Here is a 230686-nt window from a genome sequence, read left to right on the forward strand (position 1 = left end):
CCCAGGGCGTCCCTGACGCGCAGGGCTGGCGGCAACTGGCGGAACGGGTACAGCAGCGCATCCGTGAATTGCCGGCGCAGCGGCTGAAGGAGCTGCAGCAGCCGGTGGCCGCCGGCAGGAAGGACGATGTGCCCAAGGGCTGGCGCGCGCCGAATGCCGATGTGCGTGCGGAGCCGGCGCGTCCACGGCGGCGGCCTTCGCAGCAACGGCGGTGGAAGGGGCCGGTGATCCTGCTGGCCACGGTCGCGGTGATGCTGCTGTTGGCGCTCGGATGGCGTCACTGGCAGGCCAGCGCGCCCGATACGGCTGCCGCCGTGCCTGATGGTGCGATCGGTGAAGCCGGCCCGGTCACGGTGGAGGCGCTGGACCGGGCTGCGCCGGAGGTGGCGCCTGCCGGCGATGACCCGATGGCGACCGAAGACGCGGCGATGCTGGCCGATGCCGACTTCGCACTGCTGGCCGATGCCGATCTGCATGCCTGGTCGGCTGCCGGCGGGCCGCTGCCGGTGGACGAATCGCAGGCCAGGCCGAGCCGGCCCGAGCCGGCCAGCAGCGCGCTGGAGACCACCGCTGCTGATGAATGATCGATGCAGGCCCGCATGCAACGGCTGTTGACCACGCCGTCGCTGTCGGCACTGCCAAACCCGTCGGTGTATTCTGCTTTGACCATGTCTTTCGTCTCTCCTCGCCTCCCTTGCCTGCTGCTGGCCGCGTTGTTGCCGGCCTTTGCGGCCATGGCCACGCCGGACCGCAACGTGATTCCCGTGCAGGCGGCCGGCGTGTCGCCGTTGCCATCCGGGCCGGCGGTTCCGCAGTGGCGACAACTGAGCCCGGCGCAGAAGCGCGAACGCCGCATGCAGTACGCGGCATGGCGGGCCATGGGCGAAGGCGAGCGCCAGCGCGTGCGTACCGCCGCCGCGCGTTTCCAGGCGCTGCCTGCGGACAGGCAGCAATCGCTGCGCGAGCAGTTCAATGCCCAGGACCAGGCTTTCCGCGATGGATGGCGGCTGGGCCCGTTGCTGGGTGAACATTTCAGCCGCCTGCAGGGCATGTTCGGCTTCGTGCCTGCCGAACAGCGCGAGGCCACCCTGGCGGTGTTGCGGCAGCTGAACCCTGCTCAGGTGTCGCAGCTGACCCTGGTGGCGCAACGCACGCCTCCACAGGAGCGCGACGCCGTACGGACCGAATTCCTGGCGGTGGCACCGGCGCAGCGCGATGCCTGGCTGGCACGGCAGGTAGGCCACTGACGCTGCAGGCAGCGTGTGGGTGGGCAGGCAGTGACGACCCATGCCGCACCGGTAGCCGCGTCAGGTAACATGACGCCCCCGCAACCCGGTGCCTGTGCCCTTCGCGCGCAGCCGCAGTTGACGGCCCCTGCAGCACCATGTCCATTGAATCCCCCGCGCCGCGCTTCAGCCAGGAAGTGCGCGCCACCGGCCTGCTTGCCCTGCCTCTCGTGCTGGGCCACGTCTCCACCGGCCTGATCTCCTTCGTCGACAATGTCATTGCCGGCCATCACGGCACGCAGACGCTGGCGGCGGTGACCATCGGCACGGCGCTGCTGTGGCTGCCGATGCTGATCCCCATCGGCACCCTGATCTCGCTCACCGCCTCGGTGTCGCAGCTGCATGGCGCCGGCCGTGAGCGCGAGATCGGCCCGTTGTTCCGCCAGGCCCTGTGGCTTGCCTTGGGGCTGGGGCTGATCATGTTCACCTTCCTAAGCGTGGTGCCGCCGCTGCTGCCCGCGTTCGGCATCGCGCCGGACATCGTGCCGGGCGCCACCGCGTTCCTGCACGCAGTGCGCTGGGGCGGCCCGGCGCTCACGCTCTATTTCTGCATGCGTTATCTCAGCGAGGGCATGCACTGGACGATGCCGACCATGTTGATCGGCTTCGGCGGCCTGCTGGTGCTTGCGCCGATGGGCTACGTGCTGGCCAACGGCAAGCTGGGGTTTCCGGAGATGGGGGCCGAAGGCCTGGGCCTTGCCTCGGCGGTGATGATGTGGCTGCAGGCCCTGTGCTTTGCCACCTACCTGTGGAAGACCAGGCGTTTTGCCCACCTGCAGCTGTTCAGCCACTTCGAAGGGCCGCGCTGGCGCGCCATATGGGACCTGCTGCGGACTGGTCTGCCGATCGGCATCACCGTGCTGATGGAGGGTGGACTGTTCATCGTCACTGCGCTGCTCATTGGCCGGCTCGGCGCCAACGAAGCGGCCGCGCACCAGATCGCCATCAACGTGGCCCAGCTGTGCTTCATGATCCCGATGGGCGTGGCAGAGGCCACCACCGTGCGCGTCGGCCACTCGGTCGGCCGCGGTGATGGGTTCGGCGTGCGGCGAGCGGCCTGGGCGGGTTATGCGATCATCATGGGCACGCAGACGCTGTCGGCGCTGGTGCTGCTGTTTGGCCATGATGCGATCGTCGGCGTGTACACCAACGACCTGGCGGTAGCCGGCCTGGCCTCGACGTTGCTGCTGTACGCGGCCACCTTCCAGTTCCCCGACGGCATCCAGGTGCTGTCGGCCGGTGCACTGCGCGGCCTGAAAGACACCCGCGTGCCGATGTTCATCGCCATGTTCGCTTACTGGGGGCTGGGCATGCCGCTGGGCGCATGGCTGGGCCTCGGCCTGGGCATGGGACCCCAGGGCATGTGGATCGGGCTGATCGTCGGGCTCACCGCCGCCGCCATCCTGATGGGCTGGCGGCTGCACCACAGCAGTGCGCGGACCGGCCAATCGCTGCTGTCCTGAACCCCCGTGGCGTGAGGGTTGCGTCACGGGACGCCCTGTGCGTCCCCCTTACTTGTGTCCGATGCTGCGAACGAGCGCAACCGCTATGCTGACCCTGCAATTTCCACGGCAAGATGCCAACCGGAGCACCCCATGAACCAAACCGTGCCACCGCTGCCCCCGGCGCGCCGCAATCCAGTCGCCGCCTTCTTCGTCGGGCTGTGGGACGTGATGAATTTCACCCGCAGGCTGATCCTCAACGTGCTGTTCTTCGGCCTGTTGTTCCTCGTGCTGGTTGCCCTGGTCGTGGCTGCGGGCATGGGGGCCGGTGCCAGCAAGTCGCTGCAGGACCGCACTACGCTGGTGATCGCGCCGGAAGGACGGCTGGTCGAGCAGTTCAGTGCCGACCCGGTCAGCCGCGCGCTGGCGAAGGCGATGGGCGATCGCGGTGCGGAGGAAATCCAGCTGCGTGACCTGGTCCGGGCGATCGATTCGGCACGCGAGGACAAGAAGATCGAGCGCGTCGTGCTGGAGCTGGACAAGCTGCAGCCGTCGGGCTTTGCTTCGCTGCGCGAAGTAGCCGGCGCACTGCAGCAGCTGCGCGCATCGGGCAAGCAACTGGTGGCTTACAGCGAAAGCATGGGCCAGTCGCAATACCTGTTGGCCGCGCAGGCCGACGAGGTCTACTTGGACCCGATGGGCGCGGTGCTGCTGGAAGGCCTGGGCCGCTACCGCCAGTATTTCCGCACCGGCCTGCAGGACAAGCTGGGCGTGGACGTGCACCTGTTCAAGGTGGGCGAGTACAAGTCCGCCGCCGAACCGTACGTGCTCGACGCTGCTTCGCCGCAGGCCAAGGAAGCCGACCTGTACTGGATGAACGACGTATGGCAGCGCTACCTGGGCGATATCGCCAAGGCGCGCCGGCTGGATCCGGGCCAGCTGGCCGCAGGCATCGATACGCTGCCCGAGGGCGTGGCCGCCGCCGGTGGCGACCTGGCCAAGTTCGCGCTGCAGCAGAAGCTGGTGACCGCCCTGAAGACGCGGGAGGAATTCGACGAGCTGATGATCGAACGCGGCGTGGCCGACAACGATGCAGACGGTGGCTTCCGCAACGTCGACCTGGGGGGTTACCTGGCACAGCTGGACGCGCGTCGCCGTCCGGTGGATTCGCGTCCGCAGGTGGCGGTGGTGGTGGCCGCCGGTGAGATCAGCGGTGGTGACCTGCCGGCTGGACGCATCGGTGGCGAGTCCACGTCGGCCCTGCTGCGCGAAGCGCGCGACGACAATGACGTCAAGGCCGTGGTGCTGCGCGTGAACTCGCCCGGTGGTGAAGTCTTCGCGTCCGAGCAGATCCGCCGCGAAGTGGTGGCGCTGCAGGCGGCTGGCAAGCCGGTGGTGGTGTCGATGGGCGACCTGGCCGCATCCGGTGGTTACTGGATCAGCATGAATGCCGACCGCATCTACGCCGACGCATCGACGATCACCGGTTCGATCGGCATCTTCGGCATGGTGCCGAACGTGGCGCGCGCGCTGGACAAGATCGGCGTGCACACCGATGGCGTGGGCACCACCCGGTTTGCCGGTGCGTTCGACATGACCCGTCCACTGGACCCGGCAGTCGGGCAGGTGATCCAGTCGGTGATCGACAAGGGTTACGCTGACTTCACCGGTCGCGTCGCCGAAGCCCGCAAGAAGCCGGTCGAGGCGGTGGACGAAGTCGCGCGCGGCCGGGTGTGGTCAGGCGCGCAGGCCAAGGAGCGCGGCCTGGTCGACGCCTTCGGCGGCCTGAAGGACGCGGTGGCTGACGCTGCGGGCCGGGCCAAGCTCGGTGCCGACGACAAGTACCGCGTGCGTTACATCGAAAAGGCGGCCACGCCGTTCGCGCAGTTCGTCAGCGGTTTCGCCGGCAGCCATGCCGGTGCGTGGATGCTGGCCGAATCGGGCGTGGGCCGGATGGTGCTGGCACGCACGATGCCGGAAGTGGACACCCAGCTGCGCTTCGTCGAGAACGCCGTGCGCGAGCAGGGCAACGGCACGCCGGTGAAGGCATTGGCTTACTGCTTCTGCGGCTTCTGATGCAACGAAAAAAAGGGGACGGAGGGAATTAATTTCAATTAATTCCCTCCGTCCCCTTTTTCGTGCGTGCCTGCTGCGTGGGCCTGCGGCTCGGGCGGCTTGTCATGGGCCGGGACCGGGGGACGCTGGCAGGCGGCCAGCAGTAGCAGGATGACCAGCCCTGCGCTTGCTTTCATGGCATGCATCGGACTTCTCCGCGGGTGGCGACGCCGCCAGTGTGGCACGTAACCGCGACCGGTTCGCCGGGCGGCGTCGGGCGCTATGCTTGTGCCATCGTTCGGTGGGCAGTGCCCGGCAAGGAGAAAACAAACGTGAATTCGCAGCGATGGCGGCTGGATGGGCAGACCGCGCTGATCACCGGTGCCAGTGCCGGCATCGGGCTGGCGATCGCCCGTGAACTGCTCGGCTTCGGCGCCGACGTGATGATCGTGGGCCGCGACATCGACATGCTGGAAAGCGCCCGCGATGACCTGGCCGACGAGTACCCCGCACAGGCGATCCATGCCCTGGCCGCCGACGTGTCCGATGACGAGGACCGGCGCGAGATCCTGGACTGGGTGGAAGACCATGCCGATGGCCTGCATATCCTGGTCAACAACGCCGGCGGCAACATCACCCGCCCGGCGATCGACTACACCGAGGAGGAGTGGCGCAACATCTTCGAAACCAACCTGTTTTCGGCGTTCGAGCTGTCGCGCTATGCGCATCCCCTGCTGACCCGGCATGCGGCGTCGGCCATCGTCAATGTCGGCAGCGTCTCCGGGCTGACCCATGTGCGCAGTGGCGCGGTATACGGCATGACCAAGGCCGCCATGCACCAGATGACGCGCAACCTGGCCGTGGAATGGGCCGAAGATGGCATCCGGGTCAATGCGGTGGCGCCGTGGTACATCCGCACGCGGCGCACGTCCGGGCCGCTGTCGGATCCGGATTACTACGAGCAGGTGATCGACCGCACGCCGATGCGCCGCATCGGTGAACCGGAAGAGGTCGCCGCAGCGGTGGGGTTCCTGTGCCTGCCGGCCGCCAGCTACGTCACCGGCGAATGCATCGCCGTGGATGGCGGGTTCCTGCGCTACGGCTTCTGATGCAGGGCGGCGCGTTACGGGCCTTGGGTGGCTGCGATGGACTGCGTTCGCCGGGCATGGCGCGGCGCCATGATCAGGGTACCGGGCAGTCGCTGGCTTCCAGCACCGCCTGCAGCCGCTCGCGTTCGGCTGTCGCCGCTGCCTGGTTGTCCGGCGCAGCGAAGCGTTCCTGTCCGCGCGCAGTACGCAGGCGCTGCTGCCAACCGCCGCAGCGTTGTTGCTCGTCCAGGGCCGTGCAGGTGTCGCGCTGCACTTCGCAACTGGCGGCATTGCCGGGGGCCACGCTGCCACCCAGGCCGGTCAGCGCCAGCGGAACGCAGCGCGGTGGCGCGGGCTCGAACTCGTGCAGGTATTGGCTGTCATCGCGGCCAACACAGCGATAGATGTCCGGCAGCGGAGGTTTCGGCGGTGCCGTTCCGGCCTGCGCAGCAGCCCGGGCGCGCACCACGTCGCTGTCGAGTATGGCGTCGCCGTCGGTGGCCTGCTGGCCGTCCTGCAGGGCCGGCAGCAGATCGCTGTCGAGCACGGCGTTGGGTTTCTCTTCTCCCAGCGAGGTGGAGGCGGTGGACACCGACGATGCCCCCCGGCGCTGGATGACCTGCGTGCTGCCCGAAGGGCAGGGACCGTCCTGCAGGGCCACCTCGCCATCGGCGTTGGTGCAGCGGAACACCACCGCCTGGTCGGCGAAGGCTGGGACGGCCAGCGCCAGGGCGGCCAGGTAGATCCAAGTGTTCATGCGCAGATTGTAGCGGCGCAGGTCAACGGCCACCGCAGTCCTGGTCCAGCCGCGCATCGATGCCACGCTGTTCCCGGGTGATGTCCTGGCGTTCGCCCTGCAGCGCGCTGTTGTAGCGGCGGTCCAGTTCCCAGCGCTGGTCGCGCAGCCGTGCGCAGGCTTCCTGCGGTGGCAGCGCATGGCAGGCGTCGCGCACCAGGACGTTGCCGGCGGGAAAGCCGACACCGATGGCGGGTGGTCGATGGCCAAGGCCCGGGGCAGCGCCATGGTCGCTACCGACTCCATCCCGGCCTTCGGCGCGCACCGGCGGCAGGCCCGATCCGCCGCGCCAGCCGCGGTGTCCGCCGGGTACCCAGGCGCTGGCCCATAGCGGCACCCAGCGCGGGTTGCCTTCGTTGCTGTCGCTGACGTAACGCTGGCCTTCGTCGGTAGTGCACTCGTACATCGGCCGCGGAGGCAGGATGTAGACATGGCGGATCTCGCGCGGTGCCTGCGCCGACGCGGCGGCGGGCGTGATGACCGTATCGGTGCTGGCCTGGCGCTGTGGCGGATCCTGCGGGCGTTGCATTTCCCGCACTTGCTGGCGTCCGCTGGTGCAGGGGCTGTCCTGCAGGCTCACCGTGCCGTTGCTGCCGACACAGCGGTAGACCCGCAGGCCATCGCTGGTGGGTGGCGCAGGGTGGGCTGCCAGTGGCAGGGCCAGGAGCAACAGGGCAGGGCTCAGGCGCATGATGCTCCATCGTGCGGTATTGCCGGCGCACGCGCCAGCCATGCGCCCCATCGTCATCGCGGGGGCCACGGTGGCGCTCAGGAGCGCAGTACGTTTCCGCTCAGGGCATCGCGGATCGGGGTTGGCTGCGCCAGCCCGCCGGTCATGCCATCCAGCACGCCGTCCAGCACCGCAAGCAGGCGCGGATCCAGTTCCTCGCGGGTGCGCGCAGGCGGGGCGCCCGCCAGGTTGGCGCTGGTGGACACCAGCGGTCCGCCCCAGGCCCGGCACAGTGCCGCCACCAGCGGATGGGCACTGATGCGTACGGCCAGGCCGCTGTGCTCGCCGGTAATCCATTCCGGTGCACGTGGCCCGGCCGGCAGGATCCAGGTGTTGGCCCCCGGCCAGCTGGCCAGCACTTCGCGCTGGCGTTCGTCGGGCAGGTCATGCAGCCGTGCCCAGCCCTGCAACTGCTCCAGGTCGGCGGCGACCAGGATCATGCCCTTTTCCACCGGACGCTGTTTCAATGCCAACAGGGCGTGCACGGCCATCTGGTGGGCAGGGTCGCAGCCCAGGCCCCATACGGCTTCGGTGGGGTAGGCAATGACGCCGCCTGCATGCAGGCGGGCGACGGCGGTATCCAGGGTGAGCTCTTCCATGCCGGCATTATCCGCCTGCATCGGGACGCCGGGTAGCGCCGGGCCATGCCCGGCGTGCGGTTGTCCCTCGCCGGGCATGGCCCGGCGCTATCGCCTCACGGCGCGGCTTTCTTCGCCACGGCCTTCTTGGCTGCTTTCTTCACCGTTTTCTTCACCGCCTTCTTGGCGGTCTTCTTGGTTGCCTTCTTGGCCGCGGCCTTTTTCGGTGCTGCTTCCTTCTTGACGGCCGTCTTCTTGGTCGCGGTCTTCTTGGCGGCCTTCTTGGCACCAAAGCCCTTGCGCACCGGCTTGCCGGTTTCTTCCATGAACTGCTGTGCTTCGGCCAGGGTCAGCGACGCCGGCTCGCGGTCCTTCGGGATCTTGCCGTTCATCTTGCCATCGCTCAGGTACGGGCCGAAGCGGCCGTTCAATACCTGGATATCGCTGCCTTCGAATTCCTTGATGATCCGGTTGCGCGCGATCTCTTCCTTTTCCTCGATCAGGAACACCGCACGCGCCAGGTCGATGGTGTACGGGTCATCTTCCTTCTTCAGCGAGGCATAGGTGCTGCCGCGCTTGGCGAACGGACCGAAACGACCGATGCCTACGCTGACGTCCTCACCGTTGTCCTGGCCCAGCGCACGCGGCATCAGGAACAGTTCCAGCGCGTCTTCCAGCGAAATGGTGTGCATCGACTGGCCGGGGCGCAGGGACGCGAACTTCGGTTTCTCTTCGGCATCCTCGGCGGTGCTGCCGATGGCGGCATACGGCCCGAACCGGCCCAGCCGCACGCTGACCGGCTTGCCGGTCTTGGGATCGGTGCCGAGCTCGCGCGCGCCACTGGCTTCGGCGCGGTCGACCGATTCCTTCTTCTCTTCCACCAGCTTGTTGAACGGTCCCCAGAAGCGGGCCATCAACGGGATCCAGTCCTCTTCGCCGCGCGACACCGCATCCAGCTCGTCTTCGAGCTTGGCGGTGAAGTCGTAGTCGACATACTGGGTGAAGTGGCTGGACAGGAACTTGGACACCGCACGGCCGACATCGGACGGACGGAAGCTGCGGCCTTCCATTTCCACGTACTTGCGGAACTGCAGGGTCTGGATGATCGAGGCGTAGGTCGATGGCCGGCCGATGCCATATTCTTCCAGTGCCTTCACCAGCGCTGCTTCGGTGAAGCGCGGTGGCGGCTGGGTGAAGTGCTGGTCGGCCATGATGCGTTCCAGCGGTACGCGGTCACCGGGCTTCATCGCCGGCAGCTTGCGGCCTTCGTCGTCGTCCTCGGCGCTCTTGGTGTCCTTGCCTTCCTCGTACACGGCCAGGAAGCCGGCCACTACCACGGTGGTGCCGCTGGCGCGGAATACGTGGTCGCTGCCGGCGGACAGGTCCACGCTGACGGTGTTGAGGGTAGCCGGGATCATCTGGCAGGCCACCGAGCGCTTCCAGATCAGTTCGTACAGCTTGCGCTCGTCGTCGGTGAGGTAGCGCGCCACCTGTGCAGGGGTGCGCAGCGCAGAGGTCGGACGCACCGCTTCATGCGCTTCCTGCGCGTTCTTGGACTTGGTCTGGTAGGTGTTGGGCTGGTCGGGCAACGAGGCGATGCCGAAGTCGCGGGCGATCACGTCGCGGATCTCCGCCAGTGCGTCCTGCGACAGGTTGACCGAGTCGGTACGCATGTACGAGATCAGGCCGACGGTGCCTTCTTCGCCGATGGCCACGCCTTCGTACAGCTTCTGCGCCACCTGCATGGTCTTGCGGGTGGTGAAGCCAAGCTTGCGCGAGGCCTCCTGCTGCAGCGTCGAAGTGGTGAACGGCGGCGCCGGGCGGCGCTTGCGCTCCTTGCTGGCGACGTCGGTGACGTGCAGCGCGCCCTGCGCGGCCTGCTGGATGCGCAGGCGCGCGGCTTCGGCGGTGTCGCCGTCGGTCACGGTGAACTGCTCGAACTTCTGCCCGTCCAGCTTGATCAGCTTGGCGTTGAACGGCTGCGAGGGATGCGCGCATGCCGCGGCGATGGACCAGTATTCGCGGGCGATGAAGGCTTCGATCTCCTCCTCGCGCTCGACGATCATGCGCAGCGCCGGGCTCTGCACGCGGCCCGCGGACAGGCCACGCTGCACCTTGCGCCACAACACCGGGGACAGGTTGAAACCGACCAGGTAATCCAGCGCACGGCGCGCCTGCTGGGCGTCGACCAGGTCGCCGGCGATGGCGCGCGGCTGGTTCATCGCTTCCTTGATGGCCCGCGGGGTGATCTCGGTGAACACCACGCGCTGCATCGGCTTGTCCTTGACCAGCCCCCGCTCCCTGAGGATCTCCGCGATGTGCCAGCTGATCGCTTCACCCTCGCGATCCGGATCGGTCGCCAGGAAGATGTCGTCGGCGCCCTTGGCCGCCTTGGCGATGGCATCGACGTGTTTTTCGTTCTTCTCGATGACGTCGTAGCGCATCGCGAAGTTGTTGTCCGGGTCGACCGCGCCTTCCTTCGGAATCAGGTCGCGCACGTGCCCATACGAGGCCAGGACGGTGAAGTCCTTGCCGAGGTATTTGTTGATCGTCTTGGCCTTGGCGGGCGATTCGACGATGAGCAGGTGCTTTGGCATGGTGTCGGTTTCTGTGCGCACGGCCGGGGGAAGGGCCGCTAGGGTGGAGCAAATGGGCGCATTAGTGAAGCGACCCGGCCGAATTACATAAGTTGAACGCCCGGGGGTGGGCCGGGCGTTCAGCTTTCTCTTATTAGAGGAATCACGCCGTGAGCGCCCTGTCAAGCGCCCACGCCGGATCCGCTGCCAGCTCAGCTGGCCATTTTCGCGATCATGCCGATCACCGCGACCATCATCGCCAGCAGGCCGATGGCCCCGATGCCGCCCAGCACCAGCACCACGATGGCCACTGCGCCCAGGTCCCGCCGCTGCAGCTGCGGCTGGTCGGTGAACGCCCATTTGTCGACCACCACGGTGTCGCACAGCATGTCGTGCAGGGCCTGCTTGCGCTCGGTGAACGCCGCCATGATGTAGCCGATCAACAGGGTCAGGCTGCTGAGGATTGTGCCGAAGTAGCGGCCGATCGACCGGCCCAGGGTGATGCGTTCGCCATTGCTGCGCACCACCTTGATGCCGATGGCCATCTTGCCCGGGGTGGCGCCGCCGCTGGAGGCGTGGAACCAGCCGTAGTAGGCCAGGCTGATGCCGAAGCCGATCAGCGCGCCGACCAGCTGGCCCGCCACTTCGGCTGCCGACGATCCGCCGCCGGCGAAGCTGGCTGCGCCGCCGATGCCCAGGCCGGCGATGGCACCCAGGATCATCGACGAGCCGGTCAGGATCACGTAGTCGATCAGGTAGGCGGCCAGCCGCTTCCAGAATCCGGCATAGACCACCTCGCCGCCTGCCACCGGGCGACCATCCACATAGCCGCCATCCGACGCAGGCGCGCTGTACGGCGAGGCACTCAGCGGGCCGGTGCCGGGCAACGGAGCGGTGCCATTGTCGATGGCCGCATAGTCGCCGCGCAGGTCGAAGCCGGTGCTCGGTTCGGCCGCCACTGTCGCCAGTTCCTGCAACTGCAGCTCATCGACCTTGGTGCGCAGTTCGGCCCACTGCGCCATGCCTTCGCGCCATACCAGCGTTTCCAGGGTCAGCTGGCCGCGCTGGAACAGCTGGCGGATCTCCTGCTCGGGAACCGGGCCCTGGCGCTGCTGCCCTTCGGCGTAATACCACTCAGTCATCTTCATCCCTCTGGGTCATCCTTGGAAACGTTTCTCACGCGGCAGTCTGCGGCTTTCAGCCGCGGCAATCCACGGGCAGGTATTTGTCTTCGGTTTCGCCGCTGCACTCCCAGCGCGTCGCATCGGGGTCGAACTCCAGCCACAGCAGGTCGCCATCGATGGTGGACTTGCCGGTGGCGAGGGTGGCTTCGATGCCGCAGTGGCGGTTTTCGAAGCGCCCGAACTGGACGCTGGAGAAACCCTGCGCGATGAACTGGTCGTGGCCCGGAAAGCCAGGATCGGTACCGGTCGGGCAACGCCCCTGGCGTGCGTTGAATTCCTGTACCTGCAGCTTCAGCGGCTGCAGGGCGCTGATGGATTGCGCAACCTTGGAGCGGATCACGTAGTCGTTGTAACTCGGCAGTGCGATGGCAGCCAGGATCGCGCAGACCGGCACCAGCACCACCAGCGCGCCGCCGCCGATGATGGCGGTGAGCGCGCAGCCGGACAGTCCCGATTTCCGTGGCGGCACCGGGATCGACGACGGCGGGCCCGCATAAGGGCTGGAGGGCAGTGGAACGGCCGGTGGCAGTTGCGGTGGGGTGGATTCCAGGTGGGCCGCCGGCGGAGGCGGCACGGCGGTCAGGCCCAGTTCGTCGGCCACGCTGTGCAGCGGCTGCCAGGCCGGCAGGCCGTCGCGCCAGACCAGCGTTTCCAGGCCGATCCGGTCTTCCCGGAACAGGGCCGCAATGTCTTCAGCCGAGACCGGGCCAATCTGGCGATTGCCCTCGGCATGGAACCACTCGCTCACGTGAACGTCCCCTGTATGCGCAGGGAGAGCAGTGTACGTTCAGTGAAGGGGTTCTGGCTCGTCCATGAACATCTGCGTTTCCATCCAGGCATAGGCGGCTTCCGAGCCGGGCTGGTTGAACAGCACCATCAGGACCACCCATTTCAGGTCGTCCAGGTCCAGTTCGTCCTGGTCCAGTGCCATGGCGCGGTCCAGCACCAGCTCACGCTGGTCGGCGTCGAGGATGCCGTGCTGTTCCAGGTACAGGATGAATCCGCGGCATTCCACGTCCAGCTTGTCCAGCTCCGGACCATGGTAGATGCGCACCGGGCCATCCACGCGCGCCTGCGACACGCCGGGACGCTGGGCGGCCAAGGCATCGAGCCAATCAAAGGCTTTCGCGGTTTCGGCTGGGCTGAAGCCCGCCTGGATCAGGCCGTTCTGCAGGGAGTCGCGGTCGCGGATGAGATCAGCGTCTTCGCTGAAATAGTGTTCGAACAGGTACAGCAGCACATCGAGAATGCTCTCTTTCATTGCCCCTCGGCCTGCGTCAACGACGCTGTAGAGGTTGGGAAACCAGGGTTTCGACAGTAGCGGCCGTGTTCGCACACCACGATACCCGCCAGTTCCATGGCCAGCAGCATGGAGGACAGCCGCGCGGCCGTCAATCCACATCGCGTGATCAATGAATCCATAGGGGTTGGGTCGTGGTCCAGTGCTTTCCACAAGTTCTGGTAGTCGGGCTCGGACGCCAGCGATGCGGGGAGGTGGGCTCGCCGTCCCTGTTCAGTGGGGGCATGGAGGTGCTTTTGCAAGGCGGGCAGGCTGTGGGCCAACGCCGGCGCGACCAGCGCCAGGACCTCGTCCGGCGTTTCGACCAGGGCGGCCCCGTCGCGGATCAGCCGATGGCAGCCGGCCGCACGTGGATTGCGCACCGAACCCGGCAGGGCGCACACCTCGCGGCCGGCCTCGGCAGCAAGGCGGGCGGTGATCAGCGCCCCAGAACGATTGGCCGCTTCAATCACCACGGTCACAAGGGACAGCCCGGCGACCAGTCGATTGCGGGCCGGGAAATAAGCTGGCCGCGCGGGTGTGCCGGGCGGGTACTCGCTGGCGACCGCGCCCAGCGCCGCCACCGATGCCTGCAGGCGCCGGTGATGGGGGGGATAGACGCTGTCCGGCCCATTGCCGATCACGGCCACGGTGACCCCTGCTACCTCAAGCACCGCTTGGTGGGCGGCGGCATCGATACCTGCGGCCAGGCCGCTGACCACCGCCATGCCCGCCTGTGCGAATGCACGGCTGAATTCCGCAGCCAGGGCCCGTCCGCTGGGCGTTGGGGAGCGGCTGCCGACCACCGCCACGGCCGGCAGCCACAGCCGGGAGGGATCACCGTGTATGAACAGTGCCAATGGCGGTTCGGGAATGTCGTGCAGGAGCGGCGGGAAACGCGGGTCATCGAGCGCCAGCAGATGATGGTCCGGTCGTTGCAGCCAATCGAGTCCGGTCTCCAGCAACGCGTGGTCGGGGGCCGCCAAGCGTTTCTGCTGCGCCGCCGAGCAGCCGGCCTGGCGCCAGGCGACGGGTCCGGCATTGATCGCCGAGGCGAGCGTGGGGCGTGAACGCGCCAGCGCGCGGCGTGGGGCCAGTGACCCGCCGGCCAGGATCAAGGTAAGGAGGGCAACTGTGTCTGCGTTCATGCGCATAGCGTGCGCTGGTTACAACAACGGCGCCCTAGGGCGCCGTTGCAGCATGCTGTCGGAGGTTGCCGACCCGACGGCCGGTCGCAGCCGTTACCGCGCGTCCGGGTGGCGCGCGCTGTAGCCCAGCTGGACCGGTTTCACGCCCTGCATCACCAGCGCATAGCTGACATTGTCGAAGGTGCGGAACACCATTGCGTGCGCGGCATAGTCGTCCGGCAGGCTCAGCCGTGAATTGCTGTCCACGCGTGCGTCGTCCATCTGCGACGAGTCGGGGCGCTTCATGAGGTGCTTCACATGGCTGCCCTGGCGCCACAGCGAGAACACCGTGCCGTTGTCCACGCCCTGCACGCTGCCTGCGGAAATGGCGATGACATCGCGCGGGCCACCGGACAGGAACATGTCGGTCACCGCCAGCACGCGCACGTCCAGTCCCTCGGTGCCCGGCGCGGGAACGTGCGGGAAGAACTGCAGGTCGTACGGGGTGGCTTCGACCGGCACCAGGCGGTCACCGGCACGCACCTCGCGGCCATCACCATTGCCCTGCAGTGCCAGGCTGGCCACGTCGACGCCGCCGCCCGGCAGATGGGTCACCGTGCCCACGTTGACCTTCGCCAGTTCATACCCCAGCACCTGGTGCGGGCGCTTGTTGGGCACCGTGAAGTCCTTCCACAGGTTGCCGCTGCCCGGAGTGACCTTGCCGTTCGCGGTCAGGTCTTCGGTCGGCTTCGGCAGTGCATAGCGCACCGTCGGGCGCACTACGGCATAGCGCTGGCCCACCGCTGCCTGTTCCAGGCCATGCACATAGGCGACTTGGCCGGCGGTGGCGCGCAGGCGGTTGTCTTCCAGCCCGGCGACATACGGCAGGTGGTCGATGCGGTCGACCACGCTGAGTTCCTTCAGGAACGGCTCTACTTCCGACAATGGAATGCCGGTGATCGGCGCTTCCTGGCGCGGGCCGGCTTCCTGGCGCGCGACGACGCGGTCCAGGTAGGCCAGGCTCAGCACGTCACCCGGATAGATCAGGTGCGGGTTGGCCACCTGCGGGTTCGCCTGCCAGATCTCCGGCCAAAGCCAAGGCTTCTTCAGGAAACGTGCAGAGATGTCCCACAACGTGTCGCCCTTCTGGACGACATAGGTGGTCGGGTGCCCGTCATTCATTTCGACGGCGGTAGCATAGGCGGCAACGGTCAACATCGCCGCGGCGACGACCGTGCGGATTCGTAACAACATAGGAGTGGTCAGCCCTGATTCCCCAACAGGTTGGCGCACTATAGTCCAGAAACCGGGGCGCAGGGCAAGCGTTGGCGATAGAATCTGCAACGCAGGTCGGCGCAACCCGGCCCCCACCAGACGATTACTGCCATGGCAATGCTCCCCATTCTCGAGTTTCCCGATCCGCGCCTGCGCACCAAGGCCGCGTTGATCGACCCCGCCGAAGTCACCACGCCGGCCTTCCAGACCCTGCTCGACGACATGTTCGAGACCATGTACGACGCACCGGGCATCGGCCTGGCCGCCAGCCAGGTGGACGTGCACAAACGCTTCATGGTCATCGACGTCAGCGAAGAGAAGAACCAGCCGATGGTCTTCATCAACCCGGAGATCATCGAGCAGGAAGGTGGCCAGGTGTACCAGGAAGGCTGCTTGTCGGTGCCCGGCATCTTCGCCGACGTCACGCGCGCCAACCACATCATCGTGCGCTTCCTGGACCGCCAGGGGCAGCCGCAGGAGCTGGGCACCGATGGCCTGCTGGCGATCTGCGTGCAGCACGAGATGGATCACCTGGAAGGCAAGCTGTTCATCGACTACCTGTCGCCGCTGAAGCGCGAGATGGTGCGCAAGAAGCTGGCCAAGGCGCGCAAGCACGTCGCATGACCACGCCGATGGGGTGCCGCGCGCTGCGGCGCCCCTCGTCAAGGCCCGCGCGCGGGCCCTGCGGCGCCGCGAACCGGCGCCCATTTTTTTATCTGCACGTCCATCTGCAAGTGGGGAAGCCATGAGGATTGTCTTTGCCGGTACGCCGGAGTTCGCGGTGTCGTCGCTGCGCGCGGCCGCGCGCCACCATGAAGTGGTGGCGGTGTACACCCAGCCGGATCGTCCCGCAGGTCGTGGCCGCGGGCTGGCGCCGTCGCCGGTCAAGCTGGAAGCCGTGGCCCGCGGTATCCCGGTGTACCAGCCGGAGTCGCTGAAGGACGAAGCCGCCCAGCAGCAGCTGCGCGACCTGCAACCGGACCTGATGGTGGTGGTGGCCTATGGCCTGATCCTGCCCAGGGCGGTGCTGGCCATTCCTGCGCATGGTTGCTGGAACGTGCATGCCTCGCTGCTGCCGCGCTGGCGCGGTGCGGCTCCGATCCAGCGGGCCATCCAGGCTGGTGACACGCAGACCGGCGTCTGCCTGATGCAGATGGAGGCTGGCCTGGACACCGGCCCGGTGTTGCTGCAGCAGACGTTGTCGATTGCCGCCAGCGATACCGGTGGCCAACTGCACGACAAACTGGCCGAGCTGGGCGCGCAGGTGTTGTCCGACGGGCTGGGCCTGCTGCGTGCAGGCATCAAGCCGATCGCCCAGCCGCAGCCGGCCGAGGGCGTGACCTACGCGCACAAACTGGACAAGGCCGAGGCGAAGCTGGACTGGAGCGCGGATGCTGCTTCGCTGGCGCGCACGGTGCGCGCGTTCAATCCGTGGCCCATCGCCGAAGCGCAGTTGGCCGGAGAGCGCGTGCGCATCCATGGCGCGGTGGCGCTGGATGACAATGGCGGCCACGCGCCGGGCACGGTGATCGCCGCAGCCCGCGAAGGCATCGACATTGCCTGTGGCCAGGGCGCCTTGCGCCTGCGGGTGCTGCAGCGCGAAGGTGGCAAGGCGATCACCGCCGCCGACTACCTCAACGCGCGTCGCGACCTGCGTGCAGGGGCCTGAGCCGGTGAGCAGGCAGACCGATCTTCCCCTTTCCAACGCCGCGCCCGGTGCGGCGACGCGCATGCTGGCAGCCCGCGTGCTGGCACAGGTGTTCACCCGCGGCCGCTCCCTGAAGGCCGAACTGGCCTGGGCACTGCCGAAGCTGGATGACAGTCGCGATCGCGCGCTGCTGGAGGCGCTGTGCTTTGCCGTGCTCCGCCGGCGCAGTACGTATGACGCGGCACTGGCTTCATGGATGCAGAAGCCGTTGGCCGAACGCGATGCTGACCTGCGCGCGCTGCTGATGGTCGGCTTCGCGCAGTTGGACGTGCTGGCGCTGCCGGCGCATGCCGCGCTGTCGGCGACGGTGGATGCGGCGCGTGCACTCGGCCGGGAACGGCAGGCCGGGCTGGTCAATGCGATCCTGCGCCGCGCGCAGCGCGAAGGCTTCCCGATGCAGCCGGCGCGCGATGCATTCCCGGCCTGGCTGGCCGACGCCATCGAACGTGACTGGCCGGCGCAGGCCGAGGCGATCTTTGCCGCCAGCCTGCAGCCGGCTCCGTTGTGGCTGCGGGTCAACCGCCAGCATGGCGATCGTGGCCAGGTGATGGCGGCGCTGGAACAGGCCGGCATCGCCGCCGAGACCAGCACCGCCGGGGCCGACGCGGTGCGGCTGGCGACGTCGGTGGCTGTCAGCCAACTGCCCGGGTTCGCCGAAGGCGCTCTGTCCGTGCAGGATCTTTCCGCGCAGCAGGCTGCCGATGCGTTGGCACCGCCGGCCGGGGCCCGCGTGCTGGATGCCTGCGCGGCGCCGGGCGGAAAATCCGCGCACCTGCTGGAGCGCGATCCTTCGCTGCGGCTGCTGGCACTGGACATCGATGCGCGCCGCCTGGCGCGGGTCAAGGACACGTTCGCACGTACCGGCGTAGGCGCCGATGCACAGGTCAGGACGGCCGATGCCAGCGACCCGGGGGCATGGTGGGACGGTGTGCCGTTCGATGCGATCCTGCTGGACGCGCCGTGTTCGGCCACCGGCATCATCCGCCGCCAGCCCGATGTCATGTTCCATCGGCGTGCGGACGACGTGGAGGCCCTGGTAGGCGTGCAGGCGCGGCTGCTGGAAGCCTGCTGGTCGATGCTGCGGCCCGGCGGCGTGCTGCTGTATGCCACCTGTTCGATCCTGCGGGCCGAGAATGTCGACCAGGTGCAGGCGTTCCTGAAGTGGCATGCGGATGCGACGGCCGATGCGCTGGATGACGGTTTTGGCATCGATTGCGCAGGTATCGGACGTCAGCGACTTCCCGGTGAAGACGATGCAGACGGCTTTTTCTATGCGCGTCTGCTAAAAAACGCCTGATCCCTTTCCTACGTCGTCGTGCCCATGCTGAAGACACGCGCTTCCCGCGAAACCTGGTTGTTGATCGTGATGGCACTGCTGGTGCTGGGTGCGGGCCTGGGCCTGCGGGACCCCTGGCCATCGGACGAGCCGCGCTTCGCGCTGGTGGCCAGGCACATGGTGGAAAGCGGGCAATGGCTGTTTCCGCATCGTGGCCTGGAGCTGTATTCGGACAAGCCACCGATGCTGATGTGGTGGCAGGCCACCCTTTACGAGCTGATCGGCAACTGGCGGGTGGCGTTCCTGTTGCCGTCGTTGCTGGCGGCATTGGGTACGTTGGCCTGTGTCCATGACCTGGGGCGTCGGTTGTGGACGCGTCGGGTGGGGCTGTACGCGGCGTGGTCGCTGTTGTTCGCGCTGCATTTCACCTTCCAGGCGAAGAAGGCGCAGATCGATCCACTGATCGTGTTCTTCATCACCCTGGCCAATTACGGGCTGCTGCGCCACCTGCTGCTTGGGCCTGCGTGGCGCTGGTGGTGGCTGGGCTGGTTCGCTGCCGGGCTGGGGGTCATCACCAAGGGCGTGGGCGTGGTGGCGTTGTTGATGCTGCTGCCGGCGGCGCTCGCCTCGTGGTGGGGCTGGCCGCGGGTGACGCTGCATGTACGCTGCTGGCGGTTCTGGTTGGGGCCGTTGATGTTCCTGCTGGCCATCGCCTTGTGGCTGCTGCCGATGGTGGTCACGGCGCTGTCGACCGGATCGGCGGAATATCGCGCCTACATGGACGACATCCTGTTCCGGCAGACGGCCAAGCGCTACTCGCAATCGTGGGACCACCATCAGCCCTGGTGGTATTTCCTCGGCACCATGCCATCGATGTGGATCCCGGCGTTCCTTGCCGTGCCGTGGGCCATCCCGGCGTGGTGGCGACGACTGCGCCGGCGGGATCCGCGATACCTGTTGCTGCTGGGCTGGTGGGCGCTGATCGTGCTGTTCTTTTCCATCCCCGATGGCAAGCGCGATGTCTACATCCTGCCGTCGCTGCCGATGTTCTGCCTGGCCCTGGCGCCGCTGCTGCCGGGACTGCTGCGCAAGCGCAGCTTCCAGTGGACGCTGGCCGTTTTCACCGCACTGGTGGCCATGCTGACGCTGGGTGCCGGCATCGCGGTGCTGACCGGGCAGCCGGGCTTTGAAAGCAAGCTGATGGGATCGCGCGGAATCGACAGCACGGTGACGGCGTCGCTGGCGTGGGCCGCCATCGCCATGGGCTGCTGGGGCGTGGTCAGCCTGGCCGCCTGGGGGCGTCGCCGCGCGCATGTGGCCGTGCTGTCCACGTTGACCGTGGTCTGGGTGCTGTACAGCCTGGTCGGCTACCCCCTGCTGAACGATTCCAGCTCCGCACGCGGCCTGATGCACAACGCGGGGCTGCGCATCGGCGCGGACGCCGAACTGGGGCTGGTTGCGTGGAAGGAGCAGAACCTGCTGATGGCGGACCGGCCGGCCGTTACCTTCGGGTTCCAGAAGAAGTGGGACGTGCAACTGCGCGAGGGCGTGGACTGGCAGGCCCGCTCCCCGGAAAACCGGTGGTTGCTGGTGCAGGAAGACGCGCTGCTGGCCTGCGTGGACCGCCGTCGCATCGAACTGGCCGGCATCGCCAATCGCCGCCGTTGGTGGTTGGTGCGCGCCGATGCGGTGATCGGGCCCTGCGAACCCACGGCAGAGGAACGGGCCCGCGAACATGCGATGCAGGCCCGGCAAGTCGATGAATGACCCGATCCTGACTGGCGTTGCCTGTCCGTGCACAATGGCCGGCGCTGTCGTCGACAGCACGGGTTCGGTCAGCAATGGTCAGAATCCTCCCAGCCGCCAACCTGATGCCATGACCCGCCCGTGAACGTTCCTCCTTTCGACTCTGCCGCCGACACCGCCCGTCCGCTGCGGCCGCAAGGCGCGCGCGCGCGGATTGCCCGTGGCATGGGGCAGCTGGGACTGGTGTGCCTGCCGGCGCTGGTGGTGTCGGTGCCGATCAACCTGCTGCCCTTTGGCCTGCTGCTGCTGGCCAGCACGCTGCTGGCACCGGACCTGTTGTGGCGTGCGCGTGGCGAGGCGGGCCGCCCCGTGCGCACGTTGGCCTGGCTGATGTTGGCGGTGCTCGCCGCCGGGGCCGTCTCGATGGTGTTGTTCGAGCACGGCTTCCGGGACGTGGACAACCGTTCGCGCTTTGTCGTGATGCCATGGATCGCCCTGTGGGCGTTTGCGCTGAACCTGCAGTTGCGCTGGCTGTGGCGCGGCGCGCTGCTGGGCCTGCTGCTGGTGTTCGGCCTGTCGCTGCAGCAGGTGCTGGGCGGTGCGCCGCGCGCCGAGCTGTTCACCAATGCCATCGTGCTGGCCGACATCGTGGTGATGCTGCTGGTGTTGGCGCTGTTCTGCCGGCCGCACGGCGTGCGCGGCTGGGCATGGGGATTGCCGGCGCTGGCCGCAGGCATGGCCGCCCTGGTGCTGACCGGTAGCCGGGGTGCGCTGCTGGCGTTGCTGGCCGTGCTGCTGGTCATGGCACTTACCCTGCGCTGGCGCACGCTGCGCCTGCGGCTGATGGTGCTGGCGACCCTGCTGGGCGTCGCCGTGGTCGCGGTGGTGAGCTTTCCGGAGCTGCGCCACCAGGTACGGCTGACCGAACTGCACAGCGACGTGCAGCGGCTGGAGCGCGGCGACACCGATTCATCTGCCGGTGCGCGCGTGGAGCGGCTGCAGGTGGCCTGGGATACGTTCCTGGAGCATCCGTTGACCGGCGTGGGCGTGGGGCATTTCGACAACGCGATGCAGCGCCTGCCGGAATGCCGCGACAACCCGTCCGAGGCGCGTTGCCACCTGGGCCATGCGCATAACGATCTAGCCGAATGGGGCGCCACCCAGGGGGTTCCCGGCGCGTTGCTGCTGCTGGCCGTGTATGGCGTTCCGTTCTGGCTGTTCCTGTGGCTGCATCGTCGCAGCGGTCGCGCGACCTTCCGCGGACCGGCGGCTGCCGGGGTGATGATCGTGGTCTGTTACGTGCTGTGCGGGCTTACCCAGTCGATGTTCGCGCACCAGATCACCGCCAGCTTCTATGCATCCATCGTCGGTGTATTGGCCGGCCTGTCGCAGCTGGAAGGGCTGCAGCACAAGCTGAGGTCGGCCCGGTAGCGCCGGGCCCTGCCCGGCGGGTGCCAGCTCCCTGCGGGGCGCCCTGATCCGAACGTGCGCCTGACGGTGATCAGCGGATCCGGCTGGAGATTCCGCGCAGATCGAACATCGCGCATAGCCCGGCCAGGCCCCAGCCGAACCACTTGCTGGCGTGCTGGCGCCGCAGCAGCAGGGCATACAGGGCAGTCGCCGGAATCCAGGCAGCGAGCAGGCGGGCGCGGTGCGCGAAGGCGGCGCCACCGCCGACATAGCGCTGCAGCGCTATCTGTCGCGAGCGTGCGTAGTGGAACTGTTTGATGAAGGTCGTGCGCGCGCTGGGCGCGGATGAGACGCCGCCCGGGTGCAGCGCTTTCGCCGCTGGTTGCAGCATGCAGCGCCACCCCGCCTGCTGCATGCGCAGGCACAGATCATCGTCTTCGTAGTAGAGAAAGAACGCAGGGTCGAAGCCGCCGATAGCGGTGAATGCTTGTGTCCGCACCAGCTGGCAGCTGCCATGGAGCCAGTCGGCCACCATGAGCTGATCCGGCACCTGGTAGCGACCGGCCGGTTGCGGCCTGAAGAAGGCCGGACGCCATGATTTCTGCGGCACCGTACGGTTTCGCCAACCTTGCGGGGCGACGATCCCGACATCGGGATGCGCGTCCAGCGTCTGCGCCAGCAACGCCACCGCCTCGGGTTCGATCTGGCAATCCGGATTGAGCAGCAGCGCGTACTCGGTTTCAATCCGCCGCAGCCCCTCGTTGTTTGCCACGCCAAAGCCCGCATTGTCGGGGCGGACAATCACCCGCGCATGCGGTATCTGCTGGCGGATCTGCGCCACCGTATCGTCGCCGCTGCCGTTGTCGACGATCACCACATGGAGGAAGCGCGCCAGGGTGGCAGCCAGCGCGGACAGCACCGGCCCGCTGTTGTAGGTGACACAGACAACGGTCAAGCGTGCATGCGTCATGTCATCCATGGTCGCGGACCTCATTGTTGCGCCGCGCCCACGTGGCGACCGCTGGCATGCACGAAAGCAGCAGCACGAACGTGTTGCGGTGGGTGTAGTCGGACACCAGCCCGTTGCCCAGCCCGGCCACCACGTACACGATCAGCACGCTGGTGAAGAAGTGACGCTCGGGCACCGGCAATCGGTGGATCAGCCGGGCCAGCAGGACCAGCAGGACCAGCAGCGCACACAGTCCCAGCGCCCCTTCTTCGGCGAGCACCAGCAGGTATTCCTGGTGGGGGTGGGCGAGGAGGAACGGCGCGGCGCCGTGGATGTCGTGCATGCGCGCCTGGTAGTGTGTCCGCCATTGGCCCAGGCCTTGGCCGAACAGGGGATTGCTCGCGGCCATGTCCACGGTGTGCTGCCACAGCCACAGGCGGGTACCGCTGGATGTTGCGTCGCCGTGCTCGGTATAGCGGGCGACTTCGCTGGTCACCGAATGCACCAGCCGGTCACCGATGTTGGACGCAGCGATCGTGGTGACGCCCGCGATGAGGCACAGGGCCACGGCCGGCACGTGCAGGCGCCACTGCCATGTGGACGCCCGCCACAGCACCCACAGCCAGTACAGCAGCAGGGGAACGGCGGCGAGGTAACTGGTGCGGCTGCTCAGCAGCAGGATGACGTTCAGCAGTGACAGGGCCGCGATGCCGACGGCCAACCCGCGTTGCCGGCGGGTGGTGGCCAGTGCCCACCACGAAAGCGCGAAGGAGGCCAGCAGCAGGGTGGCCAGGCCCTGCTGGGTGTATTCCTTGAACACCGTGTTGCGCATGCTGGCGGTCAGCTCGGCGACCGCAGGCTGGGGCAGCAGCCCTGCCGCCATCAGCCAGGACGCCAGCATCACCAGCGTTACGCCTGCAGCGAAGCCATGCAGCGCACGCCACCGCTGCTGCGGTGTCTGCAACAGCGATGCAATCACCAGGGGCAGCACGAAGGTCCACAGGGACGAGCCATACAGCGCGCTGCCGTCGCGGGCGGTCAGCAGGGCGTGCAGCGCACTGGCGAGCAGCACCAGGGCCCATGCCAGCATTCCCTTGGCAAGCGGGTCATGCCAAGCCTGTTGCCAGCGTGCGCGTGTGTCGCTGCCGCCCAGCGCCGCCAGACCCGCCAGGACGATGAAGCAGGAGGTTGCCGGCTTGTTGATTGGGACGCAGAACAGAGCCAGCACAACGCAACCACGGCCTGCTGCGAGCAGCCGCGAACGCGCATGGCGGACGAGGGCGGCCGATGGGGTCATGGGGCGGGCATGCTAGTGCCCGCTGGGTGGCTGCTGCTATGAAGATTGCTGCAAAAACGTGGTCAGGGGCCACGCCCCTGATGAGACCCGGCTATGCCTGCGGCGGGTCGGCCACCGGCTGGCCCTGCTGCAGCATCCACAGCATGATGGTCTTCTGCCGGACATAGTTGGCGCGGACATAGGCGTAGACCAGGCCGTGCCAGCCATCGCGGAAACCGCCGCGCAGCAGGTAGCCGCGCCAGAACCGCCAGGCGGGCGCCAGCACCAGCTTGGCCAGCGTCGCGCGCTTGCCACGTGCGAACTCATGCTCGGCCATCATCCGCGCGTACTTTTCCGTCTTTGCCAGCTGCTGCTGCAGGGACCGGTAGGGATAGTGGATGAGGTCGCCACGCAGGGTGCCGACGTGGCCATCCACGCTGGCCGCTTCATGGATCTCACGATTGCCGCGCCAGCCGCCGTGGCGACGGTCGAACAGCCGCAGCACCCGGTCTGGATAGGCATTGCCGTGGCGCAGGAAACGGCCGAAATACTCCGACAGCCGGGCGAAGCGATAGCCGTGATGGCCGGCGAATCCGCCATCGCGTGCCTGTTCGATGGCGGCAAGGAGTTCATCGCCCACCCGTTCATCGGCATCCAGGCAGAGCACCCAATCATGCGTTGCCTGCTGCACGCAGAAATCCTTCTGGCTGCGGAATCCGTCGAACGCGCGCTGCAGCACCCGCGCCCCGGCTGCTTCGGCCAGGGCAACGGTTGCGTCGGTGGAACAGGAGTCGACCAGCACCACCTCATCGCAGAAGGCGAGCGAGGCAAGGCAATCGCCGATGCGGCCAGCCTCGTTGAACGCGATAATGCAGGCGGAAATGCGAGGCCGTTCGTTGTGGGCGGTCGTGGAGGACATGATGGCCGGGTACCTGTTGTTTGCGACGGAGCGCTATGCGTTGCCTATTCTCGCCCCGTTGGCCGAGGCCTTGCACGCATCCGGCCAGCAGGTGGCGGCGTGGTTCGTCGATGGGGCGGCCGGCAGCACGCTGCCGGGCGTGGCCAACGTGGGCCTGCGCGAGGCGCTGGCGATGCGTCCGCGGGCGGTGTTCAGTGCCGCCAACTGGGTGCCGACCTTCCTGTCCGGTGCCAAGGTCCAGCTGTTCCATGGGTTCAACGTGCAGAAGCGTGACAGCGCCCGGGGCCACTTCCGCGTGCGCGGCATGTTCGATCTGTACTGCACCCAGGGCCCTGCCACCACGGTGCCGTTCCGCGCGATGGCCGAGGCGCAGGGCCACTTTGCCGTGGCCGAGACGGGCTGGCCGAAGCTGGATCCGCTGTTCCGCGATGACGGGGGCGAGAGCGCCCGCCTGCGTGCGCCAGCGGCGGAGAGACCGGTGGTGCTGTTCGGTTCCACCTTCACCGAGCGGCTCAGTGCCGCACCCCATCTGCATCCGCAGATCGCCGCGGACATTGCCGGTGGACAGCGTTACTGGTTGCTGACCCTGCACCCGAAGTGCGCGCCGGAGCTGTTCGAGCGCTACCGCGCGCTGGCTGGCGACAATGCCTGTTTCGTCGAGCCGGAGCAGGTCATGGCGGCACAGCGCGCTGCCGACGTGCTGGTATCCGATACGTCGTCGATCGTTTCGGAGTTCATCGTCCAGCACAAGCCGGTGGTGACCTTCCGCAACCGTGTACCGCAGCCACACATGCTCGACTTCGACGACCCTGCCGGGTTGCCGCTGATGCTGGACCACGCCTTGAACCCCACCCCGGCACTTCAGGCGGAGATTGAACGGTATGCAGATGCGATCCACCCCTGGCGCGATGGCCATTCCAGCGAGCGGGTGATCGCGGCGACCGAGGATTTTCTGTCCGGGGAGATGGGGCGCTTGAAGCGCAAGCCGCTGGGCAGTTGGCTGCGCAACCTGCAGATCCGCCGTGACCTGGGGTATTGGGGCCGGTCATTCCCTACCCGGTAGAGCGGGGCCATGCCCCGCTGCTTTTTCCTGGTGACGGGCATGGCCCGTCACTACCGTGGGCGCGGGCATGGGTCGTCACCACCCATGCGCGGGCATGGGCCGTCACTACCCATTGCACGTTGGGTCACCAACGCAGGCGTCGCTTCGCCAGCGCCCGGCCCAGTTCTTCCAGCAGGTCGGCGGCCTGCGCCTGCGGCAGGTAACGCAGGCACAGCGCCACGTCGCCACGCGCGCCGGCGGTATCCAGCCACAGGCTGCTGGTCCCCAGCAGGCGGTCCAGCGGCGAGCGCGAAAGCCGCAATGCCTGCAGCTTGTCCAGTTCCGCCCAGCGCCACCAGCGTCGCCACCAGCCACCACGCACGGCGATGTAGCAGTCGTCGCGATACCAGCCGATGCGCGCCAACTGCAGGCGCGCCGTCCACAGCGCGATGGGGAGCCACGCCAGCGCTGCCAGCCCGGCCGGGCCCCAGCGCCAGGCCAGGGCAGCGGCCAGCAGCGGGGTCAGCCACAGGCTGGTCAGGCACAGCCGCCAGCTGCCACGCAGCGGCACGTCCTGCCATTGCAGCGGCGGCCATTGCACATCCGGCAGCAGGTGGCACACCAGTTCATCGCAGTGGCCCGGCGTCGCCAGCGGGGCCAGCTCGCGCAGCCCGCGCTGTTCATTGCCCTCGCTGCCCTGGCTGGCGGCGCTGTCCACCCGCAGTTGCCGATAACCAGCCCAGCGCTGCAGGGTCGATTCGCTCAACGTCCACGCCTGGATGCGGCGCAGCGCCACGCTGCTGCGCACCCGGCTCAGCAGGCCGCTGCTGACCGTCAGCCGCCGTTGTTGCTCTGACAGTTCAAAGCCGTGGTAGCGCAGCAGCGCCAGCATGACCGACAGTGCGCGCAGTGCCAGCCAGCCAACCAGCAGCAGTGCCGCGGCGGCCAGCAGCAGGCCGGTCATGCCGGCCTGCAGGCCATTGGCATAACCGAACACCTCGCGTCCCCCTTGTTCGATGGCGCGATCAAGGCTTCCGCGCGGTACCACCTGTGCCAGGGCACCCAGGGCGGCGGCAACCAGTACCCAGCCACGGTTGGACAGCAGGCCCAGCTTCACGATGTCCCGGCCGCTCATGCGCAGCAGCACGTGCCGCGCCTCGCTTTCAGGTAGCGGTGGCGGCTGGCCGGGTGCGTCGTTCACCGCGCCGGGCTGCAGCAGGGGGCCACGGCGACGGACCCGTTGTTCCAGTGCCAGCGCCTGGTCCAGCCGCAGCACCCGCATTTCGGCTTCCGGCCGGTTGCCGCCCGCCGATTCCAGCCGAAGTTCGGCCACCCCGAACAGGCGATGCAGCGGATTCTGGTGCACCACGACGTTGTGGATGCGGGCGAAGGGGATTTCGCGTCGGTTGCGCGACAGCAGGCCGCTGCGGATGGTGATCGCATCCTCGCCGATCCGGTAGCGATAGCTGAGGTACTGCAGCACGGATGCGACCACCAGCAGCACGATGACGATCACCGGCACCAGCTGTGCCCACAAGGGATCGCGGTCGCCCCGCTGGCCGAACACCAGCAGCGCGACCAGCGGCAGCAGGTACTGGCGCAGCTGCATCATCAACACGAACAGCCAGGACCACGGATGCAGGCGGCGTTCGCCGTTGCCCGCGCTTTCGCGGTCCGGCGGCAACGGAGCGGGAGGCGTGCTCACAGGGCGTCGGCATCCTGGTCCAGCTGCCGGGCCAGGGTGTCGCGCAGGTGCTCGGCATCGGCCTCGTCCAGGCCATCCAGAACCACCGCGCTGAAACGGCTTCCTGCGGTGTGCACGACCAGCGTGGCCAGGCGGAAACGGCGTTGCAGTGGCCCGCGACGCACGTCCAGGTGCTGCACGCGCGAGGTGGGTACGCGGGTATCGCGCTGCCACCACAGGTCGCGGCGCAGCCCCAGCCCGCTGTGGTCCAGCCGCCACCAGGTGCGGCGCATGCGCCGCCAGGCGATGCGGGCGCCGAGCAACGCACCGGCGGCCAGCCAGCACACCGCGGCGGCGATGCCGCCCGGCAGGTCCTGCCACCACCAGGCGACGGCTAGCGGTACGCCCGGGAATACCATGCCCGTGGAGATGCCGGAAATGGCTGCCAGGCGCGCCGCACGCAGGGGCAACTGTCGCCACCCGTCATTGGTTTCGGCAGGGATCGAAGATGAAGTCACGCAGGGTCCCCACACGGGCAATGGCGTCAACGTTAGCAGGGTCGCGTGCGCGGGTGACGGGCATGGCCCGCCGCTACCCTACTGGGCGGCCTGGATCAGCGCGTCCACGTCCAGCAGGTGCCCGGCACGCTCGGCCTTGGTGCGCAGGTAATGCTCGTTCTCCACGGTGATGTCGCCGGTCACCGGAATGCAGTCGATCACGTCCATGCCGGCATTGCGCAGGCGCTGCGCCTTGGTGGGGTTGTTGGTCAGCAACGCAATGCGCGAAATGCCCAGGCCACGCAGCATCGCCACCGCACTGCCGTAACGGCGTTCGTCGGCGCCGAAACCGAGCTGCGCATCGGCATCGATGGTGTCCAGGCCATCGTGCTGGTAACCATAGGCGCGCATCTTGGCGGCGATGCCGGTGCCGCGTCCTTCCTGGTCCAGGTACAACAGCACGCCGCCGCCCAGCTCTTTCAGCTTCTGCAGGCCGCGCCGCAACTGGTCGCCGCAGTCGCACTTCAGCGAACCGAACAGGTCGCCGGTGAGGCAGGAAGAATGCACGCGTACCGGCACCACGGCCGACAGGTCCGGCTGGCCGACGATGATCGCCACCTGGTCGCGTTGCGCCACGCCGCCGCGGAATACCGCGAAGGTGGTCATGCCAACTTCGCGCAGCGGTACCGGCGAGCGGGCGACCAGTTCGTAGTCATGGGCGGCATGGGCGGCGCCTTCGGCCAGGTCGCACAGGGCGACCTGCGCGGCGCCATCGAAGCGCGCATCGCCCTGCGCCAGCGGCAGGCCGACCATCGCCGGCAGCAGCAGGCCCAGGCGGGCCAGCTCCACCGCACCGGCATCCAGCGCATCACCGGCCGTCCAGTCCGGCGGCATCGGTCCTGGTTCGCGCAGGTAGCCCAGCGAGGGCAGGGCATCGAAGGCGGTGCCGGCCAGCGGCAGGCGCACGCCCGAGGGCGCGTCCACGCCGAGCACGCGGGCACGGGTCTCGGTCAGGAACAGGTAATGGCGGTCGCCGGACAGCGCCGCGAAGGCATCGAAGCTGCGTGCGGTCGCGCTGTCCAGGGCGATCACCGCCGTGCGCTGGCCGTGCCCATCGCCGATCACCACCGGGCGACCGGCGCGTAGTTCGGCGACCGCGCGTTCGCAGCGAATGGCGGCCGGATCACCGAACAGGGAGGTATCAGCAGCAGACATGGCAGGACCGGGCATGGGACATCGTGGTCAATCACATGGGGATGGATGCGTCGGAATCAACCGAAATCCCGGGTCGCGCTGCGCGCGTTGACGGGCATGGCCCGCCACTACACGGGTCAATGGGGGTGCTTGGCGGTGGCGTAGGGGTCGGCTTCATCGCTGCCTTCCGGACGGAGCGTATAGCGCTTGTACGTCCATTGATACTGGGCCGGATCGCGGCGGGCAATGCGTTCGATGCCGGCGTTCAGCGCGGTAGCAGCCAGTTCGGGGTCCGGATTGGAGACCGACGGATCGGCGGCCTCGATGTGCAGGGCGAACTGCATGCCCGGTCCGGTCCGTTCGCACCAGCCGTACAGCACGATGGCGCCGGTGCGCTCGGCCAGCCGGTTGACCAGGGTCATGGTCAGCGCGGGGATGCCGAAGAACGGTACGAAAACACCGTCCCCGGCCTTGGGCTGCTGGTCAGGAAGGATGCCGGTGGCACCGCCGTCCTTGAGCACCTTGAACAACTGGCGCACTGCAGTGCCTTCGGCGCGCACCTGCTGCACGTTGTGGCCACCGCGCGCCATCTGCAGGAAAGCATCGCTGGCCGGGTCGTCCGGGGCCTTGTAGACGACGGCGATCGGGCCACGCGAGGCCAGCCACTGGTTGAGCAGTTCCCAGTTGCCGAAGTGCGGTGCAGCCACGATCACGCCTTTGCCCGACGCCAGCGCAGCGTCGTACAGGGCTTCGCCGTGGCGCTCGCGCAGATGGGTGCGCAGGTTGTCGGCCGGTGGCCGGCTCCACAGGTGCAGGGTTTCGAATGCCTGCAAGGCGGTCGAACGCAGCACCTCGCGGTGCAGGCTGGCGTGTCCGGTCCGGTCCAGTTCGGGGTAGGCCAGTTCCAGGTTGCGCCGGGTCACCCGGCTTTCGCGGGCGTTGCTGCGCATCCACAGCCAGGCGACGCCATTGGCAAGGGCGCGCAGCAGTGGCCAGGGCAGGCGGGCGAACAGGGCGGCGGCGCGGTGGGCCAGCCGGGCTTTGCGTTCCGGGTTCATCCGCACAAGTCTAGCGTGGGCGCTGCTAAGGTGGCTGGCTGCCACCCAACCAGAGGTTCCCATGCTCGCCTTGATCCAACGTGTCAGCCAGGCTGCCGTCGACGTTGATGGCGAGGTGGTCGGACGCATCGGGCCCGGCCTGCTGGCACTGGTGGGCATGGAGCCCGGCGACACCGAGGCGCAACTGCAGCGGATGGCCGATCGCCTGCTTGGCTACCGTGTATTTGCCGACGACGACGGAAAGATGAACCGATCCGTGCGCGACACCGGCGGCGGGTTGCTGCTGGTCAGCCAGTTCACCCTGGCGGCCGATACGCGCTCAGGCATGCGACCCAGCTTCACCACGGCGGCACCGCCGGACGAGGCTGAACGCGGGTTCAACCGTTTTGTCGACATTTGTCGCGAAAAACACGCCCCAGGGGTGGAAACGGGGCGCTTTGGTGCCCATATGGTCGTCAGCCTGGTCAACGACGGTCCCGTGACCTTCCTGCTCAGGCCCTGATCCCCGGGACCACCGCCCGGGCAAGCGGGGCGCCGGGCTGGTATAATGCTACGTTCCTTTTTCCTACTCCAGCCGGTGGCGCGAGCACTACATGGCCAACGAACGTCCTGCCCAATCCGAAATCAAGCAGCTGATCAGCAAGGGCCTGGAACAGGGCTACCTGACCTATGCCGAAGTCAACGATCACCTGCCCGACGACATGGTCGATCCGGAGCAGATCGAAGACATCATCGGCATGATCAATGGCATGGGCATTGATGTCCATGAGGTTGCCCCTGATGCGGAAACCCTGCTGCTCAACGATGGTAATACCGGCAATCGCGAGGTGGATGACACCGCCGCTGAAGAAGCCGCTGCCGCGCTGACCGCACTCGATACCGAAGGTGGTCGTACCACCGACCCGGTGCGCATGTACATGCGCGAAATGGGTACGGTTGAACTGCTGACCCGCGAAGGCGAAATCGCCATCGCCAAGCGCATCGAAGAAGGCCTGGGCCAGGTGCAGGCTGCCCTTGGCCTGTTCCCGGTGTCGGTTGAATCGCTGCTGTCCGATTACGACGCGCACAAGGAAGGCAAGAAGCGCCTGGCCGAAGTGATCGTCGGCTTCAACGACCTGAGCGAAGAAGTGCCGGCGCCCGTCGTCGTCGAAGACAGCAGCGATGATGCTGATGCCGAAGACGAGGATGAGGACGAAGACGAGGACGACGCCGAGGAAGAGGCCGGTCCGACCGGTCCGGATCCGGAGGAAGTGGCCGCGCGCATGCAGGAACTGGCCAATGCCTACAACGCCTTCAAGAAGGCAGCCGCCAAGGGCGATGGCAAGAACCTGCTGAAGCTCCGCGAGGAGATGTCGGCGGTGTTCGTCACCCTGAAGCTGCCGCTGCCGCTGACCGACGTGCTGACCCGCCAGCTGCGCGACACCATGGCCGGCATCAAGTCCCACGAACGCCGCGTGCTGAACCTGGCGACCGTCACCGCGCGCATGCCGCGCAAGGACTTCATCCGCTCCTGGGAAGGCAACCAGACCAACCTGGAGTGGGTGGAAGACGCACTGAAGCGCAAGCAGAAGTGGTCTTCGGCCCTGCGTGACGTCAAGGACCAGATCATCTCCGAACAGCAGGCCACGATCGATATCGAGAAGGGCACCTCGCTGAGCCTGGATGACCTGAAGGAAATCAGCCGCGCGATGGCCTATGGCGAAGCCAAGGCGCGCAAGGCCAAGAAGGAGATGGTCGAGGCCAACCTGCGCCTGGTGATCTCCATCGCCAAGAAGTACACCAACCGTGGCCTGCAGTTCCTCGACCTGATCCAGGAAGGCAACATCGGCCTGATGAAGGCCGTGGACAAGTTCGAGTACCGCCGCGGTTACAAGTTCTCCACGTATGCGACCTGGTGGATCCGCCAGGCCATCACCCGTTCGATCGCCGACCAGGCACGCACCATCCGTATTCCGGTGCACATGATCGAAACGATCAACAAGTTGAACCGCATTTCCCGCCAGATGCTCCAGCAGTACGGCCGCGAGGCTACGCCGGAGGAGCTGGCCAAGGAAATGGACATGCCGGAAGACAAGATCCGCAAGGTGATGAAGATCGCCAAGGAGCCGATCTCGATGGAAACCCCGATCGGCGACGACGAGGATTCCCATCTGGGCGACTTCATCGAGGACACCAACGTGGAGTCCCCGATCGAGAACACCACCAACATCAACCTGTCTGAAACCGTGCGCGACGTGCTGGCCGGCCTCACCCCGAGGGAAGCCAAGGTGCTGCGCATGCGCTTCGGCATCGACATGAACACCGATCACACGCTGGAAGAAGTCGGCAAGCAGTTCGACGTTACCCGCGAGCGCATCCGCCAGATCGAAGCCAAGGCGCTGCGCAAGCTGCGTCACCCGAGCCGGTCCGAGCAGCTGCGCAGCTTCCTCGACATCGACTGATCCAGGTCGGCTGACGAGGAAACTGGAGAAACCCTGCTTCGGCAGGGTTTTTCTTTGGGCATCTAGCCTAATTATGTAACATTATTCGTAACATAATGGCGTCGAAAGCCATGTTCCGCCGCCTTCTTGTCCGGACATGAGTTGAAAATTACGTAACAACCAATGTAACAATAGGTCCATGCCGCGTTCCTCCTCCCCTACCGCCCAGGCACTTCTGGCCCAGCTCCCTCCCGGCCAACCTATCGCTGCGGCTGAGCTGGCCGAACGGCTTGGCGTGAACCGCATGGCCCTCAGCCGCCTGGTGGCAGCCAATGGCGACCGCGTCCTCCGGCTTGGCCGCACCCGCGCCACCGCCTACGCGGCACGGCAGACGACTGCCGCCGGCAGCGAATGGCCGTTGTACCGGCTGCGTCCGGATGCCACGCTTGAAGAGCTGGGCCAGGTCCATTCACTGTCCGGTGGCAGCTTCCATTTCCAGGCCAATGCCGCCCGCCCCAACCTGACCCGTGCGCCGGAGGGCGACATCGCTGCGTTCTTCCCGAGCCTGCCCTGGTACCTGGACGATCTGCGCCCGCAGGGCTTCCTTGGCCGCACCTTCGCGCACCGAAAAGGGCGTGAACTGGGCCTTGCACCGGATATCAACCGGTGGCAGACAGGTGACGTCCTGTTGGCGCTGGTGCATGCCGGTGGCACTGAAACCGGTGACCTGCTGTTGGGCAGCGGCGCGGTGAGGCACGCCCTCGCTGCGATCGACACGCCACCGGACCGGGTGGCCGCGCATCAGCGCCTGCAACGCTACCCGGAGCGGGCCCGTGCCGCGCTGGAAGGCGAAGACATCGGCTCTTCCCCTGGCGGCGAACAACCGAAGTTCACCGCCGTGGTGGAACATGAGGACCAGCGCAGTGCCGTACTGGTGAAGTTCGCCCAGCCTGGCGCGGGCGAGGTCGCCGAACGCTGGTCCGATCTGCTGGTGTGCGAACACCTGGCGCTGGAGACGCTGCGCGAGGCCGGCATGGATGCGGCCGCTTCCACGCTGCTGCAGACCGATTCGCATACCTTTCTGGAAGTGCAACGATTTGACCGCACGCCAGGCGTCCTCGGCCGCCGCGGCTTCGTTTCCCTGCTGGCATTGTCTTCAGCCTTCACCGGCGAGGCGACTGCTGACTGGGCCACCGCTGCGGGCTTGCTGCAGGGACAGGGGTGGCTGGACGAGGGGGCGATCCAACGAATGGGGCGGCTGCAGGCCTTCGGTCGCCTGATTGGCAACAGCGACATGCATCAGGGAAATATTGGCTTCCATCTGGCCGACAGCGGCGCGCTGCCGCTGGCCCCGGCCTACGACATGCTGCCGATGTCATTGGCCCCGTCGCGCACCGGGGTGCTTCGGGCGGCCACGCCCCTTGCGGTAGTCGCACCGCTGGGCAGCGGTGACCTGGAACACCTGCGTTGGGCCGCGCCCTTGGCAGCGGCCTTCTGGCAGCGTGTTGCCCGGTCTGCGGGGGTACGTTCGGCGGCCGTGACCGAACTGGCGGCCGGAAATGCCGAGCGCGTGAGCGCGATGGCGCGCCGGTTTGGAAGCTGAGCGCGTTCAGCCGGTTCAGCCGGTAGAATCGCCCGGTTGCCGTAAACGTGTGTTTCCGGCTACAGCTTGTAGTTAAGCTCGAAATGCCATCCAGAACGGATGCAGTCCACAGGGGGACGTCAATGTTGGCTCGTTTTACCGGCGATGAAGGTCGCCGCAACCTGCTGTACGCGCTGTCGGAGCAGAAACTGGTACGTGGCGACAAGGCGCTTGCAGAGGCATTGGCCAGCAGCGTGACCTTGCTGGAAGCGCAGACCGGCGCCGCCGTCATCCACCAGGGTGGCGTGGACAATGATGTGTACCTGATCCTTACCGGCGCCTTTGATGTATTCGTCAACGGCAAGCGGGTGGCGCAGCGCCACGCCGGTGAGCACGTAGGCGAGATGGCCGCGATGCAGCCGGCACAGATCCGTTCGGCTTCGGTGATCGCCGCCCAGCCCAGCGTGGTTGCCCGTGTCAGCGCCGCACGGCTGGATGAGCTGGCGCAGCAGTTCCCGCAGATCCATCGTTATGTGGCACAGGAACTGGCGCGGCGGCTGTACCAGCGCAACGACCATATCGGCAGTGCGCGCGAGCGGACCCGGGTGCTGCTGCTGGCATCCACGCTGGCCACCGCCGCCGCGCTGGTGGTCCAGGACATGCTGGGCAGCGAGGGGTTCGTGGTGCGCCATTGGCAGGAAGGCCTGGTCCGCAGCGGCGGCCAATCGGTGCAGCACCTGCAGGAAATGGCGGCCGGCGTGGATTTCGCCATCGTGCTCGGCGATGCCACCGCTGCGCAGGGGCCGTGGCCCGCCACACGTGACGAACTGTTGCTGGAAACCGGCGTGCTGTTGGGCGTGCTGGGCAGCAACCGTACTGTTTTTCTGGAAGCGCGCAGCGGGGCGACCTCCGTCACCGACCTGGCTGGCGTGGTCAACCTGCACTGGGTGCCGGCTGATGACCGTGGGCTGGATGTCGCCTTGACCCCGGTGTGCACGCGGCTGCGCCGCTACTTCGAGGCGCAGGGACCATACGAAGCGGTGTGAGGGGCTGCGCGGATGACGTAGCAGTGTCTGGAGTGCGGAGGCGTACCTGCATTACACTTGCTGGCCGCGCGCGGGCCTATAGCTCAACGGTTAGAGCAGAGGACTCATAATCCTTTGGTTCCAGGTTCGAATCCTGGTGGGCCCACCACCCTGAAGTCCAAGGAAATCCCGTGTAGTGCCGAAACCCCCTGAAATCAGGGGGTTTTTCGTTCCTGGCGCCCCAAGGCGTCCCGTTGAGTCCCGGCAGGTGTGAGTAACGTTGTGAGTAAGGGCTGGCACCCAGCAGGCCCTTACTCACAATCGCGTTACTCACATCCCATGTTGACCGACACCAAGCTGCGCCACCTGAAGCCAAAGGCCGTCGTCTACCGCGTGGCTGGCACGAACGGGCTGTGCATCGAGGTCCGTCCCACAGGCGCGATGGTCTGGCGCTATCGCTACCGCCACGACGGCAAGGCCCGCATGGCGGCACTGGGTGAGATCAGAATCAGATATTTGCCAACGACTATGGTTAGGCTGGTTCTTCTTGGCTTGTATATGTCGAGTCGTGCCATTGTTTTAGGTGACGACAATATCGTCTACATCGACCGTCTCTGACGATGCCGGAAGTGAGACTGCGTCCACTTGGACGGACGCGACCCCAGTAGTCTGATCAACCAGTGTACGGCGACAGCGAGCTGGTACTCGTCCCCGCGGTGCGATCTTCTTGCGGCGATGTTCATGTGTCGACTCTATCGATATCCTGGTCGGGTGAAACGGAATAACCGCTTGTGTCCACAAGCAGAAATCATATGCATTCAAGCTGCCGGGCTGCGCTGCCGAGACCACCGAAGATTGTTTCGGCTAGGTGCGCCGGGAAAGCCGGCGGCAATTGTCCGCGAACCTCGCCGATCACGGTCGGCGTGCGTTCAATGAGAGCATCGATCAGGTCATCCAACGATTCGCCAGCGCTGCCAACCACGCCATGGCGTTTGCCCAGTTCGATCCAATGCCGGCGGTGGATGTCCTTCATCTTCCAATGCGCGTTCTTGCTGCGGATGGCCATGGCCAGTTTGATTTTGTGTTCGGAGATCCGGCTCGGGCCTTCGCCGATCACCGGCCAGGCCGACATCACATCGTATAGCGGCGTGAGCTCGTAGCTGCCACCAGGGCGAATGAACAGGCTGAAGTTCTTGGCGTGTCCATCGGGTGCGCGCAGCATCCAGAACAGTAGTTGCGCGAGGAAGAAATCTCGCCGGTCTCGCTCCGGGTGTAGCGAGGTGGCCAGTACTCCCATGATGCGATCAATGCCGGGCCCGCCATCGGCTTCGTACTTCAGAAGCGGTGGGGTACCTGTGGCCTGGCAGAAATCCTCCTGCGGCAATCGCGCAAGCCATGGGCCGGGCAGCCAGGCGCGATCGAAGCGCTTCACCGACAGCGCCTTCATGTCCTCGAACTGCACCGGTTGGCACTCGGCGACCGGCAAGCCATAGGCGCGCAGGATGCGCGAGCACAGCCATTCGTTCTCGATGGAGTGGCTCAGGTCGAGCCTCATGTTGCCGACCAAGCCCATCGGCAGCTTGAGGATGTGGCTGGTCGGCGTGGCGCCATGCGGACGATGCCACTGGCCATCGAAGTACAGCAGAGCAGTCTTTTCCTGCGCTCCGGCAATGGAGATCCGCAGATCGCCATCGGCTGCTTCCTCGATCGCGCCTAAGGGCGGCGACACCGTCCCGCGCAACAGCGCTGCCACGTCTGCCGCGCTCATCGGCGTGGCGTCCACCGTGGTCACCCCTGAGGGGCTGACGCCATCCGGGAGGACCTGCACAGCGCCTACACAGTCGCGGCCCACCTGGGACAGCAGATCGAAGGCGCGGATGGAGCGGGCCCGATAGCGGCGGGCGACGCGCTCCAGGATGTCCCGGCTGTCGGGCAACAGGTTCTCGAAATAGGCGGTGACCTCCGGTCCACGGAGATGGGGCGTGCCGGGTGCGAATGGCAGGGAGAGCGACAGTGGCCGCCCCTGCGGCGAGGCCTTCCAACTCGAGTCGTACTCGAGCACGTCTTCGCCGTCGGATGCGATATGCCAAGTACCGACAAACTCGCCGTTCATCCACAGCCCGAGATGGGAAGGGCGCGAGGTTGGTCGTGTCGTTACCATGCGGGAGCCCCACGAGCGGGATCACGCACCTGCTTGGCGGATTTCTTCTGCAGCACCATCTCTACACCGAGCAGGCTCAGCAGCTGTAACAGCCGCTCGGCGCTGACCTTTTGCGCGTTGCGCTCCAGGGCCGACAGCGTTTGCTGGGTGATGCCCAGTCGCAAGGCGGCTTCGACCTGCGTCAAGCCGGCTTCCTTGCGGAAGGCCTTGAGCAGGGCGGGCAGCTGCTCGGCGGCGTGGACGGTGTACTGGTTCATGGATACAGGTTTTGGGCTGTATTATGGGATTACAGCTTATATACTGTTTTATGGAAATACGCAACACAGGCTGTATCTAACAAGGCGATCAAGCCGTGAAGCAGGGAGCGGGTCCACGAGCTGTACAAGGCCGTCCGTCCTTGCCGCGCCAGCCTCGCTTTCTGCAGCGCCGTGTGCTGGCTGTTGTAGAGGCGCAGCAGCACTTCGAGCACCCGCAACGGGGGCGCTCGCCCGATCGGCTGTGTATGCCGAGTTGCCGAGCTTAAGCAGGGCGAGGAATGCGAACAGGACCGTGGCGAAATTGAGAGCCAGCTTCAGTTTGTCGTCGCCTTCCGCAACGGCATAGGTCAGCCGGAGGAAGATCAGGGCGGAGCCCCCCGCAACCGATGGGATATCGGATTTCGCGCACTTCGTTATCTTTTTCAGCCCTTGAAGCCCCTACAGTGGTCTCGTCCACAACCGGAGGGATCATGGAAATCAAGCCGGGCAAGAACATCGCCATCAAGGTGCCACTCCACAAGTGGGCCAGTACGGTGGCCTTCTACCGCGACAGGGTCGGGCTGAAGGTCAAGAAGGAACTGACGAACAGCGTCGGATTTGTCTTCGGTGACATGACCTTATGGATTGATCGCGTGGAGAGGCAAAGCCAGGTTGACGTATGGCTGGAGCTGTTCACCGAAGATCCAGATCGTGCGCTCGAACAGCTGGGAAGCCCGCGAAGGGACGAGCTGGAGCCATTGGACGAGGTGAACGGGCTTTGGACGTCGGACCCGGCTGGCGTGGTGCTCCTGGTCAGGAACGAGTGACTTTGCCACGACCAGGACATGCAGGCACGCAGCACGGCACCGGATCATCGAGCCTCCGCCACGATATCGGCCGCACGGACCAAGGCACCGACATACGCTGCGGTCACCTCCTGGGGTTCCACCGTCCTGGGTTCCGCACCGGCAGCTGACAGCGCGAAGTGCCAGGCATCGCAGATCGGGCGGGCACCAAGCAGCAGGACCTGCCGTCCTTTCAGCTGATCTTCCCAGGCCTGCAGGGTGGCAGCCATGACCACGCCGAGCAGGAACATCAAACGACCACGGCTGTCGCTGCCAGGCACCCGCTCCAGCAGCCGGGTCATGAAGGCAGCGCGCGGCAGCCCATGGACCTCACTGGCGCGCAGGCCACGCTGCAGCATGTCCATGTCGCCGGTTCCGAATGCTGCTGGCAGTTCGTTGTCCACGCTGGCGCTCAGGACGGTCTGGGTGCGCAGTACGTGCAGCAGCTCACCGCCCATGGTGGTCGAACAGGTGGTGATCCGGCGGTCCAGGATCTCGACCAGTTTCCAGTGCGATCCCAGGCTCAAGGCGATGCCGGTGTCCTTCAGCATGCCGCCTTCAAGCAGGCCCAGGCAGACGGCCTCCTCGCCCCGCATCACGTCGAAATCCGCAATGCCGTCCACCGTCGGGACGGTGGGGCCGCAGCGTATGCCCGGCAACAGCAGCATCGGCAGCGAGGACACATGCGCCAGCGAGAATACGCGCGCACCCATCGCCAACGCGTGCAGGTCCGCAGGGGCAGGAAGGTGGGGAACCTCTGCAAGACCGAGCGGCGAGGTGATCATGCCGGCAGCGACGACGTCCTGTGCGCGCCATCCGGGCACACATTCCTGAGCGGCGGCGGACGCCTGGCCAAGCAGGTCGGCGACGGTACGATGCAGCGCCTCAGGGGAGCCATCACGCGCGGTGTCGCGGGCGCCGACGGTAGCACGCATCTCCGCCAGCACCCGGGTGCCGCGCACTGACCAGACGCGCGTGGTGGTGGTGCCGCCGTCGATCAACAGACGGTCTGCTGTCGGTACGGGTGCCTGCGTATCGACGCTCATGCCATTGCCTCCACGAAAGCGCTGGCGCGCTTACCGATATCGATAGCGTCCACCTTGTCGGCGCCACTCCGTCCGACAAGATCGGAGCCTACGCCTACCGCCCACGCACCTGCGGCGCGATACTCTGCCGCGAGCGCCGGAGTGACGCCCCCGGTTGGCACCAGGCGCAGAGTGGGCAAGGGTCCTCGCAGCGCGCGTACGAACGCCGGGCCCAGTACCTCGGCGGGAAACAGCTTCACCGCCTGTGCCCCGGCCTCCACCGCTTCGACGATCTCCGAGGGCGTCTGGCAGCCAGGCAGGGCCACCAGTCCGGTAGCGACCGCCGTCTGGATGACGGCGCGGTTCCGATTCGGTGACACGATGAAAGTGGCACCTGCCTCTGCGGCGGCGATCACCTGCTCGATGGTCAGCACCGTGCCCGCGCCGACCGCCATGCGGCCGCGCATCCTTTCGGCCAGTCGCGCGATCCGTGCCAGGGAGTCGGGTGAATCGATGGTCAGTTCCAGGGAGGTTACCCCGCGCGACGCCAGTGCGTCGGCAATCACATCGTCGGCACCTCGGAAATCACCGCGCAGGATGGCGACAACATGGCCGGTGCCAATCAGCTCCAGGGTTGCTTGTGGATCGGTGTTCATGCCTGTCCCCCAAAGGAGGCCGGTGCATCCGATGGGCTGGGGCCATGATGGCCTTCGATGGCGCCCCCTGGACCCACATGGGTCACTGTGGCGTGTCCACCGAAGACGGTGGCTTCCAGCTCGGTGTACCGGCTTTCACCACCGCCGAGAGTGATGGCGGTGCCGCGACGAACCGATTCGGACAATGATGGCAGATCGGACGCCGGCTCCAGCGCCAGCAGGTGCGGCATGCCGTACCAAGGGTAGTCCTGGCCGCCGCCCCATACCTGCCACAGGCCCGCCATGGGAAAGGTCCCCACGTCCCAGCGCAGTGCGAATCCGACCTCGTGGTGTGGATTGACGATTGCGAACCACCCTTCGCTGAGATCATCCAGGCGCACGAATTCGTGGCTGTCGGTGCCGACCTCGGGGACCACGGACAGGTCGATCTGGCCCTCCGCATCGGCGGCCGCCAAGCGGGGCCATGCACCGCGTGCGGACGCACTGACGCGCGATCCGGCGGGCACGGTGTCGCCGGTCGAGGCAGACGTGCCGGGTGGCAGGAAGATTCGCGTTCCGGGCTCGACCAACGGTGCGCCGAAGGTGGGATGGTGTCCCCACAGGAACTCCACCGGCTGTCTCGATTCATTGGTCACCCGCTCTTCGAGACGGACGGTGCCCGTCTTGCCTTCCAGAAACATTGCCCGTTCCAGGTACAGCGGAATACGCCCGAGGCGGACACTGAAGAGCACTCCGACGCCATCGGGATCGTCACGGACGATGCGATAGTCCCAGGGCAGCAGGGTCGCTTCACCGTGATGGCCAAACGCGGCACCCCGATGCGTACAGGGTTGCGGGCCGTTTGGCAGCATCTCGTACCAGCCGCCAGGGAAGTATTCGCGGAAGTGGCCACCCTCGAGCGGGCTGCTGAAACGTAGATGCCGGTCATCGCGCAGGCCATGGCGGGAATGCCACAGGCATTCAATGTCGAGCGGCTTGTACAGGAACTCGATGATGTCTGCGCCCTTGTCCGCAGCAATCACGACCCGCAGCGCTGCGTTTTCCAGCGACACGCAGCGATGCCCGCGATAGATGAATTCCCGTAGCCGGCAACCCGAATTGCGTTCCTGTTCGTAGACAAGGCGCGTCATGGAAGCACCCACCGGTGGCGGTAGGCGAGTGGAATCGTGGTTCACGTGGGTTCCCGATAAGCAGACGCTCTCAACTTAGCCATGCGTGTCGATTTTGTAAAGTATAAAATTTCAGATTAATCATTTTACAAATCAAACATCATCTGTCAGGCTCATGGTCATGGACACTCTGCCTAGACTTACCCGCGCCCGTGCCAGCGATTCGGTGGCCGACATGCTTCGCGCCAGCATCCTTGGTTCTACGTTCCGCCCCGGGCAACGCCTGGACGTCAAATCCCTCGCTGACCAGCTCGGCGTGAGTCCGACACCGGTCAAGGACGCCATCAATCGCCTTGCTGCCGAGGGATTGATCGATATCCGCCCACGCAGCGGCACTTTCGTCACCGACATCACGCCGAAGATGGTCGAGGAGATCTTCGAGATCCGCCGGGCGCTGGAATGCCTGGCGGCCGAACTGACGATGGCGCGGATGACGCCGGCGCTGCTGCGCACCTTCACCTCGCTGACGCGGCAGTTGGAAACGCCGGTGACCAATGAACAGGAGCGCATGGACCATGAACGGGCCAATGTCGCACTGCACATGCAATTCATTGAATCGTCCGGCAACCAGCAGTTGCTGGAGATGTATCGCAGCCTCAACGCCCACCTGACGATCGCGCGGATTCATTCCAGGCAGCGCCCCGACGCGAAGCGGCTGGAAGCTGAACTGCATGAGCACGGCGCCCTGCTCGAGGCCATGCAGGCCGGCGACGCCAAGCGCCTGGTGCAGGTACTGGGGGATCACATCAGCCGCGCCGGCAAGGATCTGGTCGAGGACGTGACCTTGGCGCAATCGGTGGATCCAGCCTGAGATGAGCCAGCGGATTACACGTGTGACCGCATGGGCGGTCAGGATCCCCCGCGACGTCAAGGAATCGCTGGGAACCGCGGGTACGCCGGCGGCGCTGGGCGACGATGCGGGCGAGCGCTACCGCTGGGCCACGCATTACCGCACCCTGTACGCTGCCGATCATCTGGAAACCGTGCTGATCAGCGTCCATACCGACGGCGGACTGGTCGGTTGGGGCGAGGCACAGGCACCGGTGGCTCCGGAAGTGACCTGCGAGATCATCCGCACGCTGTTTGCACCGCTGTTGCTGGGTGAGGACGCGTTGGCGCCGGAAGCGATCTGGGATCGCCTCTACGCTGCCATGCGGGTGCGTGGGCATACCGGCAGTTTCCTGGTGGACGCGATGGCTGGAATCGATCTGGCCATATGGGATCTGTGCGGCAAGGCATTCGCGCAACCGGTCCATCGCCTGCTCGGTGGGCCATGCCGCACGACGCTGCCGTGTTACGTCTCTGGCCTGGCCGGAGCCAGCGTTGGAGATCGGGTGGAGGAGGCGCGCCGCCTTGTCGCGCAAGGTGTCGATGCCTTCAAGGTGTTCATGGCCGAGGAACCGGCTGCCTGTCTTGCCGAACTGGATGCCTTGCGGCAGGCCTTCGGCCCCGACATAGAACTGTATGTCGATGCGCTCTGGCGACTGGATCAATCCAGCGCAGCCCGTTTTGCCGCCGCACTGGAGGCGCGCGACGTGGGTTGGCTGGAAGCGCCACTGATGCCCGAGGATGTCGCCGGCCATGCCGCGCTTGCACGGCGCACCCGCGTGCCACTGGCCGTCGGCGAGAGCTATCGCACGTGCTATGAGGTGTTGCCCTTCCTTGAACAACGCGCCGTTGCAGTGCTCCAACCTGACCTTGGCCGCTCCGGCTTGACCGAGAGCCGCAAGTTGGCGGGCCTGGCACAGGCATTCCATGTTCCGATTGCGCCGCACGTCAGCATTGGCCTGGGCCCGCAGTTGGCTGCAGCCCTGCACCTGGCGGCAGCGACGCCCAACTTCCTGCGCCTGGAATGCAATCCCCGGGTGCAGGACATCGCCAATCGCTTTCTCCGTGAACCACTGCCGACCGGCGCGACCGCGCTCGCACCGCCGCAGGCACCCGGACTGGGCATCGAGATCGACGAGAGCTTGATCGCCCCTTTCATTCTTTGACGCAAGGAACGTTGACATGCCGCAATCACCCTCCGTGCCCTTCAAGGGCGTCTTCCCGATTGTCAACACGACATTCCGCGACGACGGCAGCATCGACCTGGACAGCCAGCGCCGCCTGGTGCGTTTCCTGCTCGATGCAGGCGCGCACGGCCTGGGGCTGTTTGGCAATGCCAGCGAAGGCTATGCGCTGTCCGGCGAGGAGCGGCAGGAAATCCTGCGCATGGTCGTGCGCGAAGTGGACGGTCAGGTCCCGGTCATCGCCAGCAGCGGACACACCGGTACGGATCTGGCGGTGGCGCTCAGCCGCGAGGCCGAAGCGGCTGGTGCCGACGGGCTCATGATCCTGCCGCCGTATTTCCTCAAGCCCGATGCCGACGGTGTTTTTCACTACTTCCAGGAAATCGATCGCGCCGTGCGCATCCCGATCATGGTGCAGGACGCGCCGCTGATGAGTGGCGTGGCCATCGGCGCACCACTGATCGCGCGCATGGGCCGGGAGCTGGAGCAGGTGCGTTATGTCAAGGTCGAGGCGCCACCTACCGCGCCGAAGATCAGCGCGATCCTTGACGGTAATCCATCGGCACCGCTGCTGTTCGGGGGATTGAATGGCCAGTTCCTGCTCGAGGAGCTTGATCGCGGTGCCATCGGCACGATGCCCGGCAGCGATCTGACCGCCGCATTCGTCAAGATCTGGAACCTGTGGACGGCCGGCGAGCGCCGCGCGGCACGCGAGGAATTCGCGCGCTACCTGCCACTGATCCGCTACGAACTGCAGCCGGGGCTTGGCGTGGCCGTGATGAAACAGAACCTGCTCGCCGCCGGCGTCATCGCCAGCGCCCGGGTGAGGCACCCCACGCGCAGTCTCGATGCGCGCGGACTCGACGAAGTGGCGGAACTGCGCTCGGAACTGCCACAGCACGAACTCGGATGGGCATAGGCATCCGCACGACGTAACCATAGCGGGAGGGAACATGAGGTACTCATCGAACGTCGGCGCGAGCCTGCTCGCCCTGGCGCTGGTCGGCTGCGCCTCGCAACCGGTCAGTTCACCCGGCAATGCTGCCTATCGGATAGCGGCAGACACGGACGGCTTCGTGCTCACCGCCGCCGACGGTGCGCACGCCCGGTTCTCCACGCGTTTCTGCGTACTGCGTGCGGCGGAAGACCCGGCGCCCAAGCTGCTGCCGGCCGGGCTGGCCACGCGCTACAACGTCACTACCTGGATCGCGTCGGGCAGCAAGGCGACGTCCATTGCCACGGTAGCGCGCGACGCCAGCCAGGTCGGTGACGGCTTCGATCCGAACATCCTGGAGGGGGATACCCGAGGTCGTACGGCAGACTTCCTCGACGCTGCGCCGCGCACTTGCCTCGATGCGACGTCGATCACGCGCGAAGGCACAGGCTACCGCTGGCGGTTCCCGGATGATCCTGCTTTCACGCTCGAGGCGTGGCTTGAACCGGCGCCTGCGGATGCACCGCCGCGGTTGCGGTTCGAACTGCGTCCGCGTGCGCCAGGCTATTACTCGGTCGTCTATGCCGGTGCGCCTGCCCATGCACCGTCCGCAGTGGATGCCATATGGCAACCACTGGTCTGGACCGAAAAGCGCTTCCCGGACCGCAGCTATCTCAGCCTGGCTTTCCGCACGCCGGTTCCCACCACCCTGGTCGCACATGACGGCCAGGCCGAAGGCGTGGTGGTGGATGCAGCGGAATTCCCGTTCGATCCGCTGCCGGTATTCGGAAACTCGCGTTTTGGCGTGGCACTACGCAATACCGACGGCATGGCGCAGCCCATGGTGGCGGCGCCCGTTCTGGGCGGCGTGGGTTCGCGGATGGAGGCTGGGGCCCGCTTCCAGTTCGTGATACGGCCGCTGGTCCGGCGTGGCGACATCTCAGCCGCATTCGAATACACCGCGCGCAATCTGTACGGGTTCCACGACTACCGCCACAATGACATCTCATCGATCAACCGCACGCTGGAGCGGATAGTCGACTACGGCATGAGCCCTTTCGCGCAGTTCCGCGAGGACGAGAAGGGGTCCAGTTACGAGACCGACGCACCGGGCACCGTCAAGAACGTGTCATCGCTCAATCCGTTGGATCTGGCACTGGTCACCGACGATGAGGCGATCTGGGATCGGCGCGTCCATCCCTACATCGAGTACATGGTCTCGCGGGAAAAGTACCTGTTCACCATCGACGAGGCACAGAAGATCCAGCATCCGTCGTACACGCTCAAGGGCCCCGCCGCGCCGATATCCGAACTGGCTGCGCTGCACCGGATCTTTCGCGGCGCCTCGCCTGCATTCCTCGAACTGGCAAAGGAGGAGTATGCCGGCGAGCGGGTCCGCAATCTCGATGTGCGCGAGCAGGGCGACTCCTGGCAGAACAGCCTGGCGCTGTACCGGGCCAGTGGCGAACGTGCCTATCTCGATGCGGCGGTGCGCGGTGCCGACGACTATCTGCGGCAACGCGTGGCCCAGCCGCAGACTGGCTTTGCGGGCGTGCATGGCGAAGAGCCATTCTTCTGGACCCAGTTCGTGCCTGACTTCGCATCGCTGACCGAACTCTACCAGGCCACCGGTGAGACGCGTTTCCTCGAAGCGGCGCACCAGGCGGCGCGGACTTTCACCCAGTTCGTCTGGTTTGCGCCGGCCATTCCGGATGGCGAGGTGGTGGTGAACCAAGGGGGCATGGCACCGCTGTACGGTTACCTCGCCAGCAAGGGGCACCAGCGGATGCAGGCGCTTGAAGAAAGTGCGCCGGCGTGGCGACTTTCCGAGATTGGGTTGACCCCCGAATCTTCCGGCACCAGCACCGGCCATCGCGGCATCTTCATGTCGAACTGGGCGCCCTGGCTGCTGCGCATCGGTACGCTCACCGATGATGCCTTCCTGCGGGATGTTGCACGTTCGTCCATCATCGGTCGCTATAGAAATTTCCCTGGGTATCACATCAACACCGCGCGAACGACCATCTACGAGCAGGCTGACTACCCATTGCGGGATCCCAAAGCGCTGAGCGTCAACTCGTTCCACTTCAACCATATCTGGCCCATGGCCTCGATGCTGCTCGACTATCTGGTGACCGATGCCGATACCCGCAGCGACGGCCGCATCCGCTTTCCTGCCGAGTTCATCGAGGGCTATGCATACCTGCAGAACCAAGCCTACGGTGGCCGCGTGGGACGCTTCTACGACCACGATGATGCAGTGCTGTGGATGCCGAAGGGACTTGTGCAGCCGGAATCAGTGGAACTCAACTACGTCGCCGCTCGCAGCATGGACAGCCAGCGCCTGTACCTGGCACTGATGAATGAATCGGATGCGGCCGTACAAAGCCGGGTCCGGTTGGATCCAGCGTATCTGCCGGGCCTGAGCAGCGGCGGGCAGGCGGTGCAGGTGTTCCATGCTGACGGCAGTGCGGCGGCACCCGCTGTCCTTCGCGATGGCGCGTTCGATATCGATGTGCCGGCACGGGGGCTGGTTGCGGTGGTACTCACCGACGCGGGCATCCGTCCGGGGCTGCAGGCAAGGATCATGGCGGCCGATGCTGCAGGTGCATGGCGCAAGCCCGTGGTACGGCTTGCGCAGCCTGCTGCCCGTGGCATGGTGATGCGCTATGGGCCTGGCATGCAGCAGGCCTATGTGTTCCTGGAGGATTCGAAGCGAGACTACCGCCGCGTGCGGCTGCATTGGCACATCGATGGACGGGCGGGAACCAGTGAGGACGACAGTTTCCCATGGGAGTTCAGCGTGCCGCTGCCGGATGACGCCCGCGAGTTCCGCTGGTCGATCGAAGGCATCACGCCGGGCGGCGACAGCCAGCGGTCGCGCGAGGCCCGACTGGCTCGCTAGCCCTGCGTCCCGCACCCGTGGCGGGACCAAGCGCACGGCAGGCAGAACAGGACCCGCTAAGCATTGTGCTTGGCGGGCCTTTCTATCTGGAAGCGCCGAATCGCTTCCGCGGTCCGGGCGTGGCCTCAGGGCGTGTCGTCTGCGGACGGTACGATTCCCCACCATTCCAGCGTGACCGGGCCCAGCAGTCCGGACGGCACCAGCGGCGAATCCGGGTCGTACTGTTTCCACGTCGTGAAGCTGGACCGCGGCCATGCACCGCGCGCGCGCGGCTGATATATCCACGCCGGCATCGTCAGCAGGCGGCCATCGGTGAACGGGGACGTCCCCGTCTTCTGATACTCGGCATCCACTGCAATCGCCGCATCGCCAATCAGGCGGTTCACCCATCGGTTGGCGACGTGGACTTCAAGCGTGTTCGTGCCCGGATGCAGGCGGGTGGTGATGTCCAGCCGGAAGGGGCGCTTCCAGGCGATACCTGCATCCTGGTTGTTAACCGTCACCCGCGCGATGTCGGCCACTCGGCCGAGGTCCAGCATGGCGACGGCGTTGGCCGGTATCTGCGCCAGATCGAAATCGGTCCGGTAGATCGCGGTGCCCGAATGAAAGCGGATCGCCGGGTCAGGGTCCGTCGTCCACGACGGTAGACCTTCGATCCGCTGCCGGCTGGCGGCGGCGCCTCCAAGGCCGGGGAACTCGCGTTCCCAGCCCTGCGTGAACGCCAGCGTTGGCGGCAGCGCGGGCAAGTGGACCGTGCGCGTGGTGCGGTCGGACAGATCCAGCCGTACGGACCTGGCCTGCGTGAGCAAACGGCCCGGCCGATCTGCCAGGTTGAGGCCCGCCGTCGCTGCGCCACTGGTCCAACGCGATGGGAGAGGCCTGCGCAGCACCAGGAACGTGGATCCCCACGGTTCCAGTTGCACGGGAACGCCAACACCCGTGGCCGTGGGCGTGAACAGTGCCGCGTCGGCCAGCGTGCCGCGCACCGGATCCCAGATCTCGGGAATGCGGCCAGGCTGGCGCAGCTCGATCCGCGCCTGGCGTGGCTGTTCGGAATCGTTGAAGACGAAGTAGATGTCCACCTCGCCCGCACGACGGTGGATGAAGCGCGGGTCCTGCATCGAGCCATCCCAACGCACGTCGGGAGCGACGCCCTTCGATTGCAGGACCTGCGCCGGCGACAGCCCCGCATGCACGGTGCCGCGGCCTACCGGCTTTGCGCCGCGTACCGGGAGATCGGCCCACAACGCATCGACGATGCGGTCAAACTCCTTGCGCTGCTTCAGGTCCGTGAGCCCTGCCGGCGCGGCCGGCGGCGATCCTGCCAAGCTCGCCCCGCTTCTTACCAGTTGTTCGATCCTGCGCAGCGTAGCGATGTTGGCGACCCAGGTCTTCGAGACCTCCGGCCCAGGCGTAACCAGCAGGCGGAATGCCGCGCCCCGTGGATGCCTGAGCACGCCGTCCTGCACCGACATCGCCATTATGTCCGCTGGATAGGCAACCTCGAAATCGTATCCAGGCAGCGACGTTTCGACTGCATCGGGCAGTGCATAGCCCAGGTCTTCATCTACCAGCAGAACGACATCAGCCACTCGGTTGCCCTGCTGCAACAGGAACTGACTGCGCGACAGATAGGCGATCCAGTCACTGGCATACGGCCACCACGTGTTCAACCGACCGAAATGGGTGCCGTAGCGGCCAAGCGAGAATCCCGGTGCGGCATTGCTGACAGGTTGGTGCGTGAAGCTGTGCAAGGCGAACCGGTTCAGTCCCAGCGTAAAGGCCTGGTCGCCAGCGCGCTTGAGGCTGGCAGGGGTGTTCTGGAAACGCGCGTGTTCCGGCCTTGCGGTGAAGGCCTCGGCGGCCACCATCCTGCGCCCCAGAAAGGTGGCCGCCGACGTCGTCATTCTGATCTTCGCCGCGCGCGGCATTGCCTCCGGCATCCAGAACTCGTTCATCGGCACATCGACGTGGCGATTGGCGGACATCGGCGTGACCGGTCCCCCCTGGGATTCGGAATAGACCTTCATGCCATGGCGACTGGCGAGCCGCTGCATGGTGCCGAAATAGTTGTCGGCGATCATTTCCTCGATTACCTGCCGGAAATCCCAAAGTACAGCTTCGCTTTCCTGCAGGGATCCCACCACGCGTCCGCTCAGCACCGGCAGCCACGGCAACAGTGCATAGCCCTTCCTGTGCATGAACTCGCGTGGCATCTCCCCCGTCCAGTTCTGGAAGCCGCCTTCGAAACTGTCGAACAACACGCCGTTGAACGTTTTCCCTGCCAGTGGCCCTGCCTGGCGGATCATGCGCCCAAGCGAGTGTTCAAACTGGAACGCGACCGCGTCCGGATCCAGCTTGTCTATTTCCAGCCCGTGGCCTTCCGGTACTGCGGGATGGTTGGTCTTTCCGGTAGTGGTGTAGCCGAAGCGCAGCAGGGTCCATCTGCCTGGCGGCAAGCGTGCGGTCAGGTGACCGCTGGCATCCATGCTGTCCGACAGCACGATCACGCTATCGGGCGGTATGCCGGGCAGGGTGCGGGTATCGCGGATGATCGGCCTGGGGCCCCAGCCTGCCTTGGCCTGGCCCCCGGCAATCCGTTCGCGAGTCTGCGGGACGGCGATCACCGCGATATCGACGAAGTAGGGCGCCATTGGCACCGTGCGTTCCGGATAGGCGGGCGTCAGGTCCGGACGCGGCAACGGCATGGATACATCCCCGCCGCCGACGTCCGTTTCGCTCCAGACCAGGCGCTTCATCGAACGTTCGGGAGTTACCCACGGTCCGCCGCTCGCCGACCAGCCTGGCGTGTTCATCGCATGGAACTCCAGGCCCAGAGCGTCGGCCTGATCGATGGCATGGCGTACGTGGCTGAACCAGGATTCGGATCCATAGCGGACCGGCCCTTTGGGTGCATAGATATCCACGTCGAACATCTGCACGCCACCCATGCCAGCCGCTTTTGCCGCGGCGAGATCGGCATCGATGCCTTCGATCGTCACGTTGCCGTTGATCCAGTGCCACCAGCCCAGCGGCCGTGCATCGCGCGGAGGCGCGGCGAATCCGATCTCCAGATCGTCTGCGGCGTGCGCTGGCGCGCGCACCAGCAGCATCGCCGCCAAACCCAGGACCGACCATCGCACCCTGTTCGCTGTTGCCCGGCGGCAGTTGCGTGCGGCGGGCACACGCAACGGCGGCGGCACATCGCTACGGATAGTTGGTGACATCGAGTTTCTGGCGATTGATGCGCGTATGGCCGCTCACTACTGATGTGCGGAAGTACAGATAGGTATGCCCCTGTCCATACACCTGGCCAAAATTATGATCGCTGCCGTCAGCGTCGAAATCGATGACAGCGGGATAATTGACCTGGCCCGACGTTGACGTCAGCAACGGTTGCGATGGATTCCAGTTCACCAGGTCGCGTGAGGTGGCATAGCGCACACCGTTGCCATCGCGGAACACGGCAATGTAATGGCGCGACGGCGCGTGCCAGTGGATGCTGCGTACGTAGGATGCGAACGTACCTGGATTGACAACGGCGCACGGCGCGGTGGTGCTGATGTAGGGGTTGTTCATTGATTGCGAATAGGCCGGCGCGGTGGTGCTGCCATTCCATGCGCGCCAGTTCTGCCGCAGCGAGGGATCGTCACTGCGGAACAGGCATACGCCCTTGTCCTGGTCGCCGAATCCCGAGCTGGTGTATGCAAACATGTAGTGGTAGCCATCCGGATTGCCATCCTGGTCAAAGCCACGGACGATGTTGGACGGGGCGCCATAGCCGATCCATCCCGCCAGCGGCGTGCCGCCATCGCCGGGATAGACCACATGTGGGTAGATCGCAACGTGCCATGGCACCGACTTCAGCTTTCCGAAGGACAGGTGTCCAGCGGGGGACGTGTTCAGCGCATCGGCTTTCCAGATCGCGACCGCGCTGTACCAGCACTGCGGCTTGCCATCGACCACGCCGCCCTTGTGGCAATCCGGATCGGAAAGCCGGGTGCCGAAATAGTCTTCGTGCCCGTAGCCGTAGACGAGGGCGGTCTGCGGATCGAAATACAGCGCCTGCAGGAAGGTTTTCTGGTCGAAGCGGTCAACCTGGTTGTTGGCAACATTTCCCAACATGATCGGGGTGCAGTCCAGCGCGGCCGTGGATGGCTGGGCAATGAAGTCGGCAGGGCTGCCGGTCCATTGCCAGGCGCGTGCCTGCGGATCACCGATAGTCATGTGCACGACATCGTACTGATCGCGGAATGTCCGGACCGGGCCGTCGATATGCACCTTGGTGCTTCCGCAACTGGTCAGGTTGCTGTCGTGGAATGTCTGCACGTCGCCGCTGGTGGCGAGGATGGGGGGCGCGAACACCTGCGCTGCGGCCGGCATGGCGGTGCCGCAGGCCAGCGTGAAAGCCAGCGCGATCGCAGGACGCGATGCAGGCGAGGGAAGGGTTGCGTTCATGGTGGTTCTCCCGTGGATGCATCCGGAAGCGGGGCCGGACTCCCGTCGAGCACGGGCACGTGCTGCGCCCGCAAGAACGTACGCAGGGCGACATCGAGTCGCGCCGTCGCATCGGCATCGAAGGCACCATGCCCGCCACCAGTTACGACGTGCAGTGTTACCGGTACGCCCAACGCGGTGGCGGCGGCGAACAGTGCCTGCGACTGGGCCAGCGGCACCACCCGATCGGCATCGCCGTGCACGATGAACAAGGGCGGCATGCGGCTGTCCAGGCGCGCCAGCGGCGAGAGTTGTCGCAGGTATCGAGCGTCCCCGGCATGCGGGCCGAGCCAACGGTCGACGGCGCCGGAGGCGGGATGCCAGGCGGCCAGGTCGGTGATGCCGTAGCGGTCGACGACGGCGGCAATCGCTGGCATCCGGCCGCAGCCTGCGTCGAATTCGGGGTCGTCCCGCGCGGCTACTGCAAGCAACACAAGGTGGCCACCCGCTGAAGCGCCTTCGACCACGATATGCCTGCGGTCGAAGCCCAACGTCGCTGCCTCGCGCCCTACCCAGGCAAGTGCGCAGCGGACATCACGCACTGCAGCCGGCGCGGGAGCCTCATCGGCCAGCCGATATTCGACCGCGACCACCGAGAACCCCATCGCAAATGCGGCCTCGAATGATGCACGTGGCGGTCGCGCACCCCGGCTCCAGCCGCCGCCATGCACGAACACCAGGACCGGCGTTGGCCGTGACGACTGAAGACGATGCACATCCAGGTGCAGGGCACGGCCCGCGACCACGTGGTAGCGCACATCTACGCGGCTCTTGATGGCCGCCTGCCGTGGCTGTACCTCCATCGCCGCCGCCCCGGGCGAAGGCGCGGCCAGGGCAGCAGCAAGCGCTGCTGCGCAAGCTGCCGCCACCGTCTTCATTCCCCGTTACCGCGTGGTCGCCGCACCGCCCACCAGGCCAGCACCCAGCCCAGCGGATGCAGCACCGCCATCGCCAGGAACACGGTGCCGTAGGACTGCGCGCTGGCAAACTCGCCCACCAGCCTGGTCGACAGCATGCCGCCCAGGCCGCTGCCGGCGGCGATGATGCCGAAGATCGTCGCCACGTGGCGACGGGGGAAGGTGTCGACCGCGAGCGTGGTGAGGTTGGTCAGGAATACCAGGTGGGAGAAAGCGACTATTGCCGCGAATACAAAGGTCATCGTGATCGATGGTCCGCCGGCAATCGATGCTCCCAGCGGCGCGAGCAACGCAGCGCCCGCCATCAGGCACAGTCGGCTGCGCGCTGGCGTCAGACCTTGACGTACCAGACGGCCAGAGCCCCAGCCACCGATCAGGCTGCCCATGTCCGCGGCCAGGTAGACGATCCACGCGACCTGTGCCATCTGCATCAGGCCCATGCCGCGGTCATCGATCATGTATTTCGGGAACCAGAACAGATAGAAGTACCAGACCGGATCGGTCACCATGCGCGCGAGCGCCAGGCCCCATACCGGGCGCTGCCGCAGCAGCGGCAGCCATCCCCCGCGACCGCCCGCTTCATCCGTGGCATCCGTGTCCGCCGTGACCAGGGGCGCGCCGCGATGCACCAGCCACCAGCCTACGATCCAGACAAAGCCAAGCGCGCCGGTGGCCATGAATGCGGCGCGCCAGCCGTGCGCCAGCGCCAACCAGCCGATCAACGGCGGCGCGATCGTCGCGCCGACCATCGCGCCGGCGGTGTACACGCCTACCGCAAAACCGCGTTCTTGCGCGGGGAAGCGCTCGGCCACCGTCTTGGGTGCCGCGGTGTAATTGCCAGCCTCGCCAAGGCCCAGTGCGAAACGCGCGGCACCGAGCTGCGCCGCACTCTGCACCAGCCCGGTGAGCATGTTGGCCAATGACCACCAACCCACGAACAGCGCCAGTCCGAGCTTCGAGCCAAGCCGGTCGGTGAGCCAACCGGCACCAAGGTGTGCCAGCGTGTAGGCGATCAGGAACCACTGCACGATCGTGGCGTAGCCGCGGTCATCAATGCCCAGGTCGGCCTGGACGATGGGTGCCAGGATCGAGAGCGTCTGCCGGTCGACGTAGTTCAACACCGTCGACAGGAACAGGAAGGCGAGGATCCCCCAGCGCGCGCGGCTGCGGAACGAGGGGGAGCCGTCAACGACGCTCACTGTCCGCACTCCGGCTGCCATGTCGTCGTCGTTGCCATCAGAAGGACTGGTGGTAGCGCATGTAGAAGAACCGTCCCGGGATTTCGTATTCCGGCCCGAAGCTGTTGGGCGACGTCACTGTGATCGGTGGATCGCGATCGAAGGCATTGTTGACGCCCAAGGTCACGCGCGCATTCCAGGGCAGGTCCATGAATGCGTTGATGTCGTTGTAGACCGCGCTGGGAATACGATTGCGTGGCTGCCAAACCGGGGCGACAACCCATGTGTCGCCCGGTCCGGCGACAAGGCCATCGACATAGCGCTCTGGATCGGAACACACCACGCGCGCTTCATTCCCCAGGCTGGTGCAGGTTTCATGCAGGCGCGAGAAGTACCGCACGTTCCAGTTGACGCCGAAATTGCCGAGCTGCCACGACAGCATCAGATTGGAGCGGATGCGCCAATTGCTGCCGGTGCCGACCTGGTTGCCGCTACCGCCGCTCTCTATGCCGCTACCGCCGATGTCCAGCCCGGAATCCGATTCCATGCGCGCCAAATACGTAGTGTCGAGGCGGATGGCCAGGCGGCCCCAGTCATGCTCGGGCAGGCGATAGCTCGCGGACAGGTCGTAGCCCTCTACCTCTACGGTGCCCAGGTTGGTGCGCAGGTTGCGGACCTCGGTGATCTGACCGAAATCGTTGCGGCTGACCAGCCGGCACATATCGTTGTTGCCGGCGCGGTAGCACTGGTTGAGCACGCTCTGTGCACCCAGCGTGGCGATGGTGTCGTCGATCTTGATTTCGAACCAATCAACCGAGAGATCCAGCCCCGGCGCCCAGGCAGGGCTGTAGACCATGCCTAGCGTGCGGGACACCGAGGTCTCCGGGCCGACTTCGGGATTGCCGCCGGCAGTGACGCTCAGCGTCGAGGCCGACTGGTCCAGACTGGCGGGCACGCCCGCGCAGCTCACTGGATTGGGCAATGGCTGTCCCTGCAGGGTGGCGGCGCATGGGTCGGTGACATTCTGCTGGTTGTTGCTGGCCTGGCCCTGGTAGAGCTCGCGGATGGACGGCGCGCGGAAGCCTTCACTCCAGTTGCCGCGCACCATCAGGCTGTCCAGCGGCTTCCAGCGGAAGCCGAACTTGCTGTTGAGCGTGTTGCCAAAGTTGCTGTAGTCCGAATAGCGCGTGGCGATGCTCAGCTCCAGCAACTGCATGCCAGGCCGGCCTTCCACCAACGGCACGGCGAACTCCAGGTAGGCCTCGTCCACGTCGTACTCGCCACGCGTGGGCTCACGTGTGTTGCCATTGGTGACCCCCGAGGCAATCAGCGCATCAGGAATGTCGTAGCCACTTTCTTCGCGCCGTTCGAGGCCGGCCGCAAAGGCCAGCGGTCCACCCGGCAGTTGCACGAGTTCGCCGGTCACGTTGGCGAACATGCTGCGCAGCTCGTATCCCAGCCGGCTGCTTTCAACGAAATCGATGTAGTCCACCATCTCCGGGGTGACGCTGCCCGCACCGCCGAGCAGGTTCAGCGGCACGCAGCCCTGGATGGCGGTGGACAGGTCGCCGGGCGTGCCGACGCATACGGCGTTGCCGCCGGCATCGAGCATGGAGGGACCCACGGCGTCGCGTATGCGCCGGTAGTCCTGCTGCCCGAGGCCAGTGTCGTGGCTACGGGTACGACCGAAGAAATAGCCTGCATCCCAATCCCAGTAGCGGCCACCGACGGTGAATGTGCCTTCCAGGGCCAGGTTGATCGCAGTGGTATCAACGTCGCGGGTGATCAGGCGTCCGCCGGCCTCGGTGATCATGCGACCGCCCCAGGGCACGTCCTGGCCAAGCGGGTTGTAGACACTGTCGGCGCTGATGGCGATGTCGCGGCCATAGGCATTGCCCAGGCCACCGAATACCACCGCGTTGACCGGCAACAACTGGTCCGTCTTGCGCTCGACGTACTGCGAAGTGAGCTTGAGCCGAAGGTTATCGGTCAGGTCGAGCGTGGCGTTGCCGAACACCGAGTTCATTTCCTGGTCGACCGACAGGTAGCGATCCGGCGCGGTGTTGTAGTTGTCGCTTGAGCGGAACGGACGGAACGGTGTGCCCGGGCCGTCATTGGTGAATGGACTGCTGCCGTTCGGTGCCAGGCTGAAGCGGCCATCGGGTGTATTGGCTACGCCACGGAACCCCGGCGTAGCGCCATACACAGGCACTGCCGAGATATCGCGATCTCCTGCGCCAACCGCGTCCTGTTCGATCCTGCTGACGCCGAGCACCGCCGAGAAGCGGTCGCGTACCGTGCCGATGGTGAAATCCATGCTGTTGCGCGCGCCGTCGCCGACATCGTACTGGCCGTGGTACGCATTGAACTCGGCGCCGTCGAAGTTCTCGCGCAGGATGATGTTGACCACGCCACCGATGGCGTCGGAGCCATAGATCGCAGATGCACCATCCTTGAGGACTTCGACGCGTTCGACGGCGGCGGTGGGTATGGAGTTGAGGTCGACATCACCGCTGAGCCCGGTGCCACCGACCCAGCGACGGCCATTGACCAGGATAAGCGTACGGGCGCTGCCCAGGTTGCGCAGGCTGACCCGGTTCTGTCCGCTGCCACCGGAGTTGATGTTGCTGTTGATGGCCGCGCCGGCGGCGGTGATGGCCTGCAGGACCTCGCCGATGGTGGTGCGTCCCTGTGCATCGATGTCTTCCCGCGACAGCGCAAGGATGGGCTGCGAGGTATCGGAGTCGGTGCGCTTGATCCGGGAGCCGACAACCTGCACGGAGTCGAGGTTGGTCGTGGCTTGCGCGGGTGCATCCTGCGCCAATGCGGCCGTGGTCGGCAAAAGGCCGACACCACCCGCCACCAGGGCGACCTGCATTGCATGGAACAAACGGTTGGGCTTCCCCATCTGAAACTTCTCCCACGGCTGTCCGGCGTCAAGCTTGAGTTGTTGGGGCCAAGCAGGGTGGCGGACCGGGGCATCGTTTCCCCTTGGCTACGGTGGATTACCGTGGGCAGGGACGCGATGCCAGAAGCCGCTATGGCCCCTCCCAGGGCCGACGGATTGCTTGGCGTATTGGTTTGCACTGTGTAATATCAAAAATCTGAAATTTAGTATTAAGGCGCACAGGATCCAGTGTCAATCTTGCAGCGCAGCACAACGGAGGATTTCCATGACGAGGCTGGACAACGAGATAGTGGTGATCACCGGTGCGGCCGGTGCCATAGGCGCGGAGACCTGTCGGCGGTTCGCCGCAGCAGGGGCCATGGTGGCTGCGTTGGACAAGGTGAAGCCGGAGTTGGGCCAAGTAGCGTTGGCATGTGACCTGGCCGATGACTGTTCCGTCGAAGCGGCCGCTGCGCATGTACGCGCGGAGCTGGGTGATCCGTCCATCGTTGTCCATGCTGCAGCCACCACGGAGTTCGCCACCACCCTGGCGTCCAGTCCGCAGGCTTTTGCCCGCGTATACGATGTCAACGTAGGGGGCGCGGTGCGGATGGTGCAGGCATTCGCACCGGCAATGATCGCCGCGGGCCGAGGCGCGGTTGCTCTCGTGTCTTCGATCAATGGCCATTTCGGTGCGCCGGGCCTGGCGGCGTACGCCAGTTCCAAGGGCGGACTCGATGCATTGACGCGCACGCTTGCGCTGGAACTGGCCCCGCACGGCGTCCGTGTCAACGCCATTGCCCCAGCTTCTGTTGATACGCCACTGTTGCGTGCCTCGTTCGCGCTCCAGGACGATCCGGAAGCAGCTCTGGCCAACAACGTCCTGCGGCATCCGCTGGGCAGGCTCGGCACGCCTGCCGACGTTGCCGCATTGCTGCTGTTCCTGTGCTCAGCTGAGGCGTCGTGGATTACCGGGGCGTGCGTGCCGATCGACGGCGGCGCGAGCATCGCCAGACGCTGATTGCATCGCCCAATGGCGTGCCGGAGTACGTGCTAGACCGCGTCTGAAAACCCATCCCCGGCCAACGCAACCAGCGTTGCCCGAAGCGCCGCAGACTCAGCACGGCCTATGGCCGCCTCGAAGCGGGCCTGCGCAACAGCCCAGAGCGCATCGGTCTCTTTCAGTTTCCGCATCCCGGCGGCGGTCAGGCACACCGTTCGACCGCGACGGTCGGCAGGGTCTGGCTTGAGCTGGATGAAGCCGTCCCGTTCCAACGGTTTGAGCGTATTGGTAAAGCCGCTGGCTTCTTTCACCAGTGCCTCGGCCAACGCACCGACAGACAGCGTGCCGCTGCGCCGCAACTGGGCCAGGATGGCGCGCTGGGTCGTCTTCAATCCGCTTGGTGCCAGCGCCTGGTCGTATATCTGGGATACGCGCCGCGAGGCTTTGCGCAGTGCCGTGCAGTGGCAGGGGGCTTCTTCCTGCCGGGGTCGTGGGTTCCTCGCCAATGCAGCGTACCTTCCTGTCCGGGGCTTGCAGACACTATAGGCATATGCTCCCATGGTAAAGCATGCATATGCATGTATATGACCGGAAGCCGCCATGCCGCTCGCTCGCATTGATCTTCGCAAAGGCAAGACTGCCGCGTATCGCCAGCAGGTCAGCCAGGTGGTGTATGACGCCATGCTCAGTGTCGGCGTCCCCAGCAACGATAGATTCCAGGTCATCCAGGAACACGATGCCGATGGCCTGGTCTACGACCCGGACTACCTGGGCATCCGACGCACCGACGACTTCATCTGCATCCAGATCACCTGGAACGAAGGCCGCAGCCTGGAGCAGAAAAAAGCCCTGTACAGCGCGATCGCCAATGGGCTGCACGATGCGGTCGGCGTGCGGCGCGAAGATGTTTTCGTCAACCTGGTCGAAGTGAAACGGGAGAACTGGTCGTTTGGCAACGGCGAAGCACAGTACGCCAGCTGATCAGCCAAGCCGCGCCCGCCATGCCAGCGGCTAGTTTTCCACCGCGCTCAAGTCCCACAGGCCCATGACCTGCGAGATGGCCGCATCCATCGCCTGGAACCGGACCCCATCCCGGGCAAGCGTGGATAGGCCGACCAGGAAGCTGTCGAAGGTGGTGGCCAGGGCGCGCGCATTGACGTCGCGCCGGAATTCGCCCGCGCTGATTGCCCGGTCAATACAGGCCTTGATGCCGGCACGCGTGCGGGCGCGCGATTGGGTGAGCGGTGTGGCGACAGCGGAAAGCTCCGGGGACGGCGCGCTCATGACACCCAGGGCCACCATGCAGCCCTTGGGATGCCCGCGCTCGCACTGCATCCGGGCCGAGCGCCTCAGCGCCAGTTCCAGCGCCTGCCTGGGCGCAAGCTTGGTATCCCACAGGCATTCGGTGACCTGTGCGTAAGTAGCCAGGTAGTGCGCCATGCACTCCCTGTACAGGGCTTCCTTGGAACCGAAGGCAGCGTAGAAGCTGGGTGCCGTGATGCCGCCGCCGATGGCGGCCTTCAGCTGGCTGAGCGACGTGGATTCATAGCCCTGTTCCCAGAACAGGTGCAGGGCGTCCTCGATTGCCGCGTCCCGGTCAAAGGTGCGGGGTCTGCCCATCTGCGCCATGGCAACCTCCTTCATTTAACATAAATACTATTCGATACATATGTTGTTGACAAGGGTGCTGGCGACTCCTACATTTATATCGAACGATACATAATTTCAGCCGGGTCATGGCTGGCGAATGCTTCCGACCCAGCCTTCCAAGCCGCCCTCATGGCGGTTTTTATTGGCCAATATATATACCGATCAGTATGTATATTGCCCGCCCATGTTCCATGACGTCCAACAACGAAGGACAGCGCGTGACTTCTTCAATCACCTCAAGCACCAACGCGACAGACGACGCGTTGCCCATTTCCGCGCTGCTGGCACTGGCGATGACCGGCTTCATCTGCATCGTCACCGAAACGCTCCCTGCTGGCCTGCTGCCGCAGATATCGGACGGCCTGGGCATCACCGCCTCGTTGGCGGGGCAGGCCGTCACTGCCTATGCGCTGGGGTCGGTGCTGGCGGCCATTCCGCTGACCATCGCCACCCAGCGCTGGCGGCGGCGAAACGTCCTGTTGCTCACGATCGTCGGCTTCCTCGTGTTCAATTCCGTCACCGCGCTTTCCACCGATTACGCGCTCACGTTGGTGGCGCGCTTCTTTGCAGGCGCGGCGGCGGGGCTGGCATGGAGCCTGCTGGCCGGTTACGCCAGGCGCATGGTGCAACCTGCGCAGCAGGGGCGGGCAATGGCCATCGCCATGGTCGGCACGCCTATCGCCCTTTCGCTGGGCGTGCCGCTGGGCACATGGCTGGGTGGCGCGGTAGGTTGGCGCAGTGCGTTCGGGGTGATGTCGGTGCTTACCGTCGTGCTGATCATCTGGGTCCTTGCCAAGGTGCCTGACTATCCCGGCAAATCCGGCCATGAGCGCATGCCCCTGCGCAAGGTGCTGACGACGCCCGGCGTCCGTCCGGTACTCGCTACGGTCATGGCGTGGATGCTGGCCCACAACATCCTCTACACCTATGTCGCCCCGTTCGCGGCCCAGGCTGGCCTGGAACATCGCGTGGACGTGGTGCTGCTGGTCTTCGGCCTGGCCGCGCTGGTCGGGATCGGCGTTACCGGAAAACTGGTGGAGCGCCACCTGCGCGGCGCCGTGCTGGCGTCCCTCGCCATCTTCCTGCTGGTGTCGGTGTTGCTGGCCTTCCTGCAGGACGTGCCAGCCGCCGTCTATGCCTGCGTGGCGGTGTGGGGCCTGACCTTTGGCGGCGCAGCCACGCTGTTGCAGACGGCACTGGCCGACAGTGCCGGCGATGGTGCCGACGTGGCGCTGTCGATGAATGTCGTGGCATGGAACAGCGTCATCGCCGGCGGTGGCATCCTCGGTGGCGTGCTGCTCGATCACTGGGGCGCGGGTTCTTTCCCCTGGGCCATGGCGGTCCTGGTGGCCATCGGCCTGTCCATCGCATGGTCCGCGCGAACCCACGGTTTCCGCCCGGGCGCCAGGTCGCGCGTGATCGGCCACTGAGTGGCACGCTCGACGAAGCGAACTCCCCTTCCGCATTCACCCCGTAAAGAAGGGAGCCGTCTTGAACGCTATTCCAGCCACGGGTTGATGACCTGCACGCCCATCGGCTCGAAATCCGACGCGTTCCGTGTCACTACCGACATCCCATGCACCAATGCGGTCGCCGCGATCAGTGCATCACTGACTGGGCGCGGTTCGGGAACATGCAGGGCCGCGCTGCGTAGTGCCACTGCAGTATCCACGGGGAGGATGCGCTCGGCGAATGCCGGTAGAACATGCTGGTCCATCCAGGCGCGAAGGATCGCGCCTTTCGGAGCATCCTTGCGTTCGGCCTGCAGGATTCCAAACTCCAGTTCCTGGATAGTGATGACGGAGACGAACAATTCCGCCGCATCGACGTTGTCGGCCCAGCGCGCTACATGTGCATCCGCCTTCCCGGAACGGACCTTGCGGAGCTCGGAAACGACGTTGGTATCCAGCAGAAGCATCTATTGAAGCCTTCTCAGGACAAATCGGCGATGCGGGGAACATCACGGGAACGGGGAATCTCAAGCTCGACTTCCCCGGCTTCCGGCATGGCCAGCAGATCTGCGATCTTCCTGCGCACCTCAGTCAGATGCCGGTATTCCGCGATGCTGAGCAGAACGTACGCGACTCGACCACGGTCTGTGATGAACACGGGCCCTTTCTCGGCTGATTTCTTGGCACGGCCGGTGTCCTGGTTGAACTCGCGACTGGTCAGGGACGTGATGGACATGGGGCACCTCCTGATTCAATGTAGCAACATTACTACATTGCTCTGGCGGTAGCAACGATCTCCGTGGCGAAGGCGGTAGAAGCCTTGCAGCACCTGCTACTGCGCAGGTGCCAGGCCCAGCAGCAGGGTCGGAATCAGTTCGGACACCGTGGGGTGGATGGGCACGGCCCAGCGCAGTTCATCGATCGGCTGGTCGGCGCTCATCATGTCGAGGATGCCGTGGATGGCTTCATCGCCGCCTGTCCCGAGGATGGCCGCGCCGAGGATGCGCTTGGTCCCGGCATCAGCGACCACTTTCATGAAGCCCTTGGTTTCGCCCTTTTCCACCGCACGCCCGACCCTGGCCATCGGGCGCTTGGAGAAGAGCAGGGGACGGCCGGTCCTGGCCGCCTCGGCCTCGGTCATCCCTACCCGGGCGAGTGGCGGATCAATGTAGAGCGCATAGCCGGGCACCCGGCTGCTGACACGCCGGTCATCGCCGTCGAACAGGTTGGCCGCCACGATCTCGAAATCGTTGTAGGCGGTATGGGTGAAGGCGCCGCGCCCATTGCAGTCGCCCAGTGCCCAGATGCCCGGGACCGTGGTCTGCAGTTGATCGTCCACCTTGATGTAGCCGCGCTCGTCATGTTCGATGCCGGCTGCATCCAGGCCCAGGTCATCGGTGTTCGGGCGTCGCCCGATCGCAATGAGTACATGGCTGCCGACGACGACGGATGCTCCTTCACCGGTGTTGATCGACACCGCAACGCCATCGTCGTGCGGCTGGAAGGCGATCCGATCCGCACCGGTACGCACCGCGATGCCCTCGTCTTCCAGGATGGTGCGTACGGCTTCCGATACATCCGGATCCTCGCGTGCGATCACCCTGTCCGCCCGTTCGATGATGGTCACCTCTGCACCGAAACGACGGTACATCTGCGCGAACTCGAGGCCGATGTAGCTGCCGCCCACCACCACCAGGTGGCGCGGCAGGGTATCGAGCGCGACGATGTCGGTGTTGGTCAGGTAGGGAACGTCGTGCAGGCCGGGCAGGTCCGGCACGCTGGCGCGGCCGCCGACGTTGATGAAGATGCGCGGCGCGGCCAGGCGCTCGCCATTGACGCTTACCGTGCCCGGTCCATCGAAGCGGGCGTGGCCGCGGATCAGCTCGACATGGGCCATGCCGGCAAGCCAGTCTTCGTTGCCCGCGCGTGAATCAACGATCACCTTGTTCGCGCGTGCCGCCACCGCGGCCATGTCCACGCTCACCTCGCCGGTGGAGAAGCCATAGTCGCCGCCTCGTCGCGCCATCTGTGCGGCATACGCGCTGGCGACCAGGGTCTTGGTGGGCTTGCATCCCGTGTTCACGCAGGTGCCACCCACCAGGTGGCGCTCGATGATCGCCACGCGCAGGCCGGCGGCATCCAGCCTGCCTGCCAGCGACGGGCCAGCCTGGCCGGCACCGATGATGATCGCGTCGAACTGGCGGGGGTTCCCTGAAGCGTCTTCGGATTGATTGCCGTGTGACATCGTGGATTCCTTGCTGTCTTCCCGTCGCAACGGGGGAGGAGGATGTGGCAGGGAGTATGGGCTGGCAGGCGCCTGCATGCGGTCAACAGACTGGCCGCAGGAAGATGGCGTCCCGGGTGAAGGGGACGCGCGATAGGCCGGGCGCAGGGAAGGGCAAGGAACTGCCACCCATCGGACGATTCGATGGCCCGATGGGTGACGGGTTCAGCCCGCGAGCAGCTTCGATCGCTGGCGTGCGTTCTTGACCGTGAGCCAGATCGCCGAGATGAGGAAGTAGGCCGCGCCAACGCCGGCATAAGGTGCAACCGTGGTCACATCCAGCGGCATGCCACTGCCGGCCCGTTGGAAGAAGATGGCGCCCGCGGCTGCGGACTGCGCGCCGCTGAGGATCATCACCCATTGGCCGCCAGAGGTCTTCCAGCGCCGCACGGCGGTGGCCAGCTGCAGTACGCCGGCGAAGATGGCCCACGCGCCGAATACCTGGATCGTGGCGGGCATGCTGATGGTGAGCGCCCAGCCGATGGCGATGGCGGTGATGGCGCTGACGATGAAGTTGAGCATCTGCGGCGGATTGGACCCCAGGCCGCCGTTTTTCCGAGCATCAAGATAATTGGCGAACGCATCCCAGGCCGGGTAGAGGACCAGCAGCACTGCGCCGATGGCCGGGTCGTGCTTGCCCACCACGACGGCGAGGGCGATCCAGATGATCGACACGCCGGCGCGCAGGAAATAATAGGTTTGCAGCCACTGGTTCGACGAGCGATCCGGGGCGGGGTTGGCGGCTTGCATGACAGTTCTCCAGGTTGGTGGGTAATTCCCATCAGAAGGCGGCACGATTGCTACCAACTAGTAGGTTTATATTGGTGACGAAAGCTTCCGTGGCGGCGGTAGGGAAGATGTCCGCGTCATTCCGTTGCACCGAGGGAGCAAACACCCGAACGGACGGTCGCTCTGAGTCGGCGAGCCGATAGTGACCTACTAGTAGGTAGACTGTCAATCTGCTATGTTGAAGTTCATCGCTGCTGTGGCGGCGTCGTTCAATTCATATTTACCTTCTGGAAGGTAGTCGAGGGCATCGTGAGTGACACTGCGACCAAGCTGATCAACGAAGCCGCGCGGTTGATCGTAGACAGGGGATACAACGGATTCAGCTATGCCGACCTGGCTGAATGCGTTGGCATCCGCAAGCCGAGCATCCACCATCATTTTCCTTCCAAGGTGGACCTGGTGGTTGCGGTGGTGGAGCGTCAGCGGGCCTCCATCCGGGCCCGCATCGACGCGCTGGAGAATGGCGCGTCGGATGCCATGACCCAGTTGCTCGCCTATGTCGAGTACTGGACGCGCTGCATTGATGACCAGTCGGCCTCGTTCTGCCTCGCCGGCGTGCTCGCGGTTGAATTGCCCGGTTTGCCGCCCGCAGTGGGCGCGGCGGTGCGCGGACACTTCAATGACCTGGGCAAGTGGCTGGAACGGCTGATGGTCCTGGGGCGTGAGCAGGGCACCATCAAGCTGGAGTTGGAACCGAAGATGTCCTCGCAGTTCTTCCAGACGTCCATTTACGGTGCGATGGTGATGGCCAGGGCTTATGGCGATCCTGGCAAGTTCAACGCGGTCACCGACACGTTCCTGGCACGGATGCGAACGGACGGCCAGGACTGATCCACCCGGAGTGGAGAGCGGCTGCGCTGGGTCGCATCAAAAAGCCTCTGCCCGCAACCGAACCTCCAGCATCTTCATCACGCTCAACACCGTAGCGAAGTTCAGTGGCTGCCTGCTGTTCAACTGTTGGCGCAGGGTCTCGCAGCTCAGGCTGCGCTTCCCTCCCGGCACGCCGATCCCCCGCATCTCCGCGATGAGCAGCAGCGCTCTCACAATGTCGTCTGCATCGGCGTCGCGCAGGCAGAGCCGCGCATCCAGCGCCGCCTCCATTTCGGCTGCACGATCAGGCGACTGCATGGGCAGGCCTGCCTTGCCGTTGGCCCGGATCACAGCCCACCGCCCAGATCATGCGACGACCTGGCCAGCGCCCGTCCGGCCACGATCAACCCTTCCACCAGATGATCGCTGAGCATTGCGTCGATGTCGCCGTCGCGCTGCCCGATATGCGCGGCGTGCAGCAGCTCCAGGATCGCATCCAATCCCTGCAGCGTACGAACCGGCACGCAAGCCGTCTCTTCAACGGCAGGGCGCGTCCATGACCCGCTGCTCTCGTACTCGATACTCTCGCCAGCTTCCATCGACAACTTCGACAGACGCGCAGCCGCGGGATGGTCCTTGTCGTACTGCTCCAGCTTCCGCTCCAGCTTCTCGATGAAGCAGGGCGGCAGATCATGGATGGCGTCGCCGAGCAGGGCACGCAGGCGGGCAGAGCTGAGAGGGTATTGGGACATCGATGGACCTCGCATGGCGTGAGGCCACCTGCGCCGAAGCGCGAGGTGGCGGGCGATGCGGGTTGGCATACCGGTTGAAGCCAGCAAAAGAATCCGGCGGATCAGGGATCCCCACACATCGCCCGCCGTATGACCGACAGGCGATGCAGTGCATTCTCCGCCGTGCCCAAAGGGCAAAACAGAGTCCAAATGCTAACTTCAAGTCAGGATGCCAATCCCGGCGGGTGCTCTACGTCACCAGCGCGATCATCGTGCGTGGAGCCAAGTGCCTGCGTCCATGAGGAAAATTGTGGATTCGTCGGAAATCAGCAGGTTGTTGCCGACTCAACAGTGGTCCTGGATCACGCGGATGTTCCATCCAGATGGAACTCAAAAAAGCCCGCGCATTGCCTCCAGTACCCATCAGAAAACGACAGCGATCAGCGGTAGAGCGGGTCCATGACCCGCTGCTTTTGCCTGTGTGACGGGCATGGCCCGTCACTACCTGCCCTGGAAATGCCGGGTAACCCATCGCTCGCAGACTGCCCACAACGCCGGTGCGCCGGCCTGGATGACAGGGCCATATCGGGAAAACACCTGTTCCAGCGAGACGTTGTTTTCTGTCCACGTCCCGCCTTCGGTAAAGATGTTCACCAGCAAGGGCTGGAAGCGATCAAGCGCCTTGGCGAACTTTGCATCTGCCGTCTGCGCCTGTTCGAACTCCTGCCAGAGTGCGAGGAACGTGTCGCATTGCGGTTGCGGCAACAGCCCGAACAGCCGTCCCGCTGCAATGGACTCCTGCTCGGCCTGCACTTCGACGGAGGTGCCGCCATGGATGGGAAGGTCGCCGACATCAATCTCGACGATGTCATGCAGCAGGAGCATCTTGATCACCCGCGCAGCATCCACCGTTTCGCAGGCATGCTCAGCGAGGACCACGGCGTACATCGCCAGGTGCCAGGAGTGCTCGGCGGAGTTCTCCTTCCTGCTGCGATCCAGCAGCGGGGATTGCCGTATGACGGACTTCAACTGGTCGATTTCCCGCAGGAACGCCAGTTGTTTTTCCAGTGTGTTTGTCTGCATGGCCTGCATTTTTCGGATCCGGCTTGTGCCTAGCGTACGGGGGCCGTGGGCAATTCGGCCAATGCCCGCTCAAGCAGTTGCTGGTGGCCATCGGATCCGTCTACCGGCAACAAGGTGCGCTTGGCGATCATCCAACGACCTGCCTGGCGCACCAGCTCCCAGCGGTTCACCACCGCACGGTGTATCCGGTAGCCGAGGGACGTGCCATGGTTGGGCAGCTCGCGTGGGGAGGCCGCATGGTCAAGATGCACGATCAGCAGATAGGACGTCGCGGTGGCGGTATCGCCGTGGAGATGGACCAGCGGCAAACCGACGAAATGCGCCAGGCCGGCCTGGATCGCCTCATGATGCTCAGGCCTCTGTATGAAGGCGGCGATATCGGCTGCGCCCTTGGCGCCATCCAGCGTCGGGCCACGGTCAAACACGCCATCCTCGAGATATACCGATCGCGTGTATCCCGCCGCGCCGGTATCCGCACTGGGAGGATGCGCCGCCAACAGGTCATGGATGGCGAGCTTGTCTTCGATGGCACGCAGCCTGTTATCCAGTTCAAGCAGGTTGACTGAGTTCATGGGCAGATCCCTTGATCTTTTGAAGGGGAGGGGGAATCTATATATACCTACTAGTTGATAGATTCGATGCGCGACCGAATGGTTGCCGGCACTGACCCAGCCGTCAGGCGTTTGGCGTCAGGCGCTTGATCGCCTCTTTGACAAGCGATTCGAAGGTGCGCGGATCACCGAAACCTCGTGCCGCCAGCATCGCGCCGTGCACCGAGGACATGAAGACCTTGGCTTCGATCTGAGGGCTGCCCTGCAGACGGAACTGTCCCTTGGCCACCCCCCGTTCCATGGTGGAGGTGAGCCACGCCGTCAGGTCTTCGAAATGTCCAGTCACCTCGACGGCGACTTCGGCGGGAATGGTCGGCAGCTCAGCGGCCAGCATCGCACCGATGCAGAACGAGGAGGTTCCGCCCAGGATGCAGGTAGACCAGTAGTCCGCGTACGCCGTCAGTTCCGCCAGTGGATCATCAAGCTGCCGTTCCAGCAGGGCCAGCCCCTCGCGTGCTTCCGAGCGATACCGTGCGACCACCTCGCGCACCAGGTCAGCCTTGGTGGGGAAATGGTGATGGATGCTCGCCTTGCTGATATGCACATGCGCGGAAATGTCGGCATAGCTGAAGCTGTTGTAGCCACCCGCTTCCAGCAGCGAGCGGGTGTGCGCCACGATTTCAGCAGCCTTCGGAGAAAGCTCTGCGTACATAGGGAGGTACCGCCAAGACTATATCGGCGCGAATCTACCAGTTGGTAGGTTTCGGGTCAAGAATCGCGCGACGCCAAGGTTTCCGGGTCAGTCAGGGTCACGTTCGCTCGAAGATGGCCGCAATGCCTTGGCCACCGCCAATGCACATGGTCGCCAGGCCATAGCGCCCGCCCGTGCGCTGCAGTTCATGTATCAGCTTGACGGTGATGATCGCACCGGTTGCACCGACCGGATGGCCCAGTGCGATGCCGCTGCCATTCGGGTTCACCTTCGCCGGATCCAGCCCCAGTCCGGTGGATACGGCGCAGGCCTGGGCAGCGAAGGCTTCGTTGGATTCAATCACGTCCAGGTCATTGATCGACAGCCCTGCACGGGCAAGTGCTGCCCGCGTGGCCGGGATGGGTCCCAGGCCCATGTACAACGGGTCCACGCCGGCGTGTGCATAGCTGACCAGCCGGGCCAGCGGCCGAAGACCATGCCGGGTGACCGCCTCGCCAGTGGCCAGTACCACGGAGGCAGCGCCGTCATTTATTCCCGACGCATTGCCCGCCGTCACCGTACCACCGGACTTGAACGCCGGACGCAGTGCAGCCAGATCGTCCGGCGAGACGAGCGGGCGAACATGTTCATCGGCCCTGAACTCGATCTCTTTGCCAGGCCGGCCCACCTTGACCGGCACGATCTGCGTATCGAAGCGCCCTTCGGCCATGGCGGCCGCGGCACGCCGATGGCTTTCAATCGCGAGCCTGTCCTGGCACGCGCGATCAATGGCGTGGCGTTCGGCGATGTTCTCCGCTGTGACGCCCATCAGTACCTGGTTGAAGGGATCGCTCAACGCTCCACTGAGAACATCCAGCAGGGATGAATCCCCCAGCTTCCGGCCCCATCGATGGCCTGGCACCTGGAATGGCGCACGGCTCATCGACTCCGCCCCGCCAGCCAGCGCCGCCACGCAGTCGCCCAGCAGCAACGACTGCGCTGCCGAGACGATGGCCTGTAACCCCGAGCCGCACAGGCGATTGACCGTCAAGGCTGGCGTTTCGATCGGAAGACCGGACTCGATGCCGATCACGCGCGCCAGATAGGCATCACGTGGCTGGCTTGGGATGACCTGCCCGTAGACGGCGTGGCCGATGTCTTCCACGGGAATTCCGGCGCGTGCAATGGCTTCCCTGGCCGTCGCCACGCCCAGGTCCGATGGCGGCGTGTCCTTGAGGGCGCCGCCGAATGTGCCGATGGCGGTGCGCACGCCGGAAACGATGTATACGTCGGTCATGTCGTCGATCCTGTGTCGTGGACGTATCCGGGGGAGCGCAGGTGGCTCAGGTGCCTACGGTCCCGGTGGCTTCAAAGCCGGCTTTTGACAGTTCGTGCCGGGCCTGGGTGAAGCCTTCGCCGGGAATGGTCTCGGCGCTGCGGTCGGTGACATCGGCCCAGCGGGCAAGGATGTCTTCGGCTGCCGTTGCTCCTTCCTCGACGTGGATGCCGCGGGTCAACGTGATGTTCGCGACCTCAAAACCACCGGCGCCGGCGCAGAGGGTCACGCGGGTTGGCGCATCGTCGGCGACCAGCGCCAGCACGGCCGGACTCACCAGTTCGGGGCGCAGCATGTCCAGCTGTTCCTCCGGCAGGATCCCTTCCATCATCTGCGTCGCTGCCGTGGGCGCGATGCAGTTCACGCGAATGCCGTACTTGTGGCCTTCCAGTGCCAGGGTCTGCATGAAGCCGACCAGTGCCATCTTCGCCGCGCCGTAGTTCGACTGCCCGAAGTTGCCATACAGGCCGGAACTGGAGGTGGTCATGACGATGCGGCCATGGCCCTGGGCGCGCATGGTGTCCCAGACCGCCTTGGTGCAATGGACCGCGCCCATCAGGTGCACGTCCACGACCAGGCGGAAGTCGTCCAGTTCCATCTTGGCGAAGCTCTTGTCGCGCAGGATCCCGGCATTGTTCACCAGCATATCGATGCGGCCCCAGGCGGCGAGGGTGTCGGCAACCATTGCCTGCACCGAGGCCACGTCGGTCACCGATCCGCGGAAGGCGCGTGCCTGGCCGCCGGCTGCGAGGATTTCCGCCACCACCGTGTCCGCGCCCTCGCCCAGATCGTTTACCACCACCCTGGCCCCGCGCTGGGCGAGCAGCAGGGCATGCGCCCGGCCCAGGCCGCCGCCGGCTCCCGTCACGATCGCTACGCGACCGGTCAAATCGATCATTGCCGCCTCCTCGTCTTGCGGATACCGGCCTGTGCCGGCTGGGTTGCCGGGCCGATCCATCTGACAGGCGGCCCGGGCGGGGCGAAGCCTAGCACCGAGCAACTTATTCATTCAAGCGAGAATGAATGTTGACTGTGGGCTGCAGGAGTGCCACATTGCGGCGCATGCGCCGAACCTTCGGTGCATTGAAGCGGTGCATTCAAACGATTCTTGGGAGGGAGTCATGAAGGCTGGAATTTTCTTGAGGCGGCGAACGCTCGCCACGCGCATTGCCATGTTGCTGCTGCCGGCGTCGGGGGCGGCCATGGCCCAATCTGCGGATGCCACCATCGCGGACAGGGCACAGGCAAAGGAACTGGATACCGTTGTGGTCACCGCGACGCGCCGGGCCGAACCCCTGAAGGACGTGCCGATCAGCATCACGGCGGTGTCCCAGGAGGAGCTGGACGCGAAAGGTATCGTCGGCTATGAAGGAATGGCCCAGGTGACCCCCGGGGTCGTGTTGAACCGTGCCAGTGCCAACTTCAACAACTTCACCGCGCGCGGCATCGCCACCAACGGCTACAACGCCAACCTGCAGAGTACGGTGGCCGTCTATATCGACGAACTGCCGATCTCGGCCAATGGCAACTCCACCGTCCTCGACCCGAGCCTGTTCGACGTGGAGCGTGTCGAGTTCCTGCGCGGGCCGCAGGGCACGCTGTTCGGCTCGGGATCGCTGGCAGGTGCGCTGCGCATCCTGACCCATGCGCCCAATCCGGATGCTTTCGAAGCCTCGTTCCTGGCCGACGTCGGCGTGGCAGGTTCGGACGCGTTGCGCCAGCGCTACAACGCGATGGTGAACCTTCCCTTGGCCAAGGACACCCTGGCGCTGCGCGTGGTTGCTTTCTCGCGCGACGAGGAAGGGTATATCGACAACCTTGGCACCGGCACCAGGAACGCCAACAAGCTGGAAAGCTTGGGTGGTCGTGCGACGCTGCTGTGGCAACCGAATGAAGACCTGTCGGCGCAGTTCCGTGTTTCGCGCGAAGAGAGCAAGCCGGAGGACTCCTCGCTGGTCAATCCCGCGCTGGGCAAGGACAAGCGATATTCCGACCGGCCGGACATGTTCTCCGGCACGATGACGAACTACAACCTCACCGTGGGCTACCAGTTCGACGGTGCGAAGCTGACCAGTTCCTCGACATGGTCGGATTACGAGTCGCTGTTCAACGTCGACCTGGCTGGCACCTACAACCAGGCCTTCGCCTTCGGGCTGGATGGGCCCGGAGAGAACAGGACGTTCGTGCAGGAGATGCGCCTGGTCTCTGACACCGATGGTCCGCTTGACTGGGTGTTGGGCGGGTTCTACCTGAAGCGCGACCGTGATGTGTATTTCGGCTATCGCTCCAATGAGGAATATCTCGCGGCAAGTGGCATCACGGGCTTGCCGGACGAGTATTACCTGAAGTACCACACCTACGATTACACCAAAGAGCAGGCGCTGTTCGGCCAGCTGACCTACCACTTCTCTGATGATTTCTGGGCCACCGCGGGCATGCGCTATGGAAGCATCCAGGCGCAGGGATTCACCCGTGAGGGAGGCTACAGCAGCGATTACTTGAACCTGGCCTATCTGTGCAGCTTCTACAGTGTCTGCGGTTCGCCGGTGACCATCACCCCGGTGGCCGCTGCCGTGGGGGCCAAGGCGCGGGAAACAGGACCCTCCTGGAGGTTCAGTGCGTCCTGGCGGCCGACGCCATCGGTGACCACTTACGCCGCAGTTGCGACCGGCTTCCGCGCACCGGTAGTGAATGCACGGGCGGGCGCCACCAGCACCATCGATCCGGATGATCTGACCATTCCCTATGGCGCGGAATCCGACAAGTTGATCAGCTACGAGCTGGGCATGAAGGGGCGCTGGCTGCAGGGACGGCTGGCGGCCAACCTGGCGCTGTACTACATCGACTGGAAGGACATCCAGGTCCAGGCAAACCGGGTGTCCGATTCAGTGCAGTTCGCTACCAATATCGGCGGTGCCTACAGTCGTGGCCTGGAATTCGAGCTGATGGCCATGCCGAACATGGACTGGACGTTCACCTTGAACGGATCGTTCAACAAGGCAAAGGTGGACTCGCTGACGACCGAAGAGGCTGCCTTCTCCGGCGCGGTGATGGGTGCGAGGTTGGCAGGGCCGGAGTTCAATGCCTCGTTGACGGCCAATTACGCGTTCGACCTGCCGCGCAACGCGCTGGGCAATGCGTCGCTGGCGGTGGTGTATGTAGGCGACTATCCCGGCTCGTTCCCGAATGTGCCGGGCAAGCCCGGCACGGTCAGCCCGACCTATGACTGGACTGACGCCTACACCGTCGTGAACGCAAACGTCTCGGCTGAGTTCGGGAAATACACGGTGGGTCTCTACGCAGAGAACCTGTTCGATGACAGGTCAATCAACTACGTCCATCCGGAAGCGTTCCTCGATGGCCGGTATGGCGTGGTACGCCCCCGTACATGGGGCGTGCGCGTGGGCTACAGGTTCTGACGCTGCGCGCGTCGTTGCGGGATGCCGGCGCATGGCGTCTTCCGGACATGGCCGGCATCCACGCACATTTTCAGCAACAGGAGATAGCAAGGTTGTGATGTCCGTGAATCATGGAGAAATGCAGGCCTTTACCCTGACTCTGGACAAGTTCCTGAGCCATGCTGCTCGCTGGCATCCGGATGTTGAAGTGGTGACGGCGCGCGAAGGAGGCAGCCGCGAGCGGATCGGCTACGCCGGTATGAGGCAGCGCAGCCGCAGGCTGTCGTCAGTACTCGCTGGCCTGGGAATCCGCATGCGCGACCATGTGGCCACCCTGGCCTGGAACACGCAGGGCCACGTGGAAACGTGGTTTGCCACCATGGGCATGGGGGCTGTCTGCCACACCTTGAACCCACGGCTGGCAGAGGCGCACCTGGCCAGCATGTTGGCGCAGTCGCAGGCGCGGGTCCTGGTGGCATCTGCCGATCTGGTGCCGTTGGCCCGTCGCATCGCATCGCAGGCAGGATCGGTCGAGCGGATATTGACGATCGATGGAACTGCGGAGACGGTCGATGGTGCGCCCATGGCAGTTGCGTTGGAACCGATGATCGCGCAGGCGCAGGAAGATGATGTGGCGTGGGGCGCCTTCGCTGAAGACGCGCCGTGCGGTCTTTGCTTCACCTCCGGAACCACAGGCGCGCCCAAGGGCGTTACCTATACGCACCGGGGCAACTACCTGCATACCCTGCGCAGCTTGCAGGCCGACAGCATGGCGATCTCGAGCAGGGACAGCGTCCTGCTGGCGGTGCCCATGTTCCATGCCAATGGCTGGGGCGTGCCATTCGCCGCACCGGCCGTGGGGGCGCGGCTGATCCTGCCCGGGCGCCAGCTGGATGGGGCCAGCCTGGCCCAGCTGATCAATGCCGAGTCCGTTACCGTGGCGATCGGCATCGCCACGGTATGGCTGGCGTTGGCCGAGCACCTGGAGGCAACGGGGGAGAGCACGCCTTCATTGAAGCGCGTCATCGTCGGTGGCGCGCCGATGACGCCTGCGCTGATGCAGCGCATCGAGCAGTGCCTGGGCGCGTCGGTACAGACCAGCTGGGGCATGACCGAACTGTCCCCCACCGGCACCATGTCTCCCCCTGACGACCCGGCACGCATGCCGCATGTCTCCGGACGTCCGGCGATTGGCATGGATCTGCTGCTCACCGACGCACAGGGCGTGCCCCTGTCCCAGCAGCGTGGGCAGGAAGGCCATTTGAGGGTGAAGGGGGCCAGCGTCATCGAACGCTACTTCGGCGACCTGCAGGCTGCCGTCGATGCACAGGGCTGGTTCGCCACGGGCGACCTTGCGCGTATCGACGAGCAGGGGAACCTGATCATCGTTGGCCGCGCGAAGGATCTGATCAAGTCGGGCGGTGAATGGATCAACCCTTCCGAGATCGAGGACATCGTGGGCGAATTGCCCGAGGTTTCGTTGTCCACGGTGATCGGTCGCGCGCATCCGAAATGGGGAGAGCGACCGATCCTGCTGGTGGAGCTGCGCGAGGGATGCACGTTCGATGACCAGGCGGTGCTCAATGCGCTGCGTGGCCGCGTGGCGTCCTGGTGGTTGCCTGATGAAGTGATCCGCCTGGAGCGGATGCCTTTGGCGGCGACGGGAAAGATCGACAAGATGCGCCTGCGTGTCGAGTACGGCGGCATGGACCCGGCGCTACAGGTGCCGGTGGCGCGTCCATGATCAGCCGGCGCAGCCTGCTGGTGTCGGGCGGGATGCTTGCGCTCGGTGCCTGGGCGATGCCCGCCCGTTCTTCCGCTGGCAGGTTCCAGGCTGTCGTCGCGCGGTTGCGGCGCTTCGTCGAGGACGGCGAGTTGCCGTTCGCCTCCCTGCGCATTGCTTCCCACGGCCGCGTGCTGCTGGAAACGCATGTTTCGGGTGTCGAGCAGGTGGGGCCGGACAGTCTGTATCGCATCTATTCGATGACCAAGCCGATAGTGGCGGCCGGCATTGCGCTGCTGGTGGAGGACGGTCGGCTTGGCCTCGACGATCCCGTGGCAAGGTATGTCCCCGAATTCGCCGACATGACGGTATTGGCAGGTTCGTCCGGTCAGCGGGAAGTGGCCAGGCCGATGCGGGTAAGCCAATTGCTGACCCATAGCTGTGGACTGGCCAACAGTTGGGGAGACGGGCGGGTAGCGCCGCTCTACAGGGAAGCAGGGTTGGTCGCCAATGCCTGGATGTTCGATCCGCAACTGGGCGGTCTGGAGGGCTTCGCCCGCAGGTTGGGTACCTTGCCGCTGGAGTTCCAGCCGGGCTCAAACTGGATTTATGGCTATGGGCTGGATATCGCCGGCCTGGTCATCGAGCGGCTAAGTGGCAAGCGGCTGGGCGCCTTCCTGCAAGAGCGCATCTTCGCTCCGTTGGGCATGGCATCGACGGGCTTCTTCGTCCCGGAGGGCCAGGCCGGTCGATTGACGGGCCTTTACTCCACCAGCAACGGTGCGCTGGTACGAACGGGGGACAGGGCCGAGCGCAATCCACTTGATCGCCCCCTCGCGGATTCGGGGAGTGCTGGGCTGGTCTCCACGCTCGGTGATTACGGACGCTTCGCCGACATGTTGGCGAACCGGGGCAGCGTGGGCAAGGTACGTGTCATGGCCGAGGCGTCTGCCCGCCGGATGATGGCGCCGCATGGACCGCAGGCCCCGTTGGTCGCGTCTCTTGAGCGTTTCGGTGGATATGCGCAAGGCAGTGTCGGACAGGCGCTGGGCGGCATTGTCCGGCTCGACGACCACGGCAGCCCCGGCTCGGCAGGCGAGTATGCGTGGGGCGGCGCTGCCGGCACGGGGTTTGGTGCCGCGCCCGGTCCGGGATTGTCCTTCACCTTGATGACCCAGTTGATGCCCGCCACCGTATCGGTGCGCGAGGTGCTGCGGCCGCTGATATATGCGGCGCTGGCAGGCCGTGCGTGAATGCCTGGTATTCCGGACATCAATGGCCTGGCTGCCTTGGCCGTGCGTTGACGCGGCGGATTCGCGCTGAATAGACTTGACCGAATCCTTGTTTACGAAGACAGTGGCGCAATGCCCACGGCCGCAAAACCCAAGATAAAGAAGGTCGCGAAGAAACGGGTTCGCCGCAGCAAGGTCGAACAACGGGCGGAAAGCATCGAACAGATCCTCGATGCCGCCGAACTGCTTTTTTCGAAGCATGGCCTGCATGGCGTTACGTTGCGCGATGTGGCCCACCATGTCGGTGTCCACACCACGCTGGTGAACTACTACTTCCAGGACAAGCAGAACCTGTTCGAAGCGGTATTCGCACGGCGTGCCAGCGTGACCAGCGACGTGCGCATGGCCGCGCTGGAAAAGTACGAGGCCGAAGCCGGCGACACGCCCAGCGTAGAGGGCGCCCTGCATGCATTCCTGGACACTGACCTGGATCTTTACCTGGAGGGCGGGGAAGGCTGGATGAACTACGCCGCCTTCTGCGCACGGGCGAGCAACACGCCCGAGGGCGCCGCGTTGATGGATCGCTACTTCGATCCGGTGGTGCTGAAGCTGGTCGGCATCCTCAAGCGCGCGCTGCCCGACTATGCCGACGAGGACATTTTCTGGGGTTACCACTTCGTAACCGGCACCCTGATGAACACATTGGCGCGGACCGGCCGTATCGACAGGCTTTCGGGTGGGCTGTGCCGCTCCGATGATTTCGCCGCGGTGAAGCAGCGGGTCGCGCGCTTCATGGCGGCGGGTTTCATGTCGCTAAGGGCCGGGCAATAGGCCAAGGTGCTCGCGCGCGCCATGGAGATCGCCAGGCGCAGGTGACCCGCACACCGTGGTGGGCGGGTCGGATGCGGGTCGATCAGGGCTTGGGCAGCGGCGGCGATGCCAGGCCGGTGTTCCAGTTCCAGGGCAGCGTGCCGGCCGCACGACGTCGCAGCATGGCCTCCTCATGCAGTTCGTACATGCCGGGCAGCAGCCCTGTGGATGCTTTCGGCATGTCGGCAAAATGCATGAACGCTGCGTTGGTGCCGTAAGCGGGCCAGGCCGGTGTGTCTGCCGCGCGTGGCACGCCGGTGCGCGCGAAGCTGGTCCAGTAGCCGATCAGTGCGTCCGAAAAGCGCCTTTCCTCCGGGGTGTCCGGATTCTTCGGCCAACGCGGTGGAGTGGCATCGAAAGTACCGAATACATAAGGAATCTCGCTGGCATGGAACCCATGCAGGTTCGCGCGGTCCGCCGCTGGATAGCCATGGTCGAAGTAGTACAGGTAGGCCGGCTGGCCGATCGCGGTCTGGTTGCGTGCCATGCGTTCGGATGTCCAGCCGTACAGCGCATCGCGGGTGTTGGCGAAGATGCTTTCCTGCAGGTCCGAGCTTGGATACTGGCGCAGGAAGTCGTCCGCCAGGTCGAGATAGCGCTCGCGGATCGTGGCTTCGTAAGCGGCCGCGCTGGCGGGCACCGGCGGCGCCAGGATGCTCAGCGAGCGGATCTCGCCGCTGTTGAACCCGACCAGGATCGGCACGGCGGCCTGGTCGCCATGCTCGTAGGTTTCGACCAGTTGCCGCGCCAGTACCTGCCCATCGATGGTGGCCCACGGTGCGAAGCCGGCGACGGCGGCGGCATCGGAAACTTCCTGGCCGCCCATGGCGCGTAGTGCCGCGATATCCGAAGCGTTGAGCTTGGCCGCGATGAACGTGCCGACGTCCTCGGCGGCGGGTTCGCCATGCACGCTTTCGGTCAATGCGGGCGTGGAGATCATGTAGGCGCTCTGCAGGATCGCCTTATGGAACAATCCGCGGGCCGGAGCGGCGGCCATCAGGTACATCACGCTGAGCGCGCCGGCGGATTCGCCTGCGATGGTGACGTTCGATGGGTCGCCGCCGAGCCCGGCGATGTTGGCCCTTACCCAGTCCAGTGCCGCGACCTGGTCGAGCAGCCCATAGTTGCCCGACACGCCCTGCGCTGATTCGGCGGAGAGTTCCGGGTGTGCCAGGTAACCCAGCACGCCCAGGCGGTAGTTGATCGACACCACGACAACACCGCGCTGCGCAAGCCTGGAACCATCATAGAACGGTTCTTTCGAAGCGCCGGTGCGCAGTGCACCGCCGTGGATCCAGACCAGTACCGGGGCGTTGCTGGCGTCGGCCGGTGCCCACACGTTCAAGCTCAGGCAATCTTCGCTGGTGGTGCCGATGTCCTGCGCATAGATGCTCTGCACGCGGTTGGAGGGCTGGATGCAGGCCGCGCCGAACCGGGTCGCATCCTTTATGCCCTGCCAGGCCTGCACCGGGGCAGGCGCCTTCCATCGCAGCGTCCCGACGGGTGGTGCGGCGAAGGGGATTCCCTTGAACACATGCAATGGGCCTTCCACCGCCCCACGCAGCTTGCCGCTGGCAGTCTCCGCAATGGGCCCGGCACCCGCCCCCGGCGTTGCCGACTGAGCGAGCATGGGGGAAGCAAGGAGAATGGCGAGCGCGGCCCGCCTTGCGGTCAGCACGCCGATGTTGCGCAGGCTCGGCTGGGTCATGGGGTGGCTCCCTTGTTCGCGATCGTTTGGATGGTGGGCCGTTGCAATACCTTGGCCAGCCACAGGAACAGCCCGATGGCGAGCAGGTAGAACGGCGTCAGCGTATACAGGGCCATCTGCAGCGAATTCTGTGGATGCGTGGCGCGGAACCAGTCGCTGGCTGCGCCGACGTACGTCGGTCCCAGTCCCAGGCCGATGAAGTTCATGACCAGCAGCAGCAGGGCACCGGACATGACGCGCTGGTCGGGGCGGACTTCCTGCTGTACCAGGGTGACCGAGGAGGTCAGGTAGAAGTAATTGAGGAAGTTCGGCCCGAGCAGGAACAACAGCGCGAGCGGCCAGCTGGGTGCCCACACGAAGGCCAGGTACAGCGGGATGGCCAGGGTCAATGAGGCTGCAGGGAGCAGCGCGTAATAGGTCCTGGAGCGTTTGGTCAGGCGGTCGATCATGCGTCCGGAAACATAGATGCCTCCGCCCATTCCAACGGCGACGACCAGCGCATACCAGACGGCGACATCACTGAACTGCATGCCTTTTTCGCGCATCAGGAACAGCGTGGTGAAGTTGCTCAGCCCATAGGTGATGAACTGGGTAGCGCCGCTGCCAAGCGCGGCGAGCAGCAGTTCGGGGCGGGTGAAGAACATCCCCATGGTTTCCCAGAAGCCTGCCTTCCCCTGCTTGACCACGGCCGGATCCAGCGCGCCGCGGGGCGGTTCACGGACGGTCAGCACGAACACAAGTGATGTGATGACACCAAGCGCACCCAGCACGATGAAGGCGTAGCGCCAACTGTAGGCAGCGGCAATGGAGGCGCCGAAGGCGATTCCCAGTGCCGTCCCGATCGGTGGGCCCAGGTTGTAGATGCCCAGTGCGGTTCCACGGCGGCCCGGGGGAAAACAGTCGGAAATGATGGCGTAGGAGGGCGGGACCCCGCCTGCCTCGCCGACCCCGACGGTCATTCGTGCGATAGCCAGCTGCGGATAGGTGCGTGCCAGCCCACAGGCTACGGTGGCGGCACTCCACAGCGCGCAGGCGAAGGCAAGCAGTTTGACCCGGTTGGTGTTGTCGGCCAGCCAGCCAACCGGAATCGCGATGAAGCAATAGAACATCGCGAAGTAGAGCCCTCCGATCAGTCCCAGCTGACTGTCGCTGATGTGCAGCGTGTCCTGGATCGGTTTGGCCAGGATTGCCAACAGTTGCCTGTCGAGGAAGTTCAGCACATAGATGAAACACAACATGCCCAGTGTTACCCAGGCGCGCGGTGACGTTCGCCCGCGTTCGAGTTCAATTGGCACCTGGAGCCCTCCCTCCAAGCTGATCGGTATTGATCGCGTATCGGCATCATGCGGTCAAACCGTCGACGCCGTCAACATTCACTATAGCGCGCGTGAATATGTGTATCGGCGCCCCGCAGGACTGCCGGATACCTCCTGCCAGAAGGGCACCCGGCCCGTTGGTGCACACCGGGCAACACCGTGAGCCCGCGCGCGGATCTACTGCCCCCGCGCTGTGCTGCCTACGCTGGCAACCCACGGCTTCCTGCCGTGACCGGTGTCAGACGCCGCTGGCAGGCGCCTTGCCTTCAATCGAGCCGCAAGGCGCCTGGTTGCCAGTCAGCCAACGGGGCCGATCCGGGTGATCGGACCCTCTCTCCCTGGAGATTTCAACATGTTCAGCCTGGAAACTACTGCAAACCCCATCCCGCCGGCACTCGACGAACTGGTTCCGTCGCGCTACGCGCTGAAGGTGGGTGATATCGATGTGCTGGTGGTCAGTGACGGCGTGCTGCCACTGCCCACCCAGATGTTGGGCCACAACGCCGAACCGGCCGCGCGCGCGGCCTGGCTGGAAGACATGTACCTGCCACAGGATGCGTTCGACTGGGCATTGAACGTGCTGGTGGCGCAGAGTGGTGATCGCACCATCCTGATCGACGCAGGGCTGGGGCTCGACCCGGACCTGCAGCTGCCACGCGCCGGCCAGCTGATCCGGCGCCTGGAAGCGGCGGGCATCGACCTTGCCGCGGTGACCGACGTGGTGATCACCCACATGCACATGGACCACATCGGCGGGCTGCTCGTCGATGGAGTGAAGGAGCGCCTGCGCCCGGACCTGCAGATCCATGTCGCCGCATCCGAAGTCGAGTTCTGGAAGGCGCCGGATTTCACCCATACCAACATGCCGCAGGGCTTCCCGGATGCGTTGCGGGCGACGGCAAAGCACTTCTGGGCCGAGTACAGCCGCTACGTACGGACCTTTGAGGACGAGCATGAAGTGGCACCGGGAATCATTGTCCGTCGTACCGGTGGCCACACCCCGGGACACAGCGTGGTGCGGCTGGCATCGCGCGGCGAAGCGCTGACGTTTGCCGGCGACGCCGTGTTCGCGGTCGGATTCGACCAGCCGAACTGGCATAACGGTTTCGAGCACGATCCGGAAGAGTCGGCGCGCGTGCGCATCGAACTCCTGCAGGAACTGGCAGGGTCCGGCGAGATGCTGGTGGCCACGCACCTGCCGTTTCCGTCCATTGGACGGGTCGCCGTCGATGGCGATGCGTTCCGTTGGGTGCCCGTGTTCTGGGACTTCTGACCACAGCGCGGCGAAGGGCGCGCCTGCATGCAACCCATGCAGGCATGCCCGGGCGCCTATTGCACGGCGGTCACCACCTGTTGCACCAGCCGCTGCAGCTTGCGTGGATTGCGCTGCACCAGGATCTCCACGATACGCTCGCCATCGGTGTCGAACGCCATCGCCGATTCCAGCATTCCATCGAAGTAGCGCAGCAGCCCCATCCGTCCATTGAGCTCCACCGGTACCACGCGCAGCTGGTCCTTGCGGCGCAGGTGCGGGGCATACAGCAGCTGGGCGATGCGTGCGCCGCCCAGCATCGGCTTGGGGAAGCTGCTGACGATGCCGCCGCCGTCGCCGATCAGCACGGCCGATTCGGCCATCATCGACCTCATGGTCGTGAAATCGCCGCTGGATACCGCTTCGGCGAAACGGCGCATCAGTCGCTGGTGGACGTCCTGCGGGATGTTGTAGCGCGGCCGCGCCTGGCGCAGTTGCTGGCGTGCGCGATGTACGATCTGCCGGCACGCTGCTTCGGACTTGTCCAGCGTGCGGGCAACGACGTCATAGCCCTGGTCGAGTACATCGTGCAGCAGGAAGGCGGCGCGCGCATCCGGTGCCAGCCGCTCCAGCACGTTGAGGAAGGCGACCGAAAGATCACTGGCGGTTTCCAGAATGTACTCAGGGGTGGTGGCATCGTCGGTGAGCAGCGGTTCGGGCAGCCACATGCCGACATAGTGTTCGCGCGTGCGTCGCGCCAGGCGCAGGCCGTCGATTGCGCGGCGCGTGGTGGTGGCAACCAGCCAGGCCTCGGGATTGTCGATGTCCGCCTGCACGGCACCGTGCCAGCGCAGCCACACGTCCTGCACCACGTCTTCTGCTTCGGCCACCGAACCGAGCATGCGGTACGCCACGCCGAACAGGCGCGGGCGGAGATGGGTGAACAGGGCGGTAGGGTCTTCCATGGAAGGGCAGACGGGACAGATGCCCCGATTGTGACACCACGGCAGCAGCCGGGCATCGGCCCGGCTGCTGGACATCATGCCGTTGCTGGGCCGGAGGGCCCGCCCCTCAGCGTGGCGGCAGCACGGCTGGCTTGCCGATGTCCTTGAGCAGGAACACCACGAATTTCGCCGGTTCGGCGGTGCTGGCATTACGGCCGACGGTGTGCAGGTCCTGCGGGCCTTCATGGAAGGCTTCGCCTGGGCCTAGCGTGACCTCGCGGCCACCGGCTACGCCCATCACGATGCGCCCTTCGAGCACGTAGACGAAGCCATGCGCGTCGTGGCGGTGCACCGGGTCGGCGCCGCCGGGCGGATACTCGACGGTAAGGATCAGCGCTTCCTTGCCAGGGTGGTCGGGCAGTGGCTGGGTCAGCACCTCATGGACGATCGGTTCGGGTGCCTGGCTGGCGTGCGCGGCCGGTTCCGCTGCGAAGGTGCCGAGCGGCAACAGGGCGAGCAATGCGATGGACGGTAGGGTGCGCATGTCGGATCTCCTCATGGGGCCCGGCATGCATGGAGCATGCGGGCCGGGAAAGCGCTGTGCCGGCATGCAGTACGCCGGCACCTGAAAGCTCAGGCCAGGCCGGCCTTGTCCAGCCCGAACGCCTTGTCCAATGAGCCGGGTTCGGTACGGAAGGCGACATTGGCGCGGTTCCAGGCATTGATGGCCATCACCGCGTAAGTCAGGTCGATGATCTCCTGCTCGGACAGCTGGGTGCGCACGCGCTCGTACAGTTCGTCCGGCACGCCCTGCGCAGGCAACTGGGTCATTACTTCGGTCCAGGCCAGGCAGGCACGCTCGCGCGGGCTGAACAGGTTCGATTCGCGCCATGCCGCAATGTGGTGCAGGCGCAACGGGCGCTCGCCATGAATCGTGGCTTCCTTGACGTGCATGTCCAGGCAGAAGCCGCAGCCATTGAGTTGCGAGGCGCGGATGTTGACCAGGTCATGGAGCGGGGCCTCGATCGAAGTGGCGTGCGTCGCCTGCGAGAAGGCGGCCAGTTTCTTGAACAGTTCGGGGGACTGCTTGGCGTAGTCGAGACGCTGGGTCATGAGGTGTTTCCTTTTTGTCGGCAAGAAGGGGATGGACGTTGCCGGGCGAGGCTACGTCCGGCGAGCTGTTGCCGCTAGACGGCCGCAGGGACGCATGGTGTTGCGCCGTGCGCACCAATGCCGCGTGTCCGGCCTGTCACAGCCGGATGTGCTGGCCCGTCTGCAGGATATGGATCCCTCTTCCGCCCATCGTCGTGGCCTGATGCCTCCCAGTGAACGGGTCTGGCAGGAATTCCTTGCTGCGCTGGACGAACTGCCTCCCGATGCCCGCGCCGTGTTGTTGCTGCATGACGTGCTGGGTGCCGGGTTCGACGACATCGTGCCCCTGCTCGGCCTGGACCTGTCGGCCTGCCGGCGGCGACTGGAACAGGCACGCGCCTGCCTGCAGGCGCATGGCGATCACCTGGAGCCTGGAACACCATGAATGCCACCTCGCAATCGAGCACCAGCGGCGATGGCCGCGATCCACTCAATGCCTCGTTCTCCACCAGCTACGCAGGCGTGCTTGCATTCATCGCAGTGGCCGCCGAGGGCAGCTTTGCCCGTGCGGGCGATCGCCTGGGCATCGGCCGTTCGGCGGTCAGCCGCAGCGTGCAGAAGCTGGAAAGCCAACTCGGCGTGCGCCTGTTCCTGCGCACGACGCGCACGACATCGTTGACCAGCGAGGGCGAGCTGTTCCTTGAAGGTTGTCGCCCCGGCGTGGACAGCATCCTGCAGGCGCTGGACGAGATGCGCGAGCTGCGCGAAGGGCCGCCGAAAGGGCACCTGCGCATCAGCGCCACGTACGGATTCGGCCGCCGGGTGATTGCCCCGCTGCTGGCGGCGTTCCGTGCCGAATATCCCGGGGTGTCGCTGGAGCTGCTGCTCGATGAGCAGGCGCCGGACCTGGCGGCTGATCGCATAGACATCGCGTTCCGCGATGGCCTGCTGGAAGACAGCCAGGTCATCGCCAAGCAACTGGTACCGATGCAGCTGCTGGTCTGTGCATCGCCCGGTTACGCGCAGGCCCATGGCCTGCCGGCAACCGTCGAGGAACTGGCCCAGCACGCCTGCATCGGCCGCCGGCTGCCGGGTGGGCGCCTGCAGGGTTGGGACTTCCGCGTCGATGGCCTGGACATACATCCACAGCCTGCCGCGGCGCTGGTGTTCAACGACGCCGACCTGGCATTGCAGGCAGTGGTGGACGGGCAGGGCATCGCCCAGTTGCCCAGCTACCAGGTGCGGGAGGCGCTGCGCGCAGGAATGGTGGTGACCTGCCTGGACCGCTATGCACCGCATGACCGCGGGCACTACCTGTGCTACCTCAGCCGCCGCCAGCTGCCCAAGCGCATCCGCGCGTTCATCGATTTCAGCACCCAGCGCGTGCGTGCGCTCGACCTGGACGTGATATCCCACTGGGAGGCCCACCAGCTGGCAACCACGCAGGACGCCCACGCCGAGCCGGCCTGGGCGTGATTGCCATTGGTGCCCGCAGGGCAACAGCGCGCGTCCCTGTGCGGCTCTACTGCCGCAGCTACCAGACTCCTACGATTCACCTGCACCCCGGCGCGCTGCGTCGCCCTCTTTCCCGTTCTCCTGGAGATGTGTCATGAAGATCCTCGTCATCGGCGGTACCGGCCGGATCGGCAGCAAGGTGGTCGATCGGCTGCGCGCGGCCGGCCATGAGGCCGTGGTCGCTGCGCCGTCCACCGGCATCGATGTCCTCAGTGGCGAAGGCCTGGCCGAGGCCATGGCGGGGACCGACGTGGTGGTGGACCTGGCAAACTCGCCGTCGTTCGAAGATGCTGCGGTGCTGTCCTTCTTCGAAACCGCCGGCCGCAACATCCTCGGCGCTGCACTGGCAGCCGGCGTGCGCCACCACGTCGCGCTGTCGGTGGTGGGCACCGACAAGCTTGCAGCCAGTGGCTATTTCCGCGGCAAGATCGCCCAGGAGCGGCTCATCCGCGATTCCGGCATCGCCTACACCATCATCCATTCGACCCAGTTCTTCGAGTTCCTGCCCGGCATCATCCAGTCCGCCGGCGAGGGCCAGGTGCTACGCCTGCCGAGTGCGCTGGTGCAGCCGATCGCCGCCGAGGACGTGGCCGATGCGGTGGCGGAGGTGACATTGAAGGCACCGGCGAACGGCGTGGTCGAGATTGCCGGCCCGCAGCGCGAATCGATGGCCGGGTTGGCGCAGCGTTTCCTGGGCGCCACCGGTGATGCACGCCGGGTGGTTGGCGATGCGAAGGCCGGCTACTTCGGTGCGCTGTTGCAGGACGACACCCTGGTGCCGGCGGGGCAGGCGTGGACAGGCAAGGTGGATTTCGACAGCTGGCTGCATCAGTCCGGCCTGCTGCAGGCCCGTCCGGCCTGAACGGCGTGGCGGCCTGCCCGGTTTCGCTCCACGGGGAGAGGCAATGACTGGACTGAAACCTCCACCACCCAGCGTGCTCGACAGATACCAGGGCGAAGCTGCGCGTCCGCTGTATACCGGCAGGGTGCGTGTGAGCGGTGGTGAGGCACGGCACGGCCGGGCCTCGGGCGTGGCGCGCTCGGATGATGGTGAGCTGCTGGTCGACCTGCGCCTGCCATCCGAACTCGGGGGTGCTGGCGGTGGCACCAACCCGGAACAACTGCTGGCCGCCGGCTACGCGGGCTGCTTCCATGGCGCACTGGTGCTGGTCGCCGCGCGCGCGGGCCTGGTGCTGGACGATCCAAGCATCGAAGTGGCCGTGACGTTCGCACGCGACCCGGTGGATGGGTTCTACCTGCTGTCGGCGGAGATATCCGCCTGCCTGCCGGGGATGGATCCCACGCTGGCGGCCGAACTGGTACGCAATACCGAGCGCGTGTGCCCATACGCGAAGATGTTCCACCGCGGGATCAGCCACCGCGTCACGGTTACCGTGGCGGTGGAGTGATCCTGGGACCCACGGCAGCTGGCCTCAGGGCTTGGCCCTGGCGGTTGTTTTCCTGCGGCTGGCTTTCCTGACGGTGGCCTTCGGTGCTGCCAGGTGCCTGGTGCCGTGCTGGCGTGTAGCGCTTTCGTCGCCATGAAGCGTCAGCAGTGACTCCATCAGATGTTCATCGCTGCTTGAGCAGACACCCAGCAACACCACCTCGTCGCAGCCTTCCGCCGCGATGTAGGCATGGCCCATGTTGGAGTCGATATACACCGATTGGCCGGCTTCCAGCACCATGGGATCGTAGAACTCCGTGTGCACCTCCATCCGCCCCTCCAGCACGTGGATGTACTCCTCGCCGGAGTGGTGCACCAGCTCGCCGAACTCTTCGATGGTCTTGGCGCGGACACGCGTCAGTACCGGGATCATGCGTTTGCGGCGCAATTCCGGGCAAAGATAGAAGTAGTCGTAATTTGGCGTGGTGACACGGATTGCATCCTCGATCCGGCCGATGCTGCGCCGTGCCGTCACTGCCGGTTCGACCTGGTCGGCGTCCTCTGCGAAAAGTTCCGACATCCGCAACTGCAGCCGCTGCGCAAGCTGGAGCAGCTTGTCGTAGGTAAGGGTCAAGCGATCATGCTCGACCTTGGACAAGGTCGACAGCGGGATGCCGGCATGTTCGCTCATCTGCTTGAGCGTCCATCCCTTGCGGGCGCGCAGGGAGCGCAGCAGTCCGCCAATGGTGGGGTGTTGTGGGGTCATTCCTGCGGGATCTCCTGGAGCCCAACCGCTTTCTGCTGGTACCTCCAGCACGGGGCATGATCGCCTTCCGGTACGACCCTTGGAAAGGGCGGGCTGCTCGAAAGGCGTTCGCTCCACGACTTTTGGCACGGGTTGACAATTCTCTGATTAGGATCATTATCGCCGAATCAGGATATATCCGCCAGCCCGCGATACTCCTCGGGCATGGGACCGTTCAGTCGTTTCAGTCTGGAGGCCGTTCGATGCGTTCGATTCATCAGATCCTGTGCAGCGCGGTGCTGATCGCATTGCCGTTGCTGGCCCAAGGGGCCGCCGTTCCCGCCGCCGCCGTACCGCCCACGACGATACCCGCGCCGGCTCCCACCCCGGTGGCGGCGACGCCGCCAGAGGCGAATGCCGTGGTGCCCCGAAGCACGCCGGCCTTGACCGGCGAGGATGCGGAAGCCTGGCTGGATGGATTCCTGCCCTACGCGCTGGCCAATGGGGACATCGCCGGTGCCGTCGTCGTCGTGGTGAAGGATGGCCAGGTGCTGCTGAAGAAGGGCTATGGCTATGCCGATCTGGCCACGCGTACGCCGGTAGATCCGGATGGCACCCTGTTCCGGCCGGGTTCGGTGTCCAAGCTGTTCACCTGGACGGCGGTGATGCAGCTGGTCGGGCAGGGCAAGCTGGACCTGGACGCCGACGTCAACACATACCTCGATTTCCGGATTCCGGCACGTGACGGTGCGCCCGTGACGCTGCGGCAGGTGATGACCCACACCACCGGCATGGAAGAGCAGATCCGCGGGCTGATCACCGCAGACGAGAATGAGGTCACGCCATTGGGCGATGCACTGAAGCATTGGGTGCCCGAACGCATCCATGTGCCCGGTGCCACGCCTGCCTACTCGAACTATGCCACTGCGCTGGCCGGCTACATCGTCGAGCGTGTGTCCGGCGAATCCTTCAATGACTACATCGAAGGGCATATCTTCAAGCCGCTTGGCATGGACCATTCCAGCTTCCGCCAGCCGCTTCCGCCGGCCTTGCTTGCCGCCATGTCGAAGGGCTATGCCAAGGCCTCCGAAGCTGAGGCCAAGGACTATGAGTTCATCAGCCTGGCGCCGGCAGGCAGCCTGGCATCGACCGGTCCGGACATGGCGCGCTTCATGATCGCGCACCTGCAGGACGGCGCTTACGGCCAGGCGCGGATCCTCGATGCGGCCACCGCGCAGCAGATGCATTCGACCGGGCAGGCCTCGGTCGGCCCACTGAACCGGATGATGCTGGGCTTCTACGAAACCACGGTGAACGGCCACCGCGCCATCTCGCATGGCGGCGACACGCAATGGTTCCATAGCGACCTGCAGTTGTTCCTCGACGATGGAATCGGCCTGTTCGTGTCGATGAACAGTTCCGGGCGCGACGGTGCGACCGGGCATATCCGCTATGCGCTCTCGCGCGGATTTGCTGATCGTTACCTGCCCGGAAAGCCGGCCACGTCCACCGCGGTGGCGAAGGAGGAAGCCCAGCAGCATGCATCGCAGATCGCCGGCTCGTACACCAGCAGCCGTCGTCCGGACAGCAGCTTCCTGTCGCTGGCCAACCTGCTGGGGCCGATCAAGGTAGCCGCCAACGAGGACGGCACCATCAGCGTGACCGCTGCGATGGGGGTGGGTGGTGCGCCGAAGAAATGGCGCGAAGTCGCGCCGTACCTGTGGCAGGACACGACAAGTACCGATCGCCTGGCTGCCGACGTGGTTGACGGCAAGGTCACCCGCTTCAGCCTGGAGCCGTACGCGCCGATCATGGTGTTCGAGCGGCTGTCGAGCTGGCGCGCGTTGTCGATGCCGTTGCTGGGCGCCAGCCTGCTGGTGCTGCTGCTGACGGTGCTGGCGTGGCCGGTGTCGGCGCTCGTACGTCGCTACTACGGGGTGGGCTATGCATTGAGCGGGGCCGATGCGCGTGCCCACCGCCTGGTACGGATCGGCGCACTGTTGTCCCTGCTGGCGACCTCGGCTGCACTCGGCCTGGTGGTGGCCATGCTGAGCAAGCTGGAAATGACCAGCCCGGGCAATGACGGTCTCATCATCGCGATGCGCCTGTTCGCCACGGTGGCGCTGCCGGTCGGTGCCGTCATCGCGGTGTGGAATGCCTGGCATGTGCTGCGCGGCCGCCGCAAGTGGCTGGCCCGGCTGTGGGCGGTGCTGTTGGCGCTGGCCTGCCTGTTCCTGCTCTGGCTCGGGTTTGCCCACCACATCATCGGCTTTGGTGCGAACTACTGATCCGATGCCGCCGGCGGCGGCTGCCGCCGGCCCATTGCCCGTCTTCTTCCCATGCGCGAGGCCGCCGTGCCCCTTCGACTTGAGCTGCATAACGAACCGCTGCCGATGTCGGCGCCATTCCGTATCGCCGGCCGTGTGTTCGAGGCGATGCCGGCGACGGTGGTGACATTGCGCGATGGCGCCCATTCGGGCCGCGGCGAAGGCGCGGGCGTGTATTACAACGACGATCACCCCGACGGGATGCGGGCGACGCTGGAGGCGCTGCGTCCGCGCATCGAAGCGGGACTGGACAGGGAAAGCCTGCGCAGCCTGCTGCCTGCCGGGGGCGCGCGCAATGCACTCGACTGTGCGTTGTGGGAACTGGAGGCGCAGCGCAGCGGCCTGCCGGCATGGCGGCTGGCCGGCCTGGAAGGCGTGCGCCCGTTGTTGACCACCTTCACCGTCGGCGCGGATGCACCGGAGGTCATGGCCGAGCGCGCCGCCGCCTATGTCCAGGCCCGGGCACTGAAGCTCAAGTTGACCGGCGAAGCGGCGCTCGATGCCGCCCGCGTCCGCGCCGTGCGGGCACGCTGCCCCGGCCCATGGATCGGCGTCGATGCGAACCAGGGTTACGACGCCGCGTCGCTGCCGGCGTTGCTGCCGGTACTGGTCGAGGCAGGGATTTCGCTGCTGGAGCAGCCCTGCCGGCGTGGCAGCGAGAGTGACCTCGACGGCATCGAACACGTCGTGCCGTTTGCTGCCGATGAGAGCATCCTCGACCTCGCCGAGCTGGATGCGCGCCACCATCGCTTCGATGTGATCAACATCAAGCTCGACAAGTGTGGTGGCCTGACCGAGGGCCTGATGATGGCGCGCCGCGCACGCGAACTTGGCAAACAGGTGATGGTGGGCAACATGTGCGGGACCAGCCTGGCGGCTGCGCCCGCGTTCGTGCTGGGGCAGTACTGCGATATCGTCGATCTGGATGGCCCCACGTTCCTGGTCCAGGATCGCACGCCATCGGTGCGTTACGAAGACGGATTCATCCACTGCGGCGATGAGGTATGGGGGCCACGGACCTCCCCATGACTGCAATGGCCGAAGATCATGGCAAGACCTGGTTCGGCCAGCCGCGTGGACTGACCATCCTGTTCCTGACCAACATGTGGGAGCTGTTCTCCTACTACGGCATGCGGACGATGCTGGTCTACTACATGACCAAGCACCTGCTGTTTGCGCAGGAAAAAGCGTCCTTCGTCTATGGAACCTACACCGCGATGGCGTACTTCACGCCCATCGTGGGGGGCGTGATCGCCGACCGTTATCTTGGCAAGCGCAATGCCGTGATCCTCGGCGGCAGCATCATGGCGTTTGGCCATTTCCTGATGGCGTTCGAGTCGATGTTCTTTCCTGCGCTGGCGACCATCGCGCTGGGCAACGGCTTGTTCCTTCCCAGCCTGCCCAGCCAGATCAACGACCTGTACGCCGCTGACGATCCTCGCCGCGGGCGCGCCTACAATGTCTACTACGTCGGGCTCAACATCGGCGGCTTGCTGGCGCCGCTGGTCTGCGGCACGCTCGGTGAACTCTACGGTTGGCATTACGGTTTCGGCGCAGCGGGCATCGGCATGTTCCTGGGCCTGGTGATCTACGTATGCGGCCGCCGCTACCTGCCACCGGAGCCGCCGCGCCTGCGTGTACCTGCTGCCGCAGCAGCCGCGCCGGCGCGCACGGATCCGCGGGTCTGGTGGCTGCTGCTCGGTGTCGGCCTGGCCGCGACGATCTTCCGCGGCGCCTACGAGCAGATCGGCAATACCCTGCCGCTCTGGATCGACGGCAGCGTCGATCGCACGCTGGGCAGCCTTGTCGTGCCGATGACATGGTTCCAGTCGCTCAACCCCCTGCTGGTGATCGCGATGACGCCGTTGCTGCTGATGTACTGGCGGCGCCGTGCCGACCAGGGGCGCGAATCGTCGCCTGCCCGGCGCATGGCGTTGGGCGCACTGATCGTGGCGGCGGCCTTCGTGCTGCTGGCGGCGGTTGCCGGCAGTGCAGGGGATTCCCGTGTCAGTGGACTCTGGCTGGTGGCCTTCTTCGTGGTGCTGACCCTCGGCGAGCTGTACATCCTGCCGACGGGGCTGGGCCTGTTCGCCAAGCTGGCGCCACCACGATTGGGTGCCACGACGGTCGCGTCCTGGTTCCTGGCGATCTTCAGCGGCAGCCTGTTGGCCGGGCTCATCGGCACGCTGTGGTCGAAGACCAGCCATGCCGGTTTCTTCCTGCTGCTTGCCAGCCTGGCGGTGCTGGCCGCCGCACTGCTGTGGCGGCTGGACCGCCCGATACGCTCATTGCCATGACCTGACGGAGACCCGACCATGCCGCGACTTCTACCGACCCTGCTTGCCCTTGCCGTGTGCGCCGCGTGCAACCCGGTGGCCGCTGCCGATGCACCGCCGCGCTATGACCTGTTGATACGCAACGGCGTGGTCCATGACGGCAGCGGCAGCGACCCGCAGCGCGTCGATGTCGCCGTGCAGGGCGACCGTATCGTCGCGCTGCTGCCACCGGGGCGGCCTGCCAGTGCACGGCAGCAGATCGATGCGCATGGAATGGCAGTAGCGCCGGGGTTCATCAACGTGTTGAGCTGGGCGACCGAATCGCTTATCGCCGATGGCCGGGGAGTCAGTGACAGCAAGCAGGGCGTGACGCTGGAGATCTTCGGCGAAGGATGGTCGATGGGGCCGGTCAATGCGCGGATGAAGGCAGATGCCTTGAAGCAGCAGGCCGACATCCGCTACGACATGCCATGGACCACGCTGGGTGGCTACCTGGAGCATCTGCAGCAGCGTGGCATCACGCCGAATGTCGCTTCGTTCATTGGCGCGACCACGGTACGCATCCACGAACTGGGCGAGGACGACGTCAAGCCCAGCGCCGAACAGCTCGGCCGGATGCAGGACGTGGTACGGCAGGCGATGCGCGAGGGAGCGCTGGGCGTGGGCAGCTCGTTGATCTATCCGCCCGCCACGTTTGCCGACACCGACGAACTGATCGCGCTGGCCAAGGCGGCGGCGGAGTCCGGTGGCGGCTATATCTCGCACATGCGCAGCGAGGCCGACCGCCTGCTTGAGGCGGTTGACGAGACGATCGCCATCGCACGTGCCAGCGGCCAGCGTGCCGAGGTCTACCACTTGAAGGCCGCCGGCGAGAGGAACTGGCCGAAGATGCAGCAGGCGATCGACAGGATTGCCGCGGCGCGCAGCGAGGGCCTGGCGGTGAGCGCCGACATGTATGTGTATACCGCCGGCGGGACCGGCCTGACCGCCAGCCTGCCGCCATGGGTGCAGGCCGGTGGCCACGACGCGATGATCCAGCGGCTCAAGGAGCCCGCCACCCGCGCGCGCGTGGTGGCTGAGATGCGCAACCCCGACGTGCCGTGGGAGAACCTGCGGCTGCTCGCAGGATCGGACGAGCGGCTGCTGCTGCTCGAGTTCAAGAGCGAGGCGCTGAAACCGCTGAGCGGCAAGTCGCTGGCTGCCATCGCGCGCGAACGTGGCACCTCGGTCGAAGACACCGCGATCGACCTGATCATCGAGGACGACTACCGCATCGGCACGGCCTACTTCCTGATGAGCGAAGAGAACATCGAGCTCGGCCTGAAGCAGCCCTGGGTCAGCCTGGGCTCTGATGCGGAGTCGTCGGCACCGGAGGGCGTGTTCCTGCAATCCGGCACGCATCCACGCGCGTACGGCAACGTGGCGCGCTTCCTTGGCCACTACGTCCGCGACCGCAAGCTGATGTCACTGCAGGAGGGCATCCACCGGCTTACCGGCCTGCCAGCCAGCAACTGGAAGCTGGCCGACCGCGGATGCCTGCGCGTGGGATGCCACGCCGACATTGTTGTCTTCGATCCAGCCACCATCGCCGACCACGCAACCTACGACCAGCCCCGTCAGTACGCGAGCGGCGTCAGCGACGTGTTCGTCAACGGCGTACAGGTGGTGCGCGCCGGCGAACACACCGGCGCTACGCCCGGGCGCGTGGTCCGTGGCCCCGGCTGGGTGGCAGGCGCTGAATAGCGTGCCTGCCACTTTATTCTCCAAATGTGTTGACAATTCTCTAATCAGGATCATTATCGCCAATCAGGATATGTCTGTGCGTGGCGGCGGGGGCCGCAGCCAGACCACCGCTGATCCAACGTCGCCCGGGAGAGCAGGCATGACCCAGTTCCAGTCCGCACGGCCGTGGTACCGCAAGCAACTTTCCCTGGCGATTGCCGGCGCATTGGCGTGTTGCAGTGCACCTGCGTTGGCGCAGGACGCGATGACGCTCGACACGGTGGTGGTGACCGCCAACAAGCGCGTGGAGAACGTCCGCGAGGTCGGCGCTTCGATCAGCGTGATCGGCGAGCGCCAACTGGAGAACATCGGCGCGGTTTCGCTGTCCGACTATGCCGCCTACATTCCCGGGCTGCAGGTGCAGAACGAGGGCAGCCCCGGCCTGACCCGGGTATCGCTGCGCGGGATTTCCGCACTGTCTTCGGGTGCGACGGTGTCCACCTACATCGACGACGTGCCGGTTGGATCCAGCGGCATCTACCAGGGCGCGAGCGGGCTGATGCTCGACCTGCTGCCGTACGACATCAGCCGGGTCGAAGTGCTGCGTGGCCCACAGGGCACGCTGTACGGCGCCGGGGCCATCGGTGGCCTGCTCAAGTACGTCACGCGCGCACCGGAGGTGGCAGGTGAGGAAACGCGTGTCGGCTTCGGCCTGCGCTCGGTGCAGGGCGGCGGGCAGGAGTGGAACGCACGCTTCGGCGCCAGCCTGCCGTTGAAGGAGGATCGCCTGGGCCTGCGCATGAGCTTCGCGCGCAATGGCATCGCCGGCTTCACCGACAATGCGGTCGATGGACGCAAGGACATCAACGATGGCGACCAGATCGGTGCGCGCACCGCGCTGTCCTGGGACGGAGATGCGTTTGATCTTGGCCTGTCGGTGCTGCACCAGCGCACCCGCAGCGATGACCGTGCCGGCGTGGCACTGGATGCCGATACCCTTGCCCCGTTGTTTGGCGAGCAGGTTGATGTGGCGTGGCAGCCGCGGCCCTTCTCCAAGGACCTGACCCTGACCTCGCTCAGCCTGGACTGGGACCTGGGCTGGGGCAACTTCGTGTCGGCGACCGGGTGGTCGCAGACCGACACGGTCGACCAGATCGATTCGACGGTGCAGTTCGGCGAGGTTGCCGACCTGCTGGCCGGACTGCCGGAACCGGGCAGCTCTTCGGTGCGCTACAGCTTCGATCTCGACAAGATCACCCAGGAGCTCCGCCTGGTGTCGAAGACCGGCGGAAAATTCGAATGGATGGTGGGCGGCTTCTACACCAGGGAAGATGCGCTGCAGAGCCAGTTCGCGCGGTTGGACCAGCGCGATGGTTCGCCCTTGCCGGCGCCGTTTGATGACATGTTCGGTACGCTGGCGATCATCAACCTGCCGAGCACCTACAAGGAATATGCGTTGTTCGCCAACGGTTCCTGGCGTTTCGGCGAGCGCTTCAAGATCGATGTGGGCATGCGCCAGGCACGCAACGACCAATGGTTCAGCCAGAACGTACCGACCGGCATCCTTGCGCCGATTGGCGATGCACCGGGTGAATCCAGCGAGGATGTCTTCACCTGGAGCCTGAGTCCGCAGTTCAAGCTGTCCGACAGCGTGATGCTGTATGCGCGCGCGGCCACCGGCTACCAGCCCGGCGGCCCGAACGTTGCGTTGCTTGGCATGCCGCCGCAGGTCGATTCGTCGATGCTCGACAGCTACGAGATCGGTGTGAAGTCCCAGTTCGCCGACCGCCGGGTGACGTTCGATCTGTCCGTGTTCCGCATCGACTGGGAGGACATCCAGGTAGCTTCTTCGTTCAATGGCATCGGCGGCCTGGTCAACGGCGGCGAGGCCACCAGCAAAGGTGTCGAGCTGACCTCGCTGTTCAGCGTGACCGACGCGCTGACGCTGGGCCTCAATGCCGCCTATACCGATGCCAGCCTGAAGGAGGATTTCGATCCGACCGTCATCCCGCAGGGCGACTTCGACGTGATCCTGTGGACGGGCCTGGCAGGTGACCGCATGCCCTATACGCCACGGTTGTCGTGGACGGCGACGGCCGAGTACGCCTTCTCCACCGCCGGCGGCCTTACCGGCCAGGTAGGCGGTGCCTTCCGCTGGACAGGCGAGCGGCTCAACGACACCACCGAACGCCAGCGCATCACCGCACCGGGTGATCCGGACACGCAGTTGGCGCCGGACGACATCACCGCGCCGCTGAAACTGGGGAGCTATCGCGCACTCGATCTGTATGCCGGCATCGGTCGGGGCAGCTGGGAACTTCGCGCTTACGTCAACAACGTGACCGGGGAGAATGCGTGGCTGACGATGGCGCCTGTTTCCGGCGCGCTGTCGGGCGTGACCTCCCGGGTATCGGCGGTACCCATCCAACCACGGACCTTCGGGCTCGAGGTTGACCTGCGTTTCTGAGCGCGCGCCTTCCGCATTCCTGCCGATGGTGGCCGTCATCTCCATACCCCGAGACCAGCGCATGCAGACCGCGATTCCGATGCCGCACGAAACCGAAGCGCTTCCGCAGCCATACCTGTTGTTCCTCGGCGACACGGTCGAGCCGAGCTACGCAAAGACAGCATTCGGCTTGCGCGACTGGGCGCGTGACCGCTGCCTCGGCGAGTTCGCCTGCGAAACCGCCCGCGTCAGCACCGGGCTGCCGTTCCTCGCCCCCGTGCAGGCGCGACAGGCCGGCGCCCGCGCCATGGTCATTGGTGTTGCCAACCCCGGCGGGCACATCCCCGCCGCGTGGATACCGCTGCTGGTGCAGGCACTGGAGGCGGGGCTGGACCTGATCGGCGGCATGCACATGCGGCTGTCGGACATCGAACTGTTGCGGAACGCGGCGCGGGCGCTGGGGCGACGCCTGATCGACGTGCGCGAGCCACCATTGAACATCCCGGTCGCCAGTGGTGCCAAGCGCACCGGCAAGCGCCTGCTCACCGTCGGCACCGATTGCGCGCTCGGCAAGAAGTACGCGGCGTTGGCGCTGGCGCATGCTTTCCAGCAGCGCGGCGTGGACGTCGATTTCCGCGCCACCGGCCAGACCGGCATCCTGATCGCCGGGGCTGGCGTGCCGATGGATGCGGTGGTCGCAGACTTCGCTGCAGGGGCGGCCGAGACGCTGTCACCCGATGCGGATCCGTCGCATTGGGATGTGATCGAAGGCCAGGGTTCGCTCTCGCACCCGGCCTATGCCGGCGTGTCGCTGGCGCTGCTGCATGGCAGCCAGCCGGATGTCATCGTGGTGTGCCACGAGCAGGGGCGCGAACGTGTACTGGGTTACGAGCACTACGCGCTGCCATCGATCGAGGAAACGATCGGCCTGGCATTGACCCTTGGCGCGCGCACGAATCCGGCGATCCGTTGCGCCGGTATCAGCCTCAACACCGGTGCGCTGGATCCAGAGGCCGCCCGTGCCGCCATCGACGGACTGGCCGACCGCCTTGGCATGCCGGTGGCCGACCCGGTGCGCGGTGGCGATGCCTTCAAGACGCTGGTGAACGCATGCCTTGGCGAGCAGGCAGGCTGACCGGATGACGACCCTGCCGACGCGATTCCAACGCTGGATATTGCCGGGGCTCGCTTTCAAGGCAGCGGTGATCGGGGGTGGCTACGCTACCGGGCGTGAGCTGGCGGAGTACTTCATCCCCAGTGGGCCGCAGGGCGGGATGCTGGCGATCCTGGTGGCGATGGTGTGCTGGAGCGTGGTCTGTGCGCTGACATTCGGCCTGGCCCATGCGACGCGGAGCTTCGACTACCGCCACTTCTTCGACATGCTGCTCGGTCCGTTCGCGTTCCTGTTCGAACTGGCGTACGTGGTGTTCATGGTGCTGATCCTGGCCGTGTTCGGCGCAGCCGCAGGCGAGATCTTCGCGGCGATGCTGGGCTGGCCGACACTGGTCGGCACGCTGTTGCTGATGTTGGCCATCGGCTTCTTCGCCGCGTTCGGGAACGAGACGGTGGAGGCATTGTTCAAATGGGTATCGGTGCTGCTGTATGGCACCTATGCCGTGTTCATGGTGCTGGTGCTGGGCAGGTTCGGCGGTGCGGCACTGGAAACGTTGGCGACGCCCCAGCCGACCACCGGCTGGCTGCAGGGCGGCCTGACCTATGCCGGTTACAACATCGTCGGGGCGGTGATCGTGCTGCCCTTGGTCCGGCATTTCCTCAGCCGGCGTGATGCGATCGTTGCCGGGGTGTTGTCGGGGCCGCTGGCAATGTTGCCGGGGCTGTTTTTCTTCCTGTGCATGCTGGCGTGGTATCCGCGGATTGGCGATGTAGCGCTGCCGTCGGACTTCATCCTGCGCCAGCTGGACCTGCCGGTTTTCCATGTCCTGTTCCAGATGATGATCTTCAGTGCGTTGCTGGAGAGTGGCACGGCGGTCGTCCACGCCTGCAACGAACGCATCGCGCGGGCCTGGCAGGGGCGTGGTGGCGGTCGCCTGGGCAGGGCACCGCGGTCGGTGGTCGCAGGGTGCCTGCTGGTCGGCTCGATCTTCATTGCCGACCGCGTCGGCCTGGTGGCGCTGATTGCCCAAGGGTATCGCGGGCTTGCGTACATGTTCCTGGCCATCTACGTGCTGCCGCTGCTGACCATCGGCATCTGGCGGCTGTTGCACCGCGATGCGGCGCCCAAGGTGGCGCCGTTGGCGGATTCCTGACTGGAGATCATCAATGATCCTGACGTCCAAGGCCTTGTGGCCCCTCTTTGCTGGCGTGATGTTGTGCATGGCAGCGCACGCGCAAGTGCCTGCCGGCTTCGATGCGCGGGTGGAGCAGGCGATGCGTGCGCGCGACGTGCCGGGAATGGCGATCTCGATCGTCAAGGATGGGCAGATCGTTCATGCCCAAGGCTATGGCGTGCGCAGGCTGGGCAGCGCCGAACGGGTCGACGCGGATACGATCTTTCCGACAGGTTCGACCGGCAAGGCAGTGACGGCCGCGGCGCTGGCGATCCTGGTCGACGATGGCGTGCTGGACTGGGACGACAAGGTCATCGACCACCTGCCGGAATTCCGCATGCACGACCCATGGGTCACGAGCGAGATGACCGTGGCCGACCTGCTGCTGCATCGAAGCGGACTCGGGCTGGGTGCGGGCGACCTGCTGTTCATCCCCCGTACCTCGCGCAGCCGTGCGGAGATCGTGACGGCCCTGCGCAACATCAAGCCGGCCACCAGTTTCCGCAGCGGCTACGCCTACGACAACATCCTCTACATCGTCGCCGGCGAGCTGGTGAGCCGGGTCAGCGGGCAGCCCTGGGAAAGTTTCGTGCGTACGCGGATCTTCCAGCCGCTCGGCATGGCCACGGCCGTCAGCGATGAAAAGGATCGTTTCGCGAACCCGAACCGGGTGCAGCCACATGCGCGCCTGGATCCGAGGCTGCGTGGCCTTGGCCCGCAGCAGGTGTTGCCCGAACGGGACGGCCTGGGCCAGGTGGGGGCGCCAGCGGGAGGGCTATCGTGGAGTGCGAAGGACTTCGCGCGCTGGATCCAGGGGCAGCTTGCGCTGGGGGCGTTGCCGGATGGAAAGGGACGGATGTACAGCGAGGCGTCGGCACGCGCGATGTGGACGCCACAGGTACCGGTTCCGATCCGACCGTTTCCCGCACCCATCGCCGATATCACGCCGCAGTTCTCTGCCTACGGCTATGGCTGGAACGTGCAGGACTACCGCGGGGTGAAAGTCATCCAGCACGGTGGCGCGGTGTTTGGCGTGCTTGCCTTCGTGGTGCTGGTGCCGGAGCACAACCTGGGTATCGCATTGCAGATGAATTCCGAGGACGTGGAGGTCATGCGGGGCCTGGGCTACGAGTTGCTGGACCATTACCTGGGCTTCGAACCGCGTGACTGGGTTGGCGCGTTCTCCAGCTGGAACCAGCAACGGCTTGCTGGCGGCCTGGAGGCGTTGGGCGAAGTAAAGGGACCGGCCCGCAAGGTCTCACGGCCGTCGTTGTCGCCGGATGGCTACGCCGGCAGCTACACCGATGCGTGGTACGGCCCGATCGCCATCTTCGAACAGAAGGGCCAGCTGCGGATCGACTTCAAGCAGACGCCGGACATGGCTGGCACGTTGCATCATTGGCAGTACGACACATTCCGCGTGGACTGGGACGATGCGTCGATCGAGCCGGCGTATGTGACCTTTGCGTTGGATGCCGAGGGGAAGGTCGCGAACGTGGACATGAAGGCAGTTTCGCCACTGGCAGACTTCAGCTACGACTACCAGGACCTGCATTTCAAGCCGTCGGAAAAGTAGATCCATCCTGGATACCTGTCTGCGGGCGGCTGTCGGTGAATGAAGCCGGGGCATCGCTGCGTTGCTGGAACGGCCGTGGCGCAAGTGGGTGGGAACACATTCGACGAGACAGGTATGATCGACATGTCCCCATCCGGTGATCCAAAAGGCGTCAGGTGCCCCACCCCATGCCCGCTCTGCCAACCGCTGCGGATTTTCCTCCCGGCACGCAGTTCATGATCCTGGAATTCGACGTTCCGTTAGCGCGCGTTCCCGGTGAGGGGCGCTGTGAGTGGTTCAACTGGTATGGCGGTCGTCCACGTCCCTATCCCGTTGAGAGGCTCAGGGTCGATAACAATTGGTTGGCATCTTCATTCGAAGAATGGGTGGCGTTGGTGCAGGCATCCACCAAGGCATAGATCCTTGCACCATGGATCGGGCTCAATACACGTCGCGCCGGTAGCGGCCGTCGCCGAGCAGGGCATCGACCGCATCATCGCCGAGGATGTCGCGCAGCGCGCCATCGACGCCCTCGGCCATGCCATGCAGCGAGCCGCAGACATAGATGCTGCCCCCCAGCCCTACCCAGGCGCGCACTGCGTCCGGCGCGGCACGCAGGCGGTCCTGTACGTAGCCGCCGCCCTCGGGATCGCGTGAGAACGCGAGGTCCACGCGACCAAGGTGCCCCTGTTGCTGCCAGGCATCGATCTCGTCGCGGAACAGGAAGTCGTGTGCACGGGTACGTTCGCCGAATACCAGCCAATGTCCCCGGTCACCCTGTGCGGCTGCTTCGCGCAGCAGGCTGCGCAGGCCTGCGATGCCGGTGCCGTTGCCGATCAACAGCATCGGCGCATGCTCGGGATGGCGGTGGAAGCCGCTGTTGCGGCGCACGCGTGCCTGGATCCGGTCATCGCTGCCGGCATGCACGCACAGCCAACCCGAGCCCAGGCCATGCCGTCCGTCGGGCAGGGCGGTCAGGCGGATCACCAGATGGACAGCGTCATCGTCGGGCACCGAGGCGATCGAGTACTCGCGATGCGGCAGGCTCGGCAGCTGGGCCAGCCAGCTGGCTGCGTCGATGACTGCAGCAGCCGGTGGCGCGTCAGGTAACAGCCGTCCTGCGGCAGCTTCGGCCAGGGAGGTGGCATGGCCATCCAGGACAAGCATCGCGGCAGGATCCAGGCCATGCCGTTCCAGCACCTCCAGCACGTGCGCGCGTGCATGCTGCGGGGCAATCTCCAGGATGTCGCCGGCCTGCCATGCGGCATGCGCCGGTGGCACCAGCGCGACGTGCCAGATGGCCCCGGCAGCGCTGCCGGGGTTGAGCTGCGTGCGCGTTGCCAGCTTCCACGGCTGCAGTTCTACCGGCGTGGCCAATGGGCTGTGGTCTTCCACGCCGGTCAGCGATGCCAGCTGTTGCTGCCACTGCGCCAGCGGCGCGGGGTCGGTGCGGTCCACTTCGATACTGGGAAACAGGCGGCTTGCGCCCTGCGTCGCCAGCCATCCATCCAATTGGCGCGAGAAGCCGCAGAAACGCGCGTACTCGCCGTCCCCCAGGCCCAGCACGGCGTAGTGCAGTCCGCCCAGCAGCGCTGGCCGTGCCATCACCCTCCGCTCGAAACCGCGTGCTGCATCGGGCGCTTCGCCATCGCCGAAGGTGCTGGTCACGAACAGCGCTTTGGGTGCTTTCGCCAGCAGATTGCCATCCAGCTGTGCCAGGGGGCGCACCTGCACCGGCAGGCCGGCCGCCTGCAACTGTCCTGCGGTGCGCCAGGCCAACTGCTCGGCAAAGCCGCTCTGGCTGGCGAAGGCGACCAGCCACGGCGCCTGTCCGGCGTCGTCGGCGCTGGCGGGCAATGGCAGGCGCGAGGCGCGTACCTGCCGCTTCTTGCGGCGGCGATCCAGGTACAGCATCCAGCCGGTGATGAAGAACACCACCATGCACAGGCTGGAGAGCATCACGATGATCCGGCCGGGCAGGCCGAAGAAGCTGCCCGAATGCAGCGCGAACACGCTGACAATGATCTTGCCACCCGCATCCTTGGCGGCGTAGGGCTGGTACTGGAGCAGCGCACCGCTGGCCGGATCCAGCTGCAGGATGTCCTGCGCGCGATCATGGGCGGCAACGCTGCCCTGCACGCGGCCGAGCAGCGGACGGCCCGGCCTGGCCGGGAAGCGCAGGTCGATGTAGCCGCGGCGCACGCCTTCCAGCCCATACAGCGTGGCCTGCACCTTGTGCAGGTCCAGCGGTCCGTTGCTGGCGCGGATATCCTGCTGTCCGGTCTCCGCAGCGCCGAGCAGCCGGGTTGCGCCCTGGCGGTACCAGTCGAACGACCACCACAGGCCGGTCAGGGCGATCATCAGGTAGACCAGCAGCACCCAGGTGCCGACCACCGAATGCAGGCTCCACAGGAAGCTGCGCCCGCTGCGTGACCATTCCACCGCCAGCCACGTGCGCCAGTGCCACCAGCGGCGCGGCCAGCGCAGGTACAGCCCGGACAGGCAGAAGAACACCAGCGCGATCGCACAACTGCCGACGATGGTGCTGCCGCGCTCGCCGCTGACCAGGTGGCGGTGCAGGTCTTCGACGAAGGCGAAGAACCCCAATCCCTTCAGGTCGTCCAGCACCGTGCCGGTGTACGGATCGAAGTAGCGCCAGTTGGCCTGGCCGCCCTCGAACCGGGCCACCGACAGGCGCTTCCCGGTGGCGTCCACGCGCAGCCGCTGAAGTGGTTGCGGCATGTCCTGCTGCAGGCGCGGCAGCAGGTCGGCCAGGGCCAGTGGCTGCTCGCCGGCGGCATGTCGCTCGACTACCTGCGCCAGCGGCGGGTTGGCCGCGCGCATGATCTCGTCCTCGAACGCCAGCGTGGCCCCGCTCAACCCCATCACCGCCAGGACGGTGCCGGCGGTGATGCCCAGCAGCCAATGCAGCTGGAACAGGACAGTCTTCAACATGCGATCGATTCCAGTTGCGGCGAATGCAGGATCAGAAGTCCAGCTGGTATCCCAGGGTCACGGTGCGGCCGCGCCCGGCGAAATAGCGGTCCGGTTCGATCAGCGCGCTCTGCGAGTAGTAGGTGATGTACTGGCGGTCGAACAGGTTGGCCACGCCCAGTTGCATGCTGCCCCTGGCCAGTTTGTACTCAGCGGCCAGGTCGAACAGCGCATAGCCCTGGAACCGTTTGGCGGCTTCATCGAAATTGCGGTTGAACGCATATTGACCCTGTATGAAGGTCGACAGCGAGGGTGTCCACTGCGCGGACCAGTTCATGATCACCCGGTTCGGCGCGATGTTCAGGCCGTCCAGGCGCGCATCCAGGCGGCCATCGGCATCGCTGTCATAGCGGCCCCGTGTCCACGCATAGGACAGGCCCAGCTTGTGCGCATCATCGAGACGGTAGCGCACGCTGGCGTCCAGGCCCTCGATGCGGGTCTTCTCGCGCGCCATCTGGAATGCGCCGTCGACCGCGATGATGCGGGTGCCCAGGTCCGAGCGCGACTGGAACAGGGCTACCTCCGCTTCCCATGCACCTGTACGCAGGCGCCCACCGAGTTCGACGTTGCGGGTCAGCACCGGCTCGAGTGTCTTCAGGTCGGCCACGGCGGTATCGGGGGTGTCGATCGAGCGCAGCACGCGGCCGACATCGGGCATGCCGAAGCCTTCGGAGTAGCTGCCGAACACGTTGAAGCTGTCGCTGGGTGCGAACACCACGCCGGCATTGAACAGGTTCTCGCGGAACGACAGCTTGCCGCCCTGCACGTTGACCCGGTTGTAGCGATACAGGGTCTGGTAGCTGTCGATCTCCAGGTCGGCGTCTTCGTGGCGCACGCCACCCTGCACGGTCAACTGTGGCAGCAAGCGGTATTCGCCCTGCACGAACGCGGCGACGTTGCGGAACTCGGAATCGGGCACGTAGGTGCGACCGGTGCCGTACAGGTCCTGCTTGCCACTGTCCTTGAGCAGATCGATGCCGCCGGTGAGCTTGAGCTTGCCGTCGAGCAGGTCGTCGCGACCCAGGCTGGTCTTGGCGCCCCACTTGGAAGCGACCGAACGCGACTGGTCGTACAACGTGCCGATCGGCGCGATCAGCGGGTCCTGGAAGGTCGCCGAGCGGTCGCCACCGAACAGGCCCTCGAATTCCTGGTTGAACACCATCGCCTTCAGTTCCATGCCGGCCAGGTCGTGGTGGGTATAAGCCAGGCCGGTGGTCCATACATCGTTCCACGGTGGTGTACCCGGCGGGGTGCCACGCACCGAGGTCGTCGGCAGGCCCGTGTCACGGTTGCCGGCCACGCTCAGGTAGTCGGCCTTGGATTTGATCCGGTAGCGATTGGAACTGAATTGCAGTTCCTGGTTGTCGTCGATCCAGTAACCCAGCTTGGCGTGCAGGTCGTAGGCACGGGTCGCCATCAGGTCGCCCTGGGTGGTGTCGGTGCCGATGGCGGTGCCGTCTCCATCCAGCCACAGGCCCTGGTCTTCGTAGCCTGCGCCGAACAGGTAGTCCCAACGTCCCTTGCTGCCGCTGATCCGGTAGTCGGTGCGGTAGCTGGTGGTGTCCCCGTCCAGGCCACTGGTCGGCACGGTGGCCTGCACGCCGATGTGCTGGTTGACCTCGCCCGGTTCGGGGCGGCGGGTGATCAGGTTGATGGTGCCGCCGGTGGCTCCCAGCCCGTTCATCGCATTGGCGCCCTGGATCACTTCGATCCGCTCGACCATGGCGTAGTCGATGGTGTGTGTTTCACGGCCGGTCGGGCGCAGGGGATTGGACTGCGGGATGCCGTCGACCAGGATCAACGGCGTGCGGCCGCGCAGGGTTTCCCCACTGCCGTTCATCTTGCCCCGGCTGGGCGTGTAGGACGGCAGCAGGCTGGACAGCAGGTCCGAGGAGTTGCCGCTGATGCGCAGTTGCTGCTCGATGGCCTGGCGGTCGATGATGACCACGGTCTGTGGCGCGGTGTCGGCGTCCTGGCCGGTGCGCGACGCGCTGACGGTCACGGTGTCGAGGGTGCGCGCATCGTTCTGCTGGGCCTGGGCGGCGGGCGCGGACAGCAACGGGATCAACGCGAGGAACAGCGGCGAAAAGCGCACGGGCACGTCCTTGGGTAATGGACGTGGCAACACCAGTCCAAAAGCTAATGAGAATTAATCCCATATTCTTGGGCGATGGGCGCGGCCTGTCAATGCCTGGCCGGAAGGGCCGGGACGTTGCGGCGCCTTATTTGGCTGTTGCTGCCGGTTTTCCCTGCAGGCGTTCGTGCTGGTCGAATGCTTCCCTGGCCGCATCGATATCGGCGATGTGGTCACTGGCCCAGTTCCCCAGTGCGGTCACCGGCTCGGTGAGCGACAGGCCCAGCGGCGTCAACGTGTATTCCACATGCGGAGGCATGACGGCGATGACGGTCCGGTTGATGAGTCCGTCGCGCTCGAGGCCGCGCAGGCAGAGCGTCAGCATCCTCTGCGAAATGCCATTGATGGAGCGCTTCAGCTGGGTGAAACGATACGGTCCGCCAGCCAGGAGCATGATGATGAGGATGCTCCATTTCTCGCCAACGCGGGCCAGTACCTGACTGATCTTCTGACAGTCTGAACTCTGGAAATCTGTAGGTGGAACAGTCACATCCATGATACCCGGTACCCTTTTTGTGCCGTATTGTGCGTGTTTTTCAGCATGGTTACATTGTTAGCCCCAGTCACAATTATATACCGGGTGCCTACCATGTTACTTCTCCACGTCAACGCCAGCATCCTGAGTGAACAGTCGGTCAGCCGACAGCTTACGGCGGCCATCGTCCAGCGCTTCACCGATACCGATCCCTCACTCCAGGTGACGGCCTACGACCTTGTCGCCCAACCCGTGGGCCACCTGTCCAACGCCGAATTCCTTGCCTTCCAGGGCCTGGAGCCGGAAGCCCCGGATGCCAGGCAGGCGGTAGCCGGCAATGCGGGCATCCTCAACGACTTCCTCGCTGCCGATGTCGTTGTCATCGGTGCACCGATGTACAACTTTTCGCTGCCTTCGCAGCTCCGGACATGGCTGGATCGTCTCGCGGTGCCGGGCAGGACTTTCCGTTACACCGAAAGTGGCGTCGAAGGCCTGGCAGCGGGCAAGCGCGTGATCATCGCTTCCACGCGTGGCGGCCTTTATGGCGAAGGTACGCCGATGGCCATGCTCGATCATCAAGAAACCTATCTGCGTGGCTTCTTCGGTTTCCTCGGTATAACCGACATCACCTTTGTCCGCGCCGAGGGCCTGGCGTTCGGGCCGGATGCCCGTGCCGCAGCCATCAGTGCCGCGGTGGCCGATGTGCAGCAACTGGCTGCATGACATCAATCCGGAAGCCAGCTTGGATACTTCGTATTTGACTGTCGTGGCAGCAGGCCCTTAGCATCACCACGCGCCAGCAAGCTGGCTCTCCCCGCGTAGCGCACCCTGCATCCAGGGTGGCTCCCCCCCGGATGGGGCGCACGACGGACGCACACAGTCCGCCGACATCGCGTTGATGACACTTCCCGCACCGGCAGTCGTTGCCGGCAGTCAGGGTCCGGCCGGAATCCTTCCGGCCGCTATTCCCATGGGCGCCGCGCAGGCTCTGCGCGGCGCGCTGTCATTGGCATTTCAGGCAGTTTCGCCTGCGGATGGAGAGGAAAGGATCGGTTTTCGATCGTAACCGGCTCGTAGTCCGCTGCGGGCCCCTGAGGAAAAGAGTAAAGCATGCCTATCAAGCCACCCGACGACGAACGTCCTGAATCCGCCCGGCCGGAGAGGCAGGAACCAGGGGCGTCGGTGGGAAAAACGCATCCGCCGCTTGAGCGCAGCCGGTTCGGCGGCACCCAGCACCGCCATGAGCGGCATGAAGAGGACGAGGCGCCGGTATCGCGCAGCGACCTCAGCCGGGGGCCGCAGGAACTGCTGGAGGATCGCGCGGCGCGCATCAACTGGCGCGTGCTGCTGGTGTCGTCGCTGGTGATCCTGGCTTTCTCGGTATGGGCCATCCTCATCCCCGACGACGCGCGCGCCACCATGAAGTCCGCCGTCGACTGGATTGCAACGAACCTGGGCTGGTACTACGTGCTCACCATGTCGCTGGTGACCGGCTTCGTGCTGTGGGTCGCTTTTTCCAAGGAGGGAAGCGTGCGGCTTGGCCCCGACCATTCGCGGCCGCAGTACAAACTGACGACCTGGGTGGCGATGTTGTTCGCCGCCGGTGTTGGCATCGACATGCTTTTCTATTCGGTCACCGGCCCGGTGGTGCAGTACCTGTCCCCGCCAGCGGGGCAGGGCGGCACGGCCGAGGCGATGCAGGATGCCGTGGTCTGGACGATGTTCCATTACGGCATCGCCGGATGGGCGATGTACGCGCTGCTCGGCATGGCGATGGGCTATTTCGCATACCGCTGGGGCATGCCACTGTCGATCCGCGCAGCGCTCTATCCGCTGCTGGGCAAGCGCGTGCGTGGTTCGCTGGGCGATGGCATCAGCATCATCGCGCTGGTCGGCACCGTGTTCGGCGTGGCGACGTCGATGGGCATCGGCGTGGTCCTGCTGAGCGTTGGTTTCTCGCTGATCTTCGGGCTGGAACAAGGCATCGCACTGCAGATCGCATTGGTGATCGGGGCGGTGCTGCTGACCATTGCGGCCACCACGTCCGGCGTGGACCGCGGCATCCGCTGGATATCCGAGCTGAACCTGTGGAGCGCGGTGGCGATGATGCTCTACATCCTCGTCACCGGGCAGACTGCGTTCCTGTTGAACGCGCTGGTGGAGAACATCGGCCAGTTCCTGGTCACGCTGCCGGCGCGCACGCTGCAGACATTTGCCTACGAGCCCGGCGGCGCCCAGTGGATGGGGGGCTGGACGCTGTTCTTCTGGGCGTTCTGGCTCGCATGGGGGCCGTTCGTGGGGGTATTCCTTGCGCGCATCTCGCGCGGGCGCACGTTGCGTGAGTTCGTGATCGCTGCGATCACCGCGCCGGTGCTGTGCGACTTCATCATCGTGTCGCTGTTCGGCAATTCGGCGCTGTTCCAGGTGCTGCAGGGCAATACCAGCTTCGCCGAGCTGGCGGTACATAGCCCGGAGCGGGGTTGGTATGCGCTGCTGGGCATGTTCCCGGGGGCGATGTTCCTGACCGGCCTGGCCACGCTGTCGGGGTTGCTGTTCTACCTGACCAGCGCCAATTCGGGTGCGATGGTGATGTCGAATTTCTCCGCCTCCATACCGGATCCGTCGCAGGACGGACCGAAGTGGCTACGCATCTTCTGGGCCGTGCTCACCGCCGTGCTGGCGGTGGCGATGCTGCTGGCCGGCGGCGTTACGACGATGGAATATGCCACGCTCATCTTCGCGCTGCCGGTGACCATCATCGCGTTCCTGGTGATGGCATCCTTCTACAAAGTGCTGCGGATGGAGCGTGCAGAGCGCGAAGGGCAGGTACTGCACAAGCGTTCCATCGCCCCGATCGGCGGCCACCTGCCGGAGCGGTCGTGGAAGCAGCGGCTCGAGCAGCTGCGCGCGTTCCCGTCGTTGCGCCAGGTCAACCAGTTCCTCGAACGCACCGTGCGGCCTGCGCTTGACGACGTTGCCACCGAGTTCCGCAACCAGGGTTATGACGTCGAGCGCGGCGGCATGACCAATGCGAAAGACATCGAGGAACCCATGCTGAGGGTATCGATGGATGCGTTCCGGGCCTTCCACTACCAGGTGGCCATCGTCGAAGCGCCGGTGCCGATGTTCAGTGGCCGCATGTCGCGTGAAACCGATGTGTACTACCGCCTTGAAGTGTTCACCCAGACCGGTTCGGGCGGCTACGACCTGATGGGGCTGACCCGGCAGCAGATCATCGATGATGTGCTGGATCGCTACGAAGCGCACCTGGCCTTCCTCACCGTCTCCTCGGAAACCGATGCGGCATCGGTGCTTACGCCGCGGGTAGCACCGCAGAACCAATGGTCGGCCGTGCCCAGGGATGCCGGGGATGTCCAGGATCTGGACGGCGGACAAAAATGATGCCGTAGGGCATCACAATCCCCATCACATGGAAATGGCAGCATCGACGGATGTCCGGACATCCGTCCATGAGGAGACTGCCATGGCTTCGACTGCCGTTCCGGCCCGACCAAGGGCCATCCACCCGTTCCACGCCGCCGTGCTGGGTGGGGTGTTGCCACTGTTCCTCGGTGCCCTGCTTGCCGACTATGCGTACTGGAGCAGCCATGAGATCCAGTGGAGCAACTTCGCGGCCTGGCTGTTGATCGGTGCGATGGTGCTGGCCAGCCTTGCGCTGGTGTGCGCGATCGTCGGGATCGTTCGTCGTAGTGGCCAGTTCGTCTACCTCGTCGTGCTGGCCGCTACGTGGGTGGTGGGCTTTTTCGATGCGCTGCATCATGCCCGCGACGCCTGGGCGATCATGCCCACTGCGCTGGTGCTGTCGGGGATCGTTACCGTGCTGGCATTGATTGCGACCTGGATGGGATTTTCGAGCCTGCGCGCGGGAGGTGCACGATGAAGCGTCAAACGTCCACGGTCATCGTGGTATCCGTTCTCGCCGTGGCGCTGGCTGCCTGCAGCAAGGCACCCGAGCTCAACCAGTATGGCGCCGACCCTGAACTGCCCAAGCCCAACCGCACGTTGATGCCGGACATGACCATCGCCAAGCCGGCGACTTGGGGAGACCGCAAGCCAAGCGTGCCGCAGGGCTACCGCATCACGGCCATCGCCACCGGGCTGGGCATTCCACGGCAGGCATTGGTATTGCCCAACGGCGATATCCTGGTGGCCGAAGGCCGCGGTGGCAGTGCACCCAACCTCAAGCCCAAGGACGTGATAGCCGGCAGGATCAAGGCCAAGGGCAACACCGCAGTCAAGGGGGGCAACCGCCTGACGCTGCTGCGCGACGCCGATGGCGATGGCACGTATGAGATGAAGACCGTGTTCGCCGACAAGCTCAACGCGCCGTATGGGCTGGCCCTGGTCGGCAACGCGTTGTATGTCGCCAACCAGGATGCGCTGGTGCGCTTCGATTACCGCGATGGCCAGACCAGGGCCGACGCGGCGCCGACCAAGGTCACCGACCTGCCATCGGCCATCAACCACCATTGGACCAAGTCGCTGGCGGCCAGTGCGGATGGGCGCTATCTCTACGTGGGCATCGGCTCCAACAGCAACATCACCGAGCGTGGAATGACCGCCGAAGTCGAGCGGGCGCGGGTCTGGCAGGTGGATGCCGCGACCGGGGCGCACAGCACCTACGCCACCGGCCTGCGCAATCCCACCGCGCTGGCGGTGCAGCCAGGCACCGGCACGCTATGGGCGGTGGTCAACGAACGCGATGAGATCGGTCCGAACCTGGTGCCCGACTATCTCACCTCGGTGCGCGAAGGGGGCTTCTATGGCTGGCCCTACAGTTACTGGGGCCAGCACGTGGACCGCAGGGTGATGCCGCAGGATCCGCAGAAGGTCGCTTCGGCCATCGTTCCCGATTACGCGCTGGGTTCGCACGTGGCCGCGCTGGGCGTTGCGTTCTCGTCGCCGGCGATGGGGCCGCAGTTCGCCGATGGCGTGTTCGTCGGCGAGCACGGCAGTTGGAACCGCAATCCGCCGGTTGGCTACAAGGTGGTGTTCGTGCCGTTCCGCGATGGCCGCCCGGCAGGCGATCCGGTCGACTTCGTGTCCGGCTTCCATGGCGAGGATGGCATGACCCGTGGCCGCCCGGTGGGTGTCAGCGTCGATCCGCGCGGCGCGCTGATCGTGGCCGATGACCTTGCCAACACCATCTGGCGGATAGTCCCCGACACGGCTTCTGCTACGCCGGAGTGAGCTGGACGCTTGTGCGACCTGCACCCGGGGCCAATGCCTGGCCCCGGGTGCAGGTCATTCTGCTTCCGCGACATCTGCGGCGCTGTCGCACCGCCGCTTCGGCGCACACAGCCGGTCCAGCAGCGCCAGCGTCACGCCGTTGCTCCAGCCGAATCCATCCTGCAGCGGGTACTCACCGCCGCCGCCGCCTTCGGCCGAACCGTCCACGACATATTTCTCCACCAGTTTCTGCTGGCGGTCATACACCGCCTGCACGGTATGCAGGAAGCGCGTGCCCAGCTGGCGCGCCAGGCGGTCCTGGCCCTGGCGTTGCAGGCCGTCTACGGCCACCCACTGCAGCGGTGCCCAGCCGTTCGGTGCATCCCATTGCTGGCCGGTGGTGACCGTGGTGGTGAGCAGGCCCCCCTGGCGCAGTAGATGCGCCTCCACGCCATCGGCGGTACGACGTGACTGCCTGCGCGTGGCGACGTCCAGCCACAGTGGGAACAATGCTGCCGCCGTCAGGCCGGGACGGGTGCTGCCGCTGCGGATATCGCGATCCACGTACCAGCCCTGCTGCTCATCCCACAACAACGCATTGATGGCGCGCTGCCGTGCTTCGGCCTGCCGGTTGAAATCGCGTCGCGCAGCGGAATCACCAGCGGCGCCACTGGCACGCGCGACGGTCTTTTCCAGGTGGAACAACAGGCTGTTCAGATCCACCGGAATGATCTCGGTGGTATGGATGCTGGCCAGGGCGCCGGCATCGGCGAGCCAGCGCGAGCTGAAATCCCAGCCAGATTCGGCGCCGGCGCGCAGGTCGCGGTAAACCTGGGATGGGGCTCGGCCTGGTGCCTGTGCCGCAGTGGCCAGGTCGTCGGTCCACGACTCGGTACGCGGTACCGCGCGGGCATCCCAGTAACGGTTGAGCAGGCTGCCATCGGCGAGCTTCACCGCGCGCGCCTGCGCAGTGCCGGGTGCCAGGCCATCCGCACCCTGCATCCAGAAGGCGTGTTCCGCACGCAACTGCGGCAGGTAACGGCGGTAGGCGTCGTCGCCCTCGTGGGTGGCCAGCAGGTCCACCATCAGGCTGAAGAATGGTGGCTGCGAGCGGCTGAGGTAATAGCTGCGGTTGCCGTTGGGAATATGGCCATGGGTGTCGATCTGGTAGGCGAAGTTGTCCACCATGTCGCGCACCTGTTGCCATTGATTGCTGGAGGCCAGCCCGAGCAGGGTGAAATAGCTGTCCCAGTAGTACACCTCGCGGAAGCGCCCGCCCGGCACGACATAGGGCTTTGGCAGCGGCAGCAGCGAGCCCTGCGGATCGACCTCGCTGGTCTGTCGTGTCAGCACCGGCCACAGGCCTTCGATATGCGCGCGCAGTGTCTGTCCTTCGGGCGGCACGTAAGTGGGCGCTTCGCCGGGAAGGATGAAGGTGTCGGCGACGAAGGTTTCCAGCGAGAAGCCGGGCTGCGATTGCTCGCGCCGCCATGCCTCCAGCAGCACGCTAGGGGCCCGCCGCGGCACGGCATCAGCGAAGGTCTTCTGGTCCGGGAACAGATGCGCCCCCTGCACCTGCTGGAACAACGGCTGCAGGGTCTGGTCGGGCGGCAGGGGATCGGCAGCGGTGGCCGCCCCCATCCACAGCATCGGCAGCAGCAGGCCGATCAGGCAGTTCCGTGAGCGCATGCGAAGGCCTCAAGGCAAAAAAGGGGACGGAGGGGATTAAGTCGTTTCCAGCATCAGCGTGCAGGATACGACTTAATCCCCTCCGTCCCCTTTTTACGGTTTCGTGCCGTCGTGCGGTTGAATGCGTGCCTTCTCCGCCGAACGCTTCTGCGACAAGCGCACGATCAGCCATACCAGCAGCCCTATGCCGACCGGAATGGCCAGCAGGACAAGCAGGACAAGCCCGTGCCAGATGCTGAAACCTCCCATGACGTTCTTCCTTGAGGATGAAGGCCTGATGCTAGCATCAGGCGAAATATGTGCGTGGGCACTAGGCAGGGGAGGCGCGCGGTGCAGGAGAATGGATTGCCGCGATGGTGGACGATTGCTGCGGTGGCGGTGGCGGTGGCGGTGGCGGTGGCGGTGGTGTTGGCTGTGGCAAGCGGGTGGCGTGCTTCAACCGCCGCAGATGCGGAGCAGGTTGCGTACAGGCCGGCATCCCATGCGGCACTGGATACGGATACGGATACGGATACGGATACGCGCGTGCGATTACTGCGTCGGCTCGATCAATCGCGCGATCACGCGTCCCTCGTCCGGTACGTCTGGTCCCTCAGGACTGCCGCAGAGGGGGGGAATGCGGTGGCAATGCGCGAATTGGGCTTTGTCGCTTCGCGATGTGCCGGGATGGCATATACGAAGGGGGGAATCGAGAGCGCAATCGCGGCTGTCTCGGCAAATGTCGCGTTGCATGGCGATGCCGTCTTGGCGGGGTATCGTGATGCCGGGCAACGCCTGAGGGCGCAATGCGATGTCCTGGTGTCGTGGAGTGGTGACCTGCGTGGCTATGGGCGTGAATGGAGGGAACGCGCGGCCGAGGCGGGAGACCTGGCGGCGACCATCCGGATGCAGGCCATGGAAGAGATACGCGATGTCGATGCAATAGCAGGTCTGTTGGACCAGGTGATTGCCTCCGGGGATGCAGGATCATTAAGGGAGATCGGGCCGTTATTGCTGTCCTATCAATTGGCTGGGAAGTCATTACCCGGCTATGAAGGCATCGTCTTCGACGAATTCGATCATTACGCGCTGGATCTGATTGCCTGCGAACGTGGCCTGGATTGCGGGCAGGGATCCTCCCTGATGGATGAGATCTGCCTGGGTGGACTGCAGTGCACTGCTACCGACTTTCCCGCGCTGTTGGATGAGAACCTGCAAAGAAGTGGCGAACTGCACAGGATGCAGGCCGCATTGCGACGTATGCGTGGGCTGCTGGCCCCCTGATTTCCTGGTTACCGGCTCTGCATTCCTTCGATCCCCGGAATGCTTTCGCGGATTGCATCGAGGAACAACTGCAATCGGGCCGGTCGATGGCGGCCGGCGGGAAACACCAGGTGGACCGGCAGCGGCGCCGCTTCCCAGCCCGGCAGCAGTTGCACCAGCCGGCCATGGCGCAGGTCCTCGGCCATCAGCCACGCCGAGCCGATGCCAACTCCCAGGCCCTCGCGCATGGCCTGGTGCATCACGAACAGGTTGTCGGTGAGCAGGCGGGGCTGGATGGCGATGCGCTCGCTGGTCCTGCCGGTGCCAGCGCCGTGGCAGGACTGCAGCTGCACGCTCTCGCGATAGAAGCCGGTCAGCGATACCCATGGCATCTGCTGCAGCGCTGACGGCGTGCGTGGCAAGGGATCGGGGGCCAGTGATGCGGCACAGACCACGATGCGCGGCACGTCGGCCACATGCACTGCCACCACGTCCTGCTGTTCCAGCGCACCGACCCGGATTGCACAGTCCATGCCTTCGGCAACCAGGTCGACGGGACCATCATGCAGGCGCCATTCCAGGCTGATCCGCGGATACCGGCGCAGGAATGCCAGCATCGGCGGCATCAGTTGGGCTTGCCCGAACGCGTGGGGCACCAGCACGCGCAGCCGTCCACTGGGCTGCTGCGCGGCGCCCCGCAGGTCCTGTTCGATGCCTTCCCAGCTGTCCAGCAACTCGCGTGCGTGCTGCAGGCAGCGCTCGCCGTCGTGGGTGAGCTGCATGCCATGGGTGGAACGTTGCAGCAGGCGCAGGCCGAAATGCTTCTCCAGGGCCTGCAGGCGTCGGCTGATGGTCGGCTGGGTGGTGCCCAACTGGACCGCTGCCGCCGACAGGCTGCCGGCATCGACGATGCGGACGAAGGTGCGCAGGAGGTCGATGCGGTCGGCATGGTGGAGGGGAATGGACTTGGTCATGCGTAGCGCGTATATGGCTGATGCGGGTGAGCCTACTACAACAAGCCATGCGCCTGGAGGAGACTGCGCGCCATCGTTTCCAGGGAATCAGTTTCCATGTCCATGACGCATGACATATCGGCCCCCGCGCCGCTTTCCGTGCAGCCGCCCGCGCTGCCGGGCCTGCTGGTCCCGGTGATGGCCGCCGGTGCCGGCTTCAGTGTTGCCTCGCTGTACTACGCGCAGCCGATGCTGGGTGCGATGGGGGCCTCGCTGGGTGCCAGCGACGCGTCCATCGGGCTGGTGCCGGTGCTGACCCAGCTCGGCTATGCGGCCGGCATCGCGCTGTTGGCACCACTGGGGGACCGCTTCGAGCGGCGGCGGATCATCCTGGTCAAATCACTGTTGCTGGGTGCCGCCTTGCTGGGTGCTGGGTTGGCAGGCCACCTGCCCGGCGTGTTGCTGGCCAGCCTGCTGGTCGGGTTGATGGCCACGGTCGCCCAGGACGTGCTGCCTGCGGCAGCGACGCTTGCCCCGCCCGAACACCGCGGTGCCATCGTCGGCAAGGTGATGACCGGATTGCTGCTGGGCATCCTGTTGTCGCGCGTGGCCAGCGGCGTGGTGGCCGAGCAGTTCGGTTGGCGCGTGATGTTCATCGCCGCGTCCGGTTCGGTGGTGGTGATGGGCCTGCTGCTGCGCGCGACCCTGCCGCGCTTCGCGCCTACCACCACATTGGGGTATGGCGCGCTGCTGCGCTCGATGGGTACCTTGTGGATGCAATTGCCGCCGCTGCGTCGCGCAGTGCTGGCGCAGTCGCTGCTGGCAATAGGCTTCAGTGCGTTCTGGTCCACCTTGGCGCTGATGCTGCATGCGCGCTTCGGCATCGGCAGCGCCGGAGCGGGGGCGTTCGGCATCGCGGGTGCCGCAGGTGCATTGGCTGCGCCGCTCGCCGGCCGTTGCGCCGACCGCATCGGTACGCAGCGGGTGGCACGGCTGGCAATCGTCATCGCGTTGCTGGGCTTTGCCAGCCTGTTGCTGGATGGCATGTTGCCACCGCCGTTGCAGCTGGCCCTGTTGGCGGTAAGTGCCGTGATCTTCGATTTCGGCTTCCAGGCTGCGACGGTGTCGCACCAGGCGCTGGTCTACGGCCTGCAGCCGGAAGCACGCAGCCGTTTGAACGCCCTGTTGTTCACCGGGGTGTTCGTCGGCATGGCGGTCGGTGGCGCCCTGGGTGCCATCGCGCTCGCCCAGGGCGGCTGGAACGCGGTGGTGTTGCTGGCCTGCCTGACCAGCATGCTGGCGCTGTGGGTGCGGCGGTAAGCCAAGGCCGGGTCCTGCCAGGCTGAATTGCCTTCCAGTGGCTGGAACTACCGACAGGCTTGGTGACTCCGACGGGTCGGCCCTCCGGAGGGGGCCGACCTGTCCACCGTCAGTCTTCCAGTTGGCTGGCCAATTGCTTCACCCGAGCCAGGTCGCCGCTGGCCACGCGGGCGACACGCGTGCCGTAGTCCGGGTCGGCCTTGTACAGGAAAGACAGCATGATGTGCTTGCTCTCATCATCGGCACCGGCCAATGATTGGCCGAAGCTGTGCACGAGATCCAGTTGTTCCCTGCGGCTGTAGGAACGATATAGCTCACCGGCCTGCTTGAAGTTCTGTTGCCGCGCGATGGGGGCCTGCTGGGTACTGCCAGCCAGCGGCAACGTGCTGTACAACGCATGCGTGCTTTGGCGGTGTGGCTGCAGGCGGCTGGGTTCGTAGTTGATGCCACTGCTGCTGCGGCCAATGTTCATCGCGCCGTCCTGGTTGCCATTGTCCACCTCCACGCGCGGACGATTCACTGGCAACTGCAGGCCATTGACGCCCACGCGGTACATCTGCGTGTCGGCGTATGAGAACAACCGGCCCTGCAGCAGGCGATCTTCGGATGGTTCGATACCCGGCACCAGGTTGGAAGGCGCCATCGCGACCTGCTCGGTTTCCTGGAAGAAGTTGTCCACGTTCTGATTCAGCACCATCTGGCCGATCTTCTGCTCGGGGACATCCGGCCAGATCTTGGTGGCATCCAACGGGTCGAAATCGAAGCCAGCCAGTTGTTCCGGTGCCAGCACCTGTATATACAGGTCCCAGCGCGGGTAATCGCCGCGCTGGATGGCTGCCACCAGGTCATGGGTCATGTGGCTGTAGTCCTTCGACTGTGTTTCAGCCACCTGTACTGGGTCGAGGTTCTTCACCCCCTGCAGGCTTTTCCAGTTGAACTTGACATAGTGCGTCTGGCCCTGAGCATTGACCAGCTTGTACGCATGCACGCTGCTGCCATCCATGAAGCGATAGCCAGCCGGAGTGCCTTCGTTGGAATACAGCAGGGTCAGCGTGCGGGTGGCTTCGGGCACGTGTGAGAAGAAGTCGAAACGACGCGAGTCGTCATCCAGGTTGGTGCGCGGGTCCGGTTTGAATGCATGCACCATGTCCGGGAACTTGATCGCGTCGCGGATGAAGAAGGTCGGGAAGTTGTTGCCGACCAGGTCCCAGTTGCCTTCGCGGGTATAGAACTTGGTGGCGAAACCGCGTGGGTCACGCAGGGTCTCTGGCGAATGGTTGCCATGCACCACTGAGGAGAAACGCACGAACACCGGGGTCTTCTCGCCTGGGGTGAACAGCAGTGCCTTGCTCAACGAGGAAATATCCGCGCTGGCGGTGAACTCGCCGCGGACACCGGTACCGCGGGCATGCACGACGCGCTCGGGGATGCGCTCGCGGTCGAAACGCTGAAGCTTCTGTATCAGCTGCACGTCCTGCAGGAGGGTGGGACCGGCAGCACCGGCAGTCTGCGAGTTCTGGTTGTCGCCCACCGGGGCGCCGTTGTCACGCGTCAGCAGGGTCTGGGCGAAGAGGTTTGCGGTTGGAATGAGCAGGGTGGCTACTATCAACAAACGTGCATGGCGCATGGGGTGGGCTCACGTGAATGAATCCCGATGATGCTGTCTGCTGGACGAATATGAAATTGAATTTATTTAATTAAATCAATAGTTTGCTCTTATGGGTGAAAGGTGACAGGAAAATCAATACAAAAGCGTCAACGCCTGACCAGCTGAACGGTCAGGATGTCGCTTTCCTGAAAGCGAAGGTGTACAAATGTACACCATGGACCCCGTCGAACTTCCCCCACAACGTGCCGCCGTGCTGGCCTGGCTGCGACAGGTGCTGGCTTCCGGTCAGTCGCCCAGCCTGGCCGACATCGCCGAAGCCTTCGGTTTTTCCTCGCGCAATGCTGCCCGGAAACACGTGCAGGCGCTGGTTGATGCCGGGCTGCTGGAACAGGCGCCGGGCCGCAAGCGCGGGCTGCGGCTGCCCGGTGGTGCGGCCGAACTGCTGCCGTTGGCCGTGCTGGGGCGGGTGGCGGCTGGCCAGCCGATCGGTGCGGACATCGGCCTGGACCAGCAACTGTGGCTGGACCGGCGGATGTTCTCGCCGCGGCCGGATTACCTGCTCAAGGTACAGGGCGATTCGATGATCGACGATGGCATCCTCGATGGCGATCTGGTGGGCGTACATCGCACCGCCAGTGCACGCGACGGGCAGACCGTGGTGGCGCGCATCGATGGCGAACTCACCATCAAACGCCTGCAGCGTACCGGCGACAGCGTGCACCTGTTGCCGCGCAACGCCGCGCATGCCCCCATCGTGGTCGAAGCCGGGCAGGATTTCGCCGTGGAAGGCGTGTACTGCGGCCTGGTGCGGCAGGGCTGAGATGGATGCCGCGCACGACCTGCAGCACCTGCTGGCCACCCAGGCGTTATGGCATGCAGGGCGTGGCAGCGCGCAGGGCGTGGAGGGCGAACCGACTGGCCACGCGGCGCTGGATGCCTTGCTGCCGCAGGGCGGCTGGCCGCGCCGTGCGTTGACCGAACTCCTGCTGCCGGCCGATGGCGTGGGCGAGCTGCAACTGCTGCTGCCCACCCTGGCGCGTCTCAGCCAGGCCGGGATGGCCGTGGCGGTCATTGCGCCGCCTTACCTGCCCTATGCACCGGCATGGCAGGCCGCCGGGGTGGCGTTGGAGCAGCTGCAACTGGTCGATGCGTCGCCGCGCGATGCGCTGTGGGCATTCGAACAATGCCTGCGCAGCGGTGCCTGTGCCGCGGTGATGGGCTGGCCGAAGCAGGCCGATGCACAGGCGCTGCGCCGCCTGCAGGTGGCCGCCGACACCGGTCATTGCCTGGGTTTTGCGTTGCGCGAACGCCGCCATGCCGCCAATCCGTCACCGGCCGCGTTGCGCCTGGAAGCCGTGCGGCAAGGGCAGGGCATGCAATGGCAGGTACGCAAATGCCGCGGTGGCCCGGCACCGGCGCAGGCCTTCGCTTTGAGGGCCGGGTGAGGCACGCCGATGCTCTGGGCCTGTGTAGTGCTGCCGCAGCTGGCGCTGGACGCTGTCCTTCGTCGTCACCCTGATCCGCATGCGCCACTGGCGTTGGTCGGTGGCTCGGCGCAGCTGCGCACGCTGCATGCAGTGAATGCAGCCGCTGCACGGGCCGGGTTGCAGGCCGGCATGCGGTTGACCGCAGCGCTGGCGTTGCTGCCCGAATTCCAGATGATCGAACACGATGCGCAGTCCGGACCGCGCTGGCAGCGTTTCCTGGCCGGTTGGGCCTACCGGCACAGTTCGCTGGTCAGCGCACAGTGGCCTGGCTGCATCGTGCTGGAAGTGCGTGCCAGTTTCCGCCTGCTGGGGCCATGGCCGATACTGCAACAACGCCTGCGCGAAGAGCTGCAGGCATTGGGTTTCCAGCACCGCATTGCATTGGCGCCCACGCCGCGTGCGGCGATGGTGCTGGCTGGCCTGCGCGATGGGCTGGCGGTGACCGAAACCGCTGCGATGCAGGCCCTGCTGGATCGCGTGCCAGTACGCCGTGCGCGACTTCCCGATGACGGTGGGCAACGCCTGCAGCATATGGGCATCACCGACCTGCGTGCGCTGCGTGGCCTGCCACGCGATGGCCTGCGCCGACGTTTCGGGTTGCCGCTGCTGGAACACCTGGACCGGTTGTATGGGCAGGCCGATGAACCGCTGGCCTGGTATGCGCCGCCGGATCACTTCGATTCCCGCGTGGAGCTGGGGTATGAAGTGGAAAACCACATGGCGCTGCTGTTCCCGTTGCGGCGCTTGATCGGTGACCTGTGCACCTGCCTGTCCATCCGCGATGGCGGCGTGCAGCGTTTCGTGCTGCGGCTGGAGCATGAGGAAGGCCACACCGACGTGGAGGTTGGCCTGTTGGCGGCCGAACGCGATGCCACGCTGCTGTTCGAGCTGACCCGCAACCGGCTGGAGCGCGCCAGCATCGACCATCCGGTGGTGGCCCTGCGCCTGCTGGCGCGCCAGCTGCCGGCTTTCGTGCCGGCCAGCCGCGACCTGTTCGATACCCGCAACCAGCAACAACTGCCATGGCCGCAGCTGCGCGAACGGCTGCGCGCGCGGTTGGGCGATGGAGCGGTCTACCGTGTCGGGCCGGCCGGCGATCCGCGGCCGGAACGGGCATGGCAGCGCGTGGAAGGCGACGGCATGGCCATTGCCGAGGCACCGTCACGCCCGCCACGGCCAGGCTGGCTGCTGCCTGCCCCGGTGCCGCTGCGCGATCCGCGTGCGCGCATCGTGTCCGGTCCGGAGCGGCTGGAAAGCGGGTGGTGGGATGGGCAGGAGGCGCGTCGTGATTACTACGTACTGGAAACCTCGCATGGCCAGCATGCCTGGGCCTTTGCTGCACCCGGCCGGCAGGACGACTGGATGCTGCATGGATGGTTCGCATGAGCCGGCGGGTACGACGCGATGGCACGCCCGGCGCACGCATGCCGCGCGCATGGGAAACCCGCGAACGGCTGGCGGCTGCCAACGACGATGTGCCGCGCGAGCAGGACCTGCCTGCCTATGCAGAGCTGCACTGTCTTTCGGATTTTTCGTTCCTGCGTGGTGCGGCCAGTGCCGAGGAACTGTTTGCCCGCGCCCAGCAATGCGGCTACGAAGCCCTGGCGATCACCGACGAGTGCTCGTTGGCCGGCATCGTGCGCGGGCTGGAGGCGTCGCGCGCCACGGGTGTGCGGTTGATCGTCGGCAGTGAGTTCACCCTGGAGTGCGGGCTGAAAATGGTGCTGCTGGTGGAGAACCAGCAGGGGTATGTGCGCCTGTGCGAGCTGATCACCACGGGCCGGCGTGCCGCAGGCAAGGGCCACTACCGGTTGTCGCGGCAGGACGTGCAGCAGGTGCTGGCGGGCATGCAGGGCGAGGCGCTGGGGGTGTTCGCGTTGTGGGTACCCGGCATGCAGCCCGATGCCGCGCAGGCCCGCTGGATGCAGCAGGTGTTCGAGCAGCGCTGCCGGTTGGCCGTGCACCTGCACCGCGAACAGGATGACGCCGCGCGCCTGCGGCAGTTGCTCGCCCTGTCAGCACAGTGGGGCATGGAGCCACTGGCCTGCGGGGATGTGCACATGGACGTGCGCCGTCGTCGCATCCTGCAGGACACCATGACCGCGATCCGCCACGTGCTGCCCCTGTCCGAGTGCGGTGCGTTCCTGTTCCGCAACGGCGAGCGCCACCTGCGCAGCCGCCGCGCGCTGGGCAACATCCACCCGCATCCGCTGCTGGAAAGCGCGGTGCGGCTGGCACGTCGTTGCCGGTTCCAGCTGGATGAGGTGCGCTATTCCTATCCGGCCGAGCTGGTGCCGGATGGATATACCCCGGCCAGCTGGCTGCGCGAGCTGACCCGGCGTGGCATGCGCGCGCGTTGGCCGGAAGGCGTGCCCGAAGCGGTGGTCCGGCAGATCGACAGCGAGCTGGAGCTGATCGCCGCGCTGGACTACGAAGCGTTCTTCCTCACCGTGGAGGACATCGTGCGCTTTGCCCGTTCGCGCGACATCCTGTGCCAGGGACGTGGCTCGTCGGCCAACTCGGCGGTGTGCTTCGCCCTTGGCATCACCGTGGTCAACCCGGCCGAGAGCCGCCTGCTGATGGCGCGTTTCCTGTCGCGCGAGCGCAACGAGCCGCCGGATATCGACGTCGATTTCGAGCACGAACGACGCGAGGAAGTGCTGCAGTACGTGTATGCGAAGTATGGGCGCGAGCGTGCCGCGCTGGCCGCCACGGTGATCCGCTACCGGGGCAAGAGCGCGGTGCGCGATGTGGCCAAGGCCTTCGGGCTGCCACCGGACCAGGTGGCCCTGCTGGCGGAATGTTTCGGCTGGGGTAATGGCGAAACCCCCATGCAGCAGCGCCTGGCCGAGGCCGGTTTCGACATGGACAACCCCCTGTTGCAGCGGGTGTTGGCGGTGACCACGCAACTGCGCGACCACCCGCGCCACCTTTCCCAGCATGTCGGTGGCTTCGTCATCAGCGATGCAGCATTGAGCACGGTGGTGCCGGTGGAAAACGCGGCGATGGCCGACCGCACCATCATCCAGTGGGACAAGGACGACCTGGAAACGATGAAGCTGCTGAAGGTCGACTGCCTGGCGCTGGGCATGCTGACCTGCATCCGCAAGGCGCTGGCGCTGGTGGAACGGCATCGTGGCCGGCGCATCGACCTGGCCCGGCTGCCGGATGACCGGGATACCTTCGCGCTGATCCAGGCTGCCGACACCGTCGGTGTGTTCCAGATCGAATCGCGCGCGCAGATGAGCATGCTGCCGCGCCTGAAGCCACGCAGCTTCTACGACCTGGTGATCCAGGTGGCGATCGTGCGGCCTGGCCCCATCCAGGGCGGCATGGTGCATCCCTTCCTGCGTCGCCGGCAGCAGAAGGAAGCGGTGACCTACCCCTCCGCAGGCATCCAGGACATCCTGGGGCCGACGCTGGGCATCCCGCTGTTCCAGGAACAGGTGATGGAGCTGGTGATGCATGCCGGTTACGAGCCGCACGAGGCCGACCAGCTGCGCCGTTCGATGGCGGCATGGGGACGTGGTGGCGACATGGACCCGCATCGCGAGCGGATTCGTTCGCTGATGGAAGGCAAAGGGTACGCATCGGCATTCATCGACCAGATCTTCGAGCAGATCAAGGGCTTCGGTTCCTACGGTTTTCCGCAGAGCCACGCTGCCTCATTCGCCAAGCTGGTCTATGCCAGTTGCTACCTGAAGCGGCATGAGCCGGCCGCGTTCGCCTGCGCGCTGCTCAACGCGCAGCCGATGGGCTTCTATTCGGCCAGCCAGATCGTGCAGGATGCGCGGCGTGGTCGTGGCGAACGCGAGGGGGTGCAGGTGTTGCCGGTGGATGCCTGCATCAGTGACTGGGACAACACGCTGGAAGGCGGCGACGCAATGACACAGCCGGCGATCCGGCTGGGGCTGCGGCAGCTGGCCGGCTGCAGCGAAACGGCAGCGCAGGCGATCATGGCCGCACGTGCGCAGCGACCGTTCGCCGACGTGGCGGATCTGTGCCGGCGCGCATGCCTGGATGGCAAGGCGCGGCAGGTACTGGCCGATGGAGGCGCGCTGGCGGCATTGGCCGGTAACCGCAATGCCGCGCGCTGGACGGTGGCGGGCATCGAGCGGCCGATGCCGCTGCTTGAAGGCAGCCCGGACGAAGCAGGCATCGCGCTGCCCGCGCCGGACGTGGCGCAGGAGATGCTGTCCGATTACCGTGCCAGCGGCCTGACCCTGGGGATGCATCCACTGGCGCTGCTGCGGCAGCGCCTGCAGCGCGAGCGTGCAGTGGATTCACGCCAGCTGCGCGCGACGGCGCATGGGCGTGGGGTACACACCATCGGCCTGGTGACCCAGCGGCAGCGGCCGGGTACTGCCAACGGCACGATCTTCGTCACCCTGGAAGACGAACATGGGATGGTCAACGTCGTGGTCTGGTCACACCTGGCGCTGCGGCGCCGCAAGGCCTTGCTGGGCGCGCGCCTGCTGGGGGTGCGCGGACGCTGGGAATGCGTGGACGGCGTGCAGCACCTGATCGCCGGCGACCTGCACGACTTCAGCCACCTGCTGTCCGGGTTGGACATCCCGTCGCGCGATTTCCGTTGATACACGCCGTTCCTTGCGACGGGCTTGGCCGGCCACTACCGGGGCTGTCCTGGCTGCAATACACGCGACTCGATTTTACGGTAGGGTGCGCAGTCCGCTTGCCCCGGCCCTGGGCCGCAGGCAGGCGGATTGTCCTTGGAGGATGCATGAGCAAGCCCGCTTCATTGGAAACCACGCCCGGCCCGGTGCTGCTGCCCACCCCGGAAGTGCAACAGGCGCAGCAACTGCTCGCCCGCCAGCAGCTGGCGGTGGCGATGGACCGTGCACGTCGTGCGGCGAGTGCCGGCGAGGCAGCGCGCGAAGACGTATTGCCACGCTGATTTGCCGGAGCAGGGTCGCGCCCGGCTCAAAAGGGGTGGCGACCAACGGTCGTCACCCACCAGCAGCCGAAGTACCGGTGCCGCTCAGAACCGCGCGGTCACCCCGATGAACCCGCTGCGGCCTGCCACGTAGTAGTCCGTGGCACCTTCGGCATACAGCTTCTTGTCGGCCAGGTTGCTGATGCCGGCGCGCAGCGTCAGTACGTCGTTGACGTTCCAGGCTGCAGTCAGGTCATACAGCGTGTAGGCCCTCAGGAACGTGCTTGCGATACCGCTCTGCTTGCCGGTGTACTGCGCCGACAACGTGCCGGAGAATACCTTGCCCGGTGACCAGTCCACGGCGGAGTAGGCGGAGTACTCCGGGGTGTCGATCAGGTTCTCGCCGGTGGTCAGGTTCTTCGCTTCCTTCATCCAGGTGGCCGAAGTGCGCCAGCGCCACTGGTCGCTGAAACGGAAGTTCAGGTTGCCCTCCATGCCACTGGTGCGCGCGCGTTCGACATTGCTCATCCGCGTCCACCAGTAGCCGTTGAAGAAGCCCAGTGCTTCGTACTCGATCTTGTTCCTGAAATCGGTATGGAAGTATGTCAGGCCGACATCCACGACGTCGTTGTCGAATGAGAAACCGATCTCGCGGTTGGTGCTGGTTTCCGGGTCCAGTTCGGGGTTGCCGGCCATGTAGCAGCCGCCACTGACATAGCCCAGGGGATACAGCGAGGTGCAGCCGCGGCCGCCGGACTGGGTCGCCGCCGTGGCTGAGTTCTCGGTCAGGCTGGGTGCGCGGAAACCCTTGGATACACCGCCGCGTATCGTCCACGCTTCGGCCGGGTGCCATACCAGGTAGGCGCGCGGGCTGACATGGCTGCCGAACTGTTCATGGTGGTCAAGCCGTGCGCCCACGGTCAGTGCCAGCGTGCGGTGCAGCTTCAGTTCGTCTTCCAGGAACAGCGCCCAGGTATCCACCTGCAGCGTGGAGCCGCCCACCGCGTTGCCGTCATAGTCCACCGGTGCCTGGCCGATGGTGTTGGTGTTGGTCAGCTCCTGCCGTTTCCATTGCCCGCCTACGTTGAGCTGATGCTCCACGCCAAGGGTGAAGGGGGTACCGATGCTGCCCTCGACGATGCTGTCCACGGCCTCCGAACGCCCGGTCGGGCCGATGTCGTTCTTGTATTCGGTCCAGTAGGCAGACAGTTTGGACGTACCGAACGACCACTGGCCGTCATGGTTCAATGCCAGGCTGCTGCGCTTGAGTTCGCTGGCGCCCCATGCGCCATCACCTTCCGCTTCCAGTGCCTGGCTGGCGAAGGACTGCTGTACGCCATGGCCCGCTTCCAGCGACAGCTTCTGCGCCTCGCTCACCTGCCACTGCAGCAGGGCATTGATATTGCGGTCCTTCTCACCGGCATAGGCATTGCCGTAGACGCCGCCATTGGAACGGTCCGAGTCGCGGCGCAGGCTGTTGGCGCCGATGCGCAGGCCCACGCGTTCGCTGAGCGGGCCGGAGAACGTCGCGCCGATCTGCTGGGTATCGCCCCGTTTGTCGTCGCCGGGGCGGGTGTAACTCTGGGTCGCGCTGCCGCTCCAGTTGTCGCCGATGCGCTTGGTGATGATGTTGATCACCCCGCCCATGGCGTCGGAACCGTACAGCGAGGACATCGGGCCGCGCACCACTTCAATGCGCTCGATCTGGTCCGGCGCGATCCAGTTGAGATCCTGCCGGCCCAGGTCCGGGCGGTAGTTGGTGGCAGCCGAACTGCCCATGCGCTTGCCGTCCACCAGCACCAGCGTGTAGTTCGATGGCATCCCGCGCAGTTTGATCTTGGACTGTTCACCACTGGCGCTGAAGCCGCCGGTGACGCCGGGCACGCGGCTGAGCAGGGCAGCAAGGTCGTGTACCGGCTGGCGTTCGATGTCCTCGCGGCTGATCACGCTGATGCTGGCAGGCGCATCCTTTATCCACTGCTGGTTGCCCGAGGCGGTGACCACGACGGTATCCAGGTCGCGAGTGCTGGCGTCATCGGCCGCAGCGGCCAGGACGGGCAACGGCAGCAGGCAGGCAAGTGCCAGGGAGCGGGACAGGGGAGTGCGCAATGCGCGCGCGGGACGGCGGGGGCTGGACATGAGGGTTTCCGTGGCAGGGAGGATGCCCGGGGGAACAGCGCGATGCCCGAAGACCAGGTCGCCTGCCCATCCCTGGGCGACAAGCGCGGCATGCAGCCGGCGCGTCTTGGGTGGGCGAACGGGAAATCCGAAACCTGCCTTTGTGTCAAATGGTAACGTTTCGTATTCTCATTAGTCCAGAGGCGTGAGGCGCAGGACGCCGTCGTGGTAAAAGATGAATGGGGAGAAACATCGCATAAGGGCCTTCGCGCTCGACTTACATGCCCCGTCCTAGACTGAGCCGCATTTTTTTGAATACCGGGTGAGCGTGCGTGGCCTCCTGTACTGAGAGATATCGATTGCCGACCGTGGTGCGCCTGTGTAGTGGATGTTCCAGCATGGGCGACCTCCGCCCTGGCGGCGGCTCCGGCTTGTCCGTTGTGCCGAGGTAACCCGGATGAGCGAAACCATTGATACCCCCACGCTTGATGCCGGCGTGGCGACGTTGCCGGGTGCCTCGCCGCTGGTCATGCCCGAGCAGGCCCTGCACCAGGGCCGCCTGGAGATTGGTCGCCACCGTACTTCGCCCCGCCTGATCGGCCTGCGCCGCGCCTACCTGTTCGGTGGCACCGCGTTGATGACCAGCGCTGCGACGGTGATGATGTGGCGGGTGCTGTCGCCCAATGGGGTCAGCGTGCTGGAAGCCTGCCTGCTGGTGCTGTTCGTTGGCCTGTTCGGCTGGATCGCGCTGGCCTTCGCCAGTGCCGTGGCGGGCTTCCTCACCGCCGTGTTCGACCGGGGTTACCGCTTGGGCATCGATCCCAACGAACCCCTGCCGCTGCTGCATACCCGCACCGCGCTGCTGATGCCGACCTACAACGAAGACCCGCGCCGCCTGCTGGCCGGGCTGCAGGCCATCTACGAATCGGTGGCGGAGACCGGACAGCTCGCCAACTTCGATTTCTTCGTGCTCAGCGACACCCGTCGCGAGGACATCTCGCAGGCGGAAGAACAGGTCTTCACCGAACTGCGCGATACCCTGGGCGCGCACGACCGGCTGTTCTACCGCCGGCGCGCCGACAACAGCGGGCGCAAGGCCGGAAACATCGCCGACTGGGTGCGTCGCTTCGGCGGCGCCTATCCGCAGATGCTGATCCTGGATGCGGACAGCCTGATGACCGGCGACACCATCGTGCGGCTGGCCGCTGGCATGGAGCACAATCCCGACGTAGGCATCATCCAGACCCTGCCGGTGGTGGTTGGCGGGCGCACCCTGTTCTCGCGCATGCAGCAGTTCGGCGGCCGCGTGTATGGCCCGGTGATCGCGCGTGGGGTGGCCTGGTGGCATGGCGCCGAAAGCAATTACTGGGGCCACAACGCCATCATCCGGACGGTGGCATTTGCCGACAACGCCGGCCTGCCCGCACTGCCCGGGCATGAGCCGTTCGGCGGCCACGTGCTCAGCCATGATTTCGTGGAGGCGGCGTTGATGCGCCGTGGTGGCTGGGCCGCGCACATGGTGCCGTACCTGGGCGGCAGCTACGAAGAGGGCCCGCCGACGTTGACCGACATGATGGTGCGCGACCGTCGCTGGTGCCAAGGCAACCTGCAGCACGGCAAGATCGTCGGCAGCCGCGGCCTGCACTGGATCAGCCGCGTGCACATGCTGATCGGCATCGGCCACTACTTCACCGCACCGATGTGGGCGATGCTGATGCTGATCGGCATCGCCATCCCGCTGTTCCAGGAAGGCATCGACCTCAACGGCGTGCTGCATCTTTCGCCCAGCGTGTATTGGCGCACGCAGGATGAAGTCCACGTGGTGCGGCTGTTCGCGGGTACCATGGTGGTGCTGTTGATGCCGAAGGTGCTGGGGTACCTGGCCACGCTGCTGGAACCGGGCGACCGGCGCGGCTGTGGCGGCACCGTGCGCATGTTCGTGGCGATGCTGCTGGAAACCATCCTGGCGGCACTGATGGCCCCGGTGGTGATGTACGTGCAGTCGCGTGGCGTGGCCGAGGTGCTGGCTGGCAAGGATTCCGGCTGGGATGCCCAGCAGCGCGATGACGGCGGCGTGGACTGGCTTGCCCTGGTGCGCGGCTACGGTGGCCTGAGCCTGTTCGGTGCCTTCATGGGCGTGCTGGCCTGGGCGGTTTCCCCGGCACTGGCTGCCTGGATGTCGCCGGTGGTGATAGGCATGATGCTCTCCATCCCGGTGGTGGCGCTGACCTCGTCGCGTGGACCGGGCAGCTGGTTGCACCGCTTGCGCCTGATGGACATCCCGGAAGAGCGCAGCCCGCCGCAGGTGCTGGTGCGTGCGGCGCAGCTGCGCCGCGAAGCGCTGGCCAGGCCGCCACTGTACTGAGCAGCGATCCGCCGGGGCACGGCATAATGCGGCTTGAACTTGGAGGAGCCGCAACATGCTGGAGACGGTGGAACAGGAAACCGGCGCATCGCCGCAATGGTCGATCATCTGGTTGCACGGCCTGGGCGCCGATGGCCACGATTTCGCCCCGATCGTGCCCGAACTGGTGCGCCCCGGTTGGCCGGCGCTGCGCTTCGTGTTCCCGCATGCGCCGGTACGCCCGATCACCATCAACAACGGCGTGCCGATGCGTGGCTGGTATGACATCGTCGGCATGGACTTCCGTTCGCGTGCGGACATGGATGGCGTGCGCGCATCGGTGGCCGGACTGGAAGCCCTGGTCGCGCGCGAGATCGAGCGCGGCATCGCCGCCGAGCACATTTTCCTGGCAGGGTTCTCGCAGGGCGGGGCGGTGATCCTGACCGCCGCGTTGGCCTGGACCGCCCCCCTGGCGGGCCTGATCGCACTGTCGACCTACCTGCCGGAGGCGGAAGCCGCGCATCGCATCGAGGCGGCGGTACAAGCGCCGGTGTTCATGGCCCATGGTGCACAGGACCCGGTGATCCCGCTGCCGGTAGCCGAGCACAGTGCCGATGCCTTGCGCAGCCTTGGCCTGGACGTGGAGTGGCACCGCTATCCGATGGCGCACCAGGTCTGCGCCGAAGAGATCCACGCACTCGGCGATTGGCTGCAACTGCGATTGTCGGCTGGTTGAGCATGATCCCACCGGCTGCAGCGCCCTGGATGCCCGAGCTGTGCCGCCTGCCGCGGCTGGCGGCGATGTGTGGCATGGCGCTGCTGGTGGTGGTGGTGTTGGCGCTGGCACCGGACGGCAGCCGCCACTGGAGCCTGGGCCAGCTGCTCTCGGCCAGCGGTTTCGCACTATGGTTGGCGCTGGCGGTCAGCATGGTGTTGTGCGTGCTGCGCAACGCGCTGTCGCGCCTGCCGCCCGCATTGGGGGCGGTGGCGGCCGTGGCGCTGGCCGCGGTGATCGCGCTGGTCGGTGCGGGCATCATCCATGCCCTGTATGCCGCGCTGGGCGACCGTTTCATCCAGGGGATCGGTTTCTGGCGCTTCACCCTCGGCAGCGCCGCCACTACCGCGCTGATCAGCGCGCTGGCGCTGCGCCATTTCTACGTGAGCGATCGCTGGAGCGCACAGATGCAGGCCAACGCGCGCGCCGAGGCCGATGCCCTGCAGGCACGGATCCGCCCGCACTTCCTGTTCAACAGCATGAACCTCATCGCCAGCCTGGTGCGGCGTGACGCCGCCGTGGCCGAACGCGCGGTGCTGGACCTGTCCGACCTGTTCCGTGCCGCATTGGGTGCGGGCGACGGCGATTCGACCCTGCAGGAAGAGTGCGAACTGGCCGAGCGCTACCTGTCCATCGAAACATTGCGGCTGGGCGAGCGCCTGCAGGTGCGCTGGCAGCGTGATGATGACCTGCCCTGGCAGCAGCCGATGCCGCGCCTGGTGCTGCAGCCGCTGGTGGAAAACGCCGTGCTGCACGGCATTTCGCGCCTGCCGGAAGGCGGCCTCATCGATCTGCAGCTTGGTTGTGCCGATGGCATGCTGCAGATCGTCATCCGCAATCCCGCCCCCGACCCCGATGCCCCTGCCTTGTTGCTGTCGCGCGGTACAGGCCACGCACAGCACAACATCGCGCACCGTCTTGGCTGGCGTTTCGGTGCGCGGGCACGGGTGACGGCAGGCTGGAGCGGGGGCTACTATGAATGCTGCATCGTCATACCGGTCAGACAAGGGGAGCCGCCGTGAGGATAGTGATCGCCGACGACGAGCCCTTGGCGCGCGAGCGGCTGCAATCCTTGTTGGCCGACCTGCCGGGGGTGGATGTGGTGGCCGAAGCTGCCAATGGCGAGCAGGCGCTGCATGCCTGCGCCGAGCTGCAGCCGGACCTGGTGCTGCTGGATATCGCCATGCCCGGCCTGGATGGATTGGAAACCGCGCGCCACCTGGCGACCTTTGAGCCACGGCCCGCCGTGGTGTTCTGCACGGCCTACGACGCCCACGCGCTGTCGGCGTTCGAGGCGGCGGCGATCGATTACCTGATGAAGCCGGTGCGTCCGGAACGCCTGGCATCGGCGCTGGAGCGCGCGCGGGTGTTCCTGGCAGGCCGCGGCGATGCACAGGAAAATGGCGATGGCCGGGCCCGTACGGTGCTGTGTGCACGGTTGCGGGGCGGGTTGCGCCTGATCCCGGTGGAAGACATCCATTACCTGCAGGCCGAGGAAAAATACGTCGTGGTCCACCACGCACGTGGCGAAGACCTGATCGAAGAGTCGTTGAAGTCGCTGGAGGAGGAATTCGCCAGCCGTTTCATCCGCATCCACCGCAACTGCCTGGTTGCCCGCCACGAACTGGTCGAGTTGCGGCGCGGTGTTGCCGGCCAGGTGCAGGCGGTGCTGCGGCATGGCAAGCATCCGCTGGAAGTGAGCCGGCGCTGCGTGGCCACCCTGCGCCAGGACCTCCGCCACCTGTAACGCTGACCGATGCATGGGTAGCGACCCATGGTCGGCGGCTTTGGGGTGATGGGGTGTGATGGTTTCCGCCGAGCATGGCTTGGCGCTACCGCACGTCGCCAACCCGATGACTTGCCGTTCGCCGCATCCCACCGATGCGCGATAATGACCGCATGGATACCCTCCGCATCGCTACCCGCAAAAGCCCGCTTGCCCTCTGGCAAAGCGAATATGTCGCCGACCGGCTGCGCCAGGTGCATCCCGGCCTGCACGTGGAGCTGGTTCCGATGAGCACCCGCGGCGATGAAGTACTGGATCGTTCGCTGGCGGCCATCGGCGGCAAAGGCCTGTTCCTGAAAGAACTGGAGCTGGCGATGCTGCGTGGCGACGCGGACTGCGCGGTGCATTCGCTGAAGGACGTGCCGATGGAGCTGGACGCGCCGTTCGTGCTTCCCGCCATCCTGCCGCGGCATGATCCGGCCGATGGCTTTGTTTCCAACCTGTACGCTTCGCTGGATGCCCTACCGCCGGGTGCACGGGTCGGCACCTCTTCGCTGCGTCGCCAGGCACAGTTGCGCGCGCTGCGGCCGGACCTGCAACTGCTGGACCTGCGCGGCAACATCAATACACGCCTGGCCAAGCTGGACAACGGAGGCTATGACGCCATCGTGCTGGCGGTGGCAGGATTGGAACGGCTCGGCCTGGGTGGGCGCATCGTGGCGCGCCTGCAACCCCCGCAGTGGCTTCCAGCGCCTGCGCAGGGTGCGGTGGCGGTGGAATGCGATGGCGACAACGAGAGACTGCACGCGCTGTTCGACGCGCTGGATGATGCCGATACACGCAGCTGCGTGGAGGCCGAGCGGGCGATGAACCGTGCATTGCATGGCAGCTGCCATGTGCCGGTGGCGGCGATCGCGCAGTGGCAGGGTAGCGATCTGCACCTGCAGGGCTTGGTCGGCAGTGCGTCCGATGGCCGCGCGGTACGCGCCGAGGCCGTGGGCCCGGCACGGGATCCGGAAACACTGGGCCAACGCGTGGCGGCGATGCTGCTGGACGGTGGCGCGGGCGAGCTGCTGGACGTGTGATGCCGGTCAAAGGCAGCGGGGCATGGCCCCGCTCTGCCTGATCGCCGCAGGCGGGGCGGCGACGCTTACTTGAACTTGTAGACCACGTTCATGGTGGTCAGCGTATCGGTCTTCTGCTTGTCTTCGGCGACGTCGCTGTTGTGGCGTGCCTGCCAAGCGGCCTTCAGCGCCAGGTGTTCGTTCATGCTTACCGACAGGCCGAAATCGTTCTGCGCGAAGGTGTTGTACGAACCGGATTCGACCAGCAGCGTATTGATCAGGTCGGTATTCGGGCTCAGCGAATACTTCATGTCGAAGAAGCCACGGCCGATCAGACCGGTACGGGTTTCATCGTTCTCGACGTCATGGGTGCGGCGCACGCCAGGGCCGATCTGCGCGTCCAGCGAGAAGCGGTCGGTGTCCCACAGGCGGGTGCCGTAACCCAGACCAAAGGAGCTCTGGCGGTCATAGGTGGCGAAGTCGTCGCGCTCGAAACGCAGCGTGGCGGTGATCTGCCGGTGCTCGCCGAGCTGCAGCGCGCTGCCGGCACTGCCGGTGTAGCGGTTGGCGGTGGTGCTGGTCACCTTGCTGGTGCTGCCGTCATCGCTGGTCTGGATCGATTCGGAGCGCGAACGCAGGCCGAACAGGTCCATGCTGTGCACCCAGTCGTCGTCGGTATAGCGCAGGCCCAGGCGTCCGTTGAAGCTCTCCGTATTGCTGTTGCCGCGTGCCGATGCGAAGCCCAGCTCGCCACCACTGCCGCTCCATGGGGAGGTCATCGCCGCCAGTTCGGCGGGGTCCTGGGCAAATGCCGCAGGGGCGACCAGCAACAGGGGAAACAGTAGGGAAACACGCAGGGACATCGGGATTCTCCGGGGGGCGGACAGCGAACGCAGGATGTGATGATAGCGTCAACCTCAAGTCGACTCGACCCTGCAACCGGCCGGGCTTCAGTCGGCGTTCCTGCTCTTCGGCATTCAGTGCGATGCCGGTCTGAGGCTCAGGGCACCGCTATCCGCAGATCGGGGTCATTCAGCTGGGAATAGCGCAGGGTGACACGGTAGGGTTGGTCTCCATTGAAACCATCACGCTGCACCTGCCGCGGCAGGCCATCGTCACCGATCCAGTACTGCAGCGTCTCGCCGCTGCCCTGTGGGCCATCTACCCGATACAGCCGCGTGGCGGTGCCGCCGACGTCGGCCGGGCCCCGGTCTTCGACCGCCAGCCCTTGCAGTTCGGCTGCGGGCGGCAGCGGCGTCCGCCACTGGTCCAGCAACCCCGCCGGCAGCGGCAACTGCTGCGTGCCGCCTTCGGACGCCAGGAACACGGTATTGCCGATGATCGTCTGCACGCCGGCCGCACCGCGCAGGCGATAGCGGTCGGGGGCGACGAAATCCATGGAGGTGCTGACCACCTGCCCCTTCTGGGCGCCATGCAGGGTCATCTGCGCATGGAAGCTGCGCAGCGCGGCGAAACGCTGGCTGGCCTGCAGCACTGCCTGCGCGGGATCGGCGGGGATGCTGGCTGTGGGAAGTGGCGTGGAGGCGTCGGTCGCCGGGGCCTGCTGTCCACAGGCGGCCAGCAGCAGCGCGGCCAGCACCGGCAGTGCAGGGGAGCGGAGGGGCATGCAGGGAAGGCCTTGGGCGTGACGGACCGACACGATAGCCGATCATTGCCGCCACAAGGGCCGCGACTCGGACATAATCAGGATCATGGACCGATACGAACGCATCACAGCCCTGCATCGCCTGCTCAAGTCCGCGCGCTATCCGGTGACGGTGGCGACGTTGCAGGACAAACTTGGTTGTTCCCGCGCCACGGTATACCGCGACCTCGCTTTCCTGCGCGATGCGCTGATGGCACCGATCGAGGGCGATGGCGAAGCCGGCTTCCGCTACCTGGCCGACGAAAGCGACCGCTTCGAGCTGCCCGGGCTGTGGCTGAGCTCGGAAGAACTGCATGCGCTGCTGGCATCCCAGCACCTGCTGGCGCGTACCGGCGGTGGGGTGCTTTCCTCGGTGCTGGCGCCGTTGCAGCAGCGCATCGAAGGCCTGTTGGCGGCGCAGGCCGGCGTGAGCAGCTGGCCGGTGGACCGGGTACGGGTGATCCCGCACCGGGTGCGCAAATTCGATGAAGCCAGCTTCCGCAGCGTCGCGTCGGCGGTGCTGGAACGGCGCCAGCTGGCGTTCGAATATCGTGCCCGCTCCACCGATGAAGCGACCCGGCGCTTGGTGTCGCCGCAGCGGCTGACCCACTATCGCGACAACTGGTACCTGGATGCCTGGGACCATGACCGCGACGCGCTGCGCAGTTTCGCGGTGGATCGCATCAACAAGGCCCGCGTCGTCGATGCCCCGGCCACCGATGTGGACGAAACCGACCTGGATGCGCAGCTGGGTGCCAGCTACGGTATTTTCTCCGGTGCCCCCAAGGGCTGGGCGACCATCGTCTTCAGCGCCAAGGCCGCACGCTGGGTGGCCGACGAGCATTGGCACGCCAACCAGCAGGGACGTTTCCTGGCAGATGGCCGCTATGAACTCAAGGTACCCTACAGCGTATCCCGAGAATTGCTGATGGACGTGCTGCACTACGGTTCCGATGCCGAGATCATCGAGCCGGTGATGCTGCGCGAACAGGCCAAGAGCCTGCTGGCGCTGGCCCTCAGCAGCTACGAATGACCCTCCCCCGAGATCGAAACATACGATGAAGAAGACCCTGCTGTTGTCACTTTTCGCCGCCGTGGCACTGACGCTGAGCGCCTGCGGAAAATCCGGCGATACCTCGCAGAAGCTGGTGGTCGCCGCCACGGCGGTACCGCACGCGGAAATCCTGGACGTGGTGAAGCCGATCCTGAAAGAGCAGGGCGTGGAACTGGACGTGCGTGTCTTCAATGATTATGTGCAGCCCAACGACCAGCTGGTGCAGAAGCAGGTGGATGTGAACTACTTCCAGACCGAGCCTTACCTGGATGCCTACAACCGCGACCGCAAGACCGCCCTGGTCACCGTGGCCGGGGTGCACATCGAGCCGTTCGGCGCGTACTCGCGCAAGGTGAAATCGCTGGATGAGCTGCGCGAAGGCGCCGATGTGGTGATCCCGAATGATCCGAGCAACAACAGCCGTGCGCTGATCCTGCTGCACAACGCGGGTGTCCTCCAGCTCAAGGACGCCACCAACGCATTGGCGACCCAGCGCGACATCATCGCCAACCCGAAGAACCTGAAGTTCCGCGAGCTGGATTCGGCGATGCTGCCGCGCGTGCTGGACCAGGTCGACCTGGCGTTGATCAACACCAACTACGCGCTGGATGCCGGCCTGAACCCGACCCAGGATGCGCTGGCGATCGAAAGCAAGGACTCGCCCTACGTGAACTTCCTGGTTGCCCGCGAGGACAACAAGGATGATCCGCGCGTGCAGAAGCTGGCACAGGCCCTGACCAGCCCGCAGGTGAAGGAATTCATCGCGCAGAAGTACAAGGGCGCGGTGCTGCCGGCATTCTGACCATCGGGTAGCGCCGGGCCATGCCCGGCGGCCTTGGGTGCCACCGCCGCGAGGCGGCTCGCCGGGCATGGCCCGGCGCTACCAGCGTCAAGCCACCTGGAACGCAAGCGGGCGGCCACGGCACGTCCGTCAATCCGCCTGGAACTGCCGGTGTTCTGACCATCGGGTAGCGCCGGGCCATGCCCGGCGGCCTTGGGTGCCGCCGCCGCAAGGCGGCTCGCCGGGCATGGCCCGGCGCTACCAGCGTCAATCCACCTGGAACGCAAGCGGGTGGCCACGGTACGTCCGTCAATCCGCGCGGTGCTGCCGGCGTTCTGACCATCGGGTAGCGCCGGGCCATGCCCGGCGGCCTTGGGTGCCACCGCCGCGAGACGGCTCGCCGGGCATGGCCCGGCGCTACCAGCGTCAATCCAGCTGGAACGCGAGCGGGTGGCCACGGCACGTCCGTCAATCCACCTGGAACGCGAGCGTGGCGGCCACGGCGCGCTTCCATCCGGCATACAGCTGCTCGCGCCGCGCCGGTGCCATCATCGGTTCGAAGCGGTGGTCCAGCCCCCACTGTGCGGCGATCTGTGCACGACTTTCCCAGAACCCGGTCGCCAGCCCGGCCAGGTAGGCCGCGCCAAGTGCAGTGGTCTCCGCTACCTGCGGGCGAAGCACCGGCACGCCCAGCAGGTCGCTCTGGAACTGCGCCATGAAGTCATTGGCGATGGCCCCGCCATCGGCGCGCAGCTCCTTCAGTTCGATTCCTGCATCGGCTTCCATCGCGGCCAGCACGTCGCGCGTCTGGTAGGCCATCGATTCCACTGCCGCACGAATGAAATGCTCCTTGCTGGTGCCACGGGTGATGCCGAACATCGCCCCGCGCACGTCGCTGCGCCAGTAGGGCGCCCCCAACCCGACGAAGGCCGGCACCAGGTACACCCCGCCGCTGTCGGCAACGCGCTCGGCGTAGGCCTGGCAGTCGCTGGATTTGCCGAACATGCGCAGCCCGTCGCGCAGCCATTGCACCACTGAACCGGCGACGAAGATCGATCCCTCCAGCGCATACTCCACCTGGCCATCGACCCCCCAGGCAATGGTCGTAAGCAGGCCGTTCTGCGATGCCACGGCCTTGTCGCCGGTGTTCATCAGCATGAAACAGCCGGTGCCATAGGTGTTCTTGGCCATGCCGGGCTCGAAGCAGGCCTGCCCGAACAGCGCGGCCTGCTGGTCCCCGGCGATGCCGGCGATGGGAATTCCACGGTCCAGGAAGAACTGCGCGCGCGTATGCCCATAGACCTCGCTGCAGCTGCGCACTTCGGGCAGCATCGCGCGCGGGATATCCAGCAGGGCCAGCAGTTCCTCGTCCCACTGCAACGCATGGATATCGAACAGCAGCGTACGTGCGGCATTGCTGTAGTCGGTGACGTGCGTCGTGCCACCGGTAAGGTTCCAGACCAGCCAGCTGTCGATGGTGCCGAACAGCAGCTCGCCGCGTTCGGCGCGCGCCTGTGCACCGTCGACATGATCGAGGATCCAGCGGATCTTGGTCGCGGAAAAATACGCATCCACCAGCAGGCCGGTCTTGCGTCGGATCAGGGGTTCATGTCCTTCCGCCTTGAGGCGTTCGCAGATGGCGTGGCTCTGCCGCGATTGCCAGACCACCGCATTGTGGATCGGCTGGCCGCTGGCCTTGTCCCAGACCACCGTGGTCTCGCGCTGGTTGGTGATGCCGATGCCGGCGATGCGGCGAGGGTCGACCTGCTCGCGGTTGAGCAGTTCGGTGATGGTGGTATAGACGCTGGTGAGGATCTCGCGCGGATCGTGCTCCACCCAGCCGGGTTGCGGGAAGATCTGCGCGAACTCACGCTGGGCCGTGCCCGCGATGCGTCCCTGGCGGTCGAACAGGATGGCACGCGAACTGGTGGTGCCTTGGTCGATGGCGAGGATGAGGTCCGGTTCCACTCGGCGATCTCCTGGTCTGGCGGCGGGCCTGGGCGCGCCGTGGAAAGTACGGGCGATGCTGCATTGTGCGCCACCCACCTGCCGCCCGTGGGCAGCCAGGCGTGCGGCACCGGTCATGCAGGGGCGTCCGTGCCATCGATGTCCACGGCAGCAGTCGTCGCTCTTCCAGCGAGCCATCGTGCCAGGCGTTGCTGCTGCGATGGTCCCAGGCGCAGCCCGAGCAAGCTGCGCCGCCAGAGCAGGTCCTCTGGCTGCATCACCCATTCGCGGCTGCACAGGTACTCGGCTTCGGCCTGGTAAAGGTCGGCACCGAAGTGCTCGCCCAGATCGCCCAGCGAACCTGCCGCGCCAATGATCCGGGCGGCGCGGCTGCCATAGCTGCGCGCCCATCGCGCGGCCAGCGGACCTGGCAGCCACGGCCATTGCCCGTGCAGCCAGGCTTCCACTTCTGCGGCGGGGCCAAGTTCGCCACCGGGCAGCACCGCGCCGCCTGCGGTCCACGCCGAGGGGCTGGCGGCATCGCCGCGCAGCAGCAGGTCCACTGCCTGTTCGGCGAGCCTGCGATGGGTTGTCAGCTTGCCGCCCAGCACGTTCAGCAGCGGCGCACCTTCGCTGTCCAGGTCCAGCCGATAGTCGCGGCTGGCCTCGCTGGGCGCCCCGTGGGTGTCATCCAGCAGTGCGCGTACGCCGCTGAAGCTCCACACTATGTCGGAGTGGGCAATCTGTTGGCGGAAACTGCGGTTTACCGCCGCGCAGAGATAGTCGCGCTGCGCATCGTCGATCAACGGCGCCGCCAGCGGGCCGCTGAAGTCGACATCGGTGGTTCCCACCAGGCTGAAGCAGCCTTCGAACGGGATCACGAAGACGATGCGTCCATCAGGTTGCTGCAGGATGTAGGCATGGTCGTGGTCATACAGCGCAGGCACGACGATGTGGCTGCCCTGTACCAGGCGCATCGGGGTGCTGCGGGTCCGGCTGATATCGGCGGTGAACCGGGCAGCCCACGCGCCAGTGGCGTTGACCAGCATGCGCGCGTGGACGCTGCGGCCATGTCCCCGTGCATCGCGCAGCTCGACGCGCCAGCCATCGGGATCACGCCGTGCCTGCACACAGGTGGTGCGCGTCCATATCCGTGCACCACGTTCGGCCGCGTCCATGGCGGTAAGGACCACCAACCGGGCATCAGGAACCTGTGCGTCGGTATAGGTGAAGCCGCGGCGCTGGTCGTGTTGCAGCGGCGCACCCAACGGATGGCCGTGCAGTGCCAGTCCGCGTGAGCGCGGCAGGCCTGCCGCCCGGCCGGCCAGGAGGTCATAGAGCAACAGGCCGCTGCGAATGATCCAGGCCGGGCGCAGATGGGGCTCGTGCGGCAACACGAAGGACAATGGCCGCACCAGGTGCGGCGCGATATGGAGCAGGGTCGCGCGCTCTGCCAGTGACTGCCGCACCATGCCGACATGACCCTGTTCCAGGTAGCGCAGTCCGCCATGCACCAGCTTCGAGCTGGCGCTGGATGTATGCGACGCGAGGTCATGCTGCTCGCACAGGGCCACGCGCAGGCCACGCCCTGCCGCGTCGCGGGCGATGCCCGCGCCATTGATGCCACCGCCCACCACCAGCATGTCCAGCATGGATCGATGACCTCCAGCGCGCGCCAGCCCGGGAAGTATCGAGCGTAGCGCAGCGCGGCTGTCGGCGGGACGCCCTTTCCCGCCTGGTATCCGCTGCATGCCTGGCGGCGCAACCTTGTGTCGGCGACGGCCAGCGCCACGGCCGCGAGGCCGTGGGGCGACCGTTTGGCGGTAGAGCGGATACGACAACGGGCCCCGAAGGGCCCGCTGCAGCGAGGTGACAGGGGCACCCCGATGAGGGTGCCGCCGGCTGTCGCGTCTTAGAAGCGCGCGCCGATGCCGAAGCCGACGGTCCACGGATCCAGCTTGGCCCGCGTGCCGACCTGCAGGCCGTCGAGGGTCACTTCAGGACGCGAATGCAGGTAACGCGCGTCGGCACGTGCGAACCAGGTGGAATTGATGTCCATGTCCACGCCGACCGTACCGATGAAGCCTTCGGCGGTCTTCAGGCCGAGGTGGCCGACCGGAGCAGCCGGCACCGTCAGCTTTTCGTTGCTGAAGTTGGACTGGTAGTAGCCTGCGCCCAGGAACGGGCGGAACACGTTGTCGGCGTGGCCGAAATGGTACTGGCCACTCAGCGCCACCGGCTGCTGTTCGACGGTGCCCAGGCGGGTGCCTTCGACGCCGCGCGCGCGGTGGTGGAACTTGTCGGCCGCGCCCCACAGTTCGATGGCGATGTTGTCGTTGATGTAGTAGCTGAAGCTGACGGTCGGTGCCGGGCCGCCATCGGCCTTCTGCACCACGCCTTCAACAGCGTTGTTCTTCGGCTGCAGCAGGGCGATGCCGCCGACCACGGCGAAATGCTTGCCTGAAGCCGTCGTCTGCGCCTCGACCATGTCGCTGCCGGCCGGGCGTTCGACGGTGGTGGCAGGATCCTGCGCGAAAGCGGCGGGGGCGAAAGCCAGCAGGGACAGCGTGAGAGCGTGGATGGATCGCATTGGGGGAATCTCCTGTGATTATTGTTCTTGGCCCCCTTTCTGCGGGGCGCGGCAAACGTAAGCCGCGCAACATGAATCGAAACCTGCGCTGGTTAAAGTTTAGTTTTGTCGAGCCGTCATGCCTATTGGAAGCCTTGTGCCCCAATGGATTCCAGTTGATGACGTATATGGCATGTTGCCGGCTGACAAAGCCGGATACGACAGATCAAAGGATATTGCCCGCTGTGGGTCGCGGTAAAAACGACAACGGGCCCGATCGGGCCCGTTGTCTGCCAGTGCCTGTCATTGTCAGGCGCTGTGCTGCCGCTGCTTAGAATCGCGCACCGAGACCGAAGCCGACGGTCCATGGATCCAGCTTGGCATCCGCGCCCGTCCCCTGGCCGCCCACCTGCACTTCCGGGCGCGCATGCATGTAGCGCGCATCGGCACGGGCGAACCATGTCGAGTTGATGTTCATGTCCACGCCGACGGTGCCGATGGCGCCCTTGGCGGTCTCCAGCCCGATATGTTCGGTGACGCCCGGTGCAACCAGGTCCTCATTGCTGAAGTTGGATTCGTAGTAGCCCACGCCGACGAACGGACGGAACACGTTGTCCGCCTGGCCGAAGTGATACTGGCCGCTCAGGGCGATCGGCTGCTGCTCCACGGTGCCCAGGCGTTCGTTGCCGACGCCACGCACGCGGTGGTTGAACTTGTCGGCCGCGCCCCACAGTTCAACCGCCCAGTTGTCGTTGATGTAGTAGCTCAGGCTCAGGGTCGGTGCCGGGCCGCCATCGAACTTGCGTACCCCTTCGACCGGATCATTCTTCGGCTGCAGCAGGGCCACGCCGCCGACCACGGCGAAATGCTTGCCCGATGCGGTATCGCCGGAGGTGCCGCTGTCGGTGGCGTAGCTGTTGGCGTCGGCGCCCTCGGGGGTCGCTGGATATTCCTGGGCGAAAGCGGATGGCGCGAAGGCAGCCGTCGCCAGCAGGGACAAGGTCAGGGCGTTGATGGTACGCATGGGGGAATCTCCTCGATTACCGGTGCCAGGGTCCCCTTGCGGGGCGCAATCAACGTAAGTCGCGCCACATGAATCGAATCCCACGCGCGTTAAAAAATAGTTGTGTGTGTTCAGCGAACAATGGCCATACCCTTGGTGTTGATGGCCTTCGATGGTGGGTGATGTTCATGCAGATGGTGGAACCGTGAGTGGAAATGACGCCTGCATCGGGCTGCCAGCGCAGTTGGATGCGGATTGCCGCGTGCTGGTGCTGGGTTCGATGCCGGGTATCGCGTCACTGCAGCAAGCGCAGTACTACGCTCATCCGCGCAATCGGTTCTGGCCGTTGATGGCCGTGCTGTGCGGCGTCGACGCCGGGGCAGGCTACGCCACGCGGCTGCAGCAGATGCAGGCGGCCGGCGTGGGTCTGTGGGACGTCATCGGGCAATGTCGTCGCCGGGGCAGCCTGGACGAGGACATCGTGCGCGGTAGCGAGATCGCCAATCCCGTTGCAGCACTGATGGCCACGTTGCCCGACCTGCGGTTGGTGGCCTGCAACGGTGCGGCCGCGCACCGGGCATTCGTGCGCTTCATCCAGCCGGCGCTGCGCTTGCCGTCGGCGGTGCCGGTACTGGCGCTGCCATCGACCAGCCCGGCCAATGCAGCGGCGAGCCTGCAGAAGCTGCAGCAGGCGTGGCGGCCGCTGGCCGATGCGCTGGCCACCGGTTGAGGCAGCCGGGGTACAAGGGCAGCGGGGCATCGTATCGATGGCAGCGAGGGACAATACGCCACCGACTGGTCATGCCCCACGACGCGCCATTCCAGCGCAAGCGCACTGGACACAACAGCGTGTCCCGGGACAGTACGGACTGAAAACGCCATCAACGGTTGGCGAGGGGGCCTTGCTGGCCGCACAATAGGTGTTTCCCTACACCAGATTGCCGGAGTTATCCCCATGGCCGAAATCAAGGAAGCCCTCGTCCCCGATATCGGTGACTACAGCGATATCCCGGTAATCGAGGTGCTGGTCGCCGTCGGCGACACGGTCAAGAAGGATCAAGGCCTGGTCACGCTGGAAAGCGACAAGGCGACGATGGAGGTGCCATCGTCGGTCGCAGGCGTGGTCAAGGAGGTCAAGGTGAAGGTCGGCGACAACCTGTCCGAGGGCAAGGTCGTGGCGCTGATCGAAGTGGCCGGGGAGGATGCCCCGGCCGCCACGCCGGCTCCTGCTGCCGCCCCGGCACCGGCCAAGGCCGCCGCCCCGGCAGCGCAGCAGAGCGCTCCGGTCGCCGCGGCACCGGCTGCGGCCGCCAGTGGCGGTACCGTGGAGGCGCTGGTGCCGGATATCGGCGATTACACCGATATCCCGGTCATCGAAGTGCTGGTCGCCGTCGGCGACACGGTGAAGAAGGACCAGGGCCTGGTCACGCTGGAAAGCGACAAGGCGACGATGGAAGTGCCTTCGTCGGTTGCAGGCGTGGTCAAGGAAATCAAGGTGAAGGTCGGCGACACCCTGTCCCAGGGCAAGGTCGTGGCCATCATCGAGGCTGAAGGTGAGGCCAGTGCCGCGCCGGCACCGACCCCGGCCAATGCCGCCGCCAACGAAACCGCTGAAACCGCCACCAAGGTCGAGCCGGTCGCCATGCCGGCGCAGCCGGACAACCTGGCTGCACGCGAGATTGCCAGCGCGCCATCGGCCGGCGCGCCGACCAGCCCGCCGGTGCAGTTCAACGCCGACAGCGTGCTGCCGGCCAAGGTGCCCTATGCAACCCCGGCCGTGCGCGTGTTCGCCCGCGAGCTGGGCGTGGACCTGCTGCAGGTCAGCGGTACCGAGAAGGGTGGCCGCATCACCAAGGGTGACGTGCAGAAGTTCGTCAAGGCCGCACTGACCAGCGGCGCGGCCGCGGGTACCGGTGCGCCGGCCGCTGCCGGTGGTGGGCTGAACCTGCTGCCGTGGCCGAAGGTGGACTTCAGCAAGTTCGGCGAGGTCGAAGTCCAGCCGTTGTCGCGCATCAAGAAGATCTCCGGTGCGAACCTGGCCCGCAACTGGGCGATGATCCCGCACGTCACGCAGTTCGAGCAGGCCGACATCACCGAGCTGGAAGCCCTGCGCCTGGCACTGAACAAGGAAAACGAGAAGGCCGGCATCAAGCTGACCATGCTCGCCTTCCTGGTCAAGGCCAGTGCCGCGGCGCTGAAGAAGTTCCCGGAGTTCAACGCCTCGCTGGATGCCAGCGGCGAGAACCTGACCCTGAAGAAGTACTTCAACATCGGTTTCGCCGCCGATACGCCGAACGGCCTGGTCGTGCCGGTGATCCGCGACGTCGACAAGAAGGGCGTGGTGCAGATCGCGCAGGAAAGCGGCGAGCTGGCGAAGAAGGCGCGCGACGGCAAGCTGGGTCCGGCCGACATGAGTGGCGGCTGCTTCTCGATCAGCTCGCTGGGCGGCATCGGCGGCACTGCGTTCACGCCGATCGTCAATGCGCCGGAAGTGGCCATCCTCGGTGTCTCCAAGTCGTCCATCCAGCCGGTCTGGAACGGCAAGGAGTTCGCGCCGAAACTGCTGCTGCCGCTGTCGCTGAGCTACGACCACCGGGTCATCGACGGCGCGTTGGCCGCACGTTTCACCACGTACCTGTCGCAGGTGCTGGCCGACATGCGCCGCGTACTGCTCTGATCGAGCACGCAAGCCCCCTCCGTGTGGCCGCCGCGATGCGCGCGGCCGCGTGACGAACTGCAGTGACAGCCCGCCGGCCATCCCGCGCGGGCACGAAGGAAACCACCATGGCCACGATTGAAGTCAAGGTTCCAGACATCGGCGATTACAACGATGTGCCGGTGATCGAAATATTGGTCGCCGTCGGCGATACGGTGAAGAAGGACCAGGGCCTGGTGACCCTGGAATCGGACAAGGCCACGCTGGAAGTGCCGTCCTCGGCAGCTGGCGTGGTCAAGGAATTGAAGGTGAAGCTGGGCGACACGCTGTCCGAAGGTGCCGTCGTGGTGGTGCTGGAAGCCGAGGGCGAAGGTGCCGCACCGGCCGCACCGGCCAAGGCCGCCGCAGCGCCGGCAGCAGGCGCACCCGGCAACAAGCCGCCGGTGACCCCGTCGCACCGTGCGCCGGCCGAACCGGCTGCGCCGAAGCCGGCGCTGTCGTCCGGCAAGGCCGCGGACATCGAATGCGCGATGGTCGTGCTCGGCTCCGGCCCTGGCGGCTACACCGCCGCGTTCCGTGCCGCCGACGTCGGCCTGGATACCGTCATCGTCGAACGCTACGCCAGCCTCGGCGGCGTCTGCCTCAATGTCGGCTGCATTCCGTCCAAGGCGCTGCTGCACGCGGCAGCGGTGATCGATGAAGTCGCCCATGCCAATGATTTCGGCGTGGAGTTCGGCAAGCCGAAGATCACCCTGGACAAGCTGCGCGAATACAAGGAAAAGGTCGTCGGCCAATTGACCAAGGGCCTGGCCGGCATGGCCAAGCAGCGCAAGGTGCGCACCGTGCAGGGCGTGGGCCGTTTCGTCTCCGCCAACGAACTGCAGATCACTGCCGAGGACGGCAGCACCCAGTTGCTGCGTTTCCAGCAGTGCATCATCGCGGCCGGTTCGCAGGCAGTGAAGCTGCCGAATTTCCCGTGGGACGATCCGCGCGTGATGGATTCCACCGATGCACTCGAACTGGCCGAAGTGCCGGGTTCGCTGCTGGTCGTCGGCGGCGGCATCATCGGCCTGGAAATGGCCACGGTCTATGCTGCGCTGGGCAGCAAGGTCACCGTGGTCGAGTTCATGGAACAGCTGATGCCAGGCGCCGACAAGGACCTGGTCAAGCCGCTGGCCGACCGCCTGAAGAAGCAGGGCGTCGAGGTACACCTGAAGACCAAGGCCTCCGGCGTAAGCGCCGACAAGAAGGGCGTCACCGTCACCTTCGAATCGGCCACCGAAGGTGAGAAGCCGGCGCTGGAGCAGGGCACTTTCGACCGCGTGCTGGTAGCCGTGGGCCGTTCGCCGAACGGCAGGAAGATCGATGCCGAAAAGGCCGGCGTGCAGGTCTCCGATCGTGGTTTCATTCCGGTCGACCGGCAGATGCGTACCAACGTGCCGCACATCTTCGCCATCGGCGACATCGTCGGCAACCCGATGCTGGCGCACAAGGCGACGCACGAAGGCAAGCTGGCCGCTGAAGTGGCCGCTGGCCACAAGAAGGAATGGGTCGCACGGGTGATTCCGTCGGTGGCCTACACCAACCCGGAGATCGCCTGGGTTGGCGTGACCGAAACCGAGGCGAAGGCCAAGGGCCTGAAAGTCGGCGTGGCCAAGTTCCCGTGGGCAGCCAGTGGCCGTGCCATCGGCATCGGTCGTACCGAAGGCTTCACCAAGCTGATCTTCGACGAGGAAACCCACCGCGTCATCGGCGGCGGCATCGTCGGCGTGCACGCAGGCGACCTGCTGGCCGAGATCGGCCTGGCCATCGAAATGGGTGCCGAAGCCGAGGACATCGGCCACACCATCCACGCGCATCCGACGCTGAGCGAGTCGGTGGCGATGGCATCGGAAATCTACGACGGCACCATCACCGATCTGTATCTGCCGAAGAAGAAGTAGCGCCGGGCCATTGCCCGGCGGATGACAGAAACCCCGGGGAAACCCGGGGTTTCTGTTTGCGGCCCGCCGAGCACGGCTCGGCGCTACGGATCAGAACGAAACGCTCAGGCCCGCAACCGGACCCTTGAATTCCTGTTTCAGGCCGACCACGCCGTCGCTGCCCTTCTGGTCGACGTCCAGCTTGAACCAGTCGTAGCCGGCGAAGATGCCGAAGTTGTCGGTCAGGCTGTATTCGACGATGGCATTGGCCCGGCTCAGGTCGCCCTCATAGTCATCGAAGCTGCCCCACTTGGTGTTGAGGTACTGGCCCTGCATGCTGATCATCCAGCGATCGGCCGGATTGAACGTCAGCCGTGCGCCCACCACCGGCGCCACGCCGCTTTCGCTTTCATCCAGGAAGCGCCCGTTGTAGACATTGCCCAGGTCGGCAAAGCCCTTCGCGCTGATCTTGGCCCACTCCGCGCCAAGCTGCAGGCCCAGGTCGAAGCGCTCGGTGTCCACCACCGAATAGTCGTACACCAGGGTCGCCACCTGGTATTTCAGTTCGGCCTTGACGAAGCTCCCTTCGGGCACGTCGATCTCGCCGAAGGCGATGCCGTCGTCCAGCGTTTCGCGTCGGTCCTTGTCCCATTTGAAATAGTCGAAGATCAGGCGCTGGCGGTCGCTGAAGCGGAACACGCCGTCCACGCGCGGCTCCCATTCCTTGCCGCCCATGCTGAAATCTTCATCGAGGTTCACGTCCTGGCCGTTGATGTTGGTCGTGCCGCGGATGGTGTTGTCGGTGTCGATGTTCATCGCACCCACGCGCAGGGTGAAGCGGTCGTCGCCTTCGGCAGCATGCGCGGTGGAGGTGAAGCCGGCGCCGATGGCGGCCAGCGAAAGGGCAAGCAGGGTAGGGGCGGTACGCATCGGCAGGATCCTTGCGGTGGTTCAATGAAAGTCACCCCACTATCCCGCTCGCGTCGTCCACCATCCGTGAACGTATGGTGCAGGCGATGTGTCTGCGTCCCGCTGGAACCTGGCGCGATGCACCGTCTGTTGTCGGCATTGCCAGTTCCCCGGACGGCAAAAAAAATGGTCCCGCCGGGCAGCGGCGGGACCATCGGACCACCATGCTGATCTGCAGAACCGCGCCGACGAGGATCAGGGAGTGCAGATCGAAGGCTTCGACACACAACCACGACGAAAGTTCAATGCTGCGCTGCCGCATGCAGCTGAGCCCCGCTGGGCATGATTATCCCGCCGGTCGGGAGAAAAAACCCGGCCATCCGGCAACTTGCGTCGATCCGGGATGAACACGCAGCGGTTGTCTCGCAAATTGTCCCATTGCTATAATTTGGCGGCTCGACGAGGCACTGCGCTGCTGCCTCATGCCTATCCACTCCATTTGTGCGGGACGTCACTGTGCTGAACTCCGTTGATGCGGGTCGGCGACTGATGCTGCGCGCCGCGGTCTACCCGCTGGCCGCAGTGGCTGTCCTGGCTCTTGGCTTCCTGCTGGTGAGTCCGAAACATGCGCTGGGGGCCTTGGCTTCCGGGCTTGCGGTTTCGGCAGGTGGCTGGGTGGCGGCGAAGATGGCGTTGGGGGGCGGTGTCCAGGCGGCCGGTTCGGCGCTGGGACGGCTGATCATCGCCGTGGTGGCGAAGTGGGCCGTGGTGTTTGGCGTGCTGGCGGTGGGTTACCTGGTCTTCCGGCTGCCTGCACTGGCGCTGTTGGCCGGAATCGCCGTCGGCTTGATGTTCCAGGTCCTGGCACTGGCCAGGCAATAACAGAATTCATTTAACTTAAGGTTCGGACACATGGCAGGCGAGGCGCTTACACCCACCTCCTATATCCAGCATCACCTGCACAACCTCACGGTAGGGCACGGCAGCCCGTGGGCGCTGCATCTGGATACCATCGCCACCTCGGTCCTGATGGGCCTGGTGATGGTTTTCGCGTTCTGGCTGGCCACCCGCAAGGCCACCGCCGGCGTCCCCGGCAAGTGGCAGGCGTTCGTGGAGATCTGCCTGGAGTTCGTTGACCGCCAGGCCAAGGACACCTATCACGGCACCAGCAAGCTGGTGACCCCGATCGCGATCACGATCTTCTTCTGGATCCTGTTGATGAACCTCATCAAGATGATCCCGGCCGACTTCATCGCCATGCCGCTCGAAGCGCTCGGCGTGCCTTACTGGAAGCCGGTGCCCACCGCTGACGTCAATGCCACCCTGGGCATGTCGATCAGCGTGTTCTTCCTGATGCTGTTCTTCTCGCTGCGCGCCAAGGGCATTGGTGGTTTCACCAAGGAGTTCCTGACCGCGCCGTTCGGCAAGTGGATGCTGCCGTTCAACCTGATCCTGAACATCGTCGAATGGCTGAGCAAGCCGATTTCGCTGGCGATGCGACTGTTCGGCAACATGTTCGGCGGTGAAATCGTGTTCCTGCTGATCTGGGTGCTGGGCGGTGCAGGTATCGCCGGTGCCCTGGCGGGTGGCGTATTCGGTTTCGGCTGGATGCTGTTCCATCTGCTGGTGATTCCGCTGCAGGCTTTCATCTTCATGATGCTGTCCATCGTGTACCTGAGCCTGTCGGAAGACGCTCACTGAGTTTCGCTTCACCCTTCATCCGTTTGTTTCTCAATCCTTAGCAATCACGTTTCCGGAGAAAACCATGTACTTCGCCGTCCTGACCAACCTCGCCCAAGTTCAGAGCTCCACCGTCCTCGCCGTCGGCATCATGATCGGCCTGGCCGCGCTTGGTGCAGGCCTGGGCCTGGCCATCATGTCCGGTAAGTTCCTGGAATCGGCCGCGCGCCAGCCGGAACTGATCCCGGTGCTGCAGGTCCGCATGTTCATCACCGCCGGCCTGATCGACGCCGCGTTCATCATCTCGGTCGCCGTTGGCCTGCTGTTCGCCTTCGCCAACCCGATGGTCGGTGAGTTCGTGGCACGCCTGCCGGCAGTGGCTGGCTGATCCAGCACAAGTGAAACGACCGGCGCTTCGGCGCCTGGTCGCGGATGAAGGTTCGGGGGTGCCGCCCACCGGGCGGTACTTCCACCCCGTCACCACTGACTGAGCGAAAACAATGGATATCGGTTTTACCCTCCTCGCCCAGGCCCTGGCCTTCGCAGCCCTGATCTGGATCATCGCGACCAAGATCTGGCCGCCGCTGATGAACGCGATCGAAGAGCGCCAGCAGAAGATCGCTGAAGGTCTCGCCGCTGCCGATCGCAGCCAGAAGGACCTGGCGCAGGCCCAGGAAAAGGTCAACGAAGCGCTGAAGGAAGCACGCGGCAAGGCCAACGAGATCATCGACCAGGCCCACGCGCGCGCCAACCAGATCGTTGAAGCCGCCAAGAACGAAGCGATCACCGAAGCCACCCGCCAGAAAGAACTGGCGCAGGCAGAGATCGATGCGGCTGCCAACCGTGCCCGCGAGGAACTGCGCAGGCAGGTCTCCGTGCTGGCCGTAAGCGGTGCCGAGAAGCTGCTCAAGCGCGAAATCGATGCCAACGCCCACAAGGCGCTGCTCGACGAGCTGGCTTCGGAGATCTGACATGAGCCAGGCCCTCACGCTTGCCCGCCCTTACGCCCGCGCTGCCTTTGCGACCGCGCGTGACGAAGGCGCGTTCGCGCCGTGGACGGACGCACTTGCGTTCTCCGCCCACGTCGCCGCCGACCCGCGCGTGTCGGCCCTGCTCGCCAACCCGGAGCTGGGCCGCGACGAGGCTGTCGCCCTGCTGGCGCCGGAACAGCGCAGCGAGACCTTCTCGCGCTTCCTGTCGCTGCTCGCCGAGGCCCACCGCTTGCAGCTGCTGCCGGAAATCGCCGGGATGTTCGACCAGCTGCGTGCCGAAGCCGAACACGTGGTCAAGGCCACGGTGACCTCGGCCAACGCACTGTCCACCGGCGACCTGGACGCGATCAAGGCTGCGCTGCGCAAGCGTTTCGGCCGCGAAGTGGACGTGTCCACCGCGGTGGACGCTTCGCTGATCGGCGGCGCCGTGATCGACGCCGGTGACGTGGTCATCGACGGTTCGCTGAAGGGCAAGCTCGCCCGACTGCAGACCGCGCTCGCTAACTGAATTCATTTAATCGTCCGGCCTGACCGCCGGCACTAGGACTCGACGATGGCAACCACGCTCAACCCCTCCGAAATCAGCGAACTGATCAAGAACCGCATCGAGAAGGTCAAGCTGGCCGCGGAATCGCGCAACGAAGGCACCGTGACCAGCGTGTCCGACGGCATCGTGCGCATCTTCGGCCTGGCCGACGTGATGCAGGGCGAAATGATCGAACTGCCGAACAACACCTTCGCCCTGGCCCTGAACCTGGAGCGCGACTCGGTCGGCGCCGTGGTGCTGGGTGATTACCAAAACCTGCGCGAAGGCGACGTGGCCAAGACCACCGGTCGCATCCTGGAAGTGCCGGTCGGCCCGGAACTGCTTGGCCGCGTGGTCAATGCGCTGGGCGAGCCGATCGACGGCAAGGGCCCGCTGGGCACCGACCTGACCGCTCCGGTGGAGCGCGTTGCACCGGGCGTGATCTGGCGCAAGTCGGTCGACCAGCCGGTGCAGACCGGTTACAAGTCGGTCGACTCGATGATCCCGATCGGCCGTGGCCAGCGCGAGCTGGTCATCGGTGACCGCCAGACCGGCAAGACCGCGCTGGCCATCGATGCGGTGATCAACCAGAAGGGCACCGGCATCAAGTGCGTCTACGTGGCGATCGGGCAGAAGGCCTCGACCGTTGCCAACATCGTGCGCAAGCTGGAAGAAAACGGCGCGATGGCGCACACCGTGGTGGTGGCTGCCACCGCGTCCGAGTCGGCCGCGATGCAGTACATCAGCGCCTACTCCGGCTGCACCATGGGCGAATACTTCATGGACCGCGGCGAAGACGCGCTGATCGTGTACGACGATCTGTCCAAGCAGGCCGTGGCCTACCGCCAGATCTCGCTGCTGCTGAAGCGCCCGCCGGGCCGTGAAGCGTACCCGGGCGACGTGTTCTACCTGCACTCCCGCCTGCTCGAGCGCGCTGCCCGCGTGTCCGAAGAGTACGTGGAGAAGTTCACCAACGGTGCGGTGAAGGGCAAGACCGGTTCGCTGACCGCGCTGCCGATAATCGAAACCCAGGCCGGCGACGTCTCGGCGTTCGTGCCGACCAACGTGATCTCCATCACCGACGGGCAGATCTTCCTGGAAACCGATCTGTTCAACGCGGGTATCCGTCCGGCCGTCAACGCCGGTATCTCGGTGTCGCGCGTGGGTGGTTCGGCCCAGACCAAGATCATCAAGAAGCTGTCCGGCGGCATCCGTATCTCGCTGGCGCAGTACCGCGAGCTGGCTGCCTTCGCGCAGTTCGCCTCGGACCTGGACGAAGCCACCCGCAAGCAGCTGGAGCGCGGCCAGCGCGTCACCGAGCTGATGAAGCAGAAGCAGTACGCGCCGATGTCGATCGCCAACCAGGCGCTGTCGATCTACGCCGTCAACGAGGGTTACCTCGACGACGTGCCGGTCAACAAGCTGCTGGCGTTCGAAGAAGGCCTGCACGCCCATTTCGACAACACCCAGGGCGAGCTGGTGGGCAAGGTCAACGCCACCGGCGGCTGGGACAAGGACATCGAAGAGGCCTTCAAGAAGGGCATCTCCGAGTTCAAGACCACCGGCAGCTGGTAACAACGCATGTGGGGCGGGGCCTGGCCCCGCTCTACCGTTGAACATACGGGAATAAGAGATGGCAAGCGGACGCGAAATCAAAACCAAGATCAAGAGCGTGCAGAACACCCGCAAGGTGACGCGCGCGCTCGAGATGGTCTCGGCCTCCAAGATCCGCAAGGCGCAGGAGCGGATGAAGACCTCGCGTCCGTACGCGCAGGCGATGAAGCAGGTGATCGGCCACCTGGCCCAGGCCAGCACCGACTACCAGCATCCGTTCCTGGTCGAGCGCGAGCAGGTCAAGCGGGTGGGCTACATCGTGATATCGTCCGATCGCGGCCTGGCCGGTGGCCTGAACAACAACCTGTTCCGCAAGACGCTGGGCGAAGCCCGTGCCTGGCAGGAAAAGGGCGCCGAAGTGGACATGGTGACCGTTGGCCAGAAGGCATCCACCTTCTTCCGCCGCATCAAGGTCAACATGGTCGGCAGCGTCACCCACATTGGCGACCAGCCGCGGCTGGAATCGCTGATCGGCGTGATCAAGGTGATGCTCGATGCGTTCACCGAAGGCAAGGTCGACCGTGTGTACCTGGTGTACAACCGCTTCATCAACACCATGACCCAGACGGCCAGCTTCGACCAGCTGCTGCCACTGCCGCCCGCTGAGAAGCAGGTCGCGCACCACGACTGGGACTACCTGTACGAACCCGATGCCGCGACCGTGCTGGAGCACGTGATGACGCGTTACATCGAGTCGCTGGTGTATCAGGCGCTGCTGGAGAACGTGGCGTCCGAACACGCCGCGCGCATGGTGGCGATGAAGGCGGCCAGCGACAACGCGAACAAGCTGATCGGTACGCTCCAGCTCGTCTACAACAAGGCGCGCCAGGCAGCGATCACCCAGGAAATTTCCGAAATCGTCGGCGGCGCAGCAGCAGTCTGACGCGCACGTCCAAAGCACACTTTTAGAGGATGCAGCAATGAGTCAGGGCAAGATCGTTCAGATCATCGGCGCGGTCGTCGACGTCGAGTTCCCGCGTGAGTCGGTGCCGAAGGTGTATGACGCACTGAAGGTCGACAACACCGAAATCACCCTCGAAGTCCAGCAGCAGCTGGGCGACGGCGTGGTGCGCACCATCGCCCTCGGTTCCACCGACGGCCTGAAGCGCAACCTGGTCGCCACCAACACCAACCGCGGCATCTCGGTGCCGGTGGGCGCCGGTACGCTGGGCCGCATCATGGACGTGCTGGGTCGCCCGATCGACGAAGCCGGCCCGGTCGCCGCCAGCGACAACTGGGAAATCCACCGTGCGGCACCGTCGTACGAAGACCAGTCCCCGGCCACCGAACTGCTGGAAACCGGCATCAAGGTCATCGACCTGATGTGCCCGTTCGCCAAGGGCGGCAAGGTCGGCCTGTTCGGCGGCGCCGGCGTCGGCAAGACCGTCAACATGATGGAGCTGATCAACAACATCGCCAAGGCGCACAGCGGCCTGTCCGTGTTCGCCGGCGTGGGTGAGCGTACCCGTGAGGGCAACGACTTCTACCACGAGATGAAGGACTCCAACGTCCTGGACAAGGTCGCGATGGTATACGGCCAGATGAACGAGCCGCCGGGCAACCGCCTGCGCGTCGCGCTGACCGGCCTGACCATGGCCGAATACTTCCGCGACGAGAAGGATGCAAGCGGCAAGGGCAAGGACGTGCTGCTGTTCGTCGACAACATCTACCGTTACACCCTGGCCGGTACCGAAGTGTCCGCGCTGCTGGGCCGCATGCCGTCGGCCGTGGGCTACCAGCCGACCCTGGCCGAGGAAATGGGCGTCCTGCAGGAGCGCATCACCTCGACCAAGAACGGCTCGATCACCTCGATCCAGGCCGTCTACGTGCCCGCCGATGACTTGACCGATCCGTCGCCGGCCACCACCTTCGCCCACCTGGATTCGACCGTGACCCTGTCGCGTTCGATCGCCTCGCTGGGTATCTACCCGGCGGTGGATCCGCTGGATTCGACCAGCCGCCAGATGGACCCGCTGGTCATCGGCCACGAGCACTACGACACCGCCCAGCGTGTCCAGCAGACCCTGCAGAAGTACAAGGAGCTGAAGGACATCATCGCCATCCTGGGCATGGACGAACTGTCCGAGGAAGACAAGCAGGCCGTGACCCGCGCCCGCAAGATCGAGCGCTTCTTCAGCCAGCCGTTCCACGTGGCCGAAGTGTTCACCGGCTCGCCGGGCAAGTACGTGTCGCTGAAGGACACCATCCGTGGCTTCAAGGCCATCGTCGATGGTGAGTACGACCACCTGCCGGAGCAGGCGTTCTACATGGTCGGCAGCATCGAAGAAGCGGTCGAGAAGGCCAAGAAGATGGCCGAGAAGGCCTGATCCTGGACGGGCGGGAGCGATCCCGCCCGACCTGACGCCGGGGCCGGGCAACTGCCCGCGCCGGTCGACCTCCCCGGTGGCATCGTGCCGCCGCGAACAGTGAAGAGATTTGCATGAGCACGATCCGTTGCGACATCGTCAGCGCCGAGCAGGAAATCTTCCGTGGCGAAGCGACCTTGGTCGTGGCCACCGGTGAGCTGGGCGAGCTGGGCATCGCGCCCAAGCACGCGCCGCTGATCACCCGGCTGAAGCCGGGCAAGGTGGTGGTGACCCAGGCCAATGGCGAGCAGCTGGACTTCTTCATCTCCGGCGGCATCCTGGAAGTGCAGCCGCAGGTGGTGACCGTGCTGGCCGACACCGCCATCCGCGCGCAGGACATCGACGAAGCGTCGGTGCGCAAGGCCAAGGAAGAAGCCGAGCGCATGCTGGCCAACCGTGGCGAAGCGATGGAAATCGCCGAAGCGCAGCAGAAGCTGGCGGAAGTCACCGCGCAGCTGCAGGCGCTGGAGCGCCTGCGCAAGAACCTGAAGCACTGATCCCAGCGCTTCTGCAGGAACAGAAATGCCGGCCCAGTGCCGGCATTTCATTGCGCGGAATCCGCATGTTCGGCATCGGCCACAGGCCAGGTAATGACGGGCCATGCCCGTCACCGCGCGCAGCGCGGCACGCCCTGTTCGGCATCGGCCACAGGCCAGGTAGTGACGGGCCATGCCCGTCACCGCGCGCAGCGCGGCACGCCCTGTTCGGCATCGGCCACCAGGCCAGGTAGTGACGGGCCATGCCCGTCACCGCGCACAGCGCGGCACGCCATCTGCAGCCGCGTCTGGCGCCCCCGGCTCAGCGGAACACCAGCCAGCGCATCAACAGGAACGAGACCGCCGCCAATCCACCTTCCACCAGTGGCTTGGCCAGCCATGCATATTGCAGCCCCAGCGCATGGTCGGCAGCCGCCACCAGCACGGTGCTGGCCAGCGTCATCACGCCCCACAGGCCGATGAAGCGCGCGAAGCGCTTCCAGCCCAGCCGCCGGCCGTCTGCCCGGGCGAAGGTGTAGCGGCCATTGAGCCAGAATCCGAGCAGCATGCCGCTGGCACGGCCGACCACGTTGCCGGGCACCACGGCCATGCCCAGCGCGGTGGCGGACACGAACACCACCCAGTCCAGCAGCAGCTGGAGCAGGCCGACGATCAGATAGGAGCCGCTCTGGCGAATCAGGGACATGGACAGGCGATGCAGGGCACGTGGGTCATGTTAACGGCGGCCGTTCTAGAATGCAGGCAAGACCACTGCCGATCGCATTCCCCATGACCCAACCCCTGCACGTGATCATCCTGGCTGCCGGCGCTGGCAAACGCATGAAGTCCGCGTTGCCGAAGGTGCTGCAGCCCATAGCCGGACAGCCGATGCTAGCGCATGTGATCGCCACCGCGCGTGAGCTGGCGCCGGCGGCGATCCACGTGGTGCACGGCCATGGTGGCGAGGCCGTGCGTGCGCAGTTCCGCAACCAGCCTGACCTGCTGTGGGCCGAGCAGGCGCAACAGCTGGGTACCGGCCATGCGGTCGCGCAGGCCATGCCTGATGTACCCGATGCCGCGCAGGTGCTGGTGCTGTACGGCGACGTGCCGCTGATCCGCGCGCAGACCCTGCGCGAACTGCTGGCCCAGCCTGGGCGCCTGGCAGTACTGGCCGCGGAGGTCGACGACCCCACAGGCTACGGACGCATCGTGCGCGATGCCGAAGGCAATGTCGGGGCGATCGTTGAACAGAAGGACGCCGACGACGAACAACGGCGCATCCGCACCATCAATACCGGCATCATCAGCGCGGAGTCCACCGCGCTGCGCCGCTGGCTTTCGCAGCTGTCCAACCACAATGCACAGGGTGAGTACTACCTCACCGACGTGTTCGCCTTCGCCGCCAGCGAGTACACCGCTGCCGAGATGACCCTGGTGGAAGAGGCGCAGGATGCCGAAGGTGCCAATGATCCATGGCAGCTGGCGCAGCTGGAGCGTGCCTGGCAGCAGCGCGCCGTGCGGGCGCTGTGCCTGCAGGGTGCACGCGTGCTGGACCCGGCGCGGGTAGACATCCGGGGCGAGGTCATCGTCGGCAGCGACGTGCAGATCGATGTCAACGTGATCCTGGAGGGCCGCGTGGAGCTGGCCGATGGCGTGACCGTGGGTCCGTTCACCCGGCTCAAGGACGTGAAGCTGGGGCCGGGCACCGAAGTGCGCGCGCACTGTGACCTGGAAGGCGTGGTCACCGAGGGCGCGGCGCAGATCGGCCCGTTCGCACGGCTGCGCCCGGGCACGGTACTGGCTGATGGCGTGCACGTCGGCAACTTCGTGGAGACCAAGAAGATCACCATGGGCGTGGGCAGCAAGGCCAACCACCTGAGCTACCTGGGCGATGCGGTGATCGGCAGCAAGGTCAACATCGGTGCCGGCACCATCACCTGCAATTACGATGGGGTGAACAAGGCGCAGACCACCATCGGCGACAATGCCTTCGTAGGCTCCAACAGCGCGCTGGTGGCCCCGGTGGTGATCGGTGAAGGCGCGACCATCGGCGCCGGTTCCGTGGTTACCCGCAGCGCGCCGGATGGCAAGCTGACTGTTGCACGTGCGCCGCAGCAGGTCATCGAAGGCTGGCAGCGGCCGCGGAAGAAGTAGCGCCGAGCCATGCTCGGCGGCCTGGCATTGCCGGGCAAGGTGGCATTCCGCCGAGCATGGCTCGGCGCTACCGGGTCAGCCGTGCGGCAACAACAATGACACGCACAGTCCGCCATCGGTACGGTTCTGCAGGGCTACGCGTCCACCGTGGGCCTCGATGATCTCGCGCGTCAACGCCAAGCCCAGGCCGGTGCCGTTGCGCTTGGTTGAATAGAACGGCGTCAGCGCATTCTGCAGCACCGCCTCGTTCATGCCCTTGCCACGGTCCAGCACGTCCACTCGTATCCACTGCGGCAGCCGGGTCAGCCGCACGCGCACGTCGTCGTTGGGTGGATCGGCTTCGGCACAGGCCTCGTGCGCGTTCTTCACCAGGTTCAGCAGCGCCTGGCCGAGCTGGGCCACGTCCACGCGGCTGTGCATGTCCTCGGCGATCTCGTCCATGCGGAAAGGTATCTGTTGCTGCAGGCCGGCCAGGAACGGTGCCCAGTGCACGGTCTGCAACAGCGGCTGCGGCAGCTTGGCGAAACGCGCATAGCCGCGGATGAAGCCTTCCAGGTGGCGTGCGCGGTCTTCGATGGTGGAGAAGATCTCCGGCAGGCGATCGAAGCGCTCGCGCTTGACCAGTTCGCCGCCGGAGTGTGCCAGCGACGCAATCGGAGCCAATGAATTATTGAGCTCGTGGCTGATCACCCGGATCACCTTCTTCCAGGTCTGGACTTCCTGCCGGCGAAGTTCGGCGGTGAGCAGGCGGATCAGCAACAGGTCATGCGGGCGTCCGTTGAGATGGAACGCACGGCGTGACAGGTGGTAGATCTGCTCGTCCTCTTCGTCGACAGCGTCCTCGTCGCGCACCGCGAACAAGCTGTCACCGCCGCGCGAAATGGCGTCGCTGAGCGGCACCGGCATCTGTTCCAGCAGCTCGGCCAGGCGCTGTCCTTCCAGTTTCCGGCCGCCGTGCAGCAGCTTGCGTGCGGCCACGTTGGAGAACACCACGCGCGCGATGCCGTCGCCGCCATCGGCAAGCAGCAGCATCGCCACCGGCGTGTTCTGCACCATGGTGTCCAGCAGCAGTTCGCGTTGCACCAGGCCCTGCCGCTGGTCGCGCAGTACCTCGCCCAGTTCGCGGTGTGCCTGCACCAGGTGGCCCAGCTCATCGTGTCCCGACCAATGCACGCTGAAGTTGAACTCGCCATCGCGATAGCTGCTGACCACGCCGGACAGCGCCCGCATCAACGAGCGCACCGGCGCGGTGGCACGGCTCAGGCTGAGCCACATCAGCGCCAGCAGGATCACTGCGGAAATCACCGCCACCAGCCAGCCGTGGTCCATCCAGTACGCCAGTATCCACGGCAGGGCCGCGGCGAGCGCCAGCACGGGCAGCAGGCGCAGGAACAGGCGGAAGGTGAATGATCGCAGCTTCATTCGCGCGGAATGCCGTGGCGGTCCATGCGCCGGTACAGGGCCTGCCGGCTCAGGCCCAGTTCGGCGGCGGCCTGGGCGATGATGCCGTGGTTGCTGGCCAGCGCGTTTTCGATGCGCTGGCGGTCCGGATCGGGCGCGTGGCTGCTGCTGCGTGGTGCAGCCGCGGCGCGTGGCAGGTTGAGGTCGGCGACTTCGATGCGGTTGCCAGTGGCCAGCAGTTCGGCGCGCTGGATGACATTGCGCAGCTCGCGCACGTTGCCAGGCCATGGGTGTCGCTGCAGGGCGGCGCTGGCACCTGAAGACAGCGGTTTGTCGCCGCTGAGGAAGCGTTCGGCCAGCGGCACGATGTCGCCGGGCCGTTCTGCCAGCGGCGGCAGTGCCAGCTCTACCGTGTTGAGGCGGTAATACAGGTCTTCGCGGAAGCTGCCATCGCGGATCATGGCGGCAAGGTCCGCGTTGGTGGCACTGACCACGCGCACTTTCACCTGCCGCTCGCGATTGGAACCGAGGCGCTCGAAGCGGCCGGTCTCCAGCACGCGCAGCAGCTTCATCTGCCCACCCAGTGGCAGGTTGCCGATCTCATCGAGGAACAGCGTGCCGCCATCAGCGGCCTCGAATTTGCCCTCGCGGGCCTTGTTGGCGCCGGTATAGGCACCGGCTTCGGCGCCGAACAGTTCGGCTTCGATCAGTTCGGCCGGCAACGCACCGCAGTTGACCGTCACGAACGGCCCCTTGGCGACGGCGGAGTTGGCCTGGATGATCTCCGCTATCTTCTCCTTGCCCGCGCCGTTGGGGCCGGTGATCAACACCGGCAGGGGCGAACGCGCGACCTGGCAGGCCAGCGCGATCACCCGCTCGCTGGCCGCATCGGCAAATACCGCCTCGCGCAGGTCATAGCGAAGTTCCAGGTCGTTGCGCTGGCGCTGCTCGCGTTGGCGCCGGCGATCGAGTTCGCTGCGTGCTTCGGACAGCTCAAGCAGGTTGTTGACCGTGGTCAGCAGCTTGCGGTCGTCCCAGGGTTTGGCCAGGTAATCGGCAGCGCCGGCCTTGACCAGGTCCACCGCGGTGCTCAGGTGCGTCCATGCGGTCAGCAGGATCACCGGCAGGTCGGGATGGCGCTGGCGGATCCTGGCGAACAGGGCTTCCCCCTCCTCGCCGGACGTGGTGTCCTCGGTGAAGTTCATGTCCTGGATCACCAGGTCCACCGCATGGCCTTCCAGCGCTGCCAAGCCGGCCTCGGGCGACGTCGCGTGCACGGTCTCGATGTCGTGCAGCGAGAACAGCACGTCCAGTGCGGTGCCCACGCTGGTGTTGTCGTCGATGATCAGGATCAGGGGCATGCGCAGGGGGTCAGGTAGCGCCGGGCCATGCCCGGCGGGTGGGAATCACGGGGGTCTGCAGCAGCCGAGCATGGCTCGGCTCCACAGGACGCATGACCGCAGGATATACAACCCGGTGGCCGGCTGCTTCAGCTGCCGCGGGTCGCCACCGCCGGTGGCACCGCCGCCGCGCGCCGCGCCGGGCCGAACACGGCCACCTGGCCCAGCAGCCACAGCAGCACGGCGCCTACCGGCAGGTACAGCAACGGCATGCGCGGCAACTCGTAGGTATTCATCAGCGCCAGGTTGATCGCATAGGCCGCCAACATGCCCAGCACGATGCCCAGCGTGGCCAAGAGGAAGTTCTCGGTCTGGAAGTAGCGCAGGATCTGCCCACGGGTGGCACCCAACGCGCGGCGGATGCCGATCTGCTTGCTGCGCTGCTGCACCCAGAAACTCGCCAGGCCGACGATGCCCAGGGCGGTCACCACCAGCAGGGCAATGCACACGGTGACCAGCAGGCCGACCATCGCGCGATCGTTCTTGAAGTAGTCATCGCGCTGTTCCTCGTAGGTCAGCTTCTCGCGTACCAGGCGGTTGGGGTCGTTGCGTTCCAGTGCCGCCAGCGCGCCTTTCAGCACTTCATCGCGGCGCTCCGGTGCGGTGCGCAGCATGTACAGCCCCTGGGTGAAGTCGGTACGCAGCGGCAGGATGACCGATTTGTCGGTGTTGTCGTTCCAACCGGTAGGGGTGGCCAGGTACTGCACGATGCCGATGACGTGCATCGGCTGGTCGCCGATGTAGAACGTCTTGCCCAGCGCCGGCTGCCCGGGCGACAGGCCGTCGGCCGCCGCCTGGCTGATGATGGCGGGCACGGCCCTGCTCGTGTCCTGTTCCTTCTGCGCCTGCTCCTGGTCCACGTACTCGCCCGGCTGGAAATCCCGTCCGGCGATGAGGTTCATGCCCAGCGTGGAGAGTGCGCCTTCGTTGACGTTGTACATGGACGCATGGATGGTCGGGCGTTCCTGGTCGGGCGTGCGCGAGATGCCGCTGTTGGACGAGCTCATGCGGAACGGCAGCTGGTTGACCCTGGAGACATTGCTGACGCCGGGCAATGCGCGCAGCGAGGCGATGTCTTCGCGGGTGCGGGCCATGGCATCGGTCTGCTTGCCGATGCCGCTGACCCTCACAATCACCAGTTCCTTCTCGGCCACCCCGCTGGGCTGGCTGATCTTGTCGATGCGCTGGCTGACCAGGAACAGCGCGTTGCAGACGATGGCGCAGGTCAGCGCGATTTCAAGCACGATCAGCGAGGCGGCGGTCTTGTGCCGGCGCAGCGTGCTGAGGATGGGGCGGATGTCCATGGTAGGTCCTCGTTTCTCGTGCTTACTGCGACTTGAGCTGGATGGCCGGGGTGACCTGCATGGCGCGCCAGGCCGGAAGCATGCCGGCGGCGAGGCTGGCGAAGAGGGTCAGGGCGAGGGCGAGCAGCAGCATCGTGCCGTCCAGGTGGGCCAGCTTTGCGTACTCCACCGGTTGCTGGCGCACGGCATACAGGCCCAGCGTTGCCAGTACCAGGCCGAGCAGGCCGCCCACCACGCCCACCGCACCAGCTTCCACCACGCACTGCAGGAAGATCTGTCCGCGGCTGGCCCCCAGTGCACGGCGTACGCCGATCTCACCGCTGCGGCGCAGGAACTTGGCCAGCAGCAGGCCCACCGTGTTGATCAGGCAGACCACCAGGAAGCCGAGTGCCAGCCACATCTGCAGGCGCACGTCGCTGGGCACGGCCTTCTTGAAGTCCAGCCATTCCATCACCGACAGCAGCTTGACGTTGGCTGGGCGCTCGAAGCGGCCGGCGGCGCGCTGCTGGTCGGAGTAGTTGACCAGGTATCGGCGGTAGTCATCGGCCTTGGCCGGGTCCATTTCCACCCAGTACTGCAGCCAGGAGCAGGGGGCGCTGAGATCGTAGCTGGTGCCGTTCGGTGAGTTGTTGCCGAAGCAGTTCATGTTGCCGCTGCTGCCCAGCTTCAGGTCGACCGAGGTGGAAAACGGAATCAGCACGTCCTCTTCTTTGCCGTAGGCACTCAGGGACAGGTCGAAGAAGCGCGGTTCCGGCTGCCAGTCTTTCATGACCCCCACCACGCGCAGCGAATGGCCGCTGACCTGGACGTCGCGGCCGACGCTGTTGGCCCCGTTGAACAGTTTGTCGTTGAGTGCCTTGGACAGCACCACCACGCGGCTGCGGCTTTCGTCGTCGGCAGCCGTCCACGGATTGCCGTACTGCAGCGGCACGTCGAACATCGGAAAGAAGTCCGCCGAGGTGAGGCGCGAATCCACCGAGAACGGCTTCAGCGTGCTGCCCTCGGGCACGATGGTGGCACCACCGCCGCTCATCATCGCCTGGTGCTGTCCATGCTTGTCGCGCAGCAGTGCTTCGGCATCGAAGCGGGTCATCTGTTCTTCCGGTTCCTCACCGGGCACATAGCCGGCGCGTGGACGCGGATCGATCTGCACGTAGAACAGGCGGTCGCTCTTGGCCGGGATGGGATCGCCGGACAGTACGTGGAACACCGTCAGCGTGGTCATCGATGCGCCGATGCCCAGCGCGATGGCCACCACCATCAGGGCGGTCAGGACCTTGTTGCGGCGGAAGCTGCGTATGGCCAGGCGGGTGTAGTAGGCGAACATGGCTGGCCTCACTCGTTGATTGCGGCAACGTGCCGCGCGGTGGCCAGCACCGGTTCGCGCAGCAGGTCGGTGACCTGGCCGTCGACGATATGCACGTTGCGCTGCGCGCGTGCGGCCAGCTCCGGATCGTGGGTGACCATCACGATGGTGGTGCCGGCGGCATTGATCTCCTCCAGCAGTTCCATCACCCCGCGTGCCATCTGGCTGTCCAGGTTGCCGGTCGGTTCATCGGCCAGCAGCAACCGTGGGCTGCCGGCCAGTGCACGGGCGATGGCGGCGCGCTGCTGCTGGCCGCCGGACAGTTCGTTCGGATAGTGCTTCATGCGCGAACCCAGACCCACCTGGCTGAGCGCTTTCTCGATGCGCTCGCGGCGTTCGGCCGCAGACATGCCGCGATAGCGCAGCGGCACGTCGACGTTGTCGAACAGGTTGAGGTCCGGGATCAGGTTGAAGCCCTGGAAGATGAAGCCGATCTTCTGGTTGCGCAGCCGGCTGCGCGCATCGTCGCCGAGCTGGCTGACATCCTGGCCATCGAGCAGGTAGGTGCCGCTGGTGAAGGTTTCCAGCAGGCCGGCGATGTTGAGGAAGGTGGTCTTGCCGGAACCGGATGGGCCGGTGACGGCGACGAATTCCCCTTCATTGACCAACAGGTCCAGCGAACGCAGGGCATGGGTTTCCACCTGTTCGGTGCGGAACACTTTGGCGACAGCGCGCATCTCAAGCATGGTTTTCTCCGGTATCCGTATGTTGCGTAGGTAGGGGTGGTTGTCAGTTGATGGACACGCGTTCGGCGTCCTTGAACAGGTCGCTGCCGGCGACCACGATACGATCGCCCGGCTGCACGCCGGACAGGATTTCCACTTCGCCCAGGCTGCTCACGCCCAGTTCCACCGGGCGGCGTACGGCGGTGCTGCCCTGCATGACATAGGCCTGGCCGTTGCCTTGTTCCACGAACGGGCCACGCTCGACCTTCAGCACGTCCTTGCGGGTATCCAGCAGCACGCGCGTGGACATGCGCTGGCTCTGGCGCAGGCCGGGTGGCTGCTTGTCGGCGAAGCGCACGCGGGCGTTGACCTCGCCGTTGACCACTTCCGGGGATACCGCGCTGATCTCGCCGGCGAAAGGCTGGCCGCTGCCGCTGGTCAGCTGCGCGGGCATGCCGATGGCCAGGTCGCGGGCGAAGCTCTCCGGTACCTTGATTTCGATCTCGAAGTTGGACAGGTCGACCACGCCCAGCACCGGTGCGTTGGCGACCAGGTTGGTGTGCTGCACGGCCTGGACCTGGCCTACCTGGCCATCGAACGGCGCGCGCAGGGTCAGTGCATCCACCTGGCGTTTCACTTCGGCCACCACCGCGCGCTGGCGGTCGGCCAGCAGGCGCTTGTTGCGCGCGTCCAGGTCGGCGCCCTGGCCCTGCAGGCGGGCATCGGTCTGGGCATTGGTCAGCGAGATGTCGGCTTTCTTCAGGCTGTCCTGGGCGCGGGCCAGGTCGATCTGCGGCACCGCGCCGCCATCGAAGCCGCGCTGGTAGCGCTGCAGGTCGCGTTCGGCCGCCACTTTCTCCACGCCGGCCTGGTCGGTGGTGCTGCGCGATTTGGCGCGGGCCAGCACCGCGTCCAGCGCGGCACGGCTGGATTCGGCCTCCAGGCCAGCCAGCGTCGCCTCTTCCTGCGCCAGCTTGCTGCGCAGCTCCGGGCTGTCGATGACCGCCAGTTCCTGGCCCTTCTTCACCACGTCGCCGGCCACCACCTTCAGGTCCACGGTGCCGGCGGAGATGGCGTACAGCACCGGGCTGTTGGCTGCGATCACCCGGCCGTCGGCGGCGATGTCGCGGACCAGGTCACCGCGCTGTACCTGCGCAATGCGCACGCGGCTGCTGTCGAAGGAACGACTGGCGTTGAGCCAGCCATATACCGCGAAGCCGATGCCGGCCAGCACGACGATGGCAGCAAGTGCCGGCCAACGGTAGCGGCGCCATGCGGCGGCCCTACTGCCGGTGGCGGTGGTGGAAACAACCTGGTCCTGTGCAGAAGTGTCGCGGATCATCGAAGCGCCTGGGATGATGGAACTGAGGGGGTTGAAGCAGGGAACGTGCCAACTTCATGGCATATGGAAATCAATGGCTTGCAGCGCCGCAGGCGGTGTCCGGCTGTCCGCGGACACCGCCGGCGGACACTTTTGTTAAGCGGACAGGCGGGGCGGTGCAGGCACCCACGCTAGAATGAGCGGCTCAACATCGAGGGAAGCGTGGTTATGTGCGGAATCGTAGGTGCGATCGCTGATCGCGACGTGGTGCCGGTGCTCATCGAGGGACTGAAGCGGCTGGAATACCGGGGCTACGATTCATCGGGCATCGCCGTGCTGCACGATGCCGGGCAGCCGGACATCCGTCGCGTGCGGCGTACCGGACGGGTTTCCGAGATGGCCACCGCGGCCGCGGCCGAGGGCTTCGACAGCGTGCTCGGCATCGGCCATACCCGTTGGGCCACCCATGGCGGCGTCACCGAGGCCAACGCCCATCCGCATATCAGCGATGGCGTGGCGCTGGTGCACAACGGCATCATCGAGAACCACGAGGAGCAGCGCGAAAAGCTGCGCGCACTCGGGTATGCCTTTGAGTCGCAGACCGATACCGAGGTCATCGCGCACCTGATGCATCACCACCTGAAGGGCGGCGACAGCCTGCTCGGTGCACTGCAGCGCACGGTCAAGGAGCTCACCGGTGCCTACGCGCTGGCAGTGATCAGCCGTGCCGAGCCGGAACATTTCGTCTGCGCGCGCATGGGCTGCCCGCTGCTGGTCGGGCTGGGCGAAGGCGAGAACTTCGTGGCGTCGGATGTGTCGGCGATCGTTTCATCCACGCGCCGGGTGATCTTCCTGGAAGAGGGCGACACCGCCGACGTGCGCCGCGATGGCGTGCAGGTGTATGGCCATGACGACGCGCCGGTGCAGCGTGATGTGCACCTGTCGGACGTGTCGTTGGCCTCGCTGGAACTGGGGCCGTACCGCCACTACATGCAGAAGGAAATCCACGAGCAGCCCCGCGCGCTGGGCGACACCATCGAAGCGGCGATCGATGCCGGTGGCTTCCCGGCCGAGCTGTTCGGCAAGGACGCCGAGGCCGTGCTGTCGGGCATCGAGGGCATCCAGATCCTTGCCTGCGGCACCAGTTATTACGCCGGCCTGACCGCGCGTTACTGGATCGAGTCGATCGCCGGCCTGCCGTGCAGCGTGGAGATCGCCAGTGAATACCGGTACCGGGCTGCCCATGCGAACCCGAAACACCTGATCGTGACCATCTCCCAGTCCGGCGAAACGCTGGACACGATGGAAGCGCTGAAATACGCAAAGTCGCTCGGCCACACCCACACGTTGTCGATCTGCAACGTGCCGGAAAGCGCGATACCGCGTGCCAGCGAGCTGGTCTGCTACACCCGTGCCGGCGCCGAGATCGGCGTAGCCTCGACCAAGGCCTTCACTACCCAGCTGGCCGCGTTGTTCCAGCTGACCGTGGTGCTGGGCAAGCTGCACGGCCACGTCGATGCCGCGCAGGAAGCGGACTACCTGGAACAGCTGCGCTTCCTGCCGGGCAGCGTGCAGCATGCCCTGAACATGGAGCCGCAGATTGCCGCGTGGGCCGAGCGCTTCGCGCGCAAGAGCAGCGCGCTGTTCCTCGGCCGTGGCCTGCATTATCCGATCGCGCTGGAAGGTGCGCTCAAGCTGAAGGAAATCACCTATATCCACGCCGAGGCATACCCGGCGGGCGAATTGAAGCATGGCCCGCTGGCGCTGGTGGACGAGGACATGCCGGTGGTGGTGATCGCCCCCAACGACAGCCTGCTGGAGAAGGTGAAGTCCAACATGCAGGAAGTGCGCGCGCGTGGCGGCGAGCTGTTCGTGTTCACCGACCAGGACAGCAACTTCAATGAATCCGAAGGCGTGCACGTGATCCGCACCCCGCGCCATGCCGGCGTGCTCAGCCCGGTGGTGCATACCATTCCGGTGCAGTTGCTGGCCTATCACACCGCGCTGGCCCGCGGCACCGACGTGGACAAGCCGCGTAACCTGGCCAAGAGCGTGACGGTGGAATAAAAAAGGGGACGGAGGGGATTAAGTCGTTGTTGACCACTACGGGTCGGCAACGACTTAATCCCCTCCGTCCCCTTTTTTCTGCGGTTTACTGCGCCGAAGCGCGGCCCGGGCCGCGATAACGCGCCAGCCAATGTGCATAGGGTGCGGGCAGGGTGGCCCACGCGGGATTCTCCACGCCCAGTTCCTGCGCCAGCTGGTACGGGTAGTGCGGGTTGGCCAGGTGGGCGCGGCCGATCATCACCAGGTCGCTCTGCTGCTGGGCCACGATGGCTTCGGCGGCCTCGGCACCGTCCACGCACCAGCCCACGGCGACGGCGATGCCCGCTTCATTGCGCACGCGCTGCGCGATCGGCGCGAGGAACGACGGCGTGCCCCACGGCACCACGCCGGTCGGGATCACGAAGTTGATGCTGACATTGAGCAGGTCCAGCCCCTGTTCGCGCATCTGCTTCACCAGTTCGATGGATTCGGCCAGGGTCTCTTCATCGTGGCCGTCGTATTCGATGACGCCCATGCGTGCGGTCAGCGGCAGCTCGGCCGGCCATACCGCGCGAACAGCCGCCACGGTCTCCAGCAGGAAGCGCGCACGGTTGTCAAAGCTGCCGCCGTACTGGTCATCGCGCTGGTTGCTGTAAGCGGAGAAGAAACTCTGCGCCAGGTAACCGTGGGCGAAATGCAGTTCCAGCCATTTGAAACCGGCATCGCGCGCGCGCTCGGCGGCAGCGACGAAGTCGGCCTGCACGCGCTTGATGTCGTCGAGGGTCATTTCCCGTGGCAGCTTCGACAGGCCTCCACCGAAGGCGATCGCCGACGGTGCCAGGGTCGGCCAGCCACGCGCATCGTCTTCGGCGATATGGTCGTCGCCCTCCCACGGCAGGTTGGCACTGGCCTTGCGGCCGGCATGGCCGATCTGGATGCCCGGTACCGCGCCGGTCCCGGCGATGGCGGCGGCAATCGGCGCGAGGGCGTCGGCCTGCGCGTCATTCCACAGGCCCAGGCAGCCGGGGGTGATGCGGCCTTCCGGCGATACGCCGGTGGCCTCCACGATGACCAGGCCGGCACCGCCGCGGGCCAGTCCGGTGTAGTGCGCCAGATGCCATGCATTGGGCACGCCGTCGACGGCACTGTATTGGCACATGGGCGGCACTGCGATGCGGTTGCGCAGGGTCACGCTTTTCAGCTGGAACGGGGAGAACAGTCGGGGCATGGGGAATCCACGGGGGAAGGGCAGCGGCACAAGGCACCAGGTCCCCTGACGATGGGGGTCTGCGCAGGCGTAATCCAGCACTGTGCGGCGGGCGGGTGCAGGATGCTGCATGTCATCCATGGAGGGATGCACAGGGCGGGCCGCGCTGGAAGTGGGACGAATACACGCCGTTCTGTCCGCGTCTCGGCAGCGGACGATCAAGCTTGAGCATGGGCTGCCGCCGATATTCAGCAGCGGTTTCAGCTGCGGTGCCATTCTCTGGATTGTTGGCGGGTTCCCACGACGTACTGTCCTATCGGTACCGGTAGTGACCGGGGGGCACAGTCGTAGAATCGAGCCGACAGGGGGTGTGGTTGAACCGTTGAACCCACCTCGCTTGCGTTGCAGCACCTTGTCTGCCCGGCGGCGAATTGCCTGGTGCGACAACGTGCGCCAGACGTGCGCTGAAGGGTCTGTTCCTGGGGAGGGGGCGTATCGGCAGAGCACATTTTCTTACTTTGAGTGACCTGCAACAGGAAACAAGAATGAACGTCCGTGAGCTCCTGCAGTCCAAGAAAGAATCGGTCATCACCATCGATAGCGAAGACACGATCGGTGCTGCCGCGCACAAGATGAGCGCAAACAGGATCGCTGCCCTGGTGGTGATGAAAGAGGGTGCCCCGGTTGGCATCATTTCCGAGAAGGACATCGTACGCAGCCTGGCCGATGATGGTCCGCAGGCGGGGCGCCGGGTAATTTCCAGCGTGCCCTCGACGGGTCTGGAAGGCATCGCGCCGGAGGCGACGCTGAAGCAGGCCATGTCCCTCATGACCTATTCGCGCCGCCGCCATCTGATGGTCACCGACGGCGCCACGCTGGTCGGCATTCTCAGCCTGGGCGACATCGTGAAGAATCTGCTGGGTGAGCTGGAGCTGGAAAAAGCGGTGTTGCAGGACATCTACATGGCGGCGCACTGACGCCGGCACATCGCGATGGGAGGAAGCCGGGCAGTGCCAGGCTTCTTCGTTTCAGGGCGTTACGCAGTTCAGAACGTCACCTTGACCGAATCGGCGCTGTACATTGCCTCGCCGTGGTACACAACTTCGATGTTGTTGCCATCGGGGTCCAGGACGAACGCAGCGTAATACCCCGGGTGATAGGGCCGTTCGCCAGGCGCGCCGTTGTCCTTGCCGCCTGCAGCGAGCGCGGCCTCATGGAACGCATCTACCGTGGCCCGGTCCCGCGACTGGAAGGCAAGATGATGGCGGCCGGTCAGCCTGCCGGCAGCCGCCTCGCTGTCCGCGCTGGAGATGAACAGCTCATCGGCCCAGAAGTAATTGTCACCTTCGCCGGCGATGGGGATGCCGATCGTATCGAACACGGCCTGGTAGAAACGTCGGCTGGCCGGAAGATCCCGCACGATCAGCTGGATGTGGTCGATCAAGCGCCCGCGATGCAGCTCGTTGGTTTCCATGCTCACGCTCCAGAAAAAAGGGGACGGAGGGGATTAAGTCGCTCTTGGCCCGATTGTGCCAGAAACGCCTTAATCCCCTCCGTCCCCTTTTTTTGTCAGGCGTTGGAGATGATCTCGACCCAGTAGCCGTCCGGGTCCTTGATGAAGGCCAGGTGTTTCATGCGGCCGTCTTCCAGGCGCTTCTGGTACGGGACCTGGAGTGCGTCGAATCGTTTGCAGGCCGCCTGGATGTCCGGCACCGAGACGCAGATGTGGCCGAAGCCGCGCGGATCGCTGTTGCCGTCGTGGTAGACCGCCCCGTCCTGGGTTTCGGTGCCGTGGTTGTGGGTCAGCTCCAGTACGCCCGGAATGCCAGCCATCCATAGCCGACGCTCGGCATCCTCCTCAGGTACCGCGGTGCCGGCCGGCAGCAGGGCGAGGAAATACAGGCTGAACTGGGCCTCGGCGAAATCGCGCTTGTCGATCAACTGGTAGCCCAGCACGCGGGTATAGAAATCCAGCGACGCGGTAGCGTCCTTCACCCGCAGCATGGTGTGGTTGAACACGAAGCCGGTGGTTTCGGCCGGGGGCTGTGCGGCCACGCCGGGGACGGATTGCAGGGAGGCGAGGGTCATGGGGACTCCTTATCGAAACGGCCAAGCGTGGCCGAAAGCCCTATTCTACCGGCGGGCGGATGACGACACGCCAGCGTAGAATGGCCGCACCGCACCGTTCTACCATGGACAACGAATCCGCCATGTCGCAGCGTGAATGGGTGGCCGCCGCCATCCGCAAGATCGAGGCCGATTTCAATCGTTCGGCCGACACCCATCTCATTCCGATGGATCTGCCTGGCTTTCCGGGCATCGACCTGTACTTCAAGGATGAGTCCAGCCACCCTACCGGCAGCCTGAAGCATCGGCTGGCACGCTCGCTTTTCCTCTACGCGCTGGCCAATGGCTGGCTGCGCGCGGGACGCCCGGTGATCGAGGCGTCCAGCGGCTCGACAGCCGTGTCCGAAGCCTACTTCGCGCGCCTGCTCGGATTGCCGTTCATTGCGGTGATACCGGCCAGCACCTCACCGGAAAAGATCGCTGCCATCGAGTTCCACGGCGGGCGCTGTCATCTGGTGCAGCAGGCCTGTGGACTGAATGCCGCCTCTGAACAGCTGGCGCGGGAAACCGGCGGCCACTTCATGGACCAGTTCACTTATGCCGAACGGGCAACCGACTGGCGGGCAAACAACAATATCGCCGAATCGATCTTCAAGCAGATGGCCGAAGAGCCGCATCCCATCCCGGAATGGATCGTCTGCAGCCCGGGCACGGGTGGCACGGCGGCCACCTTGGGGCGCTACGTCAGCTATCGCCGGCATGACACCCGCATCCTCTGCGCGGACCCGGAAATCTCCGTGTTCTTCGATGGTTACCGCGCTGCGGCGGCAGGCGAGCCCTGGCGCGAGCTGACCTGCGAGGGAGGATCGCGGGTGGAGGGCATCGGCCGTCCGCGCGTGGAATCGAGTTTCATCCCGACCAGCGTGGACGCCATGGTCAAGGTGCCCGACGCGTTGGCCCTTGCCGCCATGCGCCATGTCAGCCGCAGCCTGGGGCGACGCGTCGGTGGCTCCACCGGAACCAACTTCGTCGGCGTGCTGCAGGCGGCGCACTGGATGCGTGAAGCCGGCCGGGAGGGCAGCATCGTGACCATCCTGTGCGACAGCGGCGAGCGCTACGCGCACAGCTATTACGACCCGGATTGGTATGCGCATGCAGGCATCGACGTGGAAGGTGCGGACGCGGTGCTGGCCGGCGTGCTGGAAGGTGGATCCATGCCAGCCCTGCCGGTGTGCAGCCTGGAAGCGCTCTAGCGCGGCGACCGCCCTTGCCATATGGGCAGGGTGGTGCCATATCGGAGGCGTTGCCACGCTGCGTGGCGCCCCTGCACTGGAGCCTTCATGACCCCCGCCAATCCGCTGCTCGATTTCTCTGGCCTTCCCCGTTTCGACCAGATACGGCCTGAACATATCGGTCCCGCGCTGGACGTCCTGCTGGCCGACGCGGAAGCCGCCGTCGCCGCTGCCGAGCGCGTGCAGCCGGTGACGTGGGAATCCTTCGTCGTGCCGCTGGATGACGCCACCGAACGCCTGTGGCGCGCGTGGGGCCAGGTCGGCCACCTGCAGGCGGTGGTGAATACGCCCGAACTGCGCGAAGCCTACAACCAGAACCTGCCACGGGTGACCCGCTTCGGCAGCGCACTGGGCCAGAACCTGGCCCTGTTCCGGCAGTATCAGGTGCTTGCGTCCGGTCCCGATGCCGGCGGGTTCGATGAACCCCGGCGCAAGGTGCTGGACAACACGCTGCGGGATTTCCGCCTGGGCGGCGCGGAGCTGGATGGTCCCGATAAAGAGCGCTTCACTGCGATCAAGGAAGAACTGTCCGCGCTGGCGGCGAAGTTCTCGCAGAATGTGCTGGATGCCACGGATGCCTGGTCACTGTTCGTCGAAGATGAAACCCGCTTGGCGGGCCTACCGCAGGATGTCCGTGACAGCGCCCGCGCTGCAGCGGGCAAGGACGGCAAGCAGGGCTGGAAACTGACCCTGCAGATGCCCTGCTACCTGCCGGTGCAGACCTATGCCGAAGACCGCGACCTGCGCGAGATCCTGTACCGCGCCAGTGCGCAGCGTGCGTCGGAATTCGGTGATGAAGCGCTGGACAACAGCGGCAACATCGAGCGCATCCTTGCCCTGCGCGCGGAGCTGGCCACCCTGCTGGGTTTCGGCTCCTATGCCGACTATTCCATCGCTACCAAGATGGCGCAGGATCCGGCCGAGGTGCTGGCATTCCTGCGTGACCTGGCTGCACGTGCCAAACCCTTCGCAGCGAAGGACCGTGCCGAGCTCGAACGGTTCGCACGCGATGAACTTCGGTTGGACAGCCTGCAGGCGTGGGACCTGGCGTTCGCCGCCGACAAGCTGAAACAGGCGCGCTACAGTTACTCCGAGCAGGACGTGAAGCAGTATTTCAGCGAGCCGAAGGTCCTGGACGGCCTGTTCGCGGTGATCGAGCAGTTGTACGGACTGAAGGTGCAACCAGACACGGCGCCGGCGTGGCATGCCGATGTCCGCTTCTTCCGCCTGGTGGATGCGCACGGTGCGCTGGTCGGCCAGTTCTACCTGGACCTGTATGCGCGCGAAGGCAAGCGCGGTGGCGCATGGATGGATGATTGCCGCAACCGTCGCCAGCGCGCGGACGGCAGCGTGCAGACCCCGTTGGTCTACCTGGTGTGCAATTTCGGTCGTGGCGCCGAAGGCAAGCCTGCTACCTTCAGCCACAACGAAGTGACCACGCTGTTCCACGAGATGGGCCATGGCCTGCATCAGCTGCTGACGCGGATCGGCGAACTGGGCGTGGCCGGCATCAACGGCGTGGAGTGGGATGCAGTGGAATTGCCCAGCCAGTTCATGGAGAACTTCTGCTGGGAGTGGGATCACCTGCAGGCCATGACGGCGAACGTCGACACGGGCGAGCCGCTGCCCCGCGCGCTGTACGACAAGATGCTGGCCGCGCGCAATTTCCACAGTGGCATGGCCACGGTGCGCCAACTGGAGTTCGGACTGTTCGACATGCTGCTGCACGAACGCACGGACTCCACGCAGGAGCCGGTGCTTGCCGTGCTGGACCGGGTGCGTGCCGAAGTGGCGGTGAACCATCCGCCGGCATGGAATCGCTTCCCGCACCAGTTCAGCCATATCTTCGCTGGCGGCTACGCGGCGGGATACTACAGCTATAAATGGGCCGAAGTGCTGAGCGCCGATGCCTATGCGGCGTTCGAAGAGGCGCCGGAGGCACTGGCGGCGACTGGCGCGCGCTTCCGCGACGAGATCATCGGGCGAGGGGGCAGCCGCAGCGCCGCAGCGAATTTCCAGGCCTTCCGCGGCCGTGCACCGAACATAGACGCGCTGCTGCGCCACTCCGGCATGGCATGAGAAAAAGGGGACGGAGGGGATTAAGTCGTTGTCGACACGATCATGTCGACAACGACTTAATCCCCTCCGTCCCCTTTTTCAGTCGACGTAGATCATCTTGCGGGTCATGCCGCCGTCGATGATGTGGTCTTGTCCGGTGATGAAGCCGGCCATGTCCGACAGCAGATGGACAGCGAGTGCGCCGATGTCTTCGGGTTGGCCGACGCGGCCGGCCGGATGCTGGGCGTGGTCGGCCTTGGTCAGCTTTGGTGTGCGCCGGCGCGAGGGTGCCTGCCAGGCGCCCGTGCTGATCCAGCCCGGGCTGATGCTGTTCACCCGCACGGCGGGACCGGCGCTGAGTGCCAGTGCATGGGTGAACGCAACCAGCCCACCCTTCGCTGCGGCATAGGCCTCGCTGTGTGGCTCGGATTGCTGCACGCGGGTGGAGGCGATGTTGAGGATCGCGCCACCGCTTTCAACCAGCGCTGGCAGGGCATGCTTGCTGCACAGGAACGCGCCGTGCAGCGAGGATAAACGGCGCTGCCATTCGCTCCATTCCATGTCCTGCAGCGGCGTACCATGCGCGCCGGCGATACCGGCATTGTTGACCAGCCCGTCGACGTGGCCGAAGCGCTTCAGTGCGGCATCGATGAAACCGCGCACGCTGCGCTCGCTGGTGATGTCCAGCTTGCGGAAAGCGGTGTCGCCAGGGCGCTGCCACTCCGCCAGGCAGGCCTTGCCGGCAGCCACGTCCAGGTCGCCGATCATCACCTGGCCGCCGGCGCCCAGCACTGCCTGTGCGATGCCACGCCCCACGCCATTGGCGCCGCCGGTAACCAGCACCACCTTGCCGGCCAGGGGGGCGGCAGGCCAGCCGGCGATGGCAGGCACCAGGCTCACGACAGGTCCTCCCCGCGGAGGCGACGCCACCAGCCCTGCACGCCTATCCGGTCCAGGGTCTGGATGTTGCGGTCCACGATGACATCAGGGGCCGGGAACGCGTCCACCGCCCGGGCCACGCTGTCTTCGCGCAACAGGTGCAGGGTTGGGTAGGGCGCGCGGTTGGTGTAATTGCTGGCATCGTCGGCCGCCACGCCATCGAACTGGTAATCGGGGTGGAAGCTGGCGACCTGCAGGATGCCCTGCAGGTCCAGCGCATCGATTGCCGCGTCGGCGTTGTCGAGGAAGTCGTTGTAGTCCAGGAAGTCAGTCAGTACCTGCGGGTGGATGATCAACGTGGTGTCGATCTCTTCGGCCGGTGCATCGCGCAGCAGTACCAGCTCTTCGGCCAGTTCCTCTACCAGGGCCTCCGGCGTGGTGGCATCGCTGAGCACGTAACGCACCTGCTCCTTTACGTAGACGGCCTTGGCGAACGGGCACAGGTTCAGGCCGATGACGATGCGTTCCAGCCACGTGCGGGTAGCCGCGATGGGGTCTTCGGCCGGGTGGCCTTCGGCAGGGGAAGCGGGATCTGTCATGGCGGGCACGGAAGGCTGGCGGGGACGCTAGTGTAGGCCCGGGCGCCGTGTCGCGCTGTTCACTGTGCAGGAACTGGACACCTGCGAAGCTGGAAATCCATCTCGATTCAAGGCCTTGCAGACATGCTGCCGAAGGCGGATTGGCAACGCGCGGCGGCAGGCGTGCAATGCAGGCCTGACACAGGAGGATCCATGACCACGAACAATTCCCCATGGCTGCCGGGTGACCTCTGGTCCGGCACGATCTTCGACGGTCGCTGGACGGCTGCATCACGCCGCCAGCCGGTCATCGAACCGGCGAGCGGTGAAGCCCTCGGTGACATCGGTCTGGCCGATCCGTCGCAGGTCGCGGCATCCGCTGAAAACGCGGCGACCGCGCAGCGCGAGTGGGCAGCCGTCCCCTATGAGCAGCGTGCCCAGGTGCTGCGCCAGGCCGCGCGCATCGCCGAAGAGAATGTAGAGGCGATCATCGACTGGCTGGTGCGCGAAAGCGGCTCCACCCGGCTCAAGGCTGGCTTTGAGGCCAAGGTCACCATCAAGGCGCTGCACGAAGCAGCGGCGTTGCCCGCGCGCAGCATTGGCGAGATCCTGCCCTCCGAACCGGGGCGCCTGAACCTGGCACGGCGTCGGCCGCTGGGCGTTGTCGGGGTCATCTCTCCGTTCAACTTTCCGTTGTACCTGGCGATGCGCGCAGTGGCGCCTGCCATTGCGCTCGGCAACGCGGTGGTACTCAAGCCGGATCCGCGCACCGCGGTCTGCGGCGGCGTGGTGATCGCGCGCCTGTTCGAACAGGCAGGGCTGCCTGCCGGCGTGCTGCACATGCTGCCTGGCGACGGCGCAGCCGGCGCGGCCCTGACCAGCGACCCGCACGTGGCGATGATCCAGTTCACCGGTTCCACCGCGGCGGGCCGCAAGGTCGGCGAGGCAGCGGGAAGGCACCTGAAGAAAGTATCGCTGGAGCTGGGTGGCAAGAACTCGCTGATCATCCTTGATGATGCCGACCTGGACCTTGCGATCGCCAACACCGCGTGGGGCGTCTACCTGCACCAGGGGCAGATCTGCATGGCCACCGGCCGCGTGCTGGTCCATCGCCGCATCCATGATGCCTTCCTGGAAAAGCTGGTGGCCAAGGCAAGGTCGCTGCAAGTGGGCGATCCGGCACGCGAAGACGTGGCGCTGGGTCCGCTGATCAACGCCGCACAGCGCGACCACGCCGCGCGCATCGTCGCCGAAGCAGTCAAGGCCGGTGCCACGCTGGAAACCGGTGGCGGCTACAAGGATCTGTTCTTCGAGCCCACCGTGCTGGCCAACGTCGGCGCCGGCAACCCTGCATTCAACGAAGAGATCTTTGCGCCGGTGGCGGTGGTGGTGCCGTTCGATGACGATGACCAGGCGGTGCAGCTGGCCAATGACAGCGAGTACGGCCTGTCGATGGGCATCGTGTCCAGCAATGTCGGCCGCGCGCTGAAGCTGGGCGAGCGCCTGCGCACCGGCCTGCTGCATATCAACGACCAGACCGTGAACGACGAAGTCATCAATCCGTTCGGTGGCGTCGGCGCGTCCGGGAACGGGACCAGCATTGGTGGCCCGTCGAACGTGGAAGAGTTCACCCAGTGGCAGTGGCTGACAGTCAAGGGCGAAGCCCCGGCCTACCCGATCTGACTGCACGGAGACCTTACAGATGAGCAGCAACACAGCAGGTACGGCAGAAGTACGCGACATCACCGTGGCCGCGGTACGGGGCAAGGAACAGCCCTTCGCCATCGAACAGGCACGCATCCGTGCGCCGCAGGACGATGAAGTACGGGTCAAGATAGTGGCCACTGGCCTGTGTCATACCGACCTGATCGTGCGTGACCAGTACTACCCCGTGCCACTGCCAGCGGTGCTGGGCCACGAAGGTGCCGGGATCGTGGAGGCGGTCGGGCCGAACGTGCGCGAGCTGAAGCCTGGCGACCACGTGGTGCTGACCTATGGGCAATGCGGCCACTGCAATCCCTGCCGCGGCGGCCATGGTGCTTACTGCCGTGACTTCTTCGCATTGAACTTCGGCGGTGACGACGGCCATGGCCATACCGCCATCACCGACGCGAAGGGCGAGCCGCTGCACGACCACTTCTTCGCACAGTCCTCGTTTGCGACCTATGCGCTGGCCAGGGAGATCAACGCCATCCGTGTGCCGCAGGATGCGCCGCTGGAACTGCTCGGGCCGCTGGGCTGTGGCATCCAGACCGGTGCTGGCGCGGTACTCAACTCGCTGAAAGTGCGGTCGGGCAGCAGCTTCGCCAGCTACGGCGCCGGCGCGGTGGGCCTGAGCGCGGTGATGGCAGCCAAGGTCGCCGGCGCCACCACCATCATTGCCATCGACGTGGTGCCGTCGCGGCTGGAGCTGGCCACGGAGCTCGGTGCCACCCACGTGGTCAACAGCCGGGATGTCGATGTGATCGAAGCAGTGCGTGGGATCACCGGCGGTGGCGCCGACTTCGCGCTCGAATCCACCGGTCGCCCGGACGTGCTGTCGGCGGGTATCGAAGCACTGGCTGGACTGGGCATGATGGGGGTGGTGGGTGCGCCGAAGCTGGGCACCACGGCCAGCTTCGATGTGAACAACCTGTTGTTGGGCGGGCGCAGCATACGCGGCATCGTCGAAGGTGACAGCGTGCCGCAGGTGTTCATCCCGCAGCTGGTGACGCTGTACCAGCAGGGGCGTTTCCCGTTTGATCGCCTGGTGAAGTTCTATCCGCTGGAACAGATCAACCAGGCAGCCGAAGACAGCACCAAGGGCATCACGCTCAAGCCGATCCTGCGCATCGCCAGCTGAAACGATGCGTTGCCTTGCCGCCAGCCGCGGCAAGGTGGCGCAGGTGTACCCTGAGCAGGTCGGCCCGGTGGCCGGCCATGCGGAGGGCAGGCGATGACGATGGCGGAACAGCAGCAACTGGCGGCGGCGCGCAACGCGTTCGCCGAAGGCGCATCACTGCCGGACGCGCTGCTGCCCGCGCCGTTGCAGCGGTCCTGGCAACGCTCCCGGGACGCGGGCGTGCGCCCCGGGCAGCAACCGTACTATCCGTCGCTGCATCCCAGCCCCGGACGCCTGGATCACCCGCAGGATCGCCGGCTTGCACGCTGCGTGCAGCCAGAGCTCGAACAGCTGTGGGCGGCATTCGGTGCGCGTGGCTGGACGATGTTCTGTGCCAACCGCGATGGGCTGGTGATCGCGCAACGCGCACACGGCCTCGAAGATGCGTCGTTGCTGCTGCCCATCGAAGTGGGGCGCCGGCTGGGCGAGGCGGAGATCGGCACCACCGCGCCAGCCGTCAGCGTGGCGGACGACGCGCCAGCGCTGGTGCGTGGCAACGAACATTACCTGCAATGCTTCGCGTCGATATTCTGCCTGAGCGAGCCGCTGCACGATCTGCAGGGCGAGGTATGCGGGGCGATCGACATCACCGGCCTGGGTGAGCGCGACCCGGGGCTGCTGCATGGATACTTCCGGCAGGCTGCGTTGGCCAGCGAGAACCGCATGTTCGGCGTGCTGAACGACGTGCACCTGCTGGCCGTGCAACATGATCCACGCTGGCTGGACTCGCCGCTGCAGGGATTGCTGGCGGTGCAGGAAGACGGCCGGTTGCGTGCCGCCAACAGGGTGGCGCGGCGGTTGCTCGGGCTGCCACGACGCGGCCCGGTACCGTTGCTGATGCTCGATGAAGTCTTCCAGGGCGCGAGCCACGGCCAGCGTCGCCGGTTGCTGCAGCCCGGCCCGGCGCACAGGGTGCTGCACGGCGAGGGCAGTGCCGTGTTCGTGCAGCAGCTGAGGGCGCCGCGCCGCGTGCGCAGCGCGACCGCAGCGAAGGCGCCCACTGCATCGCCTGCACAACCGCTACGCGACCAGCGCCGCGATGCGGCGCGGCGTACCGTGCACGCCGCCGATGGCAACATCAGCCTGGCCGCTCGCCAACTGGGGATCTCGCGCACCACGCTGTACACCCTGCTGCGCGCCTGAAAAAGGGGACGGAGGGGATCAGTCGCGGAAGTTGTCGAACTGCAGTGGCAGCTCGAAATCGCTCTTCTTCAGCAGCGCGATGGCGTCCTGCAGGTCGTCGCGCTTCTTGCCGGTCACGCGCAGCTTGTCGCCGTTGATCTGGCTGTCCACCTTCAGCTTGGCTTCCTTCAGCTTGGCCGCGATCTGCTTGGCGATCTTCTGTTCGATGCCCTGCTTGACGGTGATCTTCTGCCGCGCGCCCGCCACGTTGGTCTCCACATCGCCGAAGTCCAGGCTCTTGGTGTCGATCTGGCGGGCGGCCATCCGCGCACGCAGGATGTCGGTCATCTGCCCCAGCTGGAACTCGCTTGGCGCGGACTGCGAGATCACGTCGCCTTCCAGTTCGAACTTCGCCACTACGCCCTTGAAATCAAAGCGGGTGGTGAGTTCACGGTTGGCCTGGTCCACAGCGTTGACCAGCTCGTGTTTGTCCACTTCGGAGACGACGTCGAAAGAAGGCATGGGGATACTCCTGGATTCAGTGCCGACCATTCTACCCAACCGGCCTTGGAACGCCGCCGTGGCCGGCGCGATAATAGGCCATGAACACGCACCGCTCACCTTCGCGCGCCGTGGCCTGGATGGTCGCGGCGGTCGCCTGCTTTTCGCTGATGGATGCTGGCATGAAGCAGCTGTCCGTTGCCTACCCGTCGCTGCAGGTCACCTTCCTGCGCGGGGCCGCCTCGTTGCCGTTCGTACTGGTGTGGGTACTTGCCAGTGCGGGCCCGCGTTCGCTCATCCCGCGGCGCTGGGGCCTGCACCTGCTGCGCGGCCTGTTGGGCATGGTGATGATCGGCTGCTTCGTATTCGCCCTGCGCGACCTGCCGCTTTCAACCGCCTACAGCATCTACTTCGTGGCCCCATTGATCGTCGCGGCGCTGTCGGTGCCACTGCTGGGCGAGCGCGTGGGGCCGCGCCGCTGGGTGGCCATCGGCATCGGCCTGCTTGGCGTGATCGTCGTTCTGCGGCCCGGCGGCGAAGGCTTCATCTCGATCCCTGGCCTGATGGTGCTGGCGGCGGCCACCGCCTATGCCGTGGCGGCGATCACCGTCAGCCTGCTCACCCGTACCGATACCTCGCAATCGATGGTGGTGTGGTTCCTGGTGATCATGGCCATCGGTGCTGGCCTGCTGGCATGGCCGGAATGGGTGCCGATGCAACTGGCCGACGCGCCGCTGGTCGCCGGCATGGGGCTGGCCGGTGCGTTGGGGCAGATTGCGCTGACCCGCGCGTTCCAGCTTGGCGAGGCGTCGATGATCGCGCCGCTGGAATACACCGGCCTGGTCTGGGTGATCGGCTGGGACCTGCTGTTCTGGCAGCAACTGCCGGATGCCTTCACCTGGGCGGGGGCGGCCATCATCATGGCGTCCGGGCTGTATCTGCTGCATCGCGAACGGGTCAACCGCCAGCAGCCGCCGATGCCGCTCGACCATCCCTGAGCCAGGTCCCGCATGGGGAGTGCCCCACGCCAGCGCAGTCAACCAATCCTGTCCATGATCCGTGCGTTGACCTGTATCAGTGCTGCGCGTATGTGATCGGTGAGTGCCTGGGTCCGGGTGGCCAGGCGATCCAGCCCGACAATCCGCAGCGTGTGGATGGCCGGCAGCAGCGTGGACAGCCTGAGCATCGCATCGCGTTGCCGTATCAGCTTCGAATGCATGCCACGCAGGTTTCCGTGCAGCGTCAGCAGGCAGTCGGCGAAGGCACAAAGGTCCGCCGAGGGGACCGCCGCCAGCGTCCGTGTCGAGGTCAGGGACTGCGTAGCGGCTTCCACGCTGGTCAACGTCTGCGTGCTGGGCCTGATGGCAGCGCACGCGGCAATCTGCACGCCACGTGGCGCGCTGCGTGGCGTGATCGGGCTGGGAAGGTCAGGCACATTGCGAATTTTCCGTGGCTTGTCGCCATGCGGCGTGGGCGCCGCAGTGGTCTCTGCCCTGTCCAGTTCCAGCATCGTGGCCAGCCAGGGGCCGAGCGGCGTGTCCTTGCCTGCGAAGCGTTGCAGATCAGCGATGGCCTCGGGCGATAGCACATCGAGTGCGGAAGCTGGCGTGGCATTGCCACCCGCCTCACGCCACAGCAGGCTTTCCAGCAGGTTGTCACCGTCCGGTCCCTGGTGCTGTTGGAGGTATTGCAGCGCCTGCAGCACAGCGTCGGGATCCGGTGATGCAGGTGGGGGCGGTGACGTGCCTGGCGTCGCCGGCGGCAGTGGTTCCCCCCAAGGGGCCATCGCTGCCCATAAAATCGTGGCCGTGGTCAGCAAGGCCGCGCCGGATGCCGCCACCACCCTTGGCGGCGACAGCAGGCGCTGGCCGCCCGCCAGTGCACCGCCGGTCGCCCCGGTCATCAACGCCTGCTGCTGGTCGGCGGCCGAAGCCCGGGTGGACTGCGCCTGCGTGGCCAGCAGCAGCCCTGCGCTGGCTGCCTGCAATGCGCCGCGTGTCCGCAGGCGCGCGCCGGGTACGGCCTTGCCAGCATCTGCGGCCGATGCCTGGCGCGACCCGGTGCTGGCGCCCCGCCATGCTTCGTCCTCATCCGGGCCTTGCACCTTGCGTGCATCGCGGCGGCAGGTATCGCGGGCGATGTCGCGGGTGGCGCGTGCTGATACGGCCTGTTCGAAGATATCCACGGTGCGTGTCCATGGCGGCCGGGCGAGCAGTTGTTCATGCAGGGCGCGATATCCCGCGCTGGCCTGCGTTGAGAGCTGGGTATCGACCCGTTCGACAAGCGCGCGATGGCTGGCCAGGTCAGCGATCAATGCATCGGGCCTGGCGTCAGCACCGTGATCGCGGGCCAGGCCGGCCAGGAACAGTTGGCTGGCGGAAGGATGGTGGGTCAACAGGCGGCGCGCGTGCGCCAGGTCCTCTGGATACCGCGTCACCGGTGCGGACGGCGGCGCCGGCGGCATTGCAGCGTGCGCCAAGGTAGTGTTGGCCAGTGCCATGGGCGGCGTCGTCGCCGATCGCAGGCGGTGCCGGGTGTGCGGCGGCAGCGGGGCGCTGTCCATCCGGGGTATGGAACGGGCGGGAGACGCATGAAGGGCGTGTGGCATGGCATCGTTCCTGGATGGCAATGTGCAGGGATCAGAGGGTTTCGCTGTGGATCCGCGCGTTGATGACGTCCAGGGCATCCACCAGGTGTTGTTGCAGGACGTGTGCGTGATGGGCCAGGTGCATCAACGCATTGAGAACGAGCCGCTGCAAGCGCGGGACGAGCATGCTCCGGATGACCGTGGCACTGTTCGCTTCAAGTTCGGCGGCCATTTTGCCCAAGGCATCACGTTGGCCGCGCAGGCAGCCGGCGAAGGTGCCGAGCTTGTCCGCAGGAACCGCCTGCAGTTCGCTGGCGGTGGTCAAGGCGTGCATGCGGTGGACGACGCTGCTGAAGGGCAGCCCGGTCGGATCGATCGCCCGGCATCGCATGAAGTGGGTGCCATGGGTTTCAATGCCGTAGGCCTCCTGCGATGAGGTGTCATCGACGCTGCGGATGTGGCGCAGCGTACGCGCGGTCGAATCGGATGTCGGCACGGGAGTGGCCTCGTCCAGTTCCTGCAGCGTGGCCTGTAGCAGGCAAAGCGCGGCGTGGCCACCAGCCAGCCGTGCCAGGTCGGCCGTGGCGCCGTCGCCCGTGCCTGCGTTGCCCGAACGGAAGAAGGGGAGCCGGGACGACGCCTGCGGGGCAGCTGTCCCGTGCGGCCGGCCGTTGCTGACGCCGACAACGTCAATGGCGCGTTCAGCACGGCCGGCCGTCATCGGCCAAAGCGGCGCAGGAGACGCCGCTACAGCGGGTATCGCGGACGCGAGGAGGGGGTAGGGCATGCTGCTGGCTCCGGTTTGGCAACGATCGACGTTTCCATTGATACGCCCAAGGGGGGCGGCAGGCTTGCAGCGATCACTCATCACGGGCCTTAGAACCATACGGAATATCATTCGTCGTTCCGGCACAGGCGGACGGCCGCCTGCACTGGTAGGCTTCACGCCCCCATGTCGCCCCTCCGGTGAGCTGTCCCCGTGATCGAGTTCCAGCGCCTGCACAAATCCTATGCCGTGGCCGGCCGCGCCGTCAGTGCGCTGCAGCCATTGGACCTGACCATCGAGGCCGGTGAAGTCTTCGGCATCATTGGGCATTCCGGCGCTGGTAAATCGACCCTGATCCGCATGATCAACCGGCTGGAGGAACCGACCGGGGGCCGGCTGGTGATCGGCGGCGAGGACGTGACCGCACTGGACGCTGATGGGCTGCGCACGCTGCGTCGTCGTATCGGCATGATCTTCCAGCACTTCAACCTGCTGTCCTCGCGGACCGTCGCCGGCAATGTGGCGTTTCCGCTGGAGCTGGCCGGGGCCTCGCGCGCGGAGATCGACAGGCGCGTGGCTGAACTGCTGGACATGGTCGGCCTGCAGGTACATGCCGAGAAGTACCCGGCGCAGCTGTCCGGTGGCCAGAAGCAGCGTGTCGGCATTGCCCGCGCGCTGGCAACCCGCCCGCAGATACTGCTCTGCGACGAAGCCACCAGCGCCCTGGACCCGCAGACCACCGCGTCGGTGCTGGCGCTGCTGTCGAAGATCAACCGCGAACTTGGCCTGACCATCGTGCTGATCACCCACGAAATGGATGTGATCCGTCGCGTCTGCGATCGTGTCGCGGTGCTCGACGCTGGCCAGCTGGTTGAAACCGGTCCGGTCACCGAGGTCTTCCTGCACCCGCAACATCCGACCACGCGGCGTTTCGTCAGCGAATCGGAGCATATCGATGAAGGTGAGCTGCACCGCGACTTCGGCGTCGTGCAGGGCCGCATCGTGCGGCTGACCTTCCTGGGGGCTGATACCTACCAGCCCCTGCTCGGCAGCGTCGCACGGCAGACCGGGGTCGACTACAACATCCTGTCCGGGCGGATCGATCGGATCAAGGACACGCCGTATGGGCAACTGGTCGTTTCGCTGGTTGGCGGCGATCAATCCGCCGCGCAGCAGGCTTTTGCCGATGCGGGCGTTCACGTGGAGGAACTGCGCCGATGATCATCGCCACCGCAGGCGGGTTCTTCCGCCATCTGGACGCCGGCAAGTGGTCCGATATCGGCCAGGCCACCATCGACACGCTGTTGATGCTGGCGGGCTCGCTGCCCCTGACGCTGGCCATCGGGCTGCCGCTGGGCGTGCTGCTCTATCTGTTCGGTGCACCGCAGATGAAGCGCCGCCCCGCGCTGTACGGCGTGCTGGCACTGCTGGTGAACCTGCTGCGTTCGGTACCTTTCATCATTTTGATGATCGTGCTGATTCCGGTCACGCTGGCGCTGATGGGAACATCGCTGGGCGTGCGTGGCGCCATCGTGCCGCTGGTGATCGGTGCAGCGCCGTTCTATGCACGGCTGGTGGAAACGGCACTGCGCGAAGTAGACCGTGGAGTGATCGAGGCCACGCAGGCAATGGGTGCCACGACCTGGCAACTGGTGACCCGGGTGCTGTTGCCCGAGGCGCGTCCGGGCCTGATCGCGGGCGCCACGGTAACCACGGTAGCGCTGATCGGCTTCACCGCGATGGGCGGTGCCATTGGCTCCGGCGGCCTGGGTGACCTGGCATTCCGCGATGGCTACCAGCGTTCGCATACCGACGTCGCACTGGTCACCGTCGTCTTGTTGCTGGTGCTGGTGCAACTGCTGCAGATGCTGGGCGACCGGTTGGTCGCCCATTACAGCCGGAAATAGCATCGGGATGATGCAGGCCCTTCCAAGGGAGAAACGACCGGCCCAGGACGAGCCGGTCGCAAACAGCCGGGCTCCCCTCAACGATGCAGCGACTGGCGCAGGACGACCAATTCCCAGCGCTCCTGTGGAAGTGGTGCACCCAGGCGTTTCATCTCTTCCGATATCGGTGGGTTCAGGCCGAAGTTCTCCAGCTTGGGAATGAAATCCGCGCTGCCCGGTGCACGGGGATAACTTGACCACGGGTTGAGCAAGGCATGGAAGGGGTTTGCCGGGATGGATTGATATTCCGGCTTCCCATCGGTGCGGATATCGATGACATCCCCGGGGCCAACAAACATTCTCCATTCAGGGTATCCATCGCCATGCAGGGAGTGGATGCGGTCGGATTGCCATTCCCAGCGCTGGTCGCGATTGACCGAGCACGGCGCCATGATGATCTCGCCTCTGCCCCCCGGGGCCATGCCGGACGTCAGGATCTGCATGCATTTTTTCGAGCCTCGGTTGTAGTAGCGTCCGTGGGTATCGAGCTGCCACTGGGCATGCAGGTCGTTGAGCCAGTTGGCATGGGCAGTGTCAGGGCACTGGCTGATCCGGACCACGCCATCCTGATCACGCAAGCACCCGCCATTGCCGGCTTTGGACTGGATGAATACAGTGACCTCACGTGTCAGGTAGGGCGAGTCGGCACGTATGCTGATGCCAGCTGTCGGTTGTGGGCGCGGATCCGGCACGGAATCCACGGACCGTCCCGTGAATTCGCGATTGGTGATCTGTGCTCCGGCCATCATGGCCATCGTGCCGGCGTAGGTGCCCGGCACTATCCAGGCTGCGCTTCCGTCAGCGGTCACTTGGCGCATGGAAGGTGTCATCTTGCCTTCATCCGGTGACCTGCCGAAGTAGTCCGGCTTCGAGGCTACGGCGGATGCCAGTGGAAGTTGCCAATATATTTTTGATCCATGGGAGGATGGAGCGGCGGCATTGGCGGCGATGGAGTAATCCTTTACGGAGAAACTCAGCTGGTTGATCGTGGTGTAGGAGCGTGAAAAATCGAAGCTGAATGCTGCTTTCGCGCCAAACTGCGGAACCGGTCCCTGCAGCCCCAGGCTGACTTCCCGGCTCAGGCCAAAGCCATAGGAGGTAGTCGTCTGGTGTTGTTCGGAAATGATCAGGTCCGTATTTGGGGAGCTTGCTGGCTTGAATTCAATCAGCTTGGGTAGCGTCCCGGAATTGTCCGGGGTGTACATGCTCAGGTAGTACTGATACTCGCCGGGGACGATGACGCTGGATCCGGATTTCCCATTGTGGTGGGGTTTCAGGTTATGCGTGGATTTTCCTGTTGCAGTCAGGACGTCGTAACTGCGTCCGCTGTCGCGTATTACTTCGCCGCGGATGGTCACCGATGCGCCGTTTCCGGAAGATGCATACTGGGTTTCGGTGTAAACCATCTTGGGCAGCGCAATCAGCTCGGCTCCATCAGCGGGCGGATCTGACGATCTGCGCGTTTCCGCCTGTCGTACCGATGCGGTTATCCCCTCGACGAGCTGCTGGGGGAGATATCCCTGCTCTCCATCGGGGACTTCTGCCAGCGAGTGCACGTGGGGCGCTCCGTCGGCGTCACGTACGTAGATTGCCAGCGCAGCTGGCGATGACACGCCGAAGATGCCCTGCAGGGCCATGTCGACCGTCGCATCATGTTTCCCGCGCAGCACCGCGATGGGTGTCGCCTTGCGATACGCGGCTACGGCAGCGGTATAGCCGCTTTGCGTCAGCAGGGCCTGGTCGGAATACCACTGCAATACCGGTCCCTCGTTGGCGGCCTCCGGGATTTCGCTTGCGTCCTGGCCGAACAGCACGGGCAACCGTGCAACGGGGAGTATGCCTCGATCAACAGGTACGGATGCATGCGCCTGCGTGGCAGTAACGCCGAGCGCGATGCTGATGCAGGCAGTGAGCAGGAACGGATTCATCGGACACCTCCACGATAGCCCCACGGGGCAGGAGGCCGCAGCTTGGAAGGCGTCAGACTTTCATTGTGAGATCGCAGTCAGGGTATCGGCACATTCAATAGCGTCGGATTTTGACATCTATGAGGTGTCCAACGAGGGCAGCGCACCGTGCTGACAAGCATCGGAGAAAAATGGATTCAGAAAGATATGCAGGATAGCCTTCCTCTGACTTCCGGCCTCGAATATTCCCTAACGTTTATTCGGTACTTCGAAGCCCAGCTTGTCCACCTGGTCGCGACGCTGCGGCACGCGCTTGAGCTTGTCCGTGTTCACGCCGTAATCGTCGCGCAGGCGGGTGGCCAGTTCACGATACAGCTCGCGGTCCATGTCCGGTTCGCGGGCGAAGATCCAGGCCATCTCACGGCCGGGATAACCGACCAGTGCCCAGGAGTAATCGGGCGCTACTTCCAGCACCCGCGAATGCGTCGGTACGATGCGGTAGAACCAGGTCCGCCAATCGTGGTTGCCGCTGTCGGCGTCCACGGAGGCGCGTGCCTGGATTTCCTGAACGGGTTCGCCGAATCCGTCGCGATAGCGGTAGGTGATGCCGATTTTCTGCGGTTCGCGCAGCGTGTACTCATTGACGCTGGCAACGTGGCCACGCTCGATGAAGTTCGGGACGCGGCCGATCACATACCAGGTGCCCATGAAACGCTGGAGGTCGATCGAAGCGCCCAGTGGCCCCTGCTCGGCGGCAGACGCCGGTTCTGCAGGGCTGGAACGGAACATCGCGCAGCCCGGGCTGGCGAGCAGGGTGGTCAGCAGAACAGCGCATAGCGGACGGGTCGACAGCATGAGGCAGCGGGCTCCAGGAGGGCTTGCCCGAGCATGGTCGAACGCGCGCGAGGGATCCGTCAATGGTGGCAGACGCTGTCGTGTCGCAGCGTATGAGAAAGGAGGCCGGCAAGCTGGCGCCATCGACCCCGAGGAGACCCGCCATGCGCCCTTTTCCCCCCGCCACTGCTGCGCACCGTAACGCGCCGGATGCCCGCCTGCTGCGGGCGGTCAGGCAGCTCGCCCTGGCAGGGCTGGCGGTCGTGCTGGTATGGCCAGCGGCGCGCGGCCACAGCGAATGGCTTGGCTGGCTGCCGTTGTGGTTGCTGGGCATGCCCCTGGCCGCGTGGTGGTCACTGCTGCGTTTCCCGTTTCCACGCCTGCATCGCCGGCGCGTGCAGGCGCGTCGGCGCAGGCCGCGTGCCGTCCTCACCCCGGCGGCGCGGGTAGCGCGGACGCGGGCAGCCTGACCTTCGACACAGGGGCTGCAGGCAGGGCTGTGCTAGCGTTCAGGGCTTATGATCGCCAGGAATCGCAATGTCACGACTCGCCTCCGCCTGCCTGCTGGCCGGCATGATGACCGCCACCCCGCCGGGAGCCGCCATGGCCGCTGACGCTGACAGCAGCGACCGCTATGCCTGGCTGGAAGACGTCACCGGCGACAAGCCGCTGACCTGGGTCAAGGAGCAGAATGCCAAGTCCGAAGGGCGGTTGGCGCAGACGCCGGCGTTCGCCCGGATGGAGGCCAGCATCCGCGAGGTGCTGGATTCGGATGCCAAGATCCCGGCCGTGCAGAAGATCGGTGACTTCTATTACAACTTCTGGAAGGACCAGCAGCATGAACGCGGGGTATGGCGTCGAACCACGCTGGCCGAGTACCGCAAGCCGGTGCCGCAGTGGGAGACCGTGCTCGACCTGGACGCGCTGAACAAGGCCGAAGGCGAGAATTGGGTCTGGCATGGTGCCGATTGCCTGCGACCGGATTACAGCCGTTGCCTGATCGCGCTGTCGCGCGGCGGTGCCGACGCCGATGTCACCCGTGAATTCGACCTGGCCAACAAGACCTGGATCCAGGATGGCTTCTTCCGTCCCGAATCCAAGGGCGGGCTGGGCTGGATCGACCGGGACAGCGTCTTTGTCTATACCGATTTCGGCGATGGTTCGATGACCACCTCGGGTTACCCACGCGTGGCCAAGCTGTGGAAGCGGGGCACGCCACTGTCCGCCGCCACGCTGGTGTATGAAGGCCAGCCGGACGACATGTACATCGCGGCGATCCACGATGACACGCCGGGCTTCGAACGTAACCTGGTCAGCCGCACGCTGGCGTTCTACAACAACGAACTGTACCTGCGAACCGACGATGGCAAGCTGGCCAGGATCGATGCGCCCAATTCGGCCGAGAAGGGCCTGCACCGGCAGTGGCTGAGCCTGGAGCTACGTGATCCATGGACCGTGGACGGCAAGACGTATGCGGCCGGTTCGTTGCTGGTGGCCCGGTTTGACGATTACCTGGCCGGCAAGCGCGACTTCGATGTGTTGTTCACGCCGACCGACACGACCTCGCTGGCAGGTACCGCCTGGACCCGGAACCACGTCGTGCTCAACGTGCTGGACGACGTCAAGAACCGCCTGTCCGTGCTGACGCCGGGTGCGGATGGCTGGACCACCAGCCCGTTCGTCGGGGCGCCGGCGTTCGGCACCCTGGGCGTCGATGCGGTGGACAGCAACGACAGCGATGCGGTGTGGCTGACCGCAACCGACTACCTGACCCCGACCACGCTGGCCTTGGCCGACATCGGCAAGGAGCCGGAAGTGCTGAAGACCATGCCGGCGTTCTTCAACGCCGAGGGCAAGGTGATCGAACAGCACTTCGCCAACAGCAAGGACGGCACCCGCGTGCCCTACTTCGTGGTGCATGACAAGGCCATGAAACTGGATGGTTCGAACCCGACCCTGCTGTATGGCTATGGCGGCTTCGAGATCTCGCTGACGCCGAATTACTCTGGCGGCATGGGCCGTGCCTGGCTGGAGAAGGGCGGCGTGTATGTGGTGGCCAACATCCGTGGCGGTGGCGAGTACGGACCGCGCTGGCACCAGGCGGCATTGAAGCAGAACCGCCACAAGGCATACGAAGACATGGCGGCGGTGGCGCAGGACCTGGTGAAGCGGAAGATCACCTCGGCCCAGCGTCTGGGCGTGCAGGGCGGCAGCAATGGCGGCCTGCTCACCGGCAACATGCTCACCCAGTACCCGGAGCTGTTCGGGGCCGTGGTGGTGCAGGTTCCGTTGCTGGACATGAAGCGCTACAGCCACCTGCTGGCCGGTGCTTCATGGATGGCCGAATACGGCAATCCGGACACGGCGGACTGGGAGTTCATCAAGACCTTCTCGCCGTACCACCTGTTTGATGCGAAGAAGGATTACCCGCCGGTACTGTTCACCACCTCTACCCGCGATGATCGCGTCCATCCGGGCCACGCCCGCAAGATGGCGGCGAAGATGATCGACGCCGGCAAGGACGTGACGTACTACGAGAACATCGAAGGTGGCCACGGCGGTGCGGCCAACAACGCGCAGGCAGCGCACATGCAGGCGCTGGCCTACAGCTTCCTGTGGGAGCGTCTGGGCGGCAAGTGATGAGGAAAAACGCCGCCTCCGGGCGGCGTTCTTCATCGGTAGCGCCGGGCCATGCCCGGCGGCTTTCGGCGGATGCCGCGCTTCGCGCTCGCCGGGCATGGCCCGGCGCTACCGGGTGAAGCGTTTCAGCCCGCGCGCGATGCGCTCCACGGCCTGCTGCAGCCGCGGAATTTCCTGCGTATAGGCCAGCCGCACATGCTGGTTGGCCCGGTGGAAGCCAAAGTCCAGGCCCGGGGTAAATGCCACGTGCTCGGTTTCCAGGAAGTGCGCGCAGAACGCCTGTGCATCATCGGTGAATGCGCTGACATCGGCATACAGGTAGAACGCGCCCTGTGGTTCCACTTCGATGCGGAAACCCAGTTCGCGCAGGGCCGGCAGCAGGAAATCGCGGCGCTGCCGGAAATCCTCGCGACGCTGTTCGAAGATTGCCATGGCCGGCTCGGTGAAGCAGGCCAGCGCCGCGTGCTGGGCGATGGTGGATGCACTGATGTACAGGTTCTGCGCCAGCTTCTCCAGCTCCGGTACCGCCGCAGGCGGGGCGACCAGCCAGCCCAGCCGCCAGCCGGTCATGCCGAAGTACTTGGAGAAACTGTTCAACACGAACGCACTGTCGTCCACCTGCAGCACGCTGGCGGCATCCATGCCGTAGGTCAGGCCGTGGTAGATCTCGTCCACCACCATATGCCCGCCGCGTGCCTGCAGTGCCTGCGACAACGCAGCCAGTTCGCCGGCAGACAGCACGGTTCCGGTCGGGTTGGCCGGTGAGGCCAGCAACGCGCCGACACTGTGTTCGTTCCAGTGGTCGTGCACCAGTCCGGGCGTGAGCTGGTACGCGGTGCCCGCATCCACCGGCACCAGCTGCGCGGCGCCTTCCACCAGCCGCAGGAAATGCCGGTTGCAGGGATAGCCGGGGTCGGCCAGCAGCCAGTGCTTGCCGGGGTCCACCAGCAGGCTGCTGGCCAGCAGCAGGGCACCGGAACCACCGGGTGTGACCAGGATGCGCTCCGGGTCGATGGCCAGGCCGTAATGGCTACGGTAGAACCCGGAGATCGCCGATCGCAGTGCCGGCAGGCCGCGCGCGGCGGTGTAGCGGGTATGTCCGGCAGCCAGCGCCGCCTGGCCGGCACGCACCACCGGTTCGGCAGTGGTGAAATCCGGCTCGCCGATTTCAAGATGGATCACATCGTGGCCGGCCTGCTCCAGCGCCTGTGCGCGGGCCAGCAGGGACATCACGTGGAAGGGGGCGATTTCACGGCTGCGCCGGCTGTAACCGGCGGGGGACGGCGGTGTGCTCATGCAGGCATGGTACGCCGGTGACCAACGGCAGGCTTGTCCTCGGGGACAACTTGGGGTCAGATTCCCTTTCCGAGGGAAAAAGGAATCCGAGCCCTTTCTCCATTGCATTGACGCGCCAGGAGCCTCATTTCATGAAACCCATCCTCTGCCTGTTGCTTGCGAGCCTGATGACTACCACGACGAACGCCGCTGCCCAGCCCATCCCGCCAGACGCCGAAAAGCGCCCGCACGTGGTCAAGGCGCCGTTCGGTGCCAGCCGCAACGACGATTACTACTGGATGCGCGACGACAAGCGCGCGGACAAGGCCATGCTGGCCTACCTGCAGGCCGAGAACGCGTATACCGACCAGGTGGTCGCGCCGCTCAAGCCGCTGCAGGAGACCCTGTACAAGGAGATCGTCGGCCGCATCAAGCAGGATGATTCCAGCGTGCCGGCGCGCGAGCGCGGCTACTGGTACTACAGCCGCTACGAAACCGGCCAGGATTATCCGATCCATGCACGCCGCAAGGGCGACATGGAAGCGGGCGAAGAGATCCTGCTGGACGTGAACCAGATGGCAGCCGGCAAGGGATATTTCAGCGTCGGTGCGATGGAGGTCAGCCAGGACAACCAACTGCTGGCCTGGGCCGATGACGATGTCGGCCGCCGCCAGTACACCATCCGCTTCAAGGACCTGCGCACGGGCGCGGTGCTGCCCGACACCATCACCGGCTCGTCCGGCAACGTGGTGTGGGCCGATGACAACCGCACCGTGCTGTACGTGGAGAACGATCCGGAAACCCTGCTGACGGTGCGGGTGAAGAAGCATGTGCTGGGCACGCCGGCCAGCGCCGATACGGTCGTCTACGAAGAAGAGGACGACAGCTTCTACATGGGCATCGGCCGTACCCGCGACGACCGCTTCATCACCATCGGCCTGCACAGCACGCTGACCTCCGAAGAGCGTTACGCGCCGGCCAGCGACCCGACCGCGTTCACCGTGCTGGCGCCGCGCCAGCGCGACGTGGAATACGATGCGGACCACCATGACGGCCGCTGGGTGATCCGGACCAATGACGGTGCGAAGAACTTCAAGCTGGTCACGGCGCCGACCGACGCCACCTCGCGCGCGCAATGGCAGGACTGGATCGCCCACGATCCGGCGGTCTACATCGAAGGCTTCGAACTGTTCGATGGCTTCACCGCCATCGCCGAACGTTCCGAGGGCCTGGAACGCATCCGCCTGCTGTTCAAGGATGGCCGCACCGACTACGTCAAGGCCGATGAGCCGGCGTATTCGATGGGCCTGGGCGACAACACCGAGGCCGATACGCCGTGGTTGCGTTATGCCTATACCTCGATGACCACCCCGACCACCGTGTTCGAATTGAATACCGTCACGGGCGAGCGCCGCCAGCTGAAGGTGCAGCCGGTGATCGGCTATGACGCATCGAAGTACCAGACCGAGCGCGTCTGGATCACCGCCCGCGACGGGGTGAAGGTGCCGGTGTCGCTGGTCTACCGCAAGGGCTTCAGGAAGGATGGCAGTGGCGCGCTGTTCCAGTACGCGTACGGCAGCTATGGCATGTCGATGGACCCGTATTTCAACCAGACCGCGGTCAGCCTGCTCGACCGTGGCGTGGTGTATGCCATCGCCCACATCCGCGGCGGCCAGGAGATGGGCCGCGACTGGTATGAGAACGGCAAGCTGCTGCATAAGCAGAACACCTTCAACGACTTCATCGACGTCACCCGTGGCCTGGTCGCCCAGGGCTGGGCCGCGAAGGATCGCGTGGCGGCCTCGGGTGGCAGCGCCGGCGGCCTGCTGATGGGTGCGGTGGCCAACCAGGCGCCACGGGACTACCGGGTGATGGTGGCGCAGGTGCCGTTCGTCGACGTGGTCACCACCATGCTCGACCCGACCATCCCGCTGACCACCAACGAATACGACGAATGGGGCAACCCGGAACAGCAGCAGTACTACGATTACATGCTGAAGTACTCGCCTTACGACAACGTGGCGAAGCAGGCCTACCCGGCGCTGTTCGTGGGCACCGGCCTGTGGGATTCGCAGGTGCAGTACTGGGAGCCGGCGAAGTGGGTGGCCAAGCTGCGCGATGACAATACCGGCAGCCTGCCGATCGTGTTCCGCACCAACATGGAAGCCGGGCATGGCGGCAAATCCGGGCGATTCCAGCGTTACCAGGAACTGGCCGAATCCTATGCATTCGTGCTGCAGCAACTGGGCGTGGCCGGGGCTGACGGCCAGTGATTGGTGGTTGACGGGCATGGCCCGTCACTACCTGGGCACGCGCAGGTATCCTTGTCGGCATGAGCACGCCTGACCGCCCCGTCGTTCCTGAAGCTCCGGTGCCTGCGCGCCCGGTACGCTTCCGCTGGGCATGGTGGTTGCTGGCCTATGCCAGCCTGGGTACCGGCATCGTGGGCATCTTTGTCCCGGGCCTGCCGACCACCGTATTCATCCTGATTTCGGCGTGGGCGGCGTCGCGCGGTTCCGAACGCCTGCACGGCTGGTTGCTGCAGCACCCGCGCTTCGGCCCGGCCATCCGCAACTGGCAGGCCCACGGTGCGGTGAGCCGATACGGGAAATGGATGGCCACGCTCACCATGGCGGTGTGCGCGGGCATCATGCTGTGGTGCGTCCCCATCGCCTGGGTGAAATGGTTCTCCATCGGCAGCATGGCCGTGGTCTGCCTCTGGCTGTGGACACGTCCCTTGCCGCCGGATGACCGGTAGAGCGGGTCCATGACCCGCTGTTGTTTGCGCGGTGCCGGAATGAAAAGCAGCGGGTCATGGACCCGCTCTACCAACCGTCCGGCGTAGCCGGCCATCGGCCCGTCCCCATCGCCATCCGGCGTATACCCGTCAATCGCTATACTCGGGGCATGAAGAACTTCCGCCGAAACCTGATCCTGATTCCGCTGGCAGCTTCCGCGCTGCTGTTCCTCGGCGCCTGTGGCAACAAAGGCCCACTGGTGATGCCACAGACGCCTGTGCCGGTGGAGGAGGTGGTCGAACCGGCCGAGCCGGCCACCGATAACCACCAGCAGGAAAACGACGTACCCCCCGCTGTCCAGGGCACCGATGCCGGCAACCCGGCCAGCGTGCCGGATCCGGTCACCCCGCAGGTCGACGACGGCGCTGGCGACGGCGATGAGTAAGGCGGTGGAAAGCGTGCTTCGCTTCAGCAAGATGCATGGCGCCGGCAATGACTTCGTGGTGCTGGACCTGCGCGATGGCACGGTCCCTCCGGCTCCCGCGCTGGCGGCACGGCTGGCCGACCGCCATGCCGGCGTGGGCTGCGACCAGATCCTGACCATCGAAGCGCCGAAGGCCGAAGGCTCGGTGGCGTCCTATCGCATCTGGAACGCGGATGGATCTTCCTCGCAGCAGTGCGGCAATGGCGCGCGCTGCGTGGCCGCCTGGCTGGTGCGTGACGGCGCTACCACCGCGAAGGCATTCGCCATCGACAGCCCGGTCGCTACCCACGCGGTGGAAGACCTGGGTGACGGCCGTTTCGCGGTGGCGATGGGCCAGCCGGAGTTCGAACCGGCGCAGATCCCGCTGATCGGCTTCGCCCACCCGCGCGACGAATACCTGTTGCCGCTGCAGGGCGAAACGGTACGGTTCGGCGCGGTGTCGATGGGCAATCCGCACGCGGTGATCGAAGTAGGGTTGGTCGATGCAGCGCCGGTGGAGCGGCTGGGGCCGCTGCTGCAGCAGCACGCCTCGTTCCCGGATTCGGTCAACGTCAGCTTTGCCCAGGTGGTTGATCCCGGCCATGTCCGGTTGCGCGTGTATGAGCGCGGGGTAGGCGAAACGCTGGCCTGTGGCAGTGGCGCCTGTGCCGCCGCCGTGGTGCTGATGCAGCGTGGCCGCCTGCAGCGCGATGCCCGGGTCAGCCTGCCCGGCGGTGAGCTGCGTATCCAGTGGGGTGGGGCAGGCGAGCAGATCGTGATGTCCGGCCCCACCGCATTCGTCTTTGAAGGGGAGTGGAATGTATGAGCGAAACCCAGGAAAAACTTGCCGCGCATGAAGTCGCGGCCTGGCTGCGGCGCCATCCGGGATTCCTGAAACAGTTCCCGGACCTGGCGCTGACCCTGGTGGTGCCGCGCGATGATGGCCCCACCGCCTCGCTCGCCAGCTACCAGCTGGACGTACTGCGCGACAAGAACCGTGAGCTGTCGCGTCGGCTGGCTGATCTCGGCCAGACCGCCCAGGACAACGAACGCCTGGCGGTACGCACGCACCAGCTGACCCTGGCGCTGATGAAGCAGGACAGCGCGGCCGATACCCTGCGCGCGATGGCCGCATCGCTGGAGGAAGACTTCGCCGGCGACCTGGTGCGGCTGGTGGTGCATGCGCCCGTGGCCGGGCTGGAACAGGCGCCCTGGTTGCAGTCCATCGCGGCCGACAGCCCGCTGCTTGGCCCGTTTGCGGACTGTCTGAAGGACGGCGAGCCGATCTGTGGCCGGTTGCAGCCGGAGAAGAACGCGGTGCTGTACGGCGACCGTGCCGGTGAAGTGCAGACCACCGCGCTGCTGCCGTTGCCGGGCGTCGGGCTGGTCGCCGTGGGCAGCCACGACCCGAACCGCTTCTATCCCGGCATGGGCACGCTGTTCCTGCGCATGATGGGCGAAGCGCTGGTGGTGGCCCTGCAGCGTTTCGACGACTGAGATGTACCGCGTCCGGAAGAGAGGCACGGGTGGCGCCGAGCCATGCTCGGCGGCTGTTGGCGCCGCCTCGACGTTCATGCGGGGAGTCGCCGGGCATCGCCCAGCGCTACCGGCGTGGCTGCCATGAGCGATGGTGTGCACGCATTCCTGCAGTACATGGCGGTGGAACGCCGGATGTCGGCGCACACCCTGGATGCGTATCGGCGGGACCTGCAGGCACTGCAGCACTGGGCACAGGCACGCGGCTGCGGTGTCGATGCGCTGGATGGCGACCTGATGCGGTCGTTCATTGCGGACGAGCACCGCCGTGGCCTGTCCGCCACCAGCCTGCAACGGCGCCTGTCCGCCTGTCGTGGCTATTACGCCTGGCAGCTCAAGCACGGCCGCCTGCAGGTGGACCCTACCCTTGGCCTGAAGGCGCCGCGCGCGCCGCGTCGGCTACCGCAGGTGCTCGATGCCGATGAGGCAGTGCAACTGGTGGAACTGGCCCCGGAGGGCGAGCTGGGGCGGCGCGACCGTGCCCTGCTGGAACTGTTCTATTCGTCGGGCCTGCGGCTGAGCGAACTGTGCGGCTTGACCTGGCGCGACCTGGATTTCGACAGCGGATTGGTCAACGTGCTCGGCAAGGGCAACCGCCAGCGCCGCGTGCCCATCGGCAGGCCGGCGCGCGAAGCACTGCAGACCTGGCGTGCCGAGAGTGGCGGCCAGCCTGCCGCGCCGGTCTTCCCTGGCCGAAATGGGCCTATCAGCCAGCGTGCGGTGCAGGTGCGCATCAAGCAGCTGGCGCAACGCCAGGGGCTGTTCAAGGATGTGCATCCGCACATGCTGCGGCACAGCTTCGCCAGCCACATCCTGGAATCTTCCGGCGACCTGCGCGGCGTGCAGGAGCTGCTCGGCCATGCCGACATCGCCACCACGCAGATCTATACCCACCTGGATTTCCAGCACCTGGCCAAGGTGTATGACGCCGCCCATCCCCGGGCGAAGCGGAAGCCGGCATCCGGTGGCAGCAAGGCCTGAACTGCGTTCGCGGATTCCGTCGTGCTGTCGCTTTCTGTGGCGACTACAACGGCCATGGTTGCTTTCCGATGGTCAACACGGCCTGCACAGGGGACGCTGACTGGGCACCCGCCAGCAGGAGGAACCCGTGAACCGGAACATCGCCATCGTGGTCGCGCTGCTATGCGCATCGAGTGCCGTGCATGCCCAGCAGGGCACCATTACCTTCGTCGGGCAGATCGTGCAGGAAACCTGCGTGGTGGCGCCCGCCAGCAACGGTTCGGGCGACGGCCCGGATTTCACCGTCCATCTGCCCAGCCTGTCGCAGCGCGCACTGGATGGGGCGGGCAAGCGGGGCGTGGCCATGCCGTTCCATGTGGTGGTGGGTTCCAATGAGCGTCCCTGCCGCCAGCACAACGTCCGCGCGCGGTTCGTCGATGCGGGCGACAACAACACGGCAGGGCGTCTGGCCAACAGGGGCACCGCGGCCAATGTGGACATCGTGGTGCAGAGCGCCCAGCAACAGGACATCAACCTGAACAGCAATGCCGGTTCGCTGATGGTTCCCATCAACCCGGCCGGCGTCGGTATGCTGGGCTGGTCCGCGAACTATCACGCTACCGCCGCCGCATCGGCCGGATCGGTCACTGCCCGCCTGCAGTACCTGCTGGATTATCCCTGATGATCGCGGTTGCCCGCCCAGTGCCAGCCGCAGCTGAACCTGTCGCTGGCACTGCTTGAAGCCGCCGCCGATGGCCCCACCTCTGGCTGTGTTACCCCGGAGGCTCCATGGATCCCAGTCAGAACCCCAACGTATTCCACGCCACCACCATCGTCTGCGTACGCCGTGGCGACCACGTGGCCATTGCCGGCGACGGCCAGGTCACCCTGGGCCACACGGTGATGAAGGGCAACGCCCGCAAAGTGCGCCGCCTCGGCCGCGATGGCCAGGTGCTGGCCGGCTTTGCCGGTGCGGCCGCCGATGCCTTCACCCTGTTCGAACTGTTCGAGGCCAAGCTGGAAAAGCATGGACAGCTGCAGCGTGCCGCCGTCGAGCTGGCCAAGGACTGGCGTACCGAACGTCGGCTGGGCAAGCTTGAAGCGCTGTTGGCCGTGGCCGACAAAGAGACCTCGCTGATCATCAGCGGTACCGGTGATGTGATCGAGCCGGAGGACGGCATCATCGCCATCGGTTCCGGTGGTTCCTATGCGCTGTCGGCCGCGCGCGCCCTGATGGCCCACACCGAACTGGACGCACGCACCATCGCCAGCGAAGCCATCGGCATCGCCGGTGACATCTGCATCTACACCAATCGGAACGTGGTGGTGGAGGAGTTGTGACGGGGAATCCGTCACAGGTATTCCTGAGCCGCCGGGCATGGCCCGGCGCTACCGCCGGGTGCAGGCCAGGCTCCGGCGCTGCCGCCGGGCAGGCCAGGCCCCGGCGTTATCGATAACGAATTCGTGAGCACCCCCATGTCGAAGAAATTTGAGAACAATTCCGCTTCCATGACCCCGCGCGAGATCGTGCAGGAGCTGGATCGCCATATCGTCGGCCAGCATGACGCCAAGCGGGCGGTGGCCATCGCGTTGCGCAACCGCTGGCGCCGCATGCAGCTGGACGAGGGCCTGCGCAACGAGGTCATGCCGAAGAACATCCTGATGATCGGCCCGACCGGCGTCGGCAAGACCGAGATCGCGCGGCGGCTGGCCACCCTGGCCAACGCACCGTTCGTCAAGGTCGAGGCCACGCGTTTCACCGAAGTCGGCTATGTCGGCAAGGACGTCGAGCAGATCATCCGTGACCTGGCCGATACGGCCGTCAAGCTGTACCGCGAACAGGCCAAGGTGCGCGTGCGCACCCAGGCCGAAGAGCGCGCCGAAGACCGTATCCTCGATGCGCTGCTGCCGCGCCGCAGTGGCGGCATCGGGTTCGATCCGGAAGCCGCGCGCAACGAGCCGTCGTCGCAGGACAATGAAACCCGCATCAAGTTCCGGCGCATGCTGCGCAATGGTGAGCTGGACGAGCGCGAGATCGAACTGGAGATCGCCGCCAATGTCAGCATGGACATCATGACCCCGCCGGGCATGGAAGAAATGGGCCAGCAGCTGAAATCGATGTTTGCCAACCTCGGTGGTTCGAAGTCGAACAAGCGCACGCTCGCCATCAAGGCCGCCCGTCCGCTGCTGCTGGAAGAAGAAGCCGGCAAGCTGGTGAACGAGGATGACGTGCGCGCGGCGGCCATCGAAGCCTGCGAGCAGCACGGCATCGTCTTCATCGACGAGATCGACAAGGTGGCCAAACGGGGCGACAACGTGGGCGGCGGCGATGTGTCGCGTGAAGGCGTGCAGCGTGACCTGCTGCCGCTGGTGGAAGGGTCCAACGTATCCACCAAGTACGGCACCATCAAGACCGACCACATCCTGTTCATCGCCTCCGGTGCGTTCCACCTGGCCAAGCCCAGCGACCTGATCCCGGAACTGCAGGGGCGTTTCCCGATCCGGGTGGAGCTGGGCGCACTGACCAAGGCCGATTTCGTCCGCATCCTCACCGAACCCAAGGCAGCACTGACCACGCAGTACGAAGCGCTGCTGCTGACCGAAGGGGTGACGGTGGATTTCACCGCCGAGGCCGTGGACCGGTTGGCGGAAATTGCCTTCCAGGTCAACGAGCGGCAGGAAAACATCGGTGCGCGGCGCCTGCATACGGTGCTGGAGCGCCTGCTGGATTCGCTGAGCTATGAGGCACCGGATCGCGGTGGCGACACCATTGCCATAGACGCGGCATATGTCGACAAGCACCTGGGCGAACTGGTCAAGGATCCCGACCTGAGCCGTTATATCCTGTGATGGGAAGGGCCGGTACCCATCGGACCTGCCGGCGGAATAGGCCTGGTCCGATGGGCGGGTAGGGAGCCGCTACCTACGCTTCGTGCAGGATCGCCTGCCCGTGGGCGATGCATAACGGAGCGCATCATGAACATCCGAGCCCTCGCCCTGGCAGGCGCGCTGGTGCTGGCTGGCGAGAGCCAGGCGCAGACTGCCCAGGTCACTTTCAGCGGCAATCTGTTGCCTACCACCTGCGTGGTCAATGTGCGTACCAACGGTGGCTCTTTGGGCGGCGACGGCACGCTGGTGCTGGCGCCGGTGCCAGCGAAGGACCTGGCCAATCCTGGCGACCGGACCGGGCGACGGATATGGCAGGTGATCGTTGGCAATGACATGGAACAGTGTCTTGCACCCAGGGTACAGGTCGGCTTCCGCAATGCGGGCAAGGTGAATGCCGAAGGGCGGCTGAGCAATAGCGGTACGGCCCGCAATGTGGACATAGTGATCAGCAATGCCGAGATCGGCTCTGGGAATCCGGACATTGACCTGACCAGCAACAAGAATTCGCAGGTCCGCGATATCCCGCCTGCCACCGGTTGGGTGACACTGACCTACGCAAGCGAGTACTACGCCACGACGCGGGCGACTGGCGGCACGGTGGCCACGTCGGTGCAGTACGACCTCATCTATCCTTGAGTTGTGCCTGTATGTGGATTCAACGTCAAAGCGCCTCCGGGCGCTTTTTTCGTTCTGGGCGCTGACGCAGGCGGCGTCAGTGCCGATCGTGTGGCATCACATTTCTCCATCTTTTTGTGCGATGCCGCACTGAGTGGACGTGACCTCCGCCTGCAATTCGCGGCTTGGTTCCTGCCTTCAGGCCTGTCCTAGCCACGCCGCGGCACCCCGGATCCGACCATGGCCTGGCCGAGCGTGCGCACCGCATCCGCTGGGCTTACTGGACGACCGAGGACTGCACATGATGAACAGCACCATTTCCCTACTGCCGGCGGCACTCGCCATGCTGGGCCTGGCTTCGGCCGCGCACGCGCAAAGTGGCACCATCACCTTCAACGGTGAAGTCACATCGGTAACCTGCGAGATATCCTTCAACGGCGTGATCGGCAACGATCCCAGCATCCGCTTGCCCACGGTGCCGGCCAGCGCCCTGCCGGAGGGGGCCAGCGCCGGCCGTACCGAGCTGCACGTGCATATCCAGGGCGCTGATCCGGTCTGCAGCAATGGCGGCATCACCCTGCAACTGGATCCACGCCGTGCCGCGCGCCTGCAGAACGGGCGGCTGGCCAACCAAGCGCTTACCGTGCGGGCGACCAACGCCGTGGTCGGCCTGCGCGATGCGGATGACAAGCCGATCGATCTTGGCCTTGGCTGGATCTCCCCACCGGCGCCAGGTACCGGAGATGGCACGGACATTTTCTTCTATGCGGAGTACTACGCCGATGGCGGCGACGCCATCCCGGGCGTTTTCCAGGCGCCGTTGCAGTACACGCTGATGTATCCGTAAAAGCCGCTTGATCGGCTACTGCAGGCGGCCACCGGAAGCGGTGGCCGCTATCGTTTGCGTGGTCCGGCGGGCGGGACATGCAGCAGCGCACCCGCTGTCCTGGGAGGGGGCGGGGGGAGACAGGCGCCATCGCCATCGGCGCGATTTAGTCCGCGTCCGATTAAACGCCGGGCAGCGGGAAACTAGATTGCCCAACGAGGAGAAAGTTCCTCCGGCCGACATCGACTGCAAGAGCGGATCGTGCCGCGTTGCCAATCCAATCAGATCAATCCAAGGATCAATCCCATGAACAAGCTTGCTATCGCCTTGTCGGCCGCTGTGGCCGTCGGCGCTTCGTTCTCGGCCTCGGCCCAGAGCGGCACCATCACCATCGACGGCGAAGTCATCGCTACCACCTGCACCATCACCTGGCCGGGTGCTGGCGGTCTTACCGAAAACCCGACCGTAGTCCTGCCTAAGGTGCCGGTCTCTAGTCTGGCCGTGAGCGGCGCCACTGCCGGCAAGTGGCCGATTTTGCTGCAGATCGGCGGCACGGGCGGGGAGTGCACCAGCGGCAAGGCTGCGCTGGAACTGAATCCGACGCGCAACGCCCGAGTAACCGATGGCCGTCTGGACAACTTGGACACCACCGGGGCCACCAATGTGCAGATCGCGCTGCGCGACGCCAAGGATGACAGGATCGATATCACCACGCCGTGGCGCTCGGAGGAAATCGACCTGACCGCCTCAACCAAGCAGATTGAATTCGCCGCCGAATACTACGCCGCTGGAGTTGCGACCGCAGGCAAGGTGAATGCAACAGTGGACTACACCATCGACTACAACTGATCGACTGGCCCCGGCCAGTACCGGCCGGGGCGTTCGCGCCCCGGCCCTCCGGGCCGATGCCCGTTTCCAGGAGTGACCTGTGATGAACCTGTTCCGTACCGGATGTATATGTCTCGCAGCGGCCTGTTCGCTGCTGGCCAGTGTTTCGGCCGAAGCGGGCGTCATCGTGCATGGCACCCGGCAGATTTTCCCCGGCGACCAGCGCGAGATCACCGTGCGTGTCGAGAACGTGGGCAAGAGCGCCTCGCTGGTGCAGGCGTGGACCGATGCCGGCGACAAGCAGGCCGCGCCGGAAGACAGCGTCACCCCGTTCGTGCTGCGCCCGCCGGTGTTCCGCCTGGACGGCGGCAAATCGCAGGTGATGCGCATCCTGTTCACCGGTGGCGAGCTGCCGCAGGACCGCGAAAGCATCTACTGGCTCAACGTACTGGATATCCCGCCGGTACCGCAGGCCGACGAGGTGCCAACCGGCAACTACCTGCAGTTCAGCCTGCGTACCCGCATCAAGCTGATCTACCGCCCCAAGGGGCTCAATGACGCTGCCACTGCGGCACAGAAAGTGCAGTGGACGCTGGTGCCGGACAAGCAGGGCTGGGCGCTGCAGGCGACCAACCCGACGCCGTACTACGTGCACTTTGGCAAGGTGGGCCTGCGCGTGCAGGGCAACAGCCATGCCAGCCGCGAACCGCAGATGATCGCGCCGATGTCCACCGAGCGCTATCCCCTGTCCGATCTCGCTGCGCGCCCAACCGGCGGCAATGTGCAATTCGAATTCATCAATGACCAGGGTGGCGTGGTCGCGCAATCGGTACCGCTCGCCGCGCCCTGATCCCGGGCCAGCGTCGGCTGGCCGCATTACCCCCTTCTGCATCGTCCCGTGTTCCTGCCCCTGCGGGCGGGCAGGGACATCGCGCGTCATCCTGGAGACTGGCCATGCTGTTCCGCCGCTTGACACCGCCAACCCTGCAGACGCGCCGCCTGGCGGCGGCGGTGGCGGCTGCCCTGTTGCCGGCCATGGCGTGCGCGGCGCCCAACGTGGCGTTCAATCCGAACTTCCTGCAGGGCGAACAGGCCGGCCAGATCGACCTGACCCGCTTCGAGCAGGGCGACGACCTGCCCGGCATCTACAGTGCGGACATCAAGGTCAATGGGGTGATCGTGGCGCGGCGCGATATCGAGCTGCGCGCGCTGGAAAGCGGTGCAGTGGCGATCTGCCTGTCGCCGCAGGTAACCGAAGTGTTCGGCGTGGATCCGGCGCGCCTGCCGCGCCCGGGCGAGGTCAGCGAAGTCGATGGCGTGCCGGTGGATATCCTGCCGCTTCCCGATACCATGACCTGCGAAGATATTTCGCGCTATATCCCGAACTCCACCGCGCGCTTCGATGCCGGTGAACAGGTGCTTGAGGTCAGCATTCCCCAGGCGTACCTGGCACGCGATCCGCGTGGTTGGGTCAGCCCGGAGCTGTGGGACGACGGCATCAATGCCGCCTTGCTGGGTTACAGCGTCAGCCATCAACGCATGTTTGCAAATGGGCAGGCGCGCCAATCCACCAGTGCCATGCTCAATGCGGGCGTGAACCTGGGGGGCTGGCGTTTCCGCCATGATGGCTACCTGTCGCAGGGCAGTGGCCGGCGCACCGAATACCGTGCCGGCCGTACCTATGCACAGCGCACCATCGCTCCCTGGGGCATGCAGCTGACTGCCGGTGAAGCCAGCACGAATGGCGACCTGTTCGACGGTGTGAGCTTCCGCGGCGTCAGCATCAGTACCGATCCGCGGATGCTGCCCGATTCACAGCGGGATTATGCGCCGGTGGTGCGCGGCGTGGCGCAGACCAGCGCCAAAGTGGTGATCCGCCAGAGCGACAACGTGCTCTACCAGACCAACGTCGCCGCCGGTCCGTTCGAGATCAGCGATCTGTATGGCACGGCCTATGCCGGCGACCTGGACGTGGAAGTCATCGAGAACGACGGGCGCGTGCAACATTTCGTGGTGCCCTTCGCTGCAGTGCCGGAGTTGCTGCGTGCCGGCCAGCGGCGCGTCAGTGCCACCATCGGCACCCTGCGCGACAACTGGCTGCGCGACGCCCCCGCGTTTGCCGAAGGCACCCTGCGGGTGGGGCTGGGCAACCGCTTCACCGCATTCGGCGGCGCCACCGGCAGCGACGGCTATCGCGCCGTGGTGCTGGGGGGGGCGCTCAATACGTCCATCGGTGCATTCTCCGGCGATGTGACCATCGCCCGGACCCAACTGCCGACGGCACTGGAATCCTTCGGCCGGACCATGCAGGGGCAGTCCTATCGGCTGGCCTACAGCAAGGACATCGTCGCCACCCGGACCAACATCGCGGTGGCGGCCTACCGCTATTCCACCGATGGCTATCTTTCGCTGGGCGATGCGGCCCGCCTGCGCCAGGAACTGGCCGATGGTGGGGATGGCAACCTGATCGGGCGCCAGCGCTCGCGCCTGGACCTGAACCTCAGCCAGCGCCTGGGCGAAGGCAGCGGTGCGTTGTATGCCAACGGCAGCAGCATGGAGTACTGGAACCAGGGCCAGCGGCGGGTCAACTTTGCGCTGGGGTATTCGGACATGTTCGGCCCGGCCAGCTACAGCCTCTCGGTGCAACGCAGCGTGGAGCGGAACCAGAACGGTGGCACCGCGCGCGAAGGCAACAGCATCAACTTCACCCTCAACATGCCGTTGGGCGGCCGTGTGTCGGCGCCGCGCCTGAGTACCTCGTTGAATCGCCGCAACGACGGCCGCGACGACGTGCGTGCCGGCATCACAGGCAGCTTTGGCGAGCACCGGCAAGGCAGCTACAGCGCCGCGGCCAGCCACAACGGCGGCCAAGGGGGCAGCTATGACGCCGGGCTCAGCTACCAGGCGTCGGCGGCCAGCCTCAACGCGGGGTACAGCCATTCGTCGGGCAGCCGCGGGCTGAGCCTGGGCGCCAGTGGCGGCGTGGTGCTGCACGGTGACGGCGTGGCGTTTGCCCAGCAGCTGGGCGAGACCATTGCCGTGGTGCATGTGCCGGATGCGGCCGGCGCCGCGCTGGATGGTACGACGGGCGTGAAGACCGACGCCAAGGGCTATGCGGTGGTGCCCTACATGACCCCGTATCGCCGCAACGAAGTGACGATCGACCCCAAGGGGTTGCCGATGGACGTGGAGCTGAAGACCGCGTCGGTCATCGGCGTGCCCACGGCCGGTGCGGTGGTCAAGCTGGTGGTGCCGACCAGCAGCGGACGCAGCGCGCTGATCGAAGCGCCGCAGGTGGACGGAAAGCCGCTGCCGTTCGGCCTGGACGTGTACAACGAAGCGGGCGAGGTGGTGGGCGTGGTGGGCCAGGCCAGCCGGCTATGGGTGCGCGGGATCGAGGAGAGCGGGCGGTTGACGGTGCGCTGGGGCCAGGAAGCTGGCCAGCAGTGCGTGATCGACTATGACTTGGAGGGTGCGGATGCCGGCGGTATGCTCGCCTCGCAGTGCCGTGCCCCGCAATGACAGCATGTGGCGGATGAAAGCAATGAACACACAACTTGTTCTGAAAAAGATGTGCAAGAGCCACTGCATACTGGTGGTATTCGCGGCCGTGCTGTGGATGTCGGCCGGGGGCGCGCGCGCGCAAGTGGCATTCACCCCGAGCAACAGCACCCTGGCGTTGCCTGCGCGCCTGCACGTGGGTTCAACATCGGTCGGTGATGTGTTGTGGACATCGGCCAAGGTAACGAGCCGGAAAGTGGATCCCAGTGTTGGTTCAAAGTTCCTCTGGGTAATCGGCGATCCCGTGTTGGCGCCAGGCTTTACGGACGTCTATAGCACCAACCTGCCGGGCATCGGTATCCGTTGGCGTGGTCGGGTCTTTGGGAATGCGTTTCCGGCTGGCGTCCCGTTTGTACGTCACAATGATGTCAGCCCGGCTTCCAATGGTATTGCGGCCACGCTCCCGATGCAGGAAATGTGGTTCGAGCTGGTCCGTGTAGCGGATGCAGTCACCCCCGGCGCGTTGACGGTGTCCAGACGGCAGCGTCTGGCTTTCAATTGCGGTACCGATGCCGATTGCAGCTGGTATACGAGCGTAACCGGAACGACCGCCATCACTGTCGGCACCTGCGACATGCAGGCAAGTATTCCGGTGAACCTGGGCGATCATCGTGCCGCTGATCTCATTGCTAGCCCAAGCACGCCCTGGGTTGATTTCAATATTCCGCTGCGGAACTGCCCCAGCACCTATATAGGGCTGTTCTACTGGATCACGCCAACATACGGCGTTGGGTTGGGGGGCGGGCAGCCCATGCTGAGAACTCGCCCTGGCGGTGCAACCGGGGTCGTGGTTGACCTGTGGGACAACTATCACAACAGGCGGGCCCCTTTAAACGCCGGGCAGCAGTTGATTGGGGTGGCCCCGGGGACGCCCAATGTCGACCTGGGCTTCAGGGCACGCATGTATTCGTCTGGAGCGACGGTGACGCCGGGCCCGGTGGAATCGTCCATGGACATAAGGATCGACTACCGTTGACTCCGAACGGGCCGCTGTCGGAGGACCGGCTGCATATTCGCGTCGCAACGTCGTATTCCGCAACGACAGCATGTGGTTGATGAAGGCAATGAATAAACCTTTTATTATAGAATCGACGCACAAGAGCCGCTGCATACTGGTGGTATTCGCGGCCGTGCTGTGGATGTCGGCCGGGGGCGCGCGCGCGCAAGTGGCATTCACCCCCAATAATAGCTCCCTGTCATTGCCGACGCGGCTGCATGTGGGTTCAACATCGGTCGGCGATGTGTTGTGGACATCAGCCAAGGCAAGAAGCCGAAAAATCGACCCCAATCTTACTTCAAGGATCGCCTGGATACCGTCCAGTACGACGCCGTTGCCGGGTTACAACGATGTTTATGCGACCACTGTGCCGGGTATTGGTATCCGCTGGCGTAACAATTTGTTTGGCAATGCATTTCCAGCCGGCATTTCGCTGGCGGGTTACAACGATGCCAGCCCGGTTGCCAGAGGACTGGATGCCTCGCTCCCGATGCAGGAAGTGTGGTTCGAACTGGTACAGGTAGCTGCCATGGTCACCCCGGGCGTGTTGCAGCCGCCTCCAAGGCAGCGGGTGGCTTTCAATTGCGGCAGCATGGACGAATGCAACTGGTATACGAACATAAACGGAGCGACCATCATCACCATCGACACCTGCGCCATGCCGGCCAGCATTCCGGTGAACCTGGGTGATCACAGTGCCGCTGCTTTCAACGCCGTCGGAACGGTGTCGTCATGGGTTGATTTCAATATCCCGCTGCGGAACTGCCCCAGCACCTATACAGGGCTGTTCTACTGGATCACGCCAACATACGGCGTTGGGTTGGGGGGCGGGCAGCCCATGCTGAGAACTCGCCCTGGCGGTGCAACCGGGGTCGTGGTTGACCTGTGGGACAGCTATCACAACAGGCGGGCCCCTTTAAACGCCGGGCAGCAGTTGATTGGGTTGGCCCCAGGCACGCCCAGTGTCGACCTGGGCTTCAGGGCACGCATCTATCAGTCTGAGGCGACAGTGACGCCGGGCCCGGTGGAATCGTCCATGGACATAAGGATCGACTACCGTTGACTTCCAACCCACCGCTGCTGGAGGACGTCCGATGCGTTTGACCCTGCATCCATCAGGTCTGTTGCTTGTGGTCTGGCTGATGACCTGCGCGTTCCCGGCGGGCGCGGCCACGTCGATTTCCAGTACGCGGCTGGTGGTCCTGCAGTCGGAGGGCAGGGGGGCGATCAGCGTGCGCAACGTGGATCCCGCACCGGCCCTGGTGCAGGCATGGATCGATGACGGCCGCACTGACCTGCCACCGGAGCAGATCGATACGCCGTTCCAGCTCGTGCCGCCGATGGCGCGTATCGAAGCGGAATCATCCCTGCCGCTGCAGGTGCTCATCGTCAAGGCTGAGCGGTTGCCAGCCGATCGTGAGGCGCTGTATTGGCTCAACGTCGTCGAGATCCCCCGCGAGGACCGCGCTTCCGCAACACCGCGCAGTGCAGACGGCAGCATGTTGAACGTGCGGGTACGCTCACGGATCAAGGTGATCTACCGGCCCGCTGCGCTGCAGGGGCAGCCTGCTGACGGCATACGGCGCATGAGCTGGACGCTGTCGGCCGATGGCACCACGCTGACCGTAGGTAACCCATCGCCGTGGATGGTCAACCTGGCGAAGGTGGTGGTGGATGGCACCGGTGAAGCAACGCTGGACAACGGCGTTGTCCTGCCGTTGTCCACGCGGGAGTTCGAGCTGCCTGCTGCACAGCCCGGCGCGCGCCATGTTGCGTTCCAGTGGATTGACGACTACGGCGCGGCCAACGCGGCCAAGGCGGAACTGGCATCAGCCCCGCCATGACGGTCAACCTGCGGGCCGCCTAGCCGAGCACGCCTTCTTTGACGTACGCACTCAGCGTCATGTCCAGCGCCAGCATGCCATCGCGCTGGATGTCCATCAGCTCCGGTTCCACCATCGCCCCGTGCAGTACGCCCAGCACCGTGGCGTGCAGCATGCGGGCCACCACGTCCGGGTTCACGCCGGGCTTGAGCTGACCCAGCTGTTCGGCGCGGCGCAGCGCGCGTGCCATCCGTTCCAGCCCCTCACGGAAGCCTGCCTGCTGCAGGTCGGCCAGCACCTTGCTGTCTGCCGATGAATCGCTGCGCAGCATGATCTCCATGGTGTTGCGCAGGCGTTCGTCCTGCGCCAGGTCGATCAGGGAATTCAGGATGACCGAACGCAGGTCCAGCACGGGCGTGTCACGTGTTTCGGTTGCCGCGCGGTCCAGTTCCTGCATGAACGGCAGGCGGACCCGTTCAATCACCGCGGCCAGCACGTCGATCTTGTTCTTGAAATGCCAGTACACCGCACCGCGGGTATAGCCGGCGCGCGCACCGATCATCTCCAGCGTGGTACGGGCTACCCCGTGTTCATGGAAGCAGGCTTCGGCCGCATCCAGGATGCCTTCGCGGGTTGCCTGGGTTTCCTCTTTGGTCTTTCGGGCCATTGCTCTGACGGGGCGTGAAACGTGGCTGAATTGTAGCGCTTTGCAAACAAACAATCATGTATGTATATTTGCTGCCCAAGATTGCCGTCGCTTTTGGCCAGTTGCCTGTTGAGGGCTGGAGGGGCGTTGGCTCCGGTCGCCGGGCATGGCTCGGCGCTACCGTCAATTTCGTTTACCTGAGACCTCCCCCATGTTCCTTACGCGTGTTCGACCCTTCGCCCTGTCGCTGGCCATCGCCACGGCCGTGGCCGCCTGCGGTGGCGGCGACCAGCAGCCTGAACAAGGCCCCGGCCAGGTGACCGTGGTCACCCTGAAGGCCGAATCGGTCTCGCTGACGCGGGAATTGCCCGGCCGCACCAACGCCTTCCTGGTCGCCGAAGTGCGGCCGCAGGTGAACGGCATCGTGGCCAAGCGGTTGTTCACCGAAGGCACGATGGTCCAGGCCGGGCAGCCGCTGTACCAGATCGACGATGCCAGCTACCGCGCGCAGGCCAACAATGCCCGCGCCCAGCTGGCGCGCGCCGAGGCCACCGCCAATGCCTCGCGGTTGAGCGCCAAGCGCATCACCGAACTGGCCAAGGTGGACGCGGTGAGCCAGCAGGACCTGGAAAACGCCGTGGCCGCGCAGAAGCAGGCCGAAGCCGACGTCGGCGCCGGCAAGGCATCGCTGGATGCCGCCAACGTGACCCTGGGCTACGCACGCATCACCGCGCCGATCAGTGGCCGCATCGGCAAATCGTCGGTCACCCAGGGTGCGCTGGTCAGCGCCGCCCAGGCCGACGCGCTGGCCACGGTGCAACAGCTGGACCCGATCTACGTGGACCTGACCCAGTCCGCGGCCGAACTGCTGCAGTTGCGGCGCGAACTGGCTGCCGGCCGCCTGCAGGACAACCAGAGCCTGCCGGTCGACATCCTGCTCGATGACGGCAGCACCTTCGGGCACAAGGGCACGCTGGAGTTTTCCGAAGTCAGCGTGGACCCCAGCACCGGCAGCTACGGCCTGCGGGTGAAGGTGGACAACCCGGACGGCGTGCTGATGCCGGGCATGTACGTGCGTGCGGTGATCGGCGGCGGCGTGCGCAACGGCGCGCTGCTGGTGCCGATGCAGGGCATTGCCCGCGATGCCAAGGGCGATACCAGTGCGATGGTGGTGAACAAGGACGGCAAGGTGGAAGTGCGGCCGGTGAAGGTCAGCCGCGCGCTGGGCGACAAGTGGCTGGTCGAGGACGGCCTGCAGGCGGGCGACAAGGTGATCGTGGAAGGGCTGCAGAAGATCGCGCCGGACATGCCGGTGCAGGCCGTGGAAAAGGGCACCGAGCCCGCCCAGCCTGCAGCAGCTGGCGATGCACCGGCGGGCCCTTCAGCGGCCACGCCGGCCGAGCAGGCCGACGCCGCCCCGGCGCAGGCCCCCGCCGACGCCAACGCCGACGCGCAGTAAGCGGAGAACCCCATGGCACGTTTCTTCATCGATCGACCCATCTTCGCGTGGGTCATCGCGATCATCATCATGCTCGCCGGTGCACTGGCGGTGCTTACGCTGCCGGTGTCCATGTACCCGGAAGTGGCGCCGCCGGCCGTCGAGATCTCCGCAACGTATCCGGGTGCATCGGCCAAGGTGGTCGAGGACTCGGTGACCCAGATCATCGAGCAGAACATGAAAGGCCTGGACGGCCTGATCTACTTCTCGTCCAACAGCTCGGCCAATGGCCAGGCCACCATCACCCTGACCTTCGAATCCGGCACCGACCCGGATATCGCCCAGGTGCAGGTACAGAACAAGCTGCAGCTGGCCATGCCGCTGCTGCCGCAGGAAGTGCAGCGGCAGGGCATCAACGTGGCCAAGTCCAGCAGCGGCTTCCTGCAGGTGATCGGCTTCGTGTCCAACGACGGCAGCATGGATGCCAACGACATCTCCGACTTCGTCGGCTCCAACGTGGTCGATCCGCTCAGCCGCGTGCCGGGCGTGGGCAACATCCAGGTGTTCGGCGGCAAGTACGCCATGCGCATCTGGCTGGATCCGAACAAGCTGCACACCTACAAGCTGTCGGTGGATGAAGTGACCGCGGCGATCACCGCGCAGAACGCACAGGTGGCCATCGGCCAGCTGGGTGGTGCGCCGTCGGTGAAGGGCCAGCAGCTGAACGCCACCATCAATGCGCAGGACCGCCTGCAGACCCCGGAACAGTTCCGCAACATCCTGGTCCGCGGTGGCAGCGATGGCAGCGAACTGCGGCTGGGCGATGTCGCCCGCGTGGAGCTGGGGGCGGAAAGCTATGACTTCGTCACCCGCTACAACGGCAAGCCATCGTCCGGTATCGCCATCACCCTGGCCACCGGCGCCAATGCGCTGGATACCGCCAACGGCGTGCGTGCCGAACTGGAGGAAATGAAGGCGAACTTCCCGGCCGGGCTGGAATCGGTGGTGCCGTACGACACCACGCCGTTCGTGCAGGTGTCGATCAAGGGCGTGATCAAGACCCTGATCGAAGCCATCGTGCTGGTGTTCGTGGTGATGTACCTGTTCCTGCAGAACTTCCGCGCCACCCTGATCCCGACCATCGCGGTGCCGGTGGTGCTGTTGGGTACGTTCGGCATCCTGGCCGCGCTGGGTTTCTCGGTGAACATGCTGACCATGTTCGCGATGGTGCTGGCAATCGGCCTGCTGGTGGACGATGCCATCGTGGTGGTGGAGAACGTCGAACGCATCATGGCCGAGGAAGGGCTGTCGCCGCTGGAGGCGACGCGCAAATCCATGAGCCAGATCACCGGCGCGCTGGTGGGCATCGGCCTGGTGCTGTCGGCGGTGTTCGTGCCGATGGCGTTCATGAGCGGTGCCACCGGCGTGATCTACCGGCAGTTCTCGGCGACGATCGTGTCGGCGATGGGCCTGTCGGTGCTGGTGGCCATCGTGCTGACCCCGGCATTGTGCGCCACCATGCTCAAGCCATTGAAGAAGGGCGAACACCATGTAGCGCACAAGGGCTGGTCGGGTCGCTTCTTCGGCGGCTTCAACCGCGGCTTCGACCGTTCCAGCGCGACCTACCAGCGCGGGGTAAAGGGCATCCTGGCCCGGCCGTGGCGTTTCATGGGCATCTTCGCCGCGCTGGCGGTGGCGATGGGCATCCTGTTCGTGCGCCTGCCCAGTTCGTTCCTGCCCAATGAAGACCAGGGCATCCTGATGGCGCTGGTGCAGACCCCGGTCGGTGCCACCCAGGAACGCACGCTGGAAGCGATGGCCAAGATGGAAGACCACTTCCTGCAGAACGAAAGCGATGCCATCGAATCGATCTTCTCCGTGCAGGGCTTCAGCTTCGCCGGCATGGGCCAGAACGCGGGCATGGCCTTCGTCAAGCTGAAGGACTGGGGCGAGCGCGACGAAGGGCAGAGTGTCGGGGCGATCACCGGGCGTGCGATGGGTGCGCTGGGCCAGATCAAGGATGCCTTCATCTTCGCCTTCCCACCGCCGGCCATGCCGGAGCTGGGCATTGGTTCGGGCTACACCTTCTTCCTGAAGGACACCAGCGGGCAGGGCCATGATGCGCTGCTCAATGCACGCAACCAGCTGCTGGGCGCGGCAGGGGGCAGCAAGCTGCTGGCCAACGTGCGTCCGAACGGCCAGGAAGACACGCCACAGCTGCGCATCGATATCGACGTGGAGAAGGCCAACGCATTGGGGCTGTCGACCAGTTCGATCAACAACACCCTGGCCACCGCGTGGGGCAGCAGCTACATCGATGACTTCATCGATCGTGGCCGCGTGAAGCGCGTGTACGTGCAGTCCGATGCGGACTTCCGCATGAACCCGGATGATTTCAACGTGTGGTCGGTGAAGAACGCAAATGGTGAAATGGTGCCGTTCAGTGCCTTCGCGACCAAGCGCTGGGACTATGGTTCACCGCGCCTGGAACGCTACAACGGCGTGTCGGCGATGGAGATCCAGGGCGAACCCGCGCCGGGCGTGGCATCGGGTGATGCGATGAACGAGATCGAGCGGATCGCCAAGGACCTGCCGGCTGGCTTCCAGATCGAATGGACCGCGCTGTCCTACCAGGAACGCCAGGCGGGTTCGCAGACGCCGTTGCTGTATTCGCTGTCGCTGCTGATCGTGTTCCTGTGCCTGGCCGCGCTGTATGAAAGCTGGAGCGTGCCGACCTCGGTGCTGCTGGTGGCGCCGCTGGGCATCCTGGGTGCGGTGGTCGCCAACACGCTGATGGGCATGGAACGCGACATCTACTTCCAGGTGGCGATGCTGACTACGGTGGGCCTGACCAGCAAGAACGCGATCCTGATCGTGGAGTTCGCCAAGGAGAACCTGGAGAAGGGTGCGGGGCTGATCGAAGCGACGATGCATGCGGTGCGCGACCGCCTGCGCCCGATCATCATGACCTCGTTGGCGTTTGGCCTGGGCGTGCTGCCGCTGGCCATCGCCTCCGGTGCGGGTTCCGGTGCACAGCGCGCGATCGGCACCGGCGTGCTGGGCGGCATGGTGGTGGGCACCGTGCTGGGCGTGTTCTTCATCCCGCTGTTCTTCGTGGTGGTGCAACGCCTGTTCAACCGCAGTCTGCGCGGCAGGGCGGGTCAATGACCCGCTGCGCTCGCTCCCCAGCGCATTCCGCCGCGCGTTCGCCGGGCATGGCCCGGCGCTACCGTCAGGATTTCCAGCCATGACCATTAAACTCCCCTCGCTTGTTGTTTCCATCGCTGCTGCGCTTGCCCTGGGCGGTTGCGCGACGCTGGTTCCGGACCGCACCGACGTGGCACCGGCCATTCCCGCGCAGTGGCCTGCCGAGGCAACGCAGGGCCAGGCCACCGAGGTGGCGATGTTGGGATGGCGCGCGTTCTTCACCGACCCGCGCCTGCAGCAGGTGATCGACCAGGCGCTGGACAACAACCGCGACCTGCGCGTTGCGGTGCTGAACGTCGAACGCGCGCGTGGCCAGTACCGCATCCAGCGCGCCGACCGGGTTCCTGCCGTCAACGTGCAGGGCCAGATGCAGCGGCAGGGCGGCGACGTGCCGGTCACCGAACAGTTCAGTGCCGGCCTGGGCATTACCGACTTCGAGCTGGACCTGTTCGGCCGCGTGCGCAACCTCAGCGAAGCGGCCCTGCAGGACTACTTCTCGGTGGCCGCCAACCGCCGTAATGCGCATCTCAGCCTGGTCGCCGAAACCGCCACCGCGTGGCTGACCCTGGGCGCGGATCGGGAGTCGCTGCGCATCGCCGAGGCCACGTTGGGCAGCCACGAAGATTCGCTGCGGCTGGCACAGGCGCGGTTCGAGCGGGGCGGCAGTTCGGCACTGGAACTGGCGCAGACGCGCACGCTGGTGGAAACCGCGCGCACCGATGCCGCGCGCCTGCGTGGCCAGGTGGCGCAGGACCGCAACGCGCTGGCGCTGCTGCTGGGCGGGCCGGTGGACGATGCGCTGCTGCCGGCCAGCAACGCCGAACTGGAACTGCTGGCGCTGGCGCCACCGCCGTCGGGCCTGACCAGCGACGTGCTGCTGCAACGGCCGGACATCATGGCGGCCGAACACACCTTGCTGTCGGCCAATGCCAACATCGGTGCGGCGCGTGCGGCGTTCTTTCCCAGCATCCGCCTGACCGGCACCTTCGGCAGCAGCTCCACGGAACTGTCCGGCCTGTTCGACAGCGGTACGCGGGCCTGGAGTTTCCTGCCATCCATCAGCCTGCCGATCTTCCAGGGCGGCAAGCTGCGTGCGAACCTGGCCGTGGCCAATGCAGACCGCGATATCGCCTTGGCCCAGTATGAAAAAGCCATCCAGGTCGGCTTCCGCGAAACCGCCGACGCGCTGGCACTAGGCAGCAGCCTGGACGCACAGAGTGATTCGCAGCAGGCCCTGCTGGAAGCCGCCGAGCAGGCACAGACGTTGTCGCAGGCGCGCTATGACGCAGGGCTGGACAGCTTCGTCACCCTGCTGGATGCCCGTCGTACCGCCTATTCGGCGCAGCAGAGCCGGCTGCAGACCGGACTGGCGCAGCAGACCAACCGCATCACGCTGTACAAGGTGATGGGCGGCGGCTGGCAGGCGCGGTAACGCACCAACGTAGCGCCGGGCCATGCCCGGCGAACACGCAATCCGAACGTAGCGCCGGGCCATGCCCGGCGAACACGCAATCCGAACGTAGCGCCGGGCCATGCCCGGCGAATCCCCGACACGGCGACAAGAAGCCGCCGGGCATGGCCCGGCGCTACCGGGTACGTCGGCGTGACAACGCATCGCCGGCCTTGCGGGCCATCTGTTCGTACTCACTGCGGATTTCTTCCAACCGCTCTTCGTCCAGCTCTTCCAGGTCCAGCAGCTCCTTGTTGGCGTGCGCAGTTACCCGGATCAACTCATCGAGCTTGATCTGCATCGCCGCCGTATCCGAGTTCTGCGTGTGCTGGATCAGGAACACCATCAGGAAGGTGATGATCGTGGTCCCGGTGTTGATGACCAGTTGCCAGGTGTCGTTGAAGCCGAACAGCGGACCGGTGATGCCCCAGACCACCACCACGGCCACTGCGGCGATGAACGTCCAGGGGGTTCCGGTCGCGTAGGCGGTGCGCTTGGCGACCGTATTGAAGACAGACTTCAGGCTCATGACCGATGGATACGCTCATTGGCGTGCAGGCGTCGTGGAGCCGGGCCTTGCCCGGCTGCGCGCCTCAAACACTCAGGCGAGGACGCTCCGCGCGCGCGATCATGCTCGACACATACACATGGTCCCAGCACTGTTCGATGAAATCCCGCGCCTGGGCCTCGGTCAGCCGCGGCATGATCTGCAGCGCGTACTGGGTCTGGAAGGCTTCCTCGCGCTGTTCGTTCCTTGCGCGGGGATGGGTGATCAGCGAATCGCAGGCAAACTTGATCCACGGCACGAAGTGGCCGAATGAGCTGGGGCCCAACGCCCCCTCTGCATGGCGTTCGCGCCAGTAGGTCAACTCGCGTTCCACATCGATGACCGGAGGAACATTCGGTACGTCTGCTGCGTGCATGGCTGGGTGTCTTCTGGTGATGAGCGGGTGGGTTGAACCCTGATCATCGCCATGCACCAGTGCACGCGGCGTCAGCACAATGTGCATTCCGCCGTGACGGTGCCGCAACATACCTGCCCGGAACGTAGCCGCCATGGGCTGGGCGTCCCTGGACAGGCATTCTTAAGTATTCAGAAAAATCGCCGCGCCATCACTCGCCGATGTCTTCGTCCCAGATTTCCGGATGGCGTTCGATGAAGTTGCCGAGCAGGTCCACGCATTCCTGGTTGTCCAGGTCGATCACGTTCACGCCGCTGTCGCGCAGCCAGTCGATGCCGCCCTGGAAAGTACGTGATTCGCCGACAACCACCGTCCCGATGTTGAACTGGCGCACCAGCCCGGAGCAGTACCAGCACGGCGCCAGGGTGGTGACCATGATGGTGTCCTTGTAACCGCGCTGGCGACCGGCCTTGCGGAAGGCATCGGTCTCGCCATGCACGGACGGGTCGCCTTCCTGCACGCGGCGGTTGTGCCCGCAGCCGAGCAGGCGGCCATCGTTGTGGTACAGCGCCGCGCCGATCGGGACGCCGCCCTCGGCCAGGCCAAGGCGGGCTTCGTCGATGGCGGTCTGCAGCAGGGCCTGGTAGTCGGGGGTGGAAATCATGGGGGTCTCCCGGGAAGTCAGGGCCCCATGATACGGGCAGGGTATGCCGCTGGCGGCCGACCGGTGCGATAATCGGGGCCATGAGCGAATCCCCCTACAAGTCTGGCACCACCCACTTCGGCTTCCGCGACGTGGATGCCAAGGACAAGCAGAAGCTTGTCGGCGAAGTGTTCACCTCGGTCGCGCGCAACTACGACCTGATGAACGACCTGATGAGCATGGGCATCCACCGCGTGTGGAAGCGCTATTACGTGGCCACCGCGCAGGTGAAACCCGGCGACCGCGTGCTCGACCTGGCAGGCGGCACCGGCGATATCGCCGCGCTGATGAAAGAAAGGGTGGGCGCGGAAGGGTCGGTGGTGCTGGGTGACATCAATGCCGGCATGCTGTCGGTGGGCCGCGACCGGCTGACCAACCGTGGTTTGGTGGCAGGTTTGGACTACGTGCAATGCAATGCCGAAGCGCTGCCGTTCCCGGACAACAGCTTCGACCTGGTGACCATTGCCTTCGGCCTGCGCAACGTCACCGACAAGGACGCCGGCCTGCGCGAGATGTACCGCGTGCTGAAGGTGGGCGGACAGGCACGCGTGCTGGAGTTCTCCGAAGTGACCGCGGACTGGTTCAAGCCGATCTACGATTTCCACTCGTTCAAGGTGCTGCCGAAGCTGGGCCGCCTGTTCGCTGGCGATTCGGGCAGTTACACCTACCTGGCCGAGAGCATCCGCAAGCATCCGCCGCAGGAAGAACTGAAGGCGATGATGGGCCAGGCCGGCTTCGAGCGCTGCCATTACAAGAATCTGACCGGCGGCATCGTGTCGATCCATTCCGGTTACAAGCTCTGACGAGGTGACGCCGGGTGATGCCCGGTGGGGTCCGGGCCCGGCGGGATGCCGCACGCCGGGCATGGCCCGGCGCTGCCGGGACGTATCCGGTAAAATCGGGGTTTACCCCTGAAACGGTCCTGATCCATGCGCTCTCCGTTCCTGCTTCTTCCGCTCGCCGTTGCCCTGGCTGCCGGCTGTTCCCAGGAGGCTGCTGCCCCGGCCACCGCTCCCACTGCCCAGGACGCGCCTGCCGCCCCCATGAACGCTGAAAACCGCAGCCATGATGAAAGCTCCTATGCCGAGCCGGACAAGGTGGTCATCAAGGACATCGCGCTGGACCTGAAGCTGGATTTCGACCAGAAGCAGATTGGTGGCACCGCGCTGTACACGCTGGAATGGAAGGACAAGGATGCCAGGCAGCTGGTGCTGGACACCCGTGCGCTGGACATCGCCAAGGTCGAGGCGGTCAGCGCCGATGGCGCGCGCAGCCCACTGCCGTTCCAACTGGCTGCCGACGACAAGGTGTTCGGCAGCAAGCTGACCATCGAGACCCCGGAACAGCCGGCCAAGGTGGCGATCACCTACACCACGGCGCCGACCGCATCGGGCCTGCAGTGGCTGGAGCCTTCGATGACTGAAGGCAAGAAGCTGCCCTTCATGTTCAGCCAGTCGCAGGCCATCCACGCGCGCTCCTGGGTGCCGCTGCAGGACACCCCCAGCGTGCGTTTCACCTACAGCGCGCACGTGGTCTCGCGCCCGGACGTGATGGTGCTGATGAGCGCCGACAACGATCCCAAGGCGGCGCGTGACGGCGATTACAGCTTCAAGATGCCGCAGCCCATCCCGTCCTACCTGCTGGCCATCGCCGCCGGTGACCTGGTGTTCGAACCGATCTCCGGCCGTTCCGGCGTGTGGGCCGAACCGACCATGGTCGGCAAGGCGGCCAAGGAATTCGAAGACACCGAGAAGATGATCGGTGCCGCCGAGAAGCTGTACGGCGACTACCGCTGGGGCCGCTACGACATGCTGGTGCTGCCGCCCTCGTTCCCGTTCGGCGGCATGGAAAACCCGCGCCTGACGTTCGCCACCCCGACCGTGATCGTCGGCGACAAGTCGCTGGTTTCGCTGGTGGCGCATGAGTTGGCGCACAGCTGGTCCGGCAACCTGGTGACCAACGCCAGCTGGAAGGACATCTGGCTCAACGAAGGCTTCACCACCTACGTGCAGGGCCGCATCACCGAAGCGCTGTACGGCACGGAGATGGCCGAGATGGAGCGGCAGATCGACCAGACCGACCTGCTGGCCGAAGTGAAGGACATGAGCCCGGCCGACCAGGCGCTGGCGTTGCCGCCGCTGACCGAGCGCGACCCGGATGATGCGCTGAGCCAGGTGGCTTACGTGAAGGGGTCGTGGTTCCTGGAATTCCTGGAGCAGCGCTTCGGCCGCGAAACCTTCGATCCGTTCCTGCGTGGCTGGTTCGACGACCACGCATTCCAGAGCGCGAACACCGACCAGTTCGTCGACTACCTGAAGAAGAACCTGCTGCCGAAGAAGCCCAACGCGGTGACCGAGGCCGAGCTGAAGGCATGGCTGGATGAGCCGGGCATACCGGCATTCGCCGCCAAGGCGCAGTCACGCAACTTCAGCAACGTCGATACCGCACGCATCGCCTGGGAAGGCACCGGCACCGCGCCGGCCAGGCAGCTGACTGACGAATGGAGCACGCAGGAATGGGTGCGTTTCATCGATGGCCTGGGCGACAAGCTGCCGGTGGAGAAGCTGGCTGCGCTGGACAAGGAATACCACTTCACCGGCACGCCGAATGGTGAGATCGCGATGCGCTGGTATCCGCTGGCGATCCGCAGCGGCTACGCCGAAGCCAACACCGCAGCGGTGGAGTTCATCGAACGCGTGGGCCGGCGCAAGCTGATCATGCCGATCTACGCCGAACTGGTGAAGACACCGGAAGGGCTGGCACTGGCCAGGCAGGCATTCGAGAAGGCCAAGCCGGGTTACCACCCGATCACCACCGGGTCGGTGCAGGACATGTTGTCCAAGGCGAAGTAAAAGCCGCCCAAAGCCCGTAGCGCCGGGCCATGCCCGGCAATCTGTAGCGCCGGGCCATGCCCGGCGAGCGCAGCGGCCTGATGCCCGATATGTGCCTCCGGGCATGGGCCCGGCCTGATATCCGTTCGCCGGGCATGGCCCGGCGCTACCGCTCTGCAGTGGCGCGCAGTGCCAGGAACATATCCACGCAGTCTTCCATCAGCCGCTGCTGCGCTTCCGGCGCCAGCGGCGCCTGGCCCATCGTCACCTGCGGCCAGAACGCGAACGCCTTCAGCATCCCCTGCAACTGGTGCGCGGCATCGACCGGCGCGATATCCCCGCGCAACCGTCCGTCGGCCTGCGCAGCGCGGATCCACCCCGTCAGCCCTTCTTCCTTCTCGGCCAGCTTGTCCATCATCGCCCGCGCACGTTCTGGCGCATGCACCAGTTCGGCCATCGCCACCCGCGACAGGTCGATGAAGCTGGCATCGGACATCAACCGCATCTTCTGCGCGGTGAAACCCAGCAACTGTTCCCGCAGCGGGCGCGAAGGCGCGTAGGCCGCCACGTCCACGGCCTGGCTGGCTTCCCACAGTTGCCACAGGATCGCGGTGAACAGTTCGTCCTTGCTGGCGAAATGGTTGTAGACCGTGCGCTTGGATACCCCGGCGGTGGCCGCGATGCGGTCCATGCTGGTGCCGGCAAACCCGAACGTGCGGAACTCGGCCACCGCCGCCGACAGGATGTCCGCACGCTTGCGGTCGGTCAGGCGGGTGGGGCGGTCAGGATGGCTCATTGCACTATTTTACACCGTTCAGTTTACTTTCCGGAAAACGGAAGTAGACTCATCAGTGTACTTTTCAGGGCAAGCCCCATGACCCGTCGCCTGCCTCGCTTCCTCCTCCTCACCACGGTGCTGATTGCCATGACCCTTGGCCTGCTGACCTGCGGCGCACATCCCGCTGCCTCCTACGACCAGTCGCCGCAGTTCCACGACGGCCGCTTCCACAATCCTGCGGGCAAGTCATCGCTGGGTTTCGTCGGCACGCTCGGCGTGCTGTGGCGGTTCCTGTTCGATAAGCCCGAGGACGCCACGCCGCCCGCGCCGATCCCGGTGCTGCCACTGACCCGCCAGGCCCTGCTGGATGCGCCGGACGACAGCCTGTGGCGGCTGGGCCATTCAACGATGCTGTTCAAGCTGGATGGCCACTTCTGGCTGACCGATCCGGTGTTTTCCGAACGCGCATCGCCGATGACCTTCATGGGGCCCAAGCGTTTCCATGCGCCGCCGCTGTCCATGGACGAACTGCCGCCACTCACCGGCGTGATCATCTCGCATGACCATTACGACCATCTGGATCGCGAGGCCGTCCGCGCGCTGGCGCCGAAGGTGCAGCACTTCATCACTGCGCTGGGTGTCGGTGACCGGTTGATGGGGTGGGGCGTGCCGGCTGAAAAGATCCAGCAGTTGGACTGGTGGCAGGAGACCCGGGTGCAGGGGCTGAAGATCGTCGCCACGCCGGCGCAGCATTTTTCCGGACGCGGCCTGTCCGACGGCAACCGCACGCTGTGGGCGTCGTGGGTGATCGACAACGGGAGCAAGCGGATTTTCTTCAGCGGTGATTCCGGCTACTTCGATGGCTTCGCGCGCATCGGCGAGCGCTTTGGTCCGTTCGACCTGACGCTGGTTGAAACCGGCGCCTACGATGCCGACTGGGCCGATGTGCACATGCAGCCCGAGCAGAGTCTGCAGGCGCACCTGGATGTGCGTGGCAAGGTGATGATGCCCATCCACAACGGCACCTTCGACCTGGCGCTGCATCCGTGGACCGAGCCGTTCGAGCGCATCACCGCGCTGGCGCAGGAACAGGGCGTGACACTGACCGCGCCACGCATGGGGGAGCGGCTGGATATTGCCGCGCCGGCCGCGTCGACGCAGTGGTGGCGGGAAGTGGGTGCCGTTGCGCGTTGATGGCCGCGCTGCGCGCGCGTGACGGGCATGGCCCGTCACTACCGGGGTAGAGCGGGGCCATGCCCCGCTGCTTTCGCGGTTACTGTATGCATGCATCATCTACATACGGAGCATGCGATGAAACACCTGATCCTCGCTGCTGCCTGCGCGCTGTCCCTGGCCGCCTGCAGCGACCCCGAGGCCGAGCGCCAGGCGCAGCAGGCTGCCGAAGCGGCCGCGCAGGCGCAGAAGGAAGCCAAGGCCGACGACGTTGCCAGGCAGTACGACACCGCCTTGGCCGCCCAGGACTGGGAGCGCGCGCGCATCCACGGTGGCGCCCTGCTGGATGTCTACAAAGGCACGGCGGCGGCGGCGCGCATCGAACCGGGCTTCGCCGAGGTCAAGTCCAAGGCCGATGACGCGCGCAACCTGCGCCGCATGCAGGGCCTGTGGCAGTACAACCAGGTGCCGGTGGGTACCAAGGGCACCCAGCGTTCGGCGGCCATCTACAGCAAGGAGCGGGTGGACGTGGATGGCAGTGGCCCGAAGCCGGTGCAGCTGGTGTTCCGCGATCATCCACAATGGAAGCGGCATGCATACCTGGTGCTGCAGGTCGGCGATTTCCGCTGCCCGGGCGGCTGCAAGGTGCAGGTCAGCGTGGATGGCGGCAAGCCGCACGCGATGGCGGCATGGCGCCCGGATACCGATGAAGCCATCGCGATGTTCATCACCGACAACGCGGCACTGTGGAAGCTGGCCCGGCAAGCCAAGGCGATCAGCATCGAGTTTCCAGTGAAGGCGGGCGGCACGCGTACCGCAGTGTTCGAAACCGGCGGCGTGGACGCCAGCCAGATGCCGTGGAAATGATGTTGGACGACGCGGCCTGGATGGCACGTTGACCGTCATCGGGTGGGGGCAGGGTAGCGCCGAGCCATGCTCGGCGAGCGTAGCGGCGCTTTGGGGATGGCGCAGCGGCGCTTCGGCGATTCCGCCGAGCATGGCTCGGCGCTACAGGGGGTTCGGCGCTACGGGGTTCAAACGCTCAGCGCGTAACCGAACTGCTGCTTGAACTGTTCGTTGAACTCTTCGAAGGTGAAGCGCTGGTTCTGGGTGCCCGGGTGTTCCACCTTCAGTGCGCCCATCAGGTTGCCCATGCGGCCGATGGTCAGCCAGTCGAAATCCTTCTGGATGCCGAAGATCAGGCCGGCGCGGAACGCATCGCCGCAGCCGGTGGGGTCGACCACGCGGCGCTCGTGCGCCGGCGGGATGTCGTAGCTCTTTTCCTGGGTGTGGATCACCGCGCCCTTCGGGCCACGGGTGGTGATGTAGGCCTTCACCCGGCTGACGATCTCTTTTTCGTTCCAGCCCGTGCGCTCCTGCAGCAGGTTCGACTCGTAATCGTTCACCACCACGTAGTCGGACTGTTCGATGAAGGTGCGCAGCTCCGGGCCGTTGAACAGCGGCATGGCCTGGCCCGGATCGAAGATGAAGGGCACGCCGTCCTCGTGGAATTCCAGCGCGTTCTGGATCATGCCTTCGCGGCCGTCCGGGCCGACCAGGCCCAGGGTCACGCCGGGCACGTCGCGCACGTGGTTTTCATACGAACGCATCATCGCGCCGGGATGGAAAGCGGTGATCTGGTTGTTGTCGTGATCGGTCGTGATGAACGCCTGCGGGGTGAACAGCTCATCAATCACCCGTACGCGCGTCAGGTCGATGCCCAGGGCGTCGAAATGTTCGCGGTACGGGCCGAAATCCGTGCCCACCGTGCCCATCGGGATCGGCGTGCCACCCAGCAGGTGCAGGTTGTAGGCGATGTTGCCGGCGCAGCCGCCGAACTCGCGACGCATGCGCGGCACCAGGAACGAGACGTTCAGGATGTGCACCTTGTCCGGCAGGATGTGATTCTTGAACTGGTCCGGGAACACCATGATGGTGTCGAAGGCAAGAGAACCACAGATCAGAGCGGACATCGATGTAAGCCTATGCGGGAATGGGTGAGTGCTGGCCGCAGCGGCGGACAAGCAAACGGCGCCCGTGAGGCGCCCGACGGCGCAAAGGTTACCGGCTGGCGCGGCTGAAGGGTAGCGCCCGGCCATGCCCGGCGGATTGCCGCCCGGTGCGGCAGCGCACGTTGAGTTCGCCGGGCATGGCCTGGCGCTACGCTGGGGCCGCGACGGCCGGATACCGGCCGAAAGCCTGTGAATACGCGGTTTCGGCCGGATTTGTCCTTGCCCGCGAGGGGGCGGGTTGTTAGGCTTGTCTGCCTAAATTCCTGCCCAGTTTTTCGCCATTCCGGGCCGGCAGGCACCCCTCAGGATCACCACCTCGATGTTGAAGAAACTCCGCGGCATGTTCTCCAATGACCTGTCCATCGACCTGGGCACGGCCAACACCCTCATCTACGTGCGCGGCCAGGGCATCGTGCTGAACGAACCATCGGTCGTGGCCGTGCGCCAGGACCGTGCCATCGGTGGCACCCGCTCGGTGGCCGCCGTCGGCGCCGAGGCCAAGCAGATGCTCGGCCGTACCCCGGGCCACATCACCACCATCCGCCCGATGAAAGACGGCGTCATCGCCGATTTCACCTACACCGAAGCAATGCTCAAGCACTTCATCAAGAAGGTGCACAAGTCGCGCTTCCTGCGCCCCAGCCCGCGCGTGCTGGTGTGCGTGCCGGCCGGCTCCACCCAGGTGGAGCGCCGCGCCATCAAGGAATCGGCCGAGGAGGCCGGTGCGCGCGATGTGTTCCTGATCGAAGAGCCGATGGCGGCGGCGATCGGCGCCGGCATGCCGGTGACCGAGGCGCGCGGTTCGATGGTCATCGACATCGGCGGCGGCACCACCGAAGTGGCGGTGATCTCGCTCAACGGCATTGTGTATTCCGCCTCGGTGCGCATCGGTGGCGACCGCTTCGACGAGTCCATCACCAATTACGTGCGCCGCAACCATGGCATGCTGATCGGTGAAGCCACCGCCGAGCGCATCAAGGTCGAACTGGGCTGCGCCTACCCGCAGGCGGAAGTGATCGAGATGGAAATCTCCGGCCGCAACCTCGCCGAGGGCGTGCCGAAGATGATCAAGATCACCTCCAACGAGGTTCTCGAAGCGCTGCACGAACCGCTGTCGGGCATCGTCAGCGCGGTCAAGCTGGCGCTGGAGCAGACCCCGCCGGAACTGTGTGCCGACGTCGCCGAGCGTGGCATCGTGCTGACCGGTGGCGGCGCCCTGCTGCGCGACATGGACCGGCTGATCTCCGAGGAAACCGGCCTGCACGTGCAGGTGGCCGACGATCCGCTGACCTGCGTGGCCCGTGGTGGTGGCCGTGCGCTGGAACTGGTGGACATGCACGGCAACGAGTTCTTTGCGCCGGAGTAATCCCTTCCGGCCGGTAGCTGCCGTCGCGCCCTTCCGGCGTACCGGCCGCCCCTGTGGCGGCCTGGCACCGGCGGGGCGCGGTCGTGTTCCCCTTCCGTTCCTTTTCCGCTGAAGCTGCAACGTGCCGCCCTACGCAGGTCCACCCATCGCTTCCCGCTCCGGCGACACGGCCAGCCCGCTGCGGTTGCTGGCGTACCTGGTGCTGGCCATCGCCCTGATCGTCCTCGACGACCAGGCCAACTGGCTGCTGCGCCTGCGCGAACAGGCCAACGTGCTGGTGCAGCCGGCATGGAACCTCGCCGGGCTGCCGGGCAAGCTGGGCAACCAGGTGCGCGACAATGCGGCCAGCCACGGGCAACTGGTGGCTGACAACCGCGAACTGCGCAACCAGTTGCTGATCGCCAACGCGCGCCTGACCCGGCTGCAGACCGCCGCGCTGGACAACGCGCAGCTGCGCGAGCTGCTCAACGTCGCCGAGCGCAATGGACTGGACGTGCAGCTGGCGCCGATCCTGGATATCGACCTGGATCCGGTGAGGCAGCGCCTGGTGCTGGCCGCCGGCAGCCGCGAGGGCGTGCACGTCGGGCAGGCGGTGATCGACGCCGGTGGCTTGATGGGGCAGGTGATCAGCACCACCGGCAGCACCGCGACGGTGCTGCTGCTGACCGATCCCGACCACGCCGTGCCGGTGACGGTGGCGCGCAACGGCGTGCGCCTGATCGTTTACGGGCGTGGCGATACGCTGGAACTGCGCGATATTCCCTTGAGCGCGGGCGTGGAAGTAGGCGATGAAATCGTCACCTCCGGCCTGGGCGGACGTTTCCCGGTCGGTTTTCCGGTCGGGACCATCGCCGCGTTGCGCCCGGACGACAGCCATGCGTTCCTGGTGGGTGAGCTGAAGCCCGCCGCACAGCTGGATCGCGGCCGCGACGTGCTGCTGCTGCGTCCGGGAGCGGCCATCCGCCTGCCCGAAGGGCCCATCGCCCCGGCGCCATCCTCCACCGAACCGGCCCCCACCGCATCGGCCGCCGTCGCACCTACGGCTCCGGCACCTGCTCCGGTAGCGCCGGGCCATGCCCGGCGGCCCCCCTCCGGCGCCGCAGATGCCGGGGCGCCCACGGCAGCTCAGCAGGTGCGCCCATGAGCCGCCTGCGCGACAACCGCTGGGTGCTTCCGGCCAGCCTGGTGGTGACCCTGATGCTGGGCCTGCTGCCGTTGCCCACGCTGCTGCAACCACTGCGCCCGTACTGGCTGGCACTGGTGCTGGCCTACTGGGTCATCGAAGCGCCCGAACGCGTCGGCCTGGGCTTGGCCTTTGCCAGCGGCATCATCGCCGACCTGCTCTACGGCGGCCTGCTGGGCGAACAGGCACTGCGCCTGACGATCCTGGCCTTCATCCTGCAGCGCTTCCGCGCCCGCATCCGCTTCTTCCCGATGTCGCAGCAGATGCTCGCCATTGGCGGCCTGCTGCTCAACGACCGCATCATCAGTGCGGTGATCCACGTGCTGGTGGGCGAGCCGACCCTGCCGTGGGCCTACTGGTGGGCGCCGCTGCTGGGCATGGCGCTGTGGCCGCTGGTGTTCGTGCTGCTGGATGCAGTGCGCTTCGGACGTCGCGGGCGCTGACATGAACAGTCGCCGCGCGGTCAAGAACCCGCACGCCGAGGCCGAGCAGTTCCGCCGCCGCGCGGTGCTGGGCTTCCTGGGCGTGCTGCTGTGCCTGGGCGGGCTGGGCGCGTGGTATTTCAAGCTGCAGGTGCTGGACCACGAGGTCTATGCCACGCGTTCGGAAGCCAACCGCATCAAGCCGCGCCCGGTGGTTCCCGGCCGCGGCATGATCTACGACCGCAATGGCCGCCTGCTGGCCGAAAACGTGCCCGCCTTCCGCCTGGACATCACCCCGGACAAGGTCACGGACATGGAGGCCACGCTGGCGGAGCTGGGCAAGATCATCGCGCTGACGCCGGAAGAGATCGAAACGTTCAACAAATCACGCAAGGCCCGCCGCAGCTTCCTGCCGGTCACCCTGAAGCTGCGCGTGAACGATGAAGAGATGGCGCGCTTCGCGGTGGACCGCTGGCGTTTCCCCGGCGTGGAGCTGGAGCCGTACCTGACCCGGCGCTACCCCTTCGGCGACCTGTTCGCGCATATCGTCGGTTACGTGGGCCGGGTGGACGACAAGGACCTGGAGATCCTGGGCGAAGGCAATGCTGCGCTTACCCATATCGGCAAGTCCGGGCTGGAGCGCTATTACGAGCAGCAGCTGCGTGGCAAGGTGGGCTACGAGCAGGTGGAAACCAACGTGCAGGGACGTGCGATCCGCACCGTCGGCCGCGTGGCCGCGCAGTCCGGCGCGGATTTGCGCCTGTCCATCGATGCCGACCTGCAGCGCGCCATGGTGGCCGCCTTCGGCGAGTTCGAAGGCGCCGCAGTGGCGATGGACCCGCGCACCGGTGAGGTGCTGGCGATGGTCAGCCTGCCGTCCTACGACCCGAACCTGTTCGTCAACGGCATCTCCCATGCCGATTTCAAAGCCCTCAACGACAATCCATCGCGGCCGCAGTTCAACCGTCTGGTGCTGGGCGGCGTCGCGCCGGGTTCGACCATCAAGCCGCTGATCGGCCTGGCCGGGCTGGACAGCGGCGTGCGCAAGCCGGAGGACAGGATCCTGTCCACGGGCATGTTCTACCTGCCGGGCACCTCGCGCGGCTGGGGCGACGCCAACCGTGGCGGCCATGGCTGGACCGACCTGCGCAAATCCATCACCCAGTCGGTGAACACGTATTACTACAAGCTGGCGCTGGACATGGGCATCGAGCGCTTCGACCAGTACATGGGGTATTACGGCTTCGGCACGCCGACCGGCATCGACCTGACCGGCGAGATTGGCGGCATCCTGCCGTCGCCGGCGTACAAGGCCAAGACCCGCAAGGAGCGCTGGTATCCCGGCGACACGGTCAACATCAGCATCGGCCAGGGCGACTGGAAGGTCACCCCGCTGCAACTGGTGCACGGCGTGGGCGGCATCGCCAATGGCCAGCTGCGCCAGCCGCACCTGGTGATGCAGCAACGCGCCGGGTTCGATACCGACTGGGTGGTCACCCCGGCCGGGGAGAGCAAGCCGGTCAGCCCCAGCCCGTCCAACCTGCAGGCGGTGCGCGAAGGCATGATCGGCACCATGCGTCCCGGTGGCAGCGGCGCACGCGCGGCGGCTGGCGCGCCCTATACGATGGCCGGCAAGACCGGCACCGCGCAGGTGATCAGCCGCAAGGGCACCGCGGCGGTGAACCCGAAGAACCTGCCGCTGCACCTGCGCCACCGCGCGCTGTTCGTGGGTTTCGCGCCGGCTGAAGATCCGGTCATTGCGCTGGCGATTGCGGTTGAAGGCGGCGGCTACGGCGGTTCGGCGGCGGCACCCATCGCACGTAAGGTGTTCGATGCATGGTTGCTGGGCAAGATGCCTGATGGCGTGTTGCCGCTGGATGCCGAGCGCGGCACCACGGCACTGGGCGCGACGGCGTTCGACAACGAAGACCGCGCCGCGCGCGCTGCCGGTGACGCGGCGGCATTGGCGTTGGGTGAGCTGCCGATCGAGATTGGCGTGCCGGCCGTGGCCCCCGTAGCGCCGAGCCATGCTCGGCGGCAGCCCGACACCGAGCATGGCTCGGCGCTACAGGAGCGGCCGGACGCCGACCGTGACCGTACGTTACCGGAGCCCCCCACGCGATGAAGGACATCCTGCGTTGGGCTGGCGACATGCTGCGGCGGTTCTTCAGCACCCTGGACTGGGTGCTGTGCGCAGCCCTGGGCGCGCTGATGCTGATCGGGCTGGCGACGCTGAAAAGCGCTGGCGGCGATGGGCTGGTGATGGCGCAGGGAATCCGTTTCGCCGTCGGCCTGGCGGCCCTGTGGGCGATTTCGCGCGTGCCCATCCTGCGCATCCGCTCGGCCACGCCGCTGATCTATGCGGTGTCGATGATCCCGCTGCTGGCGGTGTTCGTGCTGGGTACCGGCAAGTACGGGCGCCAGTGGCTGGACCTGAAATTCTTCTACCTGCAGCCGGCTGAACTGCTGAAAGTCAGCCTGCCGATGATGGTGGCCTGGTACCTGCATCGCATGCCGCTGCCGCCACGCTTCAGCACGGTGATGATGAGCCTGGTGATCATCGGCATACCCACCGCGCTGGTGATGCTGCAGCCGGATTTCGGTACCGGCGTGCTGATCGCCGCCAGCGGCGTGTTCGTGCTGTTGCTGGCGGGCCTGCCATGGTGGTGGGTGGGGCTGGGCGTGGGCGGGGTGGCCGCGGTGGCACCCGTCGCCTGGTTCTGGTTGCTGATGCCATACCAGAAGGACCGCATCATGATGTTCCTGGACCCGGAGATGGACGCGTTGGGTGCAGGCTGGAACATCATCCAGTCCAAGATTGCCATCGGTTCGGGCGGCCTGGATGGCAAGGGCTGGGGGCAGGGATCACAGTCGCACCTGAACTTCATTCCCGAGCAGACCACCGACTTCGCCTTTTCCGTGCTCAGCGAGGAATTCGGCTGGATCGGCGTGGCCACCGTGCTGCTGCTGTACCTGGTGGTGATCGGGCGCTGCCTGTGGATCGCCAGCCAGTCGCGCGATTCGTACTCGCGGCTGCTGGCCGGGTCGACCGGGCTGGCGTTCTTCGTCTACGTGCTGGTCAACGGCGGCATGATTTCCGGCGTGCTGCCGGTGGTGGGCGTGCCGATGCCGCTGATCAGCTACGGCGGCACCTCGGCGGTGTCGCTGCTGGCCGGCTTCGGGTTGGTGATGGCAGTGCGCAGCCACAACCCCGTGCACGGTGGTTACCGTTGAATCTACTCATCATCTTGTGAAGGCGTCCCATCTCAAATGCGGTGAAGGTCACACTTTCAACCATTCTTGGGCCCAACCGATGGACTTGTCGCAATTGGCCTGCACAATGGCGGCCCGTCAGTTCGGCGCGCCATCACGGCGCTGACGCATGACGGGATGCAACAAGACCTCACGTTGGCCATCTGCTCTGGGGAGACGCAGGCGGCTGTATCGCAAGGTCCGACAAGCCGGTTGCGCCAATTCAGGGGGTGGGGGCGCAACCGGCTTTTGTCGTTTTTCCGCTATCCGCGTTGGGTGACGCTTTGGTAGAGCGGGTCCATGACCCGCTGCCGTTGGCGCGATGGTGGAAATGAGAGCAAGCGGGTCATGGACCCGCTCTACCGGCTTTCATCTTGCTATTCATGGTCTTAGGGGTTTTATTTCATCCATGACCTGCTAACCTGCGGCGATGATCCGACGTTCCCTGGCCTGCATGCTTACCCTCGGCCTGGTCGCCTGTGCGACCCAGCCGTCGAGTCCTCCATCGCCTTCGCAGGCAACCGTGGCCCCGCACAAGCCGGGCAGCGGACAGAACAAGGGGCCGGCCGAAGCCGCACCCGAAGCGGCGGCAGCCACCGCGCCCCCGGTCGACCTGACCCCGGTGCCGTTCGAGACCGCACGCGCCAACTTCATCCGCGATACCGCCGCCGCGCACCGGCTGGACCCGGCCTACATCACCCGCATCCTTGACCAGGCGCAGGTGCGCCAGCCGATCATCGCCGCCATGTCCCGCCCGGCCGAACGGGTAAAACCGTGGAACGAGTACCGGCCGATCTTCATAAGCCAGGCGCGTATCGACGGCGGCAGGAAATTCCTGGCCCAGCACCGCGATGAGCTGATGCGCGTGCAGCAGCGCACCGGTGTGCCGGCCGAAGTGATCGTGTCCATCATCGGCGTGGAAACCAGCTACGGCGCCAACACCGGCAGCCATCGCGTGCTGGATGCGCTGTATACGCTGGCGTTCTATTACCCGCGCAGCGGCGATCCGGCCAAGCTGGAACGCGAAGTGCGCCGCGAACTGTTCTTCCGCGATGAACTGGCCAAGCTGTTCACCCTGGCACGCGACGAGAAACTGGACATCACCGCACTGAAGGGCAGCTATGCCGGTGCGATGGGCATGGGCCAGTTCATGCCCTCCAGCTACCTGGATTTCGCCGTGGACGGCAATGGCGATGGCCGCCGCGACCTGTTCAACAGCTATGACGACGTGTTTTCCTCCATCGCCAATTACTTCGTGAAGAAGGGCGGTTGGGTGCGCGGTGGGCAGGTGGCCGTACCGGCCACGCTGGATGCCGGCCGCGAAGCGTTCAATCCCACCGAATGGACGCCGACGTGGTCGCTGGCCGATCTGGCCCAGCGTGGTTACCACCCGTCCGCACCGGTGCAGGCCGGTGCCACGGCCACCCCCATCACGCTGGAAGGCAGCACCGGCACGCAGTACTGGCTGGGCTTCCAGAACTACTACGCCATTACCCGTTACAACATCTCCAAGATGTATGCGATGGCGGTGTTCCAGCTGTCGCAGGCCATCGCAGGTGAGGAGCTGCCGCCGGCATGAATATCAAATGGCTTGTCCCCGGGCTACTGATCCTTGCACTGGCTGCCTGCAGCAGCGCACCGCAGAAACCTGGCGGAAAGGCCAGCACGGGCAAGCCAGCCAGCACGGTGGTGCAGGGCAAGGGCACGCGCCCGGCACACTGCCCGGAAGGGTCACCGTATGCCGCCGCGCAGGAAGACCTGGGCACGCGCGGCAACTACACCCGTGGCGGGTTGTACAAGCCGGGGGTGAAGGACACCACGCCCAGCTACGTGCCCAACGTGGCCTGCATCCCCGAACCCATTGTGCAGGACCTGTCGCGCTCGCCGGTGGGCAACAAGAGCCCGTATGAAGTGCTGGGCAAGAAGTACAAGGTGATGGACAGCACCAAGGGCTATGCGGAGAAGGGCACCGCGTCCTATTACGGTGCGAAGTTCCATGGCCGGCTGACCTCCAACCGCGAGGTCTACGACATGTACCAGTTCACCGCCGCGCACAAGACGCTGCCGCTGCCCAGCTTCGCCCGCGTCACCAACCTGGACAATGGCGAATCGGTGATCGTGCGGGTGAACGACCGCGGCCCGTTCCACGATGGCCGCGTGATCGACCTCAGCTACGCCGCCGCAGTGCGCCTGGGCATCACCCAGCGCGGCACCGGCAACGTGGAAGTACGCGCGCTGCAGCCGGGCGAGGGCAACCTGCTGGCCGATGCCAAGCCCAGCCGCGCCGAACGCCGTGCAACCGCCGCAGCCACTGCGATCCCTGCACGCCCTGCATCTCCTGCCGCCACCGCCACCACGATCGCTGCACCCTCGGCCATCGATACGCTGGTGGAACGCCTGCCGGCCACGCCCGGGCCTGCAACTTCGGAACACCTGCCCGGCCCCCTCCGGTCTGCTGTTGCTTCTGAACACCTGCCGGCCACCCCCCGGCCTGCCGTTGCTTCGGTAGAGCGGGGCCATGCCCCGCTGCCGTTGGCCGCACCGCCCACCCCATCCGTGGCCGATGCACACGCCACGCCCACCGTGTCGCAACAGGTCCTGGGCACCGTCCTGCTGCAGGTCGCCAGCTTCGCCAGCCGCGACAATGCGGCGCGTGCACAGGGCCAGCTGACCGCGGCGGGCATTGTCGGCGCCACCATCAGCGACATCGCCGCAGGCGGCCGCACCCTGTGGCGCCTGCGCGTGCCCGCCAGCGATTCCAACAGCGCCGCGGAACTTGCCGGTCGCATTTCCGGTCTGGGATTCGGATCGCCGCAGATCGTCCGCGACTGATCCATCGCGGTGGGCTGCGCCTGCCGCGTCCTGCCTGTCGCGACGGCCTACAATGGTCGTCTTCAACGCGTTAACTGCTTTATTCGTCTTTGGCCGTACCAGGAG

At 65.6% G+C, this 230686-nt stretch carries 200 protein-coding genes and 1 tRNA gene (1 of these 201 only partly in view); 117 read left to right on the forward strand and 84 right to left on the reverse strand.

Translation table 11 applies throughout. The annotated features are described in order from the left end of the window. From H4O11_RS06100 to H4O11_RS06120, 5 genes are all read left to right on the forward strand, one after another. A protein-coding gene (locus H4O11_RS06100) for a hypothetical protein (protein ID WP_182338515.1) crosses the window boundary here: on the forward strand, positions 1-584 show its 3' portion. It extends 418 nt beyond the left edge of the window; the window shows 584 of its 1002 coding nt (coding positions 419-1002); the start codon falls outside the window, past its left edge; its stop codon occupies positions 582-584. Positions 585-668: 84 nt separating this feature from the next. After that, a complete protein-coding gene (locus H4O11_RS06105) occupies positions 669-1247 on the forward strand; it encodes a DUF3106 domain-containing protein (protein ID WP_182338844.1) in 579 nt (192 codons plus the stop codon). 137 nt (positions 1248-1384) lie between these two features. Further along, positions 1385-2749 (forward strand): MATE family efflux transporter, encoded by a 1365-nt coding sequence (locus H4O11_RS06110; RefSeq protein ID WP_182338516.1) that lies wholly within the window; start codon positions 1385-1387, stop codon positions 2747-2749. A 132-nt stretch (positions 2750-2881) separates the two neighbouring features. Beyond that, complete coding sequence (sppA, locus tag H4O11_RS06115) at positions 2882-4804, forward strand: signal peptide peptidase SppA (RefSeq protein ID WP_182338517.1); 1923 nt, start codon at positions 2882-2884, stop codon at positions 4802-4804. Between the two features lie 311 nt (positions 4805-5115). Next, positions 5116-5892, forward strand: a complete 777-nt coding sequence (locus H4O11_RS06120) for an SDR family oxidoreductase (protein WP_182338518.1) — start codon at positions 5116-5118, stop codon at positions 5890-5892. Positions 5893-5965: 73 nt separating this feature from the next. On the opposite strand, the gene H4O11_RS06125 is transcribed toward H4O11_RS06120, so the two are convergent. From H4O11_RS06125 to H4O11_RS06165, 9 genes are all read right to left on the reverse strand, one after another. After that, positions 5966-6628 (reverse strand): DUF4124 domain-containing protein, encoded by a 663-nt coding sequence (locus H4O11_RS06125; protein WP_182338519.1) that lies wholly within the window; start codon positions 6626-6628, stop codon positions 5966-5968. 22 nt (positions 6629-6650) lie between these two features. Then, positions 6651-7358 carry a DUF4124 domain-containing protein gene (locus H4O11_RS06130; protein WP_182338520.1) on the reverse strand — a complete coding sequence of 236 codons (708 nt, stop codon included), beginning with the start codon at positions 7356-7358 and terminating at the stop codon, positions 6651-6653. A 77-nt stretch (positions 7359-7435) separates the two neighbouring features. After that, entirely contained in the window at positions 7436-7996 is a 561-nt protein-coding gene (gene tsaC, locus H4O11_RS06135) for an L-threonylcarbamoyladenylate synthase type 1 TsaC (protein ID WP_182338521.1), read from the reverse strand. 95 nt (positions 7997-8091) lie between these two features. Next, entirely contained in the window at positions 8092-10572 is a 2481-nt protein-coding gene (locus tag H4O11_RS06140) for a DNA topoisomerase I (protein ID WP_182338522.1), read from the reverse strand. A 191-nt stretch (positions 10573-10763) separates the two neighbouring features. Continuing rightward, entirely contained in the window at positions 10764-11693 is a 930-nt protein-coding gene (locus H4O11_RS06145) for an RDD family protein (RefSeq protein WP_182338845.1), read from the reverse strand. A gap of 55 nt (positions 11694-11748) precedes the next feature. Continuing rightward, positions 11749-12483, reverse strand: a complete 735-nt coding sequence (locus H4O11_RS06150) for a pilin (protein WP_182338523.1) — start codon at positions 12481-12483, stop codon at positions 11749-11751. Positions 12484-12522: 39 nt separating this feature from the next. Further along, entirely contained in the window at positions 12523-12996 is a 474-nt protein-coding gene (locus H4O11_RS06155; protein WP_182338524.1) for a DUF494 family protein, read from the reverse strand. Further along, positions 12993-14162: a DNA-processing protein DprA gene (gene dprA / locus H4O11_RS06160; protein WP_425506009.1), complete on the reverse strand. Its 1170-nt coding sequence runs from the start codon at positions 14160-14162 to the stop codon at positions 12993-12995. Before dprA ends, H4O11_RS06155 begins: the two co-directional genes overlap by 4 nt. A 93-nt stretch (positions 14163-14255) precedes the next feature. Continuing rightward, positions 14256-15395 (reverse strand): LysM peptidoglycan-binding domain-containing protein, encoded by a 1140-nt coding sequence (locus H4O11_RS06165; RefSeq protein ID WP_182338526.1) that lies wholly within the window; start codon positions 15393-15395, stop codon positions 14256-14258. A 132-nt stretch (positions 15396-15527) separates the two neighbouring features. On the opposite strand from H4O11_RS06165, the gene def reads away from it, so the two are divergent. The 5 genes from def (at position 15528) to H4O11_RS06190 (ending at position 21577) form a co-directional block, all read left to right on the forward strand. Then, positions 15528-16040 carry a peptide deformylase gene (def, locus tag H4O11_RS06170; protein ID WP_182338527.1) on the forward strand — a complete coding sequence of 171 codons (513 nt, stop codon included), beginning with the start codon at positions 15528-15530 and terminating at the stop codon, positions 16038-16040. 121 nt (positions 16041-16161) lie between these two features. Next, positions 16162-17085: a methionyl-tRNA formyltransferase gene (gene fmt, locus H4O11_RS06175; protein WP_182338528.1), complete on the forward strand. Its 924-nt coding sequence runs from the start codon at positions 16162-16164 to the stop codon at positions 17083-17085. A gap of 61 nt (positions 17086-17146) precedes the next feature. Beyond that, entirely contained in the window at positions 17147-18421 is a 1275-nt protein-coding gene (gene rsmB / locus H4O11_RS06180; protein WP_220466641.1) for a 16S rRNA (cytosine(967)-C(5))-methyltransferase RsmB, read from the forward strand. Positions 18422-18445: 24 nt separating this feature from the next. Then, complete coding sequence (locus tag H4O11_RS06185; protein WP_182338530.1) at positions 18446-20167, forward strand: ArnT family glycosyltransferase; 1722 nt, start codon at positions 18446-18448, stop codon at positions 20165-20167. A 204-nt stretch (positions 20168-20371) separates the two neighbouring features. Next, positions 20372-21577 carry an O-antigen ligase family protein gene (locus H4O11_RS06190; protein ID WP_182338846.1) on the forward strand — a complete coding sequence of 402 codons (1206 nt, stop codon included), beginning with the start codon at positions 20372-20374 and terminating at the stop codon, positions 21575-21577. A gap of 70 nt (positions 21578-21647) precedes the next feature. Here H4O11_RS06190 and H4O11_RS06195 read toward each other — a convergent pair whose 3' ends face one another. The 3 genes from H4O11_RS06195 to H4O11_RS06205 form a co-directional block, all read right to left on the reverse strand. Beyond that, positions 21648-22535 (reverse strand): glycosyltransferase family 2 protein, encoded by an 888-nt coding sequence (locus H4O11_RS06195; RefSeq protein WP_220466630.1) that lies wholly within the window; start codon positions 22533-22535, stop codon positions 21648-21650. Further along, complete coding sequence (locus tag H4O11_RS06200) at positions 22528-23802, reverse strand: O-antigen ligase family protein (RefSeq protein WP_182338532.1); 1275 nt, start codon at positions 23800-23802, stop codon at positions 22528-22530. The genes H4O11_RS06195 and H4O11_RS06200 overlap by 8 nt, the downstream gene beginning before the upstream one ends. A 91-nt stretch (positions 23803-23893) precedes the next feature. Further along, positions 23894-24700: a glycosyltransferase family 2 protein gene (locus H4O11_RS06205; protein WP_182338533.1), complete on the reverse strand. Its 807-nt coding sequence runs from the start codon at positions 24698-24700 to the stop codon at positions 23894-23896. Here H4O11_RS06205 and H4O11_RS06210 point away from each other — a divergent pair. Continuing rightward, on the forward strand, positions 24699-25763 hold the full coding sequence (locus H4O11_RS06210; RefSeq protein ID WP_182338847.1) for a CDP-glycerol glycerophosphotransferase family protein: 1065 nt from the start codon (positions 24699-24701) through the stop codon (positions 25761-25763). The genes H4O11_RS06205 and H4O11_RS06210 overlap by 2 nt on opposite strands. Before the next feature lie 124 nt (positions 25764-25887). Here the strand turns inward: H4O11_RS06210 and H4O11_RS06215 are convergent, their stop codons facing one another. The 4 genes from H4O11_RS06215 to H4O11_RS06230 form a co-directional block, all read right to left on the reverse strand. Then, positions 25888-27447, reverse strand: a complete 1560-nt coding sequence (locus H4O11_RS06215; RefSeq protein ID WP_343042784.1) for a PH domain-containing protein — start codon at positions 27445-27447, stop codon at positions 25888-25890. Beyond that, the gene (locus H4O11_RS06220) at positions 27444-27944 is read right to left on the reverse strand and encodes a PH domain-containing protein (RefSeq protein ID WP_343042785.1); all 501 of its coding nucleotides are present in this window, start codon (positions 27942-27944) and stop codon (positions 27444-27446) included. Before H4O11_RS06220 ends, H4O11_RS06215 begins: the two co-directional genes overlap by 4 nt. Positions 27945-28022: 78 nt before the next feature. Then, the gene (ribA, locus tag H4O11_RS06225; protein ID WP_425506011.1) at positions 28023-29153 is read right to left on the reverse strand and encodes a GTP cyclohydrolase II RibA; all 1131 of its coding nucleotides are present in this window, start codon (positions 29151-29153) and stop codon (positions 28023-28025) included. Between the two features lie 101 nt (positions 29154-29254). Next, positions 29255-30175, reverse strand: coding sequence for a lauroyl acyltransferase (locus H4O11_RS06230; RefSeq protein ID WP_182338535.1), 921 nt, complete (start codon positions 30173-30175; stop codon positions 29255-29257). Between the two features lie 61 nt (positions 30176-30236). Between H4O11_RS06230 and dtd the strand changes: the two genes are divergently transcribed. The 6 genes from dtd (at position 30237) to H4O11_RS06260 (ending at position 35820) form a co-directional block, all read left to right on the forward strand. Then, positions 30237-30677, forward strand: coding sequence for a D-aminoacyl-tRNA deacylase (gene dtd, locus H4O11_RS06235; protein ID WP_182338536.1), 441 nt, complete (start codon positions 30237-30239; stop codon positions 30675-30677). A 91-nt stretch (positions 30678-30768) separates the two neighbouring features. Next, positions 30769-32616, forward strand: coding sequence for an RNA polymerase sigma factor RpoD (rpoD, locus tag H4O11_RS06240; protein WP_182338537.1), 1848 nt, complete (start codon positions 30769-30771; stop codon positions 32614-32616). Positions 32617-32794: 178 nt separating this feature from the next. Then, positions 32795-34198 (forward strand): type II toxin-antitoxin system HipA family toxin YjjJ, encoded by a 1404-nt coding sequence (gene yjjJ / locus H4O11_RS06245; protein WP_182338538.1) that lies wholly within the window; start codon positions 32795-32797, stop codon positions 34196-34198. A 122-nt stretch (positions 34199-34320) separates the two neighbouring features. Continuing rightward, positions 34321-35223: a cyclic nucleotide-binding domain-containing protein gene (locus tag H4O11_RS06250; protein WP_182338539.1), complete on the forward strand. Its 903-nt coding sequence runs from the start codon at positions 34321-34323 to the stop codon at positions 35221-35223. Between the two features lie 72 nt (positions 35224-35295). Further along, positions 35296-35371: transfer RNA gene (locus H4O11_RS06255), tRNA-Ile, on the forward strand. Between the two features lie 170 nt (positions 35372-35541). Then, positions 35542-35820, forward strand: a complete 279-nt coding sequence (locus H4O11_RS06260; protein WP_182338540.1) for an Arm DNA-binding domain-containing protein — start codon at positions 35542-35544, stop codon at positions 35818-35820. Positions 35821-36010: 190 nt separating this feature from the next. On the opposite strand, the gene H4O11_RS06265 is transcribed toward H4O11_RS06260, so the two are convergent. Both H4O11_RS06265 and H4O11_RS06270 read right to left on the reverse strand, forming a co-directional pair. Continuing rightward, complete coding sequence (locus H4O11_RS06265; RefSeq protein WP_182338541.1) at positions 36011-37315, reverse strand: type II toxin-antitoxin system HipA family toxin; 1305 nt, start codon at positions 37313-37315, stop codon at positions 36011-36013. 41 nt (positions 37316-37356) lie between these two features. Continuing rightward, positions 37357-37620 carry a helix-turn-helix transcriptional regulator gene (locus tag H4O11_RS06270; protein ID WP_182338542.1) on the reverse strand — a complete coding sequence of 88 codons (264 nt, stop codon included), beginning with the start codon at positions 37618-37620 and terminating at the stop codon, positions 37357-37359. A gap of 470 nt (positions 37621-38090) precedes the next feature. On the opposite strand from H4O11_RS06270, the gene H4O11_RS06275 reads away from it, so the two are divergent. Continuing rightward, a complete protein-coding gene (locus H4O11_RS06275; protein ID WP_182338543.1) occupies positions 38091-38426 on the forward strand; it encodes a hypothetical protein in 336 nt (111 codons plus the stop codon). A 44-nt stretch (positions 38427-38470) separates the two neighbouring features. Here H4O11_RS06275 and H4O11_RS06280 read toward each other — a convergent pair whose 3' ends face one another. Genes H4O11_RS06280 through H4O11_RS06290 form a run of 3 tightly spaced genes read right to left on the reverse strand, consistent with a single transcriptional unit; the run spans position 38471 to position 41255 of the window. Beyond that, positions 38471-39490 carry a 2-dehydro-3-deoxygalactonokinase gene (locus tag H4O11_RS06280; RefSeq protein WP_182338544.1) on the reverse strand — a complete coding sequence of 340 codons (1020 nt, stop codon included), beginning with the start codon at positions 39488-39490 and terminating at the stop codon, positions 38471-38473. Further along, positions 39487-40125, reverse strand: coding sequence for a bifunctional 4-hydroxy-2-oxoglutarate aldolase/2-dehydro-3-deoxy-phosphogluconate aldolase (locus tag H4O11_RS06285; RefSeq protein ID WP_182338545.1), 639 nt, complete (start codon positions 40123-40125; stop codon positions 39487-39489). The genes H4O11_RS06280 and H4O11_RS06285 overlap by 4 nt, the downstream gene beginning before the upstream one ends. Further along, the gene (locus H4O11_RS06290) at positions 40122-41255 is read right to left on the reverse strand and encodes a DUF4432 family protein (protein ID WP_182338546.1); all 1134 of its coding nucleotides are present in this window, start codon (positions 41253-41255) and stop codon (positions 40122-40124) included. Before H4O11_RS06290 ends, H4O11_RS06285 begins: the two co-directional genes overlap by 4 nt. A 160-nt stretch (positions 41256-41415) precedes the next feature. Between H4O11_RS06290 and H4O11_RS06295 the strand changes: the two genes are divergently transcribed. Genes H4O11_RS06295 through H4O11_RS06310 form a run of 4 tightly spaced genes read left to right on the forward strand, consistent with a single transcriptional unit; the run spans position 41416 to position 47145 of the window. Next, complete coding sequence (locus tag H4O11_RS06295; protein ID WP_182338547.1) at positions 41416-42105, forward strand: GntR family transcriptional regulator; 690 nt, start codon at positions 41416-41418, stop codon at positions 42103-42105. 1 nt (position 42106) lies between these two features. After that, positions 42107-43288: a mandelate racemase/muconate lactonizing enzyme family protein gene (locus tag H4O11_RS06300; RefSeq protein WP_182338548.1), complete on the forward strand. Its 1182-nt coding sequence runs from the start codon at positions 42107-42109 to the stop codon at positions 43286-43288. A 16-nt stretch (positions 43289-43304) separates the two neighbouring features. Next, positions 43305-44225: a dihydrodipicolinate synthase family protein gene (locus H4O11_RS06305; RefSeq protein ID WP_182338549.1), complete on the forward strand. Its 921-nt coding sequence runs from the start codon at positions 43305-43307 to the stop codon at positions 44223-44225. 34 nt (positions 44226-44259) lie between these two features. Further along, the gene (locus H4O11_RS06310; protein WP_182338550.1) at positions 44260-47145 is read left to right on the forward strand and encodes a YyaL domain-containing protein; all 2886 of its coding nucleotides are present in this window, start codon (positions 44260-44262) and stop codon (positions 47143-47145) included. 125 nt (positions 47146-47270) lie between these two features. Here H4O11_RS06310 and H4O11_RS06315 read toward each other — a convergent pair whose 3' ends face one another. The 5 genes from H4O11_RS06315 to H4O11_RS06335 all read right to left on the reverse strand — a co-directional run bounded on the left by H4O11_RS06315 (position 47271) and on the right by H4O11_RS06335 (position 56645). Next, entirely contained in the window at positions 47271-50288 is a 3018-nt protein-coding gene (locus tag H4O11_RS06315; RefSeq protein WP_182338551.1) for a glycosyl hydrolase, read from the reverse strand. A gap of 64 nt (positions 50289-50352) precedes the next feature. Further along, positions 50353-51603 (reverse strand): hypothetical protein, encoded by a 1251-nt coding sequence (locus tag H4O11_RS06320; RefSeq protein WP_182338552.1) that lies wholly within the window; start codon positions 51601-51603, stop codon positions 50353-50355. Further along, complete coding sequence (locus tag H4O11_RS06325; RefSeq protein WP_182338553.1) at positions 51600-52520, reverse strand: alpha/beta hydrolase; 921 nt, start codon at positions 52518-52520, stop codon at positions 51600-51602. The genes H4O11_RS06320 and H4O11_RS06325 overlap by 4 nt, the downstream gene beginning before the upstream one ends. Continuing rightward, on the reverse strand, positions 52517-53758 hold the full coding sequence (locus tag H4O11_RS06330) for an MFS transporter (RefSeq protein WP_220466632.1): 1242 nt from the start codon (positions 53756-53758) through the stop codon (positions 52517-52519). Before H4O11_RS06330 ends, H4O11_RS06325 begins: the two co-directional genes overlap by 4 nt. Positions 53759-53795: 37 nt before the next feature. Beyond that, positions 53796-56645: a TonB-dependent receptor plug domain-containing protein gene (locus tag H4O11_RS06335; RefSeq protein ID WP_182338555.1), complete on the reverse strand. Its 2850-nt coding sequence runs from the start codon at positions 56643-56645 to the stop codon at positions 53796-53798. Between the two features lie 265 nt (positions 56646-56910). Between H4O11_RS06335 and H4O11_RS06340 the strand changes: the two genes are divergently transcribed. Further along, on the forward strand, positions 56911-57645 hold the full coding sequence (locus tag H4O11_RS06340; RefSeq protein ID WP_182338556.1) for an SDR family NAD(P)-dependent oxidoreductase: 735 nt from the start codon (positions 56911-56913) through the stop codon (positions 57643-57645). Between the two features lie 32 nt (positions 57646-57677). Here the strand turns inward: H4O11_RS06340 and H4O11_RS06345 are convergent, their stop codons facing one another. Then, positions 57678-58019 carry a MarR family winged helix-turn-helix transcriptional regulator gene (locus H4O11_RS06345; RefSeq protein WP_220466633.1) on the reverse strand — a complete coding sequence of 114 codons (342 nt, stop codon included), beginning with the start codon at positions 58017-58019 and terminating at the stop codon, positions 57678-57680. Between the two features lie 208 nt (positions 58020-58227). On the opposite strand from H4O11_RS06345, the gene H4O11_RS06350 reads away from it, so the two are divergent. Then, positions 58228-58608, forward strand: a complete 381-nt coding sequence (locus H4O11_RS06350; RefSeq protein WP_182338558.1) for a tautomerase family protein — start codon at positions 58228-58230, stop codon at positions 58606-58608. Positions 58609-58638: 30 nt separating this feature from the next. Here the strand turns inward: H4O11_RS06350 and H4O11_RS06355 are convergent, their stop codons facing one another. Next, positions 58639-59256, reverse strand: coding sequence for a TetR/AcrR family transcriptional regulator (locus tag H4O11_RS06355; RefSeq protein WP_182338559.1), 618 nt, complete (start codon positions 59254-59256; stop codon positions 58639-58641). A 314-nt stretch (positions 59257-59570) separates the two neighbouring features. Here H4O11_RS06355 and H4O11_RS06360 point away from each other — a divergent pair, with 314 nt between their 5' ends. Then, positions 59571-60707, forward strand: a complete 1137-nt coding sequence (locus tag H4O11_RS06360) for an MFS transporter (protein ID WP_220466642.1) — start codon at positions 59571-59573, stop codon at positions 60705-60707. A 68-nt stretch (positions 60708-60775) separates the two neighbouring features. Here the strand turns inward: H4O11_RS06360 and H4O11_RS06365 are convergent, their stop codons facing one another. The 4 genes from H4O11_RS06365 to H4O11_RS06380 all read right to left on the reverse strand — a co-directional run bounded on the left by H4O11_RS06365 (position 60776) and on the right by H4O11_RS06380 (position 63762). Beyond that, positions 60776-61195, reverse strand: a complete 420-nt coding sequence (locus H4O11_RS06365) for a type II toxin-antitoxin system VapC family toxin (RefSeq protein WP_182338561.1) — start codon at positions 61193-61195, stop codon at positions 60776-60778. 14 nt (positions 61196-61209) lie between these two features. Next, positions 61210-61464 (reverse strand): type II toxin-antitoxin system prevent-host-death family antitoxin, encoded by a 255-nt coding sequence (locus H4O11_RS06370; protein ID WP_182338562.1) that lies wholly within the window; start codon positions 61462-61464, stop codon positions 61210-61212. Positions 61465-61560: 96 nt separating this feature from the next. Continuing rightward, on the reverse strand, positions 61561-62973 hold the full coding sequence (locus H4O11_RS06375) for an FAD-containing oxidoreductase (protein ID WP_182338563.1): 1413 nt from the start codon (positions 62971-62973) through the stop codon (positions 61561-61563). 204 nt (positions 62974-63177) lie between these two features. Beyond that, entirely contained in the window at positions 63178-63762 is a 585-nt protein-coding gene (locus tag H4O11_RS06380) for a DUF308 domain-containing protein (protein ID WP_182338564.1), read from the reverse strand. Positions 63763-64050: 288 nt separating this feature from the next. Between H4O11_RS06380 and H4O11_RS06385 the strand changes: the two genes are divergently transcribed. Continuing rightward, positions 64051-64632 (forward strand): TetR family transcriptional regulator, encoded by a 582-nt coding sequence (locus tag H4O11_RS06385; protein WP_182338565.1) that lies wholly within the window; start codon positions 64051-64053, stop codon positions 64630-64632. Positions 64633-64668: 36 nt separating this feature from the next. Here H4O11_RS06385 and H4O11_RS06390 read toward each other — a convergent pair whose 3' ends face one another. From H4O11_RS06390 to H4O11_RS06420, 7 genes are all read right to left on the reverse strand, one after another. Next, positions 64669-64929, reverse strand: coding sequence for a helix-turn-helix domain-containing protein (locus H4O11_RS06390; RefSeq protein ID WP_182338566.1), 261 nt, complete (start codon positions 64927-64929; stop codon positions 64669-64671). A 29-nt stretch (positions 64930-64958) separates the two neighbouring features. Continuing rightward, positions 64959-65363 (reverse strand): hypothetical protein, encoded by a 405-nt coding sequence (locus H4O11_RS06395; protein WP_182338567.1) that lies wholly within the window; start codon positions 65361-65363, stop codon positions 64959-64961. Between the two features lie 480 nt (positions 65364-65843). Continuing rightward, the gene (locus tag H4O11_RS06400) at positions 65844-66425 is read right to left on the reverse strand and encodes an HD domain-containing protein (RefSeq protein WP_182338568.1); all 582 of its coding nucleotides are present in this window, start codon (positions 66423-66425) and stop codon (positions 65844-65846) included. 29 nt (positions 66426-66454) lie between these two features. Further along, positions 66455-66997, reverse strand: a complete 543-nt coding sequence (locus H4O11_RS06405) for a nuclear transport factor 2 family protein (RefSeq protein ID WP_182338569.1) — start codon at positions 66995-66997, stop codon at positions 66455-66457. Positions 66998-67100: 103 nt separating this feature from the next. Next, positions 67101-67688 carry a TetR/AcrR family transcriptional regulator gene (locus tag H4O11_RS06410; protein ID WP_182338570.1) on the reverse strand — a complete coding sequence of 196 codons (588 nt, stop codon included), beginning with the start codon at positions 67686-67688 and terminating at the stop codon, positions 67101-67103. A gap of 97 nt (positions 67689-67785) precedes the next feature. Then, positions 67786-68964 (reverse strand): beta-ketothiolase BktB, encoded by a 1179-nt coding sequence (bktB, locus tag H4O11_RS06415; RefSeq protein ID WP_182338571.1) that lies wholly within the window; start codon positions 68962-68964, stop codon positions 67786-67788. 46 nt (positions 68965-69010) lie between these two features. Then, entirely contained in the window at positions 69011-69901 is an 891-nt protein-coding gene (locus H4O11_RS06420) for an SDR family NAD(P)-dependent oxidoreductase (protein ID WP_182338572.1), read from the reverse strand. A gap of 304 nt (positions 69902-70205) precedes the next feature. Here H4O11_RS06420 and H4O11_RS06425 point away from each other — a divergent pair, with 304 nt between their 5' ends. The 4 genes from H4O11_RS06425 (at position 70206) to H4O11_RS06440 (ending at position 76187) form a co-directional block, all read left to right on the forward strand. Then, on the forward strand, positions 70206-72422 hold the full coding sequence (locus H4O11_RS06425) for a TonB-dependent receptor (RefSeq protein ID WP_246333323.1): 2217 nt from the start codon (positions 70206-70208) through the stop codon (positions 72420-72422). 97 nt (positions 72423-72519) lie between these two features. Beyond that, the gene (locus H4O11_RS06430; protein WP_182338574.1) at positions 72520-74145 is read left to right on the forward strand and encodes an AMP-binding protein; all 1626 of its coding nucleotides are present in this window, start codon (positions 72520-72522) and stop codon (positions 74143-74145) included. Then, the gene (locus H4O11_RS06435) at positions 74142-75377 is read left to right on the forward strand and encodes a serine hydrolase domain-containing protein (RefSeq protein WP_182338575.1); all 1236 of its coding nucleotides are present in this window, start codon (positions 74142-74144) and stop codon (positions 75375-75377) included. Before H4O11_RS06430 ends, H4O11_RS06435 begins: the two co-directional genes overlap by 4 nt. A 111-nt stretch (positions 75378-75488) precedes the next feature. Then, positions 75489-76187: a TetR/AcrR family transcriptional regulator gene (locus H4O11_RS06440; protein WP_182338576.1), complete on the forward strand. Its 699-nt coding sequence runs from the start codon at positions 75489-75491 to the stop codon at positions 76185-76187. A gap of 82 nt (positions 76188-76269) precedes the next feature. On the opposite strand, the gene H4O11_RS06445 is transcribed toward H4O11_RS06440, so the two are convergent. Together H4O11_RS06445 and H4O11_RS06450 are read right to left on the reverse strand one after the other, a co-directional pair. Further along, positions 76270-77934, reverse strand: coding sequence for a carboxylesterase/lipase family protein (locus H4O11_RS06445; protein WP_246333325.1), 1665 nt, complete (start codon positions 77932-77934; stop codon positions 76270-76272). Further along, positions 77931-79229 carry a spinster family MFS transporter gene (locus H4O11_RS06450; RefSeq protein WP_343042786.1) on the reverse strand — a complete coding sequence of 433 codons (1299 nt, stop codon included), beginning with the start codon at positions 79227-79229 and terminating at the stop codon, positions 77931-77933. The genes H4O11_RS06445 and H4O11_RS06450 overlap by 4 nt, the downstream gene beginning before the upstream one ends. Positions 79230-79602: 373 nt before the next feature. On the opposite strand from H4O11_RS06450, the gene H4O11_RS06455 reads away from it, so the two are divergent. Continuing rightward, positions 79603-80523, forward strand: coding sequence for an MBL fold metallo-hydrolase (locus tag H4O11_RS06455; RefSeq protein WP_182338577.1), 921 nt, complete (start codon positions 79603-79605; stop codon positions 80521-80523). 56 nt (positions 80524-80579) lie between these two features. Here H4O11_RS06455 and H4O11_RS06460 read toward each other — a convergent pair whose 3' ends face one another. The 3 genes from H4O11_RS06460 to H4O11_RS06470 form a co-directional block, all read right to left on the reverse strand. Continuing rightward, positions 80580-81467 carry an RNA polymerase sigma-70 factor gene (locus tag H4O11_RS06460; protein ID WP_182338578.1) on the reverse strand — a complete coding sequence of 296 codons (888 nt, stop codon included), beginning with the start codon at positions 81465-81467 and terminating at the stop codon, positions 80580-80582. 106 nt (positions 81468-81573) lie between these two features. Then, positions 81574-81990 carry a cupin domain-containing protein gene (locus H4O11_RS06465; RefSeq protein ID WP_182338579.1) on the reverse strand — a complete coding sequence of 139 codons (417 nt, stop codon included), beginning with the start codon at positions 81988-81990 and terminating at the stop codon, positions 81574-81576. A gap of 89 nt (positions 81991-82079) precedes the next feature. After that, positions 82080-82559 (reverse strand): carboxymuconolactone decarboxylase family protein, encoded by a 480-nt coding sequence (locus H4O11_RS06470; protein WP_182338580.1) that lies wholly within the window; start codon positions 82557-82559, stop codon positions 82080-82082. 94 nt (positions 82560-82653) lie between these two features. Here H4O11_RS06470 and H4O11_RS06475 point away from each other — a divergent pair, with 94 nt between their 5' ends. The 4 genes from H4O11_RS06475 (at position 82654) to H4O11_RS06490 (ending at position 85462) form a co-directional block, all read left to right on the forward strand. Continuing rightward, on the forward strand, positions 82654-82983 hold the full coding sequence (locus tag H4O11_RS06475; protein WP_182338581.1) for a sigma factor-like helix-turn-helix DNA-binding protein: 330 nt from the start codon (positions 82654-82656) through the stop codon (positions 82981-82983). After that, the gene (locus tag H4O11_RS06480) at positions 82980-84014 is read left to right on the forward strand and encodes a LysR family transcriptional regulator (RefSeq protein WP_182338582.1); all 1035 of its coding nucleotides are present in this window, start codon (positions 82980-82982) and stop codon (positions 84012-84014) included. Before H4O11_RS06475 ends, H4O11_RS06480 begins: the two co-directional genes overlap by 4 nt. Before the next feature lie 133 nt (positions 84015-84147). Continuing rightward, positions 84148-84915, forward strand: coding sequence for an SDR family oxidoreductase (locus H4O11_RS06485; RefSeq protein WP_182338583.1), 768 nt, complete (start codon positions 84148-84150; stop codon positions 84913-84915). Between the two features lie 43 nt (positions 84916-84958). Further along, entirely contained in the window at positions 84959-85462 is a 504-nt protein-coding gene (locus tag H4O11_RS06490; protein WP_182338584.1) for an Ohr family peroxiredoxin, read from the forward strand. A gap of 24 nt (positions 85463-85486) precedes the next feature. On the opposite strand, the gene H4O11_RS06495 is transcribed toward H4O11_RS06490, so the two are convergent. Continuing rightward, complete coding sequence (locus tag H4O11_RS06495; RefSeq protein WP_343042788.1) at positions 85487-86335, reverse strand: helix-turn-helix domain-containing protein; 849 nt, start codon at positions 86333-86335, stop codon at positions 85487-85489. Between the two features lie 113 nt (positions 86336-86448). Here H4O11_RS06495 and H4O11_RS06500 point away from each other — a divergent pair, with 113 nt between their 5' ends. From H4O11_RS06500 to H4O11_RS06535, 8 genes are all read left to right on the forward strand, one after another. Beyond that, positions 86449-88473 (forward strand): serine hydrolase domain-containing protein, encoded by a 2025-nt coding sequence (locus H4O11_RS06500; RefSeq protein WP_182338586.1) that lies wholly within the window; start codon positions 86449-86451, stop codon positions 88471-88473. 66 nt (positions 88474-88539) lie between these two features. Then, on the forward strand, positions 88540-89541 hold the full coding sequence (locus H4O11_RS06505; RefSeq protein ID WP_343042789.1) for a dipeptide epimerase: 1002 nt from the start codon (positions 88540-88542) through the stop codon (positions 89539-89541). Then, positions 89538-90809, forward strand: coding sequence for a peptide MFS transporter (locus H4O11_RS06510; protein ID WP_182338588.1), 1272 nt, complete (start codon positions 89538-89540; stop codon positions 90807-90809). The genes H4O11_RS06505 and H4O11_RS06510 overlap by 4 nt, the downstream gene beginning before the upstream one ends. Positions 90810-90827: 18 nt before the next feature. Next, positions 90828-92531, forward strand: a complete 1704-nt coding sequence (locus H4O11_RS06515) for an N-acyl-D-amino-acid deacylase family protein (RefSeq protein WP_182338589.1) — start codon at positions 90828-90830, stop codon at positions 92529-92531. 139 nt (positions 92532-92670) lie between these two features. Continuing rightward, the gene (locus H4O11_RS06520; RefSeq protein ID WP_182338590.1) at positions 92671-94977 is read left to right on the forward strand and encodes a TonB-dependent receptor; all 2307 of its coding nucleotides are present in this window, start codon (positions 92671-92673) and stop codon (positions 94975-94977) included. 61 nt (positions 94978-95038) lie between these two features. Continuing rightward, positions 95039-96091, forward strand: a complete 1053-nt coding sequence (locus tag H4O11_RS06525; RefSeq protein WP_182338591.1) for an N-acetyltransferase DgcN family protein — start codon at positions 95039-95041, stop codon at positions 96089-96091. Positions 96092-96095: 4 nt separating this feature from the next. Then, complete coding sequence (locus tag H4O11_RS06530; RefSeq protein WP_182338592.1) at positions 96096-97223, forward strand: YkvI family membrane protein; 1128 nt, start codon at positions 96096-96098, stop codon at positions 97221-97223. Between the two features lie 13 nt (positions 97224-97236). Next, positions 97237-98820: a serine hydrolase gene (locus H4O11_RS06535; protein ID WP_182338593.1), complete on the forward strand. Its 1584-nt coding sequence runs from the start codon at positions 97237-97239 to the stop codon at positions 98818-98820. Between the two features lie 420 nt (positions 98821-99240). Here H4O11_RS06535 and H4O11_RS06540 read toward each other — a convergent pair whose 3' ends face one another. The 3 genes from H4O11_RS06540 to H4O11_RS06550 form a co-directional block, all read right to left on the reverse strand. Continuing rightward, positions 99241-101754: a sulfite reductase flavoprotein subunit alpha gene (locus tag H4O11_RS06540; protein WP_182338594.1), complete on the reverse strand. Its 2514-nt coding sequence runs from the start codon at positions 101752-101754 to the stop codon at positions 99241-99243. Positions 101755-101785: 31 nt separating this feature from the next. Beyond that, entirely contained in the window at positions 101786-103888 is a 2103-nt protein-coding gene (locus H4O11_RS06545) for a TonB-dependent receptor (RefSeq protein ID WP_343042790.1), read from the reverse strand. 127 nt (positions 103889-104015) lie between these two features. Beyond that, positions 104016-104423: a winged helix-turn-helix transcriptional regulator gene (locus tag H4O11_RS06550; RefSeq protein WP_182338595.1), complete on the reverse strand. Its 408-nt coding sequence runs from the start codon at positions 104421-104423 to the stop codon at positions 104016-104018. Between the two features lie 93 nt (positions 104424-104516). Between H4O11_RS06550 and H4O11_RS06555 the strand changes: the two genes are divergently transcribed. The 4 genes from H4O11_RS06555 (at position 104517) to H4O11_RS06570 (ending at position 109613) form a co-directional block, all read left to right on the forward strand. Continuing rightward, a complete protein-coding gene (locus H4O11_RS06555; protein WP_182338596.1) occupies positions 104517-105125 on the forward strand; it encodes an FMN-dependent NADH-azoreductase in 609 nt (202 codons plus the stop codon). A gap of 387 nt (positions 105126-105512) precedes the next feature. After that, entirely contained in the window at positions 105513-107804 is a 2292-nt protein-coding gene (betT, locus tag H4O11_RS06560; RefSeq protein ID WP_182338597.1) for a choline BCCT transporter BetT, read from the forward strand. Between the two features lie 82 nt (positions 107805-107886). Continuing rightward, on the forward strand, positions 107887-108303 hold the full coding sequence (locus H4O11_RS06565; RefSeq protein ID WP_182338598.1) for a DUF2231 domain-containing protein: 417 nt from the start codon (positions 107887-107889) through the stop codon (positions 108301-108303). Then, positions 108300-109613: a PQQ-dependent sugar dehydrogenase gene (locus H4O11_RS06570; protein ID WP_182338599.1), complete on the forward strand. Its 1314-nt coding sequence runs from the start codon at positions 108300-108302 to the stop codon at positions 109611-109613. Before H4O11_RS06565 ends, H4O11_RS06570 begins: the two co-directional genes overlap by 4 nt. A 54-nt stretch (positions 109614-109667) precedes the next feature. On the opposite strand, the gene treA is transcribed toward H4O11_RS06570, so the two are convergent. Together treA and H4O11_RS06580 are read right to left on the reverse strand one after the other, a co-directional pair. Beyond that, a complete protein-coding gene (gene treA, locus H4O11_RS06575; RefSeq protein ID WP_182338600.1) occupies positions 109668-111281 on the reverse strand; it encodes an alpha,alpha-trehalase TreA in 1614 nt (537 codons plus the stop codon). Positions 111282-111374: 93 nt separating this feature from the next. Beyond that, positions 111375-111530, reverse strand: coding sequence for a Sec-independent protein translocase family protein (locus H4O11_RS06580; protein WP_182338601.1), 156 nt, complete (start codon positions 111528-111530; stop codon positions 111375-111377). A gap of 96 nt (positions 111531-111626) precedes the next feature. Here H4O11_RS06580 and H4O11_RS06585 point away from each other — a divergent pair, with 96 nt between their 5' ends. Further along, the gene (locus tag H4O11_RS06585; protein WP_182338602.1) at positions 111627-112544 is read left to right on the forward strand and encodes a hypothetical protein; all 918 of its coding nucleotides are present in this window, start codon (positions 111627-111629) and stop codon (positions 112542-112544) included. Positions 112545-112552: 8 nt separating this feature from the next. Here H4O11_RS06585 and H4O11_RS06590 read toward each other — a convergent pair whose 3' ends face one another. After that, entirely contained in the window at positions 112553-113497 is a 945-nt protein-coding gene (locus H4O11_RS06590) for a LysR family transcriptional regulator (RefSeq protein ID WP_182338603.1), read from the reverse strand. A gap of 96 nt (positions 113498-113593) precedes the next feature. Here H4O11_RS06590 and H4O11_RS06595 point away from each other — a divergent pair, with 96 nt between their 5' ends. Then, positions 113594-114796 carry an MFS transporter gene (locus tag H4O11_RS06595; RefSeq protein ID WP_246333327.1) on the forward strand — a complete coding sequence of 401 codons (1203 nt, stop codon included), beginning with the start codon at positions 113594-113596 and terminating at the stop codon, positions 114794-114796. A gap of 109 nt (positions 114797-114905) precedes the next feature. Here the strand turns inward: H4O11_RS06595 and H4O11_RS06600 are convergent, their stop codons facing one another. Further along, a complete protein-coding gene (locus H4O11_RS06600; RefSeq protein ID WP_182338604.1) occupies positions 114906-116423 on the reverse strand; it encodes a catalase in 1518 nt (505 codons plus the stop codon). Positions 116424-116619: 196 nt separating this feature from the next. Between H4O11_RS06600 and lexA the strand changes: the two genes are divergently transcribed. The 5 genes from lexA (at position 116620) to H4O11_RS06625 (ending at position 122807) form a co-directional block, all read left to right on the forward strand. After that, positions 116620-117225 carry a transcriptional repressor LexA gene (gene lexA, locus H4O11_RS06605; protein WP_246333329.1) on the forward strand — a complete coding sequence of 202 codons (606 nt, stop codon included), beginning with the start codon at positions 116620-116622 and terminating at the stop codon, positions 117223-117225. Between the two features lies 1 nt (position 117226). Beyond that, positions 117227-117850, forward strand: coding sequence for a translesion DNA synthesis-associated protein ImuA (imuA, locus tag H4O11_RS06610; RefSeq protein ID WP_182338606.1), 624 nt, complete (start codon positions 117227-117229; stop codon positions 117848-117850). A 9-nt stretch (positions 117851-117859) separates the two neighbouring features. Then, positions 117860-119278 carry a Y-family DNA polymerase gene (locus H4O11_RS06615; RefSeq protein WP_182338607.1) on the forward strand — a complete coding sequence of 473 codons (1419 nt, stop codon included), beginning with the start codon at positions 117860-117862 and terminating at the stop codon, positions 119276-119278. Continuing rightward, entirely contained in the window at positions 119275-122487 is a 3213-nt protein-coding gene (locus H4O11_RS06620) for an error-prone DNA polymerase (protein ID WP_246333331.1), read from the forward strand. The genes H4O11_RS06615 and H4O11_RS06620 overlap by 4 nt, the downstream gene beginning before the upstream one ends. 146 nt (positions 122488-122633) lie before the next feature. Then, a complete protein-coding gene (locus tag H4O11_RS06625; protein ID WP_182338608.1) occupies positions 122634-122807 on the forward strand; it encodes a hypothetical protein in 174 nt (57 codons plus the stop codon). Positions 122808-122891: 84 nt separating this feature from the next. Here H4O11_RS06625 and H4O11_RS06630 read toward each other — a convergent pair whose 3' ends face one another. Beyond that, positions 122892-124925: a TonB-dependent receptor domain-containing protein gene (locus H4O11_RS06630; RefSeq protein WP_182338609.1), complete on the reverse strand. Its 2034-nt coding sequence runs from the start codon at positions 124923-124925 to the stop codon at positions 122892-122894. 436 nt (positions 124926-125361) lie between these two features. Here H4O11_RS06630 and mdoH point away from each other — a divergent pair, with 436 nt between their 5' ends. The 5 genes from mdoH to hemC all read left to right on the forward strand — a co-directional run bounded on the left by mdoH (position 125362) and on the right by hemC (position 130834). Beyond that, entirely contained in the window at positions 125362-127269 is a 1908-nt protein-coding gene (gene mdoH / locus H4O11_RS06635) for a glucans biosynthesis glucosyltransferase MdoH (protein WP_182338610.1), read from the forward strand. A 55-nt stretch (positions 127270-127324) separates the two neighbouring features. Then, entirely contained in the window at positions 127325-127984 is a 660-nt protein-coding gene (locus H4O11_RS06640) for an alpha/beta hydrolase (RefSeq protein WP_182338611.1), read from the forward strand. 29 nt (positions 127985-128013) lie between these two features. Then, entirely contained in the window at positions 128014-129045 is a 1032-nt protein-coding gene (locus H4O11_RS06645) for a sensor histidine kinase (protein WP_425506012.1), read from the forward strand. Continuing rightward, on the forward strand, positions 129003-129770 hold the full coding sequence (locus tag H4O11_RS06650) for a LytR/AlgR family response regulator transcription factor (protein WP_182338613.1): 768 nt from the start codon (positions 129003-129005) through the stop codon (positions 129768-129770). The genes H4O11_RS06645 and H4O11_RS06650 overlap by 43 nt, the downstream gene beginning before the upstream one ends. A gap of 152 nt (positions 129771-129922) precedes the next feature. Next, positions 129923-130834 carry a hydroxymethylbilane synthase gene (gene hemC, locus H4O11_RS06655; RefSeq protein ID WP_182338614.1) on the forward strand — a complete coding sequence of 304 codons (912 nt, stop codon included), beginning with the start codon at positions 129923-129925 and terminating at the stop codon, positions 130832-130834. Between the two features lie 65 nt (positions 130835-130899). Here hemC and H4O11_RS06660 read toward each other — a convergent pair whose 3' ends face one another. Both H4O11_RS06660 and H4O11_RS06665 read right to left on the reverse strand, forming a co-directional pair. Further along, complete coding sequence (locus tag H4O11_RS06660; RefSeq protein ID WP_182338615.1) at positions 130900-131676, reverse strand: DUF481 domain-containing protein; 777 nt, start codon at positions 131674-131676, stop codon at positions 130900-130902. Between the two features lie 137 nt (positions 131677-131813). Further along, positions 131814-132440, reverse strand: coding sequence for a hypothetical protein (locus H4O11_RS06665; protein ID WP_182338616.1), 627 nt, complete (start codon positions 132438-132440; stop codon positions 131814-131816). Between the two features lie 85 nt (positions 132441-132525). Here H4O11_RS06665 and H4O11_RS06670 point away from each other — a divergent pair, with 85 nt between their 5' ends. Together H4O11_RS06670 and H4O11_RS06675 are read left to right on the forward strand one after the other, a co-directional pair. Next, positions 132526-133491, forward strand: a complete 966-nt coding sequence (locus tag H4O11_RS06670; protein ID WP_182338617.1) for a helix-turn-helix transcriptional regulator — start codon at positions 132526-132528, stop codon at positions 133489-133491. Between the two features lie 25 nt (positions 133492-133516). After that, the gene (locus H4O11_RS06675; protein ID WP_182338618.1) at positions 133517-134314 is read left to right on the forward strand and encodes a MetQ/NlpA family ABC transporter substrate-binding protein; all 798 of its coding nucleotides are present in this window, start codon (positions 133517-133519) and stop codon (positions 134312-134314) included. Between the two features lie 447 nt (positions 134315-134761). Here the strand turns inward: H4O11_RS06675 and glpK are convergent, their stop codons facing one another. The 4 genes from glpK to H4O11_RS06695 all read right to left on the reverse strand — a co-directional run bounded on the left by glpK (position 134762) and on the right by H4O11_RS06695 (position 139833). Beyond that, complete coding sequence (gene glpK, locus H4O11_RS06680; RefSeq protein ID WP_182338619.1) at positions 134762-136261, reverse strand: glycerol kinase GlpK; 1500 nt, start codon at positions 136259-136261, stop codon at positions 134762-134764. Between the two features lie 113 nt (positions 136262-136374). Further along, complete coding sequence (gene glpD, locus H4O11_RS06685; RefSeq protein ID WP_182338620.1) at positions 136375-137892, reverse strand: glycerol-3-phosphate dehydrogenase; 1518 nt, start codon at positions 137890-137892, stop codon at positions 136375-136377. A gap of 260 nt (positions 137893-138152) precedes the next feature. Then, positions 138153-138830, reverse strand: coding sequence for an OmpW/AlkL family protein (locus H4O11_RS06690; protein WP_182338621.1), 678 nt, complete (start codon positions 138828-138830; stop codon positions 138153-138155). Between the two features lie 310 nt (positions 138831-139140). Continuing rightward, entirely contained in the window at positions 139141-139833 is a 693-nt protein-coding gene (locus H4O11_RS06695) for an OmpW/AlkL family protein (protein WP_182338622.1), read from the reverse strand. A 184-nt stretch (positions 139834-140017) separates the two neighbouring features. On the opposite strand from H4O11_RS06695, the gene H4O11_RS06700 reads away from it, so the two are divergent. The 3 genes from H4O11_RS06700 (at position 140018) to lpdA (ending at position 144411) form a co-directional block, all read left to right on the forward strand. Next, the gene (locus H4O11_RS06700) at positions 140018-140542 is read left to right on the forward strand and encodes a DNA-deoxyinosine glycosylase (RefSeq protein ID WP_425506013.1); all 525 of its coding nucleotides are present in this window, start codon (positions 140018-140020) and stop codon (positions 140540-140542) included. Between the two features lie 225 nt (positions 140543-140767). Further along, positions 140768-142489, forward strand: coding sequence for a dihydrolipoyllysine-residue acetyltransferase (aceF, locus tag H4O11_RS06705; protein WP_182338624.1), 1722 nt, complete (start codon positions 140768-140770; stop codon positions 142487-142489). A 107-nt stretch (positions 142490-142596) separates the two neighbouring features. Continuing rightward, complete coding sequence (lpdA, locus tag H4O11_RS06710) at positions 142597-144411, forward strand: dihydrolipoyl dehydrogenase (RefSeq protein WP_182338625.1); 1815 nt, start codon at positions 142597-142599, stop codon at positions 144409-144411. A 90-nt stretch (positions 144412-144501) separates the two neighbouring features. Here lpdA and H4O11_RS06715 read toward each other — a convergent pair whose 3' ends face one another. Next, positions 144502-145320 carry a hypothetical protein gene (locus H4O11_RS06715; protein WP_182338626.1) on the reverse strand — a complete coding sequence of 273 codons (819 nt, stop codon included), beginning with the start codon at positions 145318-145320 and terminating at the stop codon, positions 144502-144504. A gap of 495 nt (positions 145321-145815) precedes the next feature. On the opposite strand from H4O11_RS06715, the gene H4O11_RS06720 reads away from it, so the two are divergent. The 9 genes from H4O11_RS06720 to H4O11_RS06760 all read left to right on the forward strand — a co-directional run bounded on the left by H4O11_RS06720 (position 145816) and on the right by H4O11_RS06760 (position 152974). Beyond that, complete coding sequence (locus tag H4O11_RS06720) at positions 145816-146181, forward strand: hypothetical protein (protein WP_182338627.1); 366 nt, start codon at positions 145816-145818, stop codon at positions 146179-146181. Between the two features lie 30 nt (positions 146182-146211). After that, complete coding sequence (gene atpB, locus H4O11_RS06725; RefSeq protein WP_182338628.1) at positions 146212-147000, forward strand: F0F1 ATP synthase subunit A; 789 nt, start codon at positions 146212-146214, stop codon at positions 146998-147000. 64 nt (positions 147001-147064) lie between these two features. Then, entirely contained in the window at positions 147065-147367 is a 303-nt protein-coding gene (gene atpE / locus H4O11_RS06730) for a F0F1 ATP synthase subunit C (protein ID WP_182338629.1), read from the forward strand. A gap of 112 nt (positions 147368-147479) precedes the next feature. Further along, a complete protein-coding gene (locus tag H4O11_RS06735) occupies positions 147480-147950 on the forward strand; it encodes a F0F1 ATP synthase subunit B (protein WP_182338630.1) in 471 nt (156 codons plus the stop codon). A gap of 1 nt (position 147951) precedes the next feature. Then, positions 147952-148479 (forward strand): F0F1 ATP synthase subunit delta, encoded by a 528-nt coding sequence (locus tag H4O11_RS06740; RefSeq protein WP_182338631.1) that lies wholly within the window; start codon positions 147952-147954, stop codon positions 148477-148479. A gap of 45 nt (positions 148480-148524) precedes the next feature. After that, positions 148525-150072, forward strand: coding sequence for a F0F1 ATP synthase subunit alpha (atpA, locus tag H4O11_RS06745; RefSeq protein ID WP_182338632.1), 1548 nt, complete (start codon positions 148525-148527; stop codon positions 150070-150072). Positions 150073-150130: 58 nt separating this feature from the next. After that, on the forward strand, positions 150131-150994 hold the full coding sequence (gene atpG / locus H4O11_RS06750) for a F0F1 ATP synthase subunit gamma (RefSeq protein WP_182338633.1): 864 nt from the start codon (positions 150131-150133) through the stop codon (positions 150992-150994). A 37-nt stretch (positions 150995-151031) separates the two neighbouring features. Further along, positions 151032-152438 carry a F0F1 ATP synthase subunit beta gene (gene atpD / locus H4O11_RS06755; protein ID WP_182338634.1) on the forward strand — a complete coding sequence of 469 codons (1407 nt, stop codon included), beginning with the start codon at positions 151032-151034 and terminating at the stop codon, positions 152436-152438. Between the two features lie 113 nt (positions 152439-152551). Next, positions 152552-152974, forward strand: a complete 423-nt coding sequence (locus H4O11_RS06760; RefSeq protein ID WP_182338635.1) for a F0F1 ATP synthase subunit epsilon — start codon at positions 152552-152554, stop codon at positions 152972-152974. Positions 152975-153275: 301 nt separating this feature from the next. Here H4O11_RS06760 and H4O11_RS06765 read toward each other — a convergent pair whose 3' ends face one another. Beyond that, the gene (locus H4O11_RS06765; RefSeq protein ID WP_182338636.1) at positions 153276-153659 is read right to left on the reverse strand and encodes a GtrA family protein; all 384 of its coding nucleotides are present in this window, start codon (positions 153657-153659) and stop codon (positions 153276-153278) included. A gap of 83 nt (positions 153660-153742) precedes the next feature. Here H4O11_RS06765 and glmU point away from each other — a divergent pair, with 83 nt between their 5' ends. Continuing rightward, positions 153743-155107: a bifunctional UDP-N-acetylglucosamine diphosphorylase/glucosamine-1-phosphate N-acetyltransferase GlmU gene (glmU, locus tag H4O11_RS06770; RefSeq protein WP_182338637.1), complete on the forward strand. Its 1365-nt coding sequence runs from the start codon at positions 153743-153745 to the stop codon at positions 155105-155107. A 75-nt stretch (positions 155108-155182) separates the two neighbouring features. Here glmU and H4O11_RS06775 read toward each other — a convergent pair whose 3' ends face one another. The 6 genes from H4O11_RS06775 to H4O11_RS06800 form a co-directional block, all read right to left on the reverse strand. Then, the gene (locus tag H4O11_RS06775) at positions 155183-156529 is read right to left on the reverse strand and encodes a sensor histidine kinase (protein ID WP_182338638.1); all 1347 of its coding nucleotides are present in this window, start codon (positions 156527-156529) and stop codon (positions 155183-155185) included. Then, entirely contained in the window at positions 156526-157869 is a 1344-nt protein-coding gene (locus H4O11_RS06780) for a sigma-54-dependent transcriptional regulator (RefSeq protein WP_182338639.1), read from the reverse strand. Before H4O11_RS06780 ends, H4O11_RS06775 begins: the two co-directional genes overlap by 4 nt. 128 nt (positions 157870-157997) lie before the next feature. Further along, positions 157998-159212, reverse strand: a complete 1215-nt coding sequence (locus H4O11_RS06785) for an ABC transporter permease (RefSeq protein WP_182338640.1) — start codon at positions 159210-159212, stop codon at positions 157998-158000. Positions 159213-159234: 22 nt separating this feature from the next. Further along, entirely contained in the window at positions 159235-160539 is a 1305-nt protein-coding gene (locus H4O11_RS06790; RefSeq protein ID WP_182338641.1) for an ABC transporter permease, read from the reverse strand. 8 nt (positions 160540-160547) lie between these two features. Then, complete coding sequence (locus tag H4O11_RS06795) at positions 160548-161264, reverse strand: ABC transporter ATP-binding protein (RefSeq protein ID WP_182338642.1); 717 nt, start codon at positions 161262-161264, stop codon at positions 160548-160550. A gap of 43 nt (positions 161265-161307) precedes the next feature. Next, positions 161308-162585 (reverse strand): efflux RND transporter periplasmic adaptor subunit, encoded by a 1278-nt coding sequence (locus tag H4O11_RS06800; RefSeq protein WP_182338643.1) that lies wholly within the window; start codon positions 162583-162585, stop codon positions 161308-161310. A 207-nt stretch (positions 162586-162792) separates the two neighbouring features. Between H4O11_RS06800 and glmS the strand changes: the two genes are divergently transcribed. Continuing rightward, entirely contained in the window at positions 162793-164631 is a 1839-nt protein-coding gene (gene glmS, locus H4O11_RS06805) for a glutamine--fructose-6-phosphate transaminase (isomerizing) (protein ID WP_182338644.1), read from the forward strand. A gap of 85 nt (positions 164632-164716) precedes the next feature. Here the strand turns inward: glmS and H4O11_RS06810 are convergent, their stop codons facing one another. Further along, complete coding sequence (locus tag H4O11_RS06810) at positions 164717-165838, reverse strand: NADH:flavin oxidoreductase/NADH oxidase (RefSeq protein WP_182338645.1); 1122 nt, start codon at positions 165836-165838, stop codon at positions 164717-164719. 524 nt (positions 165839-166362) lie between these two features. Here H4O11_RS06810 and H4O11_RS06815 point away from each other — a divergent pair. Beyond that, positions 166363-166794 carry a CBS domain-containing protein gene (locus H4O11_RS06815; protein ID WP_182338646.1) on the forward strand — a complete coding sequence of 144 codons (432 nt, stop codon included), beginning with the start codon at positions 166363-166365 and terminating at the stop codon, positions 166792-166794. A gap of 68 nt (positions 166795-166862) precedes the next feature. Here the strand turns inward: H4O11_RS06815 and H4O11_RS06820 are convergent, their stop codons facing one another. After that, on the reverse strand, positions 166863-167291 hold the full coding sequence (locus H4O11_RS06820; RefSeq protein ID WP_182338647.1) for a VOC family protein: 429 nt from the start codon (positions 167289-167291) through the stop codon (positions 166863-166865). A 95-nt stretch (positions 167292-167386) separates the two neighbouring features. Continuing rightward, positions 167387-167905 carry a lactoylglutathione lyase gene (gloA, locus tag H4O11_RS06825; protein WP_182338648.1) on the reverse strand — a complete coding sequence of 173 codons (519 nt, stop codon included), beginning with the start codon at positions 167903-167905 and terminating at the stop codon, positions 167387-167389. Positions 167906-168027: 122 nt separating this feature from the next. Between gloA and H4O11_RS06830 the strand changes: the two genes are divergently transcribed. Continuing rightward, positions 168028-169137, forward strand: a complete 1110-nt coding sequence (locus H4O11_RS06830; protein ID WP_182338649.1) for a PLP-dependent cysteine synthase family protein — start codon at positions 168028-168030, stop codon at positions 169135-169137. Between the two features lie 87 nt (positions 169138-169224). Further along, a complete protein-coding gene (locus H4O11_RS06835; RefSeq protein WP_182338650.1) occupies positions 169225-171255 on the forward strand; it encodes a M3 family metallopeptidase in 2031 nt (676 codons plus the stop codon). A gap of 78 nt (positions 171256-171333) precedes the next feature. Here the strand turns inward: H4O11_RS06835 and H4O11_RS06840 are convergent, their stop codons facing one another. After that, a complete protein-coding gene (locus tag H4O11_RS06840; RefSeq protein ID WP_182338651.1) occupies positions 171334-172134 on the reverse strand; it encodes an SDR family oxidoreductase in 801 nt (266 codons plus the stop codon). Continuing rightward, a complete protein-coding gene (locus H4O11_RS06845) occupies positions 172131-172712 on the reverse strand; it encodes a DUF1415 domain-containing protein (protein ID WP_182338652.1) in 582 nt (193 codons plus the stop codon). Before H4O11_RS06845 ends, H4O11_RS06840 begins: the two co-directional genes overlap by 4 nt. Positions 172713-172904: 192 nt before the next feature. Between H4O11_RS06845 and H4O11_RS06850 the strand changes: the two genes are divergently transcribed. The 3 genes from H4O11_RS06850 to H4O11_RS06860 all read left to right on the forward strand — a co-directional run bounded on the left by H4O11_RS06850 (position 172905) and on the right by H4O11_RS06860 (position 176715). Further along, positions 172905-174374 carry a benzaldehyde dehydrogenase gene (locus H4O11_RS06850; RefSeq protein ID WP_182338653.1) on the forward strand — a complete coding sequence of 490 codons (1470 nt, stop codon included), beginning with the start codon at positions 172905-172907 and terminating at the stop codon, positions 174372-174374. Positions 174375-174393: 19 nt separating this feature from the next. After that, a complete protein-coding gene (locus H4O11_RS06855; protein ID WP_182338654.1) occupies positions 174394-175533 on the forward strand; it encodes an NAD(P)-dependent alcohol dehydrogenase in 1140 nt (379 codons plus the stop codon). A 93-nt stretch (positions 175534-175626) separates the two neighbouring features. After that, on the forward strand, positions 175627-176715 hold the full coding sequence (locus H4O11_RS06860; protein ID WP_182338655.1) for a helix-turn-helix domain-containing protein: 1089 nt from the start codon (positions 175627-175629) through the stop codon (positions 176713-176715). 18 nt (positions 176716-176733) lie between these two features. Here H4O11_RS06860 and H4O11_RS06865 read toward each other — a convergent pair whose 3' ends face one another. Then, complete coding sequence (locus H4O11_RS06865) at positions 176734-177216, reverse strand: YajQ family cyclic di-GMP-binding protein (protein ID WP_182338656.1); 483 nt, start codon at positions 177214-177216, stop codon at positions 176734-176736. Between the two features lie 80 nt (positions 177217-177296). On the opposite strand from H4O11_RS06865, the gene H4O11_RS06870 reads away from it, so the two are divergent. Next, positions 177297-178193: a DMT family transporter gene (locus H4O11_RS06870; RefSeq protein WP_182338657.1), complete on the forward strand. Its 897-nt coding sequence runs from the start codon at positions 177297-177299 to the stop codon at positions 178191-178193. A 38-nt stretch (positions 178194-178231) separates the two neighbouring features. Here H4O11_RS06870 and H4O11_RS06875 read toward each other — a convergent pair whose 3' ends face one another. Both H4O11_RS06875 and H4O11_RS06880 read right to left on the reverse strand, forming a co-directional pair. Further along, positions 178232-179695: a hypothetical protein gene (locus tag H4O11_RS06875; protein ID WP_182338658.1), complete on the reverse strand. Its 1464-nt coding sequence runs from the start codon at positions 179693-179695 to the stop codon at positions 178232-178234. Between the two features lie 139 nt (positions 179696-179834). Beyond that, positions 179835-180569 carry a hypothetical protein gene (locus H4O11_RS06880; protein ID WP_182338659.1) on the reverse strand — a complete coding sequence of 245 codons (735 nt, stop codon included), beginning with the start codon at positions 180567-180569 and terminating at the stop codon, positions 179835-179837. A gap of 192 nt (positions 180570-180761) precedes the next feature. On the opposite strand from H4O11_RS06880, the gene H4O11_RS06885 reads away from it, so the two are divergent. Both H4O11_RS06885 and H4O11_RS06890 read left to right on the forward strand, forming a co-directional pair. Beyond that, positions 180762-181769 carry an ATP-binding cassette domain-containing protein gene (locus H4O11_RS06885; RefSeq protein ID WP_182338660.1) on the forward strand — a complete coding sequence of 336 codons (1008 nt, stop codon included), beginning with the start codon at positions 180762-180764 and terminating at the stop codon, positions 181767-181769. Next, positions 181766-182455 (forward strand): methionine ABC transporter permease, encoded by a 690-nt coding sequence (locus tag H4O11_RS06890; protein ID WP_182338661.1) that lies wholly within the window; start codon positions 181766-181768, stop codon positions 182453-182455. The genes H4O11_RS06885 and H4O11_RS06890 overlap by 4 nt, the downstream gene beginning before the upstream one ends. 77 nt (positions 182456-182532) lie before the next feature. Here the strand turns inward: H4O11_RS06890 and H4O11_RS06895 are convergent, their stop codons facing one another. Together H4O11_RS06895 and H4O11_RS06900 are read right to left on the reverse strand one after the other, a co-directional pair. Then, entirely contained in the window at positions 182533-184422 is a 1890-nt protein-coding gene (locus H4O11_RS06895) for an RICIN domain-containing protein (protein ID WP_182338662.1), read from the reverse strand. A 228-nt stretch (positions 184423-184650) separates the two neighbouring features. Then, a complete protein-coding gene (locus tag H4O11_RS06900) occupies positions 184651-185190 on the reverse strand; it encodes a lipocalin family protein (RefSeq protein ID WP_425506017.1) in 540 nt (179 codons plus the stop codon). A 209-nt stretch (positions 185191-185399) separates the two neighbouring features. Here H4O11_RS06900 and H4O11_RS06905 point away from each other — a divergent pair, with 209 nt between their 5' ends. Then, positions 185400-185705: a hypothetical protein gene (locus tag H4O11_RS06905; protein ID WP_182338664.1), complete on the forward strand. Its 306-nt coding sequence runs from the start codon at positions 185400-185402 to the stop codon at positions 185703-185705. A 67-nt stretch (positions 185706-185772) separates the two neighbouring features. Then, positions 185773-187875, forward strand: a complete 2103-nt coding sequence (locus tag H4O11_RS06910) for a prolyl oligopeptidase family serine peptidase (RefSeq protein WP_182338665.1) — start codon at positions 185773-185775, stop codon at positions 187873-187875. A 108-nt stretch (positions 187876-187983) separates the two neighbouring features. On the opposite strand, the gene H4O11_RS06915 is transcribed toward H4O11_RS06910, so the two are convergent. Continuing rightward, entirely contained in the window at positions 187984-189171 is a 1188-nt protein-coding gene (locus H4O11_RS06915; RefSeq protein ID WP_182338666.1) for a pyridoxal phosphate-dependent aminotransferase, read from the reverse strand. A gap of 131 nt (positions 189172-189302) precedes the next feature. Here H4O11_RS06915 and H4O11_RS06920 point away from each other — a divergent pair, with 131 nt between their 5' ends. From H4O11_RS06920 to H4O11_RS07000, 17 genes are all read left to right on the forward strand, one after another. Beyond that, positions 189303-191423 (forward strand): S9 family peptidase, encoded by a 2121-nt coding sequence (locus tag H4O11_RS06920; RefSeq protein WP_182338667.1) that lies wholly within the window; start codon positions 189303-189305, stop codon positions 191421-191423. Between the two features lie 59 nt (positions 191424-191482). Beyond that, positions 191483-191908, forward strand: a complete 426-nt coding sequence (locus tag H4O11_RS06925; protein WP_182338668.1) for a YbaN family protein — start codon at positions 191483-191485, stop codon at positions 191906-191908. 149 nt (positions 191909-192057) lie between these two features. Beyond that, the gene (gene lptM / locus H4O11_RS06930) at positions 192058-192333 is read left to right on the forward strand and encodes an LPS translocon maturation chaperone LptM (protein WP_182338856.1); all 276 of its coding nucleotides are present in this window, start codon (positions 192058-192060) and stop codon (positions 192331-192333) included. Next, on the forward strand, positions 192326-193177 hold the full coding sequence (gene dapF / locus H4O11_RS06935; RefSeq protein WP_182338669.1) for a diaminopimelate epimerase: 852 nt from the start codon (positions 192326-192328) through the stop codon (positions 193175-193177). Before lptM ends, dapF begins: the two co-directional genes overlap by 8 nt. Beyond that, positions 193174-193848, forward strand: coding sequence for a DUF484 family protein (locus tag H4O11_RS06940; RefSeq protein WP_182338670.1), 675 nt, complete (start codon positions 193174-193176; stop codon positions 193846-193848). The genes dapF and H4O11_RS06940 overlap by 4 nt, the downstream gene beginning before the upstream one ends. Before the next feature lie 123 nt (positions 193849-193971). Continuing rightward, positions 193972-194868, forward strand: a complete 897-nt coding sequence (gene xerC, locus H4O11_RS06945) for a tyrosine recombinase XerC (RefSeq protein WP_182338671.1) — start codon at positions 193972-193974, stop codon at positions 194866-194868. Positions 194869-194995: 127 nt separating this feature from the next. Next, on the forward strand, positions 194996-195529 hold the full coding sequence (locus tag H4O11_RS06950; RefSeq protein WP_182338672.1) for a fimbrial protein: 534 nt from the start codon (positions 194996-194998) through the stop codon (positions 195527-195529). Positions 195530-195636: 107 nt separating this feature from the next. Continuing rightward, on the forward strand, positions 195637-196188 hold the full coding sequence (gene hslV, locus H4O11_RS06955) for an ATP-dependent protease subunit HslV (protein WP_079223431.1): 552 nt from the start codon (positions 195637-195639) through the stop codon (positions 196186-196188). Between the two features lie 135 nt (positions 196189-196323). After that, positions 196324-197697: an ATP-dependent protease ATPase subunit HslU gene (hslU, locus tag H4O11_RS06960; protein ID WP_281367583.1), complete on the forward strand. Its 1374-nt coding sequence runs from the start codon at positions 196324-196326 to the stop codon at positions 197695-197697. Positions 197698-197823: 126 nt separating this feature from the next. Continuing rightward, positions 197824-198372: a fimbrial protein gene (locus tag H4O11_RS06965; protein WP_182338673.1), complete on the forward strand. Its 549-nt coding sequence runs from the start codon at positions 197824-197826 to the stop codon at positions 198370-198372. 280 nt (positions 198373-198652) lie between these two features. Next, entirely contained in the window at positions 198653-199198 is a 546-nt protein-coding gene (locus H4O11_RS06970; RefSeq protein ID WP_182338674.1) for a fimbrial protein, read from the forward strand. A gap of 285 nt (positions 199199-199483) precedes the next feature. After that, positions 199484-200026 (forward strand): fimbrial protein, encoded by a 543-nt coding sequence (locus H4O11_RS06975; protein WP_182338675.1) that lies wholly within the window; start codon positions 199484-199486, stop codon positions 200024-200026. An 82-nt stretch (positions 200027-200108) separates the two neighbouring features. Then, a complete protein-coding gene (locus H4O11_RS06980; protein ID WP_182338676.1) occupies positions 200109-200855 on the forward strand; it encodes a fimbrial biogenesis chaperone in 747 nt (248 codons plus the stop codon). Between the two features lie 104 nt (positions 200856-200959). Beyond that, positions 200960-203527, forward strand: a complete 2568-nt coding sequence (locus H4O11_RS06985; protein WP_182338677.1) for a fimbria/pilus outer membrane usher protein — start codon at positions 200960-200962, stop codon at positions 203525-203527. A 22-nt stretch (positions 203528-203549) separates the two neighbouring features. Then, positions 203550-204542, forward strand: a complete 993-nt coding sequence (locus tag H4O11_RS06990; protein ID WP_182338678.1) for a fimbrial protein — start codon at positions 203550-203552, stop codon at positions 204540-204542. 79 nt (positions 204543-204621) lie between these two features. Further along, a complete protein-coding gene (locus H4O11_RS06995) occupies positions 204622-205626 on the forward strand; it encodes a fimbrial protein (RefSeq protein ID WP_182338679.1) in 1005 nt (334 codons plus the stop codon). 31 nt (positions 205627-205657) lie between these two features. Next, complete coding sequence (locus tag H4O11_RS07000) at positions 205658-206407, forward strand: fimbrial biogenesis chaperone (RefSeq protein WP_182338680.1); 750 nt, start codon at positions 205658-205660, stop codon at positions 206405-206407. Positions 206408-206426: 19 nt separating this feature from the next. Here H4O11_RS07000 and H4O11_RS07005 read toward each other — a convergent pair whose 3' ends face one another. Next, complete coding sequence (locus tag H4O11_RS07005; protein WP_182338681.1) at positions 206427-207053, reverse strand: TetR family transcriptional regulator; 627 nt, start codon at positions 207051-207053, stop codon at positions 206427-206429. 190 nt (positions 207054-207243) lie between these two features. Here H4O11_RS07005 and smeD point away from each other — a divergent pair, with 190 nt between their 5' ends. The 3 genes from smeD to H4O11_RS07020 all read left to right on the forward strand — a co-directional run bounded on the left by smeD (position 207244) and on the right by H4O11_RS07020 (position 213109). Continuing rightward, positions 207244-208491, forward strand: coding sequence for a multidrug efflux RND transporter periplasmic adaptor subunit SmeD (smeD, locus tag H4O11_RS07010; RefSeq protein WP_182338682.1), 1248 nt, complete (start codon positions 207244-207246; stop codon positions 208489-208491). 12 nt (positions 208492-208503) lie between these two features. After that, positions 208504-211638, forward strand: a complete 3135-nt coding sequence (gene smeE / locus H4O11_RS07015) for a multidrug efflux RND transporter permease subunit SmeE (RefSeq protein WP_182338683.1) — start codon at positions 208504-208506, stop codon at positions 211636-211638. Positions 211639-211723: 85 nt separating this feature from the next. Then, complete coding sequence (locus H4O11_RS07020) at positions 211724-213109, forward strand: efflux transporter outer membrane subunit (protein WP_343042797.1); 1386 nt, start codon at positions 211724-211726, stop codon at positions 213107-213109. Between the two features lie 154 nt (positions 213110-213263). On the opposite strand, the gene H4O11_RS07025 is transcribed toward H4O11_RS07020, so the two are convergent. From H4O11_RS07025 to H4O11_RS07035, 3 genes are all read right to left on the reverse strand, one after another. Further along, entirely contained in the window at positions 213264-213656 is a 393-nt protein-coding gene (locus tag H4O11_RS07025; protein WP_182338685.1) for a low affinity iron permease family protein, read from the reverse strand. A 64-nt stretch (positions 213657-213720) separates the two neighbouring features. Then, positions 213721-214050, reverse strand: coding sequence for a hypothetical protein (locus H4O11_RS07030; RefSeq protein WP_182338686.1), 330 nt, complete (start codon positions 214048-214050; stop codon positions 213721-213723). A gap of 190 nt (positions 214051-214240) precedes the next feature. Further along, positions 214241-214693 (reverse strand): nucleoside deaminase, encoded by a 453-nt coding sequence (locus H4O11_RS07035; protein ID WP_182338687.1) that lies wholly within the window; start codon positions 214691-214693, stop codon positions 214241-214243. Between the two features lie 80 nt (positions 214694-214773). On the opposite strand from H4O11_RS07035, the gene ubiE reads away from it, so the two are divergent. Continuing rightward, entirely contained in the window at positions 214774-215535 is a 762-nt protein-coding gene (gene ubiE / locus H4O11_RS07040) for a bifunctional demethylmenaquinone methyltransferase/2-methoxy-6-polyprenyl-1,4-benzoquinol methylase UbiE (RefSeq protein WP_182338688.1), read from the forward strand. Between the two features lie 126 nt (positions 215536-215661). Further along, entirely contained in the window at positions 215662-217584 is a 1923-nt protein-coding gene (locus H4O11_RS07045) for a M1 family metallopeptidase (RefSeq protein ID WP_182338689.1), read from the forward strand. A gap of 145 nt (positions 217585-217729) precedes the next feature. Here H4O11_RS07045 and H4O11_RS07050 read toward each other — a convergent pair whose 3' ends face one another. After that, entirely contained in the window at positions 217730-218359 is a 630-nt protein-coding gene (locus H4O11_RS07050) for a TetR/AcrR family transcriptional regulator (protein WP_182338690.1), read from the reverse strand. A gap of 78 nt (positions 218360-218437) precedes the next feature. Between H4O11_RS07050 and H4O11_RS07055 the strand changes: the two genes are divergently transcribed. Together H4O11_RS07055 and H4O11_RS07060 are read left to right on the forward strand one after the other, a co-directional pair. Further along, positions 218438-219535 (forward strand): MBL fold metallo-hydrolase, encoded by a 1098-nt coding sequence (locus tag H4O11_RS07055; RefSeq protein ID WP_182338691.1) that lies wholly within the window; start codon positions 218438-218440, stop codon positions 219533-219535. Positions 219536-219652: 117 nt separating this feature from the next. Continuing rightward, a complete protein-coding gene (locus H4O11_RS07060; RefSeq protein WP_182338692.1) occupies positions 219653-220381 on the forward strand; it encodes a hypothetical protein in 729 nt (242 codons plus the stop codon). A 167-nt stretch (positions 220382-220548) separates the two neighbouring features. Here the strand turns inward: H4O11_RS07060 and H4O11_RS07065 are convergent, their stop codons facing one another. Further along, the gene (locus tag H4O11_RS07065; RefSeq protein WP_182338693.1) at positions 220549-221487 is read right to left on the reverse strand and encodes a carbohydrate kinase family protein; all 939 of its coding nucleotides are present in this window, start codon (positions 221485-221487) and stop codon (positions 220549-220551) included. A 358-nt stretch (positions 221488-221845) separates the two neighbouring features. Between H4O11_RS07065 and H4O11_RS07070 the strand changes: the two genes are divergently transcribed. The 7 genes from H4O11_RS07070 (at position 221846) to H4O11_RS07100 (ending at position 230581) form a co-directional block, all read left to right on the forward strand. Next, a complete protein-coding gene (locus H4O11_RS07070) occupies positions 221846-222892 on the forward strand; it encodes a rod shape-determining protein (RefSeq protein WP_182338694.1) in 1047 nt (348 codons plus the stop codon). Between the two features lie 121 nt (positions 222893-223013). After that, positions 223014-224036, forward strand: a complete 1023-nt coding sequence (gene mreC, locus H4O11_RS07075) for a rod shape-determining protein MreC (protein ID WP_182338695.1) — start codon at positions 223014-223016, stop codon at positions 224034-224036. After that, the gene (gene mreD / locus H4O11_RS07080) at positions 224033-224518 is read left to right on the forward strand and encodes a rod shape-determining protein MreD (RefSeq protein ID WP_182338696.1); all 486 of its coding nucleotides are present in this window, start codon (positions 224033-224035) and stop codon (positions 224516-224518) included. Before mreC ends, mreD begins: the two co-directional genes overlap by 4 nt. A gap of 1 nt (position 224519) precedes the next feature. Next, entirely contained in the window at positions 224520-226622 is a 2103-nt protein-coding gene (gene mrdA / locus H4O11_RS07085; RefSeq protein WP_182338697.1) for a penicillin-binding protein 2, read from the forward strand. Then, entirely contained in the window at positions 226619-227731 is a 1113-nt protein-coding gene (gene rodA, locus H4O11_RS07090) for a rod shape-determining protein RodA (RefSeq protein WP_182338698.1), read from the forward strand. Before mrdA ends, rodA begins: the two co-directional genes overlap by 4 nt. Before the next feature lie 448 nt (positions 227732-228179). Further along, the gene (gene mltB / locus H4O11_RS07095; protein ID WP_182338699.1) at positions 228180-229328 is read left to right on the forward strand and encodes a lytic murein transglycosylase B; all 1149 of its coding nucleotides are present in this window, start codon (positions 228180-228182) and stop codon (positions 229326-229328) included. Further along, positions 229325-230581, forward strand: coding sequence for a septal ring lytic transglycosylase RlpA family protein (locus H4O11_RS07100; protein WP_182338700.1), 1257 nt, complete (start codon positions 229325-229327; stop codon positions 230579-230581). The genes mltB and H4O11_RS07100 overlap by 4 nt, the downstream gene beginning before the upstream one ends. The last annotated feature ends 105 nt before the right edge of the window (positions 230582-230686 follow it).

The sequence above is a fragment of the Stenotrophomonas tumulicola genome (genome assembly GCF_014117215.1).
GTDB classification, from domain to species: Bacteria; Pseudomonadota; Gammaproteobacteria; order Xanthomonadales; family Xanthomonadaceae; genus Stenotrophomonas; species Stenotrophomonas tumulicola.

Bases quoted from the DNA above. Each gene is read 5' to 3' on its own strand.
- sppA (WP_182338517.1), top strand. From the start codon at position 2,882: ATGAACCAAACCGTGCCACCGCTGCCCCCGGCGCGCCGCAATCCAGTC.
- H4O11_RS06630 (WP_182338609.1), bottom strand. From the start codon at position 124,925: ATGTCCAGCCCCCGCCGTCCCGCGCGCGCATTGCGCACTCCCCTGTCC.
- H4O11_RS06830 (WP_182338649.1), top strand. From the start codon at position 168,028: ATGTCGCAGCGTGAATGGGTGGCCGCCGCCATCCGCAAGATCGAGGCC.
- H4O11_RS06190 (WP_182338846.1), top strand. From the start codon at position 20,372: ATGGGGCAGCTGGGACTGGTGTGCCTGCCGGCGCTGGTGGTGTCGGTG.
- H4O11_RS06280 (WP_182338544.1), bottom strand. From the start codon at position 39,490: ATGAGCGTCGATACGCAGGCACCCGTACCGACAGCAGACCGTCTGTTG.
- H4O11_RS06615 (WP_182338607.1), top strand. From the start codon at position 117,860: ATGCTCTGGGCCTGTGTAGTGCTGCCGCAGCTGGCGCTGGACGCTGTC.
- H4O11_RS06775 (WP_182338638.1), bottom strand. From the start codon at position 156,529: ATGAAGCTGCGATCATTCACCTTCCGCCTGTTCCTGCGCCTGCTGCCC.
- ubiE (WP_182338688.1), top strand. From the start codon at position 214,774: ATGAGCGAATCCCCCTACAAGTCTGGCACCACCCACTTCGGCTTCCGC.
- H4O11_RS06165 (WP_182338526.1), bottom strand. From the start codon at position 15,395: ATGTTGTTACGAATCCGCACGGTCGTCGCCGCGGCGATGTTGACCGTT.
- atpE (WP_182338629.1), top strand. From the start codon at position 147,065: ATGTACTTCGCCGTCCTGACCAACCTCGCCCAAGTTCAGAGCTCCACC.
- H4O11_RS06295 (WP_182338547.1), top strand. From the start codon at position 41,416: ATGGACACTCTGCCTAGACTTACCCGCGCCCGTGCCAGCGATTCGGTG.
- H4O11_RS06525 (WP_182338591.1), top strand. From the start codon at position 95,039: ATGCAGACCGCGATTCCGATGCCGCACGAAACCGAAGCGCTTCCGCAG.
- H4O11_RS06895 (WP_182338662.1), bottom strand. From the start codon at position 184,422: ATGAATCCGTTCCTGCTCACTGCCTGCATCAGCATCGCGCTCGGCGTT.
- atpG (WP_182338633.1), top strand. From the start codon at position 150,131: ATGGCAAGCGGACGCGAAATCAAAACCAAGATCAAGAGCGTGCAGAAC.
- hslU (WP_281367583.1), top strand. From the start codon at position 196,324: ATGTCGAAGAAATTTGAGAACAATTCCGCTTCCATGACCCCGCGCGAG.
- H4O11_RS06285 (WP_182338545.1), bottom strand. From the start codon at position 40,125: ATGAACACCGATCCACAAGCAACCCTGGAGCTGATTGGCACCGGCCAT.
- H4O11_RS06790 (WP_182338641.1), bottom strand. From the start codon at position 160,539: ATGTTCGCCTACTACACCCGCCTGGCCATACGCAGCTTCCGCCGCAAC.
- H4O11_RS06270 (WP_182338542.1), bottom strand. From the start codon at position 37,620: ATGAACCAGTACACCGTCCACGCCGCCGAGCAGCTGCCCGCCCTGCTC.
- H4O11_RS06395 (WP_182338567.1), bottom strand. From the start codon at position 65,363: ATGTCCCAATACCCTCTCAGCTCTGCCCGCCTGCGTGCCCTGCTCGGC.
- mltB (WP_182338699.1), top strand. From the start codon at position 228,180: ATGATCCGACGTTCCCTGGCCTGCATGCTTACCCTCGGCCTGGTCGCC.
- H4O11_RS06855 (WP_182338654.1), top strand. From the start codon at position 174,394: ATGAGCAGCAACACAGCAGGTACGGCAGAAGTACGCGACATCACCGTG.
- H4O11_RS06970 (WP_182338674.1), top strand. From the start codon at position 198,653: ATGATGAACAGCACCATTTCCCTACTGCCGGCGGCACTCGCCATGCTG.
- H4O11_RS07055 (WP_182338691.1), top strand. From the start codon at position 218,438: ATGACCCGTCGCCTGCCTCGCTTCCTCCTCCTCACCACGGTGCTGATT.
- H4O11_RS06665 (WP_182338616.1), bottom strand. From the start codon at position 132,440: ATGCCCCTCCGCTCCCCTGCACTGCCGGTGCTGGCCGCGCTGCTGCTG.
- H4O11_RS06300 (WP_182338548.1), top strand. From the start codon at position 42,107: ATGAGCCAGCGGATTACACGTGTGACCGCATGGGCGGTCAGGATCCCC.
- H4O11_RS06550 (WP_182338595.1), bottom strand. From the start codon at position 104,423: ATGGATGTGACTGTTCCACCTACAGATTTCCAGAGTTCAGACTGTCAG.
- H4O11_RS06400 (WP_182338568.1), bottom strand. From the start codon at position 66,425: ATGCAGACAAACACACTGGAAAAACAACTGGCGTTCCTGCGGGAAATC.
- rpoD (WP_182338537.1), top strand. From the start codon at position 30,769: ATGGCCAACGAACGTCCTGCCCAATCCGAAATCAAGCAGCTGATCAGC.
- H4O11_RS06980 (WP_182338676.1), top strand. From the start codon at position 200,109: ATGAACCTGTTCCGTACCGGATGTATATGTCTCGCAGCGGCCTGTTCG.
- H4O11_RS07100 (WP_182338700.1), top strand. From the start codon at position 229,325: ATGAATATCAAATGGCTTGTCCCCGGGCTACTGATCCTTGCACTGGCT.
- def (WP_182338527.1), top strand. From the start codon at position 15,528: ATGGCAATGCTCCCCATTCTCGAGTTTCCCGATCCGCGCCTGCGCACC.
- H4O11_RS06440 (WP_182338576.1), top strand. From the start codon at position 75,489: ATGCCCACGGCCGCAAAACCCAAGATAAAGAAGGTCGCGAAGAAACGG.
- H4O11_RS06845 (WP_182338652.1), bottom strand. From the start codon at position 172,712: ATGACAGATCCCGCTTCCCCTGCCGAAGGCCACCCGGCCGAAGACCCC.
- H4O11_RS07050 (WP_182338690.1), bottom strand. From the start codon at position 218,359: ATGAGCCATCCTGACCGCCCCACCCGCCTGACCGACCGCAAGCGTGCG.
- H4O11_RS06530 (WP_182338592.1), top strand. From the start codon at position 96,096: ATGACGACCCTGCCGACGCGATTCCAACGCTGGATATTGCCGGGGCTC.
- glpD (WP_182338620.1), bottom strand. From the start codon at position 137,892: ATGCTGGACATGCTGGTGGTGGGCGGTGGCATCAATGGCGCGGGCATC.
- H4O11_RS06485 (WP_182338583.1), top strand. From the start codon at position 84,148: ATGAAGATCCTCGTCATCGGCGGTACCGGCCGGATCGGCAGCAAGGTG.
- H4O11_RS06335 (WP_182338555.1), bottom strand. From the start codon at position 56,645: ATGGGGAAGCCCAACCGTTTGTTCCATGCAATGCAGGTCGCCCTGGTG.
- H4O11_RS06510 (WP_182338588.1), top strand. From the start codon at position 89,538: ATGACTGCAATGGCCGAAGATCATGGCAAGACCTGGTTCGGCCAGCCG.
- H4O11_RS06890 (WP_182338661.1), top strand. From the start codon at position 181,766: ATGATCATCGCCACCGCAGGCGGGTTCTTCCGCCATCTGGACGCCGGC.
- H4O11_RS07065 (WP_182338693.1), bottom strand. From the start codon at position 221,487: ATGTCCGCTCTGATCTGTGGTTCTCTTGCCTTCGACACCATCATGGTG.
- H4O11_RS06675 (WP_182338618.1), top strand. From the start codon at position 133,517: ATGAAGAAGACCCTGCTGTTGTCACTTTTCGCCGCCGTGGCACTGACG.
- H4O11_RS06310 (WP_182338550.1), top strand. From the start codon at position 44,260: ATGAGGTACTCATCGAACGTCGGCGCGAGCCTGCTCGCCCTGGCGCTG.
- H4O11_RS06715 (WP_182338626.1), bottom strand. From the start codon at position 145,320: ATGCGTACCGCCCCTACCCTGCTTGCCCTTTCGCTGGCCGCCATCGGC.
- H4O11_RS06815 (WP_182338646.1), top strand. From the start codon at position 166,363: ATGAACGTCCGTGAGCTCCTGCAGTCCAAGAAAGAATCGGTCATCACC.
- H4O11_RS06835 (WP_182338650.1), top strand. From the start codon at position 169,225: ATGACCCCCGCCAATCCGCTGCTCGATTTCTCTGGCCTTCCCCGTTTC.
- H4O11_RS06480 (WP_182338582.1), top strand. From the start codon at position 82,980: ATGAATGCCACCTCGCAATCGAGCACCAGCGGCGATGGCCGCGATCCA.
- betT (WP_182338597.1), top strand. From the start codon at position 105,513: ATGCCTATCAAGCCACCCGACGACGAACGTCCTGAATCCGCCCGGCCG.
- H4O11_RS06290 (WP_182338546.1), bottom strand. From the start codon at position 41,255: ATGACGCGCCTTGTCTACGAACAGGAACGCAATTCGGGTTGCCGGCTA.
- H4O11_RS06475 (WP_182338581.1), top strand. From the start codon at position 82,654: ATGGTGTTGCGCCGTGCGCACCAATGCCGCGTGTCCGGCCTGTCACAG.
- H4O11_RS06380 (WP_182338564.1), bottom strand. From the start codon at position 63,762: ATGCAAGCCGCCAACCCCGCCCCGGATCGCTCGTCGAACCAGTGGCTG.
- H4O11_RS06785 (WP_182338640.1), bottom strand. From the start codon at position 159,212: ATGGACATCCGCCCCATCCTCAGCACGCTGCGCCGGCACAAGACCGCC.
- H4O11_RS06565 (WP_182338598.1), top strand. From the start codon at position 107,887: ATGGCTTCGACTGCCGTTCCGGCCCGACCAAGGGCCATCCACCCGTTC.
- H4O11_RS06975 (WP_182338675.1), top strand. From the start codon at position 199,484: ATGAACAAGCTTGCTATCGCCTTGTCGGCCGCTGTGGCCGTCGGCGCT.
- H4O11_RS06875 (WP_182338658.1), bottom strand. From the start codon at position 179,695: ATGGCACTGGCCAACACTACCTTGGCGCACGCTGCAATGCCGCCGGCG.
- H4O11_RS06500 (WP_182338586.1), top strand. From the start codon at position 86,449: ATGCGTTCGATTCATCAGATCCTGTGCAGCGCGGTGCTGATCGCATTG.
- H4O11_RS07030 (WP_182338686.1), bottom strand. From the start codon at position 214,050: ATGCACGCAGCAGACGTACCGAATGTTCCTCCGGTCATCGATGTGGAA.
- H4O11_RS06265 (WP_182338541.1), bottom strand. From the start codon at position 37,315: ATGAACGGCGAGTTTGTCGGTACTTGGCATATCGCATCCGACGGCGAA.
- H4O11_RS06810 (WP_182338645.1), bottom strand. From the start codon at position 165,838: ATGCCCCGACTGTTCTCCCCGTTCCAGCTGAAAAGCGTGACCCTGCGC.
- H4O11_RS06210 (WP_182338847.1), top strand. From the start codon at position 24,699: ATGATGGCCGGGTACCTGTTGTTTGCGACGGAGCGCTATGCGTTGCCT.
- H4O11_RS06670 (WP_182338617.1), top strand. From the start codon at position 132,526: ATGGACCGATACGAACGCATCACAGCCCTGCATCGCCTGCTCAAGTCC.
- H4O11_RS06850 (WP_182338653.1), top strand. From the start codon at position 172,905: ATGACCACGAACAATTCCCCATGGCTGCCGGGTGACCTCTGGTCCGGC.
- H4O11_RS06455 (WP_182338577.1), top strand. From the start codon at position 79,603: ATGTTCAGCCTGGAAACTACTGCAAACCCCATCCCGCCGGCACTCGAC.
- H4O11_RS06130 (WP_182338520.1), bottom strand. From the start codon at position 7,358: ATGCGCCTGAGCCCTGCCCTGTTGCTCCTGGCCCTGCCACTGGCAGCC.
- smeD (WP_182338682.1), top strand. From the start codon at position 207,244: ATGTTCCTTACGCGTGTTCGACCCTTCGCCCTGTCGCTGGCCATCGCC.
- H4O11_RS06535 (WP_182338593.1), top strand. From the start codon at position 97,237: ATGATCCTGACGTCCAAGGCCTTGTGGCCCCTCTTTGCTGGCGTGATG.
- H4O11_RS06325 (WP_182338553.1), bottom strand. From the start codon at position 52,520: ATGAAGACGGTGGCGGCAGCTTGCGCAGCAGCGCTTGCTGCTGCCCTG.
- dtd (WP_182338536.1), top strand. From the start codon at position 30,237: ATGCTCGCCTTGATCCAACGTGTCAGCCAGGCTGCCGTCGACGTTGAT.
- H4O11_RS06370 (WP_182338562.1), bottom strand. From the start codon at position 61,464: ATGTCCATCACGTCCCTGACCAGTCGCGAGTTCAACCAGGACACCGGC.
- yjjJ (WP_182338538.1), top strand. From the start codon at position 32,795: ATGCCGCGTTCCTCCTCCCCTACCGCCCAGGCACTTCTGGCCCAGCTC.
- H4O11_RS06305 (WP_182338549.1), top strand. From the start codon at position 43,305: ATGCCGCAATCACCCTCCGTGCCCTTCAAGGGCGTCTTCCCGATTGTC.
- lexA (WP_246333329.1), top strand. From the start codon at position 116,620: ATGGACCCCGTCGAACTTCCCCCACAACGTGCCGCCGTGCTGGCCTGG.
- H4O11_RS06465 (WP_182338579.1), bottom strand. From the start codon at position 81,990: ATGCGCACCCTACCGTCCATCGCATTGCTCGCCCTGTTGCCGCTCGGC.
- H4O11_RS06800 (WP_182338643.1), bottom strand. From the start codon at position 162,585: ATGATCCGCGACACTTCTGCACAGGACCAGGTTGTTTCCACCACCGCC.
- H4O11_RS06925 (WP_182338668.1), top strand. From the start codon at position 191,483: ATGAGCACGCCTGACCGCCCCGTCGTTCCTGAAGCTCCGGTGCCTGCG.
- dapF (WP_182338669.1), top strand. From the start codon at position 192,326: ATGAGTAAGGCGGTGGAAAGCGTGCTTCGCTTCAGCAAGATGCATGGC.
- H4O11_RS06425 (WP_246333323.1), top strand. From the start codon at position 70,206: ATGGCCCAATCTGCGGATGCCACCATCGCGGACAGGGCACAGGCAAAG.
- H4O11_RS06515 (WP_182338589.1), top strand. From the start codon at position 90,828: ATGCCGCGACTTCTACCGACCCTGCTTGCCCTTGCCGTGTGCGCCGCG.
- H4O11_RS07035 (WP_182338687.1), bottom strand. From the start codon at position 214,693: ATGATTTCCACCCCCGACTACCAGGCCCTGCTGCAGACCGCCATCGAC.
- H4O11_RS06905 (WP_182338664.1), top strand. From the start codon at position 185,400: ATGCGCCCTTTTCCCCCCGCCACTGCTGCGCACCGTAACGCGCCGGAT.
- H4O11_RS06860 (WP_182338655.1), top strand. From the start codon at position 175,627: ATGACGATGGCGGAACAGCAGCAACTGGCGGCGGCGCGCAACGCGTTC.
- mdoH (WP_182338610.1), top strand. From the start codon at position 125,362: ATGAGCGAAACCATTGATACCCCCACGCTTGATGCCGGCGTGGCGACG.
- imuA (WP_182338606.1), top strand. From the start codon at position 117,227: ATGGATGCCGCGCACGACCTGCAGCACCTGCTGGCCACCCAGGCGTTA.
- H4O11_RS06275 (WP_182338543.1), top strand. From the start codon at position 38,091: ATGGAAATCAAGCCGGGCAAGAACATCGCCATCAAGGTGCCACTCCAC.
- H4O11_RS06915 (WP_182338666.1), bottom strand. From the start codon at position 189,171: ATGAGCACACCGCCGTCCCCCGCCGGTTACAGCCGGCGCAGCCGTGAA.
- H4O11_RS06555 (WP_182338596.1), top strand. From the start codon at position 104,517: ATGTTACTTCTCCACGTCAACGCCAGCATCCTGAGTGAACAGTCGGTC.
- H4O11_RS06340 (WP_182338556.1), top strand. From the start codon at position 56,911: ATGACGAGGCTGGACAACGAGATAGTGGTGATCACCGGTGCGGCCGGT.
- H4O11_RS06140 (WP_182338522.1), bottom strand. From the start codon at position 10,572: ATGCCAAAGCACCTGCTCATCGTCGAATCGCCCGCCAAGGCCAAGACG.
- H4O11_RS06590 (WP_182338603.1), bottom strand. From the start codon at position 113,497: ATGACCAAGTCCATTCCCCTCCACCATGCCGACCGCATCGACCTCCTG.
- glmS (WP_182338644.1), top strand. From the start codon at position 162,793: ATGTGCGGAATCGTAGGTGCGATCGCTGATCGCGACGTGGTGCCGGTG.
- H4O11_RS06375 (WP_182338563.1), bottom strand. From the start codon at position 62,973: ATGTCACACGGCAATCAATCCGAAGACGCTTCAGGGAACCCCCGCCAG.
- H4O11_RS06580 (WP_182338601.1), bottom strand. From the start codon at position 111,530: ATGGGAGGTTTCAGCATCTGGCACGGGCTTGTCCTGCTTGTCCTGCTG.
- H4O11_RS06205 (WP_182338533.1), bottom strand. From the start codon at position 24,700: ATGTCCTCCACGACCGCCCACAACGAACGGCCTCGCATTTCCGCCTGC.
- H4O11_RS06880 (WP_182338659.1), bottom strand. From the start codon at position 180,569: ATGCCCTACCCCCTCCTCGCGTCCGCGATACCCGCTGTAGCGGCGTCT.
- H4O11_RS06570 (WP_182338599.1), top strand. From the start codon at position 108,300: ATGAAGCGTCAAACGTCCACGGTCATCGTGGTATCCGTTCTCGCCGTG.
- H4O11_RS06910 (WP_182338665.1), top strand. From the start codon at position 185,773: ATGTCACGACTCGCCTCCGCCTGCCTGCTGGCCGGCATGATGACCGCC.
- H4O11_RS06320 (WP_182338552.1), bottom strand. From the start codon at position 51,603: ATGAACGCAACCCTTCCCTCGCCTGCATCGCGTCCTGCGATCGCGCTG.
- H4O11_RS06650 (WP_182338613.1), top strand. From the start codon at position 129,003: ATGCTGCATCGTCATACCGGTCAGACAAGGGGAGCCGCCGTGAGGATA.
- H4O11_RS06645 (WP_425506012.1), top strand. From the start codon at position 128,014: ATGCCCGAGCTGTGCCGCCTGCCGCGGCTGGCGGCGATGTGTGGCATG.
- atpD (WP_182338634.1), top strand. From the start codon at position 151,032: ATGAGTCAGGGCAAGATCGTTCAGATCATCGGCGCGGTCGTCGACGTC.
- H4O11_RS06760 (WP_182338635.1), top strand. From the start codon at position 152,552: ATGAGCACGATCCGTTGCGACATCGTCAGCGCCGAGCAGGAAATCTTC.
- H4O11_RS06640 (WP_182338611.1), top strand. From the start codon at position 127,325: ATGCTGGAGACGGTGGAACAGGAAACCGGCGCATCGCCGCAATGGTCG.
- H4O11_RS06360 (WP_220466642.1), top strand. From the start codon at position 59,571: ATGACCGGCTTCATCTGCATCGTCACCGAAACGCTCCCTGCTGGCCTG.
- H4O11_RS06820 (WP_182338647.1), bottom strand. From the start codon at position 167,291: ATGGAAACCAACGAGCTGCATCGCGGGCGCTTGATCGACCACATCCAG.
- H4O11_RS06445 (WP_246333325.1), bottom strand. From the start codon at position 77,934: ATGACCCAGCCGAGCCTGCGCAACATCGGCGTGCTGACCGCAAGGCGG.
- H4O11_RS06660 (WP_182338615.1), bottom strand. From the start codon at position 131,676: ATGTCCCTGCGTGTTTCCCTACTGTTTCCCCTGTTGCTGGTCGCCCCT.
- H4O11_RS06230 (WP_182338535.1), bottom strand. From the start codon at position 30,175: ATGAACCCGGAACGCAAAGCCCGGCTGGCCCACCGCGCCGCCGCCCTG.
- H4O11_RS07060 (WP_182338692.1), top strand. From the start codon at position 219,653: ATGAAACACCTGATCCTCGCTGCTGCCTGCGCGCTGTCCCTGGCCGCC.
- H4O11_RS06900 (WP_425506017.1), bottom strand. From the start codon at position 185,190: ATGTTCCGTTCCAGCCCTGCAGAACCGGCGTCTGCCGCCGAGCAGGGG.
- H4O11_RS06155 (WP_182338524.1), bottom strand. From the start codon at position 12,996: ATGAAAGAGAGCATTCTCGATGTGCTGCTGTACCTGTTCGAACACTAT.
- H4O11_RS06260 (WP_182338540.1), top strand. From the start codon at position 35,542: ATGTTGACCGACACCAAGCTGCGCCACCTGAAGCCAAAGGCCGTCGTC.
- H4O11_RS06735 (WP_182338630.1), top strand. From the start codon at position 147,480: ATGGATATCGGTTTTACCCTCCTCGCCCAGGCCCTGGCCTTCGCAGCC.
- H4O11_RS06620 (WP_246333331.1), top strand. From the start codon at position 119,275: ATGAGCCGGCGGGTACGACGCGATGGCACGCCCGGCGCACGCATGCCG.
- H4O11_RS06690 (WP_182338621.1), bottom strand. From the start codon at position 138,830: ATGCGATCCATCCACGCTCTCACGCTGTCCCTGCTGGCTTTCGCCCCC.
- ribA (WP_425506011.1), bottom strand. From the start codon at position 29,153: ATGCCCGGTCCTGCCATGTCTGCTGCTGATACCTCCCTGTTCGGTGAT.
- H4O11_RS06920 (WP_182338667.1), top strand. From the start codon at position 189,303: ATGAAACCCATCCTCTGCCTGTTGCTTGCGAGCCTGATGACTACCACG.
- H4O11_RS06965 (WP_182338673.1), top strand. From the start codon at position 197,824: ATGAACATCCGAGCCCTCGCCCTGGCAGGCGCGCTGGTGCTGGCTGGC.
- H4O11_RS06490 (WP_182338584.1), top strand. From the start codon at position 84,959: ATGACTGGACTGAAACCTCCACCACCCAGCGTGCTCGACAGATACCAG.
- H4O11_RS06105 (WP_182338844.1), top strand. From the start codon at position 669: ATGTCTTTCGTCTCTCCTCGCCTCCCTTGCCTGCTGCTGGCCGCGTTG.
- xerC (WP_182338671.1), top strand. From the start codon at position 193,972: ATGAGCGATGGTGTGCACGCATTCCTGCAGTACATGGCGGTGGAACGC.
- H4O11_RS06540 (WP_182338594.1), bottom strand. From the start codon at position 101,754: ATGTTGAAGACTGTCCTGTTCCAGCTGCATTGGCTGCTGGGCATCACC.
- H4O11_RS07005 (WP_182338681.1), bottom strand. From the start codon at position 207,053: ATGGCCCGAAAGACCAAAGAGGAAACCCAGGCAACCCGCGAAGGCATC.
- H4O11_RS06435 (WP_182338575.1), top strand. From the start codon at position 74,142: ATGATCAGCCGGCGCAGCCTGCTGGTGTCGGGCGGGATGCTTGCGCTC.
- H4O11_RS06985 (WP_182338677.1), top strand. From the start codon at position 200,960: ATGCTGTTCCGCCGCTTGACACCGCCAACCCTGCAGACGCGCCGCCTG.
- H4O11_RS06990 (WP_182338678.1), top strand. From the start codon at position 203,550: ATGAACACACAACTTGTTCTGAAAAAGATGTGCAAGAGCCACTGCATA.
- H4O11_RS06695 (WP_182338622.1), bottom strand. From the start codon at position 139,833: ATGCGTACCATCAACGCCCTGACCTTGTCCCTGCTGGCGACGGCTGCC.
- H4O11_RS06780 (WP_182338639.1), bottom strand. From the start codon at position 157,869: ATGCCCCTGATCCTGATCATCGACGACAACACCAGCGTGGGCACCGCA.
- bktB (WP_182338571.1), bottom strand. From the start codon at position 68,964: ATGACCGACGTATACATCGTTTCCGGCGTGCGCACCGCCATCGGCACA.
- treA (WP_182338600.1), bottom strand. From the start codon at position 111,281: ATGCGCTCACGGAACTGCCTGATCGGCCTGCTGCTGCCGATGCTGTGG.
- dprA (WP_425506009.1), bottom strand. From the start codon at position 14,162: ATGAACGCAGACACAGTTGCCCTCCTTACCTTGATCCTGGCCGGCGGG.
- H4O11_RS06195 (WP_220466630.1), bottom strand. From the start codon at position 22,535: ATGGATGACATGACGCATGCACGCTTGACCGTTGTCTGTGTCACCTAC.
- H4O11_RS06365 (WP_182338561.1), bottom strand. From the start codon at position 61,195: ATGCTTCTGCTGGATACCAACGTCGTTTCCGAGCTCCGCAAGGTCCGT.
- H4O11_RS06110 (WP_182338516.1), top strand. From the start codon at position 1,385: ATGTCCATTGAATCCCCCGCGCCGCGCTTCAGCCAGGAAGTGCGCGCC.
- H4O11_RS06390 (WP_182338566.1), bottom strand. From the start codon at position 64,929: ATGCAGTCGCCTGATCGTGCAGCCGAAATGGAGGCGGCGCTGGATGCG.
- H4O11_RS06250 (WP_182338539.1), top strand. From the start codon at position 34,321: ATGTTGGCTCGTTTTACCGGCGATGAAGGTCGCCGCAACCTGCTGTAC.
- mrdA (WP_182338697.1), top strand. From the start codon at position 224,520: ATGAACAGTCGCCGCGCGGTCAAGAACCCGCACGCCGAGGCCGAGCAG.
- H4O11_RS07025 (WP_182338685.1), bottom strand. From the start codon at position 213,656: ATGAGCCTGAAGTCTGTCTTCAATACGGTCGCCAAGCGCACCGCCTAC.
- glmU (WP_182338637.1), top strand. From the start codon at position 153,743: ATGACCCAACCCCTGCACGTGATCATCCTGGCTGCCGGCGCTGGCAAA.
- H4O11_RS06740 (WP_182338631.1), top strand. From the start codon at position 147,952: ATGAGCCAGGCCCTCACGCTTGCCCGCCCTTACGCCCGCGCTGCCTTT.
- smeE (WP_182338683.1), top strand. From the start codon at position 208,504: ATGGCACGTTTCTTCATCGATCGACCCATCTTCGCGTGGGTCATCGCG.
- H4O11_RS06355 (WP_182338559.1), bottom strand. From the start codon at position 59,256: ATGGCGCAGATGGGCAGACCCCGCACCTTTGACCGGGACGCGGCAATC.
- atpA (WP_182338632.1), top strand. From the start codon at position 148,525: ATGGCAACCACGCTCAACCCCTCCGAAATCAGCGAACTGATCAAGAAC.
- H4O11_RS06470 (WP_182338580.1), bottom strand. From the start codon at position 82,559: ATGACCCAGCGTCTCGACTACGCCAAGCAGTCCCCCGAACTGTTCAAG.
- H4O11_RS06600 (WP_182338604.1), bottom strand. From the start codon at position 116,423: ATGCGCCATGCACGTTTGTTGATAGTAGCCACCCTGCTCATTCCAACC.
- H4O11_RS06410 (WP_182338570.1), bottom strand. From the start codon at position 67,688: ATGTACGCAGAGCTTTCTCCGAAGGCTGCTGAAATCGTGGCGCACACC.
- H4O11_RS06185 (WP_182338530.1), top strand. From the start codon at position 18,446: ATGCTGAAGACACGCGCTTCCCGCGAAACCTGGTTGTTGATCGTGATG.
- tsaC (WP_182338521.1), bottom strand. From the start codon at position 7,996: ATGGAAGAGCTCACCCTGGATACCGCCGTCGCCCGCCTGCATGCAGGC.
- H4O11_RS06125 (WP_182338519.1), bottom strand. From the start codon at position 6,628: ATGAACACTTGGATCTACCTGGCCGCCCTGGCGCTGGCCGTCCCAGCC.
- H4O11_RS07045 (WP_182338689.1), top strand. From the start codon at position 215,662: ATGCGCTCTCCGTTCCTGCTTCTTCCGCTCGCCGTTGCCCTGGCTGCC.
- H4O11_RS06595 (WP_246333327.1), top strand. From the start codon at position 113,594: ATGTCCATGACGCATGACATATCGGCCCCCGCGCCGCTTTCCGTGCAG.
- H4O11_RS06420 (WP_182338572.1), bottom strand. From the start codon at position 69,901: ATGATCGATTTGACCGGTCGCGTAGCGATCGTGACGGGAGCCGGCGGC.
- rsmB (WP_220466641.1), top strand. From the start codon at position 17,147: ATGCTGGCAGCCCGCGTGCTGGCACAGGTGTTCACCCGCGGCCGCTCC.
- H4O11_RS06865 (WP_182338656.1), bottom strand. From the start codon at position 177,216: ATGCCTTCTTTCGACGTCGTCTCCGAAGTGGACAAACACGAGCTGGTC.
- H4O11_RS06765 (WP_182338636.1), bottom strand. From the start codon at position 153,659: ATGTCCCTGATTCGCCAGAGCGGCTCCTATCTGATCGTCGGCCTGCTC.
- H4O11_RS06625 (WP_182338608.1), top strand. From the start codon at position 122,634: ATGAGCAAGCCCGCTTCATTGGAAACCACGCCCGGCCCGGTGCTGCTG.
- H4O11_RS06405 (WP_182338569.1), bottom strand. From the start codon at position 66,997: ATGAACTCAGTCAACCTGCTTGAACTGGATAACAGGCTGCGTGCCATC.
- hslV (WP_079223431.1), top strand. From the start codon at position 195,637: ATGGATCCCAGTCAGAACCCCAACGTATTCCACGCCACCACCATCGTC.
- H4O11_RS07000 (WP_182338680.1), top strand. From the start codon at position 205,658: ATGCGTTTGACCCTGCATCCATCAGGTCTGTTGCTTGTGGTCTGGCTG.
- atpB (WP_182338628.1), top strand. From the start codon at position 146,212: ATGGCAGGCGAGGCGCTTACACCCACCTCCTATATCCAGCATCACCTG.
- aceF (WP_182338624.1), top strand. From the start codon at position 140,768: ATGGCCGAAATCAAGGAAGCCCTCGTCCCCGATATCGGTGACTACAGC.
- gloA (WP_182338648.1), bottom strand. From the start codon at position 167,905: ATGACCCTCGCCTCCCTGCAATCCGTCCCCGGCGTGGCCGCACAGCCC.
- H4O11_RS06430 (WP_182338574.1), top strand. From the start codon at position 72,520: ATGTCCGTGAATCATGGAGAAATGCAGGCCTTTACCCTGACTCTGGAC.
- H4O11_RS06145 (WP_182338845.1), bottom strand. From the start codon at position 11,693: ATGACTGAGTGGTATTACGCCGAAGGGCAGCAGCGCCAGGGCCCGGTT.
- hemC (WP_182338614.1), top strand. From the start codon at position 129,923: ATGGATACCCTCCGCATCGCTACCCGCAAAAGCCCGCTTGCCCTCTGG.
- fmt (WP_182338528.1), top strand. From the start codon at position 16,162: ATGAGGATTGTCTTTGCCGGTACGCCGGAGTTCGCGGTGTCGTCGCTG.
- mreD (WP_182338696.1), top strand. From the start codon at position 224,033: ATGAGCCGCCTGCGCGACAACCGCTGGGTGCTTCCGGCCAGCCTGGTG.
- H4O11_RS06995 (WP_182338679.1), top strand. From the start codon at position 204,622: ATGAAGGCAATGAATAAACCTTTTATTATAGAATCGACGCACAAGAGC.
- H4O11_RS06795 (WP_182338642.1), bottom strand. From the start codon at position 161,264: ATGCTTGAGATGCGCGCTGTCGCCAAAGTGTTCCGCACCGAACAGGTG.
- lptM (WP_182338856.1), top strand. From the start codon at position 192,058: ATGAAGAACTTCCGCCGAAACCTGATCCTGATTCCGCTGGCAGCTTCC.
- H4O11_RS06350 (WP_182338558.1), top strand. From the start codon at position 58,228: ATGCCGCTCGCTCGCATTGATCTTCGCAAAGGCAAGACTGCCGCGTAT.
- H4O11_RS06870 (WP_182338657.1), top strand. From the start codon at position 177,297: ATGAACACGCACCGCTCACCTTCGCGCGCCGTGGCCTGGATGGTCGCG.
- H4O11_RS06940 (WP_182338670.1), top strand. From the start codon at position 193,174: ATGAGCGAAACCCAGGAAAAACTTGCCGCGCATGAAGTCGCGGCCTGG.
- H4O11_RS06200 (WP_182338532.1), bottom strand. From the start codon at position 23,802: ATGACCCCATCGGCCGCCCTCGTCCGCCATGCGCGTTCGCGGCTGCTC.
- H4O11_RS06460 (WP_182338578.1), bottom strand. From the start codon at position 81,467: ATGGAAGACCCTACCGCCCTGTTCACCCATCTCCGCCCGCGCCTGTTC.
- H4O11_RS07070 (WP_182338694.1), top strand. From the start codon at position 221,846: ATGTTGAAGAAACTCCGCGGCATGTTCTCCAATGACCTGTCCATCGAC.
- rodA (WP_182338698.1), top strand. From the start codon at position 226,619: ATGAAGGACATCCTGCGTTGGGCTGGCGACATGCTGCGGCGGTTCTTC.
- lpdA (WP_182338625.1), top strand. From the start codon at position 142,597: ATGGCCACGATTGAAGTCAAGGTTCCAGACATCGGCGATTACAACGAT.
- H4O11_RS06520 (WP_182338590.1), top strand. From the start codon at position 92,671: ATGACCCAGTTCCAGTCCGCACGGCCGTGGTACCGCAAGCAACTTTCC.